This is a genomic window from Alteripontixanthobacter maritimus, from assembly GCF_003340475.1.
Taxonomy (GTDB): Bacteria; Pseudomonadota; Alphaproteobacteria; order Sphingomonadales; family Sphingomonadaceae; genus Alteripontixanthobacter; species Alteripontixanthobacter maritimus.
Genome location: NZ_QBKA01000002.1, coordinates 1,052,985 through 1,283,670, shown reverse-complemented (window position 1 = coordinate 1,283,670; position 230,686 = coordinate 1,052,985). Strand labels below are relative to the sequence as shown.

Genomic DNA, 230,686 nt, shown 5'->3' with positions numbered 1-230,686 from the left:
ATCGCGGCGAACACGCTTCGGTAATAGCTGCGATCCTCGTTGCTTAGCACCTGAGGCAGAGCCGCAGCCTGCGCGCGGGCGCGGAAGTAATTGGCGGAATCCTGTGCCGATGCGGCGACCGGGGCGAGCATCGGTAGAACCGCGCAACTCATCGCCGCGCCGATCGCGCCCAGTTTCAAGCGGTCCATACGAGCTTTTGAAATCATGGCAGTTATTTTGTCCAATCGAGCCAGCGATGCCAGAAACGTGCGCGGGCCGGAGCGCGTGCCAGCAACACATCCAACCCTTCGGCGACCAGCGTCGGGGTTCTCCCCTTGCTTGCACCTGAATCATGGAGGAATTCGCGCACCGAAGCAGCGTCTTGCGCCGCACCGTGTGATAGCAGCGGCAGAATGCCGCGCCCGAAAACAACGAGCCGTTTGGGCTGCACCAGACCGACATGGCGGGCCAGCACCGAACCCATACCCGCCTCGGCCAGATGCTCCCAGTCAGGCATCGGCATGGTGAGGGGCAGGGCGCTGGCCACATAAGTATCGGCTGCGGCGATATCCATGGCCTTCAGCATGGCCGCCAGCATGATGCCATGAGGTCCCGATAGCAGCGTATCGCTGTCGCCGGCCTCGGGATGTGCCACCAGCACCATCAGTTCTGCGCCATTGCTGCCACGCGGGGCGACACGTTTGGCCGGATCGCCGGGTGCCAGAGAAGGCTCTGCCAACCACCATGAGGCGAATTCTTCCAGTGTTTCTGGCCAGGTATCGGGCTTCCCGCCAATCTTTGGGGGTGGAGGTGGCGCGGCAATAGTTGCAGGTTTCCGGACATCGGAACCCGCAGACTGGCCGACTTCGGAAGCCGCTGCGCCGCGTGTCTCAGTATCAGCCTGGGCAAGCCATTCCGTAGCGTTATCGCTGTAATCCTGATCCACCCCGGCCATGCGCCACCAGTCGAGCGCGGCAGCGATCTGTTCAGCCAGGTCGGGCTTTGGCGGGGTGGTTTGGGGCGGCATCGTCATCCGGGCGGGTCTTGACCTCTCAAAGCGTGTCAATCAAGGCATTACCAACACGATCGAACCCGCCACGGTGCCGCATGCACGATGGCCGGGCAGACAAGAGAAAGAAGCCTAGGATGAGCCCCGAACCCAATCAGGAACCCATCGAACGCGAATCCATGCCGTGCGACGTCGTCATCGTCGGCGGCGGAGTGGCCGGCCTTGCCGCCGCGATCCGGCTCAAACAGATCAATGAGGATCTGGAAGTCGTGGTGCTGGAGAAGGGTTCCGAAATCGGGGCGCACATCCTGTCGGGCGCGGTGGTCGATCCGCGCGCAATGGACGAGTTGATCCCGGACTGGCGCGAAACCGATTGCCCGCTTGGCGAAGTGCCGGTTACGGACAACCAGCACTGGATGCTGTCGAAGGGCGGCAAGTGGGAAATGCCCCACATCATGATGCCGCCATTCATGAACAACAAGAACACCTACACAGTCAGCCTCGCCAACCTAACCCGCTGGCTGGGGGAGCGGGCGGAAGAGCTGGGCGTGATGGTATTTCCGGGCTTCCCCGCATCGGAAGTCATGCTGAACGATGCCGGCGCGGTGACGGGCGTTGTCACGCAGGACATGGGTATCGCCGAAGACGGCAGCCGCAAGGGCGATTTCCAGCCGGGCATGGAGATCGAGGCGAAATATACTTTGTTTGCAGAGGGTGTGCGCGGCAACCTCACAAAGAAGATGAAGGCACGCTTCGATCTGGAAGCCGACTGCCAGCCGCAGGTCTATGGCCTGGGCGTGAAGGAATTGTGGGATGTCGCGCCCGAAAATCATGAGCCGGGCCGCGTCATCCACACGCAGGGCTGGCCGCTTTCCGAAAGCGAGAGCTGGGGCGGCGGGTTCATCTACCACCAGGCGAACGGACAGGTGGCGTTGGGCTTCGTGACGGCGCTCGATTACGCCAATCCGTACGTTTCACCCTTCCAGGAATTCCAGCGGTGGAAAGAACATCCCAAGGTTCGCGAAATTCTCGAAGGTGGAAAGCGCGTGGCCTACGGCGCGCGGGCCATCAATGAAGGCGGCTGGCAGTCCGTGCCGAAGCTCGCTTTTCCGGGTGGGGCGCTGATCGGCTGCGCTGCGGGCTTCGTGAACGTGCCGCGGATCAAGGGCAGCCACACTGCCATGAAATCGGGGATGCTGGCGGCGGAAAGCGTCGCGGCGGCCATTGCGAGTGGCGCCGAACACACTGAATTGGCCGATTACGACGCGAATTTGCGCGAAAGCTGGATCGCCACCGAGCTGAAGAAAGTCCAGAACGCGCAGCCGGCCGTTGCCAAATATGGCGGCGATATCGGCACCGTGATCGCCGGGATCGACATGTGGATGCGGCAGCTGAAGATCGGCCTGCCGATCGCGATGAAGCACAAGCCCGACCATCTGCATACCGGTCGCGCCGACTTGTTTCGGCCGATCCAGTATCCCAAGCCCGATGGCGTCATCAGCTTTGACCGGCTGTCCAGCGTGTTCCTGTCGAACACCAACCACGCCGAAGACCAGCCGAGCCACCTGAAAGTATGCGACCGCGAACTGCAGCGCACAAGCGAGCTGGAAGTCTATGGCGGCCCGTCGACACGCTATTGTCCTGCGGGTGTATATGAATGGGTCGGTGTCGAGGAGGGCAAGCCCGAATTTGTCATCAACTCGCAGAACTGCGTCCACTGCAAGACCTGCGACATCAAGGACCCGAACCAGAACATCGAATGGACAACACCCGAAGGCGGCGGCGGACCGAATTATCCAAACATGTAATCCTCCCCAAAACGGGGAGGGGGACCATCCACAGGATGGTGGAGGGGCACCTTCGAATGAGCGCCGCTACCGAAAGTCATTCCATGAACCGCCTGCTCCTCCACCACTTCGTGGTCCCGCTCCCCCGATGGGGGAGGATTTAACATGCGCGAAACGGCTTACGCGAAGATCAACCTCGCGCTGCACGTCCGCGCGCGGCGCGACGACGGGTATCACGAGCTGGAGACGGTCTTCGCATTCGTCGATAGTGGCGATACGCTGACAGCCGGCATCGCCGAGCAGGACTCACTTACAACTGTTGGCGAGTTCGCCCAGCAACCGATTGATCCGTTTGATAATTTGGTAATGCGGGCGTTGGGAAAACTGCCCCGTCCTAACGGTCTTGCCATCACGCTCGACAAGGCGCTGCCCGTTGCCGCAGGGCTGGGCGGCGGGTCGGCCGATGCGGGCGCAGTGTTCAGAATTGTAAAGGCCCTGCAGGGACTGCCCGACGGTTGGCAGGATCGCGCCGCGTCGCTTGGCGCAGACGTCCCGGCCTGTGTCGCCAGCACGACCTGTATCGGGCGCGGAACCGGCACCGTGCTTGAGCCCGTGGCAAGCGACTGGACGGGACTGCCAGTATTGCTTGTCAATCCGCGCATACCGCTTTCGACGGGTCCGGTATTCGCCGCATGGGACGGGACCGATCGCGGACCGCTGACGAAGGGGCCTGTGTCGCAAATTGCCCTTGCCGGCCGGAACGATCTGCAACTTGCCGCGATTAGCCTATGTCCGCCGATCGCCGAAATATTGACCGCGCTTGACCGGACCGGGCCATTGCTGGCGCGAATGTCGGGATCGGGGGCAACCTGTTTCGCAATTTACGAACGCCATGACGTCATGCTCGAGGTGGCGGAAACCGTCGCCCGGGCGCATCCCGACTGGTGGCAAATGACTGGAAATCTCAGATGACTGCCCGACATGATTGATGGACTGCCCTTTCGCCAGGTCGGCGTACCGCGACCCGGCGGTATCGTCTGTCTTGCGGACCATGCGAGCAGCTACGTTCCGGACGATGTGCCTTTGGGCGTGCCGCAATCGCTCGTCGAAACGCATATCGGCGTCGATATCGGAGTGGGGGGCGTGGCCGACCGGCTTGCCCGCCGTCACGCGATCCCCGCGCATATCGCCTGCGTCAGCCGCCTGGTATGCGACTTACACCGGCGCGAGGACGAAGATGCGGTCGTCCCGATCAACAGCGACGGACACCTGATCGCGGGCAATATCGGCGCCGATATCGAAAGCCGGTTGGCGAGCTATCACCGCCCCTATCACGACGCGCTGGCCAATTGGCTGGACGATGCACGCCCCGAACTGATCGTGGCGCTGCACAGCTTCACGCCCAAGCTGGAAACGACCGGAGAGCCGCGCCCTTGGGAAGTTGCACTGCTATACAATCAGGATGACCGCGCCGCGCTCCACGCGATGCGGATGTTCGCGGCCGAAGGGCTGACGGTGGGCGATAACGAGCCATATTCCGGCAAGCAGCTGAACGCCACGATGGACCGGCATGCCGAGGCGCACGGTCGCCCCTACCTCACCATCGAAATCAGGCAGGATTTGCTCGCTACCAAGGCCGAGCAGGCGCGCTGGGCAGCCTTGATCGCCGATGTCGCGAACCGCACAGCGCTGGCGATGAAGAGTAGCTAGGACGCCGCCAACAGTTTTGTGCTTAGGCTGGCGCGCCGCTTGCGGTAGAGTGTCCGCTCAAGCGCACCCATCCGGAGCCCGCCATGCCTGCCTATCGTTCCCGCACCACCACTCACGGCCGCAACATGGCGGGTGCGCGCGGCTTGTGGCGCGCAACCGGCATGAAGGACGGCGATTTCGGCAAGCCGATCATCGCCGTGGTCAACAGCTTCACCCAGTTCGTGCCGGGCCATGTGCATCTGAAGGATCTGGGCCAATTGGTCGCGCGTGAGATCGAGGCGGCAGGCGGAGTTGCCAAGGAATTCAACACCATAGCGGTGGATGACGGGATCGCGATGGGGCATGACGGAATGCTCTATTCGCTCCCCAGTCGCGATCTTATCGCGGACAGCGTGGAGTATATGGTCAACGCCCATTGCGCCGATGCGATGGTGTGCATTTCCAATTGCGACAAGATTACGCCGGGAATGCTGAATGCCGCGATGCGCCTCAACGTCCCGGCCGTGTTCGTATCCGGCGGCCCGATGGAAGCCGGCAAGGTGGTGGTCGATGGCAAGGAAAAGGCGCTCGATTTGGTGGATGCGATGGTTGCAGCTGCCGACGACAGGTATACCGACGAACAGGTCACCGATATCGAGCGCGCCGCCTGCCCGACCTGTGGATCGTGTTCCGGCATGTTCACCGCCAATTCCATGAACTGCCTGACCGAGGCGCTGGGGCTCTCGCTGCCGGGCAATGGCTCCGTCCTGGCTACGCATTCGGATCGCAAGGCTTTGTTCGAGCGGGCGGGCCGGCTGATCGTGACCTTGGCCAAGCGTCATTACGAGGAGGACGATGCTAGCGTCCTGCCTCGCAGCATCGCCAGCTTCGAAGCGTTCGAAAACGCCATGAGCCTGGATATCGCGATGGGCGGATCGACCAACACCGTCCTGCATCTGCTGGCCGCCGCGCACGAGGCCGGGGTGGACTTCACCATGTCAGATATTGACCGGTTGTCGCGCCGTGTGCCGTGCCTGTCCAAGGTCGCACCGGCGAAGGACGACGTGCATATGGAGGACGTCCACCGCGCCGGCGGGATCATGGCGATCCTAGGCCAGCTCGACCGGGCAGGGCTGCTGACCACCGCGCTGCCGACAGTGCACAGCCCGACCATGGCCGATGCGCTGGACGATTGGGACATCAGCCGCACGAATAATGGCAAGGTGCGCGAATTCTATTCCGCAGCGCCGGGCGGGGTGCCGACCCAGACCGCTTTCAGCCAGTCGCGCCGCTGGGAAAGCCTCGACACCGACCGCGAAAAAGGCGTCATCCGCAGCAAGGAAGCCGCGTTCAGCCAGGATGGCGGGCTGGCCGTGCTGTCGGGCAATATCGCGCGCGACGGCTGCATTGTGAAGACCGCCGGGGTGGATGAGAGCATCCTCACCTTCACCGGCCCCGCGCGGGTGTTCGAAAGCCAGGACGATGCGGTGGCCGCAATTCTGGCGGACGAAGTGGTGGCGGGTGATGTCGTCGTGATACGCTATGAAGGGCCGCGCGGCGGGCCGGGAATGCAGGAAATGCTGTATCCGACAAGCTACCTCAAATCGAAAGGGCTGGGCGCGGCCTGCGCGCTCCTGACCGATGGGCGGTTTTCGGGCGGAACGTCGGGCCTGTCCATCGGCCACGCCTCACCCGAGGCAGCGGAAGGCGGCACTATCGCGCTGGTCGAGGAAGGTGACACGATCCGCATCGACATTCCGAACCGGACGGTCGATCTGGATGTGTCGGACGAAGAGCTGACGCGTCGGCGCGCGACTATGGAGGCGAAGGGCGATGCCGCCTGGCAACCAGCGAAGGACCGTCCGCGCAAAGTGTCACCCGCTCTGCAGGCCTATGCCGCGATGACCACCAGCGCGGCGCTTGGCGCAGTGCGCGACGTTACACAGTTGAAGCGCCGGTGATGCGCGGTTTCGCGTCCGTCGCATTGGCTTTGACCTTGGTCGCCTGCTCGCAAAGTGAAACCGAACAGGCGCGCGAAGCGGATGCTGAACGGGTTGCCGCACTAGAGCGCATTGAATGCGCCATCGGCGAAGGCAGCCAGTTTGCCGCGATCTGCACGATCGAAGAGGTCGCAAGCGATGACGGCGCGCAAGTCGTGGTGCGCCACCCCGATGGCGGATTGCGCCGCTTCGATCGCTTGCCCGATGGCAAGGGGCTGGCCGCCGCCGATGGCGCGGACACGGCCGCGCAGTCCTATGCTGACGGAATGCTGGAAATCGCCATCGACGGCGACCGCTACCGCTTCCCCGCCCGTGCGAAATCAGCTGATCCAGCCGCTGGGAATGGCGGTGCATAACCAGATCCTGACCGCCGGACAGATGCGCGATGCGGAGCGCAAGCTGATCGCGGCGGGCATTTCCGAAACCGAGCTGATGGACCGTGCTGGACGCGGTGTGGCGGAATGGATCTGGCGCATGGCAGCGGGCCGGTCCGTGACCGTCCTGTGCGGGCCGGGCAATAATGGCGGCGACGGGTATGTGATTGCGGCGACCCTGCATACGCGCGGACTGCCGGTCAAAGTCATCGCACCCTTTGCGCCAGCCACTCCACCTGCGAAGGCCGCGCGCGACACATATCGAGGTCCGCTGGCGGAGAAGTTCGAACCTGCATCGGGTGCAACTTTTGTTGATTGCCTGTTCGGAAGCGGATTGTCGCGCCCGATCGATAACGTGTTGGCCGATGCAGCGGCACAATTACGCGCTGTGCACGATATCGGCGTGGCGGTCGATCTGCCCAGCGGTATCGCCGCCGATATGGGCGAGCTGCTGAACGATGTTGCTCCGTATGATGCGACGTTCGCATTGGGAGCCTGGAAACCCGCGCACTGGACCGGGCCGGGACAGGACCGGATGGGCAAGTTGCGGCTGATCGATATCGGTATCGAACCGGCCGATAGCGGTACGGAGCTTGTCGGCACGCCGATCATCGAGCCTCCTGCAACCGGTGCGCACAAATACAGCCGCGGACTGGTCGCGGTGGTCGCGGGTGCGATGCCGGGCGCGGCGTTGTTGTCTGCGCAGGGCGCTATGGGCGCGGGTGCGGGCTATGTGAAATTGCTGGCCGAGCACTCGCACCCGGCCGCCCCCGCCGATCTTGTGCTGGACGAGCAGTCTCTGGAAGAAGCGTTGTCGGACGAGCGCATCGGGGCGGTGCTGATCGGTCCGGGGCTTGGGCGGGACCGCAAAGCGCGCGCTCGGTTGGCCGACGCGCTGGACAGCCGGCATAGGCTGGTGATCGATGCCGATGCGCTGCATTTGCTTGGACCTGAAACGCTGGCGACCATCGACCCCGCGTGCATCCTGCTTACTCCGCATGACGGCGAACTGGCGGCGTTAGCCAAGGCTTTCGGTGCGAAGGGCGACACAAGGCTGGAACGCGCACGCGCTCTGTCGCAGCAAACCGGCGCGGCGGTATTGGCGAAGGGATGCGGAACAGTGCTGTGTGCGGATGGGCGGACCGGACTGTTCCCGCCCGGTTCGAGCTGGCTGTCCGTGGCTGGCAGCGGCGATGTGTTGGCCGGTATCTGCGCGGCGCGAATGGCTGGCGGCGCATCGGCCTATCGCGCGGCGAGTAAGGCGGTTTATCTGCATCACGAGGCGGCCGAGCTGGCTGGTCCTTCGTTTTCATCGTCCCGGCTGGCCGCGCATGTGCGCCGAGCCATGAAGCAATTTCTATGACTGAACCCATTATTCGAATCGCTGCCAAGGGGGAGGGCGTGACAGCGTCGGGCCGCCATATCGCAGGAGCGGTTACCGGCGATGTCGTCAGCGAAGATGGCACGATCGAACCCGGCCCGCACCACGCCTGCCCACCTTGCCGCCATTTCGGACGTTGCGGCGGATGCCAGTTGCAGCATGCGGACGATGCGGTGCTGGCAGACTTCGTCACGGACCGGGTGCTGACCGCCGCGCGCAAGCAGGGCATCGAACCGCTTGCGATCGAGCCGGCGCAGATGTCGCCGCCGTTCAGTCGGCGACGGGCGACACTTCATGCCGTCAATGGCGGCGGGCGAGCGCAGGTCGGGTTTCGCGAAGCGGGATCGCACAGGCTGGTCGATATTACCGAATGCCATGTGCTGCATCCAGACCTGTTCGCGCTGGTCACGCCGCTGCGCGCGATGCTGTCTGCACGGGGCGGGAAATACGCAGCCGATATAGACCTGACGCTGGCGGATGGAGGCGTCGATTGCGCGATCCGGAACCTGCAGGTCGAGGGGCTGGAACAGACCGAGGCGATGCTCGATTTCGCGCGCGACAACGGGCTGGCGCGGCTGTCGCTAGATCAGGGTTATGGGCCGGAAACCAGTTGGGAGCCGGAGCCGGTTACGATCACCCTGTCGGGCGTACCTGTCCCGCTGCCGCCCGGTGCGTTCCTGCAGGCTACACGCGACGGGGAGCGGGCCTTGCTCGCCGCGGCGCAGGACTGGATAGGCGACGCCGCGACGGTGGCGGATCTGTTCGCGGGATTGGGCACCTTCGCCTTCGCGCTGGCAGACAAGACCAAGGTTCTGGCGGTGGAAGCGGCGCGCGATACGCACCTCGCCTGCCAAAGCGCGGCGCGGGCGTATGGCCGGCCGGTCCATTCGCTGCACCGCGACCTGTTCCGCAATCCGTTGCGCGCGGAGGAACTGAACCGCTTCGACGCCGCGCTGCTCGATCCGCCCCGGGCCGGCGCGCGCGAACAGGTGGACCAGATCGCCGAAAGCAAATTGGCCCGCGTGGTCTATGTCAGTTGCAATCCAGCCAGCTGGGCGCGTGATGCCAAGCGTATGGTCGATGCAGGTTTCGTATGCCGGGAAGTGCGCCCGGTTGGCCAGTTTCGCTGGTCGACCCATGTCGAACTGGCCAGCTACTTCACACGCGACTGAACTCTATTTCGCGGACCGCAACGCGGCCACCACCTGACAGCGCAGCCAGTCGCGTGCGTCCGGTTCGACAAACGCATGGGTGGCTCCATCACAAGTGACAATGCGCGTGTCATCGGCAGGCCAGCTATCGACGAACGCTTGCGCCGTGCGGTCTTCACCCGCCAGCAGGATACGCACCGGGCCTTCGAACGACGCGATGCCGGCCGCCATGTCCTGCGCTAGCGACGTCGGCGCGGACTTGCGCTTTGCGGCCTGCTTAAGTCCGCCGGCAAGTTTTCGCAAATTCACCCCGCCGCGTAGCAGCCGACCAACTTCACGCGGGCTGGCCAGTTTCTTCAAATAGCGCGACCGGACGGCGGAAGGGGGTAGAGTGTCGTCCGCTTCGCCGGTGGTGGCATCGCTTTCGATCGTCCACGGATTGCTCAGTACCAAAGCATCAGCCCCGGCACCGCCTGCCAACATCAAAGCACTTGCGGCGTCGCAATTGCCCATCGCGACCACGCGGTCCATTTGCGGAGCGAGTGCGCGGAATGCATCGAGCGCGGCCACAATATCGGGCCCCGCGCTCAGGAAGCCGCGGTTTTCGCCGTCGCTATCGCCCACACCGCGCCGGTCGAAGCGGAAGACGGGGAAGCCGGATCGGGCGATGTGGGTTGCCAACAAGGCCTGCCCGCCGAACGCGCCACTGCGGATCTCGTTGCCGCCGCTGACCAGCAACAGCCCGGTCGTACCCGGCGCCGTGTCCAGCGTTCCGGCGCAGGCGGTGCTGCCGCAATTGAACGTGAGGTGCAGCCGGTTCATGCGCCCGCGCCGCTTTCCTGATGCAGGCCGATGGCGATGATCGCGGCAAGGGCGTCCGCCTGTTCGGGATCGTCGTCCGGCTCCGCCCGCAGCCACAGGCCCGCGCCGCCAATGACGGACTGGTCGATCACGGCCTGCACCGCATCGGGCGCGACGGTAGCCGCTTCCAGTTCTCGGAACATCTGCGCGCCGATGTGCCAACCGCCGAGCTCCATTCCTTCGATGCGCGCGGTCTCCGCCAGATCATCCCGCGTTTCCGAACGCCCGGCTTCCTTCGCCGCAATGGTCCGGGCGCGCAGCATGCCGCGCAGGATCTTCGCCCCATCAGTCGGGGCGTAAAGCCAGCCGGGCAGATCGGCGGGAGCCAGCAAGGCCCCGCCGCGCAGTGCGAAAACATGCGTCGCGCCGAAGGCATTCGCTGCTGCGCGAATTGCCACCATCCAGCCGGACAACGTTTCTTCAGCCAGCAAACGCTTGCTTTCATTTTGTCCGGCAAGATCGGGCAAGGCTGAATCGACCCCGCTCAGATCAAGTCGCCGCATGATTTCAACGGTTTGGCGGCGAAACTTGTTATGTTCTTCGAACAGCGGTGGCAGCACCAGCAGGCGGTGTTCACGCTTCTTGTCGAAGCCGGTCAGCAGCTCATCGGCAATTGTGCCGTCGTTTGCAGGGCAGGGCCATGTCGTAAACATCGAGGACCCTCTGCGACCGCGCAATCAGCGCTCCGCAACCTTGCCTTCCGTGAAGGCGAGGAGACCGCCATAAGTTTCCAGCATTTCGCCATCCACGTCGTCATCCTCGATCACGATATCGATCCGGTCTTCGATCTCGGTAAGAAGGCCAGCGACGGCCATGGAATCAAGCTCCGGCAAATGGCCGAACAGGCCGGTATCGGCATCGAACTCGTCTACATCGGCTTTGTCGAGGCCAAGCACATCGCACAAGACGGATCGCAACAGGCGGTCGATCTCGGCGCGGCTCTGCCCGACAGCGGGCATGGCGACAGGTTCGCGCGTGGCCGCGGTATCGGTGTTGCTGTTGGACATTGCGGTCATAATCGCAGCGCTTCCCTGTCATCCCCCCGGCCGCATCGCACAGCCAAAATGGCGGTGCGCGGCGCGTGTGGCGTCCGCCCTTAGCCAGCGGCCCGATGCGACGCAAGGCCGGGCAGGGAACGCAGCTTGCGCTTCAAAAGCGGCAACCATGCGGCAGGCTGGCGCGGATCGAGGCAGTCGAGCCGGTAGCGCGGGCGGTCGATCTCCATCCAGTCGCGCTTGTAACGATCGTTGCCTGTTCCGAAATCGATAAGGTTCACACGGTCCTCGTCGATGACATGACGGAACAGCGCCGCACTCAACGTGGTGCCGGCCGACAGCGCCTTGTGCGCATCCAGATGGGCCAGCTTGTGGATGTATGCGGTGCCGTTTTCGACCGTCCAGAATTGCGCTGCGACAGGCGCACCGTCATGGAAGGCGGTGGCCAGCCGCAACCGGCCCGCGGCCCCCTCCGCCTTGGCAAAGGCGTGCAGGAATGCCGGATCGCCCTCCTCGGGCTTCCAGCTATCGGCGTATACGGCCTCGTAATCCGCCCAGGCGTCATTATCGAATTGCGTCAGGAGGTTGACGTCGACCTTTTTCGCCTTGCGCTTCAGCGTGGTACGCATCCGCCCGGGCCGCGTTTCCCAATATTGATCGAAGCTGCGGCCGCCGACTTCCAGTACATGATTATGGTCGCATTGTTCACGCAGCACGCTCCAGCCGGTATCCCGAAAGGCTGCTTCGAGCGCGGACGCCGTGCCGTCCTCATCGGGAAGGGGCCACAACGTCACACGGTGCGACTGCGCTTTCAGGCCATCGACAATGGCGGTCAGTGCCGCGACGTCATTGGTGAGCGGCCGCCAGATGAAACTGTACCAGTTGCGCAAGGGTTCGATCCGCCCATTCGCCCTGGTCAGCGCCATGGCGGCATCGCCTGCAGAGACGACAAGCGGTTCCTGGCCGCTTTCCGCCAGCAATTCGAACCATTCCGCGCGGTCGAACGGGCCGCCGTCGCCGCGCGGCTGCCCTTGCACAAATTTAACCTGCCGGTGATAGCTGGCAGTCATCGCTGTCATAACGTCATCCTGGATAAACCGCCTTATGCCGCGCACGCTTTCGCGCCTTACTGCCGAAAACATTCCTGCCGCCGACCCCAAACCGCTCGACCATCTGGCCGAACGCGGTGAGGCAGGCGCGCCAGCGATTGTCTTGCGCGAAGGCGTGCTTACCCATCAGGACTTAAGAAGCCGTGTCGGCGCTATGGCGTCATGGTTGGCATCGCAGGGCTGGCCGCATGGCGCTCGGGTGGCAAGCTGGGCTGCCAAGGGGGCAGCGACGTGTCTGCTGCCGCTTGCCTGTGCTCGGGCGGGGCTGGTGCATGTGCCGATAAATCCGCTGCTGAAGCGCGCCCAGGCGGCACATATTCTGGCCGACTGCAACGCGTCGGCGCTTATTGCCACCGGTTCGCGGCTGAAGTCGCTGAACGATGGTGATGTACCTGCGGACTGCCGATCATGGGACGAAGCGCAATTTCTAGCCGAGCTTGATGCGCATACGGCTTCGCTCGGGCCATCGACTCACGACCCGGACGAACTGGCGGCGATCCTCTACACCTCGGGTTCGACCGGCCTTCCCAAAGGGGTGATCCTGAGCCATGCGAATATGTGGCTCGGTGCGGTCAGCGTGGCGCATTACCTCGAGCTGGCGGCGGACGATGTGACGCTGGCGGTGCTTCCGCTCAGTTTCGATTATGGTCAGAACCAGCTGCTGTCGACATGGTATGCAGGCGGGTCGATCGTCCCGCTGGATTATCTGTTCGCCCGCGACGTGGTGAAGGCCTGCGCGAAGCAGGGCGTGACAACGCTCGCCGCCGTACCGCCGCTGTGGTTGCAACTGGCGGAGCTGGATTGGCCGACCGATGCGGTCCGCACTCTACGCCGCCTCACCAATAGTGGCGGTGCGCTTACGGCCGACCTCGTTACCGGTCTGCAAACCATGGCTTCCGAAGCGGATATCGTGCCGATGTACGGCCTGACCGAAGCGTTCCGCTCCACCTACCTTCCGCCGCGAATGGTAGCCAGCCATCCGACTTCAATGGGCAAGGCCATACCATATGCCGAAGTGCTGGTGATAACGGATGACGGCGAACTCGCCGCGCCCGGTAAGGAGGGCGAGCTGGTGCATTGCGGACCGCTGGTGGCGCAGGGCTATTGGCAGGACGATGCTCGCACGGCGGAACGGTTCAAACCCGCCCCTGCTGCCAGTAGCTATGGCGGCACGGCGGTGTGGTCGGGCGACCGTGTGCGCCGCGACGCCGATGGTCTGCTTTATTTCGTGGGCCGCCGCGACGCTATGATCAAGAGCGCCGGCAACCGCATCAGCCCTGCCGAAGTGGAACAGGCCGCCATATCCACGGGGCTGGTTGCCGAAGCGATCGCGCTGGGTGTGCCAGACACGCGACTGGGCGAAGCGGTGCATCTGGTCGCCAGCCATTCCCCGGATGGTTTGGCTGAAAGCGATGCCGAAGCGGCTTTGACCAAGGCGCTTGCCAAGCTATTGCCCAATTTCATGCAACCCACGACGATCCACTGGCGCGAACAGCTTCCGACCAATGTAAATGGCAAGCTGGACCGGGCGGCAATCGTCGCGGATGTCCTCGCACGGCAATCTGGCGGTGCAGCGTCATGAAGCCGACAGGTCCGATTCCCGCCGGGTACGAAACGCTGGACGGCGAACTCGCCATCGGTGGCCGAACAGTGTCGCAATTGGTGGAGGACGCCGGGGAAACGCCGCTGTTCGTCTATTCCAGGCGGCTGCTCGATCAGCGAATGGCGGACCTGCGTGCCGTCATGCCTGACCGGCTCGCGATACACTACGCCGTAAAGGCCAACCCGCATGATAACGTGATCCGCCATATGGCGGGCCTAGTGGATGGGTTCGACATCGCTTCGGGCGGTGAGCTGGCTATCATGCAAAGGCTGGGAATGGATGCGGGCCCCATCAGCTTTGCCGGGCCGGGCAAGCGGGATCGTGAGCTGGACGCGGCAATCATGGCGGGCGCCACGCTCAATCTGGAAAGCGAAAGCGAAGCGGAGCGCGCACTCGCCATAGCGGCAAAAAACGGAATGACCCCGCGTCTTGCCATACGCGTGAACCCTGATTTCGAGATGAAGGGGTCCGGCATGAAGATGGGCGGCGGGGCAAAGCCGTTCGGAGTGGATGCGGAGCGCGTGCCCGAACTCGGCCGGCAGATCATCGCGGCAGGCGCCGATTTCCGTGGGCTGCATATCTATACCGGCAGCCAAGCGCTGAGCGCGGAGTCGCTCATCGAGACGCAGGGGAACGTGCTCGATCTGGCAACGCGGCTTACCGACGAGATCGGCGTCGATCTGCCAAAGCTGAATATGGGCGGCGGGTTCGGCATTCCGTATTTCGACAAGGACCAGCCGCTCGATATCACCGCCATCGGCGCTGGGTTGGAGCAGCGCTTTGCCAATCTTCCGCCGCGCCTCGCCAATACGCATTTATGCATCGAGCTTGGGCGATATCTGGTTGGCGAAGCGGGCGTGTATCTCACCCGTATTCTGGACCGGAAGGTGAGCCATGGCGAAAGCTATCTCGTGACCGATGGGGGGCTGCATCACCAATTGGCGGCGTCCGGCAATTTCGGCACCGTGATACGGCGCAACTACCCGGTTGCCATCGCCAACCGGTTCGAAGCGGCACCGATCGAGGTCGCAAGCATTGTCGGCTGTTTGTGCACGCCGCTCGACAGGCTGTTGGACAAGGCACACCTTCCAAGGGCCGAAGTGGGTGATCTCGTCGCCGTCTTCTGCGCCGGCGCGTACGGCGCAACTGCCTCGCCATCCGCGTTTCTGGGCCAGGGCCCCGCACTCGAACTGCTGGTGTAACGCGCCGGGGTCTTAACCCTTCGGCAAGCCCGCGTCCCGATCTGGGACCGGCCCCAAACCAGCCAGTCAATCCTAACGGCTTATTCACCAAATAAGCGCATCAGACTCTCAACCACGCGGGTCAGTCCGCCGGCAGGAGGTCGCTCCTCCCCGGAAACATAAGGACGTTCGCCGCTCAGGCCGAGGATTGAATGTGATGCCGTATACCCGATTTGCCCCTCTTCTTGCCGGCACTGCCGTTGCTGCGCTGTCGCTTTCCGGCTGCGCGGGAACAGGCGGCGGACGCGAGTTGCCGCCAGCCGCTTTCGTTTCGATGCAGGAAGGTCCGGGTGAGGAATACGTGATCGGCCCACTCGACGAGCTGACCATTCACGTCTGGCGCAATCCGGAACTTGGTGCGCAGGCGATCCAGGTGCGCCCCGACGGCCGTATCACCATTCCGCTAGTCAGCGATATGCCCGCCGTAGGCAAGACGCCGACGATGCTGGAACAGGATATCCGCCTGCAGCTCAGCCAGTTCATTCAGGAACCGATCGTATCGGTCATCGTGAACAAATTTGCCGGCACATTCAGCCAGCAGGTTAGGATTATCGGCGCGACCGAGAAACCCGCCTCGATCCCGTTCCGCGCCAATATGACCGTGCTCGACGCGATGATCGCGGTGGGCGGCCTGTCCGAATTTGCCGCTGGCAACCGCGCCAAGCTGATCCGTTTCGACAAGCGCGTGGGACGGCAGGCGGAATATGCCCTGCGGCTGGGTGACCTGCTGAAAAAGGGCGAGAGCAGCGCCAATGTCATGCTGATGCCGGGTGATGTGATCATCATCCCCGAAAGCATGTTCTGAGGAACGCGGACCGATGAACGAAGTCTTCGAAGAGATCCGTGCAGGGCTGCACTCGGTGTGGAACCGACGCTGGCTGGTGCTTGGCGTTGCCTGGGGCGTGTGCATCCTGGGCTGGCTGGTGGTCGCCATGATCCCTAATTCCTACGAGTCCAAAGCGCGCATCTTCGTGCAGCTGGATGATGTACTGGCTCAGCAAATCGGCATTGCCAATGGCGGGCAGCAGGAAATCGAGCGGGTCCGCACGACGCTGACCAGCCAAGTGAACCTGGAAAAGGTCATCAAGTCGACCGCGCTGGGAGCCGACATCGGCGACCCGCGCACGATGGAGCGTGCCACGACATCGCTGGCGGAGAACGTGACCATCGTCAGCGAGCAGGACAATCTGTTCGAAATCACCGCGACTGTCGGCAAGAGCGAGTTCTCCGACGCCGAAAATGCCAAGCTGGCACAGAACGTAGTCCAAAAACTGATCGATATCTTCCGTGAGGAAAACATCGCTGGAAATCGCGGCGAAGTGGCGCAGACCATCGTGTTCCTCGACCAGCAACTGGAAGAGCGCAAAGTCGAACTGGAAGAAGCCGAGCAGAACCGGCTGGCTTTCGAGACAGCCAATCCCGAACTGATCGGCGGCAGCACCGCCATCAACAGCAAGCTCGATCGCGCCCGGACCGAACTGCGCGGTGTCGATGCCGATCTTGCCGCCGCCCGCAGCGCGCTAGCCGCCATCAACGGGCAGCTTGCAGGCACACCCCGGATGATCATGACACCGGCTGCCCAACAAGGCGGCGCACGTGCTGCGTTGCAGCAGGCGCAGGCGCAGCTGGCCGGTTTGCAAGCGCGCGGCCTGACGCCGCAACATCCCGACGTTATCGCCAGCCAGCGACAGGTGTCGCTGTTACGACAGCAGGCGGCCAACGAACGGTCGCCAGAAGCGAGCGGCTCCCCCAATCCGGCCTATACTTCGCTGATCTCGATTCAGGCCGAACGGCAGGCTAACGTCCAGTCGCTGGAAGCGCGCAAGGCCGCGCTGGGTGCGGATTATTCCAGCTTTCTTGCGAACCAGGCGAACGAACCATCGGTCGCCGCCGAAGCCAACCGCATTAGCCGCGATTACGAAGTCCTGAAGACGAAGTATGACGAATTGCTGCAGGACCGCGAGGAAATGCAGTTGAGAGGTCAGGTGGAAAGCGAACGAAGCTCATTCCGTTTCGAGGTTATCGATCCGCCGTCCACGCCCATCGCCCCGGCTGCGCCCAATCGTCCGCTCTTGCTGCTGGGCGTTCTGGTTGCGGGCATCGGTGCGGGCGTCGCCGCGGCCTTTGCGCTCAGCCAGCTAAAATCCACTTTCGCCACCACGGCCAAGCTGGAGCGCACGCTCGACCTGCCGGTGCTTGGCGCGATTTCCGCCACCCTGACCGACAGCGCACGGGCATTGCGAGCGCGCCAATTCAAGATGTTCGTCGCCGGATGCGCGGCTTTGGGCGGATTGTTCGTAATGTTGCTGGCGGTGGAAATCCTTCAGCGCGGCACGGTTGCGTGAGGAACAGGGCATGACCGAACACACCAAGATCCCGCTCCCCGGCGAACCTGCCGGAAAAGATGACAACTCGCTGCTGGAAAAAGCCAGTGGAGCCTTTGGGCTGGGCAACTTCAAAGCCGCCCCGATGCCCGAAACTTTGGACGAGCGCCGTATGAAGCGTGCCCGTCCCGTCCGTAAAACGGCGGGCGAAGCTGCGGCGCCGACGACCGGGCAGACCACTGCCGAGCCGGTGGCAGCGCCCGCTGATTTCGTATCCCCGGATATGACCGGTTTTTCTGTTCCGGCCACCGTTCCGATGCAAGAGATGGTTGCTGAACCACCTGCTGACGGTTCGCGCAGGGTTGTGTTCCAGGGTGTCCAGCACGCCATCGATACCGGGCGGCTTGCGGAAAAAGGCATGATCTTGCCCGGTACCGGACCCAGCGGCTTGCTGGAGGAATTTCGCATTGTGAAGCGCCAGCTGATCGGTGCAGCGCGGGAACGCGGTACGGACGCGTCGCGCCGGATCATGGTGACTTCGCCGTTACCGGGTGAGGGCAAGACCTATTGCGCGACCAATCTGGCCATCGCGATGGCTGCGGAACGCGATGGCGAAGTGCTGCTGGTGGACGCCGATTTCGGCAATCCGTCGATCGTCGACCTGCTGGGTCTTCCCGCGGGGCCGGGGCTGATGGATGCGCTGTCCAACGAAAGTGTCGCTGTCGAAGACTTCGTGTTGGGGACGGACATTCCCGGTTTGTGGGTGCTGCCCGCCGGTACGCGCACGGGTGCCGACGCGGAATACCTCGCCAGCACGCGTACTGCCGATGTGCTGGACCGACTGACGGCAGGTGCCGACCGGCGCATGGTGATTTTCGACACGCCGCCCGCGCTGGCCGCTTCGCCAGCGGCGGAACTCGCCAAGCATGTCGGCCAGACAGTGCTGGTCGCGCGCGCCGATACCACCGGACAAAATGCGCTGGAGGATGCGGTGCAGCTCCTTGCCGCCTGTCCCGATCTCAAACTTCTGCTCAATGCTTCGAGCTTCAGCCCAAGCGGTCGCCGCTTCGGATCCTATTATGGGTATGGGGAATAACATCATGAAAACGCAAGTTTTCACTACTTTGACCGCCATCGTGGCCCTCTCTTGCGCCATGCCGGTGGCCGCGCAGGACGCGGCGCCACCGCAGCGCGATGACAATCGTTCGGCAGGCGCAGGCTCGGGCCGGGTCGAAGTCACGCCTTACATCGAGGCGAGCCAGGTTTTGCTGGCCGAGATCTCGCCGGGAGACGAGGTGGTAACCTATTCCCAGCTTGCCGCAGGGGTCGAGGCCAGCATCCAGGGGCGTAACAACGCCGCTTCCGTCTCGCTACGCTACGAGCGCAACATCGGTTGGGACGATGATGTGGCCGATAGTGATTCCATCAGCGGCGTGGCGCGCGGATACACGACCATCACGCCCGGCTTGACGATCGAGGCAGGCGCGCTTGCCGCCCGCACGCAAGTGGACGGCAATGGCGGCACCACGCTGAACGCACTGGACACGCGCACCGACAGCGAAAGTACTATCTACAGCGCCTATGCCGGTCCAACACTGGTCACGCGCGCAGGCGATGTTGCGATCGATGCCAATTACCGCTTCGGCTACAACGCCGTGGACGCGCCCGATGCGCTGATTGCGACACCGGGCGCAGCGCCGGTCGATGTGTTCGACGATTCCACTGTGCATTCCGCCAATATCCACGCCGGCATCGCACCGAACGAACCCTTGCCCGTGGGGCTCGGTGTGGGGGCAGGGTTCTTCCAGGAGGATGTGTCCAACCTCGATCAGCGTGTGCGCGATGCGTATGTGCGGGGCGACGTGACCGTGCCGGTCGGACCCGACCTCGCACTGGTGGCGGGTGTCGGATATGAAAATGTGGAGATATCGGGCCGCGACGCGGTACGCGATGCAAACGGCGTGCCGGTAGTCGGGGCCGACGGACGTCTGGTCACGGACAACAGCGAACCGCGCCAGATCGCATTCGAAACGGACGGTCTGATCTGGGATGCCGGCGTCGTATGGCGGCCAAGCCGCCGCACTGCGCTGGAGGCCCATGTCGGCAAGCGGTACGACAGCACATCCTATTACGGCAGCTTCGCCTGGGCCCCGTCCAGCCGCAGCTCGCTGAATGTAAGCGTATATGACAGCGTCAGCGGTTTCGGCGGTCAGTTCAATCAGGCGATTGCCAACCTGCCGACCGATTTCGAGGCCAATCGCAATCTGCTGACCGGGGACCTGACCGGATGCGTCGCCAGCCTGGAAGGCAGCGCCTGCTTCGGCAATGCGTTCAATTCGGTGCGCAGTTCCACCTTCCGCGGCCGGGGTGTGGTGGCCAGCTATGCCCGGCAGATCGGACGGTTCAGCACCGGCATCGGGGCAGGGTACGACCGGCGCAAATTCATCGCGGCACCCGGCACCATCCTGGCCTCGGCCAATGGCGTAGTGGACGAAAGCTATTTCCTGACCAGCTATTTCAGCGGCCAGTTGGATGCGCGCTCCAGCTTCTCCGTCAATGCCTATGCCAACTGGCTGAACTCCGGCTTCGACGGCGGCGATACCACGGTGTTGGGCGCATCAGCCGCGTATAGCCGCAACCTGCTGGCGGGCTTGTCTGCCCGCGCCGCAGTTGGTGTCGATTATCTCGATACCGATGCGGCAGGCGACGATCTGACCACCGCTTCCGCCCTGTTCGGCCTGCGCTACGATTTCTGATTGGGGAATATTCGATGTTCGATGATTTCTATGGCCTGACCGGCCGACCGTTCCAGCTGACGCCGGACCCGCAATTCTATTTCGAAAGCAGCACGCATAAAAAGGCGCTGTCCTATCTCGGCTATGGTCTGGCGCAGGGCGAAGGCTTCATCGTGATTACGGGCGAAGTCGGCGCGGGTAAATCCACGCTGGTCGCGCATCTGGTGAATAAGATAGATCCGGAGCAAATGACCGTCGCGCAAATCGTGACCAGCCGCCTCGATGGCGAGGAAATGGTCCATATCGCCGCGCAAAGCTTCGGGCTGGATATCGAGGGGCATGACAAGGCCAGCGCCTTGGGCGCAATCGAGGATTTTCTGCACGAGGAAGCCCGCGCCGGTCGCCGCTGCCTTATGGTTGTGGACGAATCGCAGAATCTCAGCGTGGATGCGCTGGAGGAATTGCGGATGCTGTCGAACTTCCAACTGGGATCGCATCCGCTGCTGCAGGTGCTGCTGCTGGGTCAGCCCGAATTCCGGGCGACCCTGGCCGAGCACAAGGACCTGGAGCAGCTGCGCCAACGTGTCATCGCTAGCCACCATCTCGCCGCGATGGAATCCGCCGAACTGGAACCGTATGTGCGCCACCGGCTGGAATGCGTCGGATGGGAGGGCAATCCCGCTTTCGACCAGCGCGTATTTGCTGACATGTACGAGGCGACCAGCGGCATTCCGCGCAAGGTCAACCAAGTGGCGACCCGCCTGCTCCTGCTGGGCGCAGTGGAACAGCGCAGCCGAATTGACGGAGCAATGCTCGCGTCCGTGTTGAAGGAAATGCAGGGCGATAGCGCATTTCCTAAAGCAACTGCCGCACCTGTCGAGGAACCTGCCCAAATCGCGACGGTACCTTTTGCTGCACCTAAACCAGCATCCGAGCCCGAACTCGCACAGGAAGCGCCGCAGTCCGCTGTATTTCAGGGCGAACAGGACGACCGCGACGACCGCATTGCCGAACTCGAACAGGCTATCGAAGCCTTGCAGGCGAGTGACGCAAGCATGTCTACCCGTTATTCCGAGTTGGAACAGCAGATGGCGGATCAGGACCGTGCCGTGCGCGATGTGCTGACCATGTTGATTGAGTACGTCGAAGGCGAGACCGCACGCAAGGCGGCCTGATCCGCGCGTAGGGTCCACAAGCATGATCGAGAAACCCATCCAGCAGTTCGAAGCGGCCCCAGTCGTCAATGGCTTGTCCGTCGATGTGGAGGACTGGTTTCAGGTCGGGGCGTTCGAGGACGTTATCGACCGCGACGACTGGGACGGATTGTCCCTTCGGGTGGAAGACAACGTCGCACGTATTCTCGACCTGTTTGCAGAAGCCGACGTAAAGGCCACCTTTTTCACGCTCGGCTGGGTCGCCAAGCGTCACGGCGCCCTGATCCGCCGGATTGCCGATGCCGGGCACGAGATCGCCAGCCACGGATTCGACCATGCGCGGGTGTTCAACTTCACGCGCCAGGAATTTGGTGCCGATATTGCCAAGGCCCGCCAGATCCTCGAGGATGCTTCCGGCACCTCGATCACCGGCTACCGCGCGCCCAGCTTCAGCATCGATGGGCGGACCCCGTGGGCCTATGTCGAACTGGCGGAGCAGGGTTACGCCTATTCGTCCAGCGTCGCGCCCGTTGCTCACGACCATTACGGCTGGCGCGAGGCGCCGCGTTTTGCATTCAAGCCGCTACCTTGGGCGGACCTCGTCGAAATCCCGGTCACGACTGCGATGTTCGGCGGGAAACGGCTGGCGGCTGGTGGCGGCGGCTTTTTTCGCGTCTTGCCCTACGCCTTTTCACGCTGGGCCATTCGCCAGGTCAACCGCACCGACGGGCGGCCCGCCATATTTTACTTCCACCCGTGGGAGATCGATCCGCAACAGCCCCGCGTGGAAGGTGCACCGCTGAAATCGCGGCTGCGGCACTACACCAACCTCCACAAGATGGCGCCCAAGCTACGTGAGCTAGTACACGAGTTCGCGTGGGGCCGGATGGACATGCTGGCACATATCGAAGCCCGCCGTGCCGTGGATCTGGCCGCTTGAACGCGCCGTTCCCCTTGTGCCGCGAACGGGTAACGGTCGCCGATTTGCGCGATCCGGGGGAGGTCGCGCGGATCGAAGGGTTCGTGGCAACAATGGGCGGCAGCGTGTTCCACCGCCCGGCCTGGCTGCTGGCGACGGCGGAAGGCACCGGCCAGACCGCCACTGGGATAATTGCCGAGAAAGGCGGGCAATTGACCGGCTGGCTCTCGTTGACCCTGGTCCATTCGCCGATATTCGGACGCGCGCTGGTTTCCAGCGGGTTTGCGGTGGGCGGCGGCATTCTCGCCGAAAGCAGCCGCGCCGCGCGGAAGCTAGCCGAAAGCGCCACCGAACTCGCCGTCCGCTACAGCTGCGACAGCGTTGAATTGCGCGGCGGCGATTGTCCCGAAGGCTGGGAGCCAATCACCGGCAAGCACTCAGGATTTGCCAAACAGCTCGAAGCCAATGACGATGCCGAACTGGCAGCCGTTCCGCGCAAGCACCGCGCCGAAATTCGCAAAGGGCTGAAAGCCGATCTGGATGTCAGTTTCGGCACTGACCAAGCGCACCGCAGCGCCTTTTACGCGACCTATGCCGCCAGCGTGCACAACCTTGGTACGCCGGTATTCCCGCGCAGCCTGTTCGACGCCGTTCTCGATCGGTTGGGAGAGGGGGCCGACATCGTGGTCGCGCGTCACAAGGGAGAGCCGGTTTCCGCGGTGCTCAATCTGTACCACCGCGGAACCGTGATGCCGTTCTGGGGGGGCGGTACCTTTGCCGCACGCGGACTGCGTGCAAACGAACGGGTTTATTACGAGTTGATGAGCCATGCGCGCGCGCGCGGCTGCACGCGGTTCGATTTCGGACGCTCCAAAACGGATAGCGGTCCGTATAATTACAAAAAGAACTGGGGCTTCGAGCCAGAGCCGCTGGAATATGCTAGCTGGAGCGCGCCGGGTGCGCCTGTGCGCAATATCGATCCCACCGATGCGACCTATGCGCGCAAGATCGATTTGTGGAAGCGTTTGCCATTGCCGGTCGCGAACCGCCTCGGCCCGCTGATCGCGCGCGGTCTGGCATGAGCGGAATGGCAACCGCAGATCATGATGGCGAGATACTGTTCCTGGCCCATCGTATCCCGTTTCCACCTGATCGCGGGGACAAAATCCGGTCGCATCACTTGCTGAAGGCTCTAGCGCAAATCGCGCCGGTCCATGTCGGCACATTTGGTGAGACCGCAGCCGACATGGCCGCGAAAGCCGAATTGGCCGAGATTGCCGCTTCGCACCGCCTGCTTGAACGCCGCAAACCGCTTAGCTTGGCCGGTGTCGAGGCGATCGCAACCGGGAAGCCGGTCAGCCTGACTGCCTTTCACGCACACGCCATGCGCGATTGGATCGAGCAGGTTCTGACCGAACGCAATATCGGCACGATCTTCGTGTTCTCCGGCCAGATGGGGCAGTATATACCGGACGACTTTACGGGCCGTGTGGTAGTCGATTTGTGCGACGTCGATAGTGCCAAGTTCGAGGCCTATGGCGCGCAGATCACCGGACCGCGCAGCGTGATCGACCGGCGCGAAGGGAAGCTGCTCGCAATCGAGGAAGAGCGTATCGCCAACCGCGCCGATACGACGCTGCTGATTACGGACACCGAGGCGCAGTTGTTTCGCTCACGGCTGACCGACAGCGAAACGCCCGACATACGCACCATCCGCAACGGCATCGATGCGGCTCTGTTCGATCCTGCAAAGGTTGTCGCCCATACCGGTCTCATGTCCGGCGATCCGCATATCGTCTTCACTGGGCAGATGGATTATCCGCCCAATGTCGCAGCCGCTCTGCGGGTAATGGACCGCATCCTTCCACCCATTCGCGCGCGCCACCCCGATGCAACCTTTCACGTGGTGGGCCGTGCACCGGTCGAGGAGCTGACCGTGCGCAATGGCAAGGACGGCATCTGCGTCTGGGGCGAAGTGCCGGACGTAAAGCCGTTTTTGAAAGCAGCCGATATCGTCATCGCGCCGCTGGAGATTGCACGCGGCATCCAGAACAAGGTGCTGGAAGCGATGGCCATGGCGCGGCCCGTGCTCCTCAGCACCGAAGCTGCAACCGGCATCGATGCGACCGACGGCGCGCACTTCGCGGTTGGGTCGGATGATTTGAGGCTCGTCGAGCTGGCGCTTCGTTTGCTCGATAATCCCGCGCTGGCCCACTCGATGGGCGAGGCGGCGCGTGATTACGTATTGGCGCAGCAGAGCTGGCCAGCGATACTTGCGCCACTGGCGGACATCGTTTGCGGTACGCGCGCGCAGCGGCAGAGCGCCCTTGTCGCCTGACTTCATTCTCGGACCCATCCGCGACGGGAGCTGGCAGTCGCACATCGCGGCGGATTGGCGGCGGCCATTGGCCCGTCTGGCGCTGCTGTCGCTGGGCATCATGGTGCTGACCGCACGCGACTGGGCGGCGATGGCGGATCAGTGGTGGAATATCTCCACCTACAACCATGTGTTGTTCGTGCCTTTTATCGTCGGGTGGTTGATCTGGGAGCGCCGCGCGGCGTTGGCTTCGTTCAAACCGAAAGGATGGTGGCCGGGTCTGGTTTTGCTGGGGTGCGGTCTATTCGGATGGCTGCTCGGCACGATGGCGGGCGTCAATACCGTCAGCCAGTTGGGCGCGGTGCTGGCTTTGCAGGCAGGCGCGCTGGCGTTATTGGGCCCGCGCATAGGCTGGGCGTTGCTGTTCCCGCTCGTTTATTTGCTGTTCCTGGTGCCCTTCGGCGACGAACTGGTCCCGGCACTGCAAATGCTGACCGCCAAAATCACGATCGCGTTGACGATGTGGAGCGGCATTCCTGCCTTTATCGACGGCGTTTTCATCGACACGCCAGCGGGCCTGTTCGAAGTTGCGGAGGCCTGCTCGGGGGTTAAATTCCTGGTGGCAATGCTCGCTCTTGGCACGCTGGTCGCGCATAGTTGCTTTACCAGCAGGAAACGCCGCGCGGCATTCATGACGGCTGCTATCATTCTGCCAATCCTTGCCAATGGCGTGCGGGCATGGGGCACGATTTACATCGCGCAATCTCAGGGGATCGAATTTGCCGCCGGGTTCGACCATATCTTTTATGGCTGGGTGTTTTTCGCGCTGGTCGTTGCGGCTTTGCTCGCAGCGAGCTGGCGCTTCTTCGACCGCGATCTGACGGCGGAGCCCGTCGACGCGGCGGCAATCGGGAACAGCACGTACCTTTCCCGTCTTGCGGCATACAGGCTTAATTCCAACGCCGTGCTGCTGGCGTCCGGCGCGTTACTGGTTCTGGTTGCGGTCTGGTCGGCCTTGTCGGCTCGCCTTGAAGCGCCGCTGCCGCAGCAAATGGCCATGCCGGCTGTGGCAGGCTGGAGCGCGGTTTCGTACGAACCGCAGATAGGCTGGCAACCGCGTGCAGGGGGGGCGGATCATCGGATGATCGCGCGTTATCGCGATCCTGCGGGCCGTGAGGTCGATGTCGCTTTGGCTACCTATGCGGCGCAAGGCGAGGGCCGGGAAGCCGGGTCCTATGGGGAGGGCGCGCTGGTGCCCGGCAGTCAATGGCGTTGGCTGTCTGCTGCACCTTCCAACACCCGTTGGCACGGCGAAATCTTGCTGGCGCGCGGGCAGGTCAAACGCCTCGCTCAGACCAGCTACCGCCGGGGAGATCTTGTCACCGGCAGCGTAGCGAGGCTCAAACTTGCCACACTGCTCGACCGGCTTCGCCTATCCGCCGCACCGGTGCAGACGCTGATCCTGAGTGTCGAGGAACAGCCCGGGCAGGACAGCGCCGCAACGCTATCGGCGTTCCGGACCGCGATGGGCGACGAGGCGCGCTGGATGGACCGCGCTCTCGCCGCACGCTAGGCGCGCAACCCATGTGCGGCATTGCGGGCCTGTTCCATTACGAAAGCGTCAAGCCGGTCGATCCGCGCCGGGTGGAGCGCATGTGCGACGCGTTGGTCCATCGCGGACCGGACGGGTCGGGCGTGTGGACCGCGCCGGGAGTCGGGCTGGGCCATCGCCGCCTGTCGATCATCGACCTCGAAGGCTCGCCGCAGCCGATGGCAAGCGCGGATGGGCGCGCGCAGATCGTCTTCAATGGCGAGATTTACAATTACCGCGAATTGCGACGCGAACTCGGGCAGATGGGCGCAAAATTTCGCACCGATGGAGACACGGAAGTCATCCTCGCAGCATGGCAGCGCTGGGGGCCGGATTGTCTGTCTCGCCTGAACGGGATGTTCGCCTTCGCGCTTTACGATACCGAAAAGCGGGAGCTGTTCCTGGCGCGTGACAGGTTGGGCGTGAAACCGCTATTCACCGCGCGCCTGTCCGACGGCAGTCTGGCCTTTGCGTCTGAATTGAAGGGCTTACTGGCACATCCTCTGTTGCGACGTGAAGTCGACCCGCTGGCGGTGGAGGACTATCTGGCATGGGGTTACGTGCCCGACCATCGCTCGATCCTGAAGGGTGTCGAAAAGTTGGCGGCCGGGCATTATCAGCTGCTGAAGCATGGCGCTCCGCCTGCCGCCCCGGTGCAATATTGGGACGTCAGCTTCGCGGATCGCCATACCGGCAGTGAAGCCGATATGTCCGCCGAATTGCTGCACCATTTGCGCCAAGGCGTCGCCAGCCGGATGGTATCCGACGTGCCGCTTGGCGCGTTCCTGTCGGGTGGGGTGGATAGTTCCAGCGTGGTCGCGCTGATGGCAGAGGGCAGCGCGCAGCCCGCGACGACCTGTTCCATCGGCTTCGATGTGAAGGCGCTCGACGAAACAACCTACGCGCAGCAAGTTGCCGAGCAATTTGGCACGCGTCACCATGCGCGCACGGTCGATCCCGATGATTTTACCGAGATCGACACGCTGGCGGCGATGTTCGACGAACCTTTTGCCGACGCAAGCGCTTTACCGACCTGGCGGGTGGCGCAGCTTGCACGGGAGCATGTCACCGTGGCGCTGTCGGGAGACGGGGCGGATGAGGCGTTTGCCGGATACAGGCGGCAGGTGTTCCATGCTCGCGAAGAACAGGCTCGCAGCATGCTTCCAGCTAAATTGCGCGAACCCGTGTTTGGTGCGCTGGGCCGGTTCTGGCCCAAGGCCGACTGGGCGCCGCGGTTCCTGCGTGCGAAAACGACGTTCCAGTCGCTCGCCCGCAGCGGGGCGGAGGGATATGCGCGCGCTCTGTCCGTGACCGACGAAGCCGGACGCGCGGCGCTTTATACTCCGGACTTTCTTCGTGCGCGCGGCGACTATCGCGCCGAGACGCCGTTTATCGAAATGATGGAAAACGCCCCCGCGCGCAGCGGTCTGGACGCGGCGCAATATGCCGATCTGAAATTCTGGATGCCGGGCGATATCCTGACCAAGGTCGATCGCACCAGTATGGCCGTAAGCCTGGAAGCGCGCGAACCGCTGCTGGATCACCGGCTGATCGAATTTGCCAGCCAAATCCCGGAAAGGCAGCGCATCAAGGGCGCACAGGGCAAATGGCTGATGAAGCATACAATGGAGCGCTACCTGCCAAAGGACATACTGTATCGCCAGAAACAGGGTTTTGTAATGCCGATTACCGAGTGGTTTCGCGGGCCGCTCGCGGGCGAAGCACGCGGCATCGCCAGCAACGCCGTGCTGGCCCGGACAGGGTGGTTCGACACCGGCAGGCTGGGCCGCATTGCAGAGGAGCACATCTCCGGCCGCAACGACCATGGCCGTCTGCTGTGGCAATTGCTCATGCTGGAAAAATCGCTGGTCCGGTTGGGTATCGGATAGCTGGAGAGACGCTACTGGATTCAGTCGGCCCCGTGGCCCAGCGCCAGATATTCCGCGCTTTGCATTTCCATCAGACGGCTCGCAGTACGTTCGAATTCGAAGCTGCCGTCGCCTGAAAGATACAGGTCTTCCGGCTCCGCATCGGCGGTGGCAAACAGCTTCACATGGTTTTCGTAAAGCGCATCGATCAGCGTGACGAAGCGTGCCGCCTCGTTGCGCATGTCGCGGTCCATTTGCGGGATGCCGACGATGATGACGGTATGGTATGCGTGCGCGATGGCGAGATAGTCGGCCGCACCGCGCGGTTCGCCGCATAGCCGTTTGAAGCTGAATACGCCCACGCCCTTAAGGCTTCGTGGGACATGCAGGGTTCGTCCACCGGGCACTGCCAGTTCTTCAGACGGGACGTTGTCAGCATCTTCGGGAGAGTAGTCGGTTAGGCGGAAAAACGCCTCGCGTACCTGCGCTGTCGCCGCATCGCCCAGCGGAGTGTGCCAGGCATCTATTCCGCCCAGCCGCTCCAGCCGGTAATCGACCGGACCGTTGAGCGGCACTACGTCCAGCCTGTTTCCGATAAGTTCGATGAACGGCAGGAAATGTTCCCGGTTGAGGCCGTTCTTGTAGAGATCGTTGGGCGGGCGGTTGCTGGTAGTGACCACCGCAACGCCTTCATCCACGATCAGTGCGCGGAACAGGCGCGACATGATCATCGCATCGGCGCTGTTGTTGATGACCATCTCGTCGAAAGCAAGACAACGAACATTGTCCGCAATACCGGCGGCGACTTCGGGAATGGGGTCGCCCTGTTCCTTCTTGCGCGCTGTGCGCAGGCGATCATGCACTTCTGCCATGAACTCATGGAAATGCGCGCGGCGCTTGGCCTCCAGTGCCAGAGTGCGGTGGAACAGGTCCATAAGCATGGATTTGCCGCGACCCACGCCGCCCCACATATACACGCCTTCAGGAGCCTTGGGAGATTTGCCGAAAAGGCGGGCGACGAACCCTGGTTCGCCCCCCGCAACCAAATCGCGCTGCAATCGGTCAAGCCGCGCCGCAGCGGATGCCTGTTCCGGATCGGGCCGCAACTCGCCCGCCGCGACCAGCCGGTTATATTCGGCGAGCATACCGCCGCTGGCGTCTGTCATGCCTGCTTGCGGGGGGAGAATTTGCGTACGATCCCGGAGAACGCGGCAACGCGGTCGTTGTCCTGTTCGACAGTGCCGCGAATGAAGACAAGCTTGCCCGTTTCGCGCATCACTTCGCTTACCGCATCGAGCGGTCGCGATGGGTCACCAGCTCCGATAAATTGCGTGCTGATTTCCAGCGTTACCGATGGACCCGCATCGCCACTGTCGAGCAGGCGCATCGTGGAGAACAGCGCGATATCGATCAGCGACTGCGTAACCGCTCCGTGAATTGAGCCTTGCAGGTTCTCATGCTTGCGAACCGGAAACATTCGCAACCGTGCAAAGTCCCCCTCGCGCCGGGCGATCAGCCTGCCCAGAACGGCGCGGTTGAAAAGCGTTTCGTCCTTCAGGTTCCAATGGTTCCAACCGGGGTTTTCCGGATCGGGACCGAAATCGAACCCGTCATGCGGCGCGATGACGCCGGTGTCGCTCACGTGCCGGTACCCGTCAGATTTCGCGTTCGACCATCATCTTCTTGGTTTCGGCGATGGCTTTGGCCGGGTTCAACCCCTTGGGGCAGACATTGGCGCAGTTCATGATGGTGTGGCAGCGATAGAGGCGGAACGGGTCTTCCAGATCGTCGAGCCGCTCACCTGTCATCTCGTCGCGGCTGTCAGCCAGCCAGCGATAGGCCTGGAGCAGGATCGCAGGGCCGAGGAACTTGTCGCCGTTCCACCAATATGACGGGCAGGCTGTCGAGCAGCAGGCGCACAGGATGCATTCGTACAATCCGTCCAGCTTCTCGCGTTGTTCGGGCGATTGCAGCCGTTCCTTGCCGCTGGGCGTGGTCGAAACCGTTTGCAACCAAGGGCGGATGGACGCGTATTGCGCGTAAAAATGGGTGAAGTCGGGCACCAGATCCTTGATGACTTCCATGTGCGGCAAGGGCGTGATGCGCACTTCGCCCGGCAAATCCTCGATCGCGGTGGTGCAGGCAAGACCATTCTTGCCGTTCAAATTCATGGAGCAGGAACCGCAAATTCCCTCGCGGCAGGAACGCCGGAACGTCAGCGTAGGGTCGACTTCGCCCTTGATCTTGATCAACGCGTCCAGCACCATCGGCCCGCATTCATCCAGGTCGATTTCGAACTTGTCGTAGCGCGGGTTTTTACCGGTATCGGGATCGTAGCGATAGATCTTGAACGTCTTGCTCCTGCTCGCCCCATCCGCGCGGTGATCGGCACCGTTCCTGGTGATGGTGGAGTTCTTGGGGAGCGTGAAGGTAGCCATGACTTTGGTAATTCCTGCTGGCGGCACAGCCGCTTGTCCCGCCCTATCTAGCGATAATGCCGGTTCGAACAAGGGTAAGCTGGCGCTTGCAGCAGCGATCCGCGGCTGTAGGACGACGCGATGAGCAATCCAGGAACACTCCCTACCGCCTGCGTATTCGGCGCATCGGGCGGCATCGGGTCCGCACTTGTGGCGGGCCTGGTAGCATCGGGTCGTTTTGGCGACGTGTTTGCGGGGTCCAGAACCGGCGATTGCGGATTATCCGGTGCAAATGATTTCGCATTCGACCTGCTGGATGAAAGCAGCATCGCGGCCGCCGCCGGACGGCTGAAGGATACCGCGCCGCAACTTGTCATCGTGGCGACAGGGTCACTGACATTGCCCGGTGGGGCCGGGCCGGAAAAGTCGCTGCGGTCGCTCGATCCCAAAATTATGGGCGAGATGTTTGCGCTCAACACGATCGGACCTGCAATCATTGCGAAGCATTTTCTGCCGCTGCTGCCGCGTTCGGGGCGAAGCGTGTTTGCGGCGCTGTCGGCCCGGGTGGGGTCGATTTCGGATAACGGGCTGGGCGGATGGCATTCCTACCGTGCCAGCAAGGCGGCGCTCAACATGATGCTGCGTAACTTCGCCATCGAAACCGCCCGCACCCGGAAAGAAGCTATCGTAGTGGGCCTGCATCCCGGCACGGTGGACACGCGCTTGTCGAAGCCGTTTCAGGGCAATGTGCCCGATGCGCAATTGTTCACTCCGGCAAAGTCGGCGGCGTGCCTGATTGATGTGATCGACGGTCTTACGCCGAAAGATACGGGGTACGTGTTCGACTGGCGGGGGGAGCGTATTCCGGCATGAATGGCGGGCCGGGAATGCACCGCATAGCCGTCTACGATCTCGACAAGACATTGCTGCGGCACGCCACGTTTACGCCGTTTCTGGCATTCGCTGCGTGGAAGCGTTCTCGCTGGCGCGTGCTGCTGTTGCCGATCTGGATCGCCGTAATGCTTGCGTACAAACTAGGCGCGATGTCGCGCGGCCGATTGAAGGAGCTGGGGCTGCGTATGATCCTCGGCAAGCGCGTCGATGGTGCGGTGGTGGAGGAACTTGGCGAGCGTTTTGGACAAGCCGTCTGGCCTAACTGGCTTTCGCATGAGGCCGGGGTGGCGCTGGAGGTTGAACGTGCGGAAGGCTGGACGTTGGTGCTGGCGACGGCCGCCATGGACTTCGTCGCAGGACCGATCGCGCGCAAGGCCGGTACAACCGACGTGATAGCGACGCGGCATAGGCTGACAGACGGCGTCGGTCCGGTCCGGATCGAAGGCCGGAACTGTTATGCCGCAGAGAAACTGGCGCGCTTCGAAAGCTGGCTCGACGACGCGGAACTGGACCGCGCCAACTGCGAAATACGTTTCTATTCGGACAGCATCAGCGACGCGCCGTTGCTGGACTTCGCGGACGACGCGGTGCTTGTCGATCCGTCAGTATCAGCGCGCAGGGTCGCCGCCGTCAGAGGTTGGCGGACGGTAAACTTCAACTCTTAGCATCTACCAGTTCGGCAAGAGCATCCGCGCCGCGCTGCGCTGCGCTGCGTTCGGGCCTGATATCCATGGTGTAGGCAAACAGCCGTTCCTGCGCCTCACGAAACCTGGCTCCCGTCTCGCGCCAATCGGCCAGTTGTTCGGCCAGATCGCTGGCCGAGGTTACCACCGGGCCGTTCTGCCAGAACTGATATGCATCCGCGCCTTGGCCCGCCGCGTCGATAAAAACTACCGGACGAGGGCGGCGCAGGAATTCGTAAACCTGACTGCTGACATCACCCACATAGATGTCGCCCGAATTGGTATAGGTCATGTCGAACAGCGCCGGGCTGTTGGTGTCGATCAGGATATTGTCCGCTGCCAGCGCTTCCGCCGGTATCTCCGGCCTGCGGCGCGCGGTCTTGTATTCGGGCGATATGTGCAGCTTCTTGCGAAACAGCATGACGTGCGGCGCGAACACGCAGTTGAAGCGGCCCTGCTGCGTTGCCACCCAGCGCAGGAACGCAGGCCCGGTATCGTACCATGACGACAGATGCGGGTCGAAATGCGGGTTGTAGACGATCGTCGGCAGGTCGTTATCGAAGAGCTTTCGCGGCCCGCCATTCCCGACCGCATCGAATTTGGCATAGCCGATCAGGCGGCACTGGTCCGGCGCGGCGAGGCCATGCGCGACCATCTCGTCCGCAACCTTTTGCCCGCTCAAAAGGAAGTAATCGAATTGCGCCAGCTCCGGGTGGTAGCTGACGCTGCGATCGCCCGCGCCATGTGGGATGAAAACGAAACGCGGAGCGGTGTTACCCATTCCGCGACGCAACTTGCGGCGGACACGAAGGCAAGTGCGTTCCGGCGAGACGATCAGATCGGCCGTCTCGAACAGCGCAATGTGCCGGCGCAATCGAGCCAGCCGGATGACCGGCGCGAGTTTGTTAAGCAGCGCAAGCGCGCCGTTCATCCACCCTGGTAAGGATAGGTCAACCCAGCGTATTGCGCCCCCCTGCGCAGGTGTGATCAGGCTGCGAACCTGCGTCTCGATTGCGGGACTACCCGTCGCGGCCAGCACATCTAGTTCGGGCCGGGACTCTGCCAGCGCCCCCATCACACCGGCGATATGCGCGGCCTGATGCGCTGCATCGTGATTGTACAGGAACAGCACGGTCCGCCGCTGCGTGCTCATGTCGCAATCTTACCGTTGCGCACATATTCGACGATCCAGTCGGCGGCACGTGGGACCACGTCGTCACTGGTTTCACCCAGCGCTAGGGCGGTGAGTTCGACCTGCTTATTTCGGAACTGATTGTGCAGAGCGGGCGCGCGCTCGATTGCTGCCATCAGGTCGCCCGGATCGTCCACCACCTCGCCCATTTGCCAGAAGGCGTAATGCGGATCGCCGCGCCAGTCGACGCCGTGGGCGTTCAGGAACACGCAGGGGCGAGGGCGGATGGTAAATTCATAAACCTGGCTGCTGACATCGCCGACGTAGATGCCCGACGCCTCGGTATAGCTGTTGTCGAGCAGGCGGGGGGAGGCAGGATCGACGATGATGGTATCGGTGCTGCGATCCCGGAGCCGCTGGCGGACTTGTTCGCTGCGGCGCTTGAACAGTTTCGTATGCGGGGCAACGATAAGGTTGCGGCTATCGTCCTGCCTGAACGCGGCCATCATCGGTTCGAAGAACCGGTCCCAACTGCGCTGTTTGCGATCCTTGTGCGGATTGTAGAGCACGACCGGGTTGTCGTTCGGGAACAGCGGTTGCTGCGCGCGAGCCAGCGCGCGGGAGGAGGCAAATTTAGTATAACCTGCCGCTGCGACATGGCCGGGACGCGACAGGCCATGTCTGACGTAATAGGCTGCGTCCGCCTCGCCTTTCAGCAGCAACAGGTCGCAATGCACACGCTTGGAGAAGCTTGGCACCGCGCGCCCACCAGCCCCGTGGGTGATGAGTATGCGGGAAGGCCGCTGATTTTCCGGCTCCCCCGCGAACAGGTCCGCAATACCATCCTCGGTCGAAATTACAGCGTCGTAGCCTCGCAGGCGCTCCTCATTGGCGGCTAGCACTTGCGGCTTGGCGAGGCCCAGCAGTCTGACGCGTTGGATTGCCTTGCCCAGCCAGCCCGCCTCCATATGGTGCATAGGAAAGGCCGGTGCGCCGTGGGCCTGCCGCAGCAATTCCAGCGTGTGGGGAGTAGCTGGATCGATATAATACACGTCCACATCGACATCGGGGCGCGCCATCAGGTCCAGCATCACCGCCGCGCAGTGATAGGCCTGATAGGTCTCCGCAATGTACAGGAAAGCAAGGCGCACGGTTGGTTCCGGGATGACGACGGGACTGGGCCGAGGCAATGGTTCGGCGTTGCATGGCAATAGCCGCTCGGTCCCCGCGCGCAAGACCGCGACGCGCCAACCTGCTTCGTCTGATCGCGACTAGTAATGTCCGTGCGGGGGAGGGCAGCCATCGGCTCGCTTGTCTCGCCAGTTTGAATAGTTCATGCCGCCCGCATGGCCGAGCAGATCGATACGCATCATGCGCATGATGGATGGCAGCGTATTTTAAAGAATGTCGGTTGGTTGCTGGGCGGGAAGGGGTTCGGCGGCGTTTGCAGTCTGATCTATCTGGCGATCCTGGTGCGTTCGCTGGGCGTAAAGGACTTCGGCCACTTCTCGCTGATCTTCGGTACCGGGCAGGCGCTGGTGGCGCTGTCGGGGTTCCAGACGTGGCAGGGCATCGTGCGTTACGGCACGGACCATATTGCGAAGGGTGCGTGGGACAAATTCGGGCGTCTGGCGATGCTTGGCGGGGCCATCGACGTCCTAGGGGCGCTGTCCGGATGCGCGCTCGCGGCATTGCTGATCTACGGGTTCGGCCCGATGCTGGACCTCAACCCGCGCTATATCGACACGACATTCTGGTTCATCTGTGCGCTTGTGCTGGCCCGTGTGAGCGCACCGGTCGGCGTAATCCGGGTGTACGACAGATATGATCTGACTGTCGCGGCAGGCGCGCTCAATCCGGCAGGCAGGCTGATCGCGGCGACGCTGATCTGGCTAACCGGGCCAAGCGTGGAACGGTTCCTGTTCGCCTGGGCTGCGATCGAGATGGTTGTGGCGGTATTGTACTGGACAATCGCCTGGCGGTTGCGGCCGGGCGTGCTGTCCTTTGCCCGTCTGCGCCATTGGCGCAGGACCCTCAACGAGAACGAGGGCTTGTTCGGCTTTCTCGGCATCCTCTACTTCAATTCATCTGCCATGGCCGCGTTGCAGCAAGGACCCTTGCTGGCGGTCGGGTATTTCCTGGGCACCAGTGCGGCCGGTATCTATCGCGTCGCGGACCAACTGGCGAAGGGGCTATCCAAACTGGCGACGCTGGTCACGCAGGCGCTGTATCCCGAGGTTACGCGCCAACGTTCGGCGGCGCCTGCCAACCAGTTTCGCAAGCTGGTCCGGCGGATCAACATTCTCGTGATCGGCACCGGACTGGTGGTCGTGCTGCTAGCGATCGTTGCAGGGGAAGCGGTCCTATCGCTGATCGGCGGCGCGCCGTTTGCCGCGGGTGCGCTGGTGCTCGTGCCGCTGTCCATTGGTGCGGCATTCGAACTGGCGAGCGTGTCGTACGAACCGGTGCTGCACTCCTCCGGCCATGCGGCGTACCCGCTATTTGCCCGGCTGATAGCAATTGCGGTGATGGCTGGCTGTATTCTGGCCTTGCTGGGGGCGGGCACATTGGGGATCGGCTGGGCGGTCGCGATCGGACTGGGCGCGGCCTATTTTGTCATGTCGGTGATGGTCTGGCGGGTGTTGCGCCAGATGGATGCGGTCACGGCATGAGCGGGTTTGCGGCCCTTATCCTGGCAGGAACACGGCCCGGCGGCGATCCGTTTGCCCGTGAAATAGGGGTTTTGCATAAGGGTCTTATCGAGGTCGGCGGCATACCGATGCTGGAACGTGTGATTACTGCCCTGCAGGGTGCCGGGGCCAACCGGATCGCCGTCAGCTGCGATGACGGGGCGGTAGCAGATCTGGCGCGACGGACCGGGTGTGATGTGGTTGCGACCGAGGCCGGACCTAGCCAGAGCGCTCTTGCTGCGCTTGATATAATCGGCGCTCCGCTGGTTATCACGACCGCCGATCACGCGCTGTTGCAGCCCGAGTGGGTGCAGCAACTGGTGGCGGACACGTCGGCCAATGCTGACGTATCGGTGATGTTGGCTCGCCAAGAGGATGTGGAACGCGCCGCACCCGGCACCCGGCGCACATATCTCGGTTTCGCCGATGGCCGCTGGTCTGGCTGCAACCTGTTTTACATCGCCAGTCCGCGAGGCCGCGCTGCGCTGGAACTATGGCGTCACGTAGAGGCAAACCGGAAGCGGCCATGGCGCATTGTGGCGAGGCTCGGCCTGCCGACGTTGTTCGCCTATCTGACGCGGCGGCTGACTATGGCTGACGGACTTGCACGGTTGGGCAAGCGTATCGGGATCGCCGTCGCTCTGGTTCGGGCGGTCGAAGGGCACGCGGCAATCGATGTGGACAAGCAAGCCGACCTTTTGCTGGCCGAAAAGCTGCTGGCGGCACGCGAAGCTGGGGCGGAAGCGGGCCCGCCCTAAACCCCGGCGTGGCGCGCCGTATCCAGGATTGCTGCGACGAAGCCTTCGGGATCATCCTCCTGAATGAAGTGATTGCCGCTCAGCGTGCGGTGCAGGTCGTGGCCCTTAGTACCGGGCACGACCCCCACAAAAGCTTTCTCCCCGCCCGTGGTAATCTTGTCCGCGTCGCTGAATGCACAGGTGAACGGTTTGCCAAATGTCTTGAGGCTTTCCCACGCAGCAAGCTGATCGGGCACCGCGACATTCTCGCCCAGAGGCACAAGGCTTGGAAAGACGCGCGCGCAGGCCTTGCTGGCTTCATCGGGGAAGGGCGCGTCGTATGCGGCGATTTCCTCCGCGGAAAGCTCTCGTGAGACCCCGCCATTGATGATATCGCCCACGGGAAAGGCAGGGCTTTCGAGCGAGAATTTCCGCCATGCCGCAAAAGCTTCCGGCGGCTCCTGGCCGGCAGGCAAACCACCGTTCGACAGAATTACAGCCGCAAACCGCTCGGGCATTTCCGCAACCAGCCGCAATCCGATCAGTGAGCCCCAGTCCTGGCACGCCAGCACAACGCCGGTCAGGTCCATCGCTTCCACCCATTCGCGCATCCATGCCACGTGTCCGGCATAGGAATAGGCGGCTTGGTCGGTCGGCTTGTCGCTGCGACCGAACCCAATGAGGTCCGGCGCGACGACCCGGTACCCGGCGTCGACCACCGGCCCGATCATGTGGCGGTAGAGGTAGCACCAGCTCGGTTCGCCATGCATCATTAGCACCGGCGTGGCTCCGCGCGGTCCCTCGTCGAGATAATGCAGGCGCAGACCGTCTTCCAGCTCATGGTAGTGTGGTTCGAAAGGGAAGTCGGGCAAGTCGGTAAAGCGGTCGTCGGGTGTGCGGGCAATCGCGGTCATGGAAGGCTCCTGCGTGGATGAAGCGTCAGCGTGGGCTACCGACGCGTCGAGCGCAAGGTCAGGCGACGACGATTCGCGGACCAGACAAGATAACGGCGCGGACACCATATGGTATCCGCGCCGTCGGCTTTTTGGTTGTGTCCGGCGGAGCTACTCCCCGAACGTGCGTTGCCACCAACCCCGGCGGGGCTTGCCTTCAGGAGCCGTAGCTCCGGCAGCTTCCTGAGGTTTGGCAGGCTTGTCATCCGCAGGCTTCGTATCGCCCTTCAGCGCGCTGGGGGCGGATGCCGGGATCGCTGCATCCTTGCTGGCAGACTGCTCGCTGTCGGTCTGTACCGCGGCAGCCTTTGGCGCGGCTTTCTTGCGCGGAGCCCGCTTGGCTTTCGGCTTCTCCTCCGCAGGAGCTGCCGCCGTGTCTGGTGCTCCGGCTTCGTCCTCGACTTTTTTCTTGCGCGGCGCGCGTTTGGCCTTGGGTTTCTCGGCAGTCTTTTCGGCAGCCTGGTCGTCCGCCGATTTGTCGTCACCTTCGGATGCGGCTTTCTTACGAGGAGCTCGCTTGCGCTTGGGTTTGGCGTCGGACTGTGCGGCCTCGGCGGCTTCCGCCGTTTCGGGTGCACCGTCGGGACCAGCGACGACCGCTATGTCGTCCTGCATCTGGTCAGCTACATCTGCGAGGCCTTCGGCGTCTTGCGATGTAACCGTCCGTTTGTCGTTCGAGCTTTCGTCCTGCTGGCCATCCTGGTCGCTGCGGTTGCGATTGCGGCCCCGGCCGCCACGCCGACGGCGGCGCTTGCGCGGCTTGCCATCCTCGTCCTGGTCGTTGCTGTCGGTACTGGTGTTAGCGTCGTTTTCGCCGTCATTGTCCGAGCGGTTGTCGGTATCGCTATCGTCCGAAGATTCGTCCCGGTTCTTGTTGCGACCGCGACCGCCACGACGGCGGCGTTTGCGCGGACGATCATCGTCTTCGTTGCGGTCATCGCGACCACGGCCGCCGCGACCGCGATTTCCGCGGCGATTGTCGTCTTCCTCGTCTTCGTCCTCATCGGAGGTTTCTTCGATATCGTCATCATCGTCATCGTCATCGACGATTGGTTCAAACTTCGGCGGTTCGGTAGGTTTGGGTCCGCTGCTGCCGACTTCCATCTTGGCGCCTTCGTCTTCGCCTTCGGGAATCACGTCGATCGAAACGTTGTAGCGATCCTCGATTTCCTGAAGCTCAGCGCGCTTGGAGTTGAGCAGGTACACCGCCGCTTCGGTGCTGCCGCGCAGGGTGATGGCGGTGCCCTTGCCCTTGGCCGCTTCGTCCTCGATCAGGCGCAGCGCTGAAAGTCCGGCGCTCGATGCAGTGCGGACCAGGCCGGTGCCGTCGCAATGCGGGCATTCGCGCGTGGTGGCTTCCAGAACGCCCGTACGCAGGCGCTGGCGGCTCATTTCCATCAGGCCGAAGCTGGAGATGCGGCCCACCTGAATGCGGGCGCGGTCGTTCTTCAGCGCATCTTTCATCGCGCGTTCGACCTTACGCACGTTGTTGTTGTAATCCATGTCGATGAAATCGATCACGACCAGTCCGGCCATGTCGCGCAGGCGCAGCTGGCGGGCAATTTCCCGCGCGGCTTCCAGATTGGTCGCCGTCGCCGTCTGCTCGATCCCATGTTCCTTGGTGGAACGGCCGGAGTTGATGTCGATCGATACCAGCGCCTCGGTCGGGTTGATGACCAGATAGCCGCCCGACTTCAATTGCACGACCGGTTCGTACATCGCGCGCAACTGGTCTTCCGCGCCGTAGCGCTGGAACAGCGGCACGGGATCGGAATAAGCCTTCACCCGGCGCGCATGGCTGGGCATCAGCATCTTCATGAAGGCCTTGGCAGATTTGTAGCCTGCTTCGCCTTCCACGATCACTTCTTCTATCTCGCGATTGTAGATGTCACGAATGGCACGCTTGATTAGATCGCTGTCCGAATGGATCAGGGCAGGTGCACTCGAGCCGAGCGTGTTCTCGCGGATCTCGTCCCACACACGGGCAAGGTAGTCGAAGTCGCGCTTGATTTCCGTTTTCGTCCGGCTGAGCCCGGCGGTTCGCACGATCAGGCCCATGGAGCGTGGCAGGTCGAGCGCGCCGACCACCTGCTTCAGACGCTTACGGTCGCCAGCATTGGCGATCTTGCGACTGATGCCGCCGCCATGCGTGCTGTTTGGCATAAGTACCGTGTAACGCCCGGCGAGGGAGAGATAGGTGGTAAGGGCCGCGCCCTTATTGCCGCGCTCTTCCTTTACGACCTGCACCAGCAGCACCTGGCGGCGCTGGATGACGTCCTGGATCTTGTACCGGCGGCGCAATTCCTGACGGCGCGCGCGTACTTCGTCGACCTGCTTCGCTCGGCTGCCGCCGCCCGAACCTTTGCCGCCTTTCTTGCCGCGACCCTGACGACGGCCACGACCGCGACCACGGCCTTTCTTGCCATCGTCGTCGGAAGCTTCCGCGTCGGTATCGTCATCATCGTTGTCGTCGTCACCTGCATCATCGTCGCCTTCGACCTGACCCTCCTCGATCGTGGCGACGGCGTCCTTTTCGTCGGTGTCGACTTCTTCCATCCCGTCTTCGGACAAATCTTCGGCAAGCGCGCCAGATGATTCGTCATCGGCGTCATACTCATCACCGGGCGTGTGTCCCTCATCCTCTTCCTCGGCGCGGAGGCGCGATTCTTCTTCCGCAGCCTCGGCATCTTCGGCGAGCAATGCCTCGCGATCCTCTTTCGGGATCTGATAGTAATCGGGGTGAATTTCGCTGAATGCCAGGAAGCCATGCCGGTTGCCGCCGAAATCGACGAAAGCGGCCTGCAGGCTGGGTTCTACACGGGTTACCTTGGCGAGGTAGATGTTGCCTTTGATCTGCTTGTGTTCGGCAGATTCGAAGTCGAATTCCTCAATCCGGTTTCCCTTGAGGACCGCCACACGCGTTTCTTCGGTGTGGCGCGCATCGATTAGCATGCGCGTTGCCATTAGTTATTCTCCATGCGCCTCCGGGCGGGGCCAAGCCTGTGGCTGGACCTGCTAGGGAAGGGCGCAATTTATTGTGAAAGCCGCGCGGCTCTGACCGATGCGCGGCAAAAGAATACCGCAACTGCGCCATCGTGGCACCGCGGCGGAATGATGTGTCTGCAAGGTCCGGAACGCGCGTCGAAGGCGCTGCCAACCCCGCCAACGCAACCGCGTGCCCGCAGGTACGCAATTGCTGGATCGGGTGGTGGCTATTCATGAAACTGCATCAACCTGTCGTAAGTCCCGGACCGCGTGTGCGGCCGGACAAGACGGCGGGAGTTGACGGCATAACCGGCCCCCATTCGCCTACATTTGGCAAGTAGCACCCTGCCAACGATGCGGCAACCATATTGCAACCGACCCTAAAGCCGCCCTAACGCTGCCCCCGGTATGACATTGCGATTGCAGTTGTGGATGATTTTCCTTGCCCCGGTGCTGCTGGTGGCGGGGCTATTCGCGCTCGGGCTGACCGTGCCGGTCCCGCATCTCGGGCGTGATTACGTCCTGCGGCTGGTGTTGCCGGACGCGGGGCAGCCGGTCGATCTGCCAAAGGTCTATGGACCGCAGGACAATAGCCGCCCCCTTGTCGTGATTGACGCCGGCCATGGCGGACGCGACCCCGGTGCCAGCGGCGCAGCTATCCGTGAAAAGACCGTCGTCCTGGGCCTGGCACAGTCGTTGAAGGAGGCGCTGCTGGCAAACGGCGGTGTCCGCGTGGCCATGACGCGCGAAGATGACAGCTTCCTGGTATTGGAAGAGCGCCCCGAAATCGCCCGACGGCTGCGCGCCGATCTCCTCGTTTCCATTCACGCCGACAGCGCCGCCGGGGCGAGCGGTGTGAGCGGCGCCAGCATCTATACCCTGTCGCAGCAGGCATCGAGCGAAGCGGCCGCCCGGTTTGCAGCGCGCGAAAACCGGGTCGATCGGGTGAACGGCATCGGGGTCGATGGCAGAAGCCAGGAAGTGGTGGATATCCTTGTTGAGCTGGCACAGCGCCGGGTGCAGGGTGCGTCCGCCGAACTGGCAAGCCTGATCGAGCGGGAGGGGCAGGGCAAGCTGCAGTTCCATCCACAAGCGCGCCGATCCGCACCGCTGGCGGTTTTGCGCGCACCCGACGTGCCGGCGGTATTGTACGAGGCCGGTTTCATTACCAATCCCGAAGATGCCGAACGCCTGACTTCCGCGGAGGGACGCGAGCAATTCGCCAGCACCATGGCGCGCGCGATCCGCATTTTTCTCGCGCGGCGGTCCGGCGAATAAGTCGGTGACCCCGCTATCCGCCGTTTTCGTTCTGGCGCACGACAGAATCGCCGTGCTAGGGCTGCGCACGATTTATGGCTAACCAACTCACAGGCGAATCTATCCGTTACCGCATCCGGCGCGACGCGTCGGGCGCGTGGAGCTGGATGCGGCGCATCATGCGCGAACATCGCTTGGTGCGCTGGGCGATCTACGCCGCGCTGGCGGGGTTCGCAGCCTTGTTCCTGCTATGGGCGTATCTGGTCTACAATTTGCCCGACGCTTCGACACTGGAAGATTACGAACCACCGCTGCCTACGATGGTGCGCGGGATCGATGGCGAGATCGTCGGATCGTTCGCGCGCGACCGGCGGGTGCAACTGCAGTATGCTGATTTTCCGCGGCCCCTGATAAATGCTTACCTCGCGGCAGAGGATCGAACGTTTTTTAGCCATGGCGGCGTCGATCTGACGGGTACGCTGAACGCGGTGTTCGATTTCGCCACCAAGTTCGGTTCGGGGGAGCGGGCGGTAGGCGGCTCCACCATCACCCAGCAGGTCGCTAAGAACAGCCTGCTGGGCGATGAATATTCGGTCACCCGCAAGCTGAAGGAAATGCTTCTCGCAGGCGATATCGAGGACGTTCTGACGAAGCAGGAAATTCTTGAGCTTTACCTTAACGACATTCCGCTTGGCCGCCGCAGCTTCGGTGTTCAGGCTGCAGCGCGCGCCTATTTCAACAAGGATGTGGGCGACCTCGATCTGCATCAGTTCGCGTTTCTGGCAATTCTGCCGAAGGCGCCGGAACGCTATGGCCGCGCCGGCAACGAAGAACGCGCGATCGAACGCCGCAACTGGGTGCTGGGTCAGATGGCCGAAAACGGTTGGGCGAGCGAGGCCGACGTGACTCGCGCGAAGGCGCAGCCGCTTGGCCTGGAAAAGCAGGTCAGCGCCTATCGCAGCGCCGATGCCGGATACTTTATGGAAGAAGTACGCCGCCAATTGCTCGACCGATATGGCGAGAATGCGGAAGATGGCGCGAACAGTGTATATGGCGGCGGATTGTGGGTGCGGACCTCGCTTGACACCGAATTGCAGGATGCGGCGCGCGACGCCTTGCGGGCGGGGATGCTGCGTTATCATGGCAACCGCGGATGGACGGGGCCGGTCGCCAAGCTTAACCCGGATAATGGCAGCCTGACCCAGCAACTGGCCAGCTCCAATCTCGATATAAATTACAAGGACTGGCGCATTGGCGTAGTCACCGCGCGGGATGGCAATTCGGCGACAATAGGCTTTACCGATGGCGAAACTTACCCACTGTCCGGTGCGCCGGGGAGCCTGAAAGTTGCCGATGTGGTTGTGGCCGAGGAATCGGGCGATGGTTACCGCTTGCGTGCCATTCCGGAAGTATCGGGCGGGTTCGCGGCGCAGGATGTGCACACCGGCCGTGTGCTCGCCATGCAGGGCGGGTTTGACAGTCGGCTTGGCAGTTTCAACCGCGCCACGCAGGCTGAACGGCAACCGGGTTCCACTATCAAGCCATTCGTCTACGCGACCGGCCTCGACAACGGCATGACGCCCGCCACGCAGGTTCCCGATCAGACGTATTGCTACTACCAGGGTAGCAAGCTGGGACGGAAGTGCTTTACGAATTTTGGCGGGAGCAGGGGCGGCGGGATCTATCCGATGCGCTTCGGGCTGGAACAGTCACGCAATCTGATGACAGTCCATATCGCGATGGAAGCCGGTATGCCGAATGTCATCAAGACGTTCGAAAAGGTCGGGATCGGCAGTTATGAACCGTATCCCGCGTTTGCTTTGGGGGCGGGCGACACCACCGTGATCAAGATGGTGAACGCCTATGCCGCGCTGGCCAATCACGGATTGCAGCACGAACCATCGGTCATCGACTACGTCCAGAACCGGCAGGGCGAAGTGATCTGGCGGGCGGACGATCGCAAATGCGAAGCGTGCAACATGCCGAAATGGGATGGCGCACCGATGCCGCGTCTTCCGGAATCCGGCAAGCAGGTGATCGACGCGCGCACCGCCTACCAGACCGTGCACATGCTCGAAGGTGTGGTGCAGCGCGGCACCGCAACCCGTTTGCGCAGCCTGGAACTGCCGCTGTTCGGCAAGACCGGCACGACCACCGGCCCGACCAACGCCTGGTTCGTGGGCGGTTCGCCGGATATCGTCGCAGGGACATATCTCGGTTTCGACCAGCCGCGTGATATGGGCAACTATGTGCAGGGTGGGAACACTGCCGCCCCGATCTTCCAGCAGTTCGTTAAAGACACAAAGGATCGCTGGAGCGGCTCCCCGTTTACAGCCCCCAAGGGCGTGCGCATGGTTCGCGTCGATCGGCGCTCGGGAAAGCGCGTCTTCGATGCGTGGCCGGGCACCGATCCCAAGGCGGCGGTGATATGGGAAGCATTCAAGCCCGATACCGAACCGCCACGCGCCACCAAGCAGGACGAACTGCAGGCCAAGCGCGAAGAACTGCTGGCGTTGATCCGCAAGGGCCAGCGGGGACCGCGCGTGTCGCGGCCGTCGACGTCGCGGCCATCGTCATCTAAACCGCCGCCGCAGTCGCAACCCACGCCGCAGCCGGAACCTACCATTCCGGTGGTATCGATACCGGTCATTCAGCCGACCACGTGACGGGCCATTGCTGGAACGTCGCACCAGCAATCTTTGCGGCGATACCCAGACTGTTCCGCCAAACCCTTGGCCCGATCCCGCCGGTAGTCTAAGCGCCTCATTCGCTGTTCACTGGAGACCCAAGATGCGTGCCGAAGGGCAAGCCCATATCGACCGTATCGAAGCCGCCCTTGCCCTGGTGCGGTTATCGCTGGACTGGGAGCGCGCGCTGCGCCGCCTCGACGAACTGAATGCGCGCGTCGAGGACCCCACCCTGTGGGACGATCCAAAGGCCGCCGAAGCCGTAATGCGCGAACGCCGCCGGTTGGAAGCAGCCGTGGGCACGGTGAATGGCATCTCGGCGGAAATGGCCGACGCGGTGGAATTCATCGACATGGGCGAGGCCGAGGGCGAAGCCGACATCGCCGATGACGGCTATGCCACGCTGGAACGCCTCGCCGATCGCGCCGATGCCGACAAAGTGCAGGCATTGCTGGCGGGTGAGGCCGATGGCAATGACACGTACATAGAAATCCATTCCGGCGCGGGCGGTACCGAAAGCCAGGACTGGGCCGAAATGCTGCAACGCATGTATGCGCGCTGGGCCGAACAGAAGGGCTACAAGGTCGAAATCGTGGATTACCACGCGGGCGATCAGGCGGGCATCAAGTCCGCCACGCTGCTGGTGAAGGGCGAGAACGCCTATGGCTATGCCAAGACCGAAAGCGGTGTGCATCGCCTGGTCCGCATCAGCCCGTATGACAGCAGCGCACGCCGCCACACATCGTTCAGCAGCGTTTGGGTGTATCCGGTCATCGACGATGAAATCGATATCGAGATCAACGAAAGCGACCTGAAGATCGACACCTACCGCGCGTCCGGCGCCGGTGGGCAGCACGTCAACACAACCGATTCCGCCGTCCGCATTACGCACCAGCCAACCGGCATCGTGGTCGCCAGCCAGAACGACCGCAGCCAGCACAAGAACCGCGCAACTGCGATGAACATGCTGAAAGCGCGCCTGTTCGAGCGGGAAATGGCGGAACGCGAGGCGGCGGCAAGCGGCGAGTATCAGGAAAAAACCGATATCGGATGGGGCCACCAGATCCGCAGTTATGTCCTCCAGCCATACCAGATGGTCAAGGATCTGCGCACCGGCGTAACCTCGACCGCGCCCGATGCCGTGTTAGATGGCTCGATCGATCAGTTTATCTCTGCCGCGCTGGCACAGCGGGTGACGGGCGAAACGGTCGAGGTGGAAGACGTCGAATGAAGCTGCGGGGCGCCCTTGCTGCGTTGGTCCTGCTGACTGCCACGGCCTGCCAGCAGCTGGACGATGCCGATCGGCCTGAAACTGCGCTGCAATTCCCGCGGGCCGACCGTCCTGTTTCGGATCTGAGTTCTAACCAGTTCAGTACCGAAACTGCGCGCGACAGCCGCGGCGAGGCGCAGACGGTGATGGATTTCGCCGAGATCGAACCCGGCATGACCGTGGCCGATATCGGTGCCGGCAATGGCTATTACACGATCCGGCTTGCCCAGCGCGTGGGCAAGAAGGGCCGCGTGGTTGCGCAGGATATCGATGCCGAGGCGATGGACCGGCTCGGCGAGCGGGTCGACCGCGAAAGACTGGATAACGTGTCAATCTCGCGCGGGGCGGCAGACGATCCGCACCTGCCGAATGACAGTTTCGATCGAATATTCCTGGTGCACATGTATCACGAGGTGACCGAGCCTTACGCATTTCTGTGGCGACTATGGCCAGCATTACGCGAAGGCGGACAGGTAATCGTGGTGGACGTGGACCGGCCGACCGACCAGCACGGCATCGATCCGTTGCTGCTGAGCTGCGAAATGCGCAGCGTCGGGTTCGAACTTGTGGCGTTTCGCGATGCGCCCGAACTGGCGGGCTACTATGCACAGTTCGAAGCAGCCGCTAGGAGGCCCGAACCAGGGGACATAAAACCGTGCCGCGGTAACCGGGCGGGCGGTTAGGGGCGCGGCGCCGATAAGGCAGCCAACAAAGGACTGAAAACTAGATGGCATTCAAGGGTCTGAAACCGTTCCAATACGGTGGCAAGGAAGTGTGGCCGCTGGTCGAGGGCGGCAAGGGCGTGTCCGCCACCAACCACAAGAGCAGCGGCGCATGGGCGGCCGCTGGCGGTATCGGCACGGTCAGCGCGGTCAATGCGGACAGCTACGATGCGGTCGGCAATGTCGTGCCCCAGGTTTATGACGCCGCGACCCGGAAGGAACGCCACGAACAGCTTGTCCGCTATGCCATTGACGGCGCTACAGAACAGGTAAAGCGCGCGCATGAAATGGCGAATGGCGAAGGCGCCATCAACATCAACGTATTGTGGGAAATGGGCGGCGCGCAGGCAGTGCTGGAAGGGGTGCTGGAACAGACCAAAGGCCTCGTCACCGGTGTAACCTGCGGCGCGGGTATGCCGTACAAGCTGGCGGAAATCGCCGCGCGGTATCAGGTCCAGTATCTGCCCATCATCAGTTCGGCCCGCGCCTTCCGAGCGCTGTGGAAACGCAGCTATTCCAAAGTGCCGGAACTGATGGCGGCCGTTGTCTACGAAGACCCGTGGCTGGCGGGCGGGCATAACGGCCTGTCCAACGCCGAAGACCCGCGCGAACCGCAGGACCCCTATCCACGCGTGAAGGAATTGCGCGCAACGATGCGCAAGGAAGGCGTTTCGGAAGATACAGCCATCGTCATGGCGGGCGGAGTCTGGTTCCTGCGCGACTGGAACGAATGGATCGATAATCCGGAGCTTGGCCAGGTGGTTTTCCAGTTCGGTACGCGCCCGCTGCTGACGAGGGAAAGCCCGATCCCGCAAGGGTGGAAGGATATGCTGCGCACCGTGGACGAGGGCGACGTTCTGTTGCACAAATTTTCCCCCACGGGCTTCTATTCCAGCGCGGTCAAGAACCCGTTCCTCTACGATCTCATCCATCGCTCCGAACGCCAGATTGCGTTTACCAAGGGCGCGGACGAAGAACATACCGAACAGCTCGATGTGGGCGTGCGCGGCAAGAATATGTTCGTGAAGCCGCAGGACAAGGAGCGTGCGAAGGTCTGGTTCGGGGAAGGTCATACCGAAGCGCTCAAAACGCCGGAGGATACGGTGGTTTACGTCACGCCCGACAAGCGCGATGAAATCCGCAAGGACCAGAAGGATTGCATGGGCTGCCTGTCGCATTGCGCGTTTTCGTCATGGAAGGACCATGACGATTACACTACCGGGCGTCTGGCTGATCCGCGCAGTTTCTGCATCCAGAAAACGCTGCAAGACATTGCGCATGGCGGCCCGACCGATGAGAACCTCGCCTTTGCGGGTCACGCGGCCTATAATTTCAAGACCGATCCGTTCTATTCCAACGGCTTTACGCCGACAGTGAAGCAGCTTGTCGATCGCATTCTGACGGGGGACTGACGACCGGTAACGGGCAACCCATCGCGCCGTTCGCAACTGCGCATCAAGTGCGTGTTCGCGAACGGCGTTCAGCTCAATTCAGGTCCCATGCCCGTTCGCCGTGATTGGCGATGTCCAACCCTTCGCGCTCGTCGTCGGCGGATACCCGCATCGGGAGCACCAGACTGACCATCAGCGCGAGGATCGTGGTGCCCACTGCGCTCCACAAGGCAACCACGCCCACGCCGATTGCCTGCGCCACGAACTGTACGCCCATGCCGCCGCCATCGGTAAAGCCGACGCCGCCCAGACCTTCGGCCATGAAGATCGCGAGCAGCAACGAACCCAGCATCCCGCCAACGCCGTGGACCGCGAACACGTCCAGCGAATCGTCGATTTGCAGGCGCTGTTTGATAAGCTGGATTGCCCCATAACACGTCACTGCGCCCAGCACGCCGAGGATGATTGCGCCGCCCGGACCGACAAGGCCGGCAGCAGGCGTAATGGTCGCAAGCCCGGCAATCGCGCCGGTTGCCCAGCCGACGCTGGTCGGTTTGCCGAGCGAGAACCGCTCGATTAGGATCCATACCAGCGAGGCCATACTGGCTGCCAGATGCGTGTTGATGATCGCGGAAGATGCATCGTCGGTGGCCGACAGGGCGGAGCCGCCGTTAAATCCGAACCAGCCAACCCACAGCAAAGCCGCGCCCGCCATGGTCAGTGCAGGACTGTGCGGTAGCATTGCAGGTCCGGGGAAGCCCTTGCGGCGACCTAGCAGTAGAGCAATCACCAGCGCCGACACCCCGGCAGTGGTGTGCACCACGATGCCGCCAGCGAAATCGAGCGCGCCGATACCGGCCAGCCAGCCGCCGCCCCACATCCAATGCGCAACGGGCGCATAGACCACCAGCCCCCACAGCGCACAGAACGCCACCACCCAGCCGAACCTCGCCCGGTCCACCCAGGCACCGATCATCAGGGCAGGGGTGATGACGGCAAAGGTCATCTGGAACAGGACGAACGCGCTTTCCGGAATTGTCGTGCCTTCGCGCAATGTGCCCAGATCATTGAGCATCCATGCGCGCCCATCCCCCAACCAGCCGTTCGATACATCGCCGAACGCCAGCGTATACCCGATTATGATCCACAGGACCGAAGCAATCGCTGCCACCGCGCCGATCTGCAACAGTACGGACAGGAAGTTCTTGGCCCGTACCAGACCGCCATAGAACAGGCCCAGCCCGGGAAGCGTCATCATCAGGACCAGCGCCGATGCGGCCAATATCCATGCGGTATCGCCGCTATCGTTCAGCGCGAGTTGTGCCACATCGATCACTGCCGGCGCGGGATCGGCGATCGCTTGCGAAAGACCCGCTTCCCCAGCGACAGGCGATGCTTCCTGCGCGGTTGCAAATGCAGGCATTGCAGCAAGTCCGGCTGCGGCTGACAGTTTGCGGAACATCGAATTCTCCCCTCGCTGCCGCTGGCAGCGCCCTATGCGCCAGGCGTTAAGCGATGAACCGCTCAAACGACAACCCAATAGCTTTGTTACCTTATGGAACGGGCGGTCTTCATACGAGGCCTTCCAGCACCTGGTCCGGTGGACGGTGGCCGTCGATCCAGAAACGGATATTGGCGATTACCTTGTCGCCCGACGCCTCGCGACCTTCGGCGGTGGCGCTGCCGATATGTGGCAGGGTCATCACGTTGGGATGCGCAAACAGACGTGCGTCCACTTCCGGTTCTTCCGGGTAGACGTCCAGCCCGGCACCGATCAGCTTGCCGGTTTCCAGCGCCTCGACCAGCACATTCTGGTCGATCAGATCGCCGCGCGCAGTATTGATGAGCGCCGCACCATCCTTCATCCGGGCGATGCGTTCTGCGCCGAACATATGGCGCGAAGTGGGGGTTGAGGGGCAATGCAGTGTCACGATGTCGCTATGCGCCAACAGCTCGTCCAGCGTTGGATAGTAGTCGGCACCCAGCTGGTTTTCGAGCGCGGCGGGCAGCCGGTGGCGGTTGTGATAGGCGATTGCCAGGCCGAACGCGCGGGCGCGATGCGCCACGGCTTGCCCGATACGCCCCATGCCTACGATACCAAGCGTCTTGCCGCCCAACCGCCGTCCCAGCAGACCGGACGGTGCCCAGCCGGTCCACTCACCGCGCCGGACAAGGCTGGTGCCTTCACGGATGCGGCGCGGCACCCCGATGATCATCGCCATGGCCAGATCGGCGGTATCGTCGGTGAAAACGCCGGGAGTATTGGTCACCATGATCCCGCGCGCCTTGGCAGCCGCCAGGTCGATATGGTCGGTTCCTGCCCCAAAATTGGCTATCAGGCCCAACCGATCGCCTGCCTGGTTCAGCAAGTCGGCATCGATCCGGTCGGTGACGGTCGGCACCAGCACGTCGCAATCCTGCACGGCCGTTACCAACTTGTCCGCAGTCATCGGCGTGTCGGCAGTATTGAGAACGGTGTCGAACAGCTCTTCCATACGGCTTTCGACATGCGGATTGAGATGGCGGGTAACTACCACGCGCGGTTTGCCGGTCACACGGCGAGCGCCTGCTTCTTTGCTGCTATTCATAGCTTGCGGCTAGGCGCTGGCAGGCTGGCTGGTCAAGCGGCGCGGGCACGCATACGATTCCGTGATGGGGGTTATGGCTACGCTGTGGCTTGTAGAGGGCATGGCGATAGGACTAACGTAGCGCGTATGAGCCGATGTTCCACCAGTTCCGGATTTCGACATGTTGCCACCGCAATTGGTTGCGCGATGGGCTGCGTGCTGTCGATACTGCCTGCAAGCGTTACCGCACAAGGCAAGCCGGTGCCGTACTGGGCTTCGATTAGAACGGAAAAGGCCTTCATGCGTGTCGGTCCAGGGCCGGACTTCCCGATCGAGTGGGTTTACAAGCGGGAAAACCTACCCATCACAGTCGTGCGCCGGCACGAGGGGTTCCGGCTGGTCCGCGATCCCGATGGCGCGCAAGGATGGATCTCAGCCAGCCTGCTAAGCGAAACGCGCACTGCCATCGTAATTGGCGATGGTGTTGCGGAAATGCGCGAGAAACCTTCGGCAGACGCAAAATTGCTTTGGCGGGTCGAGCCCGGGCGGACCGGACGGCTCGGCGCTTGCAAAGCAGGCTGGTGCCGCTTCAATACCGAGGGCCACCAAGGCTGGATCCCAGACAAGAAAATCTACGGTGACGGCGAGCCCGCGAAGTAACTTCGCCCGGCTTTAGCTGGAGAATGAACCGCAAACGGAAAGGGCGACCCGCCGGGCCGCCCTTCATAAATTAGCATTGCGATGCTGATCAGACTAGCTCGACCGCGACGGCTGTCGCCTCACCACCGCCGATGCACAGGCTCGCAACGCCCTTCGTCAAGCCCTTCTGTTTCAGGGCATTGAGCAGGGTAACGATAATGCGCGTTCCGCTCGCCCCGATGGGGTGACCCAAGGCGGTGCCGCCGCCGTTTACGTTGATCTTGTCATGCGGAATGCCAACGTCGCGCATAGCGAACATGGCGACACAGGCAAACGCCTCGTTCACTTCCCAGAGCTCGACATCGCCGACGCTCCAGCCAGCTTTCTCGAGTACTTTATTGATGGCACCGATCGGCGCGACGGTGAATTCGGATGGCTCCTGCGCGTGGGCCGCCATGGCTACAACCTTGGCAACGGGCGCGAGGCCCTTGTGCTTCGCCACACTCTCACGCGTCAGAACGACGGCGGCGGCTCCATCGGAAATGGAACTTGATGTCGCAGCGGTGATGGTCCCATCCTTGGCGAAAGCGGGACGCAATTTGGGGATCTTCTCCGGATTGCCGCGACCCGGCGCTTCGTCGGTATCAACGGTCACGTCGCCCTTGCGCGATTTTACCGTCACTGCGACCAGCTCGTCCGCGAAGGCGCCGCTGTCGATGGCGGCATTGGCGCGGCGCAGGGATTCGATGGAATATTCGTCCATGGATTCACGTGTTAGCTGGTATTCGTTGGCGGTGTCCTGCGCGAAGGTACCCATGGCGCGACCTTCCTCATAGGCATCTTCCAGCCCGTCGAGGAACATGTGGTCGTATGCCGTATCGTGGCCGATGCGCGCCCCGCTGCGATGCTTCTTGAGCAGGTAAGGCGCGTTGGTCATGCTCTCCATCCCGCCTGCGATAACCATATCGACATTGCCTGTCGCCAGCGCTTCCGCACCCATAATGACCGTTTGCATTCCCGAACCGCAAACCTTGTTCACAGTCGTGGCTTCCACCGATTTCGGGAGCCCTGCCTTGATCGCAGCCTGCCGCGCAGGGGCTTGACCGAGCCCCGCGGGCAGCACGCAGCCCATGTAGATGCGGTCCGTATCTCCGCTGTCGATCCCCGCACGCTCAACCGCCGCTTTCACTGCCGCCGCGCCAAGCTCCGTCGCGGATACGTCCGCCAGTGCGCCCTGCATGGCGCCCATCGGGGTGCGGGCGTAGGACAGGATCACAATAGGGTCGGCGGCGTTGAAGTGGGACATGCTTTGCGTGCCTTTCAAATGAGGGGTAGAGCGTTTGCAACAAACCTAATGCTGCAATGCAGCGAACGCAATTGGAGAGAACGAGATGGCTGCAACGAACCGGACCGACCGTAACGACGAGATGATGTCCGCGCTCAAGCTGCAGCGCGATGCCTTCATTGCCGCACGTCCCGAGCCGCTGGCGCTACGCCGCGACCGTATCAAGCGCGCAATGGCACTGCTGACCGACCATTCCGATGCGCTTTGCAAAGCGATGAGCGCGGATTTCGGCAATCGCAGCGCACACCAATCGATGATTACCGATATCGAAGGCACCAAGAACTTCGGCAAATACTGTCTCGACAACATGGACGCCTGGTCAAAGGGTGATAAGCGCAAGCTGCAGTTCCCGCTCTCCCTCCTGCGTGCCAAGGGCGAGGTGCGGTACGAGCCCAAGGGCGTGGTCGGCATCCTCAGCCCGTGGAACTTCCCGGTAAACCTAAGCTTCGGGCCGTTGATGCAGGTGTTCGCTGCCGGCAACCGTGCCATGATCAAGCCGAGCGAGTTCACAGAAGCGACCAGCGAACTGACCGATCAGCTGGTCAAACAGTATTTTGCGCCGGAGGAATGCTCGGTGTTTACCGGAAGCCCGGAAGTGGCTGCCGCTTTTTCGTCCCTGCCGTTCGATCATATGGTGTTCACTGGCTCTACCGAAACCGGCAAGAAGGTAATGGAAGCTGCGGCCAAGAACCTTGTGCCCGTTACGTTGGAGCTTGGCGGCAAATCGCCTGTTATTCTTGGGCGCAGCGCCGATTTCGACAAGGCGGGGGAACGCATCGCTTTGGGCAAGATGATGAATGCCGGGCAGATATGCCTCGCGCCCGATTACATGATGGTACCCGAAGACAAGGAGATGGACGCGATCGGTTCCGTCCAGTCCGCCGTTCATTCTATGTACCCGACGCTTCTCGAAAACGACGACTATGCGTCTTTGGTCAGCGACCGGCATCACGACCGGCTGCAATCCATGATTGCCGATGCCCGGGACAAGGGTGCGGACGTCATCGAGGTTAATCCGGGCGGGGAAGATTTCTCCGCCAGTAACGCCCGCAAGATGCCGCTCACGATCCTTCGCAATGTAACCGACGATATGCAGGCCATGCAGGAAGAGATCTTCGGTCCGGTTCTGCCGGTGAAAACCTATCGCGACGTGAACGAGGCAATCGATTACGTGAACGAGAACGACAATCCGCTGGGCTTGTATTATTTCGGCACCGACAAGGGTGAGCAGGAGCATGTGCTGTCCCGCACCATTTCCGGCGGCGTTACCGTGAACGATGTGATCTTCCACGTCTCCATGGACGATATGCCGTTTGGCGGCGTCGGCTCGTCCGGCATGGGTGCATATCACGGGGTGGAGGGCTTCCGCGAATTCAGCCACGCCCGCGCCGTTTACACCCAGACCAAGGTCGATGTGGCCAAGGTCGCCGGTATGAAACCGCCTTATGGCAAGAAAGACAAAGCCAAGGCCGCCTGACAGGCGCGCCGATGCGCCTTAAAAAAGGCGTGAAAATGCGGGAAAAGCGTCGGCGCAAGGGGCCTGAACCCCTTGCGCCGAACCCCGCGCGGGACTAGGGCGCGCATGAAGCACGCAATCCGCTGAGAAAGCCCGCGAACTTGGTCGACCTATCGCAATATCTGCCGATCCTCCTGTTTATGGGGATTGCACTGGGCTTGTCCGCCCTGTTCGTGTTCCTGCCCATGGGCGTGTCGCGCCTGACAGGTTCGCATAGTCCCGACGCTGAAAAGCTGAGCGAGTACGAATGCGGCTTCCCCGCGTTCGAGGATCCGCGCAGCCAGTTCGACGTCCGGTTCTATCTCGTCGCCATTCTGTTTATCATCTTCGACCTTGAGGCGGCATTCCTGTTTCCATGGGCCGTCAGCCTCGATCTGACCGGCTGGCCTGGCTGGATCACGATGATGATCTTCCTCGCCGAATTGATCATCGGCTTTGCCTATGCGTGGAAAATCGGCGCGCTGGAGTGGGAATAGAATTATGACCACGCAAAGAACCATGAGCCCGAACGGCCGCGACGCGCTTATTCAGCCCTCCGCATCAGTAACTGCACAGGGCGGAGAAGTCCGCCAGCCGGATGCCGATTATTTCAACGCGCTCCAGACCGAGGTGAACGACAAGGGTTTCCTCGTCGCAAGTACCGAAGACCTGTTCGAATGGGCGCGCACCGGCTCGCTCTGGTGGATGACCTTCGGGCTCGCCTGTTGCGCGGTGGAGATGATCCACGTCAATATGCCGCGTTACGATATGGAGCGCTTCGGCGTGGCCCCGCGCGCCAGCCCGCGCCAGTCGGACGTGATGATCGTGGCCGGAACCCTTTGCAACAAGATGGCCCCGGCGTTGCGCAAGGTTTACGACCAGATGTCCAACCCGAAATACGTCATTTCGATGGGCAGCTGCGCCAATGGTGGCGGCTATTACCACTACAGCTATTCCGTGGTGCGCGGGTGTGACCGGATCGTACCGGTCGATATCTACATTCCCGGCTGCCCGCCGACGGCAGAGGCCTTGCTGTACGGCGTAATGCAGTTGCAGCGCAAAATCCGCCGCAGCGGGACGGTCGAGCGATGACGGTAGTCCATTCCGCCCCGAAATTCACTTTGGTCGAAAATGCGAAGGCAGACCTTTCCGCTGCGCTGGGGACCATGCTGCTCGGCGCGCATGAAGAACATGGCGAGCTGCTGTTCACCGTACAGCGCGGCGAGATCGAGAACGCCCTGCGCCTGCTGCGCGACGAGCATGAGTACCAGCAACTGGTCGAGATTGCGGGTGTCGACTATCCGGACCGTGCCGAGCGGTTCGAAGTCGTCTACATGCTGCTCAGCCTGACCAAGAACCACCGCATTATGGTAAAGGTTTCGGCAGCGGAAAACACGCCCGTACCGACAGTTACTACGCTTTGGCCGGTGGCCGGTTGGCTCGAACGCGAGGTGTTCGACATGTATGGCGTGGTGTTCGATGGCAATACCGACCTACGCCGCATCCTCACCGATTATGGCTTCGAAGGACATCCTTTCCGCAAGGATTTCCCGATGACCGGATACGTCGAACTGCGCTATTCCGAAGAGGACAAGCGCGTTGTTTACGAACCTGTCGAACTTGCGCAGGACATGCGCAGTTTCGATTTCCTCAGCCCTTGGGAAGGCGCGGATTACGTGCTTCCCGGTGACGAGAAGGCGGCCACTCCGCCGATCGACGATCCCAAGGTTACCGAAGGACCGGAAGATACAGGCGCCGGTGCAAAGGCGGATGCCAAGGCTGCCGAACCCGTGAGCGAAGGTGCGCCTGCCGAAGTGGATACCGATATCGCGGAACCCGACGCTCCCACACCTACCGAGGACCGCAAAGGCAAGGCGAAGCGCAAGAAGACCGCTGCCGATACTGCCGCTGCGACCGAGACGAAGAAGGGGAAGGGCGCATGAACGGCCTCACTCTCGAACAGTCCCCGACCACGGCCGGCGACGATGAAATCAGCAATTACACGATCAATTTCGGCCCGCAGCATCCAGCCGCGCATGGCGTGTTGCGGATGGTGATGGAGCTGGACGGCGAGATCATCGAACGGATCGACCCGCATGTCGGCCTCCTGCACCGTGGCACCGAAAAGCTGATCGAGCAGAAGACCTATCTGCAGGCGCTGCCCTATTTCGACCGGCTCGATTACTGCTCGCCGCTCTGCCAGGAACACAGCTATGTTCTGGCGATCGAAAAGCTACTAAATGTGGAAGTGCCGATCCGCGCGCAATATCTACGTGTGTTGTTTGCGGAACTGACGCGCATCTGCAATCACATGCTGAACATCGGCGCGCATGTCATGGATGTCGGTGCGATGACGCCGAACCTTTGGGTCTTCGAACTGCGCGAAGACTGCATGAATTTCTTCGAACGCGCATCGGGTGCGCGGATGCATGCCGCGTGGTTCCGTCCGGGCGGGGTGCATCAGGACGTGCCGCTCAAACTGCTGACCGATATCGGCGACTGGGTGGATGGCCGCCTGCCCGAACTGTTCGGCGACGCGATGAGCCTGGTGCTCGACAACCGTATCTTCAAACAGCGCAATGTCGATATCGGCGTGGTGTCGAAGGAAGACGCGATTGCATGGGGCTTCACCGGCCCGATGATCCGCGCTGCCGGCGTGCCGTGGGACCTGCGCAAATCGCAGCCTTACGACGTGTATGACCGTATGGAATTCGACATTCCCGTCGGCACCAATTCCGATTGCTACGACCGGTTCGTGCTGCGCGTAAAGGAAGTTTACGAAAGCGCGAAGATCATCAAGCAGTGCCTGGCTGAAATGCCCGAAGGCCCGATTGCCAGTAGCGACCGCAAGGTTTCGCCCCCCAAACGCGGCGAGATGAAGCAGTCGATGGAAGCGCTGATCCACCACTTCAAGCTTTATACCGAGGGCTTCCACGTTCCAGCCGGTGAAGTCTACGTGGCCACCGAAAGCCCCAAGGGTGAATTCGGCGTCTACCTGGTGAGCGATGGCAGCAACAAACCCTACCGCTGCAAGATCCGCCCGACCGCATTCAGCCACCTCCAGGCCATGGACTTCATGTGCAAAGGCCACATGCTGCCCGACGCAATCCCGGTGCTGTGCGCGATCGACGTGGTGTTCGGGGAGTGTGACCGGTGAAGAGGTTAGGAAAACACTGGGCGTTCCGTGAGGAAAATGCTCTTCAGCAGCAGTTTCATGGACGGAATGCTCCCGTTCGTTTTCGTGGCTTGAAGCGATCGAAGCGCAATGAAGCCAAGTTAATTTTGCTAGCGGCCTTGCCAGCCTTAGCTATCGCACCGTTCGTTCCGCGGTGGTCAGAAACATCAATGATAGAGAAGTTCATGGTTGGTAGTGCTGGTCTATGGGCCGCTGCCATACTTATTGGCGGATTTGTGTTCCAATATCGGGCCGTCAACCGGGCTTGGGGGCGTTCTAATGGCTGATCGCACACCTGCACCCGACACACCCGAACTGCGTGAGCGGTGGGGTGCGTTTGCATTCGATGCAGACCACAAGGCGCAGGCCGACAAGGCCATCGCGCGCTATCCGGAAGGGCGGCAGAAATCGGCTGTCATGCCGCTGCTCGATCTTGCCCAGCGACAGGTGGGCAAGGAAACCGATACGCAGGGTTGGCTGCCGCTGCCGGTGATCGAATATGTGGCCAGCTATCTCGATATGCCGGTAATCCGCGTGCTGGAAGTCGCGACCTTCTATTTCATGTACAACATGAAACCGGTCGGTAAATTCCACGTGCAGGTTTGCGGCACAACGCCGTGCATGCTGCGCGGATCGGACGCATTGTTCGACACGTGCAAATCGCGCGGAATGGCCAAGGGAAAGGTCTCCGATGACGGCTTGTGGACCCTGACCGAGGTGGAATGCATGGGCAATTGCGCCACCGCGCCGATGGTGCAGATCAACGATGACAATTACGAGGATCTGACGCCTGAACGCCTCGACACCGTGCTCAACTCTCTCGCCAAGGGTGAGCAGCCAAAGCCGGGCACGCAAGAGCCCGGCCGACATACGTCCGAACCTGCGGGCGGGGTGACTACACTCGAGGCGATGACCGACGAAAACCACGATTACCGGAGCGAATGGGCGTAATGGAAATCACCACCATCATCATTGCGCTCGTCGTGATCTTCATCGCGTGGAAGGTACTGACCGGCATCGTCAAGTTCGCCCTGATCGGTGCGGTGATCCTTGGCGCGCTTTATTTCCTCTCGCAGGCAGCGGCATAATGGCGCTTCAGGACACCTTTTTGGGGGCGCTCGCTCATGCTCGCTGACCGGGACCGCATATTCACCAATCTGTATGGCTTTCAGGACTGGGGTCTGAAGGCGGCGCAGAAACGTGGCGATTGGGACGATACCAAAGCGCTGATCCAGCGCGGCAATGACAGCATCATCGACGAGATGAAGGCGTCGGGCTTGCGCGGCCGGGGCGGGGCGGGATTTCCGACTGGCCTTAAATGGTCGTTCATGCCCAAGGAATCGAAGGATGGCCGCCCATCCTTCCTGGTCATCAACGCTGACGAATCTGAGCCGGGTTCCTGCAAGGATCGCGAGATCATCCGCCACGATCCGCACAAGCTGATCGAAGGCGCTCTGGTCGCAGGTTTCGCCATGCGTGCGCGGGCGGCCTATATTTATATTCGCGGCGAGTATATTCGCGAGGCAGAGACGCTGCAGGCGGCAATCGACGAGGCGTATGACGCGGGATTGATCGGCAAGAACGCCAGCGGATCCGGCTACGATTTCGACGTATTCATGCACCGCGGTGCAGGCGCGTATATTTGCGGCGAGGAAACCGCGATGATTGAGAGCCTGGAAGGCAAGAAGGGCCAGCCGCGCCTTAAACCGCCATTCCCGGCAGGCGCGGGCCTGTATGGTTGCCCCACCACCGTCAACAACGTGGAAAGCATCGCAGTCGTCCCGACGATCCTGCGGCGCGGCGCCAGCTGGTTCTCCGGCTTCGGGCGCGAGGGCAACCACGGAACCAAGCTGTTCCAGATCAGCGGTCATGTGCGGCAGCCCTGTGTGGTCGAGGAAGAGATGAGCATTCCCTTCCGCGAACTGATCGAGAAACATTGTGGCGGTATCACCGGCGGGTGGGACAATCTGCTGGCGGTGATCCCGGGCGGCTCGTCCGTTCCGCTCGTCCCGGCTGAGCAGATCATGGACGCGCCAATGGACTTCGACGGATTGAAGGAAGTCGGCAGCGGGCTTGGTACGGCGGCAGTCATCGTGATGGACAAATCGACCGACATCGTGCGCGCGATTTCCCGCCTGAGCTATTTTTACAAGCATGAAAGCTGCGGCCAATGCACGCCATGCCGCGAAGGCACGGGCTGGATGTGGCGCATGATGGAACGCCTGCGCACCGGCGACGCGGCGATCGAGGAAATCGATATGCTGCAGCAAGTGACGAAGCAGGTGGAGGGCCACACGATCTGTGCCTTGGGCGATGCTGCTGCTTGGCCGATCCAGGGACTTATCAAGCATTTCCGCCCGGAATTGGAGCGGCGAATTCACGAGCATAACGCTCAATTTGCGGAGGCGGCGGAATAATGCCTAAGGTCACCGTAGATGGAATCGAAGTGGACGCGCCCGATGGTGCGACCGTGCTGCAGGCGTGTGAGCTGGCGGGGAAAGAAATTCCTCGCTTCTGCTATCACGAGCGGTTGTCTATCGCCGGCAATTGCCGGATGTGCCTGGTCGAAGTGAAGCCGGGGCCGCCTAAGCCACAGGCAAGCTGCGCGCTGCCAGCCACCGACGGCCAGGAAATTCGTACCGACAGCGAAATGGTCAAGACCGCGCGCGAAGGGGTGATGGAGTTCCTGCTCATCAACCACCCGCTCGATTGCCCGATTTGCGATCAGGGCGGCGAGTGCGATCTGCAGGATCAGGCCATGATGTATGGCCGCGGCGCGTCTCGGTATGACGAGAACAAGCGAGCGGTGACCGAAAAATACATGGGGCCCCTGATCAAGACGATCATGACCCGCTGCATTCATTGCACCCGTTGTGTACGGTTCTCAGAAGAGATCGCCGGCGTGGATGAAATCGGCGCGCTGTATCGCGGCGAGGACATGCAGATCACGACCTATCTCGAACAGGCCGCCAGCCACGAGCTGAGCGCCAATGTGATCGATCTGTGCCCAGTCGGCGCGCTTACCAGCCGCCCATACGCATACGAGGCACGCCCGTGGGAATTGAAGCGTACACTCAGCGTCGATGTGTCCGATGCGGTCGGAAGCAATATCACGCTGCATTCGCGCGGCCGTGAGGTGATGCGCGCGCTTCCCCGTATCAATGACGACGTCAATGAGGAATGGCTGAGCGACAAGGGCCGCTATCAGGTCGATGGATTGCAACGCCGCCGCCTCGACAAGGTCTTTATCCGCCGCAAAGGCAAATTGGCAGAAGCCAGCTGGGACGAGGCTTTCAAGGCCATCGCCAAGGTCAAGCCGGGTAAATCGATTGCCGCGATTGCGGGCGATTTGGTGGATTGCGAAACCATGTTCGCCGCGAAGGCTCTGCTGGGCGCCATGGGCTCCAATTTGCTGGAAGGTCGGCAAACTGGCTTGGATTATGACGCATCCAATATCGCCGCTTCGGTCTTTGGCAGCACGTTTGCCGAAATAGAGAATGCCGATGCTGTGCTGATTGTGGGCAGCCATGTCCGCTGGGAAGCGCCGCTCGTCAACGTCCGTTTGCGCAAAGCTGCCAAGCGCGGTGCCAAGATGTTCGTGGTTGGTCCGGAATGGGAAACGACTTTTCCCGCTACGTTCCTTGGCGACGATGCCGGGGTCCTTGGCAAACTGCCCAAGGAAGCAATCGATGCGCTACAAGCGGCGGACCGCCCGGCGATCATAGTGGGCGGGGGCGGTCTGGCCAAGGGTGCGCTCGGCCCGGCGCTTGCCCTCGCAAGCAAGTTCAACCTGGTGCGGGATGGCTGGAACGGCTTCAACGTGCTGCACATGGCGGCCAGCCGCGTCGGCGGCCTGATGCTGGGTTATGCGCAGAAGGGCGGTATTGGGGACATCGCCAAGGCTGCGCCTAAAGTCCTGCTCTCGCTCGGCGCGGATGAGGTGGATTACTTAGAGTTCGCCGATAGTCTCAAAGTCTATATCGGGCATCACGGCGATAAAGGCGCGCATTCGGCGGACATCATTCTGCCTGCTGCAAGCTTTGCGGAGAAGGACGGAACCTACGTCAATACCGAAGGCCGTGTGCAATTTGCCGAAAAGGCCGTGTTCGCGCCCGGCGACGCGCGCGAGGACTGGACGATCCTGCGGGCGCTCGCCGATGCCCTGGGAGTAAAGGTCGGGTTCGACAGCTTCGCCGAACTGCAAGCTGCCATGATCGCTTCTGTGCCTGCTTTGGGCGAGGAAGGGCTGGCCCATTTCGGTACGCTTCCAACCCCGGGTGCAAAGGAGAAGGATAAGGTAAAGGCCGAAGGCGCGATTACGTATCCGATTGCAGACTTCTACCTTACCAACCCCATCGCACGGGCGAGCGAGGTGATGAATCATTGTTCGCTGGAACTGCTTCACGGTGAAGATTTGGCGGAGGCAGCGGAATGACCGACTTCTTCGTCTCACTCGGCATGTCCTACGAGTTCGCTTGGTTCACGGCGACGATCAGCGGGATCCTGCTGATCGCGTTGCCGCTGATGCTCAGCGTAGCGATGATTATTTACATGGACCGTAAAGTCTGGGCTGCAATCGCCTTGCGGCGCGGGCCCAATGTGGTCGGCCCGTTCGGGCTGCTGCAAAGCTTTGCCGATGGGCTCAAGGTGTTCCTGCAGGAAACCATCATTCCATCTGCGGCCAATAAGGGCCTGTTTCTGATTGCGCCCATCGTCACTTTCACAGTGGCTTTGTTGGCTTGGGCGGTCATCCCGTTCGGGCCGGACGCTGTGCTTTCCGACATCAATGTCGGTTTGCTCTATGTGCTCGCGATCAGTTCGCTGGGGGTTTACGGCGTCGTGGTTGCGGGCTGGGCCTCTAACTCAAAGTATCCGTTTTTCTCCGCCATGCGTGCCGCGGCGCAGATGATTTCCTACGAGGTGTCGATCGGTTTCACGCTGGTTTGCGTGGTGCTGTACGCAGATTCGTTCAAGATGAACGAGATCATCTTGGCACAACAGGGCCATATCTTTGGCCTTTTGAACGGGTTCGTGTTCAACCCTCTGCTGTTCCCGATCTGGGTGGTGTTCCTCATTTCGACCCTTGCCGAAACTGCCCGCGCGCCGTTCGACCTTACTGAGGCGGAAAGCGAGCTGGTTGCGGGCTACCAGACAGAATATTCTTCCATGAGCTTCGCCCTGTTCTGGCTTGGCGAGTATGCCAATGTCCTGCTGATGTGCGCGCTAAACGCGATCCTGTTCTTCGGCGGATGGCTACCGCCGCTCAACATCGATCTGATTCCTTGGTTCGACATTCCGGGATGGATCTGGCTGTTTGGCAAGATTTTGCTGTTCTTCTTCATCTTCAGCTGGATCAAGGCGACCGTACCCCGGTTCCGCTACGACCAGTTGATGCGCCTTGGTTGGAAAGTGTTCCTGCCGCTCAGCCTGTTTTTTGTCGTCCTGATTTCGGGCTGGCTCATGTTTACGAGGTACGGATGACCCTCACTCACCTCATCAAGTCCTTCACCCTTTGGGAATTCCTGAAGGCGCATTGGCTGACCCTGAAGTATTTCTTCAAGCCCAAAGTGACTATCAACTATCCGTATGAGAAGAACCCGATTTCGCCACGGTTCCGGGGGGAGCATGTGCTGCGCCGGTACCCCAATGGCGAGGAACGGTGCATCGCGTGCAAACTTTGCGAGGCGGTATGTCCGGCGCAGGCCATCACCATCGAAAGCGAACCGCGCGACGACGGCAGCCGCCGGACCACGCGTTACGATATCGACATGACCAAGTGTATCTACTGCGGATTCTGTCAGGAGGCATGCCCGGTTGACGCGGTGGTCGAAGGCCCGAATTTCGAATACGCGACCGAAACGCGTGAAGAATTGCTGTACGACAAGGCAAAACTGCTGGCGAACGGGGACAAGTGGGAGCGGGCCATTGCCGCAAACCTTGAAGCCGACGCACCCTACCGCTAGGCGCGCGGCAACGTATTCGGCACGACCAAGTCCCGGGGGCTCATGATTCAAGTTATCGCCTTTTACCTGTTTGCGACTTTAGTGGTCGCCAGCGGTGTGCTGACGATCCTCAGCCGCAACCCGGTCCATTCGGTGCTGTGGCTGATCATGGCATTTTTCAACGCCGCCGGGTTGATGGTGCTGGTAGGCGCTGAGTTCATCGCGATGCTGCTGGTAATCGTCTATGTCGGCGCGGTGGCAGTGCTGTTTCTGTTCGTGGTGATGATGCTGGACGTCGATTTTGCATCGATGCGTAGCGGACTGGTAAAGAACTTTCCCCTCGGCATCGCGCTCGCATTGATCTTGCTGGCGGAGCTGGTGCTCGGCATCGGGGCTTACCGCGCGGGCGCACTGCAACTTGGTACGCCATCCGGCAACGCTGCGCCGATCCTTGGCCAAAGCAATACCGAAAGCCTCGGGGCGCTACTTTACAGCCAATATCTGTTCCTGTTCGAAACTGCCGGCATCATCCTGCTGGTGGCGATGGTCGGCGCGATCGTGCTGACCTTGCGCGGTTCCAAAACCGTGCGCGGCCATCAGGATATCGGTAAGCAGGTGCGCCGCAATCCGGATGAGGCGACCGTCATGCGTCAGCCCACGATCGGCAAGGGGGTCGAGCTGTGATCGGTATCGAACACTATATTGTCGTCGGCGCGATCCTGTTCGTGTTGGGCGTGCTGGGCATCTTCCTGAACCGCAAGAACATCATCGTGATCCTAATGGCGATCGAACTGATATTGCTTGCCGTAAACATCAATCTAGTCGCGTTCAGCGCATTTCTGGGCGATCTGACGGGGCAGGTCTTTGCCATGTTCGTATTGACCGTGGCGGCCGGTGAGGCTGCGATCGGGCTTGCTATCCTGGTCATCTATTTCCGTGGTCGCGGCACCATTGCCGTTGACGATGCTAACCGGATGAAGGGCTGAAGCCGGACATGTCCTCGATCCTGATCATCGTGTTTCTGCCTTTGCTGGCAGCAATCGTCGCTGGCTTCGTAAACAAGGGTGTGCCGGCCATTTTCGCCAAGGTCGTCACGACCGGCGCGCTAGTCACGGCGTGTGCGCTAAGCTGGCCGATTTTCCTCGGCTTCATATCGGGCAGTGCACAGGCGGAAGTCGTGCCAGTGCTGCAATGGGTCAAGTCCGGCTCGCTCAGCTTCGACTGGGCGTTACGGGTAGATGCCCTTACGGCTGTCATGCTGGTGGTGATAACGACTGTTTCGGCGCTCGTGCATATCTATAGCTGGGGTTACATGGACGAGGACCCCGACCAGCCGCGGTTCTTCGCCTATCTCAGCCTGTTCACCTTCGCCATGCTGATGCTGGTGACGGCAAACAACCTCGTCCAAATGTTCTTCGGTTGGGAAGGGGTGGGGCTGGCGTCTTATTTGCTAATCGGCTTCTGGTTCAAGAAGCCCAGCGCAAACGCGGCGGCGATCAAGGCGTTCGTGGTCAATCGCGTAGGCGATCTGGGCTTCATGCTTGGTATCTTCGGCACCTATCTGGTGTTCCAGACCACATCGATCCCCGAGATACTCGAGGCGGCGCCAGCGATGAGCGGCAGCAGCATCGGCTTTCTCGGATACCGTCTCTACACTATGGATATCCTGTGCATCCTGTTGTTCATCGGTGCGATGGGGAAGTCTGCGCAGCTTGGGCTGCACACGTGGTTGCCGGACGCCATGGAGGGGCCGACGCCTGTGTCCGCGCTGATCCATGCTGCGACCATGGTTACGGCCGGCGTATTCATGGTCTGCCGCTTGTCGCCCATGTTCGAAACCGCGCCGACGGCGCTGGCGGTAGTGACCATTATCGGCGCGCTGACCTGCCTGTTTGCCGCGACCGTCGGCACGACCCAATGGGATATCAAGCGCGTGATCGCGTATTCCACCTGTTCGCAGCTTGGATACATGTTCTTCGCCGCCGGTGTGGGTGCTTACGGCGTCGCGATGTTCCACCTGTTTACGCACGCGTTCTTCAAGGCGTTGCTGTTCCTGGGCGCGGGCAGTGTCATTCACGCCATGCATCACGAACAGGACATGCGGTATTACGGCGGATTGCGGAAAGAGATACCGATCACGTTCTGGGCCATGCTGGCCGGGACGCTCGCGATTACCGGTGTCGGCATTTATTGGTTAGGTGCAGGTTTCGCGGGCTTCCATTCCAAGGACGCAATTCTCGAAGCGGCTTTCGGGCGCGGCACCGATCTTGGACGCACCGCTTTTTTCATCGGCGCGTTCGCAGCGTTCCTGACCAGTTTTTACAGCTGGCGTCTGATGTTCCTGACCTTCTGGGGCAAGCCCCGCTGGGCACAGAGCGAGCATATCCAGCACGCGGTCCATGTTGGCCATGATGCTGCTGACGAACACAACCCAGCGGCGCAGGAACATGCTGGCGACAGTCCGACGCATTCCGTACCATCACCTGACGAGCATGATGGGACCGCAGGGTATCACCCGCACGAAAGTCCGCTCACGATGCTGGTACCGCTCGGCGTCCTCACATTGGGCGCAGTCTTTGCAGGGTGGATGTTTACCGACGCGTTCGTCGACAGCGAGGCATTCTGGGATGGCTCGATTTTCTATAACGAGAATCTGGTCGCCGCTTTGCACGTCGTACCGCTGTGGGTAAAACTATCGGCGACCGTAGCGATGTTGGCGGGGCTGTTTTTCGCCTGGCTCGCTTACATTCGGAACACGGCTATCCCGGCGGAAACTGCCAAGCAACTGGGTCCGGTCTACCGGTTCCTGCTGAACAAGTGGTATTTCGACGAGATTTACAACTTTCTGTTCGTACGCCCCGCCTTCTGGCTCGGCCGCAAGTTCTGGATATTGCTGGACAAGGGTGTAATCGACCGGTTCGGCCCTGATGGCGCGGCTTGGGTTGTCTCGAGAAGCTCTGTTGCGGCCAAGAGCCTGCAGTCTGGCTATCTCTATAGCTACGCGCTGGTGATGCTGCTTGGCCTTGTCGCCGCTATTACATGGGTGCTGTTCTGATGGGCGGTTTCCCGATCCTTTCCACGATGTTGCTGGTCCCGCTTGTGGCCGCAGTCGCGTGCTTCTTTGTTTCTGCAAGTGCCGCGCGGATGATTGCGCTGGTGGCGACGCTGGTCAATCTGGCGCTCGGCATCCTGCTTTGGGCGAGCTACGATATTGGCGGCGCGCAATGGCAGTTTACCGAGAGCCTTCCGCTATTCGCCGGCTTCAAATATGCGCTTGGCATCGATGGCATTGCGCTGATGCTAATCGTGCTCAGCGTGTTCCTGATGCCGGTTTGTATTCTTGCAAGCTGGGAATCGATCCAGACTCGCGTGGGCGAATACATGGCTGCGTTCCTGATCATGGAACTGCTCATGATCGGCGTATTCGCGGCGCAGGACCTGCTGCTGTTCTACATCTTTTTCGAAGCCGGTCTGATCCCGATGTATCTCATCATCGGGATTTGGGGCGGCGACAACCGGATTTACGCGAGCTACAAATTCTTCCTCTACACGCTGCTCGGATCAGTCCTGATGCTGGTCGCGATGCTGTGGATGATCAATGTTGCTGGCACGACCGACATTCCCACGCTGATGCAATATGATTTCGCGCCTACTGCACAGACGTGGCTGTGGCTCGCGTTCTTTGCCAGCTTCGCTGTAAAAATGCCGATGTGGCCGGTGCATACTTGGTTGCCGGATGCGCACGTTCAGGCGCCGACAGCGGGCTCCGTCATTCTTGCCGGCGTATTGCTGAAAATGGGCGGTTACGGGTTTATCCGGTTCAGCCTGCCGATGTTTCCGGAGGCCAGCGCACAATTCATGTGGCTTATCTTCGGCCTGTCGATGGTGGCGGTGATCGTCACCAGCCTGATCGCACTGGTCCAGCACGATATGAAGAAGCTGATCGCTTATTCCTCAGTCGCGCACATGGCGATTGTTACCGCGGGTCTGTTCGCTTTCAATGTGCAGGGGCTCGAAGGCGCGATGGTAATGATGCTGAGCCACGGCCTGGTTTCGGGCGCGTTGTTTCTATGTGTGGGCGTGATCTACGACCGGCTGCATACGCGCGAGATCGACCGTTATGGCGGGTTGGCCATCAACATGCCGCGATACGCCATTTTCTTCCTGTTCTTCACCATGGCGAGCATCGGATTGCCGGGGACGAGCGGTTTCGTGGCCGAGTTCCTCAGTCTCGCTGGAGTCTACCAGGTTTCCACTACTGTCACGCTGGTATTGACCACCGGGATTATCCTGGGCGCGGCATACATGCTGTATCTCTATCGCCGCGTCGCGTTCGGCATTCAGAAAAACGAGGATGCCGCGGCGATGAAAGATATGAATATGCGCGAATGGCTGATGCTCGGCCCGGTGGCTGCCGCTACGCTGTGGATGGGCGTGTATCCAGAGAGCTTTCTCGCCCCCATGCGCGCCGATATAGCCGTGCTTGACGCCCGTCTTGCGCGCGCTGCGCCTGAAGGCGATTCCCGACTGGCTGCCGGCGCTCCACGAACGGAGGCTGCCAATACGGTTGCCGCACCCGCCGCTCATGGTGAGGGGGCGCACTGATGGACTTCCAGGCTTATCTTGCTCTCGTCGCACCCGAAATCGTGCTTACCGTTGGCGGCCTCGTGCTGCTGCTGGTCGCCGGTTGGATGCAGGATCGCGGCACTCGGTTCATCAGCATCGCCGCAACGGCATTGCTGGTGGGCGCCGCGTTCATGGTTGCGCCCGCGCTAATCGAGGGTGCCAGCGGACCGGACACGTTGGCCTTTGGCGGCCAGTTCGCGGCTGATGCGTTTGCGGCCTTTGCGAAAATCCTGATTTTCGGCTCCGCTGCCGCCTGCCTTATCATCTCACCACGGTTCTTCGATCGGATCGGCGCCATGCGCGCGGAATACCCTGTGCTGGTGTTGTTCGCAGCGCTCGGCATGGGCATCATGGTGTCGGCCACCGATTTCATTACCCTGTATATCGGGTTGGAGCTCAACAGCCTGTCCGCCTACGTTCTGGCCGCATTTCTTCGCGACAATAGCAAATCGACCGAAGCAGGCTTGAAATACTTTATCCTCGGCGCGCTGGCTTCGGGCATCCTGCTTTACGGGATTAGCCTGCTTTACGGCTTTACCGGTTCGACCAACTTCGCCGCAGTGAATGTTGCATTGGCGGGTGAGTACACGACCGGGCAGCTATTCGGATTGATCTTCGTATTGGCCGGGCTGGCTTTCAAGATCGCCGCAGTGCCGTTCCACATGTGGACGCCCGACGTTTACGAAGGCGCGCCCACTCCGGTGACCACTTTGTTCGCAACCGCGCCCAAGGTTGCTGCAGTTGCCCTTACCGCCCGTGTCGCGATCGAGGCATTCGGCAGCCAAATCGATGCATGGCGGCAGATCGTTATCTTCGCGGCGCTCGCTTCCATCGTGGTCGGTGCATTGGGCGCTATCGGCCAGACCGGATTGAAGCGTCTGCTGGCCTATAGCTCGATTAACAATGTAGGCTTTATCCTGATTGGTCTTGCCGCCGCTACGTCTGCTGGCATCTCGGCCATGCTGGTCTATCTCGATATCTATGTTGCGATGTCGCTCGGCGCATTCGTCTGCATCTTGCTGCTGCGCGATGCGGCGGGCAACCAGTTGGACGACCTTTCGGACATTGCGGGTCTTTCGCGGGCGCGGCCGGTAATCGCGTTGGTCTTCGCGGCGATGATGTTCAGCCTTGCCGGCATTCCACCCCTGTTCGGCTTCTGGGGCAAGCTAGTTGTGTTTCAAGCCGCTGTCGAGGCCGACATGGTCATCCTCGCCGCCATTGGAATTGCCGCCAGCGTCATAGGGGCGTTCTATTACCTGAAGGTGGTGAAGGTGATGTATTTCGACAAGCCTGCGGGTAAGGCAGTGAGGCACGACGGCGAAATGTCGCACTGGGTACTGCTCGCCATCACGGCGTTGATCGTGTCGCCGCTGGGCTATTTCCTGATCCCGCTGCTTGGCGCCATGGCGGACCGCGCGGCAGCGTCGCTGTTTATCTGATTTGCTCGACTACATCGCCGAGACGGGATCGACCAATGCCGACCTGCTGACCCGCATCGCTGCCAACGAGGCGGTGCATGAAGGCGATTGGCTGGTTGCGGATCGGCAGAGCGCAGGGCGAGGCCGCCAGTCGCGCGAATGGCACGATGGGCTTGGCAATTTCATGGGGTCCACCATCGTCCGGCGCGGTGCTGGTGATCCTCCTGCACCAAGCCTCGCGCTGGTGGCGGGATTGGCAGTGTACGAAGCCGTACGGCCTGTCCTTCCACCCCATCCCGGCCTGGCGCTAAAATGGCCGAATGATCTTATGGTTGGCGAGGCCAAACTCGCAGGCATCCTGCTGGAGGGCACGGCGAACGCAGTAGTCGTCGGGATCGGTGTCAATCTGGTTCATGCGCCCGCGCTGACGGATCGCAGGACAGCGGCATTATCGCAATTCGGGCCGGCGCCCGGCCGCGATCACTTTGCCGAAAGCCTCGCCGAACAATTCGCAACCGAACTGACCCGCTGGCGCTCTCACGGGTTGGAGCTCCTGACCCGCCGCTGGCAGGCGGCGGCACATCCGCTCGGCACGCGGCTGACCGTATCGGAGCCGGGCGAGGGCGCCATACGCGGTACATTCGCTGGCCTCGCCTCCGATGGCTCGCTCATGCTGGGGTTGGAGGACGGCTCGGTCCGTGCCATCCACGCCGGCGACGTCAATCTCGTTTAGGGACTTCGCTACCATGCTGCTCGCCATCGATGTCGGTAACACCAATCTGGTTTTCGCGCTGTTCGATACGAGTGCGGGCGGAGGGGCAGCCGCGCAACTGAAGGCGCGCTGGCGGATCGCGACCGATGGGCGGCGGACGGGCGATCAATATGCGGTCTGGTTGTTGCAATTGCTCAGTATCGAAGGGTTCGATCGCAGCGACATCACCCAGATAATCTTTGCCTCGGTGGTCCCGCGAGCCGACCATAATCTGACCGTTTTGGCGGAGCAGTACTTCGGCATCACGCCGCTGATCGCCGGGCATGGCAAGGCGGAGTGGGGCTTTTCCATCGATGTCGACCAGCCCAGTTCGCTGGGTGCGGACCGCGCGTTGAACGTGCTTGCCGCGACAGAGCTAGTGGGCGGTGACATGATCGTGGTCGATTTCGGGACCGCAACCAAGTTCGAGGCGGTCGACTTCAACGGTGCGTACAAGGGTGGCATCATCGCGCCCGGCATCAATCTCAGCCTGGACGCGCTGGTTGGAAAGACCGCGAAGCTACCGCGCATCGCCATTCGTGCGCCCGACAGCGCAAGCGTGATCGGTCGCAACACCGAGGATCAGATGCTCATCGGGGTATTCTGGGGCTACGTTGCCATGATGGAAGGCCTGATCGATCGTATGAAGAACGAAATCGGGCGCCCGGTAAAGGTTGTAGCGACGGGCGGGCTCGCCATATTGTTCGATGACAACACCCGGATATTCGACGTCGTCGATCCGGATCTGACCATCCGCGGTCTCGCCATCCTGGCGGATCGGGCTGGCACCTAGAAAGTTCACAATGAAAAAGAATTACGCGCCCGAAGACGAGCTGCTGTTCCTTGCGCTCGGCGGATCGGGCGAGATTGGCATGAACGTCAATCTTTACGGCTGCAACGGCCGCTGGCTGATGGTCGATCTGGGCATGACCTTCTCCGGCAATGAATATCCCGGCGTCGATCTGGTGTTTGCCGATCTCGACTTTATCGAGGATCGCGCGGACATGCTCGACGGTATCGTGCTGACCCACGGTCATGAGGACCATATCGGCGCCGTGCCCTATTTCGCCGCAGAGCTTGGCGTCCCGCTTTATGCCACCCCGTTCACAGCTGAACTGGTGCGGCGCAAGCTGCAGGAAGCAAACCTGACGGGTGAGGTCGAGTTGATCGTGGTCGACGACCTTGAACGCTTCGAGGTTGGCGATTGGGGGGTGCAATATGTACCGCTCGCGCATTCCATCGCGGAAGGTAATGCGCTGCTGATCGACACGCCGCATGGGCGTGTGTTTCATACCGGTGACTGGAAGCTCGACGAAGATCCCATCATCGGGGAGCCGACCACTCAGGACGAATTGCGGGAAATTGGCGACGCTGGCGTGCTGGCGCTTGTCTGCGATTCCACTAACGTGTTCAATCCGGAACCCTCGGGGTCCGAAGGGGCCGTCTACCGCGGCCTGCTGGCGGAGGCGCAGAAGTGGGAAGGGCGCCGCATCATGGTCACCACGTTCGCTTCCAATGTGGCGCGTTTGCAGACGCTCGGCAACGTTGCGCGGGAAACAGGGCGACAATTATGTGTGGCCGGGCGCTCGCTCGACCGAATTATCGAAGTGTCGCAGGATAATGGGTACCTGACGGACCTTCCGGACCGGGTGGACTGGGACACCGCCATGCGGCTGCCGCGCGGCGAGGTGTTGATTATGGCAACCGGCGGGCAGGGCGAACCGCGCGCGGCATTGAGCCGTGTGGCGGAAGGCAACCACAAGATATCACTGAGCAAGGGCGATGTGGTGCTGTTTTCAAGCCGCCAGATCCCTGGCAACGAGGTTGCGATCGGGCGCATTCAGAACAAGCTCGCTGAGAGCGGCATCGTGATGGTGACCGACCGGCAGAGCGAGATCCATGTCTCCGGCCATCCGGGTCGTCCGGAACTGCTGGAACTCTACGACTGGATGCAGCCCGAGATCCTGCTGCCGGTGCATGGCGAAATGCGGCACATGATGGAGCAATCACGTGTGGCGCTGGAAGCGGGCATTCCCCACGCACCAGTGCAAAAGAACGGCGATATCCTGCGTCTGGCACCGGGCAAACCTGAACGTATTGCCCAAATCGAGGCGGGTCGGCTCGTCTTGGACGGTGACATCATTGTGCCGGCCGAGGGCGATGCGATTACGATGCGGCGCCGCATTGCGCGTGAGGGGATGGTCATAGTAGTGCTACGTGAAAACAAGACGGTTCAGATCGACGCGCTTGGGTTACCACTGGACGAGGACTTTGAAGACTTTGCAGCAGAAGCTGGCAAGGACATCATGCGTGCTCTCGACAAGCTCGGTCCGAAAGATCGTAAGGATGCCCGCAAGGTTACCGAGGCCGCCCGTCTGGCGGCTCGGCGTGCATCGCGTCGCTGGAGCGGGAAAAGCCCGCAGATCAAGGTCATGTTGCCGGGTAGCTGATCATGATGCAGTGGACATCGATTCTGGCGATCTACGTGCTCTTCTGGGTGATGAGCGCGTTCCTGCTATTACCGTTCGGCATCAAGACACATGACGAGATGGGGATCGAGAAAACTGCCGGGCAGGCCGATAGCGCGCCCGGCAATTTTCGGCCCGGGCGGGTGATGGTCCGGGCAACCGTCCTGGCCGCAGTTTTGACCGGAATTTACGTCGCCAATTATGCGTATGGCTGGATCACACCGGATGACATCAATATCTTCGGCAACCCGCCTGATCCAGCCGATTACCGGCACCCGGACCCAACTTGAGCCCGCAGGGGATCAGGACCGACTATATGGGTTATGCCTCCCGTAGACGCTCGATAGCCTGGGCGAGCGCCACGTACAATTTGCCAATGTCGGAGCTTAGCAGTGTCACGCCGATAGCATGACCGTCGCGCGTCGATAGTAACGTGCGCAACATCGCCTCGAAGTCGTGGATGTACCGGCTCACATTTTCGCGGAAATCCGCGTCTTCATCATACACTTCGGCAATATCGCGCGCTTCGCTGTTCTCAAGCAGTCGCACTGCACGGCGTGTGAAGATACCACGATCGCCGCGAAGGTAGGACGCCCAGGACGTATCGTCCACTTCAATGGCGAGCGTTTTCTCGATGTCTATGGAATGGGAATTAAGGCTCTCGGTAATGAGCGCAACACGGCGGGAGAAGTCATTGTTCACCTGCTCTTCCGCCTGCTCGCGCGCGCGGGCGACCCGGCTTTCCAAATTGCCGGTCAATTCGTTCACCTTGGCAAGCTGGTCGCGCAATTGCGCGGTCGCTTCGCGGCTGCTGCTGGCGGCGGCAAGTGCCGCGGCCTCCAGATCGGCGATGGCACCTGTGCTATTCTGAGCGACAGCGTTTTGCAGCGCCTCGCCGGCTTGCTCGCCTATTTGCCCGGCGAGCGCCCTGATATCTACGGTTGTACCCTCCGCCATCGCTGTGGACGCTGCGTGCATTGCTTCCTGTAATTCGCCGAATGTATCCTGCAGTTCGATTCTTGCATGATCGGATACGGTGCGCGTTTCGTCGGCGAGCGCAGCTACGGCACCTCGCAGTTCTGCAACGCGGCCTGCGGCGGCATCGGTTTGTTCCGTAACGCGCGCTTGCAAGGCGTCGATATCGCCAATCGCAGCCTGTCCTGCTTCGCGGGTCGCGAGTACGTAATTGGACAAATCGCTTCCGTGCTGAACGGCGTTGACGAGCGTATCGTGCAGACGGTTCGTACGGTCCTCGGCTTCGGAAAGGCGGGCCTCCGCCTCGGTCAGCGCTTCCGGAAGTTTTTCGCGCCCATGCTGGCTGCTGGCCTGGATCAGTTCGAGCAGGCGCACACTGCCATCGGTCAATTCGGACAAATCCGTCCCGATCAATTCGATGTTGGCCCTGCTTTCTGCCAGACACGCTTCGATACCTTGGGCATCGCCTACAACACGCTCGCCAGTTGCGGCGCTATCGGCGCCCAGTCGTGTAATAGTTTCGCCGATCGCGGCGATCTTCATGCCGAGAGAGTCCGCCGCGTCTGATAAAGTCTGAACGCGCGCGATCTGCTGTTCTTCGCGCGTGGCCAAGTCGCTGTCGAAGTCGGCCAACCGGGCGGTAAGCGTAGCAAGGGCTGCCTCATCCGCCGCTTCGCTTTCTTCCCGCCGTCGAATTGAACCGGTGAGGAACGCCTGGGTCCTTTCTTCCAGGCGAGCGTCCACTTCTGCGGCCTCGTCTTTCAATTCGGTAATACGGCTGCGGGCTCGGTCCATCGCCGCGCGGTCGATGTCGCCCACTTCCGCGATTGCGTTTTTAAGCCGGTCGGAAAGGGCGTCGATCTGTTGTTCCCAATGCAAACGCATGGCCGCACCGTGTTCGTCGATGTTCGTCAGCATACCGGCGGTATCGCTGCGGAGGGCGGCAACACGTTCCTGCACCGCTTCGATGCTGGCGTTTTCTTCGGCCCCAATCTCGTCTCGGGTCGCTGCGATTTCCGCTCGCATGGTTTCGGCGCGATGACGAATCGCTGCCAGCGCCTCTATCTCCTGGCCATCCAAGTGAAGCCGGTATTCCTCGCCTTGATGTCGAAGCTCGGCAAAGCGGCTGTCGGCAATGTCGCCCAATTTCCCGGCCTGCGTTTCGAACTCGCTCAAAGCTTCATCGACCGCGCCACGGAACGATGTCACTTGCCGCTCGCTTGCTTCGCCAAAACTGTTGAGACGTCGAAATCCGTCGACAAGCACGTCGAGCCGTTCGGCCGACACATCGCCAGCCTGGCCAATGGAGCTGGCGACATCGCGGGCCGAATTTGCGATAACGGGCAAGTCGCCGCGCAATTTCTCCATGTTTTCCCGGGCGGTAAGACTGACATTTGCAATGCGGTCTATCTGCGCATCATTGTCATGCACCAATGCAGCGAGGTGGTCGGCATGTTCGGACAGACGCTCTGTCGCAACGCGTCCTACCGACTCGATCGCCAGCGACTGCGTGCCGAGAAATTCGCGTGCCAAGCTGAGCTCGCGATTGATGACCAGAAGGCGTTCCTCCAGCTCCCGCGATTCGCGAGACAAAGCGCTGGCGGCATCCGCGAACCGTGCGGATTCCCGCCGGCTATTGCGCATCACAAGTAGCCAGAGCGCGACCACCAGCAATACCGGTACACTCCACGCCCCGACCCACTCGACCCATTGTGCGGGCGCTGCGCCAGCGGATATTGCGTCCCTATAGGTCCAAGCGAAAAACGCGCTCCAGACTATGATAACAAGACCGGCCAGCACGGGAACCGCCCAGTCGCGCCATGCAGATGGGGTATGGGTCTCGCCTGGGTCGGCTTCGTTCCACTCGTCGTCCTGTTCGAAATAGATCGCCTCACTGTCTGCGACCGGCACTTCTTCGAAACTGGATTCCTCATAAGTTACAACGGGTTCGTTCACATTTGTGACATTGTCATCGGAAGCGCCCGATCCGATCGATCGAATATGATGTCCTTGAGTCATACAAAAGATTTACCATAATTCGGCGGCGATTAAACCCTTCCGTAACTGCCTGCGACGTACCGCCCTTCGCATGGTACAGGAAGATGGCGCATTCGATTCAACTTTGGCGGCAGCGGCGGGGGATGATCCGGCGCTTCATGCAGAGTTGCGTGCCGCCTTTGCAGAAAGTCTCGCCGGGCATATCGACCTGCTTTCACGGGCAAGATGCGATGGCAACTGGGTTGTCGCGGCGCAGCGGATCAAGGGGTTGGCGGCCAGTTTCCATGTCTTGCCGTTAATGGACTTGGCTGACGCAGCCGTGAGCAGCGCACCGGGTGAACCCGGTATCCTGCGCAAGCTGAATGCCATACTTGTGGAATTCACTAGCTCTCCTGCCGATTGACCAACTGGCAATTGCGCTGCTGCTTGGCAGTGCTGTCCTGCGCGCCTAAGCCTTCGGTCGAACCGCAAATCGGTTTGGCAGTGGGAAGGGCGGACAAGCCATGGCTCGGGCGGCGTTGCTGACAATTGCGGAAGGTCCGCACGGTCCGGCTCGCGGCCGACTGCGCGTGGCTGGCCGTACCGTGGTCGAACAGCAGGTTGCTGCGCTGATCGATGCGGGGTGCGAGCGCATTTTGTTGCAGGTGGACAGGCCCGACGAACTGGCATTGAACCTTCAGCATCAGGCGGAACGCCGCCGGGTCAATGTGGTGCTTGTCCCGAACGCCTCGCAACTGCCCGGATTGGTGCAGGCGGACGATATTGTCGTTGTGCTGGATGATGGATTCCTCCCCAGCGGCGGCGTTATCGATAGCGGCATCTGGGATGCCTCGCGGATGGATGTGCTTTCGGCAGGCGATGCGAGCAGCGAGCCAGCCGATCCTGCTGCAAACCGCATCGATGGAACGCTGCAATGGGCAGGCTTAATGGTGGTGCCAGGGACGTTGTTTTCGCAACTAGACATGCTTGGCGACGGCTTCGCACCTGTTCCTGCGCTGATCCGGATTGTCCGCAACGGCAACATCCCGGTCCGGACGCTGGACCAGCGCACGGCCCCGATCATCACCGACAGCGTGGTTGCGGCGCGGCACGGTACACTGCACGTCAAGGCAGCCATCGCAGCTGTGCCCGGCCCAGCCTCGCGCTTCGTGGCCGAAATGCTGCGCAATCCATTACAGCGCATTGCGGAGCGGGCGGACAGGGCTCCATTGGTGCTGGCTGGACTTGGCTGGGCGCTGGCCGCGCTGGCAGTTCTGTGCGCGTTTCAACTGTTGCCACTTGTCGGCATGACTCTGTTGTCTGCCGGCGTACTCGTGCTGGGCGCAGCCAATCTCATTAGCGCGATCCGCGGTAGGGCCATGCCTCCTAGGACCCGCATTGTGATCACTATAGTGCTGGATCTGACTGGGACGGTGCTGCTGGCACTCGCCCTCTCTGCAGCCGTGCCGATGCTGTTTGCAGTGTTCGTCGCGGTTGCGACATTTGCACTGGTCCGCACGGCGGCGGCGGAACCGGGTCGGTTCGGCTCGATATTCGCCGACAAGGGAGTGCTGCCGCTGGCGCTGACAAGTGGCGGAATCCTTGGAAGCTGGGTTACTGCAGCAGCGCTGATGGCCGGCCTCGCCACGGTGACAATCGCGCTGTCACGCTGGGCTGTTTTCACTAACCACGGATTAACTAAACTGCGATAGGGCGTGCGCATGATCGAGCCTGCGGAATCGCGAAAAGATGAAGCTCCGGTCGAGGCCATCCTTCAGGAGGAACTCGACCAGGGGGATCTTGCGCGCGGGACGATCGCACCGGTGTTGGGACATCTGCTGGCCAGCACCGACAATTCGATGTTCAGTGACGAGATTGTGGTGCGGGTGCGGACCATGATCGAACACGTTGCCGCGCAAATGTTGCGCGTCCATGCCGAAACGCTGGAGGTAGAGGAAGCAAGGCAGTTTGCAATCGACCATGCCGCACCGTTCGGGGCGCAACTCGCCCGCGATCCGGCGTTGCTGCACCACGTCCACGCGCTGGCACTGGAATGGCAGTTGTCATTTCGGCTCGAGGCCCGGAGCGCCATCGATCTGGTCCTGTGCCCTTTGCTGCAAAGCCTGATTGCTGCCGATGACGAAAGTGTTGCGGAAACCGCTATGGCCCTGCTCGCTGCTCAGGCCCGATTTACACAGGCGCAACGCAGGATGGAGCTGCCGCTGTCCGAATTGCCGGGCGACTTGCTGCATAGGACGCTGGCGAATTTCAGCGACATTGTGGGCGACACGCAGAAGGCCGAGGCGCGCATCAGGGATTCGATGGACGAGCGCACGAGCCGTCTTGGGCTGCTATCCCGCGTCACTGCGAATATGGGCCCCGGTGCGCGGGCGGCGTTAAATGTGCAGCACTCCGGTGCAGCCCTGTTCCTGACCGCGCTTGCCGACTTGAGCGGTCAAACCCGCGAGGTGGTCGTGGCCAGCACTGGCGAGCGTCAACTGGCTCGCCTCGCACTTGGACTGCGCGCCGCTGGTTTGCGGCCTTCCGAAATCGAAAAACAGTTCATGTGTGTGCACCCCGATTTCGCGTTGCCCGAAGGGTTCGAACATCTGCGGGTCGACCGCGCTGCGACGATGATTGCGCAGGCGGGCGGCGGGCATTCTGCGCCATGAGCGCTATTGGTGCCAGTTCCGGGAAGATGCTGGCCTATGGGCGTACCGATGCGGACGGCCAACTGCTGTCTGCCGACGAACCGCTTGCAACCCTGCAAAAACGCTGCGGCGGCACGATACCCGGCCGGATAGCCATTCCCGAACTGTCGGAGCTGGTACACAAGGCACGGACCTACGGTTTTCGTATCGCCCGACCCATGGAAGCGATGGACGGCGAAGATGTCATCCGCAGTTGGGTCGAAATCATTCCAATGTCATCAGACGATGAAAAACCCGATGGCCCAGCTACTGGCGGGTTCGAGATCGGCGTGGCCACTTGGCAAACATCCCCGATCGCGCGGCCGAACCAGAACGATGTAGCCGAACGCAAGGTCGCCATCGATCGGCATTCGGCCGATTTGACCGCGCGGCTCGACAAGCGGCAACACTTGCTCTCGGCGGAACCCCATGCTGTCGACACCAACCAATGCGCCGACCGCATGCTAGCCAATATCGGCCGACCCTGGACCGATTTCGTAACGTTGGAAGATGCCGCGCATCAAATGCCGCTCCATTGGCGACTGATGGACGGCAGTATATGTTCGCTTCCCGGTTCGGATAGGCGCTGGACAGCGCATCTGGTTCCACTCGGCGTGCCCGAGCCTGGTGGTTCCGGCTTCGAATTGCTGCTGGTTGCCGACACTCCGATTGAGGAAGGCCCAGCTAAATTTACGCAGGACGAAGCTCCTGCGGTCCACAATTCTCACGCACCCCGACTGGGAAGCGAACTGTCGCCTGTGCTGCGCCAACCGATCGCGCGCATCATCGCCAATGCCGAGACCATCCGAACTAAACTGGCAGGCCCCTTGGCAGACGAGTACAGCAATTACGCAGCCGACATCGCTACTGCCGGCCAGCATCTGCTGTCGCTTATCGACGACCTGTCGGATCTGGAAGTTTTGGAATCCGGCGATTTTTCGACGGCGGCAGACCGTGTGAACCTTGGCGATGCGGCACAGCGCGCAGCGGGTATCCTCGCGGTGAAGGCTGCAGAACGCAAGATCACGCTCGTCAAACCGGAAGCAGCAACAAGTGTTTTCGCAACGGCAGAAGATCGGCGCGTTCTCCAGATACTTCTCAATCTGGTAGGCAATGCGATGCAATATTCTCCGGAGGGATCGGCCGTCACGCTTTCCCTGAAAAGCGAAGGTGATCGCGTTGGTATTGCAATTGCGGACGAAGGGAAGGGCCTTACCAAGGAGCAACAGGCAGTCGTCTTCGACAAGTTCGAGCGTCTCGGACGGGGCGGGGATGGCGGATCCGGCCTTGGTCTGTATATCTCACGAAGCCTTGCAAGAGCGATGGGTGGGGATTTGGTTGTCTCGAGCGAACCGGACAAGGGTGCGACGTTCACGCTGCTGTTGCCCGCCGCATCCTGACGCAAAAAGGGCGCCGAGATCGGCGCCCTTCCTGAAATAGTCGTTTAGAATTAACGCTTGTCGAGCGAGATATAGTCGCGCTGCGTCGGGCCAGTATAAAGCTGACGCGGACGACCGATCTTCTGGCCGGGATCGGAAATCATTTCGTTCCATTGGGCTACCCAACCGACCGTGCGGGCAAGAGCGAAGAGCGCGGTGAACATCGTGGTCGGGAAACCGATCGCAGACAGAATGATGCCTGAGTAGAAGTCTACATTCGGGAACAGTTTCTTCTCGGCAAAGTAATCGTCGCTCAATGCCAGCTCTTCCAGCCGCAACGCGGTTTCGAATACCGGGTCGGTGACGTTCAGGGCTTCGAAGACCTCGCGAACCGTCTTCTGCATTACCGTCGCGCGGGGGTCGTAGTTCTTGTACACGCGGTGTCCGAAACCCATCAGGCGGAACGGGTCGTTCTTGTCCTTCGCACGCTCGATATATTCAGGGATGCGATCGGGCGTGCCGATTTCCTGCAGCATATTGAGCGCCGCTTCGTTCGCGCCGCCATGAGCCGGCCCCCAAAGGCAGGCAATACCAGCCGCAACGCAGGCAAACGGATTGGCACCGGACGATCCGGCGAGCCGCACGGTGGAAGTGCTGGCGTTCTGCTCGTGATCGGCGTGGAGGATGAAAATACGGTCCATCGCGCGCTCTACTGCCGGAAGAACTTCGTATTCCTCAGCCGGAACGCCGAAGGTCATGCGCAGGAAATTGCCGGTGTAGCTGAGCGAATTATCGGGCTGCAGGAATGGCTGCCCGATGGAGTACTTATAGGCCCATGCCGCGATCGTCGGCATCTTGGCGATCAGCCGGTGGCTGGAAATCTTGCGGTGTTCGGGATCGGAAATGTCGGTGCTGTCGTGATAGAACGCGGACAGCGCACCGACCACGCCGCACATGATTGCCATCGGGTGCGCATCGCGGCGGAAGCCCTGGTAGAACTGGCGCAACTGGTCATGCAACATCGTGTGCCGCGTGATTGTATGCGTAAAGTCATTGAGCGTGTCTTGATCGGGCAGCTCGCCGTTCAACAGCAGATAGCTGGTTTCCATGAAGCTGGAACTTTCAGCCAACTGGCCGATGGGGTAGCCGCGATGCAGCAGCACGCCTTCTTCGCCATCGATGAAGGTCAGCGCGCTCTCGCAACTGGCGGTCGAGGTGAATCCCGGATCGTATGTGAAGTTTCCGGTCTGTGCGTAAAGCTTGCGGATATCGACGACATCCGGGCCGCAGCTGCCCTCCAGAACGGGTAGGTCGAGGCTTTGCTCGCCCAGATTAAGGGTCGCGTTGTTATCCACCATGCGAAAGCTCCTGAATTTATGTGTCTGCGTCGGTCCGGGGGGCGGCCGACCGATCGACCTGATCGTCGATCCGTGCCAGCGCTTCCTCCCTGCCGAGCAGGACGAGAACATCGAAAATACCGGGCGAGGTCGTCGTTCCGGTGAGTGCCGCACGCATGGGCTGCGCCAGCTTGCCAAGACCCAGTTCGAGCTGCTCGGCATAGGCTTTCAGACTGGCCTCAAGTGCATCTGCTGTCCAGTCCTTTTCGCCCTTCAACCGCTCCGAAACCTGCGCCAGTCGCTCGCGTCCGGTATCGTCAAGCAGCTTGGCCGCCTTTTCCGTAACGGCAAGCGGACGCTTGGCAAACAGAAACGCCGCACCTTCGGCGAGTTCGCCTGTGTCCTTCGCGCGAACTGTCAGCACCGGCATCGCCCGGGCCAGCAATTGCTCGTCAACATCGCCATCGATCAGCGGCGCGACGATGCCTGCCAACCTGGTCGGATCTGCTTCGCGGATATAATGAGCGTTCAGGTTCTGCAGCTTCTTCAGATCGAAGCGCGACGGGCTCTTACCAACGCCATCGAGAGTGAATAGCGACGTGGCTTCGACGCGGGTGATCTCTTCGCGGTCGCCATGGCCCCAGCCGAGCCGGAGAAGGTAGTTGAAGAGCGCCTCGGGCAAAATACCCATCTCGTCGCGATAGGCCTCGACGCCAAGGGCGCCGTGCCGTTTCGATAGCTTAGCACCGTCGCTGCCGTGGATCAGCGGAATGTGAGCGTAGACAGGCTGAGGCCAGCCACCCTCGATCCTATCCATGGCATGGTAAATCGGTAATTGCCGGAAGGCGTTGTTCAGATGATCGTCGCCGCGGATGATATGGGTGCAACCCATATCGTGGTCGTCCACCACGGCGGCGAGCATATAAGTCGGTGTGCCGTCGGCGCGCAGCAGCACGTAGTCGTCAATTTCCTCGTTTGCGACGGTGACCTCGCCCTGCACTTCATCGGCAATCGTGGTCTCGCCAGTGGACGGAGTTTTCAATCGAACGACAAAGGGAGTCCCCTCGGCGGCATCTGTCGGATCGCGGTCGCGCCAGCGCCCATCATAGCGCATGGGCTGTTTGGCTGCGCGCTGTGCCGCCCGCATTTCCTCAAGTTCTTCGGTACTGGCATAGCATTTATAGGCATGGCCATGATCGAGCAGCAGCTGCGCCACTTCGGCGTGGCGTGCGGCATTCTGCGACTGGAATACAGACGGTTCGTCCCAGTCCAGGCCGAGCCAGTCCAGCCCTTCCACAATTGCATCTATCGCCTCTTGCGTGGAACGCTTCTGATCGGTGTCCTCGATCCGCAACAGGGCCTTGCCGCCGTGATGACGCGCGAAAAGCCAGTTGAACAGCGCGGTCCGCGCGCCGCCGATATGCAGGAATCCCGTGGGGGAAGGGGCGAAGCGGGTGACCACCTGTCCGCTGCCTGTTGCCATACCGGTAAGCTTCCTATCAATGTGCACCATGAGCAGCCAGTCGGCGCCCGAAATCCCGCTGGGTAATGCGGGCGATGGCGAAAATGTTGCAGTGCAGCGTCCTTGGCGCATGGGCCGGGCCGTGTCCAGTACCGCAGGCTGGCTGGCGGACCGTTTCGAAGGCTTTCTGGGGACGGCAAGCCATGACCGCGGACCATGGCTGGCAGTGGCGTTCGCCGGCGGGATCGGACTGTGGTTCTGGCTCGATGCGCCGTGGCAGTGGATCGGGGCCATGGCGGCGCTGGCACTGGCTGCAATCGCGGCTTCGGCTCTGCTTGAACCCGGCGGCACGCGGGCGAATATACGGATCGCGGTCATTGCGCTGTCGATAATGACGTTGCTGGGCACTGCGACCGTCTGGAGCCGAAGCGAGATGATCGGCGCGGAGCCGCTCGATTACCCGCGAGTGATGCGCTTCGAAGGCCGGGTTCTGGAGCGTGAGGAACAACCTTCGCAGGACCGCGTCCGCCTGACGTTGGCCATGCGGGATGCGGCCACCGGCACTGCGCGCAAGGTGCGGATCAACGTACCGCTCGCGCGCGACAAGCCGCTGGCGGCGGAAGGTGCTGTGCTGCGATTGCGTGCACGCCTGATGCCCCCTGCGCCGCCAATGCTTCCAGGCAGCTACGATTTTGCACGCGCGGCCTGGTTCAAGGGATTGGCTGCGACCGCCACTTTGGTGGGCGATCTGGAAGTGGTCTCGGCAGGGCAGGGCGGGGGCCAGATTGCGCGCTGGCAGCGGCAGATATCGGGGCATGTGCGCGAGCAGCTCGGCGGATCGCCCGGTACAATCGCGGCCGCTTTTGCCAGCGGCGACCGGGGCGGCGTGACCGAGCGCGATGCCGACGCGATGCGCGATGCCGGCCTCACACATTTGCTATCGATCAGCGGGCTGCATGTCAGCGCCGTGATCGCGGCGGCGTATCTGCTCGCGATACGGCTGTTGGCTTTATGGCCATGGTTGACATTGAGGGTGCGGTTGCCGGTGGTGGCTGCCGGGTTGGCTGCACTGGCGGGTGTCGCTTACACACTCCTGACCGGGGCGGAGGTGCCAACCGTGCGCAGCTGTGTAGCAGCGCTGCTTGTCTTGACGGCGCTGGCGCTGGGGCGGGAGCCATTGAGTTTGCGAATGGTCGCGTTGGCCGCGCTATTCGTGCTGCTCCTTTGGCCGGAATCGCTCGTCGGACCCAGCTTCCAGATGAGTTTCAGCGCTGTGATCGCCATCGTCGCCCTGCACAACAGCGCACCTGTGCGGGCGTTCCTGCTAACAAGGGACGAAAGCTGGTTCGCGCGGATGGGGCGGGGGACTGTGATGTTGCTTGTGACCGGCTTCGTCATCGAGATTGCGCTTATGCCGATCGTCATGTTCCACTTCCATCGTGCGGGGCTATTCGGGGCGTTCGCGAATGTAATCGCGATCCCGCTGGTGACGTTCGCGTCGATGCCGCTCATCGCAGTGGCGCTGTTCCTCGATGTGGTGGGGCTGGGTGCACCGGCATGGTGGGTGGCAGGCAAATCGCTGGAGGCGCTGCTCGGTATAGCACATTATACGGCGTCGCTGCCGGGCGCTGTGAAGCTGGCACCCCAGATTGGGCTGGGAACAGTGATGCTGTATGTGGGCGGGGCGCTCTGGCTTGCGTTGTGGCGCGGTAATGCGCGGCTATATGGTCTCCTGCCGATCGCAACCGCCGCTGTCATGGCGGCGGCAACTCCCGCGCCTGATATGTTGATTTCCGGCGATGGTCGGCATGTCGGTATAGCGGGGGAGGGCAACCAGCTTATCCTGCTCCGGGATAGTCGCAGCAGCTATGTCCTCGACAACTTTACCGAACTGGCGGGTGTGGCCGGGCAGCCTGTGGCCATCGCAGATTGGCCGGGAGCGAGCTGTAGCCCGGACTTTTGCGTGGTGGCGTTGGAGCGGGGCGGGCAGACCTGGCAAATCCTGCTCGCCCGAAGTCGGGATCTGGTCGAGGAGCGCGCGCTTGCCGCAGCGTGCGAACGCAGCGATATCGTGGTTGCGGACCGATATCTGCCGCAAAGCTGTGCGCCGCGCTGGCTTAAGGCGGATCGCAGATTGTTGGAGCAAACTGGAGGGTTGGCCGTTGATCTGGACGGAGCGCGCTTCGATGCCGTTGCCGATACGCAGGGAAGCCACGGGTGGTGGAAACCGGACGACCGATGACTGGCAAGCCGGGCGGGTTACGCAAACACTGGCTGCAAATTCACCGCGCTGCACATTCTTAGAGCACCGAGACCCCCGCGCGAGAAGCTAATAAAGCGAAGGGGCAGCAATCTGCCGCCCCTTGCCAACTTCAAATTCTCTGTTGGTAGCTTTCGCGCTACTAGTGGTAGCGCCGTAGCAGTCCTGCCAGCTTGCCCTGAACCTCTACTTCGCCCGGACGGTAAATCTGTGCGTCGTAGGCCTGATTGGCTGGATCGAGCACGACCTGCCCATCTTCGCGCCGCAGATACTTAAGCGTCGCTTCCTCGTTATTGACGAGTGCCACCACAATCTCCCCGTCTCGCGCGGTATCGGTGCGCTTCACGAGAGCGAAATCACCGTCGAAAATACCTGCTTCGATCATGGAATCGCCGGAGACTTCCAACGCATAATGTTCACCGGGGCCGAGCAATGCGGCAGGAACAGGCAGGCTGTTCTGCCCCTCGATCGCCTCGATCGGTGCGCCTGCCGCAATACGCCCATGCAAGGGTACGTCGATCACGTCGTTAGCAGGCTCGGGTGCCCGCGCAGCCTTCGCCGCTGCGAGAGAAATCACATTGCTGTTATCCGCGCTGTTCGCAGCGGACACTGGCGTCGCATCTTCGGGTTGCTTTATCACTTCCAACGCACGCGCCCTGTTCGGAAGGCGGCGAATGAAGCCGCGTTCTTCCAACGCGGAAATCAGGCGGTGGACGCCGGACTTGCTTTTCAGGTCCAGCGCGTCCTTCATCTCTTCGAAAGAGGGGGAAATGCCGGTTTCTTCCAGGCGTCGCTGGATGAACTGAATAAGTTCGTGCTGCTTTGCGGTCAGCATGGCGAAATGCTCCTTAATCGCCCGTTCCTTCGCCACCTTATGGTGAACGAATACGGAACAATTAGGAAACGAATTTCATCAAGTCAAGCATTTCCGCCATTCTGGATCGGATAGGTCGGAACGTGTGTTCCTGCTTTCATCTCTGCGCTGTGAGCAGGCCGATCGATCAGCGCGTTTGCGGTGGCGAGCGTAAGTAGCGCGCTGCTGTCGCGCTGGTCCAGCGGTGTGACGACCCCGTCTGCTATTTGCGCGCGCACAAACTCCTGCCGTCCACCGACCGCAGCCATGTCCCGTCCCAATAGGATCGGTACGGGGCGCACAAGGCATTCGCTCGCACCGCAAAGCCGCCGGATTGCAGGCAGCATGAAATGGAAGGCCGTGACGAAGCTCGACACGGGATTGCCCGGCAGGCCGAGGATTAATTGCTTGCCCAACTGTGCGACCATCACCGGCTTGCCGGGCCGCATCGCTACTTTCCAGAACGCAATGTCCGCGCCGGCCCGTTGGAGCGATGGGCGAACATGATCGTGATCGCCGACCGAGGCGCCGCCGGAGAAAACCAGAAGATCGGCGGTGGCATGGGCATCCAATGCGTCGACCAGAGCGTCAGGCGTGTCGCGCAAGGGTGGGGTGGCCACTATGTCGCACAGTTCCGCGCTTGCCATCGCGGCGAGCATCGCGCCGTTGCTGGCGGGTATTTGCCCATGCCCGCACGACGCAGGATCGGAGGTCAACTCGTCCCCGCATTCCAGAATAACGATCCGCGGTTTACGCCTTGCAGGAAGCCGGCCGTGACCTGCCGCGCGGGCAAGTGCGATCTGTGCCGGGCCGATCCGGGTTCCGCCAGGCAGCAATGGGTCGCCATCGGCAAAGTCGAAGCCTTCTCTCCGAATGTGTTCGCCGGGAACCAGCGCACCATCGGCCTGGCTCAAGATCTCGCCTTCGACCTGGGCGTTCTCCTGTATCAGGATTGCCTGCGTTCCGGCCGGACAATGGGCACCGGTCGATATGCGAACAGCATCACCGTCGGCCAGATGACTGCCGAACGGTAGGCCGCACCGGCTTTCCCCGACCAATTTCCAAGCACCCTTACCGGCGACCGCATAGCCATCCATCGCTGACACGTCCGCTGCAGGTTGCGTGCGGGCTGCGAGGAGCGGCTCTGCCAGATATCCGCCCAGCAGGCTTTCGACAGGCTGCGGCGCGATAGTATCGGCCGCATTCACCAGCGTTAGCAACCGCTCCTGGGCATCGACGAGCGATATCAGCGCGCTCATGCCGGAGCGTGCCAGTCGCCCGACTTGCCGCCCGATTTCGACAGCAGCCGGATGCCTTCTATGACCATTGATTTATCGAGCGCCTTGGCCATGTCGTAGATGGTGAGGCACGCCACGCTTACACCCGTTAACGCCTCCATCTCGATGCCGGTCTTGCCTGTCAGGGATGCTGCCACAGTGACGGTCAGTCCCCCGTCCTCGAACGCAAAGTCTACGGTTACCGCGTCCAGCGCAAGCGGATGGCACAGCGGGATAAGGTCGCCCGTACGCTTCGCCGCCATAATACCTGCGATGCGAGCGGCGGCCAGCACGTCACCCTTTGGAGCATTGCCATCGCGGATACTTTCCAGAGCCTCCGCCGACATGGTGATCCTGCCCTGCGCGACCGCCCGCCTGGCCGTCGCGGCTTTCGCTCCGACATCGACCATGCGGGCATTACCGTCGCTATCAAGATGGGTCAGCTTGCTCATCCGACCAGAAGTTCCCGCGTCGCCGCGGCGACATCGTCCTGACGCATCAGGCTTTCGCCCACGAGGAACGTATGTATGCCGGATCGGGCGAGCCGGGTGCAATCATCGTGACTGGCAATGCCGCTCTCGGCCACCATTAGCGTGCCGGTTGGCGCAAGGGGAGCGAGCCGTTCGGTGGTCGCCAGATCGGTCGTGAATGTACGCAGATCGCGGTTGTTGACGCCGATCAGCCGGGATTGCAACGTCAGGGCGCGTTCCAGTTCGGCCTCGTCATGCACTTCGACCAGAACGTCCATGCCATGCTCCAACGCCGCCGCTTCGATTTCTGCCATCGCGCCATCTTCCAGTGCGGCCACGATGATCAGGATCGCATCACCGCCGATCGCGCGGGCTTCTGCGACCTGCCATGGATCGACCATGAAATCCTTGCGCAGGACCGGGAGTGCGCAGACATTGCGCGCGGCAATCAGGTAATCTTCATGACCCTGAAAATAGGGGGCGTCGGTCAGTACCGAAAGACAGGCGGCACCGCCTTTCTCATACGCAACCGCGTGGGACGCCGGATCGAAGTCGGTGCGTATCAATCCCTTCGAAGGGGAGGCTTTCTTTATCTCCGCGATCAAAGCGAACCCGTCCTTCGCCTTGGACTCCAATGCAGCCCTGAAGCCGCGCGGGGCGCTATGTTGCTGAGCGCGGGCGTCCAGATCCGCCAGCGACAGCACTGCCTTTCGCGCAGTGACTTCGGCGCGTTTGGTTGCGCAGATTTCCTGCAGCTTGTTCATTGCGCCATCTCAATCCATTGTCCCAGCAACCGTTCTGCCGCGCCTATATCCAGCGCTGCACGCGCACGGTCGGCTGCATCGTCCCATTCGGTCGAGGTGCCGGAGACGATCAGCGAAGCTGCGGCGTTGAACACCACCGCATCGCGGTAGGCCCCCGGTGCGCCATGCAGCAAAGCCTTCAATGCACGGGCGTTGTAAATTGCATCATCGCCGCGGATCGCTTCGACAGGGGCGTTTGGCACGTCCACCAATGAGGCATCGTAGCGGCGCATGGCGAAACTGCTGCCGCGTACTTCGGCCACCTCGTTCCCGCCGGCCAGGCTCAACTCGTCCAGACCCTCGTCTCCCGAAACGATCATGGTGAAACTGGTGCCGAGCTGCGCCTTGGCGCGTGCATAGATCGGCACGTAAGCCGGCCGCGCGATGCCGATCAGTTGCCGGTCCACCCGCGCGGGGTTCGACAGTGGGCCCATCAGGTTGAAAATCGTCCGGCAGCCAAGTCGCTGGCGAATGGGCTGGATGCGGCCCATGGCCGGGTGGTGGTTCTTGGCAAACAGGAAACAGATGCCGATTTCCGCCAGCGTCTTTTCCGCAGTGCGTCCGGCCGCTTCCATATCCAGACCGAGCGCTTCCAGCGTATCCGCTGCGCCCGATTTCGACGATGCCGCGCGGTTGCCATGTTTGGCGACCGGCACGCCGCAAGCTGCGACAACAAGCGATACGGCGGTGGAGACATTCAGCGTGTGATGCCCGTCGCCGCCCGTACCGCACACATCGATTGCGCCATCGGGCGCATCTATCGGAACCAGCCGGGCCCGCAGCGCGCGCGCAGCCCCGGCGATTTCCTCTGCCGTTTCGCTGCGCTGGCTTAAATCGACAAGGAACCTGCCGATTTCTTCATCGCCGACTTCTCCGTCGAGGATTTGGCCGAAGACCACTTCCGCCTCGGCTTCCGTCAGTTGCGTATCGGCTGTGGGGAGTTCGGTCATGCCGGCACTTTCGTTTCGATACCGCAGATCTGGAGGAAATTGGCAAGCAAGGCGTGGCCGTGTTCTGTGGCGATGCTTTCGGGATGGAATTGCACGCCGTGGATCGGAAGCTCGCGGTGGCGGAACCCCATCACGCTGGTCCCGTCCAGCCCCGGTGTTTCGCTGGTGGCGTTTGTTTCCAGCACATCGGGGATGCCGTCCACGACCAGCGAGTGATAGCGGGTGGCGAGGAACGGGGAGGGCAGGTCTGTAAAAACCCCGCTACCGTCATGCGTCACCGGACTTGTCTTGCCGTGCATCAGCCCGCCACGCACCACGCGCCCGCCAAAATGCTGGCCGATCGCTTGATGGCCGAGACATACTCCGAGAAGCGGCAGGCGTTTGTCGGCACAGGCAGCGACCAGCGGCAGCGAAATACCGGCATCGTCCGGGGTGCGCGGTCCTGGGGACAGCAGGATACCGCGCGGCGCGAGGTCTGTCGCCTGCTGCACAGTCAGCGCATCGTTGCGCTCCACTTGTACCGTCGCACCCAATTCCATCAGGTAGTGCACCAGGTTGAAGGTGAAGCTGTCGTAATTGTCGATGACGAGGATGTCGGGTGAGGTCATGGCTGCCCGCTACTCCTTCAGTTCGACAACGAGTAATGGGCCAATCGCGGGCCCGGTGTCGAGCCGTCCCGAGACAGGGTCCCAAAGTGAGCTTACATTCCCGTCGAGGAACAGCGCGTCGGGCACCTTCAATTCGTCGCGGTACAGTCGGGCAAGCTTGCCGAAACTGACCGGTTCGTTCGAGATGAGGAAATGCGCCTTGCCGTCCTTGGCCACACCAACGCCGTTGCGGATGGCCTTGCTCGGCCCGTCCTGCGAAATTTCCGGATGCAGCTTGCCCTTGATTACCAGCATCGGGCCGCTCTGTGTGCCGAATCGGGGTCGGTCGCCCACATTGCGGTAGAAGTCGTCGCTCGTGCGCACCTGCCATTTCCCGCTCGTGCCGAAGAAAACGCCATTGGGCATCAGATGGAAATTGCCCGCTCCTTCGGTGCGACTCAGTTCCTTGCGGCGGTTACCGTTCTCGACGAAATAACCGATGGGTTTGCCCTCATCGTCATACATGCCGGCGTTTACGGCGAAGGCGACCGGCGGGGCGTTTGCCTCACGCTCCGCGGCGAGGCGGGCCAGGCTGCGGTATGGAGCGCCGCCTTCAGGTCCCAGTGCGGTGGTAATCCGGTGGCTGGCAGGGTCGGCAATGCAATGAGTAAAGCGCGCGCCCTCGAACATCAGCGTGCGGCAGGCGGATGGACGGCCCGGTGTCAACGCGGGATCGTCGGATAGGACTTGCCCCGGTTCTGCACCCGTCGCGGCGATATCCTCGGCCACTCCGCTACCGATTTCGGTGCGCATGACGGGCTTTCCTTCCGGCGTGTCTCCGCAGGACACCAGCGTCAGTGCCAGAGGAACGATGAGCAGCCGCATCATTGACCGTAATCCACTTCGCTTGCGACCCGCACGGCTTCGCGCGCGGCGGCAAATAAGGCCCCGGCCTTGGCTTCGCATTCGCGTTCTTCGTAAACAGGGTCGCTATCTGCAACAATGCCGGCACCTGCCTGCACGTGGAGCCGTCCGTCCTTCACTACACCCGTTCGCAATACGATGCAGCTGTCCACAGAGCCATCCGGCGAGAAATACCCCACACCGCCTGCATATGGCCCGCGGCGGTCATGTTCGAGTTCGGCAATGATCTCGCATGCGCGCAGCTTTGGCGCGCCGCTGACAGTGCCTGCCGGAAAGCCTGCAAACAAGGCGTCGACGGCATCGTACCGGTCGTCCAGTTGTCCTACCACGTTGCTGACGATGTGCATGACATGGCTATAGCGTTCCACGGTGTAGCTGTCCGTAACTTCGACCGTGCCGCGCCTGGCAACCCGGCCAACATCGTTGCGACCGAGGTCGAGCAGCATTAAATGCTCGGCGCGTTCCTTGGCATCGGCGAGCAGGCTTTCCTCCGCCGCGCGGTCCTCCTCCGGCGTGGCTCCTCGCGGCCGCGTACCTGCAATCGGACGGATGGTGACCTCGTCGTTCCGCACGCGGACAAGGATTTCGGGGCTCGAACCGACTACGGCAAATCCGGGCAAGTCGAGAAAATAGAGGAACGGCGATGGATTGACCCGCCGCAGCGCGCGGTAGAGCGCCAGCGGTGGCAAGGTGAACGGTGCGGAATAGCGCTGCGAAAGCACCACCTGAAAAACGTCCCCTGCCACGATATAGTCCTTCGCCTGCGCAACCATGGACGCATATTCGCCCGGTTTCATCATGGGCTGCGGCGTCAAATCCGTTTCGCCTTCGCTCGCAAGGGGGCCGGGTGAGGTGGGTTGGCCCAGAGCAAGCTGCCGCAGCGTTTCGTCGATCCGGTCGTGAGCCTTTGCCACTGTGTGTTCCGGCGAAACCGGGCTCGCCCAAATCGGCGCAATACAGTGCAGTTCATCGCTCAGAGAATCGAACACCAGCAACACAGTCGGGCGGACGAATACCATGTCGGGCAGGTCCAACCCTTCGCCTTTAGCGCGTGTTACGGTCTCCACCTCACCGATGGTTTCATAGGCGAAGTAACCTACCAGGCAGGCAAGCGCCGGCGGCAGACCGTCTGGTACGTCGATCTTGCAAGCAATGACGAGGCCGCGAAGCTGCGCCAGCGCGCTACCGTCCAGCCCTTCGAACGCGTCACGGTCATGCTGCCACTGCCGGTTGATCGCGGGTCTACCATCCACACTTCGGAACAGCAGGTCCGGATCGAGCCCGAGCAGGCTGTAGCGACCGCGAATTTCGCCGCCTTCGACGGATTCCAGCAGGAAGTCTCCGCGTTCGGGCTGCATCAACTTCGTGGCGGCACCTACCGGCGTGTCGCAGTCCGCCACGATGGTCCGCCAGACAAGCGCAGGCTTCCCGTCCCCCAACTGCTGCACCGCGTCATCTGCGCCGCGCAATCCGGGAAACGGGTGTTGTGGATCGGCAAGCTTATTAGTCAGCGGCCCGGTCCGATCGCGTCAATTGTTGCCGAGCAACGAGGCGCGCACTTCGGCAATAGCCTCTTCGTTCCGTTCCACCCCTTCGGCGGAACGGATGGCATTGATAAGCTGCTCGGAATATTCCTGTGCTGCAAGGGTTCCGATCTGCTGGCGTGCCTGCTCGAGAAGCGGCGAATCGTCGGCCACCGTGCCGGTTTCGATCTCGTCAAGATTGACCACGAACCAGCCTATGTTGCGCGGCGCCGCCAATTTTTTGGTAGTGCCTTCCGCCATCGAGAACAGCAGCGCCATTTGCGGCTCCACGCCTTGCGGCTGCGCGGCGGCCAGCTGCTGACGGGTCATATTGACGGGGCGCGGGGCTGGAAGCGTTGCTTTCTCCGCATTGACGGCCGCGGCGAGCGACTGGCCGCCCGCAACACGTTTCATAATACGGTCGGCAGCGGCCCGCGCCTTTTTCGAACCTTCCGAGATGCGCCATGCCAGCGTCAACTCTTCCTCGATATCCTTGATCGGGGCAGCGGCCGACTGTTCGATGCGAGTGACTTCGTAAAGGAGGAAGGTTTCACCGCGCTCGACTTCGGCCAGTTGCGGTTCGCTTTCGTCCATTTCGAAGGCACTTTGTAAAGCCGGAGCAATGACGTCCGGTCCGAACTCACCTGCCGAGCCGTAGATCTGCCCGGTGGCGATCAGCGGGCGGGTAATTTGAACCTTGATGCCCAGATCCTTCGCCACGTCGGACAGCGCCTCGCCATCGCTAAGCCGCTGTTCCAGATCGCCGGCAGTTTCATTAAGCAGGCGGCGGCGCTTTTCTTCGCGCAGTTCACCGGCAATCTCGCTGCGAGCTTGCGCCAGAGTGCGTCCTGCAACCGATTCGACATCCGTCACCAGCGCTACGTGCCAGCCAAGGCCGCTTCGCGCGGGCGGCGCCACGCGGCCTTCGCCTGTATCGAAGATAGCCTGCGTAACGGCGGCAGAAGTTTGCGAGGCAAAGGTCTTGCGGTCTGCCGGCCCGATGGATGTTGTTCCAAGGCCCGCTTCCCGGGCTGCCGCTGCCAGCGAGGTACCGCCCCGCACACGTTGCGCGATGGATTTGGCGGCAGCTTCCGTCGGAACGATCAGCTGGGTGACGGACCGATTTTCGCTCGCTGCATATTCGCTGGCGTTTTCCCGGTACCGTGCAGCAATTTCGGCATCGGTCGGATTGATTGCATCCCCCAGCGCGTCTGCATTGAAGGTGGCATAGCGCAAAGTGCGACGCTCGGGCCGGATGAAATCAGCGCGATTGTCTTCGTAGAATGCGCGTAAGGTCGCCGCGTCAGGCTTGCCTTCCGGGGCAAAGGCTGCGCTCGGGATGACAGCGAATCCGCCGACCCGTCGCTCCGACGAAAAGGCGGCGATGCGCCGGATCAATGTTTCAGGCAGGGAGGCGCCCAGACCGGCAGGCTGGAGCAATTGCCGCGCGAACAGTCCTTGCGCCAGATCGTCACGCAGCATCGCGTCGGTAACGCCTTGTTGCGAAAGTATCTGCTGGTAGGCGTTTTCGTCGAATTCGCCATCCGCACCCCGGAACGCCGGAATTTGCAGGATCTCGCTGTTGATAAGGTTTTTCCCGGACCGAAGGCCATAACGTTCCCCGAACGAGCGCAGCGCATTGCGGTCGATCAAACCCATGAGAACGTCATCGAAGGCCCCGCGCTCGACGAAGCTGGCCATCGATGCGGTGGGATCCTGCTGCCGTTGCTGGTCCAGCCCGGAATTCGCCGCCTGCGTAAGGTCGCGCGCCTTGATCTCGTTATCGCCGACGACTGCAACGGTGTCCCCGCTCGACAACCCGCCAAAGCTTGCATTGCTGGACACATCCATACTGGCAAATGCCAGGGCGATCAGAGCGAGAAAGGCCAGCGAGACCACGATCCCGATCTTGGAAGTGAAAAATCTGCGGAATGTTTGGATCATGGTGTGGATAAAGTCCGGCAGGCAAGGAACACGCGCTCACGGCAGGGCGGGCGGTGCTTTTGCAGGTTCAAGATTGCTGCGCGCTGTATCTCTCATGCGACCCGACCGCAACAGGTGGGCAGGCCTTTTGCATTTCAGGCGAACTGCGACTAGCGGAGCGGGACCATCAGCCCTAAATGGGCGCGCATATTTCATGACAGAGACTGGAAATTATCATGACCGAACGGCCCTACGTCGTCGGAAACTGGAAGATGAACGGCACACGGGCGATGCTTTCCGAAGCACGCGCCATCGACCGTTCCTCGCAACGCCTGATGAAGGTCGAGGTCGCACTGGCCCCGCCATTCACTCTTATACATGCGGTCCACAAGGAGGCAGCCCAGCTCGCGATTGGCGCCCAGGACTGCCATACGGACGAGGATGGCGCGCGGACCGGTGACATTTCGGCTGCAATGGTGGCCGATGCCGGGGCAAAATTCGTCATTCTTGGCCATAGTGAACGCCGCGAAGGTCACGGCGAAACCGACGCTCTCGTGCGGAAGAAGGCGGAAGCAGCGCTTGCCGCCGGTTTGCGTCTGATCATCTGCTGCGGCGAAAGCGAGCAGGTTCGCGATGCGGGTGCCGCAGAAGATTTCGTAACCACACAGCTGCGCGGTTCATTGCCGGATAGCATCGAAGATGCGGGTGCAAATCTTTCCGTCGCTTACGAACCGATCTGGGCGATCGGCACCGGCCGCACACCTACGGTGTCCGATATCGGCGCTATGCACCGCGCCATCCGTGCGCTTCTGGTGGAACGGTTCGGCGAGGATGAAGGAGCTGCCATACGCATTTTGTATGGCGGCTCGGTCAATCCGGATAACGCAAACGAGTTGCTGGCAGCCGACGAAGTGGGCGGGGCGCTGGTTGGCGGTGCCAGCTTGGCCGCGGAAAGCTTTCTTGGCATCGTGGTTGCCGCTGCTGAAGTCGCGGACAAGGCCTGATTTCGCCAAAAACTTGCCGTCCGGCATCGCGACGCCTAGATAGCGCGCATAGTTTTTAATTCGAGTAGAGACCCAGCAGATGTTCCTGTTCCTTACCGTTCTCCAGGCGATTATCGCTGCTGCGCTTGTGGGCGTGATCCTGATGCAGCGTTCGGAAGGTGGCGGTCTGGGTATCGGCGGCAGTCCGTCCGGCCTGATGAGTGCGCGCGGCGCGGCAGATGTGCTGTCCACCTCGACGAAATGGCTGGGCGTGGTTTTCGTTGTCCTGTCGATTGTCATTGCGGCGGTTGCCGTGGATCAGGCGCAGGACCAGGCCGTGACTTCTACGCTCGATCGCACTGTGGCGCCTTCTGAGACGGCTCCGACTGCTGCGCCTGCAGTTCCGGCCGATGACGATCCGCTGGCTGGCGCTACCGAGTAACAATACACCCCGACCGCGTGGCCGACGTTTGGCGCGTTTCCTGCTGCAACTGTGGATTAGCGCGCGCTTCATACGATAAGCGCTTGCGCCGACTCACGCGCTATCCCTAAGGCTCGGCTCCCATGGCGCGGTTCATTTTTATTACCGGCGGCGTGGTTTCCTCGCTCGGCAAAGGTCTTATGGCAGCAAGCCTTGCTGCCTTGTTGCAGGCGCGCGGCTACAAGGTCCGCATTCGGAAATTCGACCCTTATCTGAATGTCGATCCGGGCACGATGAGCCCTTATCAGCATGGTGAAGTCTACGTGACCGATGACGGGGCGGAAACCGACCTCGACCTTGGCCATTACGAACGTTTCACCGGCGTCTCCGCGCGGCAGAGCGACAACATCACATCCGGGCGCGTCTATCGCGATATCATCGCGCGCGAACGGCGCGGCGACTATCTGGGCGCAACCGTGCAGGTAATCCCGCACGTGACCGACGCGATCAAGGCATTCGCGCTCGACGATACCGACGATTTGGACTTCGTGTTGTGCGAAATCGGCGGCACCGTAGGCGACATCGAATCGCTGCCATTCATGGAAGCCATTCGACAATTGCGGAACGAGCTGGAGCCGATGCAGACACTTAGCGTCCACGTGACGCTAGTGCCGTTTATCGCGGCAGCAGGTGAATTGAAGACCAAGCCGACGCAGCATTCCGTCCGTGAGCTGGCGTCATTGGGCATTAAACCCGACGTCCTTCTTTGCCGCTGCGAACATCCTCTGCCGGAAGGTGAACGCCGCAAAATCGCGGCGTTTTGTAACGTCCGCGCAGAAGCAGTCATCCCCGCTCTCGACGCGCCGTCAATCTATTCCGTGCCGCTGCAGTACCACCATGAGGGGCTGGATACCGAAGTCCTGCGCGGTTTCGGCATCACGGACGCGAAGGACCCGGACCTTGCACGCTGGGCGGATGTAACCGACCGCTTTTTCAATCCGGAAGGCGAAGTGACTATTGGCGTGGTCGGCAAATATGTTGGTTTGCAGGACGCATATAAGTCCTTGAACGAGGCGCTGGTCCATGGCGGCATGGCCAATCGAGCCAAGGTCAATATCCGCTGGCTCGATGCCGAATTGTTCGAACAAGACGATGCGGATATTGCTGCCGAACTGGAGCCCCTTCACGGAATTCTTGTGCCCGGCGGCTTTGGCGAGCGTGGTTCCGAAGGCAAGATATCGAGCGTTCGGTTCGCACGCGAACGCGGCGTACCGTTTTTCGGGATCTGTCTTGGAATGCAGATGGCCTGCGTCGAAGGTGCGCGTTCGGCTGGGCACGATGCGGCGTCTTCAACCGAATTCGGCACCACGCGGGAGCCTGTTGTCGGTGTCATCACGGAATGGATGACCCAGGAGGGTCTCGAAACACGCGAGGCCGATGGTGACATGGGCGGCACGATGCGACTTGGCGCCTATGAGGCAAAGCTGTCCGCCGACAGCAAGGTGTCAGGCATATATGACGGTGCAACGGCGATTTCAGAACGTCACCGCCACCGCTACGAAGTTAATTCCGCCTATATCGAAGCACTGGAACGCGATGGGCTGGTATTTTCCGGAATGTCACCCGATGGACTGCTTCCTGAAATTGTCGAACGTCCGGATCATCCGTGGTTCGTCGGGGTGCAATTCCATCCCGAGTTGAAGAGCCGCCCATTCGATCCGCACCCCCTGTTTGCGGGATTTATCGAGGCGGCATTGCGCCAATCCCGGCTTGTCTGACACACTGCATTCTTGGACTAATACTTATTAGTCTTGCAAATTGTGAGCATTCCGTCGATGTTATGGACAACAGGGATCCGACACGTTCGCCGACCGGCGCCATATCCGTGATGTGTTTTGTGCAAACCGGCGGGCTACCTGTTTACATTATTGGCTAAGCCAATCGCTGCGCATCTTCTGCGACCCGGATGCGCGCGAATGGCTCAGGCGACGCTTCTGGCGTCGCGGGGCGAGCCTTTGGGCTCGCCCCAACTATTTCGCAAACTGCGCTTCAGGCGGCGTTGGTTTCATCGTGGTCCGTATCATCCGACCCGAGATCTTCGACGACCTTCAGCTGCGATTGTCCATTCACCGTAATTTTCTTCGGCTTCATCGCCTCGGGAACTTCGCGAACGAGATCCACCAGCAACAATCCGTCCTCGATTGCGGCGTTTTCTACCCGGACGAAGTCGGCAAGTTCGAACCGCCGTTCGAAACCGCGATTGGCAATGCCGACATGCAGCATTTCACCGGTATTTTGGTCTTCGTCGCGCTTTCTGCCTTGGATAGTAAGCAGGTTCTGCTGCGCGGTTATGTCGAGATCGTCGGGCTTGAAACCGGCGATAGCAAGCGTGATGCGATATTGGTCGTCACCACGCCGTTCGATGTTGAATGGGGGGTAATTGTCCCCGCCATTGCCGCGAACCTGGCTTTCCAGAAGGTCGAACACCTTGTCGAAGCCCACGGTGGTGCGGCGGTAGGGAGTGAAATCCAGACGTGACATAATACAAATCCTCCTATTTGAGCGATCTATCATTTCACGAGCGGCCCGTCTGATCGGCGTCGCCCGCGGCTTGCGTCCATGCCCGGTACGGCGCATGAACAGTTTCGAGATAGGAATGCCGCGTGCCCCGTCAACCTCCCGGCCGCGATTTCACCCGATGTCCAACACTTTGTTCAGGAAATTCAAATGCCTAAACCAAAAATCGATATTTATACCAAGATGGGATGCGGCTATTGTTCCCGTGCAAAGCGCCTGCTCGACAGCAAGGGCGCGGAGTATAGCGAACTGGATATAACCATGGGCGGGCCGAACAAGGCCGCCATGCTCGATCGTGCGCCGAATGCGCGGACCGTTCCGCAAATCTTTATCGGAGAAACCCATGTAGGCGGATCAGACGAGTTGGCTTCTCTGGAGCGGGACGGAAAGCTGGACGCGATGCTTACGGCGTAAGGACTGACCCGGCAATGACCAGAATAGCCATTCTGCAAATGCAGTCGGGCATCGACCCGGCGGAAAACGCAGCCGTCATGGTCGCGGCAGTCGCGGATGCGGCGCGGGGCGGCGCGACCATGCTGTTCACGCCTGAAATGAGCGGCCTGCTGGACCGGGACAGATCGCGCGCTTCTGCTCATATCGTGGTCGAAGCGGACGATCGGGTCCTTGCGGCCATGCGCGCTGCGGCCGTCGATCATGGCATCTGGGTGGCGATCGGGTCGCTTGCTGTCCTTGCACACGGCCAGCAACAGGCGGAGCGTGCTCGCTGGGCTAACCGATCCTTCGTAATCGATCCGGCCGGCGAGATCGTCGCCCGATATGACAAGATGCATATGTTTGATGTGTCGTTGGACGATGGCGAAAGCTGGAGCGAATCGAGCGCTTATGCGCCGGGTGAACGCATAACCACGGTAGATACTCCGGCCGGGAGGCTTGGGTTATCCATCTGCTACGACATTCGCTTTCCCGCTCTATATCAGCGCCTTGGAATGGAAAGCTGTGACATCATCGCAATACCCGCGGCGTTTACTGCGCCGACAGGCCGCGATCATTGGCATGTCCTGCAACGTGCGCGCGCTATCGAACAAAGCTCCTATGTCGTGGCGGCGGCACAGGTGGGCAAACATGATGACGGCCGAACAACCTATGGTCATAGCCTCGTCATCGATCCGTGGGGCAAGGTGCTGCTGGATATGGGCGGTGACCGGCCCGCCCTAGGCTTTGTTGAGATAGAGCAGGAGCGGATCGCGTCCGCTCGCCGGCAGGTGCCCAGTCTGGCCAACCGGCGTGATATAGCGGCGACTTTCGGCACATGATCGTCTTCGACCTGGTTTGCAGCGAGGGTCACCGGTTCGAAGGGTGGTTCGGGTCCGGCGACGAATTTACCACGCAGCGCGACAGGCGGGACATTGGCTGCCCGACATGCGGCACCCCCGAAATTATGAAAGCCCCCATGGCGCCGGCGATACCCACAAAATCCAATCGTGGCGCGCTCCAACAAGCTGGCGAAAAATCCGACGACTTGCCTAACAAGACGCCGCTTGCTGCCAAGGCGGCCAATGCTGTCGAAGCGCTTTCCGCAATGCAGGCTGAAGCGTTGAAAAACAGCACCTATGTGGGGGACAGCTTCGCGGAAGACAGCCGCGCCATGCATTATGGCGAGAAGGATGCGGCAATCATCCACGGCGAAGCGTCGGTCCACGATGCGAAGGAACTCGCCAAAGAGGGCATCGCCATCGCACCGCTGCCCTTTCCGGTCGTCAAACCGGACGAGATCAACTGAGAATTTGGCCAGCGCTACGGGTCGAGCAATGCAATAAGGTTCGCGTTGCAGGCCACACAGGCGGCGGTTATGGAAGCGGGCGGGGCGCCCGTAGCTCAGCCGGATAGAGCATCAGATTCCTAATCTGGAGGCCGCGTGTTCGAATCACGCCGGGCGCACCAATCTCCCATAGAACTACGCACTGGCGGTGCGTCGTCCTTATCTGATGATGTGACCGCACCGGTAAGGGCGGATACGGGGCCGCGAATGATGATCCGTTCCTTCGTCATCACAACTTCACCAACAAACGCTTTCACATAGTCCTTACGCAGGGCAGGATTTCCAGGGTCATCAAGTTTTTCGCGCACGCGCGCCGAGAAGTCCGCAATGGCGTCTTCGTCGATTCGCTTACCCTTCCGACCGATCTGGCGATCGAGCACCCGAATTTCTTCGTCCAAGGCGGCGCGGCGCTTCTGGTGGGTCCCCAGACGGGATTTCAAATCGCTGTCCCCGGGTTCGATCATGCCAGACTCGACCATCTCGAACACCCGGCGGATCGCGTGGTCGACTTCTGTCCGCTCGCTGCGAAGCACTCCAAGCGTCTGGCGCCGCCTCGCATCCGCGCCTTCGGAACGCTCGATAAGCCCTGCCAACAAGGTGTTAAGGCGAGCCGGACGCAGAAGGCGCTTCTTAAGCGCGTTCATGACTGCATCGTCGACCTTCTGCATGGGCACGTTGTTACCGCCGCACGAGCGATCCTTTTTGCGCCGGACATTCGAACAGGCATAATAGCGATACTGTCCGCCTTTGCCTGTGAGGAGCATCATCGTACCCGTGCAGCCGGGGTTACCGCATTTGCCGAGGCCGCTGAGCAATACTGGCGAACTATGCGAACGGGCTGGAGCCATCTTGGGATCGCGTGACTTCAGTAGTTTTCGCACCGCTTCGAAATCGGCTTCGCTTATGATTTGGGGAATGGGCACCTCAATCCATTCGTCGCGGGGACGAAGCTTTTTCGTGCGACTGTCCTTGGTGTTGTAATAATGCCGCCCGACGTAACTTTCACGTGTTAGGATCGAATGAACGAGATTGGGTGTGAAGGGCTTTCCTCGATATGTCTTGCCGTCACCATTCAACTCTTCGGCAAGCTTGCCAAAGTTATCGATGGATCGGGTGTCACCTCTTTTAAATACGATCACCGCGGAAACCTTGTGGCTAAGCAACAGGCGATCGGTGCGACTGGAGCCGCTCAGCTTGGATATCAATATGATCTAGCAGATCGCATCATCCGGATTACCTACCCATCAGGCAGAATTGTGCGCTATGGCTATGATGGCAAGGGGCGCGTCAATCTGATAGAAACCAAGTCGACAGCGGCGGCGGCGAGTTGGGAGACAATTGCCAACGGACATGAATACGAGCCGTTTGGACCGGTCAAGTCCATTATGCTTGGCAACGGCATGGCGGTGGCCAATGGCTGGGGCACGGATGGCTGGCTGACATCGCGCCGGCTCTACACCGTGTCGGACGGATTCAATTTGTCGCATTTGTCGTATCGGTACGATGCGAATGGCAACATTGGCGCGATAACTGACAATGTGGATGCTTCAAAATCCGTGCTGTATGGTTATGACGGAAACGGTCGCCTTACCTTATCTGTCCGTAATATTCAGGGCGCTGACACTTCCAAATCATTCACTTACGCGGCCGGCACCAACCGCCTCGAAACCTTTAACGATGCGTCAGGTACGCGGCAGTTCAGCTATGACGGTCGCGGCAACACTTTAGCGGAAAGCCGACCTGGCGGAGTTACTCTCGCTACCGACTACGATGGCTATGGCCGTCTGATTACATACAACCGCAGTAACGCTGCGGCGCAGGCGTACACCTATAATGGTATGGATGACCGGGTGAAGCTGGTTCGGCCTAGCGGAACGCGACATTTTGTATACGATAGCGCGGGCCGGGTGATGGGCGAATACGGCGCAGCGGCGAACGACGTATGGGCGGAGTTTATCTGGGCAGTCCCTGCAGCCGCCAACGATAACAGTCCGTTTGGAGGGGGTGACGGTATCGGCGGTTATGCTCCGCTGGCAGTGGCGACTCCCGACCTGAGTGGGGCGGTTCATCTGCTATGGGTGCACGGCAACCATTTGGGCGTGCCCTTGGTCACCAGCGATGCGTCGGGCACTGTGGTCGATCCGTCACAGGATTATCTGCTTCCCGGCTTTCCCGGCCAAAGCCGCGTGTTCGCCGATCTCTATTACAACCGCTATCGCGATTACGACCCGACCACCGGCCGCTATATACAGGCCGACCCGATCGGCCTGGCTGGAGGCAGCAACCCTTACATCTATGCTGACGCAAACCCGATCAACAAGATCGATCCTCTGGGGTTGTTTGCCGATCCGGGGCATAATTATACAAAGTCACCGCGCACACATCCGCGTCCGCCATCACCTGCTCGAAGGTTCTTGGGATCGTTCCAGTTTATTTCAAACGTCGCAGATTTGGTCATCCCTGCGATGCAGGGCGCTCTGGATAAGGTTTGTGCAGGACCGCCGGCTAACGAACAACAATTTAAGAACGATATTGATGACGATCTAGACGACCCTGATGATGAATGCGAGCGCCAAGAAAAAATTGATGAACTAGATTGTCGCGACTGGAACACTGATCCTATGAAATATCTTGGTGGATTGTCTAGATCTAGCGGCTATGTTCAGTGCACTAAGTCAGCGAGAGTGCGTGCTGCGGAATGTCGCACGAGGGGCGGGCCGGAAAAAATTACGACTCCATTATTTATGCCCGGGAGTAGACGTCCAAATATTCACTCCAGGAGGTCCGATTGAACAGTGTTATTTTATCCCGCGATATTATTTCAAAATCAGGTAATAACCTATCTGAAGGTAGTATATCAATATCCTACCCGTTACCAGATAACGAAGGCGGCTACTACTGTAATGTTATTTTTACAAGCCATTCCAAATACAACAATAAAATAAGCGGAATAGACGAGATGCATGCAGTCGAAGACTCTATTGTATACCTAAATTCTATCTGTAAAAATAGTTTGGATCCAGAGTTCTTGTGGGTAAATGGCGACACTATGTATATAGATAGAGGTATTTAGCTGACATAATGGTAAAATTTGGAGCACCCTCCGTAACGAAGCTACGCTATTCAGTCTTCCCAGCTAGCGCGACGTGCTCGCCGATCTCTACTACAACCGCTATCGCGATTACGACCCGACCACCGGCCGCTATATACAGGCCAACCCGATCGGCTTGGCTGGAGGCAGCAACCCTTACATCTATGTTGAGGCAAACCCAATCAACAAAATCGATCCGCTAGGGTTGTTTGCCGATCCGGGGCATAATTATACAAAGTCACCGCGCACACATCCGCGTCCGCCATCACCTGCTCGAAGGTTCTTGGGATCGTTCCAGTTTATTTCAAACGTCGCAGATTTGGTCATCCCTGCGATGCAGGGCGCTCTGGATAAGGTTTGTGCAGGCGGATGGGGAGGCGTGGTCTGGGACGTCACCAATCGTCTCAACTATTCCCAACTGTGTTAGTTGAAAAAGGTTTGAGGACACTTATAGCAAGATCAACGCTGACGTAGCTAGAGTATATCAAATGGAGTTATAACAGTATAACGGCTCCCAACAGGATTGGCAGCCGCATGACAAAACCTTAGCAAATTATGCTGGGAGGCTTAAGAACCTGATTGACAATGCGGAGCGTATGGGGTGTTGTAATTATCATTTCGACTCTGTTCGTATAATTAGAATTTACACTAGAAGCTAAGTCATGATTGAAGTTTATAACGCACGGCTTGCCGACGATTGGATTTATACTTACTCAAATGATCCAGTGCTGGACGATTCTCTCGATCCTCTAGGGATTATTGATATTGTTGTCGATCATGAGCCTTCTTCTGGCCTATCTATTATCCTTGAAATCTTGAACCGAGATGCGGTTGGTGCGTCACTTCCTATGTTAGTCGCCGGTCCGCTTGACAGCTGGATCAAAACTCACGCGGCAAATGAAATAGAGGCTACGGCAGTCGAGAAATGGTTGAAAAAACCGCCTCTCTTTTGGATTGATATTCTAATCTATAATGCCGAGTCCAATGATCGGGTTCGTTGGGCCCTTGGCGGTATTTTTCAAGGAACTCTAAACGATGAAGTGTGGGCGCACATTGAGGATGTGCGGGCCGGGCCTTGGCCGCGTGAAGGACCTCCCGCTTGTCCGCCTATTACAAACTAATATACCACCTTTAAGTTGACTGCGATCCAACGTTTTCTTTTTCGCATATCGGGGGGCGACCTGCCCATATTATAGTGTCGACAGAAGCAGAATTTTGAAATCAGAAGATTACAGATAAAATCACTTTTGCAATTCCATGAAACTATAGTAGTAAATTTATGTGGTGTTAGGGTGGTTTTGGTTGATCAAAAGGACCTCATGATGAAAAAACGCGTTTCGACTATAGCGGGAATCATTGTCTCATTTGCATTCGCTCCGGCAGCCTACGCTGAGTGCACGGTGCCACATGTTCTAACCAATGGTGAGGTGGCGGACGCCACGGTTGTCATGGACAATTTCACTGCCTTAGCCGACTGCGCTAATGAAGCCGTCACACCTACCGAGCCGTTCGAGACCGGAGAGATCGCGGTCATCAACGGCCCTAAGTCGGTGACGGGCGGAAATCTTACTGGGGATGTCACGACTACTGGCGGAACGGTAACAACCCTTGCCGAGACGGGAGTGGCGCCCGGCTCCTATATCAATCCAAACATTACTGTTGACGCCAAAGGAAGAATTACAACGGCTACAAATGGCGTGGGGGGCGGAGGAAGTGGGGGTTCTGATTGGACCGAATTCACGCTGACGAATCCCGGAGCGGAAACGGGAGACGTTTCGGGATGGACCATGGCGGGCGGTGGTTTCACTGCAACAACCGCAAATCCGTCGGGCCATTCGATGATCCCACTTATTGGCACCTACTCCTTCACGGCGAGTGCAAATTCTAATCCTACTATGCACCAGGTAATCGATCTTACAACATTCGCGACCGCTATAGACACCGGATCTGTGTTTGCGATGGTTGAAGCCTTCGCCGCTGATACATACACAAAAGGGGAATATCCTTATATCTACCTTCTTTTTATGGACAGTGCGGGGGCAGAAATGACGCGGACGATGAGCCCAATGCAGGCTCTTTCAATTGGCAGCAACAAATGGCGCTCAATATCCGCCGAAGGGCGGATTCCTAAATCTGCACGATCCATGGCTGTCTATGTTTGGGCCAAAAGGGCGGACGGAACAAATAACAATGTTGCCTTCGATGGTATAAAAGCCTTTATCCGAGGGTTCTGATTTTTCATATAAAATTCTATTTCTATTATTGAGCATACCAGTTTTGGTATCACAATACCCGCTGCCACCGGTGCTTTAGGCTCAGGCCTCATCAAAGGGGATTCGCCAGTCGATAATATGGTGATCCAAGTGCGGCACGATGGAGGTGTCGTCATGAGTGAGCTTGGTTGATGAACGAGACGTAGATATGTCGAACAAAGCCATATTTACCGTTATCGCATCAGGCCTAGGACCGATGACCGGTGCAGCGTATAGGGGTGGTTTACATCATCGAACATGGGCTGGAAGGGCGCGACGCGCCTGCGGCTTATGAGCCATACAGCGCGATCTACAATTGCTTCTTCCGCAAGAGCCGCACGGGCGATTCCACCGCATCTTTGCCGAATATGCAGGGAGGGCCGGAAGGCCGGAAAGGGTAATGATTGATGCCATTCGGTTTGAGGCACACCGTACAGCCGCCAGCGCCTCGAAAAGAGGTTTTTTCTAATACGTATCAAACGCGCCAAAGGCGGTTCGAACTCGACGCGCTAAGCCGTTTGCGTCGGCTAGGGCGACCGATCATTCTGCTGCTTCCCATACTCAACAGTGTCCGCGAGCTGCTTGGTGACAAAGATTAAGACAGGAAGAGGTTCGGTGCCGCGCTGACCAAACGGGACATCGTTTGCTGAATTCCGTCGCGCTCGAACCGCAAAATGCAACATCACTACGATAAACTTCTCTACAGGCAAAAGTACAAGATCGAAAATGTCCTTGGCCGCATCAAGGATTGGAGACTCGTCGCCACCCGCTACGACCGCCAGCCCAAACCTTCGCCTCCGCAATCTGTATTGCTGCTACCTGCTGCTACTGGCTCCGATCAATGATTTCTGACCCTAATCGGCAGCCTTGCCTACAACCCCGCGGGTAGATCGGGCAGGTCACGCAGTCCAACGATGCTTACGCGTTCGGTGGTCTGGTGAACATCGATCGGCCCTATAGCGTGAACGGACTAAACCAGCTGACGCAATCGGGTCCGGTGCCGCTGGGCTATGATGCACGTGGCAATCTGACCTCCGCCGGCAGCGACGGGTTTACGTATTCGAGCGAGAACTCCCTGAACGGCAAGGCGGGCGCGGCAACGATGTCCTACAATCCCGTGGGCCGGCTGTATCCAGACGAGCGGGCTTTCTGCAGGCGGAGCGATCACCCGCTTCGCCTATGACGGGATGGATATGATCGGCGAGTACGACACGTCGTCCCAGCTTCGAAATCGCTATGTCCACGCCCCAGGTGTAGACAACCCGATTGTGTGGTATGAGAGTGCCGGCACGACCGACCGCTGCTTCCTCCATGCGGACGAGCGCGGTAGTAGGCACACTCGCTATGCGACAAGTTGCACCAAGATTTCCCAACGATTTGAGTGCCCATCTTTATCCGTCCCGGTGCACCAATTCCCACATGCTAACGCCAAACCGGTTTGCAATTGCAACCGATACCGGTAGCCTTGCGGACAAGGCCGCAAAGGTCAGGTTTTGGCAGGAGGATTGCGCGGGAATGCATATCAGGACATGGGCCGCTACGACGCCCGACAAGCCAGCATTGATAGTCGCGGAAACCGGTGAGGCCATCAGTTTCGCCGAACTGGACGCTCGCTCCAATCGGGTCGCGCAACACGCGCGCAGCGAGGGCCTTCGTCGTGGTGATGGCTTAGCGGCGATGATGACCAACGGTTCACGCTATTTCGATATTTATTGGGGAACGCAGCGTTCGGGGTTGTCCTTCACTCCGGTCCCGGACCGGCTGACCGCTGCCGAAGCGGCCTACATCATCGAGGATTGCGGCGCGAAGATGCTGGTGCTGTCCTCCGATCTTGCTCATCTGGCCGACGACTTGCGGATGGCGCTGCCCGACGTTTCGTTGTGGTTGGACGGTGAAAACGAGAGCCTGCCGACGGGATTTCGCGATTATGCCGCTGCCCTTGCGCAGCAGCCCGGCACGTCGGTCAACGATGAAAGCATCGGCAGTGTCATGCTGTATTCCAGCGGGACAACCGGGCGGCCGAAGGGTATCCGGCCGCCGCCAAGGGAAGGCGCGATTGACACGCCGGACGAGCTCGTCATGCTGGGCAAGGCGTTGTTCGGGTTCGACGACCGCACGATCTACCTCTCACCCGCTCCGCTCTATCATGCCGCACCGCTTCGCTGGTCCGCCACGGCGCAGGCGCTTGGCGGTACTGTGGTCATAATGCGCAAGTTCGATCCTGCTGCCGCGCTCGGCCATATCGAGACCTATCGCATTACGCACAGCCAGTGGGTGCCAACCCATTTCGTGCGGATGCTGAAACTGCCTGAGGACGAGCGGCAGAAGCACGACCTTTCCAGCCACCGCATGGCACTTCACGCTGCTGCGCCTTGCCCGGTCGAAGTCAAACGCGCGATGATTGATTGGTGGGGTCCGATTATCCACGAATATTATGCGGGTTCGGAAGGGTTCGGTGCCACGCAGATCGGCCCGCAGGATTGGCTCGACCGCCCTGGTTCGGTTGGACGCCCGATGTCCGGCATCATCCACATCTGCGGCGATGACGGGACCGAACTGGCAGCCGGCGAAACCGGAGTGGTTTTCTGGGAGAAAGCAGAGCTTGCGGAATATCACAACGACCCTGAAAAGACTGCACAGAGTCGCCATCCCAAGGGCTGGGCGACGTTTGGCGATATTGGCTATGTCGATGAGGACGGGTTCCTGTTCCTGACCGATCGCAAAAGCTTCATGATCATCAGCGGCGGCGTGAATGTCTATCCGCAGGAGATCGAGGATGTGCTGATCATGCATCCCGATGTTGCTGATGCGGCTGTGATCGGCGCTCCCGATGCCGATCTGGGGGAGCGTGTAACCGCAGTCGTCCAGCCAGCCAGCGGGGAGGGCAGCAACGCCCTGCGCGACGATTTGGCTGCGTTCTTGCGCCAACACCTGAGCGGCGCAAAGATCCCGCGCCAGATCGACTTCCGCCCGGAACTTCCCAGGCTGCCGACAGGCAAGTTGCAGAAGCGCCTGCTGGTGGAGGAATACCGCGCCGCTGCCGACAATTGACGCGCTGGCCGAATACAACGGCCTTGCACTTTAAAGCAAAGCGTTCGTAACGGGGCGATCACACAGAATTGGAGCGAGAGCGATGGACAGCACGGCGCACGCGAATACGCGGTATAAATGGACGGCATTGCTCAGTCGCCTGACTTTGGCTCTGGCGGTCATCGCTACGGTCTTGGCCTTAGGCGGAATGACGCTTGCGCGGTACGATCTGATCGGCAAACTGGTTGGATTCTCAGGCCTGAGCTTCGGAATGATGGCGGCAATTGCGGCCTTGCTGTTTGGTATCGCGGCGCTGATCATGAATGCGCGCAAGGGGTGGCCGCATCGCACTTCCGCACTTCTGGGATTTATTATTGCAGTGGTGTTTATTGGTGTTGTTGCAGCAAGGGTGCTGAGCGCGGGAAGTCCGCCGGCCATCCACGATATTACTACCGACCTCGCCGACCCGCCGGCGTTCAGCGTGTTGCCGTTGGCAGAAGACAATCTGCGCGGACTGGAAAGCGAGCAGGAATGGCGCGAGTTACACAGCGCAGCCTATGGCGATCTCGATACGGTCACGATCGACAAACCCGTTGCCGAAGTGATTGCCGATGCCGAAGCCTTGGCGCGCGAAAAAGGCTGGACCGTGGCGCTCGCCGATCCGGAAACAGGCAGGCTGGAAGCCACCGCATATGCGGCATGGATTCGCTTCGAGGACGACGTGGTGCTGCGTGTCACGCCGTCCGCAGATGGGCGAGGGAGCGACGTAGACATGCGATCGGTCAGCAAGGTCGGGGTGAGCGACCTCGGCGTGAATGCCCAGCGGATCGAAGATTTCCTGACTGACCTGGCGACACGGTAAAGCGGGGACTCTCGAGGTTTTAAGCTTCGTTCGGTTCGCCCACATCTTGCCCCATCGGCACCCGCTCCTTGAACGTATGGGTGATGTAGGGGAACGGAATTTCGATCCCGGCATCGTCCAGCCCGCGTTTGATTGCTCGCACGACCTTGTCGGTGGACTCCCACTTGTCGCGCGGTGTCGATCCTGCGTGCCAGCGGACCAGGAAATCGACCGAGCTTGAATTGAAGGTCGTGGCGAACACGTCCACGTCTTTGTCTTTTTCCAGCCCATCGACGGCTTCCACAGCCTCGCGGATGACCTTCGCAGCGTGATCGAGGTCGGTGTCGTAGGAAACACCGGTAACCACTTCGTGACGACGTGTCTGTTCGTCGGTTAAAATCTCGACCGCGTTCTTGAACAACACGGAGTTGGGCACGATGGTCAGTTCGCCCGATAGTTTGCGGATGTGGCTTTCGCGCAAGGTGATGTGTTCAACCTTGCCCTTGATGCCTTCGCATTCGATTACGTCACCGATACGCATTTTCTCGCGCAGCATGATGAGCACGCCGGCGAGAAAATTTTCGAAGATGTCCTGAAAAGCAAAGCCAATCGCTACCGCTCCGATACCCAGACCTGCAATCAGGCTGGCGGGTGTCAGGCCCGGCATCAACACGACGAGCGCTGCCATAAGTCCAAACAGCCAGATGGCCAGTTTCACGACCGTGTCGAACAGCGCCTTGAGGCTGGGACGCATGTCGGTCCTGCCGATCAGCTTGTCGGCTATCCGCACTGCGAACTTCGCCACGATCCAGGTGACGAGCAGGATGAGCACGCCGATAGCGATGTTCGGCAATGCGCGAATGAATCCGTCCGCCATATCGGCGAGCTGGTTCTGTACCGTGGCAATCGGGCTGGCCGAAGGGTCCGCCACATTACCAGCGTCAGTCATTTGCACTTCGTTATTGGCCGCATCGGCGGCATTGTTATCGGCTTGCATGGTTCCCCCTCGATTCACGCACGCAACGCGCCGCGTCAGTCGTGGGTTCCTTAGCCTTTCGCGGCGTTTTCTTCACGCGCAATTTCGTGCAGCCAATCGGCATGGCGCGGCGCCTTCTTGGTGGCGCTCCATTCCTCCAGCATCGGCATGGCGACCTTCTTCAGTTCGCTGTACTGTTCATCGGTCCCGATATCGGCCGCAAGTTCCACACGGTGGCCGTTCGGGTCGAAGAAATAGATCGATTTGAAAATGCCATGATGGGTCGGCCCCAGCACGTCGATGCCAAGACCTTCGATGTGATCCTTGGCTCGCAACAGTTCCTCTTCGGAGCTTACGCGGAATGCCAAATGCTGCACCCATGCCGGGGTGTTCTCGTCACGGCCCATGTCTTTCTGGTTTGGCAGTTCGAAAAACGCCAGAATATTGCCGTTCCCGGCATCGAGAAAGACATGCATGTAGGGGTCGTATTCACCCGTGGACGGGACGTGGTCCTCGCTGAAGGCGCTGGTATATTCCATGCCCAGCACGCGGGCGTACCAATCGACCGTTTCCTTGGCATCCTTGCAGCGATAAGCCGCGTGATGCACACCGCCAAGCTTTACCGGATGAGCAGCCGCGACGTTCATTCCGCTGGTTCCATCTCGCTGTCCGCCTTGCCGGTATCCAGCACACCGCGAGCGACCTGATCGCGCTCGATGCTTTCGAAAAGAGCCTTGAAATTGCCTTCACCGAACCCGTCGTCACCCTTGCGCTGGATGAATTCGAAAAATACCGGACCGACCTGCGCTTCGGCGAAAATCTGCAGCAGAAGGCGGGGCTGGCCACCTTCTATCGTTCCGTCCAGCAGGATACCCCGGGCCTTCAATTCGTCGGCTGGTTCGCCGTGGCCGGGCAGGCGCTCGTCGAGCATTTCGTAATAGGTTTCGGGCGGGGCGGTCATGAACGGCACGCCAAAATCCTTGAGACGGTCCCACGCCGTAACCAGATCATCGCAGATCAGGGCGATGTGCTGAATGCCCTCACCGTTGAATTCGCGCAGGAACTCCTCAATCTGACCCTTGCCGCCTTCGCCTTCCTCGTTGAGCGGAATCTTGATCTTGCCATCGGGCGCGGTCAGCGCCTTGGAAGTCAGGCCGGTATACTCACCTTTGATGTCAAAGAAGCGGATCTCGCGGAAGTTGAACAGGCTTTCGTAGTAATCCGCCCAATAGGCCATGCGGCCGGTATAGACGTTGTGAGTCAGGTGATCGATGATCTGGAAGCCAGCACCTTCCGGATGGCGATCCACATCCGGCAGATATTCGAAATCGATATCGTAAATGCTTAGGTCGTCCTCGCCGGTCTTCCCGTCATACCGATCAACCAAATACAGGATTGCACCGCCGATACCGCGAATGGCCGGGATGCGCAGTTCCATGGGGCCGGTTGCGACTTCGACAGGTTCGGCGCCCTTGGACAGCAGATGATCATAGGCTGCGACTGCATCCTTCACGCGGAAGGCCATGCCACATGCGCTCGCCCCATGTTCGCGGGCAAAGTACCAGGCCGCGCTGCGCGGTTCGTAATTTGCAATCAGGTTGATGCCGCCCTGCCGCCAGAGTTGCACGTCCTTGCGCCGGTGGTTTGCAATATGCGTGAAGCCCATCGCCTTGAATACGGGTTCCAACACGCCTTTTTCCGACGCGCAGAACTCGACGAATTCGAAGCCGTCCAGCCCGGCGGGATTTTCGAAAAGATCGGCCATGGTTTCCACCTTTTATAACGTTCGAGAAGTGCGCGCGTGCTGGCACTAAGCCCGGTACGCTGCGCAACATAGTTTCCGTTGCAACTATATGACAGATTTGGCAATGAAGATCAAGCGGGCGGTGCGGTAACGTTCTTCAGGCCTTCGCCATCAGGCCTAAAGAAACTTCGAACTGTCATAAAACGCTTGCGGCACGGGATTAACTATGATTCTAACGGCCTATGACTTCGCGATTGCGCAACCTTGAAGTGATTATGGAGCAGATGCGGCAAGGCCTGGCTCTTGGCGCGTTGTTGCTGCTTGGCGGTCTGGCGGTCGCCGGGCCGAGCGGAGTGCTGGCTTGGAACGAAAGCGCCAGCCTGCTGAATGACCGGCGCGATCAGGTTGCGGTCTTGCAAAAGGAAACACAGGATTTGCGCAACCGTGTCGCCTTGCTCGATCCCGATAATGCGGACCCCGACATGGTTGGCGAATTGCTGCGGCAGAATTTGAATGTTGCCCATCCGGATGAGCTGGTCATAACCTTGGACCCGCCTGCCGAGTAAACCGTGTTTGCTTCGCCAAGGACCTTGGCGCGCAGGCTCTGTGACATGCATTGCTATTCAGGCAATTCTCGGCGTTGCACCCGCAGCGACGCTGCGGCATAGCGGAGCCAATGGGCGGCTCGATATCCGGGCCCGGTTGAATGGGGTCCACTTTGGCCAGAGCTGCAAGCAAGAAACAAGCTGCGAAAAAACCAACCGGGGACGATGCATCGGCGCAGCGCGATTTCGCATTGCATAGCCTGCAGGACCGCCTGGAGGAAAAGCGCCAGTTTGCAGCCAGCGACGATCAACTGCTCGAATTTTATGAGCAGATGCTGCTGATCCGCAGGTTCGAAGAACGCGCGGGCCAGCTTTACGGGCTCGGGCTGATCGGAGGATTCTGTCACCTTTACATCGGGCAGGAAGCGGTCGCGATCGGGTTGCAAAGCGCGTTGGACAACGACAAGGACAGCGTCATCACCGGCTATCGCGACCATGGTCACATGCTCGCTTACGGGATCGATCCGAAAGTCATCATGGCCGAACTGACCGGGCGTCAGGCGGGGATTTCCAAGGGTAAGGGCGGGTCGATGCACATGTTTTCGACCGAACATAAATTCTACGGCGGCCATGGTATCGTGGGCGCGCAAGTGGCGCTGGGCGGTGGGCTGGCGCTGGCGCATCAGTATCGCGACGATGGCGGCATCTGCCTCGCCTATTTTGGCGATGGCGCGGCGAACCAGGGGCAGGTCTACGAAACTTTCAACATGGCGTCGCTGTGGAAGCTGCCCATCGTATTCGTAATTGAAAACAATCAGTACGCAATGGGCACGGCGGTCAGCCGGTCCAGCGCGGAAACCGATTTTTACCGGCGCGGTACTGCCTTCCGCATTCCCGGCATGGACGTGAACGGGATGGACGTACTGGAAGTCCGCAACGCCGCCGAAATCGCCTTCGAGCATGTGCGCGGTGGCAATGGGCCGGTGCTGATGGAACTCAACACCTATCGCTATCGCGGTCACTCGATGTCCGACCCGGCGAAGTATCGCACACGCGAAGAGGTGCAGGACAAGCGCGACAATCAGGACCCGATCGAGGCGGCGAAGAAGGCGCTGCTTGAACGCGGTAAGACCGAGGACGATCTGAAGGCCATCGACAAGGCTATCCGCGCCCGCGTTTCCGAAGCGGCGGACTTTGCCGAAAGCAGCCCCGAACCGGAGCCTGCCGAACTCTACACCGATGTACTGGTGGAGGAGTATTGAGCATGGCAATCGAACTGAAAATGCCCGCTTTGTCCCCCACCATGGAAGAAGGCACGCTGGCCAAATGGCTGGTGAAGGAAGGCGACGAAATCTCCTCCGGCGATATTCTTGCGGAAATCGAAACCGACAAGGCGACGATGGAATTCGAAGCGGTGGACGAGGGCACGCTGGGCAAGATCATGATTGCCGAAGGAACGGAGAACGTCGCCGTTGGCACGGTGATCGCCATGCTGGCGGGTGAGGGCGAAGATGTCTCTGACGCGGCTCCCGCTCCTGCACCCGATGCTACCCCGGGTGACGTTCAGGGTGAAGGCAAGGATATTGGCCGCGAAGAGAGCGAGGCGGAACTGACCAAGCCGGTCTCCGCGAAAGCCGACGTGAAAGACCCCGCCATTCCCGCTGGTACGAACATGGCCACCGTCAGCGTGCGTGAGGCGCTGCGAGACGCGATGGCCGAGGAAATGCGCCGCGACGACCGCGTATTCGTTATGGGTGAGGAAGTCGCCCAGTATCAAGGCGCGTATAAGGTTACGCAGGGACTGCTCGACGAGTTTGGCCCGAAGCGAGTGATCGATACGCCCATTACCGAATACGGTTTTGCCGGTATCGGTACGGGTGCGGCAATGGGTGGTCTGCGTCCGATCGTGGAGTTCATGACCTTCAACTTCGCGATGCAGGCGATCGATCACGTCGTAAATTCCGCCGCCAAGACAAACTACATGTCCGGCGGTCAGATGCGATGTCCGGTGGTATTTCGTGGGCCCAACGGGGCAGCCAGCCGCGTGGGCGCGCAACACAGTCAGAATTTCGGGCCATGGTACGCCAGCGTACCGGGGCTGATCGTTATTGCACCGTATGATTCCAGCGATGCGAAGGGCCTCTTGAAAGCCGCAATCCGCTGCGAGGACCCGGTGGTCTTCCTAGAAAACGAATTGGTCTACGGACGCACTTTCGAACTGCCGGAACTGGATGAGCACGTCCTGCCTATCGGCAAGGCGCGCACGATGCGCGAGGGCAGCGACGTCACCATCGTATCCTATTCCATAGGTGTCGGCTTGTCGCTCGAAGCGGCGGACCAGCTTGCAGACGAGGGGATCGACGCCGAAGTCATCGACCTTCGCACTTTACGCCCGCTGGACACGCAGGCTGTTCTCGACAGTCTCGCCAGGACAAACCGCCTGATTATCGCGGAAGAAGGTTGGCCGACGTGCTCGATTGCGTCGGAAATTATTGCGCTATGTATGGAAGACGGGTTCGACGATCTGGATGCGCCGGTTTTGCGCGTCTGTAACGAAGACGTGCCTTTGCCCTACGCCGCTAATCTGGAGAAACTAGCCTTGCTCGACACGGCCAAGATCGTCGCGGCGGCGAAAAAGGTTTGTTACCAGAATTGAGCTATCGAGCAGTGCCACTCGCCATCACCGACAATGTAGCCTTATAGGTTTGCTGGCTTAGTGAGTCATTTGGGTGTCGTAATCGCAGCCCACCTATATCGCCGTTCCAATCCGTTTAGGCATTTTTAAGTTTCCCCGGATATTCCCCAGTTCGAACTCGGGGAAATCCATCAGTAATGCGCGATACGAAGGATCCAACAGGCAGGACAGCTGACGGTGCTTATACCGATCGCGGTGTCTTGCGCGCATTGCGGGATAACGGCGGTAACGTGCTGCCAATGGCGGCGATGGGTATGCTAGTCCTTGCTGGCATGGTCGGCGGCGGCGTTGATGCCTCGCGTGCTTATATGGTCAAATCCCGGCTGCAAGCGGCCTGCGATGCCGGCGTACTGGCCGGACGCAAATCCGTGACGAATGACGGGTTTGATACCGCGGCCGAAACCAATGCGGAAACTTATTTCGAAACCAATTTCGAAGCGAGTGAAGTCGACATCAGGAATGTAAGCTTCTCGGCAACGTCGGACGATGGCGGGAGCACGATCGTGGGAACCGCCACCACCGAAGTCGAGGCATATGTCATGCCGCTATTCGGGTTCGACACCGTGCCGCTCAGCACTACGTGTTCGGCAACCATGCAGGTCGGCAACAACGATGTGACATTGGTGCTCGATACCACTGGTTCGATGGCTTGCCTGTCCAGCCATACGGCTTCGCAGTGCCAGAGTTACATCAATTCGAGCGGGTATAGCGAAACTGCGCATGGCGGAAAATCGCGCCTGCAGGAACTGCGCGAAGCCTTGTCGAGCTTCTACACCGTGACGACCACGGCAGCGGCGGGCGGGCAGGGGCGTGTCCGGTTCGGCTTCGTGCCCTATTCCTCATCGGTAAACGTGGGCAACCTGCTGGTTAATATCGATGCGAACTATGTTGCCGACAGTCATGGCTACCAGTCGCGCGAATACGATCCGGCTGGTGGAAGTGTCCTGTATTCCTCCAACGACAACGGTCAGGCCTATTATTACAGTAGTCAGGCCTATGGCTCCCGGTCGAGCTGTGAAAACGCCATGCCCGATAATACGGCTTGGAGGGACGTCGGCTCGGATGTCGACTACCGAACTGGCGGCCGGGACGTAACCCGGCAGCAGCAGCGTCGCACGGAATTCTTCTGCTTTTATAACGGTGACGACTACTACATTGCGAACCGGTATCAGTACCGTTACGAATATCTCGTCGATCATTACAAATATGTTCGGCGAACCTTCAACACCGATCTTTTCAAGAACGGTGCGACTGTTGGCCAGAATGTGGGCAATCAAGGTTCGAACGTGAATGCAAAGTGGTCCGGCTGCATCGAAGAAGCCGAAAGCACCGACTCCGCAACCTTCTCGTTCTCGACCATCACGGGCTTCTCCCCCGGTGGTGCCAACGACCTCGATATAGATCTGATCCCCAGCGGACCAAGCACCCAATGGAAACCGGTCTGGCCGGAAGTATCCTATTATCGCGACGCTGGAACGACCGAATCGCGGTACGGTAACAAGACTGGCGATCCTTTTTGTCCCAATGAAGCTGCGGAATTGCAGGAATGGGAAGAAGGCGACTTCAGCAGTCCCAACTCATTCTTCAATGGCTATATCGGCGACCTTTCTCCTGCGGGGAGCACATATCACGATATCGGCATGATCTGGGGCGGCCGGATGGCGTCGCCGGATGGCGTGTTCAACGGTTCCGTAATGGAAGGTGCTGCCAATCCTGGCACAACATCACGGCACATCGTGTTCATGACCGATGGTTTCATGAGTACGTCTTCGAATTCCTATTCCGCCTATGGTATCGAACGGAACGACGAGCGCGTTGGTGGCGCTGACGACCCAGCGCGCGACGCCCGGCACGACTCCCGCTTTCTGGCGGTTTGCGAAGCGGTGAAGTCAAAAGGCATCCGGGTCTGGGTCATTGCGTTTTCGACCGCCCTGACGGATAGCCTGAAGAAATGTTCGTCGCCCAACAGCGCATTCCCGGCATCGGACGCGTCACAATTGAACGACGCGTTCCAGCAGATCGGGCAAACCATCGGTGAATTGCGGGTGGTTCAGTAATGCACCGCGCTGCATCCTCTTTTATTGCCCGGCGGCTGCGCAGGATCCGGACGGACGAGCACGGTGTGACGGTGGTCGAGTTCGGCATTCTCGCGCCGGTATTCTTCCTCATGTTGCTGGGTCTCATCGACCTTGCGCAAATGGGGTACGCAAAATCGATTATGAACGGCGCCGCAAATGACGCTGCACGGATATCTTCGCTGGAAATTGCCAACACGGATGCAGCTGATGCGGTCGTGGAGGAAATGGTTCGCTACATCATTCCCGATGCCAAAGTCGTGACCACGCGTCGCAGCTATTTCGATTTCAACGATATAGCCCGTCCGGAAAGTTGGAACGATGCGAGCAACAGCAACGGCATATGCGATAATGGCGAATCCTACACCGACGAAAACCGCAACGGCCAATGGGATGAAGATGTCGGAGCGAACGGCAATGGCGGAGCGAACGACATCGTGTTGGTAACTGTCAAAGCAACATACGACCCGCTGTTCGCATTTCCGGTTTTCGGGCTGAACAACAATGCGAGAACCATTGAGGCCACCTCGGTTCGGCAGAACCAACCATTCGCAGATCAGGTAGGGCTCGGATCGGATGGCGGGACATGCGCATGATGCTCAACCAATCTAAAAACTGCGCGCGTCGCAGGTTCCGTACTCTCGGTTCCGACACCGCAGGTGCGGCCATGGTGGAGTTTGCCTTCACCGCACCAATCCTGCTCGTCATGGGACTGTTCGGTATCGAGTTGGCGCAGGCATCCCTGATGCAGACGCAGCTTAGCCAAACTGCGATTTCGCTAGCAGATAACGCATCGCGCGTGGGTCAGAACGACAATAGCGGCGTTGCGCCTACCATTTCCGAAGCGCAGGTCGATGCATTGCTTGCCAGCGCCGTGCGGCAGGCGGGGAATATGGATATTGCCGAGCGCGGCCGAATTATTATTTCCAGTGTAGAATATGATGCCTCGACGGGCCGGCAATTCATTCGCTGGCAGCGATGCACCGGCGGTCTCGAACGGGAATCGAAATACGGTGATGACGGTGCCAAGAATGGCCTGACCGGAGCGCCGATTGCTGGTGTCGGAAGCTCTACCAACAAGGCAAAAGCGCAGGCCGGTACCGGGGTCATGTTCGTCGAAGTTATTTACGATTACGATAGCCTGTTCGACGGGGCTATCGGAATCGATAAAATGGAATACCGTCAAGAGGCAGCGTTCCAGGTCCGCGACGATCGCGATTACAGTGCCGGGCTGACCGGAGGCACCACAGCATCTCCCTGTGATTAAGGGCCAGCTATCGGGCTAAGCTGTGTATATCGCTTGGCTGCAGTGCTAGAGCGTGGCTAGCTTTCATTGCAGGCTTGAGAACGTGTCACCCACCGAAAATACCGCGCCGCCGGAACAGGCGCTTGCGCTAAATTACGCGCGCCCCGAACTGCGTAAACCGCTCGATTTGTTCTTCCGGTTCGATGACCGGTTGGCGCGGGTCGTCCTGCTGGCGACCGAACCCTTGCCAGCTCAACTGCGCCTGGCGTGGTGGCGGGAGCAATTTGCGAAACCGGTTGCGGATCGCCCGCACGGCGAGCCGATGCTGGAAGAGATGGGGCGGGACTGGCCGGGCTGTGAACGGTATTGCCTGGCGCTGGTCGATGGGTGGGAGCTATTATTACAGGAATTCCCGCTGGAGAAAGGCGCGCTGGACGAGTTTGCTGCAGGCCGTGCAGCGCCCTTCGCATCTATGCAAACCGATCCGGCATATTCCACAGCCACCGAACTATGCGGGAAGATCTGGGCGCTGGCGGATCTTGCTGCGAAACTGTCCGATGGTGACCTTAAACGCGAAGTGGTCGGGGAAGGTCGCGTTTTACTGGGCAACATGCCTACGCTGCCTCGTGATATGCGCTTTCTTACCGTGCTTGCCGGGCTGGGGCGGCGCGCACTCGTCAAGGGTGGCGCGCCTTTATTGGCCGACCGGGCCAGCGTGGCTGTCGCCCTGCGGCTTGGATTGCTCGGCAGGTAGGCTATGTTTCGAAATTAAGCATAAGGGACGGGTAATGCGGAACGCTGTATTAGGGGCATTTGCCATGTTGATCATGGTTAGCGTCGGCCTGTTCTGGTGGCAGGGCCGCGCGCAGGTCGAGGAAGGGGCACCGCCGCCAATGGCCGAAAGCGAAACACCCGCTGTCGATCCGTTGGAATTACCGGCGGCTGAGGCGGTGGACCAGCTCGGGCCCGCGCCGCCAGAAGCAACCGAATTGTCGCGCGAACAGCGCCGTTTCTTCCGCTATGATCGCAACCGCGACCTTACAATCTCTCGTAACGAAATGCTGTCGAGCCGCACTGCCGCTTTCCGCAAGCTCGATGCGGATGGTAACAATTTGCTGACGTTCGAAGAATGGGCCGTGGCCACAGTCAAACGTTTCGACGGTGCGGATTCCGATAGCAACCGGGCGCTGACCCAAGCCGAATTTGCAACCACTGCACCCAAGAAACGCCCGAAGAAACCCTGCCGTTGCTAAATGCTGGCGGGAAACTGGATCATGCAGCCTCAGACACTTTGCCATGCTGCACCAGCCAGTTTTGCAGATCGGCCTTGGCGCGGTCGGTATAGGCTTCTTTGCGAATTTTCTTCTTCACGTCGTGCATCGGTGGAAATAGCCCGAAATTCACATTCATGGGCTGGAAGCTTGCCGCCTCCGCATCGCCGGTAATGTGCGACAGCAGCGCGCCCATAGCCGTCGTGTCGGGGAGGGGAGAAAAGTCCTGCCCAGCCAGTTCGCTTGCGGCCATGACTGCCGCCATCAGGCCGACGGCGCTGCTTTCAACGTAGCCTTCACACCCGGTGATCTGCCCGGCAAAACGAATGTGTTCCGCACCGCGCAACCGCAACTGACGGTCCAGTACGAGGGGTGAATTGAGGAACGTGTTGCGGTGCAGTCCGCCGAGGCGAGCAAATTCCGCGTTCTTTAGACCCGGTATCGTGCGAAACAGTTCGACCTGTGCACCATGCTTCATCTTGGTCTGGAAGCCGACCATGTTCCACAGTGTGCCCAGCTTGTTGTCCTGCCGCAACTGCACCACCGCGAACGGCCAGCGGCCTTGCGGAAACTCCTCGCAGGCGGTGCGCGGATCGTCCAGCCCGACAGGTTTCATCGGCCCGAAGCGCAGCGTCTCCACTCCGCGGCTCGCCATGACTTCGATCGGCATACAGCCATCGAAGTAAGGCGTGTCCTTTTCCCACTGCTTGAATTCGGTCACTTCTGCGGTGACCAGCCCTTCGTGAAAGGCGTAATACTGCTCCTTCGTCATGGGACAGTTGATGTAATCGCCTTCTTCGTTGGAAGCGGCGGTGCGTTTGTTCCAACGGCTTTGTATCCAGCAAATATCCATGTCGATACTGTCGCGATACACGATGGGCGCGATGGCATCGAAGAATGCCAGGCTGTCCTGTCCGGTCGCCGCGCCGATGCTATCCGCCAAAGTCCGGGCGGTCAGCGGGCCTGTCGCCACGATGGTGGAGCCGGATACGGGCAGGGTATCGATCCGCTCGCGCACGATGGTGACGTTTGGATGCGCGTCCAACATCCGTTGCACTTCGGCGGAAAACATGTCGCGATCCACCGCCATGGCCGATCCGGCGGGAACGCGCGCAATTTCGCCTGCACGCATTACGATGCTGTCGAAAGCACGCATTTCGTGATGCAGCAGGCCAACGGCGTTCTTGCTATCGTCGTCCGAACGGAAGGAATTGGAGCATACCAGTTCGGCCAGCCCCTCCGAATTATGAGCCGCTGTCATGTCGCCGCCGCCGCGCATTTCGGACAGGCGCACGCGAAAACCGCGCTGGGCCAGTTGCCAGGCCGCTTCGCTGCCGGCCAAACCGCCGCCGATTATATGAATGTCGTGGGTGCTGTGGGTCATCGGGTCAGCATCTAGAAGCGATGGGTGCGCTTGCCAAGTTTGCAGCGGGGGACACGCGGCGTCAGCTACGCACCTTGCCAAACAGGCGCGCTCCGGTAACACGGCCCGATGCCCAAGCGCGCCCTTATGAACAAACGACCATACCTGCTGGGAAGTCTGGCGCTCGCCGTGCTGGCCTGGCTGGCGCCGCCGCAAATCCTGCCCGGCCTGTTCGGCTTGCTTGTGCAGCTCGGCTCGATCGTGCTGTTGGGGATTTACGCATGGCATTGGAGCGATGCGCAACCTGCTAGATTGGTAGCCGCGGCAGCCATGCTGTCTGCTGCGTCCATGCTCTTCTGGACGATATCTGGGCAGATCGCGCAGCTTCTGTTTCTGGCGGCATTGTTCTGCACGCTGGGTCTGTTTTTGCAGGAGCGGCGAACGTCCTTGTCAGAGCTGGACAAAGGTGTGGCCACGGTACTCACCATTGGGCCAGCCGTTTTGGCGATGCTGTTCGGCGGACTGGAGCCAGCGATTGCGGCGCTGCTGATAGGCGGCGTGAGCGCTGCTGCGTGGGCCGGCAACTTCCCGCGCTGGCGTGTGGTACCCGGCGCGCTGATGCTAGTAATAGCCTATCTGTTGCCGTTTATCCTACCGGTCACAATCGAAACAGCGCGCACCTATGCCTTGCTGCATTGGCCGCTCGTTTATGTCGGACATTTCATGATCGCTACCGGCGTGGTGCAGCGATATATCCGAGATCGTCCGCGCGCGGCTTGAGCCCCGCTAGTGTCAAGCCAACGCGTAGTTTGCCCAACTTCTGATTGTCACGAAGCGTCCGGCTCTCCCGCCAAATTGTCGTCCCGGTCGGCGGTGGTGTGCGGCACGGTTTCTTCCGTCTCGCGGCCGACGATTTCCTCGACGATCGCCTCTTCCGCTTCGTTTTCCGGCTCTTCCTGTTCATCGATGCGTACGGCTGAAACCACCTTTTCGCCCTTCGATACCTTGAACAGTCCGAGTCCGGCAGACCCACGGCTGCGAATGAACAAGCCACCTTCCTCGTCGACATCTTCCGCGCCTTCGCGCAGCGCGATGGGGATACGGATGAGTTTGGCCTGATCGGTCACAAGCATCAGCTCGTCACCGGTACTGACGGAGAAGCTGGCGACAATCGCCCCGTTACGTTCCACATGGCGCGCATCGAGGCTGGTATTGGCGATCCCCTGACCGCCACGCTTCGCCTGCCGGTAATCGTAGGAGCTGGAAATCTTGCCATAGCCATTGGCGGACACTGTGATGATAAACTGTTCGCGCTCGGCCAGTTCCTCCATCCGTTCCGGAGGCAGGTCAGACACCGCCTCGTTCGCTTTCCATTGGGCGGCGCGCAGATACTGTTCGCGTTCCTCCACCGACACATCAACATCGTCGAGCGTCGCGACGGAGATGACCTCGTCATCCTTGGCAAGGCTCATGCCGCGTACGCCAATACCGGTGCGGCTCTTGGTTTCGCGCGCGTCGGTGGCCGAGAAACGGATGGCCTTACCCGCCTTGGTTGCGAGGAAGACATCTTGCCCTTCGGATATCAGCTTCACGCCGATCAGCTTATCGCCGCTACCTTCGACGAAGCCCATGGCGTATTTCCCGGCGGTGGGCACGTTGGTGAAAGCTGCCATCGAGTTACGCCGGATCATGCCCTGCGAGGTGGCGAACACGATATGCAGCGCATCCCAGTCGGCTTCGTCTTCCGGTAGCGGCAGGACGTTGGTTATCGTCTCGTCTTTGTCGAGCGGCAGGATGTTGATCATCGGGCGCCCTTTGGTTTGCGGGCCGCCTTCGGGCAGTTTCCAGACCTTGTGACGATAGACGCGGCCGGTGTTCGAAAAGAACAGCACGGGATTGTGCGTGCTGGTAACGAACAGTTCGACGATGGCATCCTCTTCCTTCGTCGCCATGCCGGCGCGGCCCTTGCCGCCACGGTTCTGGGCGCGGAAAGTGGAAAGCGGCGTGCGCTTGATATAGCCGCTATGCGTTACCGTCACGACCATCTCGTCGCGTTCGATCAGGTCCTCATCGTCCAACCCGTCCCAGGCAGGCGCAATTTCGCTGAGGCGCGGCGTCGCGTAATTATCGCGAATTTCCTGCAGTTCTTCGCGCATAACGCCATAGAGTTTGACCCGGTCGCTAAGGATTGCGAGATATTCCTCGATAGCGACCGAGAGTTCTTTCAACTCGTCACCAATTTCATCCCGGCCAAGCGCCGTCAGACGGTGGAGACGCAGCTCCAGGATCGCCTTAACCTGCCGGTCGGACAGGCTGTAGGTACCGCCTTCCTGATCGGCGCTGGGTTCGATAGCCTCAACCAGCCGGATATACTGGGCGATATCGCCAATCGGCCATTTGCGCGCGACAAGGCTCGCCCGGGCCGCTGCCGGATTTGGCGCGCCGCGGATGATTTTCACAACCTCGTCCAGATTGGAAACCGCGACCACCAACCCGAGCAAAATGTGCGCCCGGTCCCGCGCCTTGTTCAATTCGAACTTGGTACGGCGCGTAATGACTTCCTCGCGAAAACCGATGAACGCCTGAATGACATCGCGCAGGGTGAACACTTCCGGGCGCCCGCCGCGGATGGCAAGCATATTGGCCGGGAAGCTGGCTTGCGCCGGGCTGTAACGCCAGATCTGGTTCAGCACGACTTCGGGCGAGGCATCGCGTTTCAAGTCGACGACGACACGCATACCTTCGCGACTGGATTCGTCTCGAATGTCGGAAATGCCTTCGATCCGTTTTTCTTTGGCGGCATCGGCAATTTTTTCGACCAGGTTGTTCTTGCCGACCTGAAACGGGATCGAGGTGAGCACGATGCTTTCGCGGTCACCCTTGCGCTGCTCGACCTCGTGCCGGGCGCGCATCAGGATCGAGCCGCGGCCGGTGGTATATGCGGACCGCGCACCGGACTGTCCGAGGATCAATGGCGAAGTCGGGAAATCCGGCCCCGGAATAATCTCGAACAGCTCTTCTGAACTGATCGCGGGATCGTCCATATAGGCGAAGCAGCCATCGATTACCTCACCCAGATTGTGCGGCGGAATGTTGGTGGCCATGCCGACGGCAATACCGCCCGCGCCGTTTACCAGCAGGTTGGGGAAGCGCGCAGGCAGAACCGTGGGTTCGCGCCGCGAGCCATCGTAATTATCCGCGAAATCGACCGTGTCCTTGTCGAGATCGTCGAGCAGTGAATTGGCGACTTTCGCCAGTTTCGCCTCGGTATACCGCATCGAAGCGGGCGGATCTGGGTCCATCGAACCGAAATTACCCTGACCATCGACCAACGGCACGCGCAGCGACCAGTCCTGCGTCATGCGGGCGAGCGCATCGTAGATCGCGCTGTCGCCATGGGGGTGGTAGTTACCCATCACGTCACCGACGATCTTGGCGGATTTCCGATAGGGTCGACCGGCGACGAAACCGCCTTCCTGACTTGCGAACAGGATGCGCCGGTGGACCGGTTTCAGACCATCGCGAATGTCAGGTAGCGCCCGGCTGACAATCACGCTCATCGCGTAATCGAGATAGCTTGTCTTCATTTCCTCCACGATGTCGATCCGGCCAAAATCGCCGGAGGGGGAGGGGGGAGTCATGGTTTCTGTCTGATCGGTCAAATTGGGCCTGTGGGGCTACTGGCGGGCGCATGGCCCAAGGTGCAATAGCTGTAGGGCAAAAGCACCGTACCGGCCAGCAATTTGGCCGGTGCAACCCGCATAACAGCGCGCTTTTCCACACATTACCCGAATCCGTTGCAAACTAGGGGTACAGGGGCTTGTCCGGCCACATTCAAACCCGGTTCAGCGATGCGGCTGTAGGACTACGATCAACCCGGCGGTAACTCGCTGGAAAATTTTTCGAACGGGTGGCGCAGCTTCAGAAACCTAACTCGCTTCCCGCGCGTTTAACTATCGAACGTCCGGATTGTCCGGCTACCATATGGTAGCCAGATCGATCTGGAACTGTATGATTTTCAGGGAGATACTCGCATGAAATCGAACACAATTCGCCTGAACCGTCGCAAGCGCAGCGGATCGCACATCGTGATGGCCTTGGCTTTGGCTACCGGATTGGCTGTTGCCGCGACCGGTTTTGCCGAACCGGCTTATGCAGCGCAGAAGAAAAACAAGAAAGACGACAAGAAGGCTGATGCGCCGGAGTATTCCGACGAGTTTCGCGAACTGTATGCGCCGATTGCCAAATCCTACAACGAAGCGCCGGATAACCGTGCGGCCTTGGCTCCTCAGATCCCAGCACTGGTTGCTGCCTCGACTACCCCCGACGACAAAAAGGCCGCAGGCTCGCTGGTATATAATATCGGCGTGATTTCCGGTGATGAGGCCATGCAGAAGCAGGGCCTTACCATGGAGCTGGAAAGCGGGAAGGCAACGTCTGAGCGAACGGCGCAGCTGAATTTTCTGGCTGGCCAGAACGCATATCGTGCGAAAGACTTTGCAGGAGCGCGAACATATTACCAACGCGCGCTCGATGGCGGGTATACGGAAAACGATCCCGAAATGCTGATCGCGGAAAGCTATGTCGGTTCGCAGGAATTCCCCAAGGCGCTGGAATTCTATCGCAAGCGGATCAATGACCGGATTGCTGCAGGTCAGACCCTCGATCGTGAGACGATCCTGCGGGCGCGGACGATCGCCATGCAAGCTGATCTGGTGGACGATGCCACCGAATTTACCGAGTATATGGTGCGTTACTACCCCTCGACCGAAGCTTGGGGTGATGCGATCGCTATTCAACGCAATTATGGCAATTACGACAAGCCGGAGCTACTGGACCTGATGCGTCTGGCCGCTCGTACCGACAGCCTTCGTACCGAACGTGACTACATCGATTACATTGTTGCGGCCGACACGTTGCGCCAAGCCTCGGAAGTAAACCGGGTGGCAAAGCAAGGCGTTGCCGCAGGGCTTCTGCGGAATGACGATACGCTGGTAATGGACGTGCTGGCTGAATCCGATCGCCGGATGAAGATCGACAAATCCGAACTGGCGGGTCTGGAAGCAGATGCGCGCAAAGCTGGCTCCAAGGCGACGCTCGTTACGTCGGCGGGAGACGTCCTGCTCGGGATGGGTCGGCCAGCCAAAGCGGAAGAGTATTACCGTTTGGCACTCACCCGACCCGGCGTCGATACGCCGCGTGTCTTGACGCGCCTGGGTATCGCACAGCTCGACCAGGGCGACGTTTCCGGCGCAAACGAAACGTTTGCCAAGGTCGAAGGTGCGCGCAAGGCAATCGCCCGCCTGTGGGGCGCATATGCTGCGCAGGAAGCGGGCGGCACGCCTGCAGCGGCGGCGACCGAGGATGCGCTGTAACAGCGCAGCGATGAATGAAACGAAACGGCGTGAACGGTATTATAGTTCGCGCCGTTTTGCTTTTGGTTGGGTACGCTTGGGCTGGCGTTACTATCGCATCCGTTTCACATAAACCTGGTTGCCGTCTCGCCGTTCAATTTTGAAGTTCGCTAGGGATTCAAACAGTTCGGACAAGTTCTTGTAACCGTAATTGCGCACGTCGAAGCTGGATCTGTTGCCGGCGATCTGGCCCACTTGTTGCAACCGGGCAAAGCCGTTTTCGTCCCGGTCAGCCTCTTTGAATGCCGCGCCAATGAGATCCATGAGATCGTCATCATCCGTCGCGCGGCGATCTGCATAGCCATCTTCGGGATCATCGCGGGTGTTTGCGATCAATTGGCTGATATCGATGAAGCGTGTGCAAACTGCCTTGAAGGCAGCAGGCGTCTTGTTCTCCCCAAAACCGTAAACCACGATGCCGTCCTGCCTCAAGCGTGTGACGAGCGGTGTAAAATCGCTGTCCGAGGTCATCAGGCCAAACCCGTCCACTTTGCCCTGATACAACAGGTCTATTGCATCGATAGTCATTGCCATGTCGGTGGCGTTCTTGCCCTTTGACACATCGAATTGCTGCTGTGGACGAATGCCGAACTTGTTGGTGATCTTGTCCCAGCGGGCGAGGTTGTCCTTGGCGAAATTGCCGTAGGCGCGCCGGATATTGACCTGACCCAGTTCTGCCATGACGGTCAGCACCGGATCGATCCCCTGCGGTGTGGTATTGTCCGCATCTATCAGCAGGGCGATGTTCTTCAGGGTCTGGTCGGACATGGATATTTTTCCAATAATTGCAGGCTCAGGGCCGGGCGGCGCTGTTCAAGCTGGTGCGAATATACCTGATGCATTGTCGAGGACAGCAAGCTCGCCATCGGCAATCGCAAAATGTGCGCCGCGCAACACGAGCGACCCGGCGGCTTCTTTCTCCGCCACGAATGGGAAACTGCGCAAATTGTCGATGCTGATTTTGACTGCGGCCTGTTCCATTGCCTGCTCTGCCTCGCGCCCTTCGGTTCCCAGCGCGTCGCCGACGGCCCTTCCGGCAGGCCGCAGGAGACTGATCCAGTTCGCCACGAAACCACCTTCGCCCGGCGCGTTTCCGTCCAGCGACCCGGTCAGCGCAGCCCGGCAGCCACCGCACCGGCCATGGCCCAGAACCACGATCTGCTTTACGCCCAGCACCTGCACGGCAAACTCCACTGCTGCGGAAACCCCGTGCAGCCCGGGCGTGGTTTCGTAAGGCGGCACCAGGGCAGCGACATTACGGACGACGAATATCTGGCCCGGGTTCACATCGAACACCTGGGCTGGATCCACTCTGCTGTCGGAGCAGGCGATGACCATCAGTTCCGGTTTCTGGCCCGTCAGCGCGAGCTGGTCGAACCGTTCACGCTGCGCTGGATAGATCGTTGTACGGAAGCGCCTGTACCCTTCGACCAGCCTGGAAAACTCAGGCATCAGAAACGCTCCCCGCGCACGACCTCGACGTCACCTATCGTGAGCAGGAACCCCTGCGATGTCAGCAGCGGGGCGATCTCGGTAGTCAGTGCTTCGGCTTTTTCAGCGGAAGCGAGCGCGATCACGATCGATTTGGCCGAGGCTCCGGTAAAATCGTCGGAACTCCATTTGCCGGATGCACGCGATCCTCCCGCCGCCACCCGCACGATGCTGTATCCGGAAATACCGCTGCGCTCGATCATCTCGACCACGCGCGGCAACAACGCCGTGTCGGCAAGTATCTCAAGGCGTTTGCGGGTTACGGTATCCGGCATCGGTCAGCCCAGCATGTTTGCCATCGCGGCAAATAACGGGATGCCGACGACGATGTTGAAGGGGAAGGTCACACCCAGCGACATGGCGAGCGATACGCCCGGATTGGCCTCGGGCAGCGACAGGCGCATGGCGGCGGGCACCGCAATATAGGATGCGCTGGCAGCCAGTACGCCTAGCACTGCACTGTTCGCGACATTTAACCCGACCAGCGTACCGATAGCGACACCGATTGCACCATTCACAATGGGAAAGCCGATAGCGACCGCAACCAGCTTCGCCGTCAGTGCACGCGTTTCGAACAACCGCCGGGCGGCGACCAGGCCCATATCGAGTAGGAACACACACAACACGCCCTTGAACAGACCGGTGAACAGCGGCGACACCGGCTCATAGGCGGCAGGGCCGATAATCCAGCCGACCGCGAATGCCCCGAGGAGCAAGATGACGGAAGCGTTGGTGAGCACTTCATGCGCCAGGCCACCGCCCGGTCGGGACGTGGCAGCAGTGTTGGCGGTATCGCTGCCGCCGAACCGGCGGGCAAGCAGCAGGCCGGTAATAATTGCTGGCGTCTCCATCAAGGCCATAACCCCAACCATGAAGCCATCGCTGTCCAGCCCGCTGGACCGGTAAAGCTCCACCGCCGTGACGAATGTGACCACACTGACCGAGCCGTAATGGGCTGCTATCGCGCCTGCGTTGATGGCATCGGTGCTGACTGCGCGCAGTACGGCAAACACTGCAAATGGAATGAGGAAGGACAGTCCGATACCGGCAGCCGCTGCCGACAAAACCTGTGCATCCAGCCCGGTCTGGGCGATCTCGACGCCACCTTTCAAACCGATTGCGATCATCAGATAGATCGACATCGCCTTGGCGAATTGTTCAGGGATGCTGAGATCGGACCGAACCACGGCGGCAAGGAAGCCGAGTACAAAGAACAGCACCACAGGTGAAGTCAGCGTTTGCATCGCGGTCGATTCCATAACGCCGACCTATCGTGGTCGTGGCGCGCGGGCAATGTCCGCCGGTCCGCCCCTGTTGAAGGATTGCGCCTGGGTAGAGCGCAGGGGTTTTGCAGTGCCGCGTCCGTAATCAACTCAAGATCGCAATGCACGCCGCTTGCGGGCAGGACGGACGCCGCCTAAATGGGGCGCATGAACGACCTTTCGTCTACTCCGCCGACCGCGCAACGCCCCAACTCAGAACGGCCCGCCCGCCAGCGTAAGCCGGACTGGATTCGCGTAAAGGCGCCGGTCAGCGAAGGGTATCACGATACGCGCAAATTGATGCGCGAGCTGAACCTCAACACCGTGTGCGAAGAAGCTGCCTGTCCCAATATCGGCGAATGCTGGACCAAGAAGCACGCCACGGTGATGATCCTGGGCGATGTCTGCACGAGGGCCTGCGCCTTCTGTAATGTGAAGACCGGAATGCCCCGCATCGTCGATCCTCTGGAGCCGGAGCATACCGCTACCGCTGCGGCGAAGCTGGGCCTGCAACACATTGTGGTTACCAGTGTGGATCGGGACGATCTGCCGGATGGCGGGGCCAGTCAGTTCGTCAAGGTGATACAGGCGCTCCGCCGGGAAACGCCGAACACCACCATCGAAATTCTGACCCCCGATTTTCGCGGCAAGATGCGTCCCGCGGTTGAGGCGATTTGCGAGGCTGGTCCCGACGTCTACAACCACAATCTGGAAACTGTGCCGCGCCTGTATCCCACAATCCGTCCGGGCGCGCGATATTATGCGTCGCTGCGTTTGCTGGAGGAGGTGAAGAGCCACGATCCGATGATTTTCACCAAGTCCGGCATCATGCTGGGGCTGGGTGAGCAGCGGCTCGAAGTGCATCAGGTGATGGACGATATGCGCACCGCCGACATCGACTTCATGACCATGGGCCAATACCTGCAGCCGACACCGAAACATGCCGCAGTGGAGGACTTCGTCACACCAAAGGCGTTCGACGCATTCGGTTCGATCGCACGTGCCAAAGGCTTTCTGCAGGTAGCATCCAGTCCTCTGACCCGTTCGAGCTATCACGCCGGAGACGATTTCGCCCAAATGCGCGCTGCGCGGGAAGCGAAGCTAGCCAAGCAGATCCGCTGATGCCGGGTGTTCGTCAGAAGCGCAGCCTTCCCTACAGCTGCGAACAGATGTTCGATCTGGTGGCGGATGTAGATCGCTATTCCGAATTTCTACCCTGGGTCATTGCCACGCGGGTCCGGTCCGACGATTCTGCGGTGATGACCGCCGACCTTGTCGTGGGGTTCAAGGCCATTCGCGAAAAGTTCACCAGCCGGGTAGAGAAACAACGTCCGCACCGCATCACGGTTCATTACGTCGATGGGCCAATGCGCGATCTCGACAATAGCTGGACGTTTCGCCCGCGCGACGATGGCGGGTGCGAAGTGGATTTCTTGGTCGATTTCACTTTTCGCAACAGCGTGTTCGAAGCACTGGCGGGGCAATATTTCGACCGTGCTTTTCGCAAGATGGTAACAGCCTTCGAAGCGCGGGCAGACCACCTTTACGGCAGCAACAGTTCCAGCGCGCAAAGCGTAGCCTGAGCGCGAATTTCAGCGCGAGTCTTTCCGTCGAAATGTTTTAATTCGCCTTCGGGTTCGCCAATATCGCCGCGTTTTACGCGCGCGAAAACGACCGTTCCCACTGGTTTCAACTCTGTTCCTCCGCCGGGTCCCGCCACTCCGCTGATGGCGACCGCCACATCGGCGTTGCTGTTATCGAGCGCGCCCTTGGCCATGGCCCATACGCAAGCGATGGAAACCGCACCGAAGGTCTCGATGATGTCGCTCGCCACGTCGAGGCATTCCATTTTGGCTTCGTTCGAATAGGTCACGAAGCCGCGATCGAGGACTGCTGACGATCCGGGCACTTCGGTCACGGCCGCCGCGACCAGCCCTCCGGTGCAGCTTTCCGCAAGCACGACCCGCCGGCCATTCGCAGCGTTTTCTTGCACCACGCGTTCGGCCAGATCCTCGATGGCTTGCGGAAGCAGGGCTTCGGTCACTTTGTCCCAGCTGCCTTAGGGCTGGTCGCTTTGGTCTGCGCAGCTTTCCGAGCCTCGTCCTTATCGATTGCGGTGATCACTACGCCGAACAGATTTGCGACATTCTCCGCCGGTAGCGGTGCCAGTTGTGCCACGATTTTCTCCGCTATCAGGCAGTCTTTCGGGTTCAGTTCCTCGACGACCAAAGTGGGAATGAAGGCGTCTGCCATCGATTTCAGCGCCTCGTCGGGCAAAGCGGTTATAAATGCTGCGCTCGATTTGTCCTTGCTTGTAATGACCTTGACCAGCGTATCGCGCGCGACTGGCCACGATTTGTCCTTGCCAGCTGTATAGCGCTTGACCAGCGAGCTACCGTTGGTGGCGAAAAAGCCGTTGGATTGGAGGTGGGGTCTGCAGAAGTCGATCGTTCCTTGCATTGCAAGCGGAAGCGCATAGCGTGCGGTTGCAGCGTATTGTGCCTGTGTCGGCTTGGTTTCTTGTGCCGCAGCGGCGGTCGGCACCAGAGCGGCTCCAGCAAGTATGGCGGCGGCGATCATACGGTTGGACATTATGGTCGATCCTTTTCTTGAGCGATAAGCGTGGCGACGGCCTGGGCAGCAATACCTTCGGCGCGGCCGGTAAAGCCCAGTCTTTCGGTGGTGGTCGCTTTCACATTGATGAATTGTACGTCGCAACAGATAATTTGTGCGAGCCGTTGGGCCATGGCGACGCGGTGAGGGCCAATTTTGGGTTCTTCGCAGATTAGCGTCAGATCGATATTGCCGATATCATAACCGGCCGCGTTGGCCAGCGATACAGCGTGTGCCAGGAAGCGGTCAGAGGCAGCACCGGCCCACTGCGCATCTGAAGGCGGGAAGTGCTGGCCGATATCTCCCTGGCCGATCGCTCCGAGGATGGCGTCTACGATGGCGTGGATCCCGACATCGGCATCGCTGTGACCGGCAAGCCCGCGGTCATGGTCGAGCTTGATACCGCAGAGCCACAACTCTTCGCCTTCCATGAGCCGGTGGACGTCGTAGCCCATTCCGGTCCGGATCGCTCGCATGTTCGTCATGGGGACCGTCGCTGTTTCGAAATCTTCCGCCACCGTAACCTTGTGCAACGCTTCAGCACCTTCAACCGTCATTACTTTGCCTCCGGCGGCGGCGAGGACTTGGGCGTCATCTCCCGCATCCAACGCCCCCTGCCAAGCCGATTGCGCGGCCTTGATGGCGGATGCGCGAAAGCCTTGCGGCGTCTGGACCCGCCGCAAATCTTCGCGCTTGGCTGGCGGCCCCATCGCCTCACCCGCGGCGACCACGAGGCTGTCGACCACCGGCAGAATCGGGATTGCGCCCTCGTAGTTGTCGAGTGCTCTTACAATTCGCGCGGTTACTTCGGCAGGAAGTATCGGCCGCGCGGCATCGTGGATCAGTACGCGCTCCGCCGTATCGGGAAGCGCTTGGAGGCCGCGCTGGACCGAACCTTGCCTTGTGTCTGCTCCGGTCTGGAACAGCACGCCGTCAAGCCCCTTTAATGCATCTTGGGCAATAGCGTCGGTACCGGCCGGGATTACTACAATAACAGGCTGCGCCCCTTGCTCCTTCAGGGTCTCGACCGAATGCCGGACGAGCGGTTTGCCGCGCCACGGGGCAAACTGTTTCGGCACCGGCTGACCGGCGCGTAGACCCTCGCCGGCGGCCACGACAATCGCGGCGAACGAGGGGAGGGGGGTGACCGATGCCATTCCCTGCCGCTACCGACTTGCACGCGGACCCGCAATCACCTAGATGCTGCCTAAATTTCAGGCACTGCAAGACCATGACCCAGCTTCCCCCTCCTCCGGCGCTGAAGCCGATTGCCATCGGGCCGGTTACGATCCCGAGCCCGGTCGTGCTCGCGCCGATGACAGGCGTGACCGACATGCCGTTCCGCACATTGGTTCGCCGCTATGGGTCCGGTCTCAACGTAACCGAGATGATTGCCAGCCCGGCCATGATCCGCGAAACCCGTCAAAGCCTGCAAAAAGCTGCCTGGGACCCGTGCGAGGAGCCTGTATCGCTTCAGCTGGCTGGATGCTCCCCTGCCGAAATGGGTGAAGCGGCAAAACTGAATGCGGATCGCGGTGCGGCGATTATCGATATCAATATGGGCTGCCCTGTAAAAAAAGTGGTGAACGGCGATGCAGGCAGCGCCCTGATGCGCGACCTGCCTCTAGCCGCCAGCTTGATCGAGGCCACGGTTAATGCGGTCGACGTGCCGGTGACGGTCAAGATGCGGATGGGCTGGAACCACCACAGCCTCAACGCGCCGGAGCTTGCCCATATCGCTGAAGATCTTGGTGCGAAGTTGATCACGGTCCACGGCCGAACCCGGTGCCAGATGTACAAGGGCAGCGCGGACTGGTCCTTTATCCGTTCGGTCAAAGACGCGGTTTCGGTGCCAGTTATTGCCAATGGCGATATCTGCACGATCGAGGATAGCGCCGACGCGCTCGAACAGTCGGGTGCGGACGGGATCATGATCGGCCGCGGTGCCTATGGCAAACCCTGGCTGCTCGGACAGGTCATGCACTGGTTGGAAACCGGCGAACAGCGCGAAACGCCAAACTTCGACGAGCAGCTTGGCGTCTTGCTGGAACATTACCGCGCAATGCTCGACCACTATGGCGAAGCCGTCGGCGTCAAGGTCGCACGCAAACATATCGGTTGGTATACCAAGGGAATGCACGGCAGCGCCGAGTTCCGCAATCGCGCAAACCTGATCGAGGATGCGGGCGAAGTGCTGGGCGAGATCGAACGATTCTACGAACCCTTCCTGCGGCGGCGCGCTGCGTGACGCGGGCGGCAGGCGGGATGAGCCCTGCCAGCGAGGCCCGTCCGCCGATCGAGGCGCTGTTCGCCGGGCTGGTCTTCGCAGCCCTCCTGCTCGATGAAAACGGTTTAGTACGCGAGGCGAACCACGCTGCGGAAACCATGCTCGGCCGCAGTGCGGCGCGTATGATCGGCAGCGACATTTTTGAATTTATGCAGCTTGATAACGACCGCGTACGGGATGCGATGGCAGACCCGACCCAGCCTCTGGTAGCGCGGGATATTGGGCTGCGCGGTTCCGGCCAGCCAGTTGACGTCAACCTGACCGTTTCGCCGATTGCAGGATATGCAGGGTGGCGCGTCCTGACCCTGTCAGACGCCGGACAGGCCAGGATGTCCGGCAATTCCGACAGTCAGGCTCTGCGAGCGCCTGCGGTTCTGTCGCATGAAATCAAGAACCCGCTCGCTGCGATAAAAGGAGCAGCGCAGCTCGTCGAACGCAAGCTCGTCCCCGCAGACCAACCGCTCGCACAGCTCATCACAAACGAGGTGGACCGTATCGCTAGCCTGGTCGACCGGATGCAGCACCTCGGGCGGGAAACTGCGCAGCCGCTTGCCCCGTGCAACCTGCACGAGGCGATCCGGCGCGCTGTCGCGACCGTTCGCGCAGCGCAGAGACCTGCGGACGAGGGTGTGGAATTTGCTGAAGAGTTCGACCCTTCGCTTCCGTCGGTAGTTGCGAACCGTGAACTACTGGAGCAGGTGCTCATCAACCTCTTGTCCAACGCCCGCGATGCTTGTTGTGACCAGTCAGACGCCAAAGTGACCGTGCGCACACGTTTTACCGGCGGCATCGGCCTTAGCCAGACACGCGGCGGGACGGCGGTAAAACTGCCGATAGAAGCTGCCGTTATCGATAACGGTCCGGGCGTCGCCGCCGAACTACGCGATCACATCTTCGAACCATTCGTGACGTCCAAGAAAAACGGGCAGGGCCTTGGCCTGCCGCTCGTGCGCAAGCTGGTGCGCGATATGGATGGCCGCATCAGTCATCTGCGCGACGATCGCGCAGGTCGCACTGAATTTCGCATCAACCTGCAATCAGACTGAAGGAACACGATATGCCGGGACGCATCCTGCTGGTCGAGGACGACGCCGCCATCGCGACCGTCATCACCGCCGCCCTGCAGGGCGAGGGGCATACGATCGACCGGTGCGCCAGCATTGCCGAGCGTAACCGCCTGCTTGGCGAGGCCAGCTATTCTGCGATGCTGACCGATATTATGCTGGAAGACGGAGACGGACTGGCAAATCTTGCCGACGTGCAGAAGCAGAATCCCGAGCTTCCTGTCATTGTGCTGTCCGCGCAGAATACGCTCGATACCGCTGTGCGGGCGAGTGATCTGGGGGCCTTCGAGTACTTCCCGAAACCGTTCGACCTGGATGAATTGACACGCGCGGTGGAGCAAGCCGTACAGTCTGCGCGAGCGATGGACGTTGGAGGCCAAGACGAGAGTCACAGTGCAAGAGTGGACGAGGGCGGCGAACAAATCGATCCGTCGCTGCCACTGGTCGGGCGGAGTCCGGCGATGCAGGGCGTTTTCCGGATGATCACCCGCGTTCTGCGTAACGATCTCACAGTCCTGATCCTTGGCGAGAGCGGCACGGGCAAGGAGCTTGTCGCGCAGGCAATCCACGACCTGGGCCATCGCCGCACCGGCCCGTTTGTGGCTGTCAACGCTGCCGCCATCCCGCGTGAGCTAATCGAAAGCGAGCTGTTCGGCCACGAAAAGGGCGCATTTACCGGCGCTACCGGGCAGGCAATCGGGAAGTTCGAACAAGCGAGCGGCGGCACGTTGTTTCTTGATGAAATCGGCGACATGCCTGCGGAGGCCCAGACACGGCTGCTGCGCGCCCTGCAATCCGGCAGCATCCGCCGTGTTGGCGGCAGGCAGGATGTTCAGGTCGATGTACGAATTGTGGCTGCTACCAATCGCGATCTATCTTCCATGGTCGTAAGCGGGCAATTTCGCGAAGACCTTTATTACCGCTTAGCCGTAGTGCCGGTACAACTTCCCCCTTTGCGAGATCGCAGGACCGACATCCCCGACCTCGTCAGCTTTTTCCTCGCCAATGCCGCGCGTCAGGGTTTGCCGCAGCGCGGTATCAGCAAGGCTGGTCTGGACTTGCTGAAGGCGCTCGACTGGCCGGGCAATGTCCGCGAATTGCAGAACATGGTTATGCGACTGGCGCTGATGTCGCGCGACGAGACGATCGACGCACAATGCGTGAGGGACGCGCTCGAAGCGATGCCAGGCCATGCGGGGGCTGACGCTGCGGCGCCCGATTATGAGGCTGCCTTGCACCACTGGTTGGCCGAGGCTCGCCCTGCTGACGGCACGCTTTATCACAGTGCGCAGGCAGCCTTCGAAAGACCGCTGTTCGAGCACGCACTTGAGCAGACTTCGGGCAATCAGTTAAGGGCCGCTCAACTGCTCGGCATTAATCGCAATACGCTACGCAAACGCCTCGACGATCTGGAAATCGATCCTGACAGGTTCGCCCGCCGACGGGCCAATTAACCATTCGACCCGAATGTGGGCCGTCTGGACCCCAGCGCCGATGCGGATACGCAAAAAGGCTTGCAAATTGGCAACAGTAATTGTGTAAATGCGGCACGATGGCAACGGTTTCATTCCCCCGGAGTAATACATCTTCCCGTGTTGGCCCTCGTTGGCGCAGACGGTTTGCCGTTGCGTTGCGCCGATACAACATTTTCGCGATTGTCGAAGTCGCCACTCTGATTGCGCTTTTGGCGATGATCTGGACAACCTATTACACGTTTGCCTCGGCGCCGCCCGATGGCCAATTGCTACCGTCGCGCCGGGTCGCATCGCTTTTGATCCTGACCCTACTGCCAGCGATGGCCCTGCTGGTTCTGGCGGGCAGGCGCTTCGCCATCCGCCGTGCTGCAGGCGGCACTGCCCGGCTTCATGTTCGCCTGGTGTTTCTGTTCTCGCTGATCGCTGCTGTACCAACCTTGCTGGTGGCAACCTTTGCCGCGTTCCTGTTTCAGTCCGGCGCGGATTTCTGGTTCTCCGACAATTCGCGGGGCCTGATGGAAGACGCCAACGCCTTGGCGCGCGACTACTACGTCGAAAATCAGCTGGAAATGGCGGACGAGACCCGCACAATGGCAGGTGACCTGCGCTTCTACTTCGAACGGGGAACATTGACCGACGCGGATTTCGCGGATTTCTATCGCTACCAGGCGCAGGGCAGGGACCTCAACGAATCAGCCATCCTGCAAGAGCTTGACGATGGCAGTATGCGAACCGCCGCCATGCTGGATCTGCGCGAAGGGAACGAGCCACAATCGCTCGACGCAGAGATCTTCGCCAAGCTTCGTGCAGGCGAACCGGTCGTTGTGCAAAGCAGCGCCACCCGGATCGAGGCAATTTCCGCGATCGATCGCGACAGCGGCATCTTCCTCTATAACGCCCGCAATTCAGAGGCTGGATCGTTCAATTCATTCGAGCGGGCGAAGTCCATCTCCTCTGCATATGAAACGCTGACACGGCGCGCACGGGCCATGCAGTTGCGCTTTAATCTTGCGTTGTTCTTCGTCAGCCTCGGCCTGGTCGGGCTGGCAGTGTGGTTCGCATTGCGCTTTGCGGACCGGCAGGTGGAACCGCTCAGCGATCTGGTGGTCGCCGCGCGGAAGGTGGGTGCGGGCAATTTCGCGCTCCGCGTCGATGGAAGGACCGGACCGGACGAGATCGGGCTGCTCAATCGCGCATTCAACCGGATGACCGCTCAACTTGAAAAACAGAACGATGCTTTGCTTGGCGCGAACCGCGAGTTGGACGAACGCCGCGAGTTTATCGAAGCGGTGCTGGAGTCCATCACTGCCGGGATTATCTCGCTCGACCGGAACGGGCAGGTACAATTGATAAACAGTTCGGCCCATGCCTTGCTGGAAGCGGAGCCGTCTGCCCCCAATGTCGGGAAGCCACTGTCCGAACTGGCGCCAGCCATCGCGGCAATGGTTGCGGGCGGTATCTCTGCAGGGGTTGTCACGCATGCCCGCGGGCAGGACCTGCTGACGCTTGCAGTTAAGATTGCAGCTGCGCCCGATGGCACGGTTATCACATTCGAGGATATCACTCGCCAGCTGCTCGATCAGCGACAGGCCGCATGGTCCGACGTAGCGCGGCGGATCGCGCACGAGATTAAAAACCCACTCACCCCCATCCAGCTCGCGACCGAACGGCTGAAGCGTCGCTACGGCAAGCAGATCGAAGATGATGACCAACTGTTCGGCGAACTGACCGACACGATCGTCAGGCAAGTTGGTGAATTGCGCACCATGGTCGATGAGTTTTCATCTTTCGCGCGGCTGCCCAAACCGGTTTTCCGGCAAGAGGATGCGCGCGACTTGGTTCGTCAGGCCGTGTTCCTGCAGGAAGTCGCCCATCCCGACGTAAAATATTCGGTTCAAAGCGACCCGGCGAACGAGGCCTCGATATCCTGTGACCGTCACCAGTTCGGTCAGGCGATGACCAATGTTCTGAAAAACGCATGCGAAGCTGTCGAGGCTCGCGCTGTGAACGAGACTAGCGACTATACGGGGCGGATCACCGTTACTGTCGCGCAGAACCCGACGCATTTGTCGGTTATGGTGGAAGACAATGGCATCGGGTTGCCGAGCGACCGCGACCGCATTGTCGAACCTTATGTCACGACACGGGAAAAGGGCACCGGCCTTGGGCTCGCGATCGTGAACAAAATCGTGGAGGAACATGGCGGGGACATGGGCTTCTCGACCGCATCCGACGGCGGCACCCGCGTGACCCTGCGCTTCTCGCGTGATCCGGCGCATCTTTCGGAGGCCGCTGCATGAACAATGCGAAACCGCCCGCTCCCCTGAATAAACGATCCGAGGTAACGATCTGATGGCGCTCGATATTCTGATAGTCGATGACGAGAAAGACATTCGCGATCTGGTCGCGGGCGTGCTGAGTGACGAGGGGTATGATTGTCGTACCGCAGGCGACAGCGAAACCGCGCTCCGTATGGTCGATGAGAAACGCCCCAGCGTCATCCTGCTGGATGTCTGGCTGCATGGCAGCGCGATGGACGGGCTGGAGGTTCTAGATGCTGTAAAGCTGCGCGAACCCGAATTGCCTGTCATCATTTTCTCTGGCCACGGCAATATCGATACGGCGGTATCCGCCGTCAGCCGCGGCGCAATGGACTTCATCGAAAAGCCTTTCGAGGCGGAGCGGCTGCTGCTGTTGGTCGCCCGTGCGACGGAAACGGAGCGGCTTCGGCGGGAGAACACACGGCTGCGCGAGGGCTTCGGCGCCGAAGGTGAGTTCACCGGCAATTCGGCTGCTATCAATCAGGTTCGCGCGACCCTGAAACGAGTCGCCAATACCGGAAGCCGAGTGTTGATCACGGGTCCGGCGGGCGCGGGCAAGGAGGTCGCGGCGCGGCTGCTGCATGGCTGGAGCGGGCGCGCCGATGCGGCTTTCGTGACTGTAAATTCCGCGCGTATCACGCCGGAACGGTTCGAAAAGGAACTGTTCGGCGAGGAATCGGATGGCAAGCTGGTACGGCCGGGACTGCTTGAGACCGCCGATGGCGGTACGTTGTATCTGGACGAGGTGGCCGACATGCCGCTTTCCACCCAGGCGCGAATCCTGCGCGTTCTGACCGAACAAAGTTTCGTGCGCGTAGGCGGCAACCGCCAGATCGGGGTGGATGTACGCGTAGTCAGCTCGACCTCGCGCGATCTGGAAGCGGAAATGCAGGAGAAGCGTTTTCGCGAAGACCTTTTTTATCGCCTGAACGTAGTGCCCGTGACGATCCCCTCGTTGGCAGAGCGGCGGGACGATATTCCGGCAATCGCCCAGCATTTTTTCACACGCTACGCAGCGGAGCAGGGCATCCCGTCACCCGAAATCGCGCAGGATGCGATGGGCGCGCTGCAGGCTTATGACTGGCCTGGCAACGTCCGCCAACTGCGCAATGTGGTCGAACGCACCATCATTCTTACCCCGCGCGAAAGACTGGTATCGGTCGAGCCGGACCTGCTGCCGAGCGAAGTCACCGGCGGCAGGCTTGGTGCGAGCGATGGTCTCTCGAGCCTGATGGGGGTGCCCCTGCGCGAGGCGCGCGAAAGTTTCGAGCGGGAATACCTCACCATCCAGATCCGCCGGTTCTCCGGCAATATTTCGAAAACCGCGACGTTTATCGGGATGGAACGTTCGGCATTGCATCGAAAATTGAAGCTGCTCGGTATGGCCGATCGGAAAAACAGCGAAAAGGCGTGAGCGCAACTACGTAATATAGGCACTTGAAAACCGGCCAAGACGCAATGATCTAGAGCAGAGATAATCGGGTTCGGCATTTCAGTCCGGCCCAGAATGCAGGCTGCAGAAGCGGCTCTGCCAAAAACAAAAAAGAGGACCGCGAACCATGTCAGAATCGGGAACCTTGTCCCCCCGTCCGCGCCCGACCCCGGAACCGTCCAAAGCGCCGGCAAAAACATCTGGTGCGTCCGGTAAGCCGGTGGCCTTGCAGGACGCTTTCCTCAACCATGTTCGCCGCAACAAGTCGGCGGTCACCATATTTCTGGTGAAGGGCGTGAAGCTGCAGGGTATCGTTACCTGGTTCGATAATTTCTCGATCCTACTGCGCCGTGATGGTGCTTCGCAACTCGTGTACAAACACGCTGTTTCCACGATTATGCCGGCAGACCAGATGGATGCTTCGCAATTCGAAAGCGCGGAGGGAAACCGCAAGCAGCGTCTGCTGCAAGACGTGTTCCTGTCACGCGTCAGCGAAGCAGAGGTGCAGGTCACGATGTTTCTGGTGAACGGCGTGATGCTGCAAGGCGCGATTGCCGCCTATGACTTGTTTAGTGTGTTGCTGGAACGCGATGGGTATGTGCAACTTGCGTACAAACACGCCGTTTCCACTATCCAGCCGGCCGAGAATGTGGACCTCACCGACGACTGGACTGAAAGCGACGACAGTTGAGTTTCGATGACAATCTGCTCGACGATGTAACCCGCGGCGCGCGCGCCGTAGTTATCAGCCCGGACATTCGCGGCACAGTTCACGATCTTGAACCGGAATCGCGGCTCGAAGAGGCATGCGGCCTCGCGCTCGCTATCGGTGTGGTCGTTGCCCGGGCAGAGATTATTCCCATACGTGCGGTGAAGCCGGGCACCTTGTTCGGACAAGGTCAGGTGGACAATATTGCCACCGCTTGCGCGCAGGAAGATGCCGAACTTGTCATCATCGATGGCGCGCTCAGTCCGATCCAGCAGCGCAATCTGGAAGACAGGCTGAAGCGCAAGGTTATCGACCGCACCGGATTGATTCTGGAAATTTTCGGTGAGCGCGCCGATACTGCGGAAGGGCGCCTGCAGGTAGAATTGGCGCATCTCGACTACCAGCAAAGCCGCCTTGTGCGCAGCTGGACCCACCTGGAAAGGCAGCGCGGCGGCTTCGGCTTCCTCGGTGGTCCGGGCGAAACGCAGATCGAGGCCGACCGCCGGATGATCCGCCAGCGGATGGGGCGATTGCGCCGCGAACTGGACCAGGTGCGCCGCACACGTACCTTGCACCGTGACCGCCGCGGCAAGGCCCCATGGCCGGTCGTTGCTCTTGTCGGTTACACCAACGCCGGAAAATCCACGCTGTTCAACCGCATGACCGGCGCAGAAGTGATGGCGGAGGATCTTTTGTTCGCCACGCTGGACCCGACAATGCGCGCCATCTCGCTTCCGGGCGTAGAAAAGGCGATTCTGTCCGATACTGTCGGCTTCATTTCCGATCTTCCGACGCAGCTTGTTGCCGCTTTCCGCGCCACCTTGGAAGAGGTTACCGGCGCCGACCTGATCGTACATGTGAGAGATATCGCCAACCCTGCGAGCGCCGCGCAAAAGTCGCAGGTGCTATCGATCCTGCGCGATCTCGATGTGATCGATGCTGGAGCCGAAAACGGCGAGGATATTCAGCCTGCAAAGCCGCCTATTCCCATTCTGGAAGTCTGGAACAAGGTCGATCTGCTGGAAGGTGACCGGACGCAGGACATTCGGGAGCAGGCGGGCCATGACGATATGGTCGTGGCCGTTTCAGCCGAGACGGGGGAGGGGGTCGACACCCTCGACACCCGTATCGCCGAATTGCTCACCGCAAAGGCGCAATTGCACGAGATCGTGCTGCCTGCAAGGGCAGGGCGGCGCATCGCCTGGCTGCACGCTCACGGCGATGTAGCAGAGGATTCCGACGCCGGCGAGCTCGACGGTGAGCCGTTGCGGCGGTTAAAGGTGCTGCTCAATCCGAAAGAGCTTGGACAGTTCGAAAGCCTATGATTTCTCGCCGCGTTTGACGGCTTGCCAAAGGCTCTCTTTTTCGTCGAGTGTCAGGTTTGCAAAGCTTGCATCGGTGTTGTTCGCCAGCGTTTCCATGGAGCGATAACGGCGCTCGAATTTGCGGTTGGCCGCGCGCAAGGCATCCTCGGCGGCGATACCGTGAGCGCGAACCAGATTGACTGCGGCAAACATCAGGTCGCCCGCCTCTTCCACCTTGTGACCGGCATCGGCGGTTTTGAGCTCCTCCATCTCTTCGATGACCTTGGCTGCCGGACCGGCCGTGTCGGGCCAGTCGAACCCATCACGGGCGGCGCGTTTTTGAAGCTTTTGCGCGCGTAAAGCTGCGGGCAGGGTGGTGGCTACGCCGTCCATCGCGCTCGCCTCGCCTTTCTGCTGGCGTTCTGCGGCCTTGAGTTTTTCCCAGCGCGTTTCGCCCATGGTTCCGCCCGCATTGCCGAAGATATGCGGGTGACGCGCTACCATCTTATCGCTGATGCTGTTTGCAACATCGGTAAAGGTGAACAGTCCCGCTTCTTCAGCGATCCGCGCGTGGAAAACGACCTGCAGCAAAAGATCGCCCAACTCCTCCCGCAAATCCGCATAGGCCGTGCGTTCGATCGCATCGGCAACCTCGTAAGCCTCCTCGATTGTATAAGGCGCGATGGAGGCAAAATCCTGTGCCAAATCCCAGCTGCAGCCTGTAACCGGGTCCCTGAGACGGGCCATTACGGTAAGCAAGCGTTGGACGGAGTCCGACGCGGTATCGGTGGGCTCGGTGTCGTTGGGGGTGTTGACCATCACGCGGGCTATAGCCATTGCCGCCCAGCTTTTGCACGTGTGAATAAACTAAGCTTATGCCAAGGAAGGCTAGTGCTCCAATTGGTCTCAGTGGAAATCCCGGGACGATGGAATGACCTTCGCGTCGCGCGGGTGACTATTGAGGCTGCTGGGGAGCGGGCTGACCACGTGATCGGCGCGGGCTACGTCGGTTTCCAGCAGATCGTCGGACAGGCTAAGCAGCTTAGGCGTTGCGTCATAGAGTTGTTCGGCGACAACATGGATTACGTCCTCGTCTTTCTGCATCCTTCCATGAACCTCCATCAGACGCGCGCCCATCACGACCTTGCGGTATCGCTCCATTACGTCGGGCCATACGACAAGATTTATGACCCCACCTTCATCTTCCAGCGTGATGAAGCATACACCCTTCGCACTACCCGGTTTCTGCCTGATTAGCACGATGCCGGCCACCTTGACCGGCGCGTTGAACCGCTGATCGCGTAACGTGGCAGCGGGTATGAACCCCTGTTCGGTGTAGGTCTGGCGCAGGAAAGTGAAAGGGTGCGCTTTCAGTGACAGCCGCATGGTCTGGTAGTCGGCGACAACATGCTCGCTCAGTGGCATAGCAGGAAGCTGTACCAACGCATCCTCACCCTCGTCGCGCTGACGTGTGAAAGCGAATAGCGGCAGGTCCGGAACCGCCTTCAACGCCCGGGCGTCCCACAGGGCTGCGCGGCGATCCTTGCCGGTGGAACGGAACGCATCGGCGGCAGCAAGCAGGTTGATCGGGCGCGAATGCAGCCGCGCCCTATCTCTCAGATCTTCCAGATCGGCATAAGGAGTATCACGCGCGTTCAGCAGGCGAGCCGCGTCAGCTTCACCGAACCCCTCGATCTGGCGCAGGCCAAGCCGCAGGACAAGTTGCCTTTTCCCGGCTATCATTTGCCATTCGACAGTGTTGTCCCACTGACTGTAGTTCACATCGGCAGCAAGCACCGTGACGCCATGTTCGCGCGCATCGCGTACGATCTGTGCCGGTGCATAGAACCCCATTGGCTGGGAATTGAGCAGCCCGGCGGCGAAGATCGCCGGGTAGTAGTGTTTGATCCAGCTGGAGACATAAACGAGATGAGCGAAGCTGGCGGCGTGGCTCTCGGGAAAACCATACTCGCCGAACCCCTCGATCTGGCTGAAACACCGTGCGGCAAATTCTTCGTCGTATCCACGCTCCACCATACGGCCGACCATCTTTTCCTTATGTTCGGACACCAGGCCGCGACTGCGGAAGGTGGCCATGGCCTTGCGCAACTGGTTTGCTTCGGCCGGGCTGAACCGCGCCGCTACCATGGCGATTTTCATTGCCTGTTCCTGAAAGATCGGCACGCCCAATGTGCGCTTGAGGATATCCTTCAGTTCATCGGGGTCACCAAATTCGATGCCGGGCGATGGATATTCGAACGCTTCCTTGCCCTTGCGGCGTTTGAGGTATGGGTGGACCATGTCGCCCTGGATCGGACCGGGCCGCACAATAGCAACCTGAATGACCAGATCGTAAAACGTTTTGGGTCGTAGACGCGGCAGCATGTTCATCTGCGCGCGGCTTTCCACCTGGAATACGCCCAGGGAATCCCCCTTTTGCAGCATGTCGTATACTGCCGCATCCTCCTGCTCCACGCTGGCGAGGGTATGGGTTTCGCCGCAATGTGTCTCGATCAGTGTGAAGCATTTGCGGATGCAGGTCAGCATTCCCAACGCCAGAACATCGATCTTGAGGATGCCCAGTTCCTCGATGTCGTCCTTGTCCCATTCGATGAAACTGCGTTCCGGCATAGCTCCGTTGCCGATGGGAATCGTGTTGGTCAGCGCGCCCTTGGTCAGGATGAATCCGCCAACATGCTGCGAAAGATGGCGCGGCATTCCTATCATCTGATCGGCTAAAGCGATGGCTCGTTTGAGATAGGGGTCGGCCAGGTCGAGCCCGGTTTCCTTCTGCACCCGTTCCCCATCCATTTCGCTGCCCCAACTGCCCCAGATCGTCTTCGCGATTGAGGCCGTTACATCTTCGGACAGACCCATCGCCTTACCCACCTCGCGAATGGCACTGCGCGGGCGGTAGTGGATCACAGTGGCGCATAGTCCGGCGCGGTCGCGGCCATATTGGTTGTAGATATGCTGGATAACCTCTTCGCGCCGTTCATGTTCGAAATCGACGTCGATATCGGGCGGTTCCTTGCGTTCTTCGGAAATGAACCGTTCGAACAAAAGCTCGCATTGTGCCGGATCGACGGAAGTGATCTTGAGGCAGTAACAGACCGCACTGTTGGCAGCCGACCCGCGCCCCTGGCACAGGATTCCCTGTCTGCGCGCGTATTGAACGATATCGTGAATGGTCAGAAAATAGGGCGAAAATTCCATTTTCGCGATCAGTGCCAGTTCCTTTTCCAGCGTCGCGTGAATGGCGGCAGGGGTTCCTTGCGGATAACGTTGCTGCGCACCGGCCCAGGTCAGTTCTGCGAGATACTCGTTTGGCGTCATGCCCTTGGGCACACTGAGTTCGGGGTATTCGTAGCGCAATTCATCGAGCGAGAAATTGCAGGCGTCCGCAACGTCGCGCGTGGCCGCAATCGCATGAGGCCATGAGGCAAACAGGCGCTGCATCTCCTCCGGAGATTTCAGGTGGCGTTCGCCGTTTGAGTTAAGCAGATAGCCTGCATTGGCAATGGTGGTTTTTTCCCGAATGCAGGTCATTACGTCCTGCAGCGGGCGGCGGCTTGGCACATGATAATGTACATCGTTTGTGGCCAGGATCATCAGCCCGTTATCGGCCGCCAGCTGGTCCAGCATTGCGATCCGCGCGCGATCATTTCCGCGGTACAGATATGCTGCGGCAATATGTTTGAGGGACGGCAGTTTCACCGCCAGGCTGGGTAGTGCTTTGGAGAAGGCAGCCACATCGTCGCCCGGCAATGCGATTAATTGAACGCCGTCGCTATGCTGCGCGAGCATGTCGAGCGTAAGGTGGCATTCGCCCTTGTCCTGCCATTCACCATCCAGCGTTTGCATCTTGCCTTGGGAAAGCAGTGTGCACAGCCGGCCATAGGCATCGCGATCCTTCGGGTAAGCAAGAAATGCATACCCCTCCATCAGTTCCAGACGGCAGCCGATAACCGGACGAATTTTGGCGACCTTAGCATTGGCATGATGCTGCACAACGCCTGCCATCGTGTTGCAGTCGGCAATGCCGAGTGCATGGTACCCGAGTTCAAAAGCGGTCTCGATGATCTGGCGCGCCTGCGATGCACCGCGCAGGAATGAAAACGCGCTAATAAGGCCCAATTCCACATAAGGGGTAGGCGCGTTGGGTTCGAAATCATCGGTCCGTACCAGGATCGGCTTGGGCGGGGTGAGCGATGGATCGGGCATGTTATAAAAGCCGCCCCATCATGCGAACAACCCGTGCATGAACCATTGCGGCGGACCGCCGCGGCCATCATCCACAACGCCGCCACGAAAAATCCAGAAGCGCCGCCCGGCTTCGTCCTCCACCTTGTAATAATCGCGCAACCGGGCAGTAGAGCGTTCGCGCCACCATTCGGGTGCGATCCGTTCCGGCCCCTCCACCTTCACCACATCGTGCAGCACCCGCCGCCAGCGGAACCGGCGGGGAGGGCCTTCTGGCGTGGCATAAATCACGGTAATGATCTCGGGGCGATCGAACAGGCGGATCGGGCGTTCGTTGGATGGTGCTGGTGGCGCGAAATCCAGCTCTCCTTGCAAGGCGGACCGCCAACCCACGGATCGTTCCGGTACGTGACTGGCATAGGGAACCGGCCTGCTCACACGGTCCGCGCCAATCCGGGCGGATAACCGGTCGATCAATTGCGGCAGGGCGATGCCTTTGACAGGCTCCTCATCCAGCGCTGCCTGCAGCGCAGCCATATCTTCGTGCCATAATGCCGTGAGGGCGAACGCGTCGAAGCCAAACCCAGCATCCAGCGTTTGCAGCCCTTCCGAAAACAGCCGCGCAATATGGTCTGGAATGCGGATCGGAGATGCGGTTTCGGCGTTCAGCACAGCGATATGGCCATCGACCCGAAACGCCTCGAACCTTACGCGGCGCAAACCCTGCTGACGGGCAAAAAGCTGGTCGCACAAATCAGTGGCAAGGTCGGCGAGGAGAGGTTCAAGCAGTGCAAGATGACGGATTGGTTCCAGCACACGGGACTGCGCGCGATAGACAGTGCGCTCTGCCAGCGGTGCAACAGTCTCCTCGATATGTCCCAGCGCCTGTTGCAATCGGTGCAGCGGATTGGCTTGTGCGTTCGCCTTGCGACTGGCGAAGCGTTTCGCCAGTCCCAGCGACCGGAACCGCCGCGCCAGTGCCAGCGTGGGAATATCAGCCAGCGCGCCAACGGTTTTCAGCCCGACACGGCGGAGCAGCAATATTACATCGGTATCGATCCGCAGGCATTCGATGGGCAGGGGGGCGAGCGCGCGGGTAAGATCGGCCCGATCCACGTTTGCCGTTCCTGAAGCAGAGCCGAAGCGGGCCAGCGCCCATGCCCCACCGATAGTGGGTGCAATGGCCACATGGCTGACAAAGCCCATGGCGGTAAAGCGCGCGCGCATGTCGGCCTGCATCGCGGCTTCTCCGCCAAAACAATGCGCTGCGCCCGTGGCATCGATCAACAATCCATCCATGCCGTCCATCGCGGTCCATGGGCTCCAGCGGTGGGCCCAGCCTGTCAGGCGCTCCAGCCATGCGGCGTCACTTGCATGATTGGATTGCTCGACCACCAGGGCAGGGCAGATCGCCCGCGCATCGGTCAGGCGCTGGCCGCATTTGGCACCCGCGTGCAATGCGGCAGTACTGGCTGCGTCGATTACAGTGCCATGAGTGCCTTCGGAAACCAGCACCAGCGGCGTTCCATCATCCGGCCTGCCGTGTTTCTTCCTCCAGAGGTCCATCGCCATCTGCGGAAACCAGATCGAGACGATGCGCCGTTCCGTCATAGCTCACATCCCAGCGCGTGGGTTGCATATCGCGCGCGCGAAACAGATCGAGCGACCAGACAGGCGCTCCCGGAGCGGTTTTGTCGTGCGGATGTGGCAGGGAAGGGCGGCTTTTCACACGCCAGCGCCGCCGAGCGCCACTCAGATCGGCATGACCGTTTATCCTGACGAGAAAGGCGGGCACACCATGTTGCTCCGCCGCGACGGCCAATCGCCGTGTTGCGGTAAAATCCAACGCGCGGGGATCGCCATGTATCTCGCCAATCACTGCACCCAGTTCGGCGCATTTCAGCCCTTCTGCCATTGCCCACAACGCTTCGCGGCCATTGCTTGCCGTGATGTGGATGACATCCTGCCCCAAAACTGATGGAATGCCGTGCAAAAACATACGGCCCATCTCTCGTATCGCTTGCCGGTCCTGAACCCACAAAAGCGACGCATGCGGACCGGCATTTATTTGCGACAAGGCAAGTCCGATTGCCGACGCGTCTCCACCGCTTGCAAAAGCTTCCTGCAAGGTCGGTTCCGCAGAGGCAGATTCGTTCGCAGGAACGCGAAGTGCGGTGGAAGAGGTAGCTTGATAGCGCCAAAGTTTGTCAATCATGAAGGAATCATCCGTTCCCTTTATGTTCCAAAACCAGCGTGTCCGCAATGGTGTGTTTTGTGTCGAGGCATGCAGCTGAGAATTTTAGGACGTTCTGAAGATCTGCCTAAAGCAGGCTGCCTGAGGATCTTAGCTCTCGTTCAGCTCATTCACGTAAATCAAAATGACATCATATTTTGCGCCCAATATGGCAATCTGGCAAAGGTAGGGCCAGCACGACGTTAGATTGATAATAAGTATTATGTTAAATTATAAAGTTGATGCTTGGGTTACAACATAATGCTCCACGACACCGCGTGGCTAGTAAACCTCAAGTCTTGCCGCTGCAGCTTGTCGCCGCATCAGTCCATGAACAGCGTAAATAGCAATCCCGCGCTGAGGAATAAGACACCCCAGATCAGTGCCAGACGCAAGCCTTCTTTCCATTGCAGACGGTGCGATGCCAGAGCCCCACCGGCCAGGATAAGCCAGCCCAACATAGCAATGATCTGAACCAGTTGCACATCGTTCATGCCATCATCTCCAACCCGTCGAACCCGGGCATGATGCCTTTCGGCAGCTCGTCTCGCAAGGTGGCATAGTCCATACTTTTGTCGAGATGGGTCAGCACGGTGCGGCGGGCTTTTGTTCGCTTGGCCAATTCCAGCGCCATATCGAGATGCGCGTGCGTTGGATGCGGCCGCCTGCGCAGACAATCGCTTACCAGCAGGTCGACCCCCGATAATGTGCGCAACATTTCGTCGGTAATTGCACTAAAGTCAGTCGCGTAACCGATTGACCTGCCATCATTTTCGAATCGAAAGGCTGTGCTGCGCGCAGGACCATGCGGCATAGTGCACCAATCAACGGCAAAACCGTTGCACAGCCTGACCCGCTCAAGCGCATTCATCTCGACGATTGTCTGGTAGCCGAATTGTCCTTCGAACACATAGTCGAAGCGCTTGCGCAGGCGTCGGGCGGTTTCTTCCCCGGCATAGCCTGGTATGGGCCCACTTCGATCATAGCGAAGGACGCGCAAATCATCGATACCGTGAACATGATCGGCATGATCATGGGTCCAGAACACCGCGTCGATCCGTTTGATGTTGTTGTCCAGCATCTGCATTCGCAAATCGGGTGACGTATCGACCAGGATACGCTTACCGGCCTTGCTTTCGACGATAATGGAAACCCTGCTTCGGCGGTTGCGTGGTTCGGAGGGATCGCATTCCCCCCAATCGTTGCCGACACGCGGCACCCCGGTCGAGGTGCCCGAGCCAAGCATGATCAGTTTCACGTCGGCATCCTGGCTTTATCGAATAGTTTAAAGAAGTTGCGGGTGGTATTTGACGCCAGATCCTCAAGTGTCTCGCCTCGTAGATCGGCAAGGAACTGTGCTGTGTCGCGCACGAAGGCAGGTTCGCAAGGCTTGCCGCGATTTGGTACCGGCGCGAGGAACGGGCTGTCCGTCTCGACCAGCATCCGGTCTGCCGGAAGGTCGCGCGCGACATCCTGCAAATCCTTGGCATTCTTGAACGTGACGATACCGGAGATGGAGATCGATAATCCGAGATCGAGCACCTTGCGGCCGAAATCTGCCGAAGCCGTAAAGCAGTGGATCAATGCCGGAAAGGCGCCCTTCTCCATTTCATCGGCGAGGATCGCCGCCGTGTCGTCCTCGGCATCGCGAGTGTGGATGATAAGTGGCAGCCCGGTTTCGCGGGCGATGCCGATATGCATTCGAAAGAGCGCCTGCTGAACCGCCCGATCGGACTTGTCGTAATAATAATCCAGCCCGGTTTCACCGATCCCGACCACGCGATCGTTCCGGGTTGCCGCACGAAGAATATCCGCGCCTAAATTCTCATGCGCATCCGCCTCGTGCGGGTGAATGCCGACGGTGGCGTAGATGTCGTGCTCGCGTTCCGCCGTGCCGACGACCTGCTCCCATTCGCTGCGGCGGGTGGAGATGTTGAGGAAGGTCCCTACCCCGGCCTCACGTGCGCGATCGATTACTACTGCCTGATCCTCGACAATTCCCTTATATTCAAGGTGGCAATGGCTATCGACGAGCATCACGCCGCTTCACTTTCAGGCAGGTCGAGACGTGGGAAGATGCCTTCCGGCTTGCCAAGCACGAAGCCGCTTTGCGCCAAGGCCGCAAACCAATTCTCGTCGGACAGCGCGGCATAATCCCGAGCGTCTTTCGGAACGCCAATCTGATCCAGCATCCGGTCGCTGCCCGCGGGAACCACTGGCCGCACGGCGATGGCAAGATCACGGGTACAACGCAGCAGCGTCATCAACACCGCCTCCATCCGCGCGGGATCGGATTTCTTCAGCGCCCAAGGAGCCTGTTCGTCGACATAGGCGTTGCAGGCAAAGACGGCGCGCATCCACTCTTCCAGGCCATCGCTGAAGGCCAGTGTTTCAAACCGGTTCTTCATTGCGGCGATCCGCCCGGCCACCTCATCCGCTAAGGCGATATCATCCGCGTGCCGGGCGTAACCCGCGTTAAGTTTGCCATCCAAATTCTTGTAAATCATGGAAAGGCTGCGCTGCGCCAGATTGCCGAAACTGTTGGCAAGTTCGGCATTCGCGCGTGTTACGATTGCTTCGGGCGAGTAACTGCCATCCTGCCCGAATGCCACTTCGCGCATTAGAAAATAGCGCAAGGCATCGACGCCGAACGTCTCGGCCAGCAGCACCGGATCGGTGACATTGCCGACCGATTTGCTTTCCTTTTCTCCCCGGTTGAGGAGGAATCCGTGGCCGAACACTTGCTTGGGCAGCGGCAGACCTGCGCTCATCAGGAACGCCGGCCAGTAGACGCTATGAAACCGCACTATATCCTTGCCGATGAGATGCAGATCCGCCGGCCAGTATTTCGCCATATCACCGTCCATCCGGGGGTAGCCGAGGCCGGTGAGGTAGTTGGTCAGAGCATCGACCCACACATACATGACGTGCCCATCGCTGCCCGGTACCGGCACCCCCCAATCGAAACTGGTTCGACTGATCGAAAGGTCGCGCAAACCGCCCGATACAAACGCTTTCATCTCATTACGCCGGCTTTCAGGACGCAGGAAGGCATCGTCATCCAGCAAAGCGAGCAGTTTGTCCTGATAGTTCGACAGCCGGAAGAACCAGCTTTCCTCCCTGGTCCATTCGACCGGCGTGCCTTGCGGAGAAAGTTTTTCGCCGTCTGCTCCGTCAGTTAATTCGCTTTCGTCGTAATAGGCCTCGTCCCGGACGGAGTACCAACCTTCGTAGCGATCGAGATACAGGTCGCCGCTGGCTTCCATCGCCTGCCAGATAGCCTGGCTGGCATGGTGATGGTCTGGTTCGACCGTGCGGATAAATCGGTCATACGACACATCAAGAGCGTCGCACATAGCCTTGAAATACCCGCTCATTTCGTCGGCCAGTTCGCGGGCGGTCTTACCCTGCTCCTCGGCCTTGCGCGCCATTTTCAAACCATGTTCGTCCGTGCCCGTCTGGAACCGTACGTCGCGGCCCTTGGCCCGCTGGAAACGCGCGATGACGTCTGCGGCGATCGCCTCGTAGGCGTGGCCAATATGCGGGCGTCCGTTGGGATAGGAGATCGCGGTCGTAATGTAGAAGGGCTCAGCCATGGGCGCGGTCCCTATGCGGTGCAGCATTGGCGAGCAAGGTGCCGATTTCCATCGCCAGCAATCCAGCGTCGTAATTGTAGGTCGAAACTTCGCCGCTCAATCGCACCAGCGCGTCATGCGCGTCGATCATTGCGATGCGGTTGGAACCGGCGGCGTCGGGCGCAGCGCGGGCAAGTGCGCCGCAAGCCAGATCGAGTACGGCCTGAATGCGTTTGCGTGACGGACGGCCGCCAATTTCGCGGGAGAGATCGCCGCGGCGACTGAAATCATCGTCGCCCTCTGCCAAAATGCGGCGGATTGCAGCATCGACCTTGCCAAGGTTTAGCGTGAGGAAGTCCAGCGCAGCGCCGGGCGAACCTGCCGCCGCCGAAATCGCCGCGCTTCGGGCATCGGCACCGGCTTCCGGCGCGTGATCGGCAAGTACACGTTGCATTTCGGCATCGGCCAAAGTGGGAAAACGCAACAACCGGCAGCGTGACCGGATCGTGGGCAACAGCTGCGCGGGCCGATGTGCGACGAGCAGGAAAAAGGTGCCTTCCGGCGGTTCTTCCAAGCTCTTTAGAAGCGCATTGGACGCGCCCGCCTCCATGTCGTCTGCGGGATCGATAATAATAGCGCGCCTGCTTCCCATGGTCGGGCGGGTGTTCAGGCGTTGCTGCATTGCGCGGATTTGCCCGACCGGGATGTTGCGCTTGCGCTCGTAGGGCTCGCCTTTTTCGCGCTTGGCATTCTCCTTATCATCCTTCGGCAGATGGGTGAGGATATGGATATCGGGGTGGCTCGCAACGTTCGTTAAACCGTCGCTATCCCCTCCTCCGCCCGAACGAACGAGATCGGCCGCCGCCTCTTCCGCAAAATGCCGCTTGCCCACGCCCTGTTTGCCGGCAAGCAGCCAGGCGTGATGCATCCGCGCACCCGCAAGCGCATCACGCCATTGGCGCAGAGGTTGCTCGTGACCTATCAGTGTCACTGGCGATCTTTCAGCAGAGGCGAAATGGCGGTCAGAATACGGGCCTGCACCGCGTCGGGCTTCCCCGTGCCGTCAATCGCAATTGTCGAGGGATTGTCTTGCGCCGCAAGTAGTTCGAAGTGCTTGGCCACGGCTGCGTGATACGCCTCGTCGCGGCCCCCGATCGCATCGCTATCGTTGCCATCGCGTGCGGCGAGGCGCTGCGCCGCCTCGGCAGGAGGAACAGACACGATCAACATGGCGTCGGGTATCAACCCTTCGCTGCCAAAAGAGTGTAGATCGAGTATCGCGTCTCGGCCCAGCCCCCCTGCCCCGCCCTGATACGCCAGCGATGAGCCGACGAACCTGTCGCACACCACGATCTTTCCGGCATCGAGCGCCGGGTGGATAAGCTTTTCCACATGGTCGGCGCGTGCGGCGGCGAACAATAGGGCTTCTGCCCGTGCGCCCCACCCTTCCCCCGGCGGGTCGAGCAATAGTGTCCTGACGGCCTCTGCTCCCGGTGTCCCGCCCGGTTCGCGCGTATGCACGACATCGTACCCGCCTGCGCGCAGGTGTTCCACTAACAACCGCGACTGAGTGGACTTGCCGGTCCCCTCACCGCCCTCGAAAGCGAGGAACAGACCTTTTTTCATGCGAACCACGCGGCAAAGCCGTTAAGGATACGCCGCAGAAAAGACGCCTTTGCGACCGGCTTATCCGCGATCAGAGGCACCGAATGGGCCGGTATTCCATCGACCTGCCAATGCAGGCGGGCCACCGCTTCGTCCGGCAGGATCGGCGCTTCCAGCGGGCCTTCGTAGCGTACAGATAGCTTCAGTGCCGGGTTGGTGCCTTTCGGTACCACGATGGCAACCGAGCGCGCGGAGACGAGATCCAGTCTGGACATACTGCCATTTTGGACCCGTACCGAAGCAACGCGCTCTCCCGCTGCAAAATAGCGTCGCAGGTCGAACGCGTCGAAGCCCCACTCCATGAAACTGCGCGCAGCATCGTTGCGTATCCGGGAACGCGGAGAACCGGCCACTACCATCACCAATCTGCGCCCGTCCCGTTCTGCCGTGCCTAAAAAGCCGTAACCAGCCTCGTTCGTGAAGCCGGTTTTCATGCCGTCAGCGCCTGCGACCTTGCCAGTAATCGGGTCGTGATTATCTTGCGCGATCCCATTGTAGCGCATGCCCGATTGCCCGAAATACTGGGCAAACAACTGCGGATGGCGCTCGATCAAAGTGCCAGCAAGTGTAGCGAGGTCACGAGCGGTCACGAAGGTGTGGCCTTCGTCAGGCCAACCATTGGGAGTGCCGAAGCGGCTATTGGTCATGCCGATTTCACGCGCCTTGCGGTTCATCATCGCAACCCAGTTCGGAACGGATCCTGCGGCACCTTCGGCCAGCACTATCGATCCATCATTGGCTGAAACCGTCGCGATCCCCGTCAGCAGTTCCCCCACGGTGGGCTTCCCGTCATGGGCGAGAAACATGGTGGAGCCCTTCCGGTGCCATTCTTCGAACGCTTGCGGCGATACGGAAAAGCGCTGCGTAGTGCGCAGCTTACCCTCCTCCATAAGCTCGAAAGCCAGAAACAGCGTCATGACCTTGGTGATGGAAGCCGGGATAAAACGCCGGTCGGCAGCGCGCGAATGCAGCGTTTGCCCGGTCGACAGATCGACCATCAGCGCGATCGGTGCCTGTTCCTGTGTCGGCGGCGCAAAGTCTGCCCTGTCCTGCGCGAACACAGGCACCGAAAGGCACGCCCCTACAAAGGTAGCGATCGAAAGCAGAAAACGGATCAGTCACACTCCCGCCGCCCGGCGAAAGCAGGCAGCCTAACCGGTGGTTTGTACTCGCGCGTCGCTATAGCCTGCGGCCCGTATCTTGGCGAGCGCTGCTTCGGCCTGTCCACGGGTTGCGAAGGGGCCGGTACGCACACGGTAATAGCGTCCGGCCCGCATTACCCGCCCATCCAGCACGGTTGCCGCCCGATCAGCATTTTCGCGATTGGCGAACGAAGCTGCCTGGATGACGAAGTTAGCCCGCTTGGCAGCGGCGTTTGCGGCTGGGGTGACGGTCGGCCTCGTCGCAATTGCCCGCGGTGCTACGGTGGACTGGGCTGCAGACAAAGTCGCGGAGCGCTGGCTCACGCCGGGGAGGGCTGGCAACGGATAGGTCGTCACCGCTTTGGGTATAGTTGCGTCCTTACGCTGTCCAAAAGCTTCTTCGAACCGGCGAGCAACCGGTGCAGCCTGGGCGACGACTGCCGGACGTGCCGCTCTGGATGGTGGCAACTCGGCGGATGTCACCCGCGAAACGGGCGCGCGCGGCTGCGCCAGCGATACTGAGCCTGCCGCAGGGAGTTTGCGTTGAAGAATTGCGAGCAACGGCGCGGGTGTCGCCATACGCTCCGGCGCAGCCTTCCCACCACGTAGTTCGGCGCGTTCGGTTTCGGGAGGGTTGACCCGGCGAATGCGGATTGCAGCGCCTTCGGCCAGACCCAGCTCGGCGCGCGCATCGGGTGAAAGTGCAACCAGCCGGTTATTCGTCATCGGCCCGCGTCGTTCGACCCGGACGAGTATCGTGCGACCGTCGGTCAGCGAAGTCACTTCAGCATAGGAAGGCAGCGGCAAAGTTTTGTGGGAAGCGGTAAATCCGCTGGCTGCCGCGTCGAGGCCGGCATAGCCGACCTCATCATAATTGAGCGAGGCGTCTGGAACATATTCGGTCCCGTCCACCACAAATGACGAGCCGAGGATCTGCGGATAATCGGCACCCGGCCCCACTCGGTCAGCCGCGCTGACGGGCGTGGCGGCGCTGGCAGCCATCGGGCTGTCACTGGCGGAACCACCGGCACAACCAGCCAGCCCTGCGGCCAGGGCCAAGGTCAGAAAGCGGGCGTCGAACCCGCGGCGAACATCAAGGGGCAATCTCATCTGCAAGCAATCCCACACTCATAGCGTAGTAATTCGAGCAGTTATATTCGAGGATAACCCGATAATTTGTCGTTAACAGCCATGCGCGCGTGCCGGGTCCATCCGGCTGGAAGAACGAGGTCATCACGTCGTCGGCCAGGTATCGCTGCGGCGTGACGCCCAATTGTTTCCATTCACCCACGGTTTTCCAGCTGCTGTGCCGCTCGTGCACCCTAGGGCACACAGGGGCTACCATGTCGGTTTTAATGGCCTGCCGGTCAAGGTTGGACGGAACACTCGCGCGTACGCCCCAGGGTTGTCCGGGACGCCATCCGGCATCACGGAAATAATTGGCAATGGACGCCAACGTGTCGGCCCGATTGCCGAAAATATCCGCGCGACCATCATTATCACCATCCTGCGCCAGCCGCAGGTAAACGCTCGGCAGGAACTGCGGATTGCCGAACGCGCCGGCCCAGCTCCCTTTCAGGCGCGAGCGGGGATATCCCTTGTCCGCGACCTTCAACAAATCGACGAATTCAGCCTCGAACAAGTCGCGGCGGCGACCTTCCCATGCCAAGGTGGCCAGACTGCGCGACAGATCGAAATTGCCGGTATAGCTGCCGTAGTTTGTTTCATGTCCCCAGATAGCGACCATGATCTGCGCTGGCACGCCGTATTCGCGCTCCAGCCGGCTGCTGATGCCGCGCGTCGCACTGTACATTCGCTGGCCGCCAGAAATGCGCGCATTGTCGACATGCTTGTCGAGATAGGGTTGGAGCGCTGGATAACCGCGCCTCGTGGGCGATCCAGGCTGACCCCGATCGAGCTCGATCACGCGGGAGTTCGGCGTCAAGTCGCTGGTCATGCGGCGAATCGTCGGCTCACTGACTCCCTCGGCGCGGGCGCGGGCGATCAGCAGCTGCTTATACGCATCGAACGACATATCCTGCGCGGCGATCGGCGCTGACGGGACAGCACAGGCGGTAGCGGCGAGTGCGACAAAGAGATGCTTCATAGGGGGAGTTTTTCTCATGATTGGGCTTGTCTCACACTGCGCGTGACCCGCCAATGAATTATAACGCAAACAGAACTTGTTCGGTCCTACAAGCAAACACGGCCTAGCGCAGGTGACAAATGCGCCGGGGATCGCTAGCCGATGCGCGACTGCGGAAGAGTGGCAGAGTGGTCGAATGCAACGGTCTTGAAAACCGTCGTGCGGGGAACCGTACCGTGGGTTCGAATCCCACCTCTTCCGCCATAAAATCCACTTCAGGGGGTGGGGAAATAAAAAATCGCCTTGGGAGGGGCGCCAAGATGATCACCGACGATCGCATAATCTTCGGCCTGCTGGCGACCGTTCTGGCATTCGTGTTCTTCACCCGCGGCCGTCCGGGCTGGCAGAAATTCTACACCTTCGTCCCCATCATTCTTGTCGCTTACTTGCTGCCATCGCTGATGACGACATTCGGGCTGATCGATGTAACCGAATCCAACTTGTGGACCATCGCCAAGGATTATTTCCTGCCTGCCGCGCTGTTCCTGATGACATTGAGTATCGATTTGAAGGGTGTCATTGGCCTTGGCAGCAAAGCGTTGATCATGTTTTTTACCGCCACCATCGGTATTGTTCTGGGCGGTCCATTAGCGCTGTGGATCGTGGCGCAGTTCGATCCGTCCGTCCTTGGTACCGGTGATCAGGCTGCCTGGCGCGGACTGGCAACGCTGGCGGGTAGCTGGATCGGCGGAGGCGCCAACCAGACTGCCATGTTGGAAGTTTACCAATACGACCAGACCCGTTACTCCGCGCTAATCGCAGTGGACATTATCGTGGCGAATATCTGGATGGCGTTCCTGCTTTATGGCGCGGGCGCGAGCGAGAAGGTCGATGCGTGGCTGGGTGCGGACAGTTCCGCCATCGAGCGATTGAAGGTCAAGATGGCGAATTTCAGCAGTTCGGTCGAGCGCACCCCGACAGCCAACGATCTCGTCCTGCTGCTTGGCGTGGCGTTTGCAGTGGTCGGAATCTGCCATCTTCTGTCGCAGCCACTTGGTGCATATTTTGCGTCTGTGAATGGTGAAGACAGCGTCATGGCCAGCACCTTCTTCTGGGTCGTGGTCTTCGCGACTACCCTTGGACTGATCGCCAGCTTCACGCCGGCGCGTCAGTTGGAGGGGGTTGGTGCCTCGAAGTTCGGAACCGTGTTCATTTTCCTGCTGGTGGCCGTAATCGGAACCAAGATGAACATCCTGATGCTGGGCGATGCACCAGCGTTCATGGCTATTGGCCTCGTTTGGATGCTGTTCCACGTTATTCTGCTGCTGGTCGTGGCGAAGATAATCCGCGCGCCGTTTTTCTTCGTTGCAGTCGGTAGCAAGGCCAATGTGGGCGGAGCAGCGTCCGCTCCTGTGGTCGCTGCTGCATTCCACCCGGCCCTTGCGCCGGTCGGCGTTTTGCTTGCGGTGCTGGGCTATGCGTTGGGGACCTACGGCGCGATCCTGTGTGCGGAGATGATGCGCGCCGTAGGGTAGACCCAAATTATTTCGGCTGCTTGAGCTTGTTTTTCTGAACGAGAGACTGCGCCGCCAGTTCGGATTTGGGATACTGGCTCGGCTTGACCGAGGATTGGTTCATCAGCGCGCGATGCTCTTCGGTGGTTTCGCTCGTATCCTCATAGTCGGGCGCTTCCGGTTCGCCTTCGCTGCGCTGCGGCTCGTCCGTCATTTCATATTCCATCGCGGTTCTCCTTGCCGCATATAACGTGCGGCGCAGCAAACCCGTTCCGGCGGACGGGCTTACATATGCAGCGTCCGGTCGTAGGCATCGAGCACGCTCTCATGCATCATTTCCGACAGTGTCGGGTGCGGGAATATGGTTTGCATCAGTTCCGCCTCGGTGGTTTCCAGCTGTTTGCCCACGGTATAGCCCTGGATCAGCTCGGTAACCTCAGCCCCCACCATATGCGCGCCGAGCAACTCGCCGGTGCCGGCATCGAACACGGTCTTGATGAAGCCTTCCGCCTCGCCCAGCGCGATAGCCTTGCCATTGCCGATGAAAGGGAAGTTGCCGACGCGCACCTTATGCCCCGCCTCCGTCGCCTTTGCCTCCGTTAGGCCGACGCTGGCGACCTGCGGATGGCAATAGGTGCAGCCGGGAATGTTGTTGCGGTCGAGCGGGTGCGGATGAACGTCTGTGTTGCCCAGTTCCTGCGCGATGGCTTCTGCCGCGGTCACGCCTTCATGGCTGGCCTTGTGCGCCAGCCATGGGCCGGGCACGCAATCTCCGATAGCCCACAAGCCCTTGGTTCCAGTGCGGCCATAGTCGTCGATCTGGATAAAGCCGCGCTCCATTTCGGTAAGTTTATCCAAGCCTATGTTTTCGGTGTTCGGCACGATGCCAATGGCGACGATGACGTGACTGAAATCGGCCTTCTCGACCTTACCGTCCTGCCCCTTGATGCTGGCGGTTACGCCGTTCGCGCCGACTTCCAGATCCTCCACGCTGGTCGCAGTGCGAATGGTGATACCCTGTTTGGTCAGCGATTTTGTAAGGAAGGTGGATACGTCCGCATCCTCTACCGGTACGATCCGGTCGAGCATTTCGACCACGGTCACATTCGCGCCCATATCATTGTAGAAACTGGCGAATTCGATCCCGATGGCACCGCTGCCGATGACAAGCAGCTTCGTCGGCATTTCGGTCGGCGTCATGGCATGGCGGTAGGTCCAGACGCGCTTCCCGTCCGCTGGAGCGAAGGGCAAGTCCCGCGCCCGCGCACCCGTGGCGACGATGACGTGTTTGGCGGACAGTGTCTCCGTGCCCTTTTCGCCCTTCACGTCCAGCGTGGTGGCGGAGGTCAGCGTCCCCTCCCCCATATGCACCGCAATTTTGTTCTTCTTCATTAGATGCGTAACGCCCTGGTTGAGCTGGCTGGCCACGCCCCGGCTACGCTTCACCACCGCATCCAGATCGGCCTCGATTCCGGTGGCCGTCAGGCCGTAATCCTTGGCGTTCTGCATATAGTGCAACACCTCGGCAGAGCGCAGCAGCGCCTTGGTCGGGATGCAGCCCCAATTGAGGCAGATGCCGCCCAGCTTCTCCCGCTCCACAATCGCTGTTTTCAAACCTAGTTGGGCACACCGGATCGCGGCCACATAGCCGCCCGGTCCGCTGCCCAGCACAATCACGTCATAATTGGTTTCGGCCATCGGAATTCTCTGTTTTGTCTGTAGGAGAGTGACAGTCGGCATACGCCCATTGCGTCATCTTTTGGCTTGGGTTCAGCGTGCCCGGTCGACCCGCTTGAAGGCCCGTTCGGGCGCGGCGAAATGACACGGTTTATCGGTCATACGCAACACCTGCCAAGTTTGCTGCGCTGTAGAACAGGTAATCGTCCAAGCGATGCTCTTGTGCAGCCAGGCCAACTCATGCGTCATTGCCGGATTTCAGAATGGTCGGTGGCACTTCCAGCGCCGCTTCATTCGGCAAACGGACACCGCGCGGACGGTTCTCATCATCGAGCAGCACGAACTTGAAAGTTCCGCTTGCGACCAGTGTGGTCGCATCGCCGTTCCGTTCGCGCGCAATGGCCTCCGCCGCGATGGTGAGCGAGGTGTTCCCGGTCGCCGTAATGTCACAATAGACGCTAAGCTCGTCACCAACCGCCATCGCGCCCGGAAATGCAAAGTCGGTGGCAGAAACAACCACCGCCTTCCCCTGCCCCTCACGGCTCGCCAGCGACCCCGCGGCAAGCGCCATCTGCGCCATCAGCCAGCCACCAAACACCCCGCCATAGGGGTTGGTATCGGCCGGCATGGCGGTGGTGCGGATGAAAGGAATGCGATCGGTCATTAGACCACCAGCCCCATCGGCGCTTCGCACAATTCCTTGAACGCGCTCATCAGCTGGGCGCCGTCCGCGCCGTCGATGGCGCGGTGGTCGAAGCTGCCGGTGGCGCTCATTACAGTAGCGATGCCGAGCGCGCCGTCGATCACATGCGGGCGTTTCTCGCCAGCGCCCACGGCCAGGATCATGCCCTGCGGAGGGTTGATGACCGCGTCGAACTGCTTGGTACCGAACATGCCGAGGTTGGACAGGCTGGCGGTGCCGCCCTGATATTCGTGCGGCTGCAATTTGCCCTCGCGTGCCTTGTCCGCCAGTTCCTTCATCTCGGTGCTGATCTGGGCGAGGCCCTTGCGGCCGGCATCTACGATGATCGGTGTTATCAGCCCAGACGGCGCGGCCACGGCGACTGACACGTCCTGCCGCGAGTACTGGTGCAGTTCGTCGCCCTGGAAGCTGACGTTGCATTGCGGAACGCGGGCCAGCGCGCGGCCCAGCGCCTTGATCAGCAGATCGTTGACCGACAGCTTGATCCCGTCCGCTTCCAGCGTAGCATTGAGCTCGCTGCGAAGCTTGAGCAGCGCATCCAGCTGGACGTCCACGGTTAGATAGATATGCGGCACGGTCTGCTTCGCCTCGGTCAGGCGACGCGCGATAACCTTGCGCACATTGTTGAGCTTCTGCGCTTCGTATGGCGCGCCGAACTCGCTTTCGGCAGGAGTTTTGACGGGCACTTTCGGTGCAGGCATCGTGGCATCGGACGGCGCCGTCTGGGCAGGCGCAGCACCGGCTTTCGCGCCATCCACATCGGCTTTTACAATACGCCCGTTCGGGCCTGAACCGGTGACGGAGGCGAGGTCGATGCCCTTCTGCTCTGCAATGCGTTTGGCCAGCGGCGACGCAATGATGCGGTCGCTGGTAGATTTCTGCGCAGCGGACGGTTTCGCGTCTGCTTGCTCCGTCGCGGATTGCGAGGAGCGCGAAGCAGCTTTAGCGGGCACTGCTTCATCGCTGCTGGACGCTTCATCGGCGGTAGCAGCAGCGGGCTTAACTTCAGCTACATCCTCTCCATCACCCGTGCCGGCAGCCGCCACGTCCTTGGCGCTTTCGCCGTCCTCGGCCAGAATTGCGATCACATCGCCGACTTTCACGTTTTCCGTGCCTTCCGCAATCACGATCTGCGCGATGGTGCCTTCGTCCACCGCCTCGAATTCCATGGTCGCCTTGTCGGTCTCGATTTCCGCCATGATATCGCCCGAGGCAACTGCGTCGCCTTCTTTCAGCAGCCATTTGGCAAGCGTGCCCTCCTCCATCGTGGGGGACAATGCGGGCATTCGAATCTGGATCGGCATGGCTTCTGGCAAGGCCCCTTCTGGTCGGTACCGTGACCGCGATACGGCCAGCCTTGCTCTGATGGACAATTTGCAACTGACGGGCAAGGCTGAACGCTACGGAAATCGCCGGAGAACGCGGCCAGCTTGCAACGCATACGTTTTCAAACGATAGTCAGGCCTGCGCCGCGAGCGTCTGGTGGGAGATTGTGATGCGCGTTTACCTGGTAATTATGGACGAGACGGAGGAAGCGCGAAAGGCGCTGCGGTTCGCCTCGCGCCGGGTCGCCAACACCGGCGGACGGTTGCATATCCTTGCGCTCGTCCCGCGCGAAAACTTCAATGCATTCGGCACCATCCAGGCAACGATCGAAGAAGAAGCACGCGACCGGGCTGAGGTTCTGGCAACCAGCGCGGCAGGTAATCTATTCACCGAAAGCGGCCGGATGCCTACCATTGCCGTACGGACAGGCGAGGGGCAGGCCGTCATCAAGGATTACATCGCCGACAATCCAGACATTGCAGCGCTGGTGCTGGGCGCAGCAGCCGAAGGCCCGCCCGGGCCGCTGGTGTCGCATTTCAGCGCCCACGCCGGCGCGCTTGCCTGCCCCGTCTATATCGTACCGGGCAGCATGGCGGTCGAGCAGATCGACCGCCTCGCCTAAGCTGTCACATCAGGTAAGGTTGCCGCGCGCCGGATAATCTTTCTCGACCACAAAATCGACCGCGTCCATTAGATCGTCGATCGACGGCCGGGTGAACGGGGCGCTCTGTGTCTGGGCGAAAAACAAAGTGCCATCGGGGCGTATAAGGAACAGTGCAGGTTCGGAAAACACGTCCGGCTCTTCGCTCCCCTCGCGGCCCGACGAGATATACAAACCCCATTCGCGAGCCGTGTCTTCAGTCAGGCTGTGCGCGAGCGGCAGATCGCCGGTCTCCCATTCCTCGTGACTGACGGCGGCCCGTTCCGGGCTGTCCATCGAGATCGCGAACGGATTGATCCCGCGTTTGGTTATTACACCAAGCTTGCTGCCAATTTCGGTCAGATATTTCTTGCAGATGGGGCAGTGCTTACCGCGATAGAACACCAGCATCGTGAAGGTGTGGGGCGTCTGGTCGGCAAGGCTGAAACGCGCGTCGATGGTCAGCGGCAGTTCCAGTGTCGGGACGGTTTGGTTTGGCTTGAGCATATTGGAAAGTAACTCCTTTCCAGACCAATGCGCGCCGTGCGTTCGCCGTTCCGCCTTTCCTGTCAGGGCTTGCTTTTGGACGGGCCCTTCCCGCCTTTCTTGCGGCCCTGATGCCGGATGTTGGAAGGCCGTCCGCGCTTGCCCTGCGCAGGCTTTGCGCCCGAACCGTCCCGCTTACCCTTGGCTCCGCGCGCCTTGCCCGATCCGCTGCGACCTGGTGCCGGTTTGCGGCCACGTGGTTCGATGGGGTTGCCATCGGCATCCAGCGGTTCGAACTTCATTGCTCCGGTCAGGGGATTGGCTTCGCCCAGTCTCAGCTTCAGTCGGTCGCCAGTGGTGTAGCTCTGGCCGGACCGTTCGCCGACCAGGGCCTGAGCCTTTTCGTCATATTTGAAATAGTCGTTGCCCAGTGTGGAAACCGGCACCAAACCATCGCCGCCCAGTCCCAGTATGGTGGCAAAGAAGCCGAAGCTCTGCACGCCCGTTATGCGCGTTTCGAACGTTTCCCCGACGCGGCCGGAAAGCCATGCCGCGACATATCGATCCACTGTATCGCGTTCCGCCTCCATCGCCCGCCGTTCAGCCTGGCTGATGATGTCGGTAATCTTCGACAGGTCCTCACGGTCACGATCCGACAGGCCCGATTCCGCAGGCAGCTTCGCTTTGGGAGCAGGCTGTTCCAGTTTGAACGCATCGACGAGGCTGCGGTGTAGGAGCAGATCGGCATAGCGCCGAATGGGCGAGGTGAAGTGCGAATAGGACGCCAGCGCCAAGCCGAAATGCCCCACATTTGCAGGATTGTACTCTGCCCGCGCCTGGCTGCGCAGCACCGCCTCCATCAGCAGTGCCTTCTCGTTTTCGTCCGCCACATCCTTCAAGAAACGGTTGAAAAGGCCGGGTGTGACGACCTGACCCAATGCCAGCTTGCGTCCCTGCGTTTGCAGATATTCCTTAAGCGCTAATAGCTTTTCCCGGCTTGGCGTTTCGTGGATACGGTAAACGACCGGCGCGTTTTTCGCTTCCAGCGCCTTGGCCGAGGCGACATTGGCAGCGATCATGAAATCTTCGACGACGCGGTGCGCATCCAGCCGTTCACGTACGGCGATTTCGGTAATTTTGCCCTCGTCGTCCAGCATCACGCGGCGTTCCGGTAGGTCGAGATCAAGCGGTTCGCGCGCGGACCGCGCTTCGGAAAGAAGCTTCCAGCAACGCCACAGATTGCGCAGATATTCAGGCGCAGTGTCGGCGTCGATGGCCGCCTGCGCATCCTCGTAAGCGATGACCTGCTCGATCCTGACGATCGCTCGCGTGAAACGCCAGCCGGTGATCTCGCCATCCTTGTCGATCTTGAGGTGGCACGCCATGGCTGCACGGTCTTCGCCCGATTTCAGCGAGCATACGTCCGCGCTGAGAACTTCGGGTAGCATCGGCACGACGCGGTCGGGAAAATAGACGGAATTGCCGCGCTTGCGCGCCTCGCGGTCGATTTCGCTACCGGGGCGGACATAGAAACTGACGTCGGCAATCGCGACCAGCGCATCGAAGCCGCCCTCGCCATCGGGTTCGGCCCAGATGGCATCGTCATGGTCGCGCGCATCGGCAGGATCGATGGCGACGATGGGCAATTGGCGGAGGTCTTCGCGATCCTCGATGCTGAGCGGAAGCTTCGCTGCAATCTCGGCCTCGGCCAGTACTTCGTCCGGAAACACATGCCGGATACCGTGCTTCGCAATCGCGATCAGGCTGAAGCTTTTCGGGGCGAGCGGATCGCCTAGCACCTCAATCACATTCACTCCGGCCTTGGGTGAGCGCCCCGCTGGTTCTGCGAGAACCAGCTGACCCTTTTCGGCTCCGCCAAGATCCTTGATCTCGGACGAATGGCGCACGCGCTTGTCGACCGGCGCGAGCCAGGCGGTGCCGCCGGCATCCACTTCGACGACGCCCATCAGCCCCTCGGTTCGCTCCGGCAAAACCTTCATCACATGGGCTTGCCACCCCTTCCCCACCTGCTCGGTCCGGGCGAGCACGCGGTGGCCCACACGCACCGCACCGCCTTTCTTGCGTTCGATCAGGCGCAGACGCGGCGGGGCAGTCCCATCATCGGGTTGCCAACTTTCTGGTACGGCAATCGCCTCGCCATCTTCAATCTCGACGACTTTTAAAACGGAGACTTTGGGTACGCCGCCCATTTTGTGGAACGCAGTCTTGCGGCCGTCGATCAGGCCTTCTTCGGCCATGTCCTTCAGCAGTTTCTTGAGTGCGATTTTTTCCTGTCCCTTGAGGCCGAAAGCCTTCGCGATTTCGCGCTTTCCGGTCTGGCCGGTAGAGGTTTGCAGGAATTCGAGGACCTGCGCAGGTGTTGGCAGGCCGTATTTTGGTTGTTTTTTCATTCCGCCCCAATGTGGGCGCAAGCGTGCCCCGGCGCAATGGTTGAGCAGTCGGGCGCGATTACTTCGGGTTGGCGGGCTGCGTTACGGGCGCAAACGCGCCAGCCGGAACCGCGCTGGCGATGGGACTGGATACGAAGGTTTCGCCCCGCGCGCTCACGCCGAAGAACCAGTCGTCACCGCGAACGCCCTCCAGCTTGGCGGACGTGGCAACCACGTTTTCGATGACCGGCTCGGCTTCCCAATACGGCTGATCGGTGCGACGTTTCCAGATGGTATAGTCGAGCGCGCCGTGCACTGGTTCCCACTCCAGTTCGGTAAAGGTCCGAACGGCGGCTTGCGCAGTGGGCGCGGGCGGCATGGGGGCCGATGCCAGACGCGATGCGGCACGCACGTTCAGTTGCGTGACCTTGGCAAGGTAGCCGAAGTCCATCTCGTCCACCGTGTCGCCATATGTCACGCCGTCTTCCACGCGCAGATCCTGGTGCTGATGTTCATAGTCTTCCACCGCAACGGAAAACCGGATGGCGGGGTACCCTTTTTCAACGAAAGGTATCTGGTCGCCGCCGCGGCCCATCCGGTCGACCCGCCAGATCTGGCGCACGTCGAGGCCGGCGGGGTCTTCGCTGGCCAGCGTGTCGAGCCAACGAGACAGGTTGCGACTGGGACTGTCGTTCTCGCCGCCGCTGCGGCGCTGGTCAGCGCGAATGTCGTCGGTCAGATCGGCGCGCGGTCCTTCGGAAAAGACACGCACATGCTCCGCATCGCAATATCCGTCAGAGCCGCAGCTATTGCCGACGACGTCGTTGTTCAGCACCGCCTTTACAGTCCACCCCTGTTCCTCGGCGTAATCGGCCAACAACCGCCCGCCATACAGACCCTGTTCCTCACCTGAAAGCAGTGCATATACGATGGTGGTTGGGTAACTGTTTTTCGAGAGCACCCGCGCGGCTTCGATCGTCAAGGCAGTGCCGGAGGCATCGTCATTCGCGCCGGGCGCATCGCTGACCGCGTCAAACGCATCGGTGGCGCGGCTGTCGATGTGTCCCTGTATGATCACCACCTCGTTCGGTCGCTCGGTCCCGCGTTGAATGGCAACCGCATTGCGCAGGCGTGTGGGCGTGGGGATACGGCGGCCTTCCACCATACGCTCCGGCAGGACGACTGTCAGGCAGCCGCCGCAATCGATCGAGATGGCTCGAAACGTGTCGGCACCCCAATCGACCGCCGCGCCGATTCCGCGCGTCGGATCGGTCTGCGACGAAAGTGTGTGGCGGGTGCCGAAGGACACCAGTTTTTCCACATCGGCCCGGAGGCGATCTGCCGAAACGGCCTCTTCCGGCGCTGGTGGAGGAACGCTATGCCCCAAGGCCGGTACGGAAAGGCAGGCGGCGAGCAGGATGAGTTTGCGCATGACCCGGTTGTCGAGCGGATCGGGCATGAATGCAAGGGGTTGGATGCAGCTATGCGTCGGACTGCCGAAAGTTATTACTTGCTGAGTCTGTCCAGCTTCGCCTGCATGGCCTTCATTTGCGCGCGCAACTCGGCAATCTCGTCGCTTTCGGAAGGGGCTGCGGCATCTGCCGCCTGCTTGCCCTGCGGCGTTCTCGGCTTGTTGCCGGGCATCATCACGTCGGCGGCGGCGCGCATCAACGCCATGTTGGTTTCATGCACGGCGGCGATCGGGTTCTTGCCCGCCCCGGCCTTGAAAGCCTCGGCAATCTTGGACTGGTTCTGCCGGAAATTGCCCATCATCGCCTCGAGATAGGATGGCATCATCGCGCTCATCGAATTGCCGTACATTCCGATCAAGTCGCGCAGGAAACTCAGCGGCAGCATCTGGTTGCCACCTGCCTCTTCCTCCATGATAATTTGCGTCAGAATGGAGTGGGTGATCTCCTCCCCCGACTTGGCGTCGATCACCTTGAACTCGACCCCGTCGCGCGTCATGGCCGACAAATCGTCCAGCGTGATGTAGCTGGAAGTACCGGTGTTGTAGAGGCGCCGGTTGGCGTATTTCTTGATAATGATGATGTCGCCGTCTTGGGCTTTGCGCTTGGCCATGTGGCGATTACTTTCAGTAGGATGTAGGCGATCTGTACGCCGAAATGTTGCAGTTTTGCTGCATTTAGCACCTGCAATATGTGCAATGCAACATTATCGCCGGAAACGGCGGCCCAGTACGGTCAATGCTTCGTATTGGGACAGGCCGGATAGCCGCGCAGCATCGGGCAAATAATACGGCAAATCCAGCCAGTCTCCCTCTGCCAGCTCCGGCGCGGCGGATAGGTCGACCACCACCATATCCATCGACACTTTGCCTAGCAGGGGCAATTTGCGTCCTTCGTGGATAAGGTATGCGCCGCCCCATCCGCGCAGGAAACCGTCGGCATAGCCCAGCGATACGATGGCGGTGGGCGTAGGTGAAGGGGCAACGAACTCGCCATTGTAACCCACCGCATCGCCAGTGCCCAACTGCCGGGTCTGGAGGATGGCGGCTTGCGGAAAGGCCACCTGCCGAATGCGGCTCCCCAGTTCCGCCCGGGCGATGCCGCCGTAAAGCGACAGACCGGGCCGGGTCAGATCATGATGAAAACCCTCGTCGAGCGCGATGCCCGCGCTGTTGGCCAGCGAAGTGCGCTTATGCGGTAAGCTCTGGGCAATTTCGGCAAACCGTCGCGATTGCTGCGCATTGCGATCGCTATCTTCATCCGCGCTGGCGAGATGCGACATCAGGACATCCACCTCCAGCGCTGCGATAGATGGATCGCCTGCTTCGCCAGGTGCGATACCCAGCCGGTTGATCCCTGTATCGACCATCAGGTGGCATGGCCCGCCGCCGGAACTGGTCCAGCGCCGCGCCTGTTCTAGCGAGTTGATAACCGGCACCGCTCCGGTCGCGCGGGCGAAACTGCAATCCGCATCGTGGAGCGGGCCGTGCAGCACCGCGATTTTTTCGCCCGGAACATAGGCTAGAGCGCCGGGAACCTCGCTCCAATGCGCCACGAAAAACCCCGCCGCCCCTGCATCGCGCAGTACAGGCAAGCAGGTATCGACACCCAGGCCATAACAGTCCGCCTTGATCGCAGCGCCTGTCGCCGCACTACCCGACAGCGCGTCCATCGCGCGCCAGTTGCCGGCCAACGCTTCGGTGTCGACTCTCAGCCTGAGGGTAGGAGGCGGCAATGGCGTCGAAGCGGCGGTCCGCTCAGCCACGGTCGTCAAAATCGCGCGGCGGCCCGTCCGGCAGGCCCCACCAGGCCACGATTACTCCGAACGCTACCACCACCCAGGTATACCATAACCCCGCATACACATCGCCCGTCCGCGCTACGATAAATCCGGAAATCAGCGGCAGGAAACCGCCCAGATAGCCGGCGCCGATGTGATACGGAATCGACATCGAGCTGTAGCGGATTTGCGGTGGGAACATCTCCGCCAGAAGAGCCGCGACCGACCCGTAGGTCAGCGCGGACAAACCGCCTAGCACCAGCAGCAACGCAAGAATGCCGAGCACGGCGGGTGACGACGGGGTCTGGCGGGAAAAGTCGAAACCATTGCCGGCGAGAGCCGCCTGCAACCCTTCACGGCGCGCGGTGCCGTCCGCCATCCACTCCGGTGCGATCGCTACCGCACTGTCACCCACTGTCACTGCCAGCGTATCGCCCTCGGCCACGTCATACGCAACGCCGCTTGCAGTCAGACTTTCGAGGATACGTCCGCACTCACTCTGTTCGCGGTCGAACAGTTCCGCGAACGGATCGGTCGAGCATTCCTGCCCGGTCACCATCACAGGATTATCGCGCGCGGCAGCGGCCAGGCCGGGGTTGGCAAGGCTGCCCATCGCCCAGAACACCGGAAACAGCAGGACCAGCGCCAGCAGCGCGCCGATAATAATCGGCTTTTTGCGCCCCACCCTGTCCGACCAGCGGCCCACGATCACATACATCCCCATCGACAGCAGACCGGCTGCAAACAGGATTAGTTCGACCGACAGTTCCTCCATCCGCATGTCGCGCCGCAGGAACGACAACCCGCTGAAGAACGCGGTGTACCAGATGGTGGTCAGCACGCCCGTGATGCCGAACAAAGCCACGAAAATGCGCTTCTTGTTGCCGGGGTAGGTGAAGCTTTCCTTGAACGGGTTGGCGGCTGTCTCCCCCGCCTCCTTCATGGCGCGGAACACCGGACTTTCGGAAAGTTTCAGCCGCATCCAAAGCGAAATTATCAGCAGGACGATGGAAAGCAGGAACGGCAGGCGCCAACCCCATTCGGCGAAGTCGTCGGCAGGGATCAGTGCCCGGCAGGCCAGCACTACGGCGATCGACAAGACAAAACCGCCGACCACGCTCGCCTGGATGAAGCTGGTATAATAACCGCGCTTTTCAGGCGGCGCATGTTCGGCGACATAGATCGCGGCTCCGCCATATTCCCCGCCAAGAGCCAGACCCTGCAGGATGCGGAAAGCAATCACGATGACGGGCGCAGCCAGGCCGATGGTTGCAGCGCTAGGTATCATGCCTACCCCGGCAGTCGCTATTCCCATCAGCGTCACCGTGACGAGGAACGTGTACTTCCGCCCCAACCGGTCTCCAAGATAACCGAACAGGATTGCTCCCAATGGACGAAATCCAAAGCCGACCGCGAAGCCGGCCCAGACAAGCAGGATCTGCAGTGTTTCGTTGCCGCTGGGGAAGAATGCGGCTCCGATCAGGCTCGCCAATGTCCCATAGATGAAGAAGTCATACCACTCGAACACCGTGCCTGCGCTGGAGGCCGCAATGACCAGGCGAACCTCCTTTTCGCTAGGTTCGTGATACGGTTTGATGTTCGGTTTTACAGCGTCGTTCATGGCGCGGCGGTTCCTCCCCCAAAGGCCCCCTCAGGCCCGAATGTCGCACGCAGCCTTAACCCGCGGCTCCGATGATGGAAAGCGCTGCAAGTCCTGCCCTCCACGGCAAGATGATGGCGTCGTGCCGGGCGGGAAAGGCGGCGGCCGGGGCCAGCACCTGCAGGCCTGGCAAGTCCGGTGGTGTTACAGTTGCAGCATCGGGGTGCCGAAGCCAACGCTCGATCGATTTCAAAGCTCGCAGCAAATCAGCTGGGGTGCGCCCCGCAGCATCAGTAACGAAGATCGCTGCCGCCGCCTGCCCGATGGCACATGCCGAAACCGCGATACCTGGCGATTCTATCGCGCCGTCAGCCGCAGCTTCGCAAGAAAAAGCGATCCGGCTGCCGCAAGTGCGCGACCGTTCGCTTCCTTTCAGGCTGGCATTATCGTCATAGGGAAAGGCTGCCAGCGATACGGCGAGTCCCAGAATTTCAGGAGTATACAGCACACCGGACGACGCGGTCACTGGCCGTCTGTTTCCGCTTCTGCACTGCGCAGGTTTGCCCGCCGCTGCCCGATTAGATCGACCAACTGGTTCGCGCCCGCATTCACCAATGGATACGTGCGTGCGGTTTGGATCCATGTCGGCCGCCCCGCCACGCCCCAAGCACTATCGAAACCCAGCACGAGTAGTGCGAACGCGCATACCACCACGATAGCGCCCTTCACCATGCCGAAGCCGAAGCCGAGAACACGGTCAAACGGCCCGAGCACCGGGTTCTCCGGCGTCTCACCGGTCCACCGCACAATTACCTTCATGGCCGCATATGGTATCAACAACAGCAGCACAAAGGCGAGGATCGCCGCCCCGGGTTCCGTCCCGACGGCGCCTACCAACCAATCATAAAGTGGTGTGTGAAGATAATGGATGGCGAACACTGCCAGGATCCACGCGGCCAGTGACAGCGTTTCCTGCACGAAGCCGCGCATGAAACCGCCGATCGCCGCCAATCCGACAATCGCCAACACGATAATGTCAAAGCCCGTCATAATCCTGCGAAAACTATGCCTTTGTAACGATGCGGTCAACGAGATTGGCCAGTTGCTTGAGGCCAGTAAAGTTAAGTCCGGGTAAATTCGCATCGCTTTCCTGCGGGCCAAACCCATGATCGAAGCCAAGCTTGGCTGCCTCGCGCACTCTCAGGGAGCTATGCGATACCGGGCGTATTTCACCGGCCAGAGAGACTTCGCCGAACCAAACGCTCTTATTGGTCAGGGGCTTGTCCGCCAGAGCCGATACCAGCGCAGCGGCCACTGCGAGATCCGCCGCAGGATCGGACAACCGGTACCCGCCGGCGACATTCAAATAGACTTCGGCCGAGGAAAAGTTCAGCCCACAGCGCGATTCCAGTACCGCCAGCAACATGGACAATCTCGAATTGTCCCACCCCACAACCGCTCGCCGCGGCGTTGCACCGGATTGCAAGCGCACGATCAGTGCCTGTATCTCGACCAACACCGGCCTCGTCCCCTCCAGCGCCGGGAACACCGCGCTGCCAGCAAGCGGCATGTCGCGGCCAGACAGGAACAGCATGGACGGGTTTGCCACCTCCTCCAGCCCGTCGCCCGCCATGGCGAACACACCGATCTCATCTACCGCGCCGAACCTGTTCTTGAGCGCGCGCAGGATTCGGTATTGATGGCTGCGCTCTCCTTCGAAGCTCATCACAACATCGACCATATGTTCCAGCACTCGCGGACCTGCGATGCTGCCGTCCTTGGTCACATGACCGACCAGTACGACCGCTGCACCGGTCTCCTTGGCATAGCGTACCAGTTCGAACGCGCAGCCGCGCACCTGGCTGACCGTGCCCGGCGCGCCTTCGATCGTGTCGGAATGCATGGTCTGGATCGAATCGATGACGAGCAGCGACGGTGGCTCCATCCCGCCCAATGTGGTCAGAATGTCGCGGACCGAGGTCGCTGCAGCCAGTTTGATCGGGGCATCTGCCAGACCGAGCCGCGAGGCGCGCATCCGCACCTGCGCCGAAGCTTCCTCCCCGCTGACATAGACTGCGTTTCCGCCAGCTTTCGCGACGTGCGCAGCCGCCTGCAACAGCAGTGTGGATTTCCCGATGCCGGGATCCCCGCCCATCAGGATGGCGCTACCCGGCACCAGACCACCGCCAAGCGCGCGGTCGAATTCAGCGAGCCCGGTGGGGCGCCGTTTCAGCGGTTCGGACGGCGCGTCGAGCGCAACAAATTCTACCGCTCGCCCACCTGCCGACAAATCGTGCTTTTGCGAAAACACCGTGGCCGGGGCATCCTCGACCAGTGTATTCCATTCCGCACAATCGGCGCATTGCCCCTGCCAGCGATGCGCGATGGAACCACAGGCCTGGCATGTATATTTGCGTTTGGGCTTCGCCATAACGGCGTCGGTAGTTGGAACACATCGAGAACGCAAGCTTGTGATGTTAGCCGGTAAACAACTACGGTTCGACGCCTTGAACAAACACCCCTTGCCGCTCGTATCCTGCCGCGCCAAAAGCTGCCCATGCGCCAAAAAGAACTCCGCATTGCCCTCGTTTGCTATGGCGGCGTCAGTCTCGCGGTATACATGCATGGCGTCACGAAGGAATTGTGGCATCTAGCCCGCGCTAGCCGCGACTATCATGGAGGGTTAGCCGGGTCAGAAAGACCAGCTGCATCAATGGTCTATAGCGATATCCTCCAGCGATTCGAGGATGAATGCGATCTTCGCCTTCGCGTGCTTCCCGACATTCTGACCGGTGCCAGCGCGGGCGGTATCAACGCGGTGTTCCTAGCGCAGGCAGTGCATTCGGGCCAATCGCTCGATCCATTGACCGATTTGTGGCTCGACCTCGCCGATGTCGAGGAGCTGACCCATCCTGATGCGCGGCCGATGTGGCGTTTCGCGAAGTTCTGGGCGCAACCGATAGCGTCATGGCTGCTTCGGCGTCCCGGCAATGCGGTGAGTGACAGCGTGGCGCCGGAAACCCGCGCCGAAGTCCGGCGCAAGGTCTCACGCCTCGTGCGCGGTCGATGGTTCAGCCCGCCCTTTTCGGGCGGAGGATTTGCAAGGCTGCTGGCGCGGGCACTAGACGCGATGAAGGCAACTCCCGACGGTGCACCGCTGCTTCCGCCCGGCCATACGATCGACCTGATGGTGACGACAACCGACTTTCGCGGGCATCCCGAAGTGCTGGAATTGAACAGCCCGCCACGTGTGCTGGAAAGCGAACACCGCCTGCCAGTGAATTTTCGCAGCAAGGTGCCGGCGGCGGAGGGGCATGAACTGGCCGACCCGCTGGAACTGACCTTCGCCGCACGCGCCACGGCTAGCTTTCCTGGGGCTTTTCCCCCGATGCAGATTGCCGAGATCGACAGCCTTGCCTTCACCACGGGGCGAGAATGGGGTGGCCGCGAAGCTTTCCTGCAGCGCATCATGCCGGTTCATGTCCGCCGCCAGACGCTGGACACTGTGGCGTTGATCGACGGGTCGGTGCTGGTCAACGCACCCTTCGCCAGCGCGATCGAAGCTCTCCCGGCCCGCACTGCTCAGCGCGAGGTAGACCGGCGCTTCGTCTATATCGACCCGCGCCCGGACCGGAACGAACCGGATGACGAACCCGCCCGGCCAATCGGGTTTTTCCGCGCAATCTTCGGGTCGCTGTCCACAATCCCGCGCGAACAACCGATCCGCGACAATCTGGAAGTGCTGGAGAAACAATCGCATGAGGCACGCCGTTTGCAGCGGATCATGCAGGCGATGCGGCCCGATGTCGAACGATCGGTCGACAAGCTGTTCGGGCGTACCCTGTTCCTGGACAAGCCCACCACCAAACGGCTTGCCAACTGGCGCAATCGTGCGCAGCAGGCGGCCGCTACCAGCGCTGGCTTCGCCTTCCACCCCTATGCGCAGGCCAAGTTCACCGCAATCGTGGAAGGCTTCGCGCGCACTATTCGCAATGCTGCCCCTGCACTCGCCGACTTGCCGCAAGGTGCGGTGGCGGCGCGGTTGCATAACGAACTTGCCACACGCGGCCTTACCACCCTGGCCGACCCGTCCGGCGGAGCAAGCGAGGAAGCTGTCGCATTTTTCCGTGCGCATGACGTCAACTTCCGCGTCAGGCGCCTGCAATCCATCGTCCGACGCCTGTCACGGGAATGGGAGGCAGATCCGGACCTGGATGACGAGGCGGTGGATACGGCCCGCACCGCCATTCATCGCATCTTGGCGATCTATCACAAACGCAGCGACAACACGGTGCTGGGTGATGATTTTGCCGCCATTGCGGAAACGGTTCTGGACGACCCCGCGGGGGTTCTGGAAGCACTTGGCGAACGTCGCCGTCTGATCGAAGCCGATACCGAGGCCGAGGAGAAATTTGCGGCGGCGCTGGAAGCCATGCCCCGCGAACTCCGCCGCCGCGCCCTGCTCGCCTATCTCGGCTTCCCATTCTACGACGTAGCCACTCTTCCTTTACTCAGGAGCGAGGGCCTGACGGAGTTCGATCCGGTGAAGGTGGACCGGATATCGCCCGACGATGCCACATCGATCCGCGAAGGCGGCACCAATGCGACACTACGCGGAATCGAATTCTACAATTTCGGCGCGTTTTTCAGCCGGGCCTATCGCGAAAACGACTATCTGTGGGGGCGTTTGCACGGTGCCGAACGAATGATCGACCTGCTGGTTTCGACAGTGCCGGACGGTGTGTCGCGCGATCAGGTGCAAGATTTCAAGCGCGCCGCCTTCCAGGCTATCCTAGACGAAGAGGAGCCGCGCCTGCGCGCCAATCCCGGGCTCGTCGGGAGACTGCGCCGGGAAATGACCGAACGGATGGGACCGATGCCCGCCTGACTTACGGGTTGCCGGTTTTCAAGCTGTTGTAGATCGAGGTTACGAACTGGTCCGGTCCGACAAAGCCCTCCCCCCGGTTAAAGTCCGTCAGCGGTTTGGCGGCGACCACTTCTTCAAGCGTCTTGCCGTCATCCTTCAGCGCGCGCACGCGGTCTACCGCTTGTCCTATCATGGCGCGATAGGCGACCAGTTCCGCCTTGTTCGACATCGGACCATGACCGGGGATCACTCTGGTATCGTCCCCGATCATGCGGATGACCGTACCGAGCGAGTTCATGGCGTTCAAGACGTTGCCGCCAGAATCCATGTCCATATATGGGTAGCCGGGGATCTTGAAATACAGGTCGCCCATATGGATGACGTCGGCTTTCTCCCAATAGACCACGCTGTCGCCGTCGGTGTGCCCGCCGCCTGTAAAAATGATCCGCACATCGTCCCCGTTGAGGTGCATCGACAAACCCTGGCCGAATGTGACGACCGGCAGCGCAGCCTTGGGAGCGGGTGGGATCGGCCGTGAGCCGCCGCGCCCATTGGCAAGTCGCTGCCGAACGTTCTCGTGTGCGAAGATAAGCGCGCCGTTGCGGCCAAAGGCTTCGTTCCCGCCGGTATGATCCCCGTGCCAATGGGTGTTGATCAGATAGCTGACGGGCGCTGCCCCCAGCTCGGCGACCGCCGCTTCGATCTTGTCCGATAGTTCGGCAAACTGGTCGTCGATCAGGACAGTGCCGTCGGGACCATGGCTTACGCCGATATTGCCACCAGCGCCGAACAGCACCGAAATTCCGGGCGCGACCTCTTCGGCGGTAATTTCGACATCGTCGAAATTGCGCTGGGCGATCGCGGGCGCGGCAAGCAAGCCCAGGAAGAGAGGAGCTAGAAGGACAGTTGGGTTGAGACGCATGGAGGAAATCCCTTTCACGCCATCGTTAGGATACGCCGCGCGTCTTGTAAAACACGGGCGGCGTGCTGCCCTGCCCCGGCAAGTGGACCACGCTATCCGGCAAACGCGCCTTTCAGCTTGTCGAAGAAACCCTGGCTTTCGGGGCATTCGGCACCTGTTTCCGTATCGCGGAATTGGGCGAGCAAATCCTTTTGCGCCTTGCTGAGCTTGGTTGGTGTCTCGACCGCGATCTCCACAACTAGGTCGCCGCGTCCGCGCCCTTGCAAAACGGGCATACCCGCGCCGCGCACACGTAATTGCCGGCCGGACTGGATCCCGGCGGGAATGTCCACCGTGTTGGTGGAGCCGGACAGATCCGGAATATCCACCGATCCGCCAAGTGCTGCCGTGGTAAAGCTGATGGGTACGCGTGTACCGAGGGTGGTGCCTTCGCGCTGGAACACATCGTGTTCGCGGACGTGCACGAAAATATAAAGGTCGCCCGAAGGCGCGCCGCGCGGCCCCGCTTCGCCCTTGCCGGACAGGCGGATGCGCGTACCGGTATCGACGCCAGGCGGGATTTCGACGTCGAGGGTTTGCGGCAAGTCCACCCTGCCCTCCCCCCGACAATCGCCGCAGACATGTTCGATAACTTCGCCGCGACCATCGCAATTGGGGCATGGTCGCTCGACCACGAAAAACCCCTGTTTGGCCCGCACCTTGCCGTGACCGCGGCACAAGTTGCAGGCGCGGGTGCCGGTGCCCGGTTTGCTGCCCGACCCGTCGCAAGTGTCGCAGGTCTGGCTGACTTCGATCTCGATCTGGGTTTCCTTGCCGTGGAATGCTTCGTCCAGGCCGATCTCCATATCGTAGCGCAAATCTGCACCGCGGCGCGCGCGCTGTTGCCCGCCACCGCCGCCGCTAGCAAATCCACCACCGAAAATGGTTTCGAAGATATCTCCGATGTCGCTGAAGCCCTGCTGCCCGCCGCCTCCGAAGCCGCCGCCATTCATGCCCTGCTCGAATGCGGCGTGGCCGTACCGATCATAGGCCGCGCGCTTCTGCGGGTCCTTCAGGCACTCGTAAGCAGAGGATATGGATTTGAACTTCGCTTCCGCAGCAGCATCGCCAGGGTTGCGATCCGGGTGCCACTTCATTGCCAGCTTTCGATAGGCGGATTTGATAGACGCTGCATCCGCATCGCGCGAAACGGTGAGGAGTTCGTAATAATCGGTTTCGGTAGACATGATGTTCCTGCCTCAAACCAGACCGCCACCGATGCGCGAGGCACCGGTGGCGGACATGGTGTTCATGAGCTGACTTAAGCCTTGGCGTCGGCGTCAGCGTCGGCAGGTTTATCGGCACCGGTATCGTCTTCGGTAACTTCCGAAAACTCGGCGTCGACTACATCGTCATCCTGCGTCGAGGCGTCGGCCGAAGCATCGCCGTCACCCGGAGCGCCGGCTGCCTGTTCCTGCTCGTAGATCGATTGGCCCATCTTCATGGCTACTTCGGTCAAAGCTTGAGACTTTGCGTTGATGGCTTCGGGATCGTCGCCTTCCAAAGCGGTCTTGGTTTCCGCCAAAGCGGTTTCCACGTCGGACTTCAGGCTGGCGTCGATCTTGTCGCCATGTTCTTCCAGCTGCTTCTCGGTCGCATGAACCAGACTGTCGGCCTGATTGCGAGCTTCGGCGCTGGCACGGCGCTTCTTGTCTTCTTCGGCAAACTTCTCCGCATCCTGAACCATCTGGTCGATGTCGGATTCATTGAGACCGCCCGATGCCTGAATCTTGATCGTCTGTTCCTTGCCCGTGCCCTTGTCCTTGGCGGACACGTTCACGATGCCGTTGGCGTCAATGTCGAAGGTCACTTCGATCTGCGGGACGCCGCGCGGAGCGGATGGAATTCCGAGCAGATCGAAATTGCCGAGCAGCTTGTTGTCCTGCGCCATTTCGCGCTCGCCCTGATAGACCTTGATCGTAACCGCCTGCTGGTTGTCTTCAGCGGTCGAGTAGGTCTGAGTCTTCTTGGATGGGATCGTCGTGTTGCGGTCGATCATGCGGGTAAATACGCCGCCCAGCGTCTCGATACCGAGCGACAAAGGCGTCACGTCGAGCAGCAGCACGTCCTTGACGTCGCCCTGCAAAACACCGGCCTGAATGGCCGCACCCATGGCGACGACCTCATCCGGGTTCACGCCGGTGTGCACTTCGCTGCCGAAGAAATCCTTCACGACTTCGCGCACCTTGGGCATGCGGGTCATCCCGCCCACCATGATGACTTCGTCGATCTCATCCTTGCTGATACCGGCGTCCTTCAACGCTTTTTTGCATGGTTCGAGTGTGCGCTTAATCAGATCGCCGACCATCTTTTCAAGGTCGGAACGGCTGATCGTTTCGACCAGGTGCAATGGGGTGGAACTGCCCCCTTCCATGCGCGCGGTAATGAACGGCTGGTTGACTTCTGTGGTCTGCGCGCTGGACAGTTCGATCTTGGCCTTTTCGGCGGCATCCTTGAGCCGCTGGAGAGCCAGCTTGTCCTTGCGAAGGTCCATGTTCTCCTTCTTTTCGAAGGCGGTAGCGAGATGTTCGACGATTGCGTTATCGAAATCTTCGCCGCCCAGGAACGTGTCGCCATTGGTCGACTTCACTTCGAACACGCCATCGCCGATTTCCAGGATGGATATATCGAACGTACCGCCACCGAGATCGTAAACGGCAATGGTCTTGCCGTCGTTTTTGTCGAGGCCATAAGCCAACGCGGCCGCAGTCGGCTCGTTGATGATGCGCAGCACATCGAGGCCGGCGATCTGGCCAGCATCCTTGGTCGCCTGCCGCTGGGCATCATTGAAGTAGGCAGGAACAGTAATCACGGCCTGTTCGACCTTTTCGCCAAGATAAGCCTCGGCCGTTTCCTTCATCTTCTGAAGAATGAAGGCGGATACCTGGCTGGGCGAATATTCATCGCCGCCGGCCTTGACCCATGCGTCGCCGTTCTTGCCCTTTACGATCTCGTACGGAACGAGGTCCATGTCCTTCTTGGTGGTCGGATCGTTGAACGGACGGCCGATCAAGCGCTTGATCGCGAACAGCGTATTGTCCGGGTTGGTGACGGCCTGGCGCTTGGCCGGCTGGCCGATCAGGCGCTCGCCATCCTTGGTGAAAGCGACGACGGACGGAGTGGTCCGGGCGCCTTCCATGTTTTCGATAACTTTGGGCTTGCCCCCATCCATAACGGCCACACAGCTGTTGGTGGTGCCGAGGTCGATGCCGATAACTTTTGCCATAGTTTCCCTATTGCCTTCTTTGTAACTGGACGCCGCCCGGTTGCTCCCCATTAACGGCGGAGCGGGCTGGGCGGCTCGTCAGGTTGTGTTCGAGGGCGATATAGGTGTGCTTTCTCGCGGCACAAGTTTTCGTGGCGCAGCGGAACCTGCCGCGCTAGGTTACTGCTACGCAGCCCAGCAGGGCGCATTATTCGCAAATAGGGTTCTTACGCATGAACAAGGTACAGCTGGCAGCAGGACTGCTCGGATTTTCTGCACTGACGCTATCGGGATGCGGCGAAAGCGCCCCGACCGAGGAAGTCGCGCCTGAAGCGGTGCCGGGTTTGTCGGTGACCGACGGGCGGATGGTTCTGGCCGCCGTGGAAGGCAATCCTGCGGCAGTATACTTTAATCTCGCCTACGATGGGGATCGCGGGCTCGCCTTGAACCGCGTTGCCGTGGAAGGGGCGGAGGACGCTACCTTTCACCAATATGGCGAAATGGATTTCCAGGTCGAAATGATGGAAATGTCGCCGAGCCCGCTTAAAAAAGGCACCAAGCTGGAATTCAAACCGGGCAGTCAGCATGTAATGGCGACCGGCGTTTCGCCAGACCTCAAGCCGGGCGGCACGACCGAGGTGACGTTGATTGTGTCGGGCGGCGATAAATTGAGCTTCCCGGTGGAAATCCTCGCCGCTGGCGATGCGCGCTGACGGGACGTTCAACGGACCGTTGCCGGTCGATTCTGCCATTTCGGGCGCCCTCATACCGCCGGTAAACTCCTGCCCAGCAGGCGGCGACCGCGCTCTGACTGCGGGTGAGGTTGCGCTCGCCCGCACGGTATTCGGGGACGCGATCGATTACGACAAGGTCACGATAAAGCGGCGCAAATGGTTTCCCTTCCAGCCGCGCCGTGTGACCATGGCTCCGCGCGGGCATCTGCATTTTCATCCGCTCGGCGACAGCTATTGCGACGACTTCAGCCAAGTGGGCCTGATGCGGCAGGGGTTGTTCATCCATGAGATGGTCCATGTCTGGCAAACGCAGACGCGAGGCGACTGGTATTTGATACTGCGCCGGCATCCATGGTGCCGTTACGATTACAGCCTGAAGCCGGGCTGGTCACTAGTTCGGTACGGCATCGAGCAGCAGGCGGAAATCGTCAAACACGCGTTCTTCCTGCGAAACGGTGCCAAGGTTGCTGGCGTCGGCGACGCTGCGGCTTATGATTTGCTGGTGCGTTTCCCGGGTGCAGCATGACCCAGTTCGAATTCCTGTTCGCGCTTTACAGCCTCATCCTTGGTCTTTCGCTGGTCGAGCTGCTGTCTGGTTTGGGACGCGCTCTGGAACTTCGCTCCGCGCAAATCGACGACCCCAATGCCGGATCAAGCCAGTTCAAGATTGGCTGGCTTACGCCGTTGCTAGGCCTGTTCGTCATACTCGATCTGATGTCATTCTGGGCTTACGCGTGGATCGTGCGAGACGAGCTCGCGATTTCAAGCCAATCGTTGCTCGCGATCATGACGTTCGCTGCCAGTTATTTTCTCGCAGCCAGGCTTGTGTTTCCAACCGAACCAGCGCGGTTCGCAGATCTCGATACCCATTATTTCAGGATTCGGCGGATCGTGTTTGCCATTCTAATAACGCTGGTGCTGGTCCAATGGGGGTACATGTCCACGATCCCGGCCATATGGTCGCAAGTGGCGCTAGTCGGCCCGATTGCCATGACGCTGTTACTGATTGCGTTAATGGGAGCAGCAATGGTCGTGCGGACGAAATGGGCAAGCGGCATCCTGCTTGGTCTGCTCATCGCGCGCTATCTGTTCAATTATCTGACCTGACCATTCGCCGAAATACCATTCTGGCGGTCGTCTCTTGTGACAATGCATGAAGGCCCGGACAATGCTTGCAGCAAGGTCCGGGCCTTTCGTTGTTTTAGTTACCTACGTGGATCGGCAGGGTATCCCGCGGTGCCGAAGCAATCATCGTCGAGATAGCGGTTCGCACTATAGCCATCGCACTTGTCGTTCTTGTCGACAAAATAACCGGCAAGACCGCCAGCTGCGGCACCAGCCAAAGCATAACGTGCAATATTCTCACCAGTGACAGCCGCAACACCGGCGCCGACTGCGGCGCCGCCAAGCGCACCCTCGGCAGCATAGTTTTCTGCACAAGCAGTTAGCGAAAGCGCCGAAACCATTGCCAGCGGAACGAACATTTTACGAACTCGGGTCATCATCAATCTCCTTCATGCCCATACGTAACGTCGGGATAAAAGATCGAAGCTGAACGCAAGTGAGCCTGTAGCTTTCAGCCTTATTCAGTCCGCCTTCTTTGCAACACCAACCATCGCAGGACGTAGCAGCCGATCCTTGATCATATAACCGGGCTGCATTTCCTGCACGATAGTGCCGGGTTCGGCGTCATCGGTGGGGATTTCCAGCATGGCCTGATGCTGATTTGGATCTAGCGGCATTCCGGTCGAGGCGATGCGGGTCACACCATGCTGCCCGAACACCTTGTCGAGCTCGCGCCGGGTCGCCTCGATACCGGCAACCAGTCCTTTAAATTTTTCGTCCGCGCGCAATTCTTCGGGAACAGCATCCAGCGCACGCGCCAGATTGTCGGCTACGGAAAGAATGTCGCGCGCAAAACCGGTCGCACCGTAGGCACGGGCATCGGCGATATCCTTCTCCATACGGCGGCGTAGGTTCTGGGTATCCGCGCGAGCGTACAAGACATCCTGCTGTGCCGCATCGAGATCGGACCGCAACCGATCGAGCGCATCATCGATAGAGTCCCCCCCGTCGCCGCTGCCATCGCCAGCATCGTCACCATCATTATCGGCCAGCATGCTTTCCGGCACGCCTTTCAATTCGTCGCGAATGGCGGCATCACGGGCTGCATCCAGCCCCGCTTCCGCAGCCGGAATTTCTTCGGATTTACCCTTATCAGTGCTGTTACCGGCGCTCTTGGGCGGCATTTTTCCGTCGTTCATAAAAGCTGTTCAACCAATCATTCTGGAAAGGGATTTGCCCAGTGACTGGGCCGTGAAATCTACCATGGGGACCAGCCTTGCGTAATTCAACCGCGTAGGGCCGATCACTCCCAGCACGCCGATCACCTTGCCCTCCGCATCGTGATAGGGCGAAGCGATCACGCTGGAGCCCGAAAGCGCAAACAGGCGGTTCTCCGATCCGATAAAAATGCGCGCCGCCTTCGCGCGTTGGGCGCGCTGCATCAGGGCCGCAACCGACTGCTTGTTTTCAAGATCGTCCAGCAATGATCGCACCCGGTCGAGATCGTCCAGCGCGCTTTCGTCGAGGAGGTTCGCCTGGCCCCTGACGATCAGCACCGGACGCTTCTGCGCATCCTCGCTCCACGTTGCCAGACCGCGCTCGACCAGATCCCGGCTCGCATCGTCGAGCGCGGTATGGCCGTTCTTGATATCCTGCCGGATAGCCGACAGCGCTTCTTGAAGGGTGCGCCCGGCAAGCTGCGCAGTAATGTAATTGCCTGCTTGCTCCAGCACCGAAGGGGAAGCGCCGCCTTCCGCCAGTTCCAGCACCCGGTTTTCTACCGATCCATCTTCTCCGACCAGCACTGCCAATGCCTTGGTTTCCCCGAGCGGCAGCAGGTTGACCTGCGAAAGCCGGGGTTCCCGCGTTGGCACCATCACCATTCCTGCTGCACCCGACAGGTCCGATAGTAACGCGCTGGTTGCCTCCAGCGCATTCTCTACCGGTCCTGGCGCTGCAATGCGCTGAGCGATGGCGGCGCGTTCCTGCTCGTTCGGCTGCGCGACCTGCATCATTGCGTCGACGAACAGCCGCAGCCCGCTGGTGGTGGGCATCCGGCCGGCGCTGGTGTGCGGGGCCGACAGCAAGCCACCCGCTTCCAGTTCGGCCAGGACGGATCGGATCGAGGCGGGCGACAGATCGACGCCCCCTTCCCCTGCCAATGCCTTAGACCCGACCGGGTGGCCGCTATCCAGATAGCCTTCCACGACGAGACGAAAGATGTCGCGCGCGCGACCGGATAGTTCCGAAACGTCGAGATTTGTAGGGGATCGGGCGCTCATTGCCGGTACAATCTAGCGTATCCCCTTGCAGCCTCAAGGGCGAAGCGCGTAGGCGGCGCGAGAATTATGCCAACGCGACCTGCGGACCGCCGCAACGCTCGCGCTTCATACAAGGACATATTGATGCGACCATCGAACCGCGCGCCCGACGAAATGCGCGCCATCACCATCGAAACCGGATTTACCAAGCACGCCGAGGGAAGCTGCCTCATCAGCTTCGGCGAAACGAAGGTGTTGTGCACGGCGAGCGTCGAGGAACGCATCCCGCCATGGCTTCGCGGCAAGGGTGAAGGCTGGGTGACCGGCGAATATTCGATGTTGCCCCGCGCCACCCATACACGCGGCAGCCGCGAAGCTGCACGGGGTAAACAGAGCGGACGGACGCAGGAAATCCAGCGATTGATCGGGCGTTCGCTGCGTTCCGTCGTCGACCTCAGGAAACTGGGCGAACGGCAGATCACGCTCGATTGCGATGTAATCCAGGCCGATGGCGGCACCCGAACAGCCTCCATCAGCGGTGCCTGGGTCGCGTTGCGTCTGGCGGTAAACGGCTTAATGAAATCGGGGGATATCAAATCCGATCCCATCGCTGCGCAGGTCGCCGCCATCTCTTGCGGTATTTACAATGGCACCCCGGTCCTCGATCTGGATTACGACGAAGATTCCAGTGCCGACGCGGACGCGAATTTCGTGCTGATCGAAGGCGGACAGATTGCCGAAGTACAGGCGACTGCGGAAGGTGCGACCTATGACGAGGAAGGCCTGCTCCGTCTGCTGCGTCTTGCCAAGATCGGCTGCGACGGCATCTTTGCAGCGCAACTGGATGCAACCAAGGGCTGACGCCGAACAAGGATAAACCGAATGACCCGCCGCCTCGGTCCCGGAAAGCTGGTGATAGCTACGCATAACGCCGGCAAGCTGAAGGAAATCTCCGCCCTCCTGCACCCGCACGGGGTGGATTGCCTGTCGGCAGGTTCGCTGGGCCTGCCCGAACCAGCCGAAACAGGCACGACCTTTGTCGACAACGCGCTGCTTAAGGCGCGTGCGGCGGCGGAGGCTTCCGGGATCGTTGCGCTGGCGGACGATAGCGGTCTGTCGGTCGCTGCGCTGGATGGACGGCCCGGTGTCTATACCGCCGACTGGGCCGAACGGCAGTGGTTCGAAGGCGATGCAGGCCGCGACTGGTATCTTGCAATGGGCAAAGTTGAGGGTCTGTTGGCCGCGCAAGGACCGGACGCGGACCGTTCGGCATGGTTCAGCTGTGTCCTGGCGATTGCATGGCCCGATGGCGACCATGCGGTGTACGAAGGGCGCTGCAATGGCAGCCTGACCTGGCCCCCGCGCGGCGAAATGGGCTTCGGTTACGATCCCGTGTTCGTGCCCGAAGGACGTGAGCAAACCTTCGCCGAAATCGACCCGGCAGAAAAGCACACCATCAGCCACCGCGCCGATGCCTTTGCCAAGCTGGTGGCGGAGCAATTTCCGCAGTAAGGCAGGCGGCGTGGCACGCGCGCTCTACATCCATTGGCCTTTTTGCGAAAAGAAATGCCCCTATTGCGACTTCAACAGCCATGTTCGCGCTACGGTCGATGATGATTTATGGGCCGCGGCCTTGCTGGCCGACATGCGTTTCGAACACGGGGAGAGTCCGCAAGGCCCGCTCGCCTCCATCTTCTTCGGCGGTGGCACCCCGTCATTGATGCCGCCGGCCATTGTCGGGTCGTTGATCGCGGAAGCGGACCGATTGTGGGGGCTTGCGCCCGACTGCGAAATCACGTTGGAGGCAAACCCATCCTCGGTTGAAGCGGCCCGTTTTGCCGATATCGCGGCGGCAGGAGTGAACCGCGTATCGCTTGGCTTGCAGGCGCTGAACGATGAGGCCTTGGCCCGGCTTGGGCGGCTGCATAATACGCGTGAAGCCTTGGCGGCGCTGGATACTGCGCAAGACCATTTCGGCCGGGTCAGTTTCGACCTGATCTATGCCCGACCGGACCAAACGGCCGCGCAATGGGAAGCCGATCTGGCGCGCGCGCTCGGCTTCGGGACCTGGCACATGTCGCTGTACCAGCTAACCATCGAGCCGGGCACGCGCTATGCCACCGATGTCCGGCGCGGGGTCTTCGCGCCGATGGACGACGACGAAGCGGCTGACCTGTTCGCCATCACGCGCGAACTGACGGTGGCGGCAGGCATTCCGGCTTATGAGATCAGCAATCATGCCCGCGCGGGCGAGGAAAGCCGCCATAATCTGACCTATTGGCGGTACGGCGATTATTGCGGGATCGGGCCGGGCGCGCATGGAAGGCGCGGTGGCTCGGCCACACAGCGGCATCGCAAGCCCGAAAACTTCCTCGCTGCGATAGACGCACGCGGCGACGGACTGCTCGAGAGTCGCAAACTGGGTTTGCAAGAGCAAGCGAGCGAAGCGCTGTTGATGGGTCTGCGTCTGGCCGAGGGAGTGGATCTTGATACCCTCGCATCGCGCTTCCGCACAACGACTGCCGAACTGATCGATACAGACAGAGCGGCCTTTTACGAACAGCTTGGCATGCTTGAACGGACCGGATCGCATCTGACCGTTACGCCCGATGGAATGCCCTTGCTGGATGGGCTTCTGGGCGAAATTGTGCCCGCCGAACTGGTGGCGGGATGACCCGCGCCGACCTGCTGGCCGCGTGGAGCGCGCATCTCACCGAAGGCCGCCGTCGCAGTCCCCATACGGTGCGCGCTTACGTAGCTGCGGCGAAGCGATTGATCGACGCGCAAGACCTTGCAGCGTGGGCCGAGGTCGCCGGGCTCGACACCAACGCGCTTCGCCGACATCTGGCCGCTCGGCGGACGGATGGTTTAGGAAATGCCAGTGCGGCGCGCGAGCTATCCGCTGTCAAGAGTTTCGTTGCGTTTGCGCGGGAAGAGGCTGGTCTGCCGGACGCCGCCAATCCGCGCCTTAGAGGCCCGCGAATCAAGAAAGGACTGCCCCGCCCCGTCACGCCCGATGACGCGCTGAACATGGCCGATCTGGCAGGTGCGCAGGCCGCGGAGGAATGGGTCGGCGCGCGCGACCGCGCAGTTCTTTTGCTGTTGTATGGTGCTGGGCTGCGTATTGCGGAAGCGCTCTCGCTGACCGGAAAGGCTGTGCCATTGGGGCAGACGCTGACTGTGACCGGAAAGGGCGGCAAGCAGCGGGTCGTGCCGATCCTTCCGCTGATATCGGAAGCGGTGGAGACTTATATTGCGCAATGCCCCTACCCCATCGCACCGGACCTGCCGCTGTTTCGCGGGGTAAAAGGCGGCGCGTTGTCGCAGGGGATGGTGCAGAAGGCAGCGCGGCAGGCGCGCATTGCGCTCGGTCTGCCCGGCACGGCCACACCGCACGCGCTGCGGCATAGTTTCGCGACCCATCTACTGGGTGCCGGGGCGGACTTGCGAAGCCTGCAGGAATTGCTCGGCCATGCGAGCCTTTCCAGTACACAGATATATACCAAAGTCGATGCGGCGACATTGCTTGAGACCTATCGCGGCGCGCATCCACGCGAGCAGAAAAGACCCGCAGCGGACAGCGACTAACGATCCGCGCGCGGTCGCCAAATCCATACGCGGCGCACATACCAGACCAGCCCCAGCCCGATGGCGGTAAGCGTGGCGATACCAAGCCAGTGCTGCGATTCACCGAGATGGCGCGCCAGCGCCCCGCCTGCCATGATCAACCCGGCATTCCAGATCAGCGTGCCGGTAAACGTGAACAGCACAAACCTGCCAAGTCCCATTCCGGTCATCCCGGCCGGCAGGGATATCAGCGTTCGCATAAACGGCGAGAAGCGCATCACGAACACTACCCATTGCCCATGTTTGCGAAAGAACACCGCGGCCCGCTCGATATCGGCCCATTCTATTGTCAGCCAACGGCCGTGTCGCTCCACAAACGGTCGCATCCCTACGTAACCCCAGCGGCGTCCAAGCCAGAACCAGAACAGATTACCTGCTGTCGCACCCGTAGTACCGATAAGGAGCAGCAGCCAGAAATCCATCCGGCCCCGTTCGACCAGCACGCCGCCCAGTCCCATGATGACTTCGGAAGGGACCGGCGGGACCACGTTTTCCAGCACCATTAAAAGGAAGATGCCAAGATAGCCCCCTTTGGCGATGGCCGCGATGATGATGGCATCCATGAAGCCTCAACGCTCGGCAAGCAGATTGGGCATGCAGATCGGGGCTAAAGCCGCTTTTCGATCGCATCCCATATCAGGGTGCCGTGGTCGGTGCCGTTGAACTTGTCGATTGCCACGATGCCGGTCGGGCTGGTGACGTTAATCTCCGTCAGCCATTTGCCCCCGATCACATCGATCCCCACGAACAATAGCCCGCGGCGCTTCAGTTCGGGCCCCATCGCGGCGCATATTTCTTCTTCGCGCGGCGTCAGCCCGGCAGGTTCGGCATAGCCGCCCTGCGCCAGATTGCTGCGGAATTCGCCCTTGCCCGGCTTACGATTGATTGCGCCCGTAACTTCGCCGTCCACCAGTACGATGCGCTTGTCGCCCTCGGCCACCTCGGGAAGGAACGGCTGCACCATGAATGGTTCGTGCCAGATCTGCCCGAACATTTCGGTGAGCGCCGAAAGGTTGGTGCCATCCTCCTCGATCCGAAAAATCGCCTTGCCGCCATTTCCGTGAAGCGGCTTCACCACAATCCGGCCGTGCTGTTCGTGAAATGCACGGACATCGTCGATATGGAGGGCAATCAGTGTAGGCGGCATGAACTGCGCATAATCCAGCACGAACATTTTTTCCGGCGCGTTCACGACCTCCTTCGGATCGTTCAGCACCAACGTTTTGCCCTTCAGCCGATCCAGCAATAGCGCGGCGGTAATATATCCCAGATGGAAGGGCGGGTCCTGTCGCATCAGGATAACATCAATATCTTCGGCGAGATCAAGTTGGCGATAGTCGCCCAGTTCGAAGTGATCGCCCTCAACCTGCTGCACTGTTACAGGCGCCGCATATGCAGTGATTTTGCCATCGAGCCACGCGATCGAACGCACATCGTAATGCCATAATTCATACCCGCGCGACTGGGCCGCCAACATGAGTGCGAAGCTGGAATCTCCCGCAATATTGATACTGTTCATCGGGTCCATTTGGAACGCGACACGCAAAGGGTTTGTAGTCATATCGGCCGTGTTCCTATGGTTGCCAGGCGTTGACGATGTGACGCGGCAATCGGCGCGGGGCAAGCAGGATGACGTCGATACTGATATCGTCCCCCTCGCCCGCATATTCATGCGCTACGCACTCAACCGCCCCCGCCACCCGGCGTAGGCGGTATTCGTCTATGGCATGATCGAGATCGTCGGCCTTGCGGCGGAATTTGACTTCGATGAAGGCCACAGTGCCGCCGCGCTTCATCACAAGGTCGATCTCGCCGCGCGGTGTTTTCACGCGCTCTGCCAGCTTGCGCCAGCCCTTGGCCTGCATCCATAGCGCAGCGGCGCGTTCCCCTTCCCGGCCGCTGGCTTCGGCGCGCTGGCGGCGCGGAGCAGCCGTCATTGCGTTTGCATTTCCGCACGCAGCTCCATCGCGCGGGCATACAGCTCGCCGCGTTCACGGCCAGTCGCCTTCGCCACGATTGCGGCAGCGCGAGAGGCCTTTTCGCCAGCCAAGGCCTCTCGCAGCATCGTATCGACATCCTCCCCCGAAGCCTCGCGGGCAACCGGTGGTCCGATCAGCAGGACGATCTCCCCCTTGGGCGGATGCTGCGTGTAATGTTCGGCAAGCACATCAGGCTCGCCCGTCCGGCAGTCCTCGTGCAATTTCGTCAGCTCGCGAGCGACGGATACGTCCCGTCCCGGGCATACCGCGGCAATTGCAGCCAATGACTTCACCAGTCGCGGCCCGGTTTCGTAGAACACCAGGGTGGTTTCGATCTTGGCCAGCTCGGCCAGAATATCGCGTCGCGCCTTGTCCTTCACCGGCAGGAAGCCTGCAAACATGAATCGGTCATTGGGTAGCCCCGACAGCGTCAGCCCGACCACCGCCGCACATGCACCCGGCAGGCTGGTGACGGGAATGCCTGCCGCCCGTGCCTCGCGTACCAACCGAAACCCGGGATCGGACACCAGCGGCGTGCCAGCGTCGCTGACCAGCACCACTGCGCGGGTGTCCATCGAAGCCACCAATCGCGCACGGTCCCGCTCCTCGCTATGATCGTCATAGCGCCACAGCGGCTTGCTGATCCCCAAATGCTTTAGCAGTTTGCCAGTAACGCGCGTATCCTCGCAAGCCACACCGTCGCAACCCCGCAGCGTCTCGATCGCGCGCAGGGTGATATCGCCAAGATTGCCAATCGGCGTGGCTACAATATAGAGTCCCGGTAACAGGGACGGCGCATCATCGGTCATGGTGCACGCGCAATGGACCATGAAGGACGGGAGCGGCAAGCATGAACATGGTGAAGGCCTATGAGGTGAAGATGCATTACGGCCGGATAGCGAGCCTAGTAGCGTGAGCGGCCTGTCAAAAGCGTTTACGGCTCGCCGGCTGGGACGGACGGCTTGTATGATGGTTGGCGCGGCGCTGCTGGGCGCTTGTCAGATCATTCCCGACACATCGCGCCCCGGCACGTCTTACGAACCGCCGCGCACTCCGCCGCCGGTCGCGGTTCCCGTGCCCGCCCCGCCTGTCTCCAACCTGCCGCAGGACGCCGAACAACGCCACCGGATCGCGTTGCTCGTGCCAACTACCGGGCGCAACGCCAGCGTCGGCCTGTCGATCGCCAATGCCGCTACTATGGCGCTGCTCGACACCAATGCCGCCAATTTGCGCATCACGACATATGATACCGCCACCGGTGCCAGCAGCGCAGCGGCACGCGCCATGGCCGATGGGAATGCGCTGGTTCTCGGCCCGCTGATGCCGGAGAATGTGGCGCCGGTGCTGGCTCAGGCAAAACCGGCAGGCGTTACGGTGCTCGCATTCTCAAACGATGGCAGCGTCGCGCGGCCTGATGTGTTCATGCTGGGACAGGCTCCCGAACAATCGATCGCCCGGACGGTGGCCTATGCACGGGAGCGTGGTTCGCAGCGGTTTGCCGCAATCCTGCCCGAGGGTGGCTATGGCGACCGCGCCGAAGCTGCGCTTTCGGCAGCGTTGCTGGAAACCGGCGCGACCTTTGTACGGACAGAACGTTACGCACGTTCCAACACCTCCATCATGGGCGCTGCCACCCGGTTGAACGCACGCGGCGGGTTCGACACCGTGCTGCTGGCGGACAACGCGTCGCTCGCCAAGCAGGCAGCCGACATCCTGCGTCCGCGCGGTACCGGCACGATCAAGGTAATCGGCACCGAATTGTGGAGCGGAGTCAGTTCGGTCACCCGCACGCCTTCGCTGCGCGGTGCGTGGTTTTCCGCAATATCGGATAGCCGCTTTAAACGGTTTTCCGACAGTTTCGAAGAACGCTTCGGCGAACGCCCCTATCGTGTCTCAACGCTCGGCTATGACGCGGTGCTTCTGACGCTGCGAGTAGCGCAGGACTGGCGCGTGGGGGAACCTTTCCCAATCGGCCAACTGTATGATCGCGGCGGTTTCCTCGGCCTCGACGGTGTGTTCCGTTTCGACAGGGATGGTATGGTGGACCGCGCCATGGAAGTGCGCGAGATCCGGGGCGGCAGCGTGGTGGAAATCGACCCCGCCCCGACGGTCTTCCGCGATGCCGTCCCCGCGAATTAGGTTTCATCAGGACAGAAATCGCTGCGATCGACGATAATTCGTGCGCGCGGCTTGTCGCTGCGCAAGACAGCAGCCTATAGCCTGCGCCATGGCCGACGATCTGTTTGCAGATACACCCGCCTCTAGCGGCGATTACGACGCATCCTCGATCGAGGTGCTGGAAGGGCTTGAGCCCGTTCGCAAGCGGCCCGGCATGTATATCGGCGGCACCGACGACCGCGCGCTGCACCATCTTGCCGCAGAAGTGCTCGACAACGCCATGGACGAGGCTGTGGCCGGCCATGCGACCCGCATCGAAATGCACCTGATGGAAGGCAACCGGCTCTCGGTTGCGGATAACGGACGCGGTATTCCGGTTGCGGAACATCCCAAATTTCCCGGCAAGTCGACGCTCGAGGTGATCCTCGGCACGCTGCATTCCGGCGGGAAGTTCTCTGGCAAGGCCTACGCCACTAGTGGCGGCCTCCACGGTGTGGGGGTCAGTGTGGTCAATGCGCTTTCTTCGGACACCCGCGTGGAAGTGGCACGCGACCGCCAGCTTTATGCGCAGGAGTTTTCCAGGGGCATCACCAGCGGCGCATTGCAGGAATTAGGCCCGACCCCGAACCGGCGCGGCACCACCGTGATCTTTACGCCGGATACGGAAATTTTCGGCAAACGCATGTTCAGCCCCAAACGCCTGTTCAAGCTCGCGCGCAGCAAGGCGTATCTATTTGCGGGTGTTGAAATCCGCTGGAAGCTGGACGAGGCGCTGGTCACGGATGACGTACCGGCCGAGGCGGTTTTCAAGTTTCCCGGCGGCTTGGCGGACCATCTGGCAGAGCAACTGGAAGGGCGCGAATGCGTCACTGCGGTTCCGTTCTCCGGCAACCAGAATTTTCCCGGCGGCGATGATGGAACAGGTCAGGGCCGCGTGGAATGGGCAATTGCATGGCCGCTCTATTCCGAAGGCTCCACCAGCTGGTATTGCAACACCGTCCCCACTCCCGATGGCGGCACCCACGAACAGGGCGCGCGGGCGGCTTTGACCAAGGCGCTGCGCGGGTTCGGCGATATGGTGGGACAGAAAAAGTCGAAGGACCTGACTGCGGACGACGTGATGAACGGGGCGGAAGTTATGCTGTCCGTCTTTGTGCGCGAACCGCAATTCCAGTCGCAGACGAAGGACCGGCTAACTTCTCCCGAAGCGTCACGCCTGGTCGAAAACGCGATGCGCGATCATTTCGACCACTTCCTTGCCGACAATATGGAGCGCGGCAAGGCGCTGCTCGGCCAGGTCATGGAGCGGATGGACGAACGCCTGCGACGGAAGCAGGAACGCGAGATCAAGCGCAAAAGCGCCACCAATGCCAAAAAGCTACGCTTGCCGGGGAAACTGACCGACTGTTCCGGCGAAGGCGAAGGCGAGACCGAACTCTTCATCGTGGAAGGCGACAGCGCCGGGGGCAGCGCCAAACAGGCGCGCAACCGCAAGACCCAAGCGATCCTGCCCATCCGCGGCAAAATCCTGAATGTCGCCAGCGCCACGCGGGAGAAGATCGGCGCGAACTCCGAAATTGCCGACCTGTCGCTGGCGATGGGTTGCGGCACGCGCAAGGATTGCGATCCTGAAAATCTGCGTTACGACCGCATTATCATCATGACCGATGCTGACGTGGACGGCGCCCATATCGCCACGCTGCTGATGACGTTTTTCTTCCAGGAAATGGCCGAAGTGGTCCGGGGCGGATACCTCTATCTGGCGCAGCCGCCGCTTTACCGCCTGACCGCCGGCAAGGAAAACCGCTACGCGCGCGACGACGCGCATCGCGCCGAACTGGAAGCGACGGTATTCAAGGGCAAGAACGTGGAAGTCGGCCGGTTCAAGGGTTTGGGCGAAATGAACCCGGCGCAATTGCGCGAAACGACGATGAGCCCCGAGACGCGCAGCCTGATCCGCATTACCCTGCCGCCCGAATTCGAACAGCGCGCGGCAGTAAAGGAACTGGTCGATCAGCTAATGGGCCGCAACCCCGAACACCGGTTCAACTTCATCCAGAACAACGCCGGCGACATGGACCGCGACCTGATCGACGCGTGATTGGTCAGTCGGCCACGTCCGTGTGAATATGCAGCTCCCCCTCAAGGGTGCGGTGGACTGGACATTTGTCGGCGATTTCTATCAGTTTTGCACGTTCTTCTGCAGACAAATCCCCGTGCAGCTCGATCCGGCGGTCGAGTGACTGGATCCTTGCGCCGTCCTCGCAATGGTCGCAATCTGTGCCGTGGTCGCGGTCATGGGTGATGTGAATCGTCGTCCCTTCGAACGCCATTCCCTTCCTGTCGGCATACATCTTGATCGTCATGGCGGTGCACGTGCCGAGCGCGGCGTTGAGCAGATCGTAAGGGGTCGGTGCCGTGTCGTCGCCGCCATAGGAAGCAGGCTCGTCGGCTACGAAGCGGTGGGATTCGGTGTGAACTTCGGTGCCGAATTTTCCATTGCCAGTACGCACGATCACCCCGTTCTCCGGCATTTCCAGTTCGTCGCGAAGCGGCAGATACCGGCTGGCCCAGCTGGCGACCATGTCAGCCGCGAATGCCGCGTCTTCCTTATTGAGCAGCAAGTGATCTGCGCCCGCCATGCTAACAAAACTTTTGGGATGGAATGCCGCGTCGAAAATCTGGCCAGCATGTTCGATACCCACAATCTGGTCGGTGGGCGAATGCAGCACCAGCATGGGCAGGCGCATGGCTGCCACCCGCTCCAGAAGGTCGGTCTGCATGGTATTTGCGATGAACTCCGACGATAGATCGAACTTGCGTCCGCCAATAGTTACCGCGCCGCTTCCGGATGCTTCGATCGCTTTAAGGTCGCCCTCGATATTCTCGAGCACGTGTGGCACATCCGAAGGCGCGCCGATTGTGGCGACTGCGGCCACACCGCCCATCTGTTCGGCCGCGGCCAGAACCGCCGCCCCGCCCAGACTATGTCCAACCAGCAGGATACCGTCTCCGAAACGCCCGGCCAGGAACCGCCCCGCCGCCACCAGATCGGATACGTCGGTAGCAAACCCCGCCCGCCCGAACTCGCCTTCGCTTCCGCCGAGGCCCGTGAAGTCGAAGCGCAGACTGGCTATGCCGCGCGCCGCCAGTGCACGCGTAATCGCCACGGCCGCGCGGCTTTTCTGCGTGCAGGTGAAACAATGTGCAAACAGGGCGGCACCGCGCACCAGACCGGTTGGCAGTTCGAGCGAACCGGATAGCTCGTGCCCAAGCGTAGTTTTGATCCTGATGGATTCGGTGGGCATAAAATTCTCCGCAGAAAGCTGTGGGCGTTTCATGTGACCGACATCCGATCAGCGCCGCTAATTAAAACGTCGCCGCAACCTTGTAAGAATTGCCGCGCACCGTCTACCATCGACAAGCGTGCGCCAAAAGTTCGCCCCCATCGCGGTCGCTTGGTCAAAAGTGCAGGCCTGACCTGTCGGATTCAATTCTGCTAACACGCATGCAACAGGGAGTTTTGCTTATGATCAAATTGATTGCCGCACTGGCGCTTACCGCAGCTTCTACCGCTTTTGCGCCCACCGTATGGGCACAGGACAATGCTGCGCCGACCGATGCACAGATCGCCGAAACAAACCTGCAACAACGTGCCGAAGATGTGGTCGCGTTTTTCAAAGGCGCTGCCGAGGCGGAGGATTTGTTCAGTCCGGCATTCCTCGCCAGCGTGCCCCCAGCGACGCTGGCAACCGTAAATGCGCAAATGACCGCACGGTTCGGGGCGGTAGTCGGCGTCGACTCGGTCGAAGTCACAGGACCGGGTTCCGCGAAGCTGACGTTGCAATTTGAAAACGCTCTGGTGGCTGGCCCTATGCGAATAACGGCCGATACGCCGCCCCTGATCGACGGTTTATTGCTTAACGAGGTCACACCGCTGGACGTCGACAAAGGCTCGCTGGAAGAAGACTTCAAAGCGCTGCCTGGCCGTGTGGGCGTGTTCTTCGCACCGCTGGCGGATGACGCAACGCCGACCTTCGCGCTCGACGCAGCGGGGCAATATGCGATCGGATCGGCTTTCAAACTGTATGTGTTGTCCGCGCTGGCGCAGGCTGTCGATGCTGGCGAGCATTCATGGGATGAAGTGGTCGCTCTCGAAACCCGTTCCTTGCCAAGCGGTTCGCTGCATACCTGGCCGAAAGGCGCACCAGTCACCGTCCACACTCTAGCGACGCTGATGATTTCCGTCAGCGACAACACCGCCACCGACCAGCTTATCGCACTGCTTGGCCGGGATCGTATCGAGATGGAACTGCGCAACAGCGGTCATGCGATGCCGTCGCGCACCCTGCCGTTCCTGACAACGCTTGAGCTGTTTGCATTGAAGGGCGATCCCGGTCTACGCCAGCGCTATATCAGCGGCGACGAGGCAACCCGGCGCGTCATTCTGGCCGAGATGGGCGAACGGTTTGGCGGCGATCCCGCAAGGATCACGGTACCGACCTTCACCACCCCAACCGCGATCGATACTGCCGAATGGTTCGCCAGCGGCGAAGATCTGCGCCGGCTGTTGCAGCGGATCGTCGATCTGGAAGATGGCACTGCGCGCGACATACTCGCCGTGAACCCGTCACTTTCTGGTGCGGCAGCCGACAAATGGAAATATATCGGGTTCAAAGGCGGCTCTGAACCCGGTGTGCTCAATCTGACCTGGCTGCTGCAGGACGAAGCCGGGGCCTGGCACATGGCTGCCATAAACTGGAACGACCCTGCCAAACCCGTCGATGCCCGGCAGATGGAAATGCTGGCCAATCGGCTGTTGTCGCTACCCCATCCTTAATCCGCACTTGCCCCTGCCCCCCTCTGCTGTTTAACGCGGTGCGCAAAGCAAGTTGCATAGGAAAACCGATGAGTCAGCATTTCGAGGGTACCAAAGACTACATCGCGACAGACGATTTGAAAGTGGCCGTAGACGCGGCGGTCACGTTGCGCCGCCCGCTGTTGGTCAAGGGTGAACCGGGCACCGGCAAAACAGTGCTGGCGCATGAAGTGGCCAAGGCCATGGGCGCCCCACTGATCGAATGGAATATCAAATCCACCACCAAGGCGCAGCAGGGCCTGTATGAATATGATGCGGTTGCGCGCCTTCGTGACGGTCAGCTTGGTGAGGAGCGGGTTCACGACATCCGCAACTACATCAAGAAAGGCAAGCTTTGGGAAGCCTTCACAGCGCCTGAACTGCCGGTGCTGCTGATCGACGAGATCGACAAGGCTGACATCGAATTTCCTAACGATCTGTTGCAGGAACTCGACCGGATGAGCTTCGACGTTTACGAAACGCAGGAGCGGGTCGAGGCCAAGGAACGCCCGATCGTTGTCATTACCTCGAACAATGAGAAGGAACTGCCGGACGCGTTTCTGCGCCGCTGTTTCTTCCACTATATCAAGTTTCCCGACCGCGACACGATGCAGTCAATTATCGACGTGCATTACCCCGGCATCCAGGAACGGCTGGTGAAGAAGGCGATGGATATCTTCTACGAACTGCGTGAAGTGCCTGGACTGAAGAAGAAGCCCAGTACCAGCGAATTGCTCGACTGGCTGAAGCTGCTCTTGAACGAGGATATGCCGCTGGAAACGCTGCAGGACAGCAATCCCAACAATGCCATTCCGCCGCTGCACGGCGCGCTACTGAAGAACGAACAGGACGTGATGCTGTTCGAGCGTCTGGCGTTCATGTCGCGGCGTCAGACGTAAGCGCAACCGATGTTCTTCGACTTCACCGACGAATTGCGCGCTGCCGGGATCGGGGCAAGCTTCAAGGAGCATCTGACGCTGCTCGAGGCGCTCGATCGGGATGTGATCGAGCAGACGCCCGAAGCGTTCTATTACCTCGCCCGCGCAACCTTCGTGAAGGACGAAGGCATGCTCGACCGGTTCGACCAAGTGTTCAACAAGGTATTCAAGGGCCTGTTGTCCGATTACGGGCAGAACCCTGTCGATATTCCGGAAGACTGGCTGAAGGCAGTCGCCGAGAAATTCCTGTCCGAGGAAGAAATGGCCAAGATCGAAAGCCTGGGCGATTGGGACGAGATCATGGACACGCTTAAGAAGCGGCTGGAGGAACAGGAAAAACGCCACGAAGGCGGCAACAAATGGATTGGCACGGGCGGCACATCACCCTTCGGCCATTCCGGCTACAACCCGGAAGGCGTGCGCATCGGCGGCGAAAGCAAGCATAAGCGCGCCGTGAAGGTCTGGGAAAAGCGAGAGTTCAGGAACCTCGACAACACCAAGGAGCTGGGCACTCGCAACATCAAGATGGCGCTGCGCCGCTTGCGCCGTTTCGCGCGTGAAGGGGCTCAGGACCAGCTGGATATCGACGCGACGATCGAAGGCACGGCCAAACAGGGCTGGCTCGATATCCATATGCGCGCCGAACGCCGCAATGCGGTAAAACTACTGCTGTTCCTTGACATTGGCGGATCGATGGATCCGTTCGTCAAGATGATGGAAGAACTATTCAGCGCCGCAACCAGTGAATTTAAGAACATGGAATTCTTCTACTTCCACAACTGCCTGTATGAAGGCGTGTGGAAGGACAATAAACGCCGCTGGGCCGATCGCACCAAGACGTGGGATATTCTCCACAAATACGGCCATGACTATAAGGTAATATTCGTGGGCGACGCCGCAATGAGCCCGTACGAAATCACCCATCCTGGCGGCAGTGTGGAACATATGAACGAAGAAGCGGGCGCGGTGTGGCTGCAACGTGTGGCCAACACCTACCCGGCCACCGTCTGGCTCAACCCGGTACCCGAAAAGCAATGGGGTTATTCCCAAAGCACCAAGATGATCCAGCAACTGCTGAACGATCGCATGTACTCGCTGACGCTGGATGGGCTGGACGATGCGATGCGGGAGTTGAGCCGGAAGGTGGGCTGACGGTCGGACGTTGATGACAGGAGCCCGTCGACATAGCCGGTTCCATGCTATTCGCCTGGCACTTGAGGCGCGCGTTCCGCGTTCCGGTTGGCGCAAGGGTGTATACGAATTTCTGCTGTTCGGCTTCAAGCAGGCGTGGGCTTGTCTGTTCGGTGGTCTTCTGCTTGCCCTGCTGCTTGCCACCCATCTGTTCTATCCAGATGACGCGGCGCTGCACCGATATGACTTTCTCACGCTCGCCGCGATTGCGATCCAGGTAACGCTCGTGTTGTTCCGGCTGGAAACCGTGCGCGAAGCAGCGGTGATACTGGTGTTCCATGTGGTCGGAACGGTGATGGAACTGTTCAAGACCGCTGTTGGATCGTGGACCTATCCTGAAGAAAGCCTGCTTCATATTGGAGCGGTGCCGCTATTCTCGGGTTTCATGTACGCGGCTGTCGGCAGTTACATTGCACGTATCTGGCGAATTTTCGAATTTCGGTTTTCCGCCTACCCGCCATTATGGGCAACCTGGCTGTTGGCCGTCGCGATATATGTAAACTTTTTCGCGCATCATTATGTTGCCGATATGCGGTGGGTGCTGTTCGTGCTGACTGCGTTGGTATGGTGGCAGTGCCGGGTGCACTTCAAACCCTGGCAAACCTATCGCGCAATGCCGATGCTTGTGGGCTTCGGGCTGGTAGCATTGTTTATCTGGTTCGCCGAAAACATCGCGACGTTTGCCAATGCGTGGCGCTATCCGGATCAGGAACGGGACTGGCAGCTTGTCGGCCTCGCCAAACTGGGAAGCTGGTATTTACTGATGTTGATCTCGTTCGTACTCGTCGCCTCGATCCAGAAGCCGAAAGCTTTTGTTGCCAAACTCAATAGAGAAGGTGCGGCCTAACCTTTTCAGCCCAGTCCGCCTCGTCCGGTAAGGCCAGCCTATCCAGATCGGCCGGGGCACTTTCCGGGTTATCGACCCACTCGCGCAGAGCCGGTCCACCGTTGATTACGTCGATCGCCAGCACATCGTCAGTATATTCATAGTTGAAGTCCTTACCACGCCACGAATCGTAGTTAGGATAAAGGCTGCGGATTGCCTTGAATGCGAGCGCCTGCAAGCGCCATGGGCGGAACGCGAAATGGTCGTAGAACGGCCCTTCGGCATGCACCATAAGGCTGTTGCACAATGCCCCTGCGTGCTTGTGGAACGTCGGTTCAAAATGGCATACGCGCAGCGCGCAGCCGGTCGTCCATTCTGGCGCAATCCGGTGCATTTCCGCAAGGACAGCCGAGGCGTCCAGGTCTGGCGCTCCGAACAGCACTTCCAGAGGACGCGTAGTGCCTCGTCCTTCGCTCAGTGTCGCGCCTTCCAGCATTACCGTTCCGGCATAGGCGCGCGCCATGTTCACGCTCGCCGCATTAGGGCTGGGATTGATCCACACCCGGTCCTGCGGCCAGCCATATCCCCCAAACCCGTTACCACCGGCGGCCGGTTGCCAGCCCTCCATCGCGATCACGCGGTAATCCACATCGAGGCCGAAATGGTCGATGAACCAATGACCCATTTCGCCCATGGTCAACCCGTGGCGCATCGGCATGGCTGCAGCGCCAACGAAGCTTTCATAACCCGGCACCAGCAGCGTACCTTCTACAGGGCGGCCCGCCGGGTTCGGGCGGTCCAGCACCCACACTGTCTTGCCCTGCTTCGCGCCTTCCTCAAGCAGATACAACAAAGTGGTGACAAATGTGTAGATACGGCAACCGAGGTCTTGCAGGTCGAACAGGAATACATCGGCGCTGGACATCATCTGTTCGGTGGGACGCCGTACTTCGCCATACAGGCTGTACACCGGAATGCCGTATTGCGGATCGATCTCGTCCGCCGTTTCGACCATGTTGTCCTGCTTGTCGCCTTTCAGCCCATGCTGCGGACCGAAGGCTGCGGTCACGTTGACGCCGGCCGCGATAAGCGCATCGAGCGAGTGGGTGAGATCGGCAGTTACCGACGCAGGATGCGCGACGAGCGCTACGCGTCTACCGTCCAGCGGAGCGCTCAGGGTCTGGTCGGAAAGCAGGCGGTCGATGCCGAACGGGACGGAAGTTTTCATGATGCGCCGGTTGCCGCAAGCCGCGCGGCGAGGCAAGACGGATCATGAAAGTCGGGTCGCTTACCGCTATCCGCCGCTCCATGGTCCATCGCCCAAAAGCTCTTGTTGCCGCCGGTTTCCTCCAGCACAGCCGTCAAACCCAAGGCGGCCGGGATTGCCGGCAGAGCTGATGCAGGAACAGCCACATCGAACAGCGCGAACGTGCGACCTGGACGCATCGTGCAGACCGGTGGGCGTGAAAGGGCCCGTGGCCTCATCCTCTGTCGCCGAGCGGTAAAGTCGTAAGCGGCCCAGGCGTCCGATGGACTGAAATTGAACTCGGTGTAAGTTTCCTCACCCTCAGTCCGAAGGAACAGTTCGAAACAGGTGGTCGACCACAATTCGTCGCGGCGCGTCTTTCCGGCAAATGGTGGCAGCATCAAATTGCCGCTGCCATCGACGCGCCATCGCAACGTCAGCCAGTCTTGGTCAAAGGACACGACCGACGCACGAACGCCGGTTATGGATTGCGGCGGGCACGCCGGATGCGCCTGCAACCGATAAGTTTCCACGCGCCTTCCCCCCAAGTTCCGCAAATGCTACCCGCGCCGCGCGTTACGAAAGCAAAACCGATGAGCCAATACAATTCCGATCTGCTGCGCCTGCTGGACGAGCGCGGCTACATCCATCAGGCTACCGACGCAGCGGCACTCGATGCGCTTGCGGCAAAGCAAGTTGTGCCCGGCTATATTGGCTTCGACGCAACCGCGCCATCGCTGCATATTGGCAGCCTGGTGCAGATCATGCTGCTGCGCCGGATGCAACAGACCGGTCACAAGCCGGTCGTGCTGATGGGCGGCGGCACCACGCGCATCGGCGATCCGTCCGGGCGGGATGAAAGCCGCAAGATGCTGACGGACGAGGCGATCGACGAGAACATCGCATCCATCCGCACGATTTTCGAACAGATCCTTACCTTCGGTGACGGACCGACCGACGCGGTCATGGTCAACAATCAGGATTGGCTCGGCGATCTGGGCTACATCGAGATGCTGCAGAAGGTCGGCACGCATTTCACCGTAAACCGGATGCTGACCTTCGATTCGGTGAAGCTCAGGCTGGAGCGCGAACAGCCCCTCACTTTCCTCGAATTCAACTACATGATCCTGCAGGGTTACGATTACCGGCATCTTGCGAAGGAGCAGGGTGTGCGCCTGCAAATGGGGGGCAGCGACCAGTGGGGCAATATCGTGAACGGCGTGGAGCTGGGACGCCGTATGGATGGTGCAGAGCTATTCGGGCTGACTACGCCGCTGCTGACGACGGCGGATGGCGCAAAGATGGGCAAGACTGCCGCCGGCGCGGTGTGGCTTAACGAGGCAGGTCTGCCAGCTTACGATTTCTGGCAATACTGGCGCAATGTCGATGACCGTGACGTGGGCCGGTTCCTGCGGCTGTTCACCGATCTGCCATTGGAGGAAATTGGGCGGCTCGAATCCTTGGAAGGCAGCGAGATCAACGCCGCCAAGACAGTTCTTGCCGACGAAGTCACGGCACTGGTGCGGGGGAACGACGCGGCCAAAGCGGCGGCGGCAACTGCGACCGAGACGTTTGCCGGCGACGGGATCGGGGCGGACCTGCCGACGCTTTCCGTCGATGGCGAAGGCATTCGCATCGGTGCCGCACTGGTGGCATTAGGATTTGCGGGTTCGGGCAAGGAAGCGAAGCGCAAAGTTGCAGAAGGTGCAGTCCGTCTCGACGATCGCGCGGTATCCGACCCTGGACTGATTGTGGTACCGGCCGCGGGTGAGCAATTGCGGTTGAGCCTGGGTAAAAAGAAACACGGATTGCTCGTCGCGAAATAGGCCCGGCCTGCCTTCGACATTAGTGCCGAAACCCGCAGCAAAGCGCCGTTTTGTGCCATAATAGGACAATCCTCCTTAACCGTATGTCAGCCATTTCCGATCACTAAGGTCCCTCAATTAATTTAGGGAGGGTGGTGGTCCGATCATGGCTGGAGCACAACTGACAGTAACGGATTTACGGCGTGCCACGCGGCATCCTGTGGATCATCCGGTTATCGCGGAACATCGCGACCGGGGCGATGTGAAGCTGCACATTTGCAATGTTTCGGCCAATGGATTCATGGTCGACGATGCCAACTCGCTCGAGCGTGGCGAACGGGCAATCATCCGCATGCCCGTCATCGGACGGATCGAAGCCTATGTCATCTGGACCCGCGACGAGCGTGCCGGTTTTCAGTTCGAGCGGATCATCCGCCTCGATGACTTCCTTGCCATGATCGAGGAACTAAAACCCAACTCACGAACCAATCGCGCACGCTGATACACGTTTCTTAATTCGCAGACGCGGTTGGCAGGGCCGGGTCCCAATGCCATGGCGGCGCGGTGACCGATACCGCATCAGAGACTGACGCCGCCATACCGCCCGCTGGCACATCACCGTTCCGGATAGCCAACTTCCGCGCCTATTGGGCGGCGCGGTTAGCCATGACGCTGGCGCAGTATGCCATGCTGCTGATCATCGGATGGCAGACTTACAATATCGCGCGCGATGGCGGGATGAGCGTGGGCGAGGCCTCGGGTCAGCTGGCATTGATCGGCCTGTTGCAGTTCGTGCCGTTATTCCTGCTGACGCCGTTTACCGGACTGGCCGCGGACCGTTTCGACCGCAGGAACGTGGCACGCATCACCGTGGCCATGCAGCTCCTTTGCGCTGCAATCCTGGCATTGCTGACCCATACCGACGCTATCACCATCCCGGCGCTTTTCGCTATCGCCGTCTTTCTCGGCATTGCGCGCGCTTTTGCGGGCCCTGCACTGAGCGCGCTTGCACCGAATCTGGTGCCCAAGGCGATTTTGCCCAATGCGATCGCGCTTTCGTCCATCGCTTGGCAGGTTGGCATGATCGTCGGCCCGGCTATCGGCGGATATCTCTATATAATTGCGCCCGCCCTTCCCTATGCAGTGGCGGCGCTGCTGTTCCTTGTCTGCCTCGTTGCGCTCAGCATGATCGGCAAGGTGCCGGGGCCGAACCGTGTGGGATCGCAGCGCCCGGTTGCCCAGATCGTCGACGGGTTACGCTATGTCGTACACAACAAGATGGTGCTGGGGGCCATTACGCTTGACCTGTTTGCGGTGTTCCTCGCCGGTGCGACCGCACTGTTCCCTGTCTATGCGCGGGACATCCTGCAGGTTGGTTCGACCGGGTTGAGCCAGCTTGCCGCAGCTCCGGCTGTCGGGGCTGCGCTGACGGCATTGTTCTTCTCCTTCCGCCCGCTGAAGACCGGTGTCGGCCCGAAAATGCTGTGGGCGGTCGCGATTTTCGGGTTCGCAACCATCGGCTTCGGGCTGTCGAAATCCATGCCGCTATCGCTGGCGCTGCTGTTCGTGGTGGGAGCCGCCGACATGTTCAGCGTCTACATCCGGCAGTCGTTGATCCAGATGCACACGCCCGATGAAAAGCGCGGGCGGGTGTCGTCCGTCTCCATGCTGACGATCTCGGCAAGCAACGAATTCGGCGATTTTTTTTCAGGCAGTCTCGCGTTCCTGTTCGGCCCGGTTATCGCTGTTGTCAGCGGCGGCATCGGGGCGGTGGTGACGGTTGCCTTGTGGAGCCGTGTCTTCCCGGTTTTGCGCACCACCCGGACCTTTGACCCGCCTGATGAATTGATAGATGAACCGGACAATCCGGAACGCGACCGAAACCCGGACAATCAGATTACGCAGGAGCAGACCCCATGAAGGCCGACACCATCCTCGCCACGATCGGCAATACGCCGCATATCCGCCTCGCCAGGATATTCCCCGATCACGAGGTCTGGGTGAAAAGCGAGCGCGCCAATCCCGGTGGCAGCATCAAGGACCGGATCGCGCTCGCCATGGTCGAGGATGCCGAGGCCAGCGGCGCGCTGAAACCGGGTGGCACGATTATCGAACCGACCAGCGGCAACACCGGGATCGGGCTTGCTATGGTTGCTGCTGTCAAAGGCTACAAGCTGGTGCTTGTGATGCCGGAATCCATGTCGCTCGAACGTCGGCGGCTCATGCTGGCCTACGGCGCGACATTCGATCTCACCCCGAAGGAAGGCGGCATGAAGGCTGCAATTGCGCGCGCTGGTGAATTGGTCGAGCAAACGGATGGCGCATGGATGCCCTCACAGTTCGACAATGAGGCGAATTACAAGGTTCATGTCCGCACGACCTCTCAGGAAATCCTCAAAGACTTCGCCGACGCTCCTATCGATGCGATGATAACCGGTGTCGGTACGGGCGGTCATCTGACCGGTTGCGCAGAAGAACTGAAGCGAACATGGCCGGATATGAAAGCCTATGCCGTCGAGCCGGAAGCTTCGCCGGTAATCTCCGGCGGACAGCCCGGCCCACACCCTATTCAAGGCATTGGTGCTGGCTTCATTCCCGGTAATTTGCACACACAGGCGATCGATGGTGCAATTCAGGTCGATGCGGAAGACGCGCGGGAAATGGCACGGCGGGCTGCGCGGGAAGAGGGTATGCTGGTGGGTATCTCCAGCGGCGCGACACTTGCGGCGATTGCGAAGAAGCTGCCTGACCTGGCGCCCGGCGCGCGCGTGATGGGTTTCAACTACGATACCGGCGAGCGATATCTGTCGGTCCCGGACTTCTTGCCCGAAGCATGAATATATAATCGCTCAGCCGCATCCTGCAGGCTGAGCACCCGAACGAAAAAGGCGGCGCGATCAGGGACTAACCGCGCCGCCTTCCTTCCCCCCTAGCTCGCGACTATCAGCCGTCCGGGTCCGCTACATCCGGAGTTTCGTCCGTCGGGGTATCGCTCGGAGGGTAGTCCCCCATATCGGACATGGTGTCAGACTGCGGGTCCAACCTCGTATCAGCCTCATCTTGCGAGCCATCCTTTGGCGGAGCCACCCGGTCCGGCCGGCCATCACCATCATCGTCGATCGCGTCGGGCACACCGTCGCCATCAAGGTCCCAAATATCCGCCATGCCATTACCGTCGCGGTCCCAGGCATCCATCACTCCGTCATTATCGGTATCGATGGTCGGTGGTGGCGGCATTACCGGCTCGGTCGGAACCTCCTGTACCGGCGGGACCGGCGGCTCGGCGGGCACGTCAGGTTGCTGCGTAGGCGTAGGCTGCGCGGTAACTTCGTCCGGAGCCGAAGCTTCCTGATCTGCGACAATCACGGCAGCGCCATGGCCGTCCACCTCGTCCACCGTGCCGGTATCTTGAGCAAGAAGCGCGGCTGAGGAACAGGCAAGAATAGCGCCAGGTGCGCGGAAGAAAATAGAATTGAGTTTAAGCGACATCGGTTGCTCCAATACGTAGCAAACCCCCTGTCACCATCAAACATCGTCATCCTGGCCGATAGAACCAGTCGCTTTTCGACGAATTGTAATTATCTTCGCGGCAAAGCGAAATTTGCAACAAACTGATCGCACGACTGGCACGTGTGATCGCATCGAAACTAAGACGGGCGACCCGCAGGCCGCCCGTTTCAAAGTCATGATAGTGGTTCGTGGTGCGTTATGCGGCGGTGGCAAATGCCTCTTCACCCAGCGTCATCAGATTTTCGCTACCTGCCTCGATCTTTCGGCGCAGCGCGCCGCAATCGGGCAGGAACCGGTCGGCATAATAGCGGGCAGTAACAAGCTTCGCCTCGTAGAAGGCCTTGTCTTCCGGCTCGCCTTTCAGTGCCTCAGCGGCGACGCGGGCCATTTTCAGCCACATCAGGCCAATCGTCACGATACCCATCATCGTCATGTAGTGATGTGCACCCGCCCCCAGCTGGTTGGGGTTCTGCATCGCATTCTGCATGAACCACATGGTGGCCTGTTGTTGCTGGCCGAGTGCCTTTTCCAAAGCCGTGCCGATATCTTCCAGATCGGTGCCCTTCACCGCCGCCACTTCGTCGCCCACCAGCTCGAAAAAGGCCTGGATTGCCTTGCCGCCGTCACGCGCAAGCTTACGACCGCACAGATCCATCGCCTGCACGCCATTAGTGCCTTCGTAGATCATGGCAATACGGGCATCGCGCACGAACTGGTCCATGCCCCATTCCTGGATATAGCCGTGGCCACCATAGACCTGCTGCATATCGGTCGCGATGGCATAACCCTTGTCGGTCCCGTAGCCCTTGATGACCGGCGTCATCAGACTGATAAGCATATCGGCGCGCTCACGCTCTTCTTCGGTCTGCGCCTTGTGCGTCAGATCCACCTGCAAAGCGCCCCACAATGCGAGCGCGCGCATCCCTTCGCTGAATGCCTTGCCGTCCATCAGCATTCGGCGAACATCGGGGTGGACGAAGATCGGATCGGCCTTGGCTTCCGGTTCGGCGGGGCCAGTCAGGGCGCGGCCCTGACGGCGGTCTAGTGCGTAATTTACGGCATTCTGGTAGGACACTTCGGCCTGGCCCAACCCCTGGATACCCACGCCCAGGCGTGCCGCGTTCATCATGATGAACATGGCCGCCAGCCCGCGGTTCTCCTCACCAACCATATAGCCGGTCGCGCCGTCGTAATTCATGACGCAGGTGCTGTTGCCGTGAATGCCCATCTTGTGTTCGATGGAACCGCAGGCAAGCGTGTTCTTTTCGCCCAGCGATCCGTCTTCATTGACCAGCACCTTCGGCACGATAAACAGCGAAATGCCTTTCGAACTGTCCGGCGCACCCGGCGTTTTCGCCAGCACGAGATGGATAATATTGTCCGTCAGGTCGTGTTCGCCCGACGAGATGAAGATTTTCGTTCCGGTAATGGCATAGCTGCCATCGGCCTGCGGTTCGGCCTTGGTGCGGATTAGGCCAAGATCAGTGCCGCAATGTGGCTCGGTCAGGTTCATCGTGCCGAGCCATTCGCCCGACACCATCTTGGGAACGTAAGTCTCTTTCTGCTTGTCCGAGCCCGCCGCTACGATGGCCGAGATCGCGCCATTCGTAAGTCCGGGATACATGGCGAACGCCTGGTTCGACGTTGCCATGAACTCCTCGACTACGAAACCCAGCACATGCGGCATGCCCTGCCCGCCATGCGCTTCTGGATGTGCCAGCGTGCCCCAGCCTGATTCGCGATATTGTTCGTATGCCTGCTTGAAGCCGGTAGGTGTCGTCACACTGCCATCGGCATGGCGCGTACAGCCTTCCTGATCGCCGATCTGATTAAGCGGCGCGAGCACTTCGGCGCAAAACTTGCCGGCTTCGTTAATGACCGTATCGATCATGTCGGGCGTTGCGGATTCGAAACCCGGAAGGTTGCCGTAGCTAGGCAGGTCGAGAACCTCGTTCACTACAAAACGGGTGTCGCGAGTGGGTGCTGTATAGGTCGGCATGATGGTGGCTTTCTAATAGTGCGGCGCCCCGGAGGGGCTCGATTGTAATGGAAAGGTAGTTCGGATCAGTCGGGTTTGCGTTCCAGGTCGAGGCTTTCGACTTCTGCGATAAACCCCGTCAGTTCCTTGATGCTGGAATCGATATCACGCCGCTGCGCTTTTAGTTTAGCAACGTGGTTGCGGCATTTTTCCACCGTGACACGGCGCTGCTCGATGCGGCCGTCGCCCAGATCGTAAAGATCGATCATCTCCTTGATCTCGGTCAGGCTGAACCCGACATTTTTGGCCCGCATGATCCATGCAAGCCGCGCGCGATCACGCTTGGAATAAATGCGTGTCAGCCCGGCGCGAGACGGTGCGATCAGCCCCTCATCCTCGTAAAATCGCAAGGCGCGCGCCGTGCAATCGAACTCGCCGGTCAGGTCTGAAATGGAGTAGTGTTCACGCTGCAGATGGTCAGGGCGATCGATATGCGCGCCGGTGCGCTGCGCGGTGTGCACGGTGGAACCGCGGGCGTTCCCGCCGCGACTTTCTTTATCGGAATATTGTGTTGCCATGAACGGCACCTAACAGCCGCTTACGTAAGCGTCAAGTAACGGGAGCCAGTCGTCCGTCATCCATTCGGCGGTAGAAGCAACTTGCCGCGCCCGTGTGACAGGCCGGTCCAACAGCGCTTACTAGCAGAACGAGAGCGTCCTGATCGCAATCGACCAGTATATCTATTACGGTGAGGGTGTTGCCGGATGTCTCTCCCTTCATCCATAGTTTGCCCCGCGATCGGGAATGAAAATGCGCTTTGCCTGACGCAATAGTGCGGTCCAGAGCTTCACGGTCCATGAAGGCTACCATCAGAATCCGACCAGTAGACTCTTCGATCACCACGGCAGTCAATAACCCCGCTGCATCGAATTTCGGCTGGAACGACCTGCCCTGCTCGCGCTCGTTTACGGCGAGGTCTGAAGGGCCGGCTGAGATTGGCGTTTTCGTGTTGGACATGGGTTGCTCGAAAAGCTTGAGGGAGGGGCCGGTTGGGGGACGAAACGTGCTTGTTGCACGATAACAACATTTCCGGCGCAAAATACAGGCCAGTATGATTGCGCTCTTTCACAATATGTCTGGTGGTGGAATGACGCGGTTATCGAATACCCGCATCGGAAGCATGCCGGGGTTCGGGGAGAGGGTTGCCGCAACACCACCGTTGATGGTGCGCGCCCTTTGCACGATGAGGATTGGGCCTGCGCGGACCAATTGCACTTGCCGGTTGGGGGACTGGCGTGAGGAGAACCGGCAACGGGGATCCGATGCAACCGCCACTGTGGCCCAGCGATTTTCGTCACGCGGCGCCCGGGGTTTCAGCCCCGGGCGTTTTCGTATGCGGTGTCCGAATTCAGGAGTAAGTCCGTATTGGGTGCTGCGTGGTGCGCATTATCCAGCGCCTCGTCCATGACACGGGCGAAGCATGACACCATTATTTTGTTCGCTCCGGCTTTTTTCAATGCCTTGATACACGCATCCGATGTAGCGCCTGAAGTCAGCACGTCATCGACAAGTATGATATTGGCACCCCTAATCGTTTCTGAATGATGCTTGTTTACGGCAAGTGCGCCCGTCAGAACTTTTGCTCGGGCACGCTTGCCCAACCCGCCCAGTGATGGCGTCGATTTCCTTCGGATCAAGCCTTCGCGCAGCAATGGCAGTCCGCGCAACCGGGCTATGCCGCTGGCGAGGAGCACAGCCTGATTGTACCCGCGTTTCCACAAACGCAGCCGATGAAGCGGAACCGGGATTAATATCCAGTTCCCCTCCAGCGTGGGTAGCCGTGCCGCCATCAGCCTGGCCAACACCGGGGCGAGGCCAAGGCGTCGGCCATGCTTGAACGACAAAACCAGCTGCCGGGACGATTCGTTATACAACGTCGCCGCCGCAATGCCGTTATGGCGCGGCGCATCGGCCAAGCATGGAGCGCAAACCGGCTCGCCGTCGAGGGGCCCTGTCGCGAGCGGTCGCTGACATAATCGGCAAGATGGCTCGCCCGGTACAGCCAGCGTTGCCCAACAGTCGATACACAGCCCGGTCTGCGCCGCAATGGCGTCACCACAAAGCGCGCAACGCGGCGGAAATGCAAGGTCCACCGCCGGCGTCAGTGCTTCCCCGACCTCATGGCCAAGCCGACCAAGAAAGGAGCGGGTTTCCATGCAGTCGTGCTGCCCTGCTTGCTATGAACGCGCAACCCGTGTCAGGCGTTTGCATCATGGCTGAACGGTCCATCCCCCGCATCTTTTCGCAACGACGCCGCGCAGCCCGTGTCGCACGGGCCATGATCCGGCAGGCCCGTCCCGATGCCGCTCGTTTCCTCCTCGATGCCATGGCGGAAGAGACTGTCGAACGTCTTGGCTTCATGCAGGTCAAGCCCGGGGTTGCGCTGGTGATCGGCGATTTGACCGGCATGGTGACGGCTTACCTTCAAACAGTCGGCGCGGAGGTCGAAACGCGCTGCATCGGTACGTTTGATGAGGAATCGCCGATTGCGTTTGAGAAGTATGATTTGGTGGTGACCATCGGTTCGCTCGATACGTTGAATGACGTGCCGGGTGCGCTTTTGATCCTCAATGCCGCCATGAAGCCGGGCGGCTTACTGCTCGCGGTTTTTTCGGGGGCTGGCAGCCTGACTACGCTCAAAGCCGCGATGATGGCAGCCGATGGTGAGCGGCCTGCCGCCCGTATTCACCCGCAGATCGATGCGCGCGGCGGAGCAGACCTGCTGGCGCGTGCGAATTTCCGCAGCCAAGTGGCTGATTCCTTTACCCTCAGCGTGTCATACGGAACGCTGCAGCGGCTGATCGACGACCTTCGCGATCAAGGTATGGGCAGCGCCCTTGCCTCCCACTCACCGTCCCTCACCGCATCGCATCGCGCCCTCGCGGAGAAAGCCTTTGCCGATCTGGGTGAGAACGGCCGCACTCTCGAATCGTTCGAGATTGTCACGCTGACAGGTTGGAAAGCCTAAGCCTTCAGTGCCGCTTGCGCTGCTGCAAGACGTGCGATGGGAACGCGATAAGGCGAGGCGCTTACGTAATCGAGCCCGACCTCTTCGCAGAATGCGATGCTGGCCGGATCGCCGCCATGTTCGCCGCAAATACCCAGCTTGAGATCGGCGCGCGTCTGCCGGCCGCGCTCGACACCCATGCGTACGAGCTGGCCCACACCTTCGATGTCCAGACTCACGAACGGGTCGCGGGCAAATATCCCGCGCTCCACATACGGCGCCAGGAACCGCGCCGCATCGTCCCTCGAAACGCCCAAGGTTGTTTGCGTCAAGTCATTGGTCCCGAATGAGAAAAATCGAGCTTCATGGGCAATCTCATTGGCCATCAGCGCCGCGCGTGGCAATTCAATCATGGTACCGACAAGATAGTCGATCCTGCGCCCTTTTTCTCCGAATACCGCCTCGGCAACAGTGTCGATCTGCTCCTTCAGAATAGCCAGCTCGCGCCGTGTGGCGACCAATGGGACCATGATTTCGGGCACCGGTGCTTCGCCGCTTTCCGCCGCAACATCGCACGCAGCCTCGAATATTGCGCGCGACTGCATGGCGTAGATTTCGGGATAGGTAATGCCGAGCCGGCAGCCACGATGGCCCAGCATGGGATTGAATTCGTGCAATTCCGCGGCACGGCGCTTCAGATGATCGACGCCGAGCCCGGTTGCATCGGCGAGATCCGCAAAATCCGCATCCTGGGTGGGAAGGAATTCATGCAATGGCGGATCGAGCAGACGGATGGTGCAAGGAAGCCCCGACATCTCCTTGAAAATGGCCGCAAAATCCGCGCGCTGTTCTGGGAGCAGCGCGTCCAGTGCCCCCTGTCGGCCAGCCTCATCTTCGGCCAGTATCATCTGCCGCACCGAGCGTATCCGGCCCGCATCAAAGAACATATGCTCAGTCCGGCAAAGCCCGATACCCTCGGCCCCGAACTGGCGTGCCATGCGGCAGTCTGCGGGCGTTTCGGCGTTGGTGCGCACGCCCATGCGGCGTTCGGCGTCGGCCCATTCCATCAGGACACCGAAGTCGCCTGCCAGTTCAGGTTCAATCGTGACGACGACCCCCGCCATCACCTCGCCCGTCGCGCCATCCAGCGTCAAAGTGTCGCCTTCCTTCATCTCGCGGCTGCCGATCCTCAATGTGCGCGCTTCCCGGTCGATCGACACGGCAGATGCTCCGGACACACAAGGTCGCCCCATCCCGCGCGCCACCACAGCTGCGTGCGACGTCATGCCGCCCCGCGCGGTCAGAATACCTTTTGCGGCATGCATCCCGTGAATGTCTTCCGGACTGGTTTCGACCCTGACAAGGATAACTCTCTCGCCCAGCTGAGCCCATTGTTCGGCGGTATCGGCATCGAGCACGATCTTGCCGCTCGCTGCACCGGGTGATGCGGGCAAACCCTTGGTGACGACGTCGCGTGTGGCGTCCGGATCAAGCGTGGGGTGAAGCAATTGGTCCAGCGCCATCGGATCGACGCGCAGGATCGCTTCCTTGCGGTCGATCAGGCCCTCGCCCTCCATGTCCACGGCCATCTTGAGGGCGGCATTGGCAGTACGCTTGCCGGAGCGGGTTTGCAGCATCCACAGCTTGCCGCGCTCAACCGTAAATTCGATATCCTGCATGTCCCGGTAGTGGCGTTCCAGCAGGTCGAAGGTTTCTGCCAGTTCGGCGAAGGCTTCGGGCATGGCTTCTTCCATGCTCGGCGCGCTGGCCCCGGCCGCCTCGCGGCGGCGCTGCGTCAGATATTGCGGTGTGCGAATGCCGGCCACGACGTCTTCGCCCTGAGCGTTGACCAGCCATTCGCCGTAATAGGCCTTCTCCCCGGTCGAGGGATCGCGGGTGAAGGCCACGCCCGTTGCACTGGTATCGCCCATATTGCCGAACACCATCGCCTGTACGTTGACGGCAGTGCCCCAATCGGCGGGAATGTCATTCAGGCGGCGATAGGTCTTGGCCCGGTCCGCATCCCAACTGTCGAACACCGCGGCAATGGCGCCCCACAGCTGTTCCTGCACGTCTTGTGGAAACGGCTTGCCAAGCTCTTCTTCTACGGTCGTCTTGTACTGCGCGACCAGCGACTGCCAGTCTTCAGCCGACATATCGGTATCGGCATAGAAGCCGTTGTCTTCCTTGGCGATTTCCAGCGCCTCTTCGAACAATCCATGATCGATACCGAGCACCACGTCGGAATACATCTGGATGAAGCGGCGATAGCTGTCCCACGCGAAGCGCGCGTCGCCCGATGTGGTGGCTAGGCCTCCTACGGTTTCGTCATTCAGGCCAAGGTTCAGGACCGTGTCCATCATCCCAGGCATCGAAACCCGCGCGCCGGAGCGTACGGATACTAACAGTGGGTCGTCCTTCGATCCGAAGGACTTACCGACGGTTTGTTCGATATGTTCGAGCGCCTTGGCAACATCCGCACGCAGCGTATCGGAAAAATCCGCGCCTTCGTTGAGATAGCGCACGCTTTCTTCGGTGGTGATCGTGAAACCCGGGGGCACCGGCAGTCCTATACTCGCCATCTCAGCAAGATTTGCGCCCTTCCCGCCGGTGACGATCTTGTCCTTCTGGCGCGGGTCCGAATGGTCCGCATTTCCGCCGAAGCTGTAAACCGTCTGCACCATGGAATTTCCTGTTGAGGGTGACACAAGCGACACTTGGAACGCTTCGCGACACCAAACCTAAGCTGTTACATGTAATACGTTTTTAGAGGGATCGGACGCTGTGCGTGATCGCATCATAAAAGAAATATTCTATCCTTCGATCTTATCGAAAATTGCAACCTGATGGACAGCATTCCGGAATCTGGCGAGCAGGTCGAGCCGTGCAGTGCGCTTGTCCGAGTCTGTATCATTGACAGTCACCTCCTCGAAAAACCTGTCGATCGGTGCGCGCAGGCGAGCCAGCGCCGCCATGGCTTTCGCAAAATCTTCAGCATCGACGGCCATGCGAGCTTCCGGCTCTGCGGCCACGAGCGCATCGATCAACGCCTTCTCCGCCGGTTCGGGCGTGTAGGACAGTGAAGACTTGCGATTCTGCGCAACTCGCGCCTCGACAACCGCGCGAATGTCCGGGTCGTCGACCAGTGCGAGAGGATCCTCCTCGCCAGTATGGGGTTCCAGATCGCTGTCCGCACCGCGACTTTCCTTCTTCAGGATATTGGCCGCGCGCTTGTATCCGGCCAGAAGGTTGGCACCATCGGTAGAACCGAGGAAGGTGGCCAACGCCCGCGCCCGCGCTTCCACGCGGTCGATCCGCAGATCGGGGCGGCCCTGCCAAAGCCGCGATGCGTGGATAAAGTCGTGTCGCACGCCTTCATCGCGAAGCTGCACGCCCAACCTGTCGAACAGAAACTCCGCCAGCTTTTCCGCCAGAACGGCATTCGGCCTGCCATCCCAGGCATGCACGACCGTATCGAGTGCCAGCTTCAGATCGTTTGTCTGCACCAAGCGTAAATAGCCGAGCGCCGCACGGCGAAGTGCGAACGGATCCTTCGATCCGGTCGGCAGGATACCGATCTTGAAGAAACTGAGCAGCGTGTCGAGCTTGTCAGCCAGGCTTACCGCAACCGACGTCGGCGCAATGGGAACGTCGTCATGCGCGCCGACGGGCTTGTAATGGTCGGAAATGGCTTCGGCTACTTCATCCGGCAGCCCCTCGGATCGGGCATAATAACCGCCCATAACTCCTTGAAGTTCTGGAAACTCCCCAACCATCTCGGTCACAAGGTCGGCTTTACAAAGTTCGGCTGCGTGCCGTGCCAGCTTATGATCGCCATTGGGCGCCTTAGCATCGAATACCAGCCAGTCTGCCAGCTTCGCCACGCGGTCCACCTTGTCGGCGACCGTGCCTAGTTTCTCGTGGAATGTTATCCGTTCGAGGCCTTGCGTATGCTGCACTAGCGTTTTCTTGCGGTCGAGGTCCCAGAAGAACCGCGCATCGGACAGCCGGGCGGCGAGGACCTTGCGGTTGCCATCCACGATTGCCGCGCCGCCATCGCTGGCCTCGATATTGGCGGTGCAGATGAAGGCATTGGCCAGTTTGCCTGATTGATCCTCGCACACGAAGTATTTCTGGTTGACCCGCGCGGTCAGCTTGATGACTTCCGGCGGTACATCGAGGAAGTCGTCCTCGAACCGGCCCAGCAACGGGATGGGCCATTCGGTGAGGCCGGCGTTTTCTACCACCAACCCCTCATCCTCGACCAGCGACAGACCAGCTTCGGAGGCGATTTGCGCGGCGCCGGTACGGATCAGTGCCTCGCGTTCAGCGTGGTCTACGATCACATGCCCCGCGCGCAATTTCATCGCATAATCGCTGGCGCCGCCGATGGTAATGTCACCGGAATGCTGGAACCTGTGGCCCAGCGTGACCGCACCGGAAGTTACGCCATGCACTTCGCACTCCACGATCTGGTCACCTAATAGCGCGACAATGCCGGATAGCGGGCGGACCCAGCGCAGACTTTCGGTGCTTATCGAAGCTTCGCCCCAGCGCATCGATTTCGGCCAGGTGAAATTGCGGATAATCGCGGGAATGGCATCGGCCAGCACTTCGCCAAAGGCGCGGCCAGGCTTTTCGATTACGGCGAAATAAGTCGCACGCCCTTTGACGTCACGGGTCTGAAGCTGCCCGCGCTCGATACCGTTCTTGCGGCAGAAGCCGTCCACCGCCTGATCGGGAGCGCCAACCGGTGGACCCTTCGCTTCGTCACGGACGTCCTCGGTTTCGGTCGGCAGATTGCGCGCAATCAGCGCAAGGCGGCGCGGTGTGGACCATACGGTGATTTCGCCGGGACTAACTCCAGCTGCATCCATTTCGCGGCGGAACAGTTTCTCCAGTTCGACGCGCGCGCCGGCCTGCATACGCGCAGGAATTTCTTCGCTGCGAAGTTCCAGGAGGAAGTCGTTCACGCCGACCACCCCGGATATTCCTTCGCCCAGCGGTCTTGCTCCTTGGCCATGTAGCCTTCGCATGATCCACGCGCCAAATCGCGCACCCGGCCCATGTAGCTGGCACGTTCCTGCACGCTGATGACGCCGCGCGCCTGTAGCAGGTTGAACACATGGCTGGCCTCGACCGCCTGTTCATAAGCGGCAATCGGCACGTCGGCGGCCAGCGCGTTACGGCACTCCGCTTCCGCCTTGTTGAAGAGGTCGAACAGCGCATCCGTGTCCGCCACTTCGAAATTCCATTTCGACATCTGGCGTTCGTTCTCGAGGAACACCTCGCCATAGGAAACGCCGCGGCCGTTGAAGTCGAGGTCGTAGACGCTGTCGACCCCCTGGATATACATCGCAAGCCGTTCCAGACCGTAAGTCAGCTCGCCGGCGACGGGCTTGCAATCATAGCCGCCCATCTGCTGGAAATAGGTGAACTGCGTCACTTCCATACCGTCGCACCAGACTTCCCAGCCGAGGCCCCAGGCTCCAAGCGTGGGGCTTTCCCAGTCGTCTTCCACGAACCGGATGTCGTGTTTCAGCGGATCGATGCCGATAACGCCGAGCGATTTGAGATAAAGGTCCTGAATATCCGGCGGGCTAGGCTTCAGGATGACCTGGTACTGGTAATAATGCTGCAGCCGGTTCGGATTCTCGCCATAGCGCCCGTCGGTCGGGCGGCGGCTCGGCTGCACGAACGCTGCGTTCCACGGTTCCGGCCCGAGCGCACGCAAGGTGGTTGCGGGATGAAACGTGCCTGCCCCCATGCGCATATCGTAGGGCTGCAAAACCAGACAGCCCTGCGCGCTCCAGAATTCATGCAGCGCGAGGATCATGTCCTGAAAGGATTTTGCGGGTTCGTAAGCCATCGCGCCGGGCCATGCCGCAGGTGCGAAATAGGGTCAATGGCGCGGCTGCCACCCCGGACACGAACCGGCGGAGATATGTCAGCTTGATCGTACTTTATGTCAGGTAGTGTTGACATAGTCAGCGAATCGCGTCATTTAGTCAGCAGAACCTGACATTCCGTCATGTTCGAATGACAACGCGGAGACCAATATGCTGGACAAGGTGGACCCTGAAAAAATCGCGCAACTCATGGCCAGCACGGTCATGGCGCTGGCCGGTTATGCTGTCGGCACCATCGCCATGCAGATTTCCGATGTTCTATTTTGACATGAACAACCGGCTGAAAGTGCTGCGCGCCGAACGCAATTGGAGCCAGGCGGAACTGGCGGGGCATCTCGAAGTGTCGCGCCAGGCGGTCAATGCCATCGAGACCGGCAAGCACGACCCCTCCCTCCCCCTCGCCTTCCGCATTGCGCGGCTGTTCGACAGCCCGATCGAGGCGATCTTCGATGACGGACTTGCAGGAGACAAAGCATGACCGGACCTGACATGCACACGCAAACAGCCGCCGTTCCAACCGATGGCGAGGCCAAGCTGAGGACGAAGCGAAATCGCTTCTGGCGCTACAGCACGATCGCCTTTGTCATGTCGATTTTTATAGGAGCTCTAAACGGCTGGTTACTGGACCAGGTCAAGGATGGTACTCTGCCAATGTTCGCCCTGTATATTTTACTTGGCATGATGGCAGCCGCATTCGTCTGGTTCACTCGCGACTACTTCCGCCGGATCGATGAATTCGATTTGCTGGATAATCTGTGGGCCAATACGATCGCACTTTACGGCACCATGATCGTGTTCTTTGGCTGGTTCGCCCTTCATGACGTGGGAGTGTTGCGATCACCCGACCCCCTGTGGCTCGTAATGATTACGGTCGGTTTGCTGTTGTTGTCCTATACCGCCCGAAAGCTGGGCTGGCGCTGACAGGCAACTTACAATACCTTCAAATCAACATTCTAAGGATATAACTACCATGAAACAGTTCAAGAAACTTACCTTCGCGCTCGCCGCCAGTACCGCGATGCTTGCTACGTCCGGCTGTGCCCAGCAGCAGTTGCCGACCCCGCAGAGCACCACGATGGTGGCGGCGGAAACACGTGAGATGGTGGGGCCTGCCCTATGGAAAGTCGCGGATGAGGATACCACGATCTGGATGTTCGGCACGGTGCACGCACTGCCCGACGATGTGAACTGGAACGCCGGCGCGGTAAAGGATGCCCTGGCCGGGTCCGATATTCTGGTGACCGAGGTCGACATGACACCGGAGATTTTGGCCGCCTTGCCGCCCAAGGCTCTCGCGCTGGCAACACTGCCTACCGGTACGACGCTGCGCAGCCTGTTCGATGACGACCAGCGCATGAAATACGAAGCCGGCATGACCAAGCTCGGCATTCCGGTGGAAGCGTTCGACCAGTTCGAACCGTGGTTTGCAGCACTCAGCGCCTATCAGGTCACGATGATGAAAGCCGGCATTACCGGCGAGAACGGCGTCGAGATCGTTCTGGAAGCAACCATGCCGGAAACCATGAAACGCGGCGCGCTGGAGACGGCAGAATTCCAACTCGAAATGTTCGATGGTATGCCGCAGGACATGCAAATCGAATATCTGATTTCGACCATGGAAGGGATCGACGAGATCGGTCCGATGCTGAACACGATCATCGAAGCCTGGGCCAAGGGCGATGTCGATACAGTGGTCGATATGCTGGACGATTCAATGGTGGAGGATGCACTGTTCCTCGAACGGCTGCTTTACACGCGCAACGCCAATTGGGCGGACTGGATCGACACACGGCTCGATACGCCGGGCACCGTATTCATGGCGGTCGGCGCTGCGCATCTGGCTGGTGAGAAAAGCGTACAGGATTATCTCAACACGCGCGGGATCAAATCCTATCGCGTCCAGTAAGGATAATGCTGTAGAGCGGTGACGTGAACATTGGTCTGCCGCGAATGAAACAGGAAAGGGGTGTGCCACTTTGGCGCGCCCCTTTCGGTTATATCATGGTCCGGGTGTCAATGGTGTTGGCGGTAGTGATGGTGCTGGCGCTGGCCTTGACCGGGTGCAAAGACGAGGCGTCAGCCCCGCCACCAGAATTTCGCAATGCGCCCGCCCCTCCAATCTGGGAGCTAAGGAGCGCCAATGGAGAGCATGGCGGTTGGCTGCTGGGTACGATCCACAGCTTGCCGGACGGTGTTGAATGGCGCAGCAAACCGGTCGAGCGTGCGATCGAACAGGCCGAGGGTCTGGTGGTCGAGGCCAAGGGCATCACCGACAAGGACCGACATGCGATGATTTTCGCGCATATGTCGGTTACGCCCGGCTTGCCCCCGCTGAACCAGCGCGGCGATAGGGGACAGATCGATGCTGCCCTTGCGCACCAGGATATGAAGGCGGCGGACTTCACCGCCACCGAGACCTGGGCCGCGGCGCTGATGCTGTCTGGCGCAGGCGGTTATGGCAGCAGCGCAAATGGCGTGGACCGCGCGCTGCTGGAAACATTTGCTCCAGTACAAACGCGCGAACTGGAAGGCGTAGAAGGCCAGCTTCGTATTTTCGACGAGCTGCCGGAGAACACGCAGCGCGAACTGCTTGACCTTGCGGTCAAGAGTGCTTTGGCAGGAAACTCCGCTCGCAAGGCAGATGCGGTTGCCTGGTATCGCGGCGATATGGACGGCCTTGCCGCTTCGCTCACCCGCGACTTGGGATCGCGGCCCGCGCTGCGTGCGGCGCTGGTGACCCGGCGTAACCAGCAATGGGCCAGTACGATCGAGGCGTTGCTTGCGGAGCATGACGCGCTGTTGATCGCCGTAGGAGCCGCGCATATGGCCGGGCCGGGCAATCTGCTCGCTGAGCTGGAGACGCGCGGAATTGCGGCCCGGCGGATCCGATAAGCGCCACCTTCGCAGGCCGCGTCTTGGCTTGCATTTGCGCGTATCGCCTGTATAGCGCGCGCCTCCGGTGCCAGCGTCATCCCTGGAGGTGTGGCAGCCGGAAATGACAACAACAAATGCAAATCGAAAGGTAAGTGACTATGAGCGACGCTCTGACCCTGCCGGCCGAGACGCGCGAACGGGCTGGCAAGGGAGCCTCCCGTGCACTGCGTCGCGAAGGCCGTGTCCCCGCCGTGATCTATGGCGGCAAGGAAGAAGCCCTCCCCATCCATGTTGAGCAGAAGGAGCTGATCCGTCAGCTCGGCACCGGCCACTTCATGAATTCGATCGTGATGATCGAGGTCGGCGGCAAGAAGGTGCGCACCCTGCCCAAGGATGTCGCGTTCGACCCCGTCAAGGATTGGCCGCTGCACGCGGATTTCCTGCGCCTTTCGAAAGATTCCAAGATCGAGGTCGATATCCCCGTCGTCTTCATCAACGAGGAAGAAAGCCCCGGCCTGAAGAAGGGCGGCGTTCTTAACGTGGTCCGTCACGAGCTGGAACTGATCTGCGAATCGGACAAGATCCCCGACGAGATCGAGATCGACGTCACCGGCAAGGAAGTCGGCGATTCGATCCATATCAGCGAGATCACCCTGCCCGCAGGTAGCACGAGCGCCATCACCGACCGCGACTTCACCATCGCCACCCTCGTTGCTCCGTCTGCGCTCAAGAAGAGCGAAGATGAAGCCGGCGAAGGCGAAGAAGGTCAGACCGGCGAAGGCATGGAAGCCGGCGAAACCGCCGCGACCGAACAGGGTCCGGACGCCGATGCCGCCAAGGAACAGCAGGAAAAGAGCGACTAACACTCGCGGTTTTTCTGACGATACAAAGCACCGGGCCTTGCAAGGGGTCCGGTGTTTTTGGTTGAGATTTAGTTCTACGGGCGTTTTTTGTTTAGACCCTCAAACGCCGGGCGCTCGCATTCGCGTTATTTGTTTGGACCCTGCGGGCGGGGGCCATCCGGCCCCCTTGCTTCCTCGCATAAGCTCGGGCGGCCGTTCGGCCCCTTCGACAGGCTCAGGACATGCTTGCCGTTTGCTAGACGCAAACGGAACTTGCGTCACACTAGCTATCTTGCACCCGGAACCTGGTCACGGCAGTCATAGGCCCAAAGGGCCGCCCGCAGCGAAGCGAGGATAGCCTAAGGGAGCGAATGCGACCGCCGGCGCTTGAGGCTAAACAGGAAACAGGAGTAATACTATTCAAATTTGGGCAGGCCTCGGCAATCCCGGTCCGCAATATGCGATGCACCGGCATAATATCGGCTTCATGATATGCGATGTCATCGCGGAAATGCACGGGTTCGGGCCGGTGCAGAAGAAGTTTTCTGGTTGGGTCCAGGAAGGCCGAATTGGAAGCGAGAAGATCCTGCTGCTCAAACCGGCGACCTACATGAACGAAAGCGGGCGCGCCGTAGGCGAGGCGTTGCGCTTCTACAAGCTGGAGCCCGACGCGCTGACGGTGTTCCACGACGAGCTCGATCTGGAGCCATTCCGCGTCAAGGTGAAGCAAGGTGGCGGCCATGCCGGACACAATGGCTTGCGCTCGATTGCCCAGCATGTCGGGCAGGAATACCGCCGGGTGCGCATCGGCATCGGTCACCCCGGCCACAAGGATCGCGTGACCGCCCACGTGCTCGGGAACTACGCCAAGGCAGAGCAGGATGAGCTGGTCCAGATGCTCGGCGCAATCGGTGCCGAGGCGGAATGGCTGGCACAAGACGACAACCCCCGCTTCATGAGCGAATATGCCATGCGTATGCAGGACTAGCTCCCGGTCCTTCGACAAGCGCAGGACGAACGGGTATGGGTGTGGCCAGACAATTCGACCGGAGCCAGTCCATGCCAAATCTCGATCGCCGCAGCCTGCTTGCAGGCGCCGCTGCCACCACCGCCTTCGCTGCAACCGCAACAGTCGCGCAGACCGACAAGCTGATTGCGCAGCAGGACTTCACCGGTAAATCCGTTCTGATAACCGGCTGTTCGTCGGGGTTCGGGCGGCTCGCGGCAGAGCATCTGGCGCGCAAAGGTGCCAAGGTTTTCGCCACCATGCGCAATCTGCCCCGCCCCGAAGCAGACGAGCTGCTCGACCTGATCGTGTCCGACAATCTCGATATCCACATCATCGAAATCGACGTGAACGACGACGAACAGGTCCTGCGCGGTGTTGCCGAGGCGGAGCGGCTTGCGGGCGGCGCGATCGACGTGTTGGTGAACAATGCCGGCATCTCGGTCGCCGGACCGATCGAGATACAGGATATGGAAGCAACGCAAGCGATCTTCGATACCAACGTGTACGGGCCGCACCGCATGGCGCGCGCCGTCCTGCCGAAAATGCGCGCTGCCAAGCGCGGACAGATTTTCAATGTTACCTCGCAGCTTGGCCGCGTGATGCTGCCCGGTTTCGGACAGTATTCGCCGACCAAATTCGCGCTGGAAGCGATGAGCGAGCAGCTGGCCTATGAACTTGTGCCGCATGGGATCGACGTCACCATCATCCAGCCCGGCGGCTATCCCACCAAGATCTGGGAGAACAGCCAGAAGCTGACGCTCGGCCTGCTGGAGCGCGCCGACGATCATCATACCGGCGGTTATACCGATATGATCGCGCAACTACGCGCCCGCGACGGTGGCGAAACCGACCCGATGGATGTGCCGCGCGCGATTGCCGAAATTATGGCCATGCCGCCGGGCACCCGCCCGCTGCGCCGCCCGGTCCATCCGGGCCCTAAGCCGCAAGTCGCCATCAACGAAGTGAGCGCGAAAACGCAGGTGGCATGGCTTGGGCAATCGCCCTATGGGCCGTGGATCAAGTCGGTTCACGGCGTCTGATCCACCCCAACCTTATTCTTTTGAGCGGACGAATTCATGGGTTTCAAATGCGGTATCGTGGGCCTGCCCAATGTCGGCAAGTCCACTCTTTTCAACGCACTGACCGAAACGCAGGCGGCGCAGGCGGCGAACTATCCGTTCTGCACGATCGAGCCTAATGTCGGGCAGGTCGCGGTGCCGGACGACCGGTTGCAGAAAATCGCCGCCATCGCAGGCAGTGCGAAGATTATCGAAACCCAGCTCGGGTTCGTCGACATCGCGGGTCTTGTAAAAGGCGCCAGCGCGGGTGAGGGTCTGGGCAACCAGTTCCTCGGCAACATCCGCGAGGTCGACGCAATCGTCCATGTTTTGCGCTGTTTCGTGGATGACGACATCCAGCATGTCAGCAACACCGTCGATCCCATTGCGGATGCCGAAGTGGTCGAAACCGAACTGATGCTGTCCGATCTGGAAAGCTTGGAAAAGCGTGTCCCTGCTGCCGAGAAAAAGGCCAAGGCCGGGGACAAGGAAGCCAAGGTCCTGGCAAGCGTCCTGGGTCAGGCCTTGGAACTGTTGCGCGAAGGCAAGCCCGCTCGCCTGACCCAGCCAGAAGGTGAAGACGAACTCAAAGTGTTCGAACAGGCGCAGCTTCTGACAGCTAAACCGGTCCTGTATGTGTGCAACGTCGCGGAAGAAGATGCAGCGGACGGCAACGCGATGTCGGCTAAGGTTTTCGAAAAGGCTGCGGCAGAAGGCGCGCAGGCCGTGGTCGTCTCCGCCGCAATCGAAAGCGAACTGGTGGAAATGGAACCAGACGACCGCGCGGAATTTCTGACCGAAATGGGCCTCACGGAAAGCGGCCTCGCTCGAGTCATCCGCGCCGGGTACAAACTGCTGGGATTGCAGACATTCTTCACGGCCGGACCAAAGGAAGCGCGCGCATGGACGTTTCCGACCGGTGCCCGTGCCCCGCAGGCCGCTGGCGAAATCCACACCGATTTCGAACGCGGTTTCATCCGTGCCGAAACCACTGCTTATGACGATTTCATCGAACTGAACGGTGAAGCCGGTGCCCGTGAAGCCGGCAAACTTCGGCAGGAAGGCAAGGAATACGTGGTGCAGGACGGCGACGTGATGCTATTCAAGTTCAACGTTTAGGAACAATCATGCGCGCGGAGGTTTGTAGGATCAGTCTGAATATCGCTATTTAACGAGGATCATCATGGCATTTCGCAAATGGATTATCGCCGCATCGGCAGTGCCGCTGCTTTCGCTGGGTGCTTGCGCGACCACGCAGCCAAATGATGCCACGCTTATGGCGTCCGATTTTGACCTTATGTCGGTCGAGCGGTTCAATTCCGTCAGCGCGCGCGCAGTCGACACGATATATTTTGCGCAGGGTGACAGCACGCTATCCAGCGAAGGCGCATCTATGGTTCGCAAGGCTGTGGACCGGATTGCGACCATGCCCAGCTCCAACCGTATCATCGTGACCGGACATGCCAGCGAAGAAGGCGACGATGATGTGAACATGCGCCTGAGCAGGGATCGCGCCGCTGCCGTTGCCCAGCGGTTCGTCAATGCCGGCGTCAGTCGCCGGGACATCTCCATTCTTGCCTTCGGTGAGGGTGCGGCCTCGGCTGAAAATACCCCCGCTCGCAATCGCAGGGCGACGATTTACGTTTACTGATTTACACGCGGCCCCGTTGATCGGGGCCGCGCCTTTTATGACGTGCAGATCGTTGGCGGGGCCTTCATCTGAACGACAGGTTGCAGGAGAATAACGCGTGGTCGACAAGTCCGAGAAGTTCAATTGGCTGGTACGGGTAGGTTATTTCAGTCGTGCCATGCTTTATACGGTTCTTGGACTGATCGCGCTGACCAGTGCGGGCAAGATCAGCGAAGGTACCAACGGTATCTTCAATGCGATCGAAGGGTTCCCGGGCGGTATAGTGTTGCTGTGGATCATGGTCATCGGCCTGCTTGCCTACGCCTTGTTCCGCTTCGCATCACCGCTGTTCGATATCGAAAACAACGGGAGCGATGCGAAGGGTTGGGGCAAACGTATCGGTCATGCAGGCAGCGCTATCGGTCACATCGCGCTTGCCTTCTCCGCCTACAAGTTCGCAACAAGCTCCGGGACATCAGGCGACGGCGCACAGGAAGCTGCATCGGGCGTACTGTCCATGGGCCTTGGCGGGATCGTGCTTGGTATTTTGGGCATAGCATTCTTTCTCGCCGCGATTTCGCAGGCCAAGAAGGGTATCACCGGATCGTTCATGCACCGCATCAGCGCCAGTGCGCCAAGCGCCACGCGCGTGATGGGCGGCATCGGGTTTATTGCGCGCGCAGTGGTTTTCACGGTCATCGGTTGGTCGTTGTTCCAGGCGGGATTCATGTCCGGCGGCAGCGATCAGGTGAAAACCTTGGGCGATGCAGTCGCTTCACTGGCGGGTAGCGGTGTGATCTTCCAACTGGTCGCAGTCGGTCTGCTGATCTTCGGCCTCTTCAGCTTCATCCTGGCCCGGTACCGCATTATTCCGGACATGGATTCAAGCGCTGGCGTGCCAAGTTTCCGCGCCTAGTAGAACGGGCCATACCGATGCTGTTTTGGGAAGATCTCGAGGTCGGCAGCAGTGCTGCATTTGGCGAGTATGACGTAACGCGCGCTGAGGTCATCACCTTTGCGGAGAATTTCGACCCGCAGCCTTTTCATCTCGATGATGAGGCTGCGGCGAGGACCCATTTCGGCAGACTTTCCGCCAGCGGTTGGCACACCTGCGCCATGACCATGCGGATGATGGTCGATCATATGAAGATGGCGAAGCAGGCCGGCCTTGGCTCCCCCGGGGTCGACAACTTGAAATGGCTGACGCCGGTCTATCCAGATGACACGCTGCGCTGCGAGACTAAGATACTTTCGAAGCGCCGCAGCAAATCCAAACCGGAACTCGGCCTTTACCAATCGCGCGTGCGCACCTTCAACCAGCATGATGAAATGGTGCTGGAAATGGTCAGCAATGCGATGATCGTGGTCAAGGACCCGGACGCTTCCATCATCTAAGCTGGCCAAATCGTCGGCATAATGGGGCAACCGGCCTCCGTGCCATGGGTCAGTCCGTTTCAGGATACTCATATTCGAACGGATCGGTCACATTCGGCCGCACCGGCAACGGCATTTTCGGGATGCTTCCCTTGTCGTTGGCGGCGGCCAGTAACACTCCGGCCATCACCGTCGCTGCCTGTCGCAAATCGTCAGGGCGCAGATGGTCGAACGTATCGACATTGGTGTGATGCAACCGCGCGAAATAATCGAGCGGGTCCTGGATGAACTGGTATCCCGGTAGGCCTACTGCCTGGAAATACACGTGGTCGGTGCCGCCTGTGCTTCCCGATACCACGCGCCCGGCATCCAGCACGCCATAGGATGACAGCCAGCTGCGCAGATATGGCTCGGCGGCAGGATTGCCTTCTGCATGGAGCCCGCGAAACTTGCCGGACCCGTTATCCATGTTGAAATAGGCCTTGAAGTCGGAATAGCCCGGCTTGGCAGTCACCGGATACAGATCGCGCCAGCGGCTGCTGAGCTCGAACGCGGAAAGATCGTTCTCTCCCGCACGGGAAACCAGATGGCGGCGGGCATAGGCGAGACTGCCGAGCAAGCCCTGCTCCTCTGCACCCCATAGCGCGAACTTTATGGTCCGTTTCGGCTTCACGCCAAGCGCTTTCAGGATGCGTGCGGCTTCCAGCACCACTACGGAGCCCGATCCGTTATCGACCGCGCCGTCGCCTGTGTACCAGCTGTCGAAATGCGCACCCGCCATGACGTATCCGGCGGACGGATCGCTACCGGCCATCTCGCCGATGATATTGTAGGCCTGCGTGTCGCCATCCACGAACCGGACATCATTTTCGATGCGCAGGCGCGGTGCGGGACCGGTTTTGGCAAAGCGGGCGATGCGGCGGTAATCTTCTGCAGCGATCTCGATGCCGGGCAGTTTCGGGCTCATACCGACGTGATGGGTGTAGCCGGTCCCATGGAGTAGCTTGCCGTCGCGGTATGACATCTTGGCCCAGGCAACCGCACCTTCGGCAGCGAGAAACTCGTCCAGCTCCAGCGCGAATTTGCGGCGCTTCAGGCTGCGCTCCACGCTCTCGCCCTCGCCGCTGTAATTCGGCAGGTCGACATCGTTACGGCTGGAAATGTCGGAAGAATCGAGCCGCCGAAAAGGCGCGCGCGTCGGCTCGTCACCCATTCCGGGAATACTGATCATTACGATCTTGCCGGCCAGCTGTCCGCGATAGGCCTCGAAATGCGCGCGCTCCGATATGGGCGCAACGACGACCTCAGCCTCGATCACGCCGTTCGTTCCGGGCGTCCAGGCGACCGGCGTGGCGGTCAGCTCCACTTCGCGCGGCGTCAGCATGGTCGCAGACGACGCCAAATGTTCCCACCCACGTCCGAATTCGAACCCTTCCTTACGCACGTTCTTCAAACCAAGATCGCGCATCTTGTCGACCGCCCAGCTTTCGGCCTTGCGCATATTGGGCGAATTGGTGAGGCGCGCGCCGATCCCGTCGACCAGTTCATGCGCCAGCATCTGCACTTCGCTGCGGTTCAGACCTTCATCCATGATGCGCGCATCGATTTCGGGCGCATCGTCCGGCTCGCTATCCTGGGCGAAGGCGGCGACAGGCAGCGCGGCAATCCCTGCCACAGCAACGGTCGGGGCCAGCGCGGCAGCGCCCAGCATCAGGAAGTTGCGGAATGTCATTGGTTCGGTCCCCGGTTTACGTATTCGGCTTAGGTATTCGGTTTATCTATTTAGCGGGGCGATCGATCACGCCCCGCATTGTGCGTTGCCGTCCTGCTCGTAAACGATGCGGTCCTGCCCATCCCTCACGACCAACCGCGCACGGTAATCGACGGAATCCATGCCAGCGCTTTCGCTGTCTGCCGTGGTGCGTTCCAGGCGGAAGCTGTATTCGCGCCCGTCATATTTCTCACGGCTACCCAGCGGCCCCTCGGCACTACCGGCATCGGGCGCTAGCAGTTGCACCGTATCCTCGTATTTGAGGTAACCCGCATCCTCCATCGCCAACGCGACCGCCCCGAAACTGCCACCCGGCGCAAACGCGCATGATGCACCATACAGCTCGTTCTTCTCGATATCGGGATAGAGGATCGGCTGCAGATTCAAGGGAGCGGCAGGCACGACCGACGCTGCCTCGATCTCTGCTAAAGCCGCCGCATCAATCGCCGCCTGCTCCTCCGCCGAAGGCTCCCCACCACATCCCGCCAAAGCCATTGGCGCAGCCAACAAGACCAATAAAAAAGACTTGCGCATCAATGCCTCCCGAACAGTTTCTCGACGTCTTCCATGGCCAGCTTCACCCATGTCGGGCGGCCATGATTGCATTGGCCCGATCGCGGTGTGCGTTCCATCTCACGCAGCAGCGCGTTCATTTCCGCCACGCTGAGCACCCGCCCTGCCCGCACGCTGCCGTGGCAGGCCATGGTGGCAAGCACCAGGTCGAGCTTTTCGCCCAGCCACAGCGCCTCCCCATGTTTGGCGATGTCATCGGCAATGTCCTGCAACAATTGCGCCGGGGCAGAGCTTTTCAGGCTGTGCGGCATGGCGCGCACCAGCATGGCGGCGGGACCGAAGCGTTCTATTTCCAGCCCCAGTTCGGCAAGTTTGGGCGCGGCCTCTTCCAGACGGTCGCAGCTTGCCTCGTCCAGTTCCACGACGTCGGGCATCAGCAAAGCCTGGCTGCGCTTCACCGCGTCCTCCGCACCGGCTGCGCGCAGGCGTTCCAGCACGAGCCGCTCATGCGCTGCGTGCTGGTCGACCAGCACCAGCCCGTCCGCCGCCTCGGCCACGATATAGGTATCAGCCACCTGCCCGCGCGCAATGCCGAGCGGATATTGCGCCGCGTCGTGGTCAGGCGAAGCAGCCTCTTCCGCGCGGCCCATGGGATAATCCATGACCTCGCCGGTTTGCGAGTTGTAGGGTGAAGGGGCTTCTGCGACGGACGATTGCGGCCTACTCCAGTCACGGCCGGTGAAGATCGAGCCGAGCGCGGGGGAGATTTCGGGCCGCATGGGTTCCTGTTGCCAGCGTTCCATCGCGGCCGCATCCGGACCCTGCGCGCTGCGCCTGTCGCCTGTACCCAAAGCCTTGCGCAGGCCCGACACGATAAAGCCGCGCACACCTTGCGCGTCGCGGAACCGGACTTCCGTCTTGGCGGGGTGGACATTCACATCGACGTTCTCTGCCGGAAGGGTGAGGAATAGCGCCAGCACAGCATGGCGATCGCGCGCCAGCATATCGGCATAGGCACCGCGCACCGCGCCGGTCAGCAGCCGGTCCTTCACCGGGCGGCCGTTCACGAACAGATACTGGTGGTCGGCCACGCCGCGATTATAGGTTGGCAGGCCTGCCAGGCCGGTGAGGCGCATCGTGCCATTCTCGAGTGGACGTTCCAGATCGATCGATACGCCGTTCGTCTCCAGCTCCCGCGCAATGATGCTGGCGACGCGCGCTTCGGCCCCCTCCCCGCCCTGTACGTGCAGCACGCGGCGATCCTTGTCGCCCGTACGGTGTTCCAGGGTGAAGCCGATGTCCGGTCGCGCCATCGCGAGGCGACGGACAACGTCGTGGCAGGCACCGTATTCGCTGCGCGGTGTGCGCAGGAACTTCCGGCGAGCAGGCACCTTGCCGAACAGGTTTTCTACCCGCACCCGCGTACCGGGTGGCAGGGCAGCGGGTGCGTCTTCCACCAACTCGCCATGGTCAACCACCTTGCGCCACCCTTCGGCAGCGTCATGCGGTCGGCTTTCCAGCGTGAACTGGGCAACCGAAGCGATCGACGGCAGCGCTTCGCCGCGAAAACCCAGCGTCGCCACCCGTTCGATCGCCTGCGCTTCGCCGATCAGGCTTTCTGGTAATTTGCTGGTGGCATGACGTTCCAGTGCCAGTGTCATGTCCTGCGGACCCATCCCGCAACCATCGTCGGTAACTTCAAGGCGCGTCAGACCGCCATCGACCAGTTTCACAACAATCCGGCGCGCGCCCGCATCGATCGCGTTCTCCACCAGTTCCTTCGCCGCGGAAGCCGGACGTTCGACCACTTCGCCCGCCGCAATGCGGTTGACCAGCGTTTCAGGAAGTCTGCGGATTGCGACCATACATCGCGTCCTAACGCCGCATCACGCAAATTTCGAGCCAGAGTGTGCAAAAGCTGCGGGATAATGTGAATATATTTTGGCCTTTTGCCACCGTAATGGCTAAGGGCGGTGCAACCTTTACCATCAACACACTGGCAAGGGGTCGGCGTACATGGGTACGGCTGGCTTACCTGTGTGCAATTACGGATCGCAAACGCATGAGTTTCTGGAGCAAATTGTTCAAATTCGGTTCGCAAAATCTGGCGATCGATCTGGGTACCGCGAACACGCTGGTATATGTGCAGGATCAGGGGATCGTGCTGAACGAACCATCCGTGGTTGCCATCGAAACGCTGCAGGGCATCAAGCGCGTCAAGGCTGTGGGTGACGACGCCAAGATGATGATGGGCAAGACGCCAGATTCCATCGAGGCCATCCGTCCACTGCGCGACGGCGTGATCGCAGATATCGAAATTGCCGAGGAAATGATCAAGCACTTCATCCGGAAGGTTAATGGCAAGCGTACGAGCTTCCTTTCGCCGCCGGAAATCGTGATCTGCGTTCCATCGGGCTCCACATCGGTCGAACGCCGCGCGATCCGCGATGCGGCCAGCAATGCGGGCGCTTCCGAAGTGTATCTCATCCTCGAACCCATGGCCGCTGCCATCGGCGCGGATATGCCCGTGACCGAGCCGGTCGGTTCCATGGTGGTCGATATCGGCGGCGGCACGACCGAGGTCGCAGTGCTGTCGCTGCGCGGACTTGCTTACACTACCTCCGTCCGTACCGGCGGTGACAAGATGGACGAAGCCATCGTCAGCTACGTCCGCCGCCATCACAACTTGCTTATCGGTGAAAGCACGGCCGAACGGATCAAGAAGGATTACGGCGTGGCTGTGGCTCCGGAGGACGGCATCGGGGAAACCATCGTGCTGAAGGGCCGCGACCTTGTGAATGGCGTGCCCAAGGAAATTACCATCAATCAGGGCCATATCGCGGAAGCGCTGGCCGAACCAATCGGCGCAATTGTAGAAGGCGTGCGTATCGCGCTGGAAAACACGGCACCCGAACTGGCCGCCGATATCGTGGATCAAGGCATCGTTCTAACCGGCGGTGGCGCGCTGATCCGCGGGCTGGATGAACATCTGCGTGAAGAAACCGGTCTGCCGGTCACTATCGCCGAAGATCCCCTGTCCTGCGTGGCGATGGGTACA

The 230,686-nt window shown here is 60.5% G+C and carries 212 protein-coding genes and 2 tRNA genes (2 of these 214 only partly in view); 122 read left to right on the top strand and 92 right to left on the bottom strand.

Features of this window, described 5'->3' with window-relative positions:
- Both HME9302_RS06390 and HME9302_RS06385 read right to left on the bottom strand, forming a co-directional pair.
- Nucleotides 1-206: the start of a lytic transglycosylase domain-containing protein gene (locus HME9302_RS06390; RefSeq protein ID WP_407641317.1), read on the bottom strand. The gene continues 1,570 nt to the left of window position 1, outside the view; the window shows 206 of its 1,776 coding nt (coding positions 1-206); the start codon lies at nt 204-206; its stop codon lies off the left edge, out of view.
- A 5-nt stretch (nt 207-211) separates the two neighbouring features.
- Nucleotides 212-1,012 carry a hypothetical protein gene (locus tag HME9302_RS06385; RefSeq protein WP_115366328.1) on the bottom strand — a complete coding sequence of 267 codons (801 nt, stop codon included), beginning with the start codon at nt 1,010-1,012 and terminating at the stop codon, nt 212-214.
- A 113-nt stretch (nt 1,013-1,125) separates the two neighbouring features.
- Here HME9302_RS06385 and HME9302_RS06380 point away from each other — a divergent pair, with 113 nt between their 5' ends.
- The 7 genes from HME9302_RS06380 to HME9302_RS06350 all read left to right on the top strand — a co-directional run bounded on the left by HME9302_RS06380 (nt 1,126) and on the right by HME9302_RS06350 (nt 9,391).
- The gene (locus HME9302_RS06380) at nt 1,126-2,796 is read left to right on the top strand and encodes an electron transfer flavoprotein-ubiquinone oxidoreductase (RefSeq protein ID WP_230079895.1); all 1,671 of its coding nucleotides are present in this window, start codon (nt 1,126-1,128) and stop codon (nt 2,794-2,796) included.
- A 144-nt stretch (nt 2,797-2,940) separates the two neighbouring features.
- Nucleotides 2,941-3,747 carry a 4-(cytidine 5'-diphospho)-2-C-methyl-D-erythritol kinase gene (locus HME9302_RS06375; protein ID WP_115366327.1) on the top strand — a complete coding sequence of 269 codons (807 nt, stop codon included), beginning with the start codon at nt 2,941-2,943 and terminating at the stop codon, nt 3,745-3,747.
- A 9-nt stretch (nt 3,748-3,756) separates the two neighbouring features.
- Nucleotides 3,757-4,485, top strand: a complete 729-nt coding sequence (locus tag HME9302_RS06370; protein WP_115366326.1) for an N-formylglutamate amidohydrolase — start codon at nt 3,757-3,759, stop codon at nt 4,483-4,485.
- An 83-nt stretch (nt 4,486-4,568) separates the two neighbouring features.
- Nucleotides 4,569-6,425 (top strand): dihydroxy-acid dehydratase, encoded by a 1,857-nt coding sequence (gene ilvD / locus HME9302_RS06365; RefSeq protein WP_115366325.1) that lies wholly within the window; start codon nt 4,569-4,571, stop codon nt 6,423-6,425.
- Nucleotides 6,425-6,820: a hypothetical protein gene (locus HME9302_RS06360; RefSeq protein ID WP_115366324.1), complete on the top strand. Its 396-nt coding sequence runs from the start codon at nt 6,425-6,427 to the stop codon at nt 6,818-6,820. Before ilvD ends, HME9302_RS06360 begins: the two co-directional genes overlap by 1 nt.
- Nucleotides 6,777-8,201, top strand: coding sequence for an NAD(P)H-hydrate dehydratase (locus HME9302_RS06355; RefSeq protein ID WP_326833154.1), 1,425 nt, complete (start codon nt 6,777-6,779; stop codon nt 8,199-8,201). Before HME9302_RS06360 ends, HME9302_RS06355 begins: the two co-directional genes overlap by 44 nt.
- The gene (locus HME9302_RS06350) at nt 8,198-9,391 is read left to right on the top strand and encodes a class I SAM-dependent RNA methyltransferase (RefSeq protein WP_115366323.1); all 1,194 of its coding nucleotides are present in this window, start codon (nt 8,198-8,200) and stop codon (nt 9,389-9,391) included. Before HME9302_RS06355 ends, HME9302_RS06350 begins: the two co-directional genes overlap by 4 nt.
- A gap of 3 nt (nt 9,392-9,394) precedes the next feature.
- Here HME9302_RS06350 and HME9302_RS06345 read toward each other — a convergent pair whose 3' ends face one another.
- From HME9302_RS06345 to HME9302_RS06330, 4 genes are all read right to left on the bottom strand, one after another.
- Nucleotides 9,395-10,192, bottom strand: a complete 798-nt coding sequence (locus HME9302_RS06345; RefSeq protein WP_115366322.1) for a hydrolase 1, exosortase A system-associated — start codon at nt 10,190-10,192, stop codon at nt 9,395-9,397.
- Entirely contained in the window at nt 10,189-10,884 is a 696-nt protein-coding gene (locus HME9302_RS06340; RefSeq protein WP_115366321.1) for a hypothetical protein, read from the bottom strand. The genes HME9302_RS06345 and HME9302_RS06340 overlap by 4 nt, the downstream gene beginning before the upstream one ends.
- A gap of 24 nt (nt 10,885-10,908) precedes the next feature.
- Nucleotides 10,909-11,190, bottom strand: coding sequence for a phosphopantetheine-binding protein (locus HME9302_RS06335; protein WP_115367529.1), 282 nt, complete (start codon nt 11,188-11,190; stop codon nt 10,909-10,911).
- Between the two features lie 137 nt (nt 11,191-11,327).
- Entirely contained in the window at nt 11,328-12,305 is a 978-nt protein-coding gene (locus tag HME9302_RS06330; RefSeq protein WP_115366320.1) for a GNAT family N-acetyltransferase, read from the bottom strand.
- 25 nt (nt 12,306-12,330) lie between these two features.
- Here HME9302_RS06330 and HME9302_RS06325 point away from each other — a divergent pair, with 25 nt between their 5' ends.
- The 12 genes from HME9302_RS06325 (at nt 12,331) to HME9302_RS06270 (ending at nt 28,108) form a co-directional block, all read left to right on the top strand.
- Nucleotides 12,331-13,917, top strand: coding sequence for an acyl-CoA ligase (AMP-forming), exosortase A system-associated (locus HME9302_RS06325; protein ID WP_115366319.1), 1,587 nt, complete (start codon nt 12,331-12,333; stop codon nt 13,915-13,917).
- Entirely contained in the window at nt 13,914-15,140 is a 1,227-nt protein-coding gene (locus tag HME9302_RS06320; RefSeq protein ID WP_115366318.1) for a pyridoxal-dependent decarboxylase, exosortase A system-associated, read from the top strand. Before HME9302_RS06325 ends, HME9302_RS06320 begins: the two co-directional genes overlap by 4 nt.
- 196 nt (nt 15,141-15,336) lie before the next feature.
- A complete protein-coding gene (locus tag HME9302_RS06315) occupies nt 15,337-15,984 on the top strand; it encodes an XrtA/PEP-CTERM system exopolysaccharide export protein (protein WP_115366317.1) in 648 nt (215 codons plus the stop codon).
- A gap of 13 nt (nt 15,985-15,997) precedes the next feature.
- Complete coding sequence (locus tag HME9302_RS06310) at nt 15,998-17,524, top strand: XrtA system polysaccharide chain length determinant (RefSeq protein WP_115366316.1); 1,527 nt, start codon at nt 15,998-16,000, stop codon at nt 17,522-17,524.
- A 10-nt stretch (nt 17,525-17,534) separates the two neighbouring features.
- A complete protein-coding gene (locus HME9302_RS06305; RefSeq protein ID WP_115366315.1) occupies nt 17,535-18,599 on the top strand; it encodes a P-loop NTPase family protein in 1,065 nt (354 codons plus the stop codon).
- Nucleotides 18,600-18,603: 4 nt separating this feature from the next.
- Entirely contained in the window at nt 18,604-20,259 is a 1,656-nt protein-coding gene (locus HME9302_RS06300; RefSeq protein WP_115367528.1) for a preprotein translocase subunit YajC, read from the top strand.
- A gap of 14 nt (nt 20,260-20,273) precedes the next feature.
- Nucleotides 20,274-21,413 (top strand): XrtA/PEP-CTERM system-associated ATPase, encoded by a 1,140-nt coding sequence (locus HME9302_RS06295; RefSeq protein ID WP_115366314.1) that lies wholly within the window; start codon nt 20,274-20,276, stop codon nt 21,411-21,413.
- A 22-nt stretch (nt 21,414-21,435) separates the two neighbouring features.
- The gene (locus HME9302_RS06290; RefSeq protein ID WP_115366313.1) at nt 21,436-22,332 is read left to right on the top strand and encodes an XrtA system polysaccharide deacetylase; all 897 of its coding nucleotides are present in this window, start codon (nt 21,436-21,438) and stop codon (nt 22,330-22,332) included.
- Nucleotides 22,329-23,393 (top strand): FemAB family XrtA/PEP-CTERM system-associated protein, encoded by a 1,065-nt coding sequence (locus HME9302_RS06285; RefSeq protein ID WP_115366312.1) that lies wholly within the window; start codon nt 22,329-22,331, stop codon nt 23,391-23,393. The genes HME9302_RS06290 and HME9302_RS06285 overlap by 4 nt, the downstream gene beginning before the upstream one ends.
- A gap of 5 nt (nt 23,394-23,398) precedes the next feature.
- A complete protein-coding gene (locus HME9302_RS06280) occupies nt 23,399-24,649 on the top strand; it encodes a TIGR03087 family PEP-CTERM/XrtA system glycosyltransferase (protein WP_115367527.1) in 1,251 nt (416 codons plus the stop codon).
- Nucleotides 24,639-26,201, top strand: a complete 1,563-nt coding sequence (gene xrtA / locus HME9302_RS06275) for an exosortase A (protein WP_115366311.1) — start codon at nt 24,639-24,641, stop codon at nt 26,199-26,201. The genes HME9302_RS06280 and xrtA overlap by 11 nt, the downstream gene beginning before the upstream one ends.
- An 11-nt stretch (nt 26,202-26,212) precedes the next feature.
- The gene (locus HME9302_RS06270) at nt 26,213-28,108 is read left to right on the top strand and encodes an XrtA/PEP-CTERM system amidotransferase (protein WP_115366310.1); all 1,896 of its coding nucleotides are present in this window, start codon (nt 26,213-26,215) and stop codon (nt 28,106-28,108) included.
- A 20-nt stretch (nt 28,109-28,128) separates the two neighbouring features.
- Here the strand turns inward: HME9302_RS06270 and zapE are convergent, their stop codons facing one another.
- The 3 genes from zapE to HME9302_RS06255 are packed head-to-tail and all read right to left on the bottom strand — an operon-like array spanning nt 28,129 to nt 30,525.
- Nucleotides 28,129-29,253, bottom strand: coding sequence for a cell division protein ZapE (zapE, locus tag HME9302_RS06265; protein ID WP_181815704.1), 1,125 nt, complete (start codon nt 29,251-29,253; stop codon nt 28,129-28,131).
- Complete coding sequence (locus tag HME9302_RS06260) at nt 29,250-29,729, bottom strand: PaaI family thioesterase (RefSeq protein ID WP_230079894.1); 480 nt, start codon at nt 29,727-29,729, stop codon at nt 29,250-29,252. Before HME9302_RS06260 ends, zapE begins: the two co-directional genes overlap by 4 nt.
- 13 nt (nt 29,730-29,742) lie before the next feature.
- The gene (locus HME9302_RS06255; protein ID WP_115366309.1) at nt 29,743-30,525 is read right to left on the bottom strand and encodes a succinate dehydrogenase iron-sulfur subunit; all 783 of its coding nucleotides are present in this window, start codon (nt 30,523-30,525) and stop codon (nt 29,743-29,745) included.
- 120 nt (nt 30,526-30,645) lie between these two features.
- Here HME9302_RS06255 and HME9302_RS06250 point away from each other — a divergent pair, with 120 nt between their 5' ends.
- A complete protein-coding gene (locus tag HME9302_RS06250; protein ID WP_115366308.1) occupies nt 30,646-31,377 on the top strand; it encodes an SDR family NAD(P)-dependent oxidoreductase in 732 nt (243 codons plus the stop codon).
- Between the two features lie 14 nt (nt 31,378-31,391).
- On the top strand, nt 31,392-32,063 hold the full coding sequence (locus HME9302_RS06245) for an HAD-IB family hydrolase (RefSeq protein WP_181815703.1): 672 nt from the start codon (nt 31,392-31,394) through the stop codon (nt 32,061-32,063).
- Here the strand turns inward: HME9302_RS06245 and HME9302_RS06240 are convergent.
- Both HME9302_RS06240 and HME9302_RS06235 read right to left on the bottom strand, forming a co-directional pair.
- A complete protein-coding gene (locus tag HME9302_RS06240) occupies nt 32,053-33,234 on the bottom strand; it encodes a hypothetical protein (protein ID WP_115366306.1) in 1,182 nt (393 codons plus the stop codon). The two genes, HME9302_RS06245 and HME9302_RS06240, sit on opposite strands and share 11 nt — an antisense overlap.
- On the bottom strand, nt 33,231-34,364 hold the full coding sequence (locus tag HME9302_RS06235) for a hypothetical protein (protein WP_147270778.1): 1,134 nt from the start codon (nt 34,362-34,364) through the stop codon (nt 33,231-33,233). The genes HME9302_RS06240 and HME9302_RS06235 overlap by 4 nt, the downstream gene beginning before the upstream one ends.
- Before the next feature lie 195 nt (nt 34,365-34,559).
- On the opposite strand from HME9302_RS06235, the gene HME9302_RS06230 reads away from it, so the two are divergent.
- A complete protein-coding gene (locus HME9302_RS06230; protein ID WP_115366304.1) occupies nt 34,560-35,885 on the top strand; it encodes a lipopolysaccharide biosynthesis protein in 1,326 nt (441 codons plus the stop codon).
- Entirely contained in the window at nt 35,882-36,661 is a 780-nt protein-coding gene (locus tag HME9302_RS06225; protein ID WP_115366303.1) for a nucleotidyltransferase family protein, read from the top strand. Before HME9302_RS06230 ends, HME9302_RS06225 begins: the two co-directional genes overlap by 4 nt.
- Here HME9302_RS06225 and HME9302_RS06220 read toward each other — a convergent pair.
- Entirely contained in the window at nt 36,658-37,554 is an 897-nt protein-coding gene (locus tag HME9302_RS06220) for a haloalkane dehalogenase (RefSeq protein ID WP_115366302.1), read from the bottom strand. The genes HME9302_RS06225 and HME9302_RS06220 overlap by 4 nt on opposite strands.
- A 150-nt stretch (nt 37,555-37,704) precedes the next feature.
- Nucleotides 37,705-40,557, bottom strand: coding sequence for an Rne/Rng family ribonuclease (locus tag HME9302_RS06215; RefSeq protein ID WP_115366301.1), 2,853 nt, complete (start codon nt 40,555-40,557; stop codon nt 37,705-37,707).
- Between the two features lie 453 nt (nt 40,558-41,010).
- On the opposite strand from HME9302_RS06215, the gene HME9302_RS06205 reads away from it, so the two are divergent.
- From HME9302_RS06205 to HME9302_RS06185, 5 genes are all read left to right on the top strand, one after another.
- A complete protein-coding gene (locus HME9302_RS06205) occupies nt 41,011-41,856 on the top strand; it encodes an N-acetylmuramoyl-L-alanine amidase family protein (protein WP_230079893.1) in 846 nt (281 codons plus the stop codon).
- Nucleotides 41,857-41,930: 74 nt separating this feature from the next.
- Complete coding sequence (locus HME9302_RS06200) at nt 41,931-44,501, top strand: penicillin-binding protein 1A (RefSeq protein ID WP_115366298.1); 2,571 nt, start codon at nt 41,931-41,933, stop codon at nt 44,499-44,501.
- A gap of 124 nt (nt 44,502-44,625) precedes the next feature.
- On the top strand, nt 44,626-45,753 hold the full coding sequence (gene prfB, locus HME9302_RS06195; RefSeq protein ID WP_115366297.1) for a peptide chain release factor 2: 1,128 nt from the start codon (nt 44,626-44,628) through the stop codon (nt 45,751-45,753).
- Nucleotides 45,750-46,475: a class I SAM-dependent methyltransferase gene (locus tag HME9302_RS06190; RefSeq protein ID WP_115366296.1), complete on the top strand. Its 726-nt coding sequence runs from the start codon at nt 45,750-45,752 to the stop codon at nt 46,473-46,475. The genes prfB and HME9302_RS06190 overlap by 4 nt, the downstream gene beginning before the upstream one ends.
- 44 nt (nt 46,476-46,519) lie before the next feature.
- Nucleotides 46,520-47,926, top strand: coding sequence for an NAD(P)H-dependent flavin oxidoreductase (locus HME9302_RS06185; RefSeq protein ID WP_115366295.1), 1,407 nt, complete (start codon nt 46,520-46,522; stop codon nt 47,924-47,926).
- A 73-nt stretch (nt 47,927-47,999) separates the two neighbouring features.
- Here HME9302_RS06185 and HME9302_RS06180 read toward each other — a convergent pair whose 3' ends face one another.
- Both HME9302_RS06180 and HME9302_RS06175 read right to left on the bottom strand, forming a co-directional pair.
- Complete coding sequence (locus HME9302_RS06180; RefSeq protein ID WP_115366294.1) at nt 48,000-49,367, bottom strand: ammonium transporter; 1,368 nt, start codon at nt 49,365-49,367, stop codon at nt 48,000-48,002.
- A 109-nt stretch (nt 49,368-49,476) separates the two neighbouring features.
- Nucleotides 49,477-50,493 (bottom strand): 2-hydroxyacid dehydrogenase, encoded by a 1,017-nt coding sequence (locus HME9302_RS06175; RefSeq protein ID WP_115366293.1) that lies wholly within the window; start codon nt 50,491-50,493, stop codon nt 49,477-49,479.
- Between the two features lie 279 nt (nt 50,494-50,772).
- Here HME9302_RS06175 and HME9302_RS06170 point away from each other — a divergent pair, with 279 nt between their 5' ends.
- Nucleotides 50,773-51,132, top strand: a complete 360-nt coding sequence (locus tag HME9302_RS06170) for an SH3 domain-containing protein (protein WP_230079892.1) — start codon at nt 50,773-50,775, stop codon at nt 51,130-51,132.
- An 88-nt stretch (nt 51,133-51,220) separates the two neighbouring features.
- On the opposite strand, the gene HME9302_RS06165 is transcribed toward HME9302_RS06170, so the two are convergent.
- The gene (locus HME9302_RS06165) at nt 51,221-52,417 is read right to left on the bottom strand and encodes a thiolase family protein (RefSeq protein ID WP_115366291.1); all 1,197 of its coding nucleotides are present in this window, start codon (nt 52,415-52,417) and stop codon (nt 51,221-51,223) included.
- Between the two features lie 85 nt (nt 52,418-52,502).
- On the opposite strand from HME9302_RS06165, the gene HME9302_RS06160 reads away from it, so the two are divergent.
- From HME9302_RS06160 to HME9302_RS06070, 20 genes are all read left to right on the top strand, one after another.
- The gene (locus HME9302_RS06160) at nt 52,503-53,933 is read left to right on the top strand and encodes a coniferyl aldehyde dehydrogenase (RefSeq protein WP_115366290.1); all 1,431 of its coding nucleotides are present in this window, start codon (nt 52,503-52,505) and stop codon (nt 53,931-53,933) included.
- A 140-nt stretch (nt 53,934-54,073) separates the two neighbouring features.
- Complete coding sequence (locus tag HME9302_RS06155; protein WP_115366289.1) at nt 54,074-54,448, top strand: NADH-quinone oxidoreductase subunit A; 375 nt, start codon at nt 54,074-54,076, stop codon at nt 54,446-54,448.
- Between the two features lie 4 nt (nt 54,449-54,452).
- A complete protein-coding gene (locus tag HME9302_RS06150) occupies nt 54,453-55,043 on the top strand; it encodes a NuoB/complex I 20 kDa subunit family protein (protein WP_230079891.1) in 591 nt (196 codons plus the stop codon).
- Nucleotides 55,040-55,894, top strand: coding sequence for an NADH-quinone oxidoreductase subunit C (locus HME9302_RS06145; protein WP_115366288.1), 855 nt, complete (start codon nt 55,040-55,042; stop codon nt 55,892-55,894). Before HME9302_RS06150 ends, HME9302_RS06145 begins: the two co-directional genes overlap by 4 nt.
- Nucleotides 55,891-57,108, top strand: a complete 1,218-nt coding sequence (locus HME9302_RS06140) for an NADH-quinone oxidoreductase subunit D (RefSeq protein WP_115366287.1) — start codon at nt 55,891-55,893, stop codon at nt 57,106-57,108. Before HME9302_RS06145 ends, HME9302_RS06140 begins: the two co-directional genes overlap by 4 nt.
- 297 nt (nt 57,109-57,405) lie before the next feature.
- On the top strand, nt 57,406-58,077 hold the full coding sequence (gene nuoE, locus HME9302_RS06135) for an NADH-quinone oxidoreductase subunit NuoE (RefSeq protein ID WP_115366286.1): 672 nt from the start codon (nt 57,406-57,408) through the stop codon (nt 58,075-58,077).
- Nucleotides 58,077-58,214: a hypothetical protein gene (locus HME9302_RS13265; RefSeq protein WP_181815702.1), complete on the top strand. Its 138-nt coding sequence runs from the start codon at nt 58,077-58,079 to the stop codon at nt 58,212-58,214. Before nuoE ends, HME9302_RS13265 begins: the two co-directional genes overlap by 1 nt.
- Before the next feature lie 36 nt (nt 58,215-58,250).
- The gene (gene nuoF, locus HME9302_RS06130) at nt 58,251-59,543 is read left to right on the top strand and encodes an NADH-quinone oxidoreductase subunit NuoF (RefSeq protein WP_115366285.1); all 1,293 of its coding nucleotides are present in this window, start codon (nt 58,251-58,253) and stop codon (nt 59,541-59,543) included.
- On the top strand, nt 59,543-61,561 hold the full coding sequence (nuoG, locus tag HME9302_RS06125; protein ID WP_115366284.1) for an NADH-quinone oxidoreductase subunit NuoG: 2,019 nt from the start codon (nt 59,543-59,545) through the stop codon (nt 61,559-61,561). The genes nuoF and nuoG overlap by 1 nt, the downstream gene beginning before the upstream one ends.
- The gene (gene nuoH / locus HME9302_RS06120) at nt 61,558-62,607 is read left to right on the top strand and encodes an NADH-quinone oxidoreductase subunit NuoH (RefSeq protein ID WP_115366283.1); all 1,050 of its coding nucleotides are present in this window, start codon (nt 61,558-61,560) and stop codon (nt 62,605-62,607) included. Before nuoG ends, nuoH begins: the two co-directional genes overlap by 4 nt.
- Nucleotides 62,604-63,089, top strand: a complete 486-nt coding sequence (nuoI, locus tag HME9302_RS06115) for an NADH-quinone oxidoreductase subunit NuoI (protein WP_115366282.1) — start codon at nt 62,604-62,606, stop codon at nt 63,087-63,089. The genes nuoH and nuoI overlap by 4 nt, the downstream gene beginning before the upstream one ends.
- Nucleotides 63,090-63,131: 42 nt before the next feature.
- Nucleotides 63,132-63,752, top strand: a complete 621-nt coding sequence (locus HME9302_RS06110; protein ID WP_115366281.1) for an NADH-quinone oxidoreductase subunit J — start codon at nt 63,132-63,134, stop codon at nt 63,750-63,752.
- A complete protein-coding gene (gene nuoK / locus HME9302_RS06105) occupies nt 63,749-64,054 on the top strand; it encodes an NADH-quinone oxidoreductase subunit NuoK (RefSeq protein WP_115366280.1) in 306 nt (101 codons plus the stop codon). Before HME9302_RS06110 ends, nuoK begins: the two co-directional genes overlap by 4 nt.
- Nucleotides 64,055-64,062: 8 nt before the next feature.
- Nucleotides 64,063-66,123 (top strand): NADH-quinone oxidoreductase subunit L, encoded by a 2,061-nt coding sequence (gene nuoL / locus HME9302_RS06100; protein WP_115366279.1) that lies wholly within the window; start codon nt 64,063-64,065, stop codon nt 66,121-66,123.
- Nucleotides 66,123-67,673, top strand: a complete 1,551-nt coding sequence (locus HME9302_RS06095) for an NADH-quinone oxidoreductase subunit M (protein ID WP_115367523.1) — start codon at nt 66,123-66,125, stop codon at nt 67,671-67,673. The genes nuoL and HME9302_RS06095 overlap by 1 nt, the downstream gene beginning before the upstream one ends.
- Entirely contained in the window at nt 67,673-69,133 is a 1,461-nt protein-coding gene (gene nuoN, locus HME9302_RS06090) for an NADH-quinone oxidoreductase subunit NuoN (protein ID WP_115366278.1), read from the top strand. Before HME9302_RS06095 ends, nuoN begins: the two co-directional genes overlap by 1 nt.
- A gap of 1 nt (nt 69,134) precedes the next feature.
- Complete coding sequence (locus HME9302_RS06085; RefSeq protein WP_115366277.1) at nt 69,135-69,845, top strand: biotin--[acetyl-CoA-carboxylase] ligase; 711 nt, start codon at nt 69,135-69,137, stop codon at nt 69,843-69,845.
- A 13-nt stretch (nt 69,846-69,858) separates the two neighbouring features.
- Nucleotides 69,859-70,656, top strand: coding sequence for a type III pantothenate kinase (locus HME9302_RS06080; protein WP_115366276.1), 798 nt, complete (start codon nt 69,859-69,861; stop codon nt 70,654-70,656).
- Nucleotides 70,657-70,666: 10 nt separating this feature from the next.
- Complete coding sequence (locus tag HME9302_RS06075; RefSeq protein ID WP_115366275.1) at nt 70,667-72,313, top strand: ribonuclease J; 1,647 nt, start codon at nt 70,667-70,669, stop codon at nt 72,311-72,313.
- Nucleotides 72,314-72,318: 5 nt separating this feature from the next.
- Entirely contained in the window at nt 72,319-72,621 is a 303-nt protein-coding gene (locus HME9302_RS06070; RefSeq protein ID WP_115367522.1) for a DUF1467 family protein, read from the top strand.
- A 31-nt stretch (nt 72,622-72,652) separates the two neighbouring features.
- Here the strand turns inward: HME9302_RS06070 and HME9302_RS06065 are convergent, their stop codons facing one another.
- Complete coding sequence (locus HME9302_RS06065; protein ID WP_147270777.1) at nt 72,653-75,262, bottom strand: coiled-coil domain-containing protein; 2,610 nt, start codon at nt 75,260-75,262, stop codon at nt 72,653-72,655.
- Nucleotides 75,263-75,395: 133 nt separating this feature from the next.
- On the opposite strand from HME9302_RS06065, the gene HME9302_RS06060 reads away from it, so the two are divergent.
- The 4 genes from HME9302_RS06060 to HME9302_RS06045 all read left to right on the top strand — a co-directional run bounded on the left by HME9302_RS06060 (nt 75,396) and on the right by HME9302_RS06045 (nt 79,373).
- Entirely contained in the window at nt 75,396-75,707 is a 312-nt protein-coding gene (locus HME9302_RS06060) for an Hpt domain-containing protein (protein ID WP_115366273.1), read from the top strand.
- Between the two features lie 100 nt (nt 75,708-75,807).
- Nucleotides 75,808-76,995: a hypothetical protein gene (locus HME9302_RS06055; RefSeq protein WP_115366272.1), complete on the top strand. Its 1,188-nt coding sequence runs from the start codon at nt 75,808-75,810 to the stop codon at nt 76,993-76,995.
- 9 nt (nt 76,996-77,004) lie between these two features.
- Nucleotides 77,005-77,955, top strand: coding sequence for a hypothetical protein (locus tag HME9302_RS06050; protein WP_115366271.1), 951 nt, complete (start codon nt 77,005-77,007; stop codon nt 77,953-77,955).
- The gene (locus HME9302_RS06045) at nt 77,952-79,373 is read left to right on the top strand and encodes a sensor histidine kinase (protein ID WP_115366270.1); all 1,422 of its coding nucleotides are present in this window, start codon (nt 77,952-77,954) and stop codon (nt 79,371-79,373) included. Before HME9302_RS06050 ends, HME9302_RS06045 begins: the two co-directional genes overlap by 4 nt.
- Before the next feature lie 50 nt (nt 79,374-79,423).
- Here the strand turns inward: HME9302_RS06045 and HME9302_RS06040 are convergent, their stop codons facing one another.
- Entirely contained in the window at nt 79,424-80,710 is a 1,287-nt protein-coding gene (locus tag HME9302_RS06040; RefSeq protein WP_115366269.1) for a citrate synthase, read from the bottom strand.
- Between the two features lie 16 nt (nt 80,711-80,726).
- On the bottom strand, nt 80,727-82,172 hold the full coding sequence (gene gltX, locus HME9302_RS06035) for a glutamate--tRNA ligase (protein ID WP_115367521.1): 1,446 nt from the start codon (nt 82,170-82,172) through the stop codon (nt 80,727-80,729).
- A 28-nt stretch (nt 82,173-82,200) separates the two neighbouring features.
- On the opposite strand from gltX, the gene HME9302_RS06030 reads away from it, so the two are divergent.
- Nucleotides 82,201-84,393, top strand: a complete 2,193-nt coding sequence (locus tag HME9302_RS06030; protein ID WP_115366268.1) for a ComEC/Rec2 family competence protein — start codon at nt 82,201-82,203, stop codon at nt 84,391-84,393.
- Nucleotides 84,394-84,553: 160 nt separating this feature from the next.
- On the opposite strand, the gene lexA is transcribed toward HME9302_RS06030, so the two are convergent.
- From lexA to HME9302_RS05985, 9 genes are all read right to left on the bottom strand, one after another.
- The gene (gene lexA / locus HME9302_RS06025; RefSeq protein ID WP_115367520.1) at nt 84,554-85,246 is read right to left on the bottom strand and encodes a transcriptional repressor LexA; all 693 of its coding nucleotides are present in this window, start codon (nt 85,244-85,246) and stop codon (nt 84,554-84,556) included.
- Nucleotides 85,247-85,329: 83 nt separating this feature from the next.
- A complete protein-coding gene (locus HME9302_RS06020) occupies nt 85,330-86,523 on the bottom strand; it encodes a molybdopterin molybdotransferase MoeA (protein WP_115366267.1) in 1,194 nt (397 codons plus the stop codon).
- Nucleotides 86,520-86,993 carry a cyclic pyranopterin monophosphate synthase MoaC gene (moaC, locus tag HME9302_RS06015; RefSeq protein WP_115366266.1) on the bottom strand — a complete coding sequence of 158 codons (474 nt, stop codon included), beginning with the start codon at nt 86,991-86,993 and terminating at the stop codon, nt 86,520-86,522. The genes HME9302_RS06020 and moaC overlap by 4 nt, the downstream gene beginning before the upstream one ends.
- Nucleotides 86,990-87,775, bottom strand: a complete 786-nt coding sequence (gene trpC, locus HME9302_RS06010; RefSeq protein WP_115366265.1) for an indole-3-glycerol phosphate synthase TrpC — start codon at nt 87,773-87,775, stop codon at nt 86,990-86,992. The genes moaC and trpC overlap by 4 nt, the downstream gene beginning before the upstream one ends.
- Entirely contained in the window at nt 87,772-88,764 is a 993-nt protein-coding gene (gene trpD / locus HME9302_RS06005; RefSeq protein WP_115366264.1) for an anthranilate phosphoribosyltransferase, read from the bottom strand. Before trpD ends, trpC begins: the two co-directional genes overlap by 4 nt.
- On the bottom strand, nt 88,761-89,372 hold the full coding sequence (locus HME9302_RS06000; RefSeq protein WP_115366263.1) for an anthranilate synthase component II: 612 nt from the start codon (nt 89,370-89,372) through the stop codon (nt 88,761-88,763). Before HME9302_RS06000 ends, trpD begins: the two co-directional genes overlap by 4 nt.
- Nucleotides 89,373-89,381: 9 nt before the next feature.
- Entirely contained in the window at nt 89,382-90,239 is an 858-nt protein-coding gene (locus HME9302_RS05995) for a phosphodiester glycosidase family protein (RefSeq protein ID WP_230079890.1), read from the bottom strand.
- Nucleotides 90,236-91,633, bottom strand: coding sequence for an anthranilate synthase component I family protein (locus tag HME9302_RS05990; RefSeq protein WP_407641335.1), 1,398 nt, complete (start codon nt 91,631-91,633; stop codon nt 90,236-90,238). The genes HME9302_RS05995 and HME9302_RS05990 overlap by 4 nt, the downstream gene beginning before the upstream one ends.
- A 171-nt stretch (nt 91,634-91,804) precedes the next feature.
- On the bottom strand, nt 91,805-93,742 hold the full coding sequence (locus HME9302_RS05985; protein WP_115366261.1) for a SurA N-terminal domain-containing protein: 1,938 nt from the start codon (nt 93,740-93,742) through the stop codon (nt 91,805-91,807).
- A 215-nt stretch (nt 93,743-93,957) separates the two neighbouring features.
- Here HME9302_RS05985 and tpiA point away from each other — a divergent pair, with 215 nt between their 5' ends.
- From tpiA to HME9302_RS05970, 3 genes are all read left to right on the top strand, one after another.
- Nucleotides 93,958-94,725, top strand: coding sequence for a triose-phosphate isomerase (gene tpiA, locus HME9302_RS05980; protein ID WP_115366260.1), 768 nt, complete (start codon nt 93,958-93,960; stop codon nt 94,723-94,725).
- Nucleotides 94,726-94,804: 79 nt separating this feature from the next.
- A complete protein-coding gene (secG, locus tag HME9302_RS05975; protein ID WP_115366259.1) occupies nt 94,805-95,146 on the top strand; it encodes a preprotein translocase subunit SecG in 342 nt (113 codons plus the stop codon).
- A gap of 122 nt (nt 95,147-95,268) precedes the next feature.
- Nucleotides 95,269-96,903 (top strand): CTP synthase, encoded by a 1,635-nt coding sequence (locus tag HME9302_RS05970; protein WP_115366258.1) that lies wholly within the window; start codon nt 95,269-95,271, stop codon nt 96,901-96,903.
- 271 nt (nt 96,904-97,174) lie between these two features.
- Here the strand turns inward: HME9302_RS05970 and HME9302_RS05965 are convergent, their stop codons facing one another.
- Nucleotides 97,175-97,666: an Hsp20 family protein gene (locus HME9302_RS05965; RefSeq protein WP_181815701.1), complete on the bottom strand. Its 492-nt coding sequence runs from the start codon at nt 97,664-97,666 to the stop codon at nt 97,175-97,177.
- A gap of 186 nt (nt 97,667-97,852) precedes the next feature.
- Here HME9302_RS05965 and grxC point away from each other — a divergent pair, with 186 nt between their 5' ends.
- The 4 genes from grxC to HME9302_RS05945 all read left to right on the top strand — a co-directional run bounded on the left by grxC (nt 97,853) and on the right by HME9302_RS05945 (nt 99,604).
- Complete coding sequence (grxC, locus tag HME9302_RS05960) at nt 97,853-98,116, top strand: glutaredoxin 3 (RefSeq protein ID WP_115366257.1); 264 nt, start codon at nt 97,853-97,855, stop codon at nt 98,114-98,116.
- Nucleotides 98,117-98,130: 14 nt separating this feature from the next.
- A complete protein-coding gene (locus tag HME9302_RS05955; RefSeq protein WP_115366256.1) occupies nt 98,131-98,976 on the top strand; it encodes a carbon-nitrogen hydrolase family protein in 846 nt (281 codons plus the stop codon).
- On the top strand, nt 98,973-99,443 hold the full coding sequence (locus HME9302_RS05950; RefSeq protein WP_115366255.1) for a DUF1178 family protein: 471 nt from the start codon (nt 98,973-98,975) through the stop codon (nt 99,441-99,443). The genes HME9302_RS05955 and HME9302_RS05950 overlap by 4 nt, the downstream gene beginning before the upstream one ends.
- Before the next feature lie 84 nt (nt 99,444-99,527).
- Nucleotides 99,528-99,604 (top strand) — tRNA-Arg (locus HME9302_RS05945).
- Here the strand turns inward: HME9302_RS05945 and HME9302_RS13660 are convergent.
- A complete protein-coding gene (locus HME9302_RS13660; RefSeq protein WP_407641334.1) occupies nt 99,563-100,621 on the bottom strand; it encodes a recombinase family protein in 1,059 nt (352 codons plus the stop codon). The two genes, HME9302_RS05945 and HME9302_RS13660, sit on opposite strands and share 42 nt — an antisense overlap.
- Between HME9302_RS13660 and HME9302_RS05930 the strand changes: the two genes are divergently transcribed.
- The 8 genes from HME9302_RS05930 to HME9302_RS05900 all read left to right on the top strand — a co-directional run bounded on the left by HME9302_RS05930 (nt 100,502) and on the right by HME9302_RS05900 (nt 108,717).
- Nucleotides 100,502-102,274: an RHS repeat domain-containing protein gene (locus HME9302_RS05930; protein ID WP_115366254.1), complete on the top strand. Its 1,773-nt coding sequence runs from the start codon at nt 100,502-100,504 to the stop codon at nt 102,272-102,274. The genes HME9302_RS13660 and HME9302_RS05930 overlap by 120 nt on opposite strands.
- Nucleotides 102,275-102,628: 354 nt before the next feature.
- Nucleotides 102,629-103,000, top strand: a complete 372-nt coding sequence (locus tag HME9302_RS13555; protein ID WP_115366253.1) for an RHS repeat-associated core domain-containing protein — start codon at nt 102,629-102,631, stop codon at nt 102,998-103,000.
- Between the two features lie 235 nt (nt 103,001-103,235).
- Nucleotides 103,236-103,694, top strand: a complete 459-nt coding sequence (locus HME9302_RS13125) for a DUF6869 domain-containing protein (RefSeq protein WP_147270776.1) — start codon at nt 103,236-103,238, stop codon at nt 103,692-103,694.
- Between the two features lie 201 nt (nt 103,695-103,895).
- A complete protein-coding gene (locus tag HME9302_RS05920; RefSeq protein ID WP_147270775.1) occupies nt 103,896-104,807 on the top strand; it encodes a hypothetical protein in 912 nt (303 codons plus the stop codon).
- Nucleotides 104,808-105,049: 242 nt separating this feature from the next.
- Complete coding sequence (locus tag HME9302_RS13260) at nt 105,050-105,226, top strand: hypothetical protein (RefSeq protein WP_181815700.1); 177 nt, start codon at nt 105,050-105,052, stop codon at nt 105,224-105,226.
- A 560-nt stretch (nt 105,227-105,786) separates the two neighbouring features.
- Nucleotides 105,787-106,008, top strand: coding sequence for a hypothetical protein (locus tag HME9302_RS05910; protein WP_147270774.1), 222 nt, complete (start codon nt 105,787-105,789; stop codon nt 106,006-106,008).
- Between the two features lie 236 nt (nt 106,009-106,244).
- Complete coding sequence (locus tag HME9302_RS05905; RefSeq protein WP_326833153.1) at nt 106,245-107,876, top strand: acyl-CoA synthetase; 1,632 nt, start codon at nt 106,245-106,247, stop codon at nt 107,874-107,876.
- An 82-nt stretch (nt 107,877-107,958) separates the two neighbouring features.
- Nucleotides 107,959-108,717: a DUF1499 domain-containing protein gene (locus HME9302_RS05900; protein WP_115366249.1), complete on the top strand. Its 759-nt coding sequence runs from the start codon at nt 107,959-107,961 to the stop codon at nt 108,715-108,717.
- A 19-nt stretch (nt 108,718-108,736) separates the two neighbouring features.
- Here the strand turns inward: HME9302_RS05900 and HME9302_RS05895 are convergent, their stop codons facing one another.
- The 3 genes from HME9302_RS05895 to hppD all read right to left on the bottom strand — a co-directional run bounded on the left by HME9302_RS05895 (nt 108,737) and on the right by hppD (nt 111,437).
- The gene (locus HME9302_RS05895; protein WP_115367515.1) at nt 108,737-109,645 is read right to left on the bottom strand and encodes a mechanosensitive ion channel family protein; all 909 of its coding nucleotides are present in this window, start codon (nt 109,643-109,645) and stop codon (nt 108,737-108,739) included.
- 98 nt (nt 109,646-109,743) lie between these two features.
- Nucleotides 109,744-110,319, bottom strand: a complete 576-nt coding sequence (locus HME9302_RS05890) for a VOC family protein (RefSeq protein ID WP_115366248.1) — start codon at nt 110,317-110,319, stop codon at nt 109,744-109,746.
- Nucleotides 110,316-111,437 (bottom strand): 4-hydroxyphenylpyruvate dioxygenase, encoded by a 1,122-nt coding sequence (gene hppD, locus HME9302_RS05885; RefSeq protein WP_115366247.1) that lies wholly within the window; start codon nt 111,435-111,437, stop codon nt 110,316-110,318. The genes HME9302_RS05890 and hppD overlap by 4 nt, the downstream gene beginning before the upstream one ends.
- Nucleotides 111,438-111,670: 233 nt before the next feature.
- Between hppD and HME9302_RS05880 the strand changes: the two genes are divergently transcribed.
- The 8 genes from HME9302_RS05880 (at nt 111,671) to HME9302_RS05845 (ending at nt 119,230) form a co-directional block, all read left to right on the top strand.
- Nucleotides 111,671-111,982 (top strand): FtsB family cell division protein, encoded by a 312-nt coding sequence (locus HME9302_RS05880; RefSeq protein WP_326833152.1) that lies wholly within the window; start codon nt 111,671-111,673, stop codon nt 111,980-111,982.
- A gap of 152 nt (nt 111,983-112,134) precedes the next feature.
- A complete protein-coding gene (gene pdhA / locus HME9302_RS05875) occupies nt 112,135-113,223 on the top strand; it encodes a pyruvate dehydrogenase (acetyl-transferring) E1 component subunit alpha (protein ID WP_407641316.1) in 1,089 nt (362 codons plus the stop codon).
- 2 nt (nt 113,224-113,225) lie between these two features.
- On the top strand, nt 113,226-114,617 hold the full coding sequence (locus tag HME9302_RS05870) for a pyruvate dehydrogenase complex E1 component subunit beta (RefSeq protein ID WP_115366245.1): 1,392 nt from the start codon (nt 113,226-113,228) through the stop codon (nt 114,615-114,617).
- Between the two features lie 176 nt (nt 114,618-114,793).
- Complete coding sequence (locus HME9302_RS05865) at nt 114,794-116,713, top strand: TadE/TadG family type IV pilus assembly protein (RefSeq protein WP_115366244.1); 1,920 nt, start codon at nt 114,794-114,796, stop codon at nt 116,711-116,713.
- Nucleotides 116,713-117,327, top strand: coding sequence for a TadE/TadG family type IV pilus assembly protein (locus HME9302_RS05860; protein ID WP_115366243.1), 615 nt, complete (start codon nt 116,713-116,715; stop codon nt 117,325-117,327). Before HME9302_RS05865 ends, HME9302_RS05860 begins: the two co-directional genes overlap by 1 nt.
- Complete coding sequence (locus HME9302_RS05855; protein WP_181815699.1) at nt 117,324-117,998, top strand: TadE/TadG family type IV pilus assembly protein; 675 nt, start codon at nt 117,324-117,326, stop codon at nt 117,996-117,998. The genes HME9302_RS05860 and HME9302_RS05855 overlap by 4 nt, the downstream gene beginning before the upstream one ends.
- Before the next feature lie 82 nt (nt 117,999-118,080).
- Nucleotides 118,081-118,731, top strand: coding sequence for a hypothetical protein (locus HME9302_RS05850; RefSeq protein ID WP_115366241.1), 651 nt, complete (start codon nt 118,081-118,083; stop codon nt 118,729-118,731).
- Between the two features lie 34 nt (nt 118,732-118,765).
- Nucleotides 118,766-119,230 carry an EF-hand domain-containing protein gene (locus tag HME9302_RS05845; protein WP_115366240.1) on the top strand — a complete coding sequence of 155 codons (465 nt, stop codon included), beginning with the start codon at nt 118,766-118,768 and terminating at the stop codon, nt 119,228-119,230.
- A gap of 19 nt (nt 119,231-119,249) precedes the next feature.
- Here the strand turns inward: HME9302_RS05845 and trmFO are convergent, their stop codons facing one another.
- A complete protein-coding gene (gene trmFO / locus HME9302_RS05840; protein WP_115366239.1) occupies nt 119,250-120,632 on the bottom strand; it encodes a methylenetetrahydrofolate--tRNA-(uracil(54)-C(5))-methyltransferase (FADH(2)-oxidizing) TrmFO in 1,383 nt (460 codons plus the stop codon).
- Nucleotides 120,633-120,758: 126 nt separating this feature from the next.
- Between trmFO and HME9302_RS05835 the strand changes: the two genes are divergently transcribed.
- Entirely contained in the window at nt 120,759-121,391 is a 633-nt protein-coding gene (locus HME9302_RS05835) for a hypothetical protein (protein WP_147270773.1), read from the top strand.
- A 47-nt stretch (nt 121,392-121,438) separates the two neighbouring features.
- Here the strand turns inward: HME9302_RS05835 and gyrA are convergent, their stop codons facing one another.
- Entirely contained in the window at nt 121,439-124,273 is a 2,835-nt protein-coding gene (gene gyrA / locus HME9302_RS05830) for a DNA gyrase subunit A (RefSeq protein ID WP_407641315.1), read from the bottom strand.
- Between the two features lie 372 nt (nt 124,274-124,645).
- Between gyrA and HME9302_RS05825 the strand changes: the two genes are divergently transcribed.
- The gene (locus HME9302_RS05825) at nt 124,646-125,986 is read left to right on the top strand and encodes a tetratricopeptide repeat protein (protein ID WP_115366236.1); all 1,341 of its coding nucleotides are present in this window, start codon (nt 124,646-124,648) and stop codon (nt 125,984-125,986) included.
- Between the two features lie 90 nt (nt 125,987-126,076).
- On the opposite strand, the gene HME9302_RS05820 is transcribed toward HME9302_RS05825, so the two are convergent.
- Genes HME9302_RS05820 through HME9302_RS05805 form a run of 4 tightly spaced genes read right to left on the bottom strand, consistent with a single transcriptional unit; the run spans nt 126,077 to nt 128,775 of the window.
- The gene (locus HME9302_RS05820; protein ID WP_115366235.1) at nt 126,077-126,793 is read right to left on the bottom strand and encodes an NYN domain-containing protein; all 717 of its coding nucleotides are present in this window, start codon (nt 126,791-126,793) and stop codon (nt 126,077-126,079) included.
- Nucleotides 126,794-126,838: 45 nt separating this feature from the next.
- Nucleotides 126,839-127,477 carry a carbonic anhydrase gene (locus HME9302_RS05815; RefSeq protein ID WP_115366234.1) on the bottom strand — a complete coding sequence of 213 codons (639 nt, stop codon included), beginning with the start codon at nt 127,475-127,477 and terminating at the stop codon, nt 126,839-126,841.
- Nucleotides 127,477-127,791, bottom strand: a complete 315-nt coding sequence (locus tag HME9302_RS05810; protein WP_115366233.1) for a P-II family nitrogen regulator — start codon at nt 127,789-127,791, stop codon at nt 127,477-127,479. The genes HME9302_RS05815 and HME9302_RS05810 overlap by 1 nt, the downstream gene beginning before the upstream one ends.
- Before the next feature lie 3 nt (nt 127,792-127,794).
- Entirely contained in the window at nt 127,795-128,775 is a 981-nt protein-coding gene (locus tag HME9302_RS05805) for a sodium-dependent bicarbonate transport family permease (RefSeq protein WP_115366232.1), read from the bottom strand.
- Between the two features lie 171 nt (nt 128,776-128,946).
- Between HME9302_RS05805 and lipA the strand changes: the two genes are divergently transcribed.
- Nucleotides 128,947-129,900, top strand: coding sequence for a lipoyl synthase (gene lipA, locus HME9302_RS05800; RefSeq protein WP_115366231.1), 954 nt, complete (start codon nt 128,947-128,949; stop codon nt 129,898-129,900).
- Nucleotides 129,900-130,361, top strand: coding sequence for a type II toxin-antitoxin system RatA family toxin (locus HME9302_RS05795; protein WP_115366230.1), 462 nt, complete (start codon nt 129,900-129,902; stop codon nt 130,359-130,361). Before lipA ends, HME9302_RS05795 begins: the two co-directional genes overlap by 1 nt.
- Here the strand turns inward: HME9302_RS05795 and HME9302_RS05790 are convergent.
- Genes HME9302_RS05790 through HME9302_RS05780 form a run of 3 tightly spaced genes read right to left on the bottom strand, consistent with a single transcriptional unit; the run spans nt 130,322 to nt 132,548 of the window.
- The gene (locus HME9302_RS05790) at nt 130,322-130,822 is read right to left on the bottom strand and encodes a CinA family protein (RefSeq protein ID WP_115366229.1); all 501 of its coding nucleotides are present in this window, start codon (nt 130,820-130,822) and stop codon (nt 130,322-130,324) included. The two genes, HME9302_RS05795 and HME9302_RS05790, sit on opposite strands and share 40 nt — an antisense overlap.
- A complete protein-coding gene (locus HME9302_RS05785; RefSeq protein ID WP_115366228.1) occupies nt 130,819-131,370 on the bottom strand; it encodes a hypothetical protein in 552 nt (183 codons plus the stop codon). The genes HME9302_RS05790 and HME9302_RS05785 overlap by 4 nt, the downstream gene beginning before the upstream one ends.
- A complete protein-coding gene (locus tag HME9302_RS05780) occupies nt 131,370-132,548 on the bottom strand; it encodes a bifunctional 2-C-methyl-D-erythritol 4-phosphate cytidylyltransferase/2-C-methyl-D-erythritol 2,4-cyclodiphosphate synthase (protein ID WP_115366227.1) in 1,179 nt (392 codons plus the stop codon). Before HME9302_RS05780 ends, HME9302_RS05785 begins: the two co-directional genes overlap by 1 nt.
- A 74-nt stretch (nt 132,549-132,622) precedes the next feature.
- Here HME9302_RS05780 and dusB point away from each other — a divergent pair, with 74 nt between their 5' ends.
- The 7 genes from dusB to hflX all read left to right on the top strand — a co-directional run bounded on the left by dusB (nt 132,623) and on the right by hflX (nt 142,004).
- Nucleotides 132,623-133,639 (top strand): tRNA dihydrouridine synthase DusB, encoded by a 1,017-nt coding sequence (gene dusB / locus HME9302_RS05775; protein WP_115366226.1) that lies wholly within the window; start codon nt 132,623-132,625, stop codon nt 133,637-133,639.
- A complete protein-coding gene (locus HME9302_RS05770) occupies nt 133,636-134,724 on the top strand; it encodes a two-component system sensor histidine kinase NtrB (protein WP_230079888.1) in 1,089 nt (362 codons plus the stop codon). The genes dusB and HME9302_RS05770 overlap by 4 nt, the downstream gene beginning before the upstream one ends.
- 11 nt (nt 134,725-134,735) lie before the next feature.
- Nucleotides 134,736-136,196 (top strand): nitrogen regulation protein NR(I), encoded by a 1,461-nt coding sequence (ntrC, locus tag HME9302_RS05765; protein WP_115366225.1) that lies wholly within the window; start codon nt 134,736-134,738, stop codon nt 136,194-136,196.
- A 98-nt stretch (nt 136,197-136,294) separates the two neighbouring features.
- Nucleotides 136,295-138,517 carry a sensor histidine kinase gene (locus tag HME9302_RS05760; RefSeq protein WP_115366224.1) on the top strand — a complete coding sequence of 741 codons (2,223 nt, stop codon included), beginning with the start codon at nt 136,295-136,297 and terminating at the stop codon, nt 138,515-138,517.
- A gap of 52 nt (nt 138,518-138,569) precedes the next feature.
- Nucleotides 138,570-139,952, top strand: a complete 1,383-nt coding sequence (gene ntrX / locus HME9302_RS05755; RefSeq protein ID WP_115366223.1) for a nitrogen assimilation response regulator NtrX — start codon at nt 138,570-138,572, stop codon at nt 139,950-139,952.
- Between the two features lie 145 nt (nt 139,953-140,097).
- Entirely contained in the window at nt 140,098-140,661 is a 564-nt protein-coding gene (gene hfq, locus HME9302_RS05750) for an RNA chaperone Hfq (protein WP_115366222.1), read from the top strand.
- Complete coding sequence (gene hflX / locus HME9302_RS05745; protein ID WP_115366221.1) at nt 140,658-142,004, top strand: GTPase HflX; 1,347 nt, start codon at nt 140,658-140,660, stop codon at nt 142,002-142,004. Before hfq ends, hflX begins: the two co-directional genes overlap by 4 nt.
- On the opposite strand, the gene mazG is transcribed toward hflX, so the two are convergent.
- From mazG to HME9302_RS05685, 13 genes are all read right to left on the bottom strand, one after another.
- Nucleotides 141,999-142,802 carry a nucleoside triphosphate pyrophosphohydrolase gene (mazG, locus tag HME9302_RS05740; RefSeq protein ID WP_115367512.1) on the bottom strand — a complete coding sequence of 268 codons (804 nt, stop codon included), beginning with the start codon at nt 142,800-142,802 and terminating at the stop codon, nt 141,999-142,001. The two genes, hflX and mazG, sit on opposite strands and share 6 nt — an antisense overlap.
- Nucleotides 142,803-142,889: 87 nt before the next feature.
- A complete protein-coding gene (locus tag HME9302_RS05735) occupies nt 142,890-146,207 on the bottom strand; it encodes an error-prone DNA polymerase (protein ID WP_115366220.1) in 3,318 nt (1,105 codons plus the stop codon).
- 18 nt (nt 146,208-146,225) lie between these two features.
- Entirely contained in the window at nt 146,226-147,797 is a 1,572-nt protein-coding gene (locus HME9302_RS05730) for a Y-family DNA polymerase (protein WP_115366219.1), read from the bottom strand.
- Nucleotides 147,715-148,401 (bottom strand): ImuA family protein, encoded by a 687-nt coding sequence (locus HME9302_RS05725; protein ID WP_115366218.1) that lies wholly within the window; start codon nt 148,399-148,401, stop codon nt 147,715-147,717. The genes HME9302_RS05730 and HME9302_RS05725 overlap by 83 nt, the downstream gene beginning before the upstream one ends.
- A 341-nt stretch (nt 148,402-148,742) precedes the next feature.
- Nucleotides 148,743-148,913 (bottom strand): hypothetical protein, encoded by a 171-nt coding sequence (locus tag HME9302_RS13255; RefSeq protein WP_181815698.1) that lies wholly within the window; start codon nt 148,911-148,913, stop codon nt 148,743-148,745.
- Nucleotides 148,910-149,677: an MBL fold metallo-hydrolase gene (locus HME9302_RS05720; protein ID WP_115366217.1), complete on the bottom strand. Its 768-nt coding sequence runs from the start codon at nt 149,675-149,677 to the stop codon at nt 148,910-148,912. The genes HME9302_RS13255 and HME9302_RS05720 overlap by 4 nt, the downstream gene beginning before the upstream one ends.
- Nucleotides 149,674-150,456 (bottom strand): TatD family hydrolase, encoded by a 783-nt coding sequence (locus HME9302_RS05715; protein ID WP_115366216.1) that lies wholly within the window; start codon nt 150,454-150,456, stop codon nt 149,674-149,676. Before HME9302_RS05715 ends, HME9302_RS05720 begins: the two co-directional genes overlap by 4 nt.
- On the bottom strand, nt 150,456-152,015 hold the full coding sequence (gene metG, locus HME9302_RS05710; protein ID WP_115367511.1) for a methionine--tRNA ligase: 1,560 nt from the start codon (nt 152,013-152,015) through the stop codon (nt 150,456-150,458). The genes HME9302_RS05715 and metG overlap by 1 nt, the downstream gene beginning before the upstream one ends.
- Nucleotides 152,008-152,985, bottom strand: coding sequence for a DNA polymerase III subunit delta' (locus tag HME9302_RS05705; RefSeq protein WP_115366215.1), 978 nt, complete (start codon nt 152,983-152,985; stop codon nt 152,008-152,010). Before HME9302_RS05705 ends, metG begins: the two co-directional genes overlap by 8 nt.
- Nucleotides 152,982-153,620 (bottom strand): dTMP kinase, encoded by a 639-nt coding sequence (tmk, locus tag HME9302_RS05700; protein ID WP_115366214.1) that lies wholly within the window; start codon nt 153,618-153,620, stop codon nt 152,982-152,984. Before tmk ends, HME9302_RS05705 begins: the two co-directional genes overlap by 4 nt.
- Nucleotides 153,617-154,726, bottom strand: coding sequence for a D-alanyl-D-alanine carboxypeptidase family protein (locus HME9302_RS05695; RefSeq protein ID WP_230079887.1), 1,110 nt, complete (start codon nt 154,724-154,726; stop codon nt 153,617-153,619). Before HME9302_RS05695 ends, tmk begins: the two co-directional genes overlap by 4 nt.
- 84 nt (nt 154,727-154,810) lie before the next feature.
- Nucleotides 154,811-155,911: an SPOR domain-containing protein gene (locus HME9302_RS13250; protein WP_181815697.1), complete on the bottom strand. Its 1,101-nt coding sequence runs from the start codon at nt 155,909-155,911 to the stop codon at nt 154,811-154,813.
- A complete protein-coding gene (locus HME9302_RS05685; protein ID WP_115366213.1) occupies nt 155,895-156,908 on the bottom strand; it encodes a lytic murein transglycosylase in 1,014 nt (337 codons plus the stop codon). Before HME9302_RS05685 ends, HME9302_RS13250 begins: the two co-directional genes overlap by 17 nt.
- Before the next feature lie 153 nt (nt 156,909-157,061).
- On the opposite strand from HME9302_RS05685, the gene HME9302_RS05680 reads away from it, so the two are divergent.
- Together HME9302_RS05680 and HME9302_RS05675 are read left to right on the top strand one after the other, a co-directional pair.
- Nucleotides 157,062-157,151 (top strand) — tRNA-Ser (locus HME9302_RS05680).
- A gap of 56 nt (nt 157,152-157,207) precedes the next feature.
- A complete protein-coding gene (locus tag HME9302_RS05675) occupies nt 157,208-158,422 on the top strand; it encodes a DUF819 family protein (protein ID WP_115366212.1) in 1,215 nt (404 codons plus the stop codon).
- Between the two features lie 7 nt (nt 158,423-158,429).
- On the opposite strand, the gene HME9302_RS05670 is transcribed toward HME9302_RS05675, so the two are convergent.
- The 4 genes from HME9302_RS05670 to HME9302_RS05655 form a co-directional block, all read right to left on the bottom strand.
- On the bottom strand, nt 158,430-158,627 hold the full coding sequence (locus HME9302_RS05670) for a hypothetical protein (protein WP_230079886.1): 198 nt from the start codon (nt 158,625-158,627) through the stop codon (nt 158,430-158,432).
- Nucleotides 158,628-158,686: 59 nt separating this feature from the next.
- Complete coding sequence (gene lpdA, locus HME9302_RS05665; RefSeq protein WP_115366211.1) at nt 158,687-160,099, bottom strand: dihydrolipoyl dehydrogenase; 1,413 nt, start codon at nt 160,097-160,099, stop codon at nt 158,687-158,689.
- A gap of 217 nt (nt 160,100-160,316) precedes the next feature.
- Entirely contained in the window at nt 160,317-160,742 is a 426-nt protein-coding gene (locus tag HME9302_RS05660) for an acyl-CoA thioesterase (RefSeq protein ID WP_115366210.1), read from the bottom strand.
- Complete coding sequence (locus HME9302_RS05655) at nt 160,742-162,085, bottom strand: pyruvate dehydrogenase complex dihydrolipoamide acetyltransferase (protein ID WP_115366209.1); 1,344 nt, start codon at nt 162,083-162,085, stop codon at nt 160,742-160,744. Before HME9302_RS05655 ends, HME9302_RS05660 begins: the two co-directional genes overlap by 1 nt.
- A 191-nt stretch (nt 162,086-162,276) precedes the next feature.
- On the opposite strand from HME9302_RS05655, the gene HME9302_RS05650 reads away from it, so the two are divergent.
- Nucleotides 162,277-162,729, top strand: coding sequence for a universal stress protein (locus tag HME9302_RS05650; protein ID WP_115366208.1), 453 nt, complete (start codon nt 162,277-162,279; stop codon nt 162,727-162,729).
- Nucleotides 162,730-162,738: 9 nt separating this feature from the next.
- On the opposite strand, the gene HME9302_RS05645 is transcribed toward HME9302_RS05650, so the two are convergent.
- From HME9302_RS05645 to radA, 9 genes are all read right to left on the bottom strand, one after another.
- Nucleotides 162,739-163,254 (bottom strand): peroxiredoxin-like family protein, encoded by a 516-nt coding sequence (locus tag HME9302_RS05645; RefSeq protein WP_115366207.1) that lies wholly within the window; start codon nt 163,252-163,254, stop codon nt 162,739-162,741.
- A gap of 62 nt (nt 163,255-163,316) precedes the next feature.
- The gene (gene rnr / locus HME9302_RS05640) at nt 163,317-165,644 is read right to left on the bottom strand and encodes a ribonuclease R (protein ID WP_115366206.1); all 2,328 of its coding nucleotides are present in this window, start codon (nt 165,642-165,644) and stop codon (nt 163,317-163,319) included.
- Between the two features lie 58 nt (nt 165,645-165,702).
- Nucleotides 165,703-167,055 (bottom strand): M28 family peptidase, encoded by a 1,353-nt coding sequence (locus tag HME9302_RS05635; RefSeq protein WP_115367508.1) that lies wholly within the window; start codon nt 167,053-167,055, stop codon nt 165,703-165,705.
- A 74-nt stretch (nt 167,056-167,129) separates the two neighbouring features.
- Complete coding sequence (gene phaR / locus HME9302_RS05630) at nt 167,130-167,705, bottom strand: polyhydroxyalkanoate synthesis repressor PhaR (RefSeq protein WP_115366205.1); 576 nt, start codon at nt 167,703-167,705, stop codon at nt 167,130-167,132.
- A 93-nt stretch (nt 167,706-167,798) separates the two neighbouring features.
- Entirely contained in the window at nt 167,799-168,857 is a 1,059-nt protein-coding gene (locus tag HME9302_RS05625) for an alanine racemase (protein ID WP_268243491.1), read from the bottom strand.
- Nucleotides 168,850-170,493, bottom strand: a complete 1,644-nt coding sequence (locus HME9302_RS05620) for an MFS transporter (protein ID WP_115366204.1) — start codon at nt 170,491-170,493, stop codon at nt 168,850-168,852. Before HME9302_RS05620 ends, HME9302_RS05625 begins: the two co-directional genes overlap by 8 nt.
- A 55-nt stretch (nt 170,494-170,548) precedes the next feature.
- The gene (locus HME9302_RS05615; protein WP_230079884.1) at nt 170,549-170,998 is read right to left on the bottom strand and encodes an iron-sulfur cluster assembly scaffold protein; all 450 of its coding nucleotides are present in this window, start codon (nt 170,996-170,998) and stop codon (nt 170,549-170,551) included.
- Nucleotides 170,995-171,522 (bottom strand): CvpA family protein, encoded by a 528-nt coding sequence (locus HME9302_RS05610; protein WP_115366203.1) that lies wholly within the window; start codon nt 171,520-171,522, stop codon nt 170,995-170,997. The genes HME9302_RS05615 and HME9302_RS05610 overlap by 4 nt, the downstream gene beginning before the upstream one ends.
- Before the next feature lie 13 nt (nt 171,523-171,535).
- On the bottom strand, nt 171,536-172,903 hold the full coding sequence (gene radA / locus HME9302_RS05605) for a DNA repair protein RadA (RefSeq protein WP_115366202.1): 1,368 nt from the start codon (nt 172,901-172,903) through the stop codon (nt 171,536-171,538).
- 126 nt (nt 172,904-173,029) lie between these two features.
- Between radA and HME9302_RS05600 the strand changes: the two genes are divergently transcribed.
- Complete coding sequence (locus tag HME9302_RS05600) at nt 173,030-175,360, top strand: patatin-like protein (RefSeq protein WP_115366201.1); 2,331 nt, start codon at nt 173,030-173,032, stop codon at nt 175,358-175,360.
- A gap of 1 nt (nt 175,361) precedes the next feature.
- On the opposite strand, the gene HME9302_RS05595 is transcribed toward HME9302_RS05600, so the two are convergent.
- From HME9302_RS05595 to dnaK, 3 genes are all read right to left on the bottom strand, one after another.
- Nucleotides 175,362-176,261 carry an MBL fold metallo-hydrolase gene (locus HME9302_RS05595; protein ID WP_115366200.1) on the bottom strand — a complete coding sequence of 300 codons (900 nt, stop codon included), beginning with the start codon at nt 176,259-176,261 and terminating at the stop codon, nt 175,362-175,364.
- 92 nt (nt 176,262-176,353) lie between these two features.
- Nucleotides 176,354-177,487: a molecular chaperone DnaJ gene (dnaJ, locus tag HME9302_RS05590; protein WP_181815696.1), complete on the bottom strand. Its 1,134-nt coding sequence runs from the start codon at nt 177,485-177,487 to the stop codon at nt 176,354-176,356.
- 74 nt (nt 177,488-177,561) lie between these two features.
- Entirely contained in the window at nt 177,562-179,526 is a 1,965-nt protein-coding gene (gene dnaK, locus HME9302_RS05585) for a molecular chaperone DnaK (RefSeq protein ID WP_115366198.1), read from the bottom strand.
- A gap of 212 nt (nt 179,527-179,738) precedes the next feature.
- Between dnaK and HME9302_RS05580 the strand changes: the two genes are divergently transcribed.
- The 3 genes from HME9302_RS05580 to HME9302_RS05570 are packed head-to-tail and all read left to right on the top strand — an operon-like array spanning nt 179,739 to nt 181,346.
- Entirely contained in the window at nt 179,739-180,218 is a 480-nt protein-coding gene (locus tag HME9302_RS05580; protein WP_115366197.1) for a copper chaperone PCu(A)C, read from the top strand.
- Nucleotides 180,208-180,765, top strand: coding sequence for a vgr related protein (locus HME9302_RS05575; protein ID WP_230079883.1), 558 nt, complete (start codon nt 180,208-180,210; stop codon nt 180,763-180,765). The genes HME9302_RS05580 and HME9302_RS05575 overlap by 11 nt, the downstream gene beginning before the upstream one ends.
- Nucleotides 180,762-181,346, top strand: coding sequence for a hypothetical protein (locus HME9302_RS05570; RefSeq protein ID WP_115366196.1), 585 nt, complete (start codon nt 180,762-180,764; stop codon nt 181,344-181,346). The genes HME9302_RS05575 and HME9302_RS05570 overlap by 4 nt, the downstream gene beginning before the upstream one ends.
- Nucleotides 181,347-181,444: 98 nt before the next feature.
- Here HME9302_RS05570 and HME9302_RS05565 read toward each other — a convergent pair whose 3' ends face one another.
- From HME9302_RS05565 to hrcA, 3 genes are all read right to left on the bottom strand, one after another.
- Nucleotides 181,445-181,741: a glycine zipper domain-containing protein gene (locus tag HME9302_RS05565; protein ID WP_230079882.1), complete on the bottom strand. Its 297-nt coding sequence runs from the start codon at nt 181,739-181,741 to the stop codon at nt 181,445-181,447.
- An 84-nt stretch (nt 181,742-181,825) separates the two neighbouring features.
- Complete coding sequence (locus tag HME9302_RS05560; protein ID WP_230080037.1) at nt 181,826-182,359, bottom strand: nucleotide exchange factor GrpE; 534 nt, start codon at nt 182,357-182,359, stop codon at nt 181,826-181,828.
- A 153-nt stretch (nt 182,360-182,512) separates the two neighbouring features.
- Nucleotides 182,513-183,586 carry a heat-inducible transcriptional repressor HrcA gene (gene hrcA, locus HME9302_RS05555; RefSeq protein WP_115366195.1) on the bottom strand — a complete coding sequence of 358 codons (1,074 nt, stop codon included), beginning with the start codon at nt 183,584-183,586 and terminating at the stop codon, nt 182,513-182,515.
- A 123-nt stretch (nt 183,587-183,709) separates the two neighbouring features.
- On the opposite strand from hrcA, the gene rph reads away from it, so the two are divergent.
- The 4 genes from rph to HME9302_RS05535 are packed head-to-tail and all read left to right on the top strand — an operon-like array spanning nt 183,710 to nt 187,153.
- On the top strand, nt 183,710-184,426 hold the full coding sequence (rph, locus tag HME9302_RS05550) for a ribonuclease PH (RefSeq protein WP_115366194.1): 717 nt from the start codon (nt 183,710-183,712) through the stop codon (nt 184,424-184,426).
- Between the two features lie 21 nt (nt 184,427-184,447).
- Nucleotides 184,448-185,077: an RdgB/HAM1 family non-canonical purine NTP pyrophosphatase gene (gene rdgB, locus HME9302_RS05545; RefSeq protein WP_115366193.1), complete on the top strand. Its 630-nt coding sequence runs from the start codon at nt 184,448-184,450 to the stop codon at nt 185,075-185,077.
- A 10-nt stretch (nt 185,078-185,087) separates the two neighbouring features.
- The gene (gene hemW / locus HME9302_RS05540; RefSeq protein WP_115366192.1) at nt 185,088-186,239 is read left to right on the top strand and encodes a radical SAM family heme chaperone HemW; all 1,152 of its coding nucleotides are present in this window, start codon (nt 185,088-185,090) and stop codon (nt 186,237-186,239) included.
- Entirely contained in the window at nt 186,236-187,153 is a 918-nt protein-coding gene (locus HME9302_RS05535) for a tyrosine recombinase XerC (RefSeq protein WP_115366191.1), read from the top strand. The genes hemW and HME9302_RS05535 overlap by 4 nt, the downstream gene beginning before the upstream one ends.
- On the opposite strand, the gene HME9302_RS05530 is transcribed toward HME9302_RS05535, so the two are convergent.
- Genes HME9302_RS05530 through rsmI form a run of 4 tightly spaced genes read right to left on the bottom strand, consistent with a single transcriptional unit; the run spans nt 187,150 to nt 189,980 of the window.
- The gene (locus HME9302_RS05530) at nt 187,150-187,755 is read right to left on the bottom strand and encodes a DedA family protein (RefSeq protein WP_115366190.1); all 606 of its coding nucleotides are present in this window, start codon (nt 187,753-187,755) and stop codon (nt 187,150-187,152) included. The two genes, HME9302_RS05535 and HME9302_RS05530, sit on opposite strands and share 4 nt — an antisense overlap.
- A gap of 44 nt (nt 187,756-187,799) precedes the next feature.
- A complete protein-coding gene (gene gshB, locus HME9302_RS05525; RefSeq protein WP_115366189.1) occupies nt 187,800-188,753 on the bottom strand; it encodes a glutathione synthase in 954 nt (317 codons plus the stop codon).
- 13 nt (nt 188,754-188,766) lie between these two features.
- Nucleotides 188,767-189,129, bottom strand: coding sequence for a YraN family protein (locus HME9302_RS05520; protein WP_115366188.1), 363 nt, complete (start codon nt 189,127-189,129; stop codon nt 188,767-188,769).
- Nucleotides 189,126-189,980: a 16S rRNA (cytidine(1402)-2'-O)-methyltransferase gene (gene rsmI / locus HME9302_RS05515; RefSeq protein ID WP_115366187.1), complete on the bottom strand. Its 855-nt coding sequence runs from the start codon at nt 189,978-189,980 to the stop codon at nt 189,126-189,128. Before rsmI ends, HME9302_RS05520 begins: the two co-directional genes overlap by 4 nt.
- Nucleotides 189,981-190,137: 157 nt before the next feature.
- Here rsmI and HME9302_RS05510 point away from each other — a divergent pair, with 157 nt between their 5' ends.
- Both HME9302_RS05510 and parE read left to right on the top strand, forming a co-directional pair.
- Nucleotides 190,138-191,310: a penicillin-binding protein activator gene (locus HME9302_RS05510; protein WP_115366186.1), complete on the top strand. Its 1,173-nt coding sequence runs from the start codon at nt 190,138-190,140 to the stop codon at nt 191,308-191,310.
- An 88-nt stretch (nt 191,311-191,398) separates the two neighbouring features.
- Entirely contained in the window at nt 191,399-193,390 is a 1,992-nt protein-coding gene (gene parE, locus HME9302_RS05505; protein ID WP_115366185.1) for a DNA topoisomerase IV subunit B, read from the top strand.
- A 4-nt stretch (nt 193,391-193,394) separates the two neighbouring features.
- Here the strand turns inward: parE and HME9302_RS05500 are convergent, their stop codons facing one another.
- Complete coding sequence (locus HME9302_RS05500) at nt 193,395-194,597, bottom strand: bifunctional alpha/beta hydrolase/OsmC family protein (RefSeq protein ID WP_115367502.1); 1,203 nt, start codon at nt 194,595-194,597, stop codon at nt 193,395-193,397.
- Nucleotides 194,598-194,818: 221 nt separating this feature from the next.
- Between HME9302_RS05500 and HME9302_RS05495 the strand changes: the two genes are divergently transcribed.
- The 4 genes from HME9302_RS05495 (at nt 194,819) to HME9302_RS05480 (ending at nt 199,123) form a co-directional block, all read left to right on the top strand.
- The gene (locus HME9302_RS05495) at nt 194,819-196,129 is read left to right on the top strand and encodes a serine hydrolase (RefSeq protein WP_181815695.1); all 1,311 of its coding nucleotides are present in this window, start codon (nt 194,819-194,821) and stop codon (nt 196,127-196,129) included.
- Between the two features lie 68 nt (nt 196,130-196,197).
- The gene (locus HME9302_RS05490; RefSeq protein WP_115366183.1) at nt 196,198-197,046 is read left to right on the top strand and encodes an AAA family ATPase; all 849 of its coding nucleotides are present in this window, start codon (nt 196,198-196,200) and stop codon (nt 197,044-197,046) included.
- 9 nt (nt 197,047-197,055) lie between these two features.
- Nucleotides 197,056-198,237 carry a vWA domain-containing protein gene (locus HME9302_RS05485; protein ID WP_115366182.1) on the top strand — a complete coding sequence of 394 codons (1,182 nt, stop codon included), beginning with the start codon at nt 197,056-197,058 and terminating at the stop codon, nt 198,235-198,237.
- A gap of 13 nt (nt 198,238-198,250) precedes the next feature.
- The gene (locus HME9302_RS05480) at nt 198,251-199,123 is read left to right on the top strand and encodes a DUF817 domain-containing protein (RefSeq protein WP_115366181.1); all 873 of its coding nucleotides are present in this window, start codon (nt 198,251-198,253) and stop codon (nt 199,121-199,123) included.
- On the opposite strand, the gene HME9302_RS05475 is transcribed toward HME9302_RS05480, so the two are convergent.
- Both HME9302_RS05475 and HME9302_RS05470 read right to left on the bottom strand, forming a co-directional pair.
- Nucleotides 199,101-200,330 carry an exo-beta-N-acetylmuramidase NamZ family protein gene (locus tag HME9302_RS05475; RefSeq protein WP_115366180.1) on the bottom strand — a complete coding sequence of 410 codons (1,230 nt, stop codon included), beginning with the start codon at nt 200,328-200,330 and terminating at the stop codon, nt 199,101-199,103. The two genes, HME9302_RS05480 and HME9302_RS05475, sit on opposite strands and share 23 nt — an antisense overlap.
- Nucleotides 200,327-200,809 (bottom strand): DOMON-like domain-containing protein, encoded by a 483-nt coding sequence (locus HME9302_RS05470; protein WP_230079881.1) that lies wholly within the window; start codon nt 200,807-200,809, stop codon nt 200,327-200,329. The genes HME9302_RS05475 and HME9302_RS05470 overlap by 4 nt, the downstream gene beginning before the upstream one ends.
- A gap of 132 nt (nt 200,810-200,941) precedes the next feature.
- Here HME9302_RS05470 and tyrS point away from each other — a divergent pair, with 132 nt between their 5' ends.
- The 4 genes from tyrS to cysK all read left to right on the top strand — a co-directional run bounded on the left by tyrS (nt 200,942) and on the right by cysK (nt 204,990).
- Nucleotides 200,942-202,174, top strand: coding sequence for a tyrosine--tRNA ligase (tyrS, locus tag HME9302_RS05465; RefSeq protein WP_115367501.1), 1,233 nt, complete (start codon nt 200,942-200,944; stop codon nt 202,172-202,174).
- A gap of 142 nt (nt 202,175-202,316) precedes the next feature.
- Nucleotides 202,317-202,655 carry a PilZ domain-containing protein gene (locus HME9302_RS05460; RefSeq protein ID WP_181815800.1) on the top strand — a complete coding sequence of 113 codons (339 nt, stop codon included), beginning with the start codon at nt 202,317-202,319 and terminating at the stop codon, nt 202,653-202,655.
- Nucleotides 202,656-202,717: 62 nt separating this feature from the next.
- On the top strand, nt 202,718-204,073 hold the full coding sequence (locus tag HME9302_RS05455; RefSeq protein WP_268243474.1) for an MFS transporter: 1,356 nt from the start codon (nt 202,718-202,720) through the stop codon (nt 204,071-204,073).
- Entirely contained in the window at nt 204,070-204,990 is a 921-nt protein-coding gene (gene cysK / locus HME9302_RS05450; RefSeq protein ID WP_115366177.1) for a cysteine synthase A, read from the top strand. Before HME9302_RS05455 ends, cysK begins: the two co-directional genes overlap by 4 nt.
- 106 nt (nt 204,991-205,096) lie before the next feature.
- Here the strand turns inward: cysK and HME9302_RS05445 are convergent, their stop codons facing one another.
- The 5 genes from HME9302_RS05445 to HME9302_RS05425 form a co-directional block, all read right to left on the bottom strand.
- Nucleotides 205,097-205,642, bottom strand: a complete 546-nt coding sequence (locus tag HME9302_RS05445) for a hypothetical protein (RefSeq protein WP_115366176.1) — start codon at nt 205,640-205,642, stop codon at nt 205,097-205,099.
- A 217-nt stretch (nt 205,643-205,859) separates the two neighbouring features.
- Complete coding sequence (locus tag HME9302_RS05440) at nt 205,860-207,662, bottom strand: acyl-CoA dehydrogenase C-terminal domain-containing protein (RefSeq protein WP_115366175.1); 1,803 nt, start codon at nt 207,660-207,662, stop codon at nt 205,860-205,862.
- Between the two features lie 65 nt (nt 207,663-207,727).
- Nucleotides 207,728-208,219, bottom strand: coding sequence for a MerR family transcriptional regulator (locus HME9302_RS05435; protein ID WP_115366174.1), 492 nt, complete (start codon nt 208,217-208,219; stop codon nt 207,728-207,730).
- A gap of 31 nt (nt 208,220-208,250) precedes the next feature.
- Nucleotides 208,251-208,658, bottom strand: a complete 408-nt coding sequence (hisI, locus tag HME9302_RS05430; RefSeq protein WP_115366173.1) for a phosphoribosyl-AMP cyclohydrolase — start codon at nt 208,656-208,658, stop codon at nt 208,251-208,253.
- Between the two features lie 356 nt (nt 208,659-209,014).
- Nucleotides 209,015-209,857, bottom strand: coding sequence for a ComF family protein (locus tag HME9302_RS05425; RefSeq protein ID WP_115366172.1), 843 nt, complete (start codon nt 209,855-209,857; stop codon nt 209,015-209,017).
- Nucleotides 209,858-209,913: 56 nt separating this feature from the next.
- Here HME9302_RS05425 and HME9302_RS05420 point away from each other — a divergent pair, with 56 nt between their 5' ends.
- The gene (locus tag HME9302_RS05420) at nt 209,914-210,669 is read left to right on the top strand and encodes a methyltransferase domain-containing protein (RefSeq protein ID WP_147270772.1); all 756 of its coding nucleotides are present in this window, start codon (nt 209,914-209,916) and stop codon (nt 210,667-210,669) included.
- On the opposite strand, the gene ppdK is transcribed toward HME9302_RS05420, so the two are convergent.
- From ppdK to HME9302_RS05405, 3 genes are all read right to left on the bottom strand, one after another.
- Nucleotides 210,666-213,332, bottom strand: coding sequence for a pyruvate, phosphate dikinase (gene ppdK, locus HME9302_RS05415; protein WP_115366170.1), 2,667 nt, complete (start codon nt 213,330-213,332; stop codon nt 210,666-210,668). The genes HME9302_RS05420 and ppdK overlap by 4 nt on opposite strands.
- Nucleotides 213,333-213,461: 129 nt before the next feature.
- Nucleotides 213,462-215,621 (bottom strand): glycine--tRNA ligase subunit beta, encoded by a 2,160-nt coding sequence (gene glyS, locus HME9302_RS05410; protein ID WP_115367499.1) that lies wholly within the window; start codon nt 215,619-215,621, stop codon nt 213,462-213,464.
- Nucleotides 215,618-216,517, bottom strand: a complete 900-nt coding sequence (locus tag HME9302_RS05405; RefSeq protein ID WP_115366169.1) for a glycine--tRNA ligase subunit alpha — start codon at nt 216,515-216,517, stop codon at nt 215,618-215,620. The genes glyS and HME9302_RS05405 overlap by 4 nt, the downstream gene beginning before the upstream one ends.
- A 308-nt stretch (nt 216,518-216,825) precedes the next feature.
- Here HME9302_RS05405 and HME9302_RS05400 point away from each other — a divergent pair, with 308 nt between their 5' ends.
- The 11 genes from HME9302_RS05400 (at nt 216,826) to HME9302_RS05350 (ending at nt 225,365) form a co-directional block, all read left to right on the top strand.
- On the top strand, nt 216,826-217,035 hold the full coding sequence (locus HME9302_RS05400) for a helix-turn-helix transcriptional regulator (RefSeq protein WP_115366168.1): 210 nt from the start codon (nt 216,826-216,828) through the stop codon (nt 217,033-217,035).
- Nucleotides 217,032-217,478 carry a hypothetical protein gene (locus HME9302_RS05395; RefSeq protein ID WP_115366167.1) on the top strand — a complete coding sequence of 149 codons (447 nt, stop codon included), beginning with the start codon at nt 217,032-217,034 and terminating at the stop codon, nt 217,476-217,478. The genes HME9302_RS05400 and HME9302_RS05395 overlap by 4 nt, the downstream gene beginning before the upstream one ends.
- A 49-nt stretch (nt 217,479-217,527) precedes the next feature.
- On the top strand, nt 217,528-218,463 hold the full coding sequence (locus HME9302_RS05390; protein ID WP_115366166.1) for a TraB/GumN family protein: 936 nt from the start codon (nt 217,528-217,530) through the stop codon (nt 218,461-218,463).
- 62 nt (nt 218,464-218,525) lie between these two features.
- Complete coding sequence (locus tag HME9302_RS05385; RefSeq protein WP_181815694.1) at nt 218,526-219,449, top strand: TraB/GumN family protein; 924 nt, start codon at nt 218,526-218,528, stop codon at nt 219,447-219,449.
- Between the two features lie 140 nt (nt 219,450-219,589).
- Nucleotides 219,590-220,294: a 50S ribosomal protein L25/general stress protein Ctc gene (locus HME9302_RS05380; RefSeq protein ID WP_115366164.1), complete on the top strand. Its 705-nt coding sequence runs from the start codon at nt 219,590-219,592 to the stop codon at nt 220,292-220,294.
- 397 nt (nt 220,295-220,691) lie between these two features.
- A complete protein-coding gene (gene pth / locus HME9302_RS05375; RefSeq protein ID WP_115366163.1) occupies nt 220,692-221,261 on the top strand; it encodes an aminoacyl-tRNA hydrolase in 570 nt (189 codons plus the stop codon).
- 71 nt (nt 221,262-221,332) lie between these two features.
- Nucleotides 221,333-222,322, top strand: a complete 990-nt coding sequence (locus HME9302_RS05370) for an SDR family oxidoreductase (protein ID WP_115366162.1) — start codon at nt 221,333-221,335, stop codon at nt 222,320-222,322.
- Between the two features lie 36 nt (nt 222,323-222,358).
- Nucleotides 222,359-223,459, top strand: coding sequence for a redox-regulated ATPase YchF (gene ychF / locus HME9302_RS05365; protein ID WP_115366161.1), 1,101 nt, complete (start codon nt 222,359-222,361; stop codon nt 223,457-223,459).
- A gap of 64 nt (nt 223,460-223,523) precedes the next feature.
- The gene (locus tag HME9302_RS05360; protein ID WP_115366160.1) at nt 223,524-223,991 is read left to right on the top strand and encodes an OmpA family protein; all 468 of its coding nucleotides are present in this window, start codon (nt 223,524-223,526) and stop codon (nt 223,989-223,991) included.
- Nucleotides 223,992-224,088: 97 nt separating this feature from the next.
- The gene (locus HME9302_RS05355) at nt 224,089-224,886 is read left to right on the top strand and encodes a DUF1206 domain-containing protein (protein WP_115366159.1); all 798 of its coding nucleotides are present in this window, start codon (nt 224,089-224,091) and stop codon (nt 224,884-224,886) included.
- A 17-nt stretch (nt 224,887-224,903) separates the two neighbouring features.
- Nucleotides 224,904-225,365: a MaoC family dehydratase gene (locus tag HME9302_RS05350; RefSeq protein ID WP_115366158.1), complete on the top strand. Its 462-nt coding sequence runs from the start codon at nt 224,904-224,906 to the stop codon at nt 225,363-225,365.
- A gap of 49 nt (nt 225,366-225,414) precedes the next feature.
- On the opposite strand, the gene HME9302_RS05345 is transcribed toward HME9302_RS05350, so the two are convergent.
- The 3 genes from HME9302_RS05345 to mutL form a co-directional block, all read right to left on the bottom strand.
- Nucleotides 225,415-227,076 carry a M20/M25/M40 family metallo-hydrolase gene (locus HME9302_RS05345; protein ID WP_230079880.1) on the bottom strand — a complete coding sequence of 554 codons (1,662 nt, stop codon included), beginning with the start codon at nt 227,074-227,076 and terminating at the stop codon, nt 225,415-225,417.
- 66 nt (nt 227,077-227,142) lie between these two features.
- A complete protein-coding gene (locus tag HME9302_RS05340) occupies nt 227,143-227,649 on the bottom strand; it encodes a hypothetical protein (RefSeq protein ID WP_115366157.1) in 507 nt (168 codons plus the stop codon).
- On the bottom strand, nt 227,649-229,493 hold the full coding sequence (gene mutL / locus HME9302_RS05335; RefSeq protein WP_115366156.1) for a DNA mismatch repair endonuclease MutL: 1,845 nt from the start codon (nt 229,491-229,493) through the stop codon (nt 227,649-227,651). The genes HME9302_RS05340 and mutL overlap by 1 nt, the downstream gene beginning before the upstream one ends.
- 197 nt (nt 229,494-229,690) lie before the next feature.
- On the opposite strand from mutL, the gene HME9302_RS05330 reads away from it, so the two are divergent.
- Nucleotides 229,691-230,686, top strand: the 5' portion of a protein-coding gene (locus tag HME9302_RS05330; protein ID WP_115367497.1) for a rod shape-determining protein. The gene runs 51 nt beyond the window's last position; 996 of the gene's 1,047 nt are visible here — the first part of the coding sequence; it begins with the start codon at nt 229,691-229,693; its stop codon lies off the right edge, out of view.

Bases quoted from the DNA above. Each gene is read 5' to 3' on its own strand.
- HME9302_RS06385 (WP_115366328.1), bottom strand. From the start codon at position 1,012: ATGACGATGCCGCCCCAAACCACCCCGCCAAAGCCCGACCTGGCTGAA.
- HME9302_RS06380 (WP_230079895.1), top strand. From the start codon at position 1,126: ATGAGCCCCGAACCCAATCAGGAACCCATCGAACGCGAATCCATGCCG.
- HME9302_RS06375 (WP_115366327.1), top strand. From the start codon at position 2,941: ATGCGCGAAACGGCTTACGCGAAGATCAACCTCGCGCTGCACGTCCGC.
- HME9302_RS06370 (WP_115366326.1), top strand. From the start codon at position 3,757: ATGATTGATGGACTGCCCTTTCGCCAGGTCGGCGTACCGCGACCCGGC.
- ilvD (WP_115366325.1), top strand. From the start codon at position 4,569: ATGCCTGCCTATCGTTCCCGCACCACCACTCACGGCCGCAACATGGCG.
- HME9302_RS06360 (WP_115366324.1), top strand. From the start codon at position 6,425: ATGCGCGGTTTCGCGTCCGTCGCATTGGCTTTGACCTTGGTCGCCTGC.
- HME9302_RS06350 (WP_115366323.1), top strand. From the start codon at position 8,198: ATGACTGAACCCATTATTCGAATCGCTGCCAAGGGGGAGGGCGTGACA.
- HME9302_RS06345 (WP_115366322.1), bottom strand. From the start codon at position 10,192: ATGAACCGGCTGCACCTCACGTTCAATTGCGGCAGCACCGCCTGCGCC.
- HME9302_RS06340 (WP_115366321.1), bottom strand. From the start codon at position 10,884: ATGTTTACGACATGGCCCTGCCCTGCAAACGACGGCACAATTGCCGAT.
- HME9302_RS06335 (WP_115367529.1), bottom strand. From the start codon at position 11,190: ATGCCCGCTGTCGGGCAGAGCCGCGCCGAGATCGACCGCCTGTTGCGA.
- HME9302_RS06330 (WP_115366320.1), bottom strand. From the start codon at position 12,305: ATGACAGCGATGACTGCCAGCTATCACCGGCAGGTTAAATTTGTGCAA.
- HME9302_RS06325 (WP_115366319.1), top strand. From the start codon at position 12,331: ATGCCGCGCACGCTTTCGCGCCTTACTGCCGAAAACATTCCTGCCGCC.
- HME9302_RS06320 (WP_115366318.1), top strand. From the start codon at position 13,914: ATGAAGCCGACAGGTCCGATTCCCGCCGGGTACGAAACGCTGGACGGC.
- HME9302_RS06315 (WP_115366317.1), top strand. From the start codon at position 15,337: ATGCCGTATACCCGATTTGCCCCTCTTCTTGCCGGCACTGCCGTTGCT.
- HME9302_RS06310 (WP_115366316.1), top strand. From the start codon at position 15,998: ATGAACGAAGTCTTCGAAGAGATCCGTGCAGGGCTGCACTCGGTGTGG.
- HME9302_RS06305 (WP_115366315.1), top strand. From the start codon at position 17,535: ATGACCGAACACACCAAGATCCCGCTCCCCGGCGAACCTGCCGGAAAA.
- HME9302_RS06300 (WP_115367528.1), top strand. From the start codon at position 18,604: ATGAAAACGCAAGTTTTCACTACTTTGACCGCCATCGTGGCCCTCTCT.
- HME9302_RS06295 (WP_115366314.1), top strand. From the start codon at position 20,274: ATGTTCGATGATTTCTATGGCCTGACCGGCCGACCGTTCCAGCTGACG.
- HME9302_RS06290 (WP_115366313.1), top strand. From the start codon at position 21,436: ATGATCGAGAAACCCATCCAGCAGTTCGAAGCGGCCCCAGTCGTCAAT.
- HME9302_RS06280 (WP_115367527.1), top strand. From the start codon at position 23,399: ATGGCAACCGCAGATCATGATGGCGAGATACTGTTCCTGGCCCATCGT.
- HME9302_RS06270 (WP_115366310.1), top strand. From the start codon at position 26,213: ATGTGCGGCATTGCGGGCCTGTTCCATTACGAAAGCGTCAAGCCGGTC.
- zapE (WP_181815704.1), bottom strand. From the start codon at position 29,253: ATGACAGACGCCAGCGGCGGTATGCTCGCCGAATATAACCGGCTGGTC.
- HME9302_RS06255 (WP_115366309.1), bottom strand. From the start codon at position 30,525: ATGGCTACCTTCACGCTCCCCAAGAACTCCACCATCACCAGGAACGGT.
- HME9302_RS06250 (WP_115366308.1), top strand. From the start codon at position 30,646: ATGAGCAATCCAGGAACACTCCCTACCGCCTGCGTATTCGGCGCATCG.
- HME9302_RS06245 (WP_181815703.1), top strand. From the start codon at position 31,392: ATGCACCGCATAGCCGTCTACGATCTCGACAAGACATTGCTGCGGCAC.
- HME9302_RS06240 (WP_115366306.1), bottom strand. From the start codon at position 33,234: ATGAGCACGCAGCGGCGGACCGTGCTGTTCCTGTACAATCACGATGCA.
- HME9302_RS06230 (WP_115366304.1), top strand. From the start codon at position 34,560: ATGGCCGAGCAGATCGATACGCATCATGCGCATGATGGATGGCAGCGT.
- HME9302_RS06225 (WP_115366303.1), top strand. From the start codon at position 35,882: ATGAGCGGGTTTGCGGCCCTTATCCTGGCAGGAACACGGCCCGGCGGC.
- HME9302_RS06220 (WP_115366302.1), bottom strand. From the start codon at position 37,554: ATGACCGCGATTGCCCGCACACCCGACGACCGCTTTACCGACTTGCCC.
- HME9302_RS06215 (WP_115366301.1), bottom strand. From the start codon at position 40,557: ATGGCAACGCGCATGCTAATCGATGCGCGCCACACCGAAGAAACGCGT.
- HME9302_RS06205 (WP_230079893.1), top strand. From the start codon at position 41,011: ATGATTTTCCTTGCCCCGGTGCTGCTGGTGGCGGGGCTATTCGCGCTC.
- HME9302_RS06200 (WP_115366298.1), top strand. From the start codon at position 41,931: ATGGCTAACCAACTCACAGGCGAATCTATCCGTTACCGCATCCGGCGC.
- prfB (WP_115366297.1), top strand. From the start codon at position 44,626: ATGCGTGCCGAAGGGCAAGCCCATATCGACCGTATCGAAGCCGCCCTT.
- HME9302_RS06190 (WP_115366296.1), top strand. From the start codon at position 45,750: ATGAAGCTGCGGGGCGCCCTTGCTGCGTTGGTCCTGCTGACTGCCACG.
- HME9302_RS06185 (WP_115366295.1), top strand. From the start codon at position 46,520: ATGGCATTCAAGGGTCTGAAACCGTTCCAATACGGTGGCAAGGAAGTG.
- HME9302_RS06180 (WP_115366294.1), bottom strand. From the start codon at position 49,367: ATGTTCCGCAAACTGTCAGCCGCAGCCGGACTTGCTGCAATGCCTGCA.
- HME9302_RS06175 (WP_115366293.1), bottom strand. From the start codon at position 50,493: ATGAATAGCAGCAAAGAAGCAGGCGCTCGCCGTGTGACCGGCAAACCG.
- HME9302_RS06170 (WP_230079892.1), top strand. From the start codon at position 50,773: ATGCGTGTCGGTCCAGGGCCGGACTTCCCGATCGAGTGGGTTTACAAG.
- HME9302_RS06165 (WP_115366291.1), bottom strand. From the start codon at position 52,417: ATGTCCCACTTCAACGCCGCCGACCCTATTGTGATCCTGTCCTACGCC.
- HME9302_RS06160 (WP_115366290.1), top strand. From the start codon at position 52,503: ATGGCTGCAACGAACCGGACCGACCGTAACGACGAGATGATGTCCGCG.
- HME9302_RS06150 (WP_230079891.1), top strand. From the start codon at position 54,453: ATGACCACGCAAAGAACCATGAGCCCGAACGGCCGCGACGCGCTTATT.
- HME9302_RS06145 (WP_115366288.1), top strand. From the start codon at position 55,040: ATGACGGTAGTCCATTCCGCCCCGAAATTCACTTTGGTCGAAAATGCG.
- HME9302_RS06140 (WP_115366287.1), top strand. From the start codon at position 55,891: ATGAACGGCCTCACTCTCGAACAGTCCCCGACCACGGCCGGCGACGAT.
- nuoE (WP_115366286.1), top strand. From the start codon at position 57,406: ATGGCTGATCGCACACCTGCACCCGACACACCCGAACTGCGTGAGCGG.
- HME9302_RS13265 (WP_181815702.1), top strand. From the start codon at position 58,077: ATGGAAATCACCACCATCATCATTGCGCTCGTCGTGATCTTCATCGCG.
- nuoF (WP_115366285.1), top strand. From the start codon at position 58,251: ATGCTCGCTGACCGGGACCGCATATTCACCAATCTGTATGGCTTTCAG.
- nuoG (WP_115366284.1), top strand. From the start codon at position 59,543: ATGCCTAAGGTCACCGTAGATGGAATCGAAGTGGACGCGCCCGATGGT.
- nuoH (WP_115366283.1), top strand. From the start codon at position 61,558: ATGACCGACTTCTTCGTCTCACTCGGCATGTCCTACGAGTTCGCTTGG.
- nuoI (WP_115366282.1), top strand. From the start codon at position 62,604: ATGACCCTCACTCACCTCATCAAGTCCTTCACCCTTTGGGAATTCCTG.
- HME9302_RS06110 (WP_115366281.1), top strand. From the start codon at position 63,132: ATGATTCAAGTTATCGCCTTTTACCTGTTTGCGACTTTAGTGGTCGCC.
- nuoL (WP_115366279.1), top strand. From the start codon at position 64,063: ATGTCCTCGATCCTGATCATCGTGTTTCTGCCTTTGCTGGCAGCAATC.
- HME9302_RS06095 (WP_115367523.1), top strand. From the start codon at position 66,123: ATGGGCGGTTTCCCGATCCTTTCCACGATGTTGCTGGTCCCGCTTGTG.
- nuoN (WP_115366278.1), top strand. From the start codon at position 67,673: ATGGACTTCCAGGCTTATCTTGCTCTCGTCGCACCCGAAATCGTGCTT.
- HME9302_RS06080 (WP_115366276.1), top strand. From the start codon at position 69,859: ATGCTGCTCGCCATCGATGTCGGTAACACCAATCTGGTTTTCGCGCTG.
- HME9302_RS06075 (WP_115366275.1), top strand. From the start codon at position 70,667: ATGAAAAAGAATTACGCGCCCGAAGACGAGCTGCTGTTCCTTGCGCTC.
- HME9302_RS06070 (WP_115367522.1), top strand. From the start codon at position 72,319: ATGCAGTGGACATCGATTCTGGCGATCTACGTGCTCTTCTGGGTGATG.
- HME9302_RS06060 (WP_115366273.1), top strand. From the start codon at position 75,396: ATGGTACAGGAAGATGGCGCATTCGATTCAACTTTGGCGGCAGCGGCG.
- HME9302_RS06055 (WP_115366272.1), top strand. From the start codon at position 75,808: ATGGCTCGGGCGGCGTTGCTGACAATTGCGGAAGGTCCGCACGGTCCG.
- HME9302_RS06050 (WP_115366271.1), top strand. From the start codon at position 77,005: ATGATCGAGCCTGCGGAATCGCGAAAAGATGAAGCTCCGGTCGAGGCC.
- HME9302_RS06045 (WP_115366270.1), top strand. From the start codon at position 77,952: ATGAGCGCTATTGGTGCCAGTTCCGGGAAGATGCTGGCCTATGGGCGT.
- HME9302_RS06040 (WP_115366269.1), bottom strand. From the start codon at position 80,710: ATGGTGGATAACAACGCGACCCTTAATCTGGGCGAGCAAAGCCTCGAC.
- gltX (WP_115367521.1), bottom strand. From the start codon at position 82,172: ATGGCAACAGGCAGCGGACAGGTGGTCACCCGCTTCGCCCCTTCCCCC.
- HME9302_RS06030 (WP_115366268.1), top strand. From the start codon at position 82,201: ATGAGCAGCCAGTCGGCGCCCGAAATCCCGCTGGGTAATGCGGGCGAT.
- lexA (WP_115367520.1), bottom strand. From the start codon at position 85,246: ATGCTGACCGCAAAGCAGCACGAACTTATTCAGTTCATCCAGCGACGC.
- HME9302_RS06020 (WP_115366267.1), bottom strand. From the start codon at position 86,523: ATGAGCGCGCTGATATCGCTCGTCGATGCCCAGGAGCGGTTGCTAACG.
- moaC (WP_115366266.1), bottom strand. From the start codon at position 86,993: ATGAGCAAGCTGACCCATCTTGATAGCGACGGTAATGCCCGCATGGTC.
- trpC (WP_115366265.1), bottom strand. From the start codon at position 87,775: ATGAACAAGCTGCAGGAAATCTGCGCAACCAAACGCGCCGAAGTCACT.
- trpD (WP_115366264.1), bottom strand. From the start codon at position 88,764: ATGACCGAACTCCCCACAGCCGATACGCAACTGACGGAAGCCGAGGCG.
- HME9302_RS06000 (WP_115366263.1), bottom strand. From the start codon at position 89,372: ATGACCTCACCCGACATCCTCGTCATCGACAATTACGACAGCTTCACC.
- HME9302_RS05995 (WP_230079890.1), bottom strand. From the start codon at position 90,239: ATGATGCGGCTGCTCATCGTTCCTCTGGCACTGACGCTGGTGTCCTGC.
- HME9302_RS05990 (WP_407641335.1), bottom strand. From the start codon at position 91,633: ATGCAGCCCGAACGCGGAGACTTCCTGCTGGAATCCGTCGAAGGCGGC.
- HME9302_RS05985 (WP_115366261.1), bottom strand. From the start codon at position 93,742: ATGATCCAAACATTCCGCAGATTTTTCACTTCCAAGATCGGGATCGTG.
- tpiA (WP_115366260.1), top strand. From the start codon at position 93,958: ATGACCGAACGGCCCTACGTCGTCGGAAACTGGAAGATGAACGGCACA.
- secG (WP_115366259.1), top strand. From the start codon at position 94,805: ATGTTCCTGTTCCTTACCGTTCTCCAGGCGATTATCGCTGCTGCGCTT.
- HME9302_RS05970 (WP_115366258.1), top strand. From the start codon at position 95,269: ATGGCGCGGTTCATTTTTATTACCGGCGGCGTGGTTTCCTCGCTCGGC.
- HME9302_RS05965 (WP_181815701.1), bottom strand. From the start codon at position 97,666: ATGTCACGTCTGGATTTCACTCCCTACCGCCGCACCACCGTGGGCTTC.
- grxC (WP_115366257.1), top strand. From the start codon at position 97,853: ATGCCTAAACCAAAAATCGATATTTATACCAAGATGGGATGCGGCTAT.
- HME9302_RS05955 (WP_115366256.1), top strand. From the start codon at position 98,131: ATGACCAGAATAGCCATTCTGCAAATGCAGTCGGGCATCGACCCGGCG.
- HME9302_RS05950 (WP_115366255.1), top strand. From the start codon at position 98,973: ATGATCGTCTTCGACCTGGTTTGCAGCGAGGGTCACCGGTTCGAAGGG.
- HME9302_RS05930 (WP_115366254.1), top strand. From the start codon at position 100,502: ATGAACGAGATTGGGTGTGAAGGGCTTTCCTCGATATGTCTTGCCGTC.
- HME9302_RS13125 (WP_147270776.1), top strand. From the start codon at position 103,236: ATGATTGAAGTTTATAACGCACGGCTTGCCGACGATTGGATTTATACT.
- HME9302_RS05920 (WP_147270775.1), top strand. From the start codon at position 103,896: ATGAAAAAACGCGTTTCGACTATAGCGGGAATCATTGTCTCATTTGCA.
- HME9302_RS05905 (WP_326833153.1), top strand. From the start codon at position 106,245: ATGCTAACGCCAAACCGGTTTGCAATTGCAACCGATACCGGTAGCCTT.
- HME9302_RS05900 (WP_115366249.1), top strand. From the start codon at position 107,959: ATGGACAGCACGGCGCACGCGAATACGCGGTATAAATGGACGGCATTG.
- HME9302_RS05895 (WP_115367515.1), bottom strand. From the start codon at position 109,645: ATGACTGACGCTGGTAATGTGGCGGACCCTTCGGCCAGCCCGATTGCC.
- HME9302_RS05890 (WP_115366248.1), bottom strand. From the start codon at position 110,319: ATGAACGTCGCGGCTGCTCATCCGGTAAAGCTTGGCGGTGTGCATCAC.
- hppD (WP_115366247.1), bottom strand. From the start codon at position 111,437: ATGGCCGATCTTTTCGAAAATCCCGCCGGGCTGGACGGCTTCGAATTC.
- HME9302_RS05870 (WP_115366245.1), top strand. From the start codon at position 113,226: ATGGCAATCGAACTGAAAATGCCCGCTTTGTCCCCCACCATGGAAGAA.
- HME9302_RS05865 (WP_115366244.1), top strand. From the start codon at position 114,794: ATGCGCGATACGAAGGATCCAACAGGCAGGACAGCTGACGGTGCTTAT.
- HME9302_RS05860 (WP_115366243.1), top strand. From the start codon at position 116,713: ATGCACCGCGCTGCATCCTCTTTTATTGCCCGGCGGCTGCGCAGGATC.
- HME9302_RS05855 (WP_181815699.1), top strand. From the start codon at position 117,324: ATGATGCTCAACCAATCTAAAAACTGCGCGCGTCGCAGGTTCCGTACT.
- HME9302_RS05845 (WP_115366240.1), top strand. From the start codon at position 118,766: ATGCGGAACGCTGTATTAGGGGCATTTGCCATGTTGATCATGGTTAGC.
- trmFO (WP_115366239.1), bottom strand. From the start codon at position 120,632: ATGACCCACAGCACCCACGACATTCATATAATCGGCGGCGGTTTGGCC.
- HME9302_RS05835 (WP_147270773.1), top strand. From the start codon at position 120,759: ATGAACAAACGACCATACCTGCTGGGAAGTCTGGCGCTCGCCGTGCTG.
- HME9302_RS05825 (WP_115366236.1), top strand. From the start codon at position 124,646: ATGAAATCGAACACAATTCGCCTGAACCGTCGCAAGCGCAGCGGATCG.
- HME9302_RS05820 (WP_115366235.1), bottom strand. From the start codon at position 126,793: ATGTCCGACCAGACCCTGAAGAACATCGCCCTGCTGATAGATGCGGAC.
- HME9302_RS05815 (WP_115366234.1), bottom strand. From the start codon at position 127,477: ATGCCTGAGTTTTCCAGGCTGGTCGAAGGGTACAGGCGCTTCCGTACA.
- HME9302_RS05810 (WP_115366233.1), bottom strand. From the start codon at position 127,791: ATGCCGGATACCGTAACCCGCAAACGCCTTGAGATACTTGCCGACACG.
- HME9302_RS05805 (WP_115366232.1), bottom strand. From the start codon at position 128,775: ATGGAATCGACCGCGATGCAAACGCTGACTTCACCTGTGGTGCTGTTC.
- lipA (WP_115366231.1), top strand. From the start codon at position 128,947: ATGAACGACCTTTCGTCTACTCCGCCGACCGCGCAACGCCCCAACTCA.
- HME9302_RS05795 (WP_115366230.1), top strand. From the start codon at position 129,900: ATGCCGGGTGTTCGTCAGAAGCGCAGCCTTCCCTACAGCTGCGAACAG.
- HME9302_RS05785 (WP_115366228.1), bottom strand. From the start codon at position 131,370: ATGTCCAACCGTATGATCGCCGCCGCCATACTTGCTGGAGCCGCTCTG.
- HME9302_RS05780 (WP_115366227.1), bottom strand. From the start codon at position 132,548: ATGGCATCGGTCACCCCCCTCCCCTCGTTCGCCGCGATTGTCGTGGCC.
- dusB (WP_115366226.1), top strand. From the start codon at position 132,623: ATGACCCAGCTTCCCCCTCCTCCGGCGCTGAAGCCGATTGCCATCGGG.
- ntrC (WP_115366225.1), top strand. From the start codon at position 134,736: ATGCCGGGACGCATCCTGCTGGTCGAGGACGACGCCGCCATCGCGACC.
- HME9302_RS05760 (WP_115366224.1), top strand. From the start codon at position 136,295: ATGGCAACGGTTTCATTCCCCCGGAGTAATACATCTTCCCGTGTTGGC.
- ntrX (WP_115366223.1), top strand. From the start codon at position 138,570: ATGGCGCTCGATATTCTGATAGTCGATGACGAGAAAGACATTCGCGAT.
- hfq (WP_115366222.1), top strand. From the start codon at position 140,098: ATGTCAGAATCGGGAACCTTGTCCCCCCGTCCGCGCCCGACCCCGGAA.
- mazG (WP_115367512.1), bottom strand. From the start codon at position 142,802: ATGGTCAACACCCCCAACGACACCGAGCCCACCGATACCGCGTCGGAC.
- HME9302_RS05735 (WP_115366220.1), bottom strand. From the start codon at position 146,207: ATGCCCGATCCATCGCTCACCCCGCCCAAGCCGATCCTGGTACGGACC.
- HME9302_RS05730 (WP_115366219.1), bottom strand. From the start codon at position 147,797: ATGACGGAACGGCGCATCGTCTCGATCTGGTTTCCGCAGATGGCGATG.
- HME9302_RS05725 (WP_115366218.1), bottom strand. From the start codon at position 148,401: ATGATTGACAAACTTTGGCGCTATCAAGCTACCTCTTCCACCGCACTT.
- HME9302_RS13255 (WP_181815698.1), bottom strand. From the start codon at position 148,913: ATGAACGATGTGCAACTGGTTCAGATCATTGCTATGTTGGGCTGGCTT.
- HME9302_RS05715 (WP_115366216.1), bottom strand. From the start codon at position 150,456: ATGCTCGTCGATAGCCATTGCCACCTTGAATATAAGGGAATTGTCGAG.
- metG (WP_115367511.1), bottom strand. From the start codon at position 152,015: ATGGCTGAGCCCTTCTACATTACGACCGCGATCTCCTATCCCAACGGA.
- tmk (WP_115366214.1), bottom strand. From the start codon at position 153,620: ATGAAAAAAGGTCTGTTCCTCGCTTTCGAGGGCGGTGAGGGGACCGGC.
- HME9302_RS13250 (WP_181815697.1), bottom strand. From the start codon at position 155,911: ATGAGATTGCCCCTTGATGTTCGCCGCGGGTTCGACGCCCGCTTTCTG.
- HME9302_RS05685 (WP_115366213.1), bottom strand. From the start codon at position 156,908: ATGAAGCATCTCTTTGTCGCACTCGCCGCTACCGCCTGTGCTGTCCCG.
- HME9302_RS05675 (WP_115366212.1), top strand. From the start codon at position 157,208: ATGATCACCGACGATCGCATAATCTTCGGCCTGCTGGCGACCGTTCTG.
- HME9302_RS05670 (WP_230079886.1), bottom strand. From the start codon at position 158,627: ATGGAATATGAAATGACGGACGAGCCGCAGCGCAGCGAAGGCGAACCG.
- lpdA (WP_115366211.1), bottom strand. From the start codon at position 160,099: ATGGCCGAAACCAATTATGACGTGATTGTGCTGGGCAGCGGACCGGGC.
- HME9302_RS05660 (WP_115366210.1), bottom strand. From the start codon at position 160,742: ATGACCGATCGCATTCCTTTCATCCGCACCACCGCCATGCCGGCCGAT.
- HME9302_RS05655 (WP_115366209.1), bottom strand. From the start codon at position 162,085: ATGCCGATCCAGATTCGAATGCCCGCATTGTCCCCCACGATGGAGGAG.
- HME9302_RS05650 (WP_115366208.1), top strand. From the start codon at position 162,277: ATGCGCGTTTACCTGGTAATTATGGACGAGACGGAGGAAGCGCGAAAG.
- HME9302_RS05645 (WP_115366207.1), bottom strand. From the start codon at position 163,254: ATGCTCAAGCCAAACCAAACCGTCCCGACACTGGAACTGCCGCTGACC.
- rnr (WP_115366206.1), bottom strand. From the start codon at position 165,644: ATGAAAAAACAACCAAAATACGGCCTGCCAACACCTGCGCAGGTCCTC.
- HME9302_RS05635 (WP_115367508.1), bottom strand. From the start codon at position 167,055: ATGCGCAAACTCATCCTGCTCGCCGCCTGCCTTTCCGTACCGGCCTTG.
- phaR (WP_115366205.1), bottom strand. From the start codon at position 167,705: ATGGCCAAGCGCAAAGCCCAAGACGGCGACATCATCATTATCAAGAAA.
- HME9302_RS05620 (WP_115366204.1), bottom strand. From the start codon at position 170,493: ATGAACGACGCTGTAAAACCGAACATCAAACCGTATCACGAACCTAGC.
- HME9302_RS05610 (WP_115366203.1), bottom strand. From the start codon at position 171,522: ATGACGGGCTTTGACATTATCGTGTTGGCGATTGTCGGATTGGCGGCG.
- radA (WP_115366202.1), bottom strand. From the start codon at position 172,903: ATGGCGAAGCCCAAACGCAAATATACATGCCAGGCCTGTGGTTCCATC.
- HME9302_RS05600 (WP_115366201.1), top strand. From the start codon at position 173,030: ATGCGCCAAAAAGAACTCCGCATTGCCCTCGTTTGCTATGGCGGCGTC.
- HME9302_RS05595 (WP_115366200.1), bottom strand. From the start codon at position 176,261: ATGCGTCTCAACCCAACTGTCCTTCTAGCTCCTCTCTTCCTGGGCTTG.
- dnaJ (WP_181815696.1), bottom strand. From the start codon at position 177,487: ATGTCTACCGAAACCGATTATTACGAACTCCTCACCGTTTCGCGCGAT.
- dnaK (WP_115366198.1), bottom strand. From the start codon at position 179,526: ATGGCAAAAGTTATCGGCATCGACCTCGGCACCACCAACAGCTGTGTG.
- HME9302_RS05580 (WP_115366197.1), top strand. From the start codon at position 179,739: ATGAACAAGGTACAGCTGGCAGCAGGACTGCTCGGATTTTCTGCACTG.
- HME9302_RS05575 (WP_230079883.1), top strand. From the start codon at position 180,208: ATGCGCGCTGACGGGACGTTCAACGGACCGTTGCCGGTCGATTCTGCC.
- HME9302_RS05570 (WP_115366196.1), top strand. From the start codon at position 180,762: ATGACCCAGTTCGAATTCCTGTTCGCGCTTTACAGCCTCATCCTTGGT.
- HME9302_RS05565 (WP_230079882.1), bottom strand. From the start codon at position 181,741: ATGACCCGAGTTCGTAAAATGTTCGTTCCGCTGGCAATGGTTTCGGCG.
- HME9302_RS05560 (WP_230080037.1), bottom strand. From the start codon at position 182,359: ATGCTGGCCGATAATGATGGTGACGATGCTGGCGATGGCAGCGGCGAC.
- hrcA (WP_115366195.1), bottom strand. From the start codon at position 183,586: ATGAGCGCCCGATCCCCTACAAATCTCGACGTTTCGGAACTATCCGGT.
- rph (WP_115366194.1), top strand. From the start codon at position 183,710: ATGCGACCATCGAACCGCGCGCCCGACGAAATGCGCGCCATCACCATC.
- rdgB (WP_115366193.1), top strand. From the start codon at position 184,448: ATGACCCGCCGCCTCGGTCCCGGAAAGCTGGTGATAGCTACGCATAAC.
- HME9302_RS05535 (WP_115366191.1), top strand. From the start codon at position 186,236: ATGACCCGCGCCGACCTGCTGGCCGCGTGGAGCGCGCATCTCACCGAA.
- HME9302_RS05530 (WP_115366190.1), bottom strand. From the start codon at position 187,755: ATGGATGCCATCATCATCGCGGCCATCGCCAAAGGGGGCTATCTTGGC.
- gshB (WP_115366189.1), bottom strand. From the start codon at position 188,753: ATGACTACAAACCCTTTGCGTGTCGCGTTCCAAATGGACCCGATGAAC.
- HME9302_RS05520 (WP_115366188.1), bottom strand. From the start codon at position 189,129: ATGACGGCTGCTCCGCGCCGCCAGCGCGCCGAAGCCAGCGGCCGGGAA.
- rsmI (WP_115366187.1), bottom strand. From the start codon at position 189,980: ATGACCGATGATGCGCCGTCCCTGTTACCGGGACTCTATATTGTAGCC.
- HME9302_RS05510 (WP_115366186.1), top strand. From the start codon at position 190,138: ATGATGGTTGGCGCGGCGCTGCTGGGCGCTTGTCAGATCATTCCCGAC.
- parE (WP_115366185.1), top strand. From the start codon at position 191,399: ATGGCCGACGATCTGTTTGCAGATACACCCGCCTCTAGCGGCGATTAC.
- HME9302_RS05500 (WP_115367502.1), bottom strand. From the start codon at position 194,597: ATGCCCACCGAATCCATCAGGATCAAAACTACGCTTGGGCACGAGCTA.
- HME9302_RS05495 (WP_181815695.1), top strand. From the start codon at position 194,819: ATGATCAAATTGATTGCCGCACTGGCGCTTACCGCAGCTTCTACCGCT.
- HME9302_RS05490 (WP_115366183.1), top strand. From the start codon at position 196,198: ATGAGTCAGCATTTCGAGGGTACCAAAGACTACATCGCGACAGACGAT.
- HME9302_RS05485 (WP_115366182.1), top strand. From the start codon at position 197,056: ATGTTCTTCGACTTCACCGACGAATTGCGCGCTGCCGGGATCGGGGCA.
- HME9302_RS05480 (WP_115366181.1), top strand. From the start codon at position 198,251: ATGACAGGAGCCCGTCGACATAGCCGGTTCCATGCTATTCGCCTGGCA.
- HME9302_RS05475 (WP_115366180.1), bottom strand. From the start codon at position 200,330: ATGAAAACTTCCGTCCCGTTCGGCATCGACCGCCTGCTTTCCGACCAG.
- tyrS (WP_115367501.1), top strand. From the start codon at position 200,942: ATGAGCCAATACAATTCCGATCTGCTGCGCCTGCTGGACGAGCGCGGC.
- cysK (WP_115366177.1), top strand. From the start codon at position 204,070: ATGAAGGCCGACACCATCCTCGCCACGATCGGCAATACGCCGCATATC.
- HME9302_RS05445 (WP_115366176.1), bottom strand. From the start codon at position 205,642: ATGTCGCTTAAACTCAATTCTATTTTCTTCCGCGCACCTGGCGCTATT.
- HME9302_RS05440 (WP_115366175.1), bottom strand. From the start codon at position 207,662: ATGCCGACCTATACAGCACCCACTCGCGACACCCGTTTTGTAGTGAAC.
- HME9302_RS05435 (WP_115366174.1), bottom strand. From the start codon at position 208,219: ATGGCAACACAATATTCCGATAAAGAAAGTCGCGGCGGGAACGCCCGC.
- hisI (WP_115366173.1), bottom strand. From the start codon at position 208,658: ATGTCCAACACGAAAACGCCAATCTCAGCCGGCCCTTCAGACCTCGCC.
- HME9302_RS05425 (WP_115366172.1), bottom strand. From the start codon at position 209,857: ATGGAAACCCGCTCCTTTCTTGGTCGGCTTGGCCATGAGGTCGGGGAA.
- HME9302_RS05420 (WP_147270772.1), top strand. From the start codon at position 209,914: ATGGCTGAACGGTCCATCCCCCGCATCTTTTCGCAACGACGCCGCGCA.
- ppdK (WP_115366170.1), bottom strand. From the start codon at position 213,332: ATGGTGCAGACGGTTTACAGCTTCGGCGGAAATGCGGACCATTCGGAC.
- HME9302_RS05405 (WP_115366169.1), bottom strand. From the start codon at position 216,517: ATGGCTTACGAACCCGCAAAATCCTTTCAGGACATGATCCTCGCGCTG.
- HME9302_RS05400 (WP_115366168.1), top strand. From the start codon at position 216,826: ATGAACAACCGGCTGAAAGTGCTGCGCGCCGAACGCAATTGGAGCCAG.
- HME9302_RS05395 (WP_115366167.1), top strand. From the start codon at position 217,032: ATGACCGGACCTGACATGCACACGCAAACAGCCGCCGTTCCAACCGAT.
- HME9302_RS05390 (WP_115366166.1), top strand. From the start codon at position 217,528: ATGAAACAGTTCAAGAAACTTACCTTCGCGCTCGCCGCCAGTACCGCG.
- HME9302_RS05380 (WP_115366164.1), top strand. From the start codon at position 219,590: ATGAGCGACGCTCTGACCCTGCCGGCCGAGACGCGCGAACGGGCTGGC.
- HME9302_RS05370 (WP_115366162.1), top strand. From the start codon at position 221,333: ATGCCAAATCTCGATCGCCGCAGCCTGCTTGCAGGCGCCGCTGCCACC.
- ychF (WP_115366161.1), top strand. From the start codon at position 222,359: ATGGGTTTCAAATGCGGTATCGTGGGCCTGCCCAATGTCGGCAAGTCC.
- HME9302_RS05360 (WP_115366160.1), top strand. From the start codon at position 223,524: ATGGCATTTCGCAAATGGATTATCGCCGCATCGGCAGTGCCGCTGCTT.
- HME9302_RS05350 (WP_115366158.1), top strand. From the start codon at position 224,904: ATGCTGTTTTGGGAAGATCTCGAGGTCGGCAGCAGTGCTGCATTTGGC.
- HME9302_RS05345 (WP_230079880.1), bottom strand. From the start codon at position 227,076: ATGACATTCCGCAACTTCCTGATGCTGGGCGCTGCCGCGCTGGCCCCG.
- HME9302_RS05340 (WP_115366157.1), bottom strand. From the start codon at position 227,649: ATGCGCAAGTCTTTTTTATTGGTCTTGTTGGCTGCGCCAATGGCTTTG.
- mutL (WP_115366156.1), bottom strand. From the start codon at position 229,493: ATGGTCGCAATCCGCAGACTTCCTGAAACGCTGGTCAACCGCATTGCG.